At 61.0% G+C, this 228,414-nt stretch carries 210 protein-coding genes, 1 tRNA gene and 4 pseudogenes (1 of these 215 only partly in view); 107 read left to right on the forward strand and 108 right to left on the reverse strand.

Features of this window, described 5'->3' with window-relative positions:
- Positions 1-124 precede the first annotated feature (124 nt).
- The 3 genes and pseudogenes from AC19YX_RS16115 to AC19YX_RS16125 all read right to left on the reverse strand — a co-directional run.
- Positions 125-538, reverse strand: a pseudogene (locus AC19YX_RS16115) (GNAT family N-acetyltransferase); the annotation flags it as partial.
- Positions 539-941: 403 nt separating this feature from the next.
- Positions 942-1,430, reverse strand: a complete 489-nt coding sequence (locus AC19YX_RS16120; protein ID WP_020295738.1) for a GyrI-like domain-containing protein — start codon at positions 1,428-1,430, stop codon at positions 942-944.
- A 69-nt stretch (positions 1,431-1,499) separates the two neighbouring features.
- Positions 1,500-2,162 carry a LysE family translocator gene (locus AC19YX_RS16125; protein WP_201132041.1) on the reverse strand — a complete coding sequence of 221 codons (663 nt, stop codon included), beginning with the start codon at positions 2,160-2,162 and terminating at the stop codon, positions 1,500-1,502.
- Positions 2,163-2,407: 245 nt separating this feature from the next.
- Here AC19YX_RS16125 and alaC point away from each other — a divergent pair, with 245 nt between their 5' ends.
- On the forward strand, positions 2,408-3,622 hold the full coding sequence (alaC, locus tag AC19YX_RS16130; RefSeq protein ID WP_078470902.1) for an alanine transaminase: 1,215 nt from the start codon (positions 2,408-2,410) through the stop codon (positions 3,620-3,622).
- A 90-nt stretch (positions 3,623-3,712) separates the two neighbouring features.
- Here alaC and AC19YX_RS16135 read toward each other — a convergent pair whose 3' ends face one another.
- Positions 3,713-5,065: a GntP family permease gene (locus AC19YX_RS16135; RefSeq protein WP_020295741.1), complete on the reverse strand. Its 1,353-nt coding sequence runs from the start codon at positions 5,063-5,065 to the stop codon at positions 3,713-3,715.
- Between the two features lie 82 nt (positions 5,066-5,147).
- Complete coding sequence (locus AC19YX_RS16140; protein WP_078470903.1) at positions 5,148-5,681, reverse strand: gluconokinase; 534 nt, start codon at positions 5,679-5,681, stop codon at positions 5,148-5,150.
- Between the two features lie 216 nt (positions 5,682-5,897).
- On the opposite strand from AC19YX_RS16140, the gene gntR reads away from it, so the two are divergent.
- A complete protein-coding gene (gene gntR, locus AC19YX_RS16145) occupies positions 5,898-6,929 on the forward strand; it encodes an HTH-type transcriptional regulator GntR (RefSeq protein WP_078470904.1) in 1,032 nt (343 codons plus the stop codon).
- 13 nt (positions 6,930-6,942) lie between these two features.
- Here gntR and AC19YX_RS16150 read toward each other — a convergent pair whose 3' ends face one another.
- Positions 6,943-7,851, reverse strand: a complete 909-nt coding sequence (locus tag AC19YX_RS16150; protein ID WP_500606595.1) for a LysR family transcriptional regulator — start codon at positions 7,849-7,851, stop codon at positions 6,943-6,945.
- Positions 7,852-7,984: 133 nt separating this feature from the next.
- Here AC19YX_RS16150 and AC19YX_RS16155 point away from each other — a divergent pair, with 133 nt between their 5' ends.
- The 4 genes from AC19YX_RS16155 (at position 7,985) to AC19YX_RS16170 (ending at position 10,601) form a co-directional block, all read left to right on the forward strand.
- Positions 7,985-8,431: a PACE efflux transporter gene (locus tag AC19YX_RS16155; protein WP_020295745.1), complete on the forward strand. Its 447-nt coding sequence runs from the start codon at positions 7,985-7,987 to the stop codon at positions 8,429-8,431.
- 77 nt (positions 8,432-8,508) lie between these two features.
- The gene (locus AC19YX_RS16160) at positions 8,509-9,129 is read left to right on the forward strand and encodes a glutathione S-transferase (protein ID WP_421548563.1); all 621 of its coding nucleotides are present in this window, start codon (positions 8,509-8,511) and stop codon (positions 9,127-9,129) included.
- Between the two features lie 41 nt (positions 9,130-9,170).
- The gene (locus tag AC19YX_RS16165) at positions 9,171-9,914 is read left to right on the forward strand and encodes an NAD-dependent epimerase/dehydratase family protein (protein ID WP_500606596.1); all 744 of its coding nucleotides are present in this window, start codon (positions 9,171-9,173) and stop codon (positions 9,912-9,914) included.
- A 177-nt stretch (positions 9,915-10,091) separates the two neighbouring features.
- Entirely contained in the window at positions 10,092-10,601 is a 510-nt protein-coding gene (locus tag AC19YX_RS16170; protein ID WP_078470908.1) for a hypothetical protein, read from the forward strand.
- 59 nt (positions 10,602-10,660) lie between these two features.
- On the opposite strand, the gene AC19YX_RS16175 is transcribed toward AC19YX_RS16170, so the two are convergent.
- The 3 genes and pseudogenes from AC19YX_RS16175 to AC19YX_RS16185 all read right to left on the reverse strand — a co-directional run bounded on the left by AC19YX_RS16175 (position 10,661) and on the right by AC19YX_RS16185 (position 13,341).
- A complete protein-coding gene (locus AC19YX_RS16175) occupies positions 10,661-11,200 on the reverse strand; it encodes a methyl-accepting chemotaxis protein (protein WP_371106516.1) in 540 nt (179 codons plus the stop codon).
- A 54-nt stretch (positions 11,201-11,254) separates the two neighbouring features.
- Positions 11,255-11,980, reverse strand: a pseudogene (locus AC19YX_RS16180) (PAS domain-containing protein); the annotation flags it as partial.
- 491 nt (positions 11,981-12,471) lie between these two features.
- Complete coding sequence (locus tag AC19YX_RS16185) at positions 12,472-13,341, reverse strand: LysR family transcriptional regulator (protein WP_500606597.1); 870 nt, start codon at positions 13,339-13,341, stop codon at positions 12,472-12,474.
- A 104-nt stretch (positions 13,342-13,445) separates the two neighbouring features.
- Here AC19YX_RS16185 and gstA point away from each other — a divergent pair, with 104 nt between their 5' ends.
- The 3 genes from gstA (at position 13,446) to AC19YX_RS16200 (ending at position 15,692) form a co-directional block, all read left to right on the forward strand.
- Positions 13,446-14,048 (forward strand): glutathione transferase GstA, encoded by a 603-nt coding sequence (gene gstA / locus AC19YX_RS16190; RefSeq protein ID WP_421548567.1) that lies wholly within the window; start codon positions 13,446-13,448, stop codon positions 14,046-14,048.
- 328 nt (positions 14,049-14,376) lie between these two features.
- Complete coding sequence (locus AC19YX_RS16195) at positions 14,377-14,814, forward strand: GNAT family N-acetyltransferase (RefSeq protein ID WP_078470911.1); 438 nt, start codon at positions 14,377-14,379, stop codon at positions 14,812-14,814.
- Positions 14,815-14,870: 56 nt separating this feature from the next.
- Entirely contained in the window at positions 14,871-15,692 is an 822-nt protein-coding gene (locus AC19YX_RS16200) for a class I SAM-dependent methyltransferase (protein WP_500606598.1), read from the forward strand.
- Between the two features lie 80 nt (positions 15,693-15,772).
- Here the strand turns inward: AC19YX_RS16200 and def are convergent, their stop codons facing one another.
- The 3 genes from def to AC19YX_RS16215 all read right to left on the reverse strand — a co-directional run bounded on the left by def (position 15,773) and on the right by AC19YX_RS16215 (position 17,630).
- A complete protein-coding gene (def, locus tag AC19YX_RS16205; RefSeq protein ID WP_201132046.1) occupies positions 15,773-16,312 on the reverse strand; it encodes a peptide deformylase in 540 nt (179 codons plus the stop codon).
- 2 nt (positions 16,313-16,314) lie between these two features.
- Entirely contained in the window at positions 16,315-17,262 is a 948-nt protein-coding gene (locus tag AC19YX_RS16210) for a YihY/virulence factor BrkB family protein (protein WP_078470914.1), read from the reverse strand.
- Positions 17,263-17,438: 176 nt separating this feature from the next.
- On the reverse strand, positions 17,439-17,630 hold the full coding sequence (locus AC19YX_RS16215) for a CsbD family protein (protein WP_010208215.1): 192 nt from the start codon (positions 17,628-17,630) through the stop codon (positions 17,439-17,441).
- 210 nt (positions 17,631-17,840) lie between these two features.
- On the opposite strand from AC19YX_RS16215, the gene AC19YX_RS16220 reads away from it, so the two are divergent.
- Positions 17,841-18,218 carry a hypothetical protein gene (locus AC19YX_RS16220; protein ID WP_078470915.1) on the forward strand — a complete coding sequence of 126 codons (378 nt, stop codon included), beginning with the start codon at positions 17,841-17,843 and terminating at the stop codon, positions 18,216-18,218.
- Positions 18,219-18,279: 61 nt separating this feature from the next.
- On the opposite strand, the gene fadD1 is transcribed toward AC19YX_RS16220, so the two are convergent.
- Together fadD1 and fadD2 are read right to left on the reverse strand one after the other, a co-directional pair.
- Positions 18,280-19,971: a long-chain-fatty-acid--CoA ligase FadD1 gene (gene fadD1, locus AC19YX_RS16225; RefSeq protein WP_078470916.1), complete on the reverse strand. Its 1,692-nt coding sequence runs from the start codon at positions 19,969-19,971 to the stop codon at positions 18,280-18,282.
- Between the two features lie 358 nt (positions 19,972-20,329).
- Complete coding sequence (gene fadD2 / locus AC19YX_RS16230) at positions 20,330-22,018, reverse strand: long-chain-fatty-acid--CoA ligase FadD2 (protein WP_078470917.1); 1,689 nt, start codon at positions 22,016-22,018, stop codon at positions 20,330-20,332.
- Positions 22,019-22,229: 211 nt separating this feature from the next.
- On the opposite strand from fadD2, the gene AC19YX_RS16235 reads away from it, so the two are divergent.
- Both AC19YX_RS16235 and AC19YX_RS16240 read left to right on the forward strand, forming a co-directional pair.
- Positions 22,230-23,174 (forward strand): alpha/beta hydrolase, encoded by a 945-nt coding sequence (locus AC19YX_RS16235; RefSeq protein ID WP_201132047.1) that lies wholly within the window; start codon positions 22,230-22,232, stop codon positions 23,172-23,174.
- Positions 23,175-23,222: 48 nt separating this feature from the next.
- Positions 23,223-23,693, forward strand: coding sequence for a MaoC family dehydratase (locus tag AC19YX_RS16240; protein WP_020295762.1), 471 nt, complete (start codon positions 23,223-23,225; stop codon positions 23,691-23,693).
- Positions 23,694-23,824: 131 nt separating this feature from the next.
- Here AC19YX_RS16240 and AC19YX_RS16245 read toward each other — a convergent pair whose 3' ends face one another.
- From AC19YX_RS16245 to AC19YX_RS16260, 4 genes are all read right to left on the reverse strand, one after another.
- Complete coding sequence (locus AC19YX_RS16245; protein WP_078470919.1) at positions 23,825-24,685, reverse strand: efflux RND transporter periplasmic adaptor subunit; 861 nt, start codon at positions 24,683-24,685, stop codon at positions 23,825-23,827.
- 10 nt (positions 24,686-24,695) lie between these two features.
- On the reverse strand, positions 24,696-24,902 hold the full coding sequence (locus tag AC19YX_RS16250; RefSeq protein WP_020295764.1) for a DUF1656 domain-containing protein: 207 nt from the start codon (positions 24,900-24,902) through the stop codon (positions 24,696-24,698).
- A complete protein-coding gene (locus tag AC19YX_RS16255) occupies positions 24,889-26,877 on the reverse strand; it encodes an FUSC family protein (RefSeq protein ID WP_078470920.1) in 1,989 nt (662 codons plus the stop codon). Before AC19YX_RS16255 ends, AC19YX_RS16250 begins: the two co-directional genes overlap by 14 nt.
- A gap of 156 nt (positions 26,878-27,033) precedes the next feature.
- The gene (locus AC19YX_RS16260; protein WP_020295766.1) at positions 27,034-27,501 is read right to left on the reverse strand and encodes a ferritin-like domain-containing protein; all 468 of its coding nucleotides are present in this window, start codon (positions 27,499-27,501) and stop codon (positions 27,034-27,036) included.
- Between the two features lie 209 nt (positions 27,502-27,710).
- On the opposite strand from AC19YX_RS16260, the gene AC19YX_RS16265 reads away from it, so the two are divergent.
- Positions 27,711-27,947, forward strand: coding sequence for a DUF3820 family protein (locus tag AC19YX_RS16265; protein WP_020295767.1), 237 nt, complete (start codon positions 27,711-27,713; stop codon positions 27,945-27,947).
- 11 nt (positions 27,948-27,958) lie between these two features.
- The gene (locus AC19YX_RS16270) at positions 27,959-29,146 is read left to right on the forward strand and encodes an aminotransferase class V-fold PLP-dependent enzyme (protein ID WP_500606599.1); all 1,188 of its coding nucleotides are present in this window, start codon (positions 27,959-27,961) and stop codon (positions 29,144-29,146) included.
- A 197-nt stretch (positions 29,147-29,343) separates the two neighbouring features.
- On the opposite strand, the gene AC19YX_RS16275 is transcribed toward AC19YX_RS16270, so the two are convergent.
- From AC19YX_RS16275 to zwf, 3 genes are read right to left on the reverse strand one after another with little or no spacing between them, the layout of a single operon-like run.
- The gene (locus AC19YX_RS16275; protein WP_078470922.1) at positions 29,344-30,009 is read right to left on the reverse strand and encodes a bifunctional 4-hydroxy-2-oxoglutarate aldolase/2-dehydro-3-deoxy-phosphogluconate aldolase; all 666 of its coding nucleotides are present in this window, start codon (positions 30,007-30,009) and stop codon (positions 29,344-29,346) included.
- Positions 30,010-30,026: 17 nt separating this feature from the next.
- Complete coding sequence (gene pgl, locus AC19YX_RS16280; RefSeq protein ID WP_201132050.1) at positions 30,027-30,740, reverse strand: 6-phosphogluconolactonase; 714 nt, start codon at positions 30,738-30,740, stop codon at positions 30,027-30,029.
- A complete protein-coding gene (gene zwf / locus AC19YX_RS16285; RefSeq protein WP_078470924.1) occupies positions 30,727-32,196 on the reverse strand; it encodes a glucose-6-phosphate dehydrogenase in 1,470 nt (489 codons plus the stop codon). Before zwf ends, pgl begins: the two co-directional genes overlap by 14 nt.
- A 207-nt stretch (positions 32,197-32,403) precedes the next feature.
- On the opposite strand from zwf, the gene AC19YX_RS16290 reads away from it, so the two are divergent.
- Positions 32,404-33,264, forward strand: a complete 861-nt coding sequence (locus AC19YX_RS16290; protein ID WP_177326756.1) for a MurR/RpiR family transcriptional regulator — start codon at positions 32,404-32,406, stop codon at positions 33,262-33,264.
- Between the two features lie 67 nt (positions 33,265-33,331).
- Here AC19YX_RS16290 and AC19YX_RS16295 read toward each other — a convergent pair whose 3' ends face one another.
- From AC19YX_RS16295 to edd, 11 genes are all read right to left on the reverse strand, one after another.
- The gene (locus AC19YX_RS16295) at positions 33,332-34,186 is read right to left on the reverse strand and encodes a D-hexose-6-phosphate mutarotase (RefSeq protein ID WP_078470925.1); all 855 of its coding nucleotides are present in this window, start codon (positions 34,184-34,186) and stop codon (positions 33,332-33,334) included.
- A gap of 154 nt (positions 34,187-34,340) precedes the next feature.
- Positions 34,341-35,690, reverse strand: coding sequence for a carbohydrate porin (locus AC19YX_RS16300; protein WP_421548576.1), 1,350 nt, complete (start codon positions 35,688-35,690; stop codon positions 34,341-34,343).
- 90 nt (positions 35,691-35,780) lie between these two features.
- On the reverse strand, positions 35,781-36,941 hold the full coding sequence (locus tag AC19YX_RS16305) for an ABC transporter ATP-binding protein (RefSeq protein ID WP_020295775.1): 1,161 nt from the start codon (positions 36,939-36,941) through the stop codon (positions 35,781-35,783).
- A 3-nt stretch (positions 36,942-36,944) separates the two neighbouring features.
- On the reverse strand, positions 36,945-37,790 hold the full coding sequence (locus tag AC19YX_RS16310) for a carbohydrate ABC transporter permease (protein ID WP_020295776.1): 846 nt from the start codon (positions 37,788-37,790) through the stop codon (positions 36,945-36,947).
- Positions 37,783-38,691, reverse strand: a complete 909-nt coding sequence (locus tag AC19YX_RS16315) for a carbohydrate ABC transporter permease (RefSeq protein WP_020295777.1) — start codon at positions 38,689-38,691, stop codon at positions 37,783-37,785. The genes AC19YX_RS16310 and AC19YX_RS16315 overlap by 8 nt, the downstream gene beginning before the upstream one ends.
- A gap of 113 nt (positions 38,692-38,804) precedes the next feature.
- The gene (locus AC19YX_RS16320; protein WP_078470927.1) at positions 38,805-40,097 is read right to left on the reverse strand and encodes an ABC transporter substrate-binding protein; all 1,293 of its coding nucleotides are present in this window, start codon (positions 40,095-40,097) and stop codon (positions 38,805-38,807) included.
- Between the two features lie 116 nt (positions 40,098-40,213).
- Entirely contained in the window at positions 40,214-41,473 is a 1,260-nt protein-coding gene (locus AC19YX_RS16325; RefSeq protein ID WP_500606600.1) for a D-mannose isomerase, read from the reverse strand.
- A gap of 375 nt (positions 41,474-41,848) precedes the next feature.
- Positions 41,849-43,276 (reverse strand): ATP-binding protein, encoded by a 1,428-nt coding sequence (locus AC19YX_RS16330; protein ID WP_421548591.1) that lies wholly within the window; start codon positions 43,274-43,276, stop codon positions 41,849-41,851.
- Positions 43,277-43,307: 31 nt separating this feature from the next.
- On the reverse strand, positions 43,308-44,039 hold the full coding sequence (locus AC19YX_RS16335) for a response regulator (RefSeq protein WP_078470930.1): 732 nt from the start codon (positions 44,037-44,039) through the stop codon (positions 43,308-43,310).
- Positions 44,040-44,113: 74 nt separating this feature from the next.
- Positions 44,114-45,070 carry a glucokinase gene (locus AC19YX_RS16340; protein ID WP_500606601.1) on the reverse strand — a complete coding sequence of 319 codons (957 nt, stop codon included), beginning with the start codon at positions 45,068-45,070 and terminating at the stop codon, positions 44,114-44,116.
- A complete protein-coding gene (gene edd, locus AC19YX_RS16345) occupies positions 45,067-46,893 on the reverse strand; it encodes a phosphogluconate dehydratase (protein ID WP_078470932.1) in 1,827 nt (608 codons plus the stop codon). The genes AC19YX_RS16340 and edd overlap by 4 nt, the downstream gene beginning before the upstream one ends.
- A 222-nt stretch (positions 46,894-47,115) precedes the next feature.
- Here edd and gap point away from each other — a divergent pair, with 222 nt between their 5' ends.
- Both gap and AC19YX_RS16355 read left to right on the forward strand, forming a co-directional pair.
- Entirely contained in the window at positions 47,116-48,120 is a 1,005-nt protein-coding gene (gene gap, locus AC19YX_RS16350; RefSeq protein ID WP_020295784.1) for a type I glyceraldehyde-3-phosphate dehydrogenase, read from the forward strand.
- A gap of 42 nt (positions 48,121-48,162) precedes the next feature.
- Positions 48,163-48,627, forward strand: a complete 465-nt coding sequence (locus AC19YX_RS16355) for a methylglyoxal synthase (protein WP_020295785.1) — start codon at positions 48,163-48,165, stop codon at positions 48,625-48,627.
- 164 nt (positions 48,628-48,791) lie between these two features.
- On the opposite strand, the gene AC19YX_RS16360 is transcribed toward AC19YX_RS16355, so the two are convergent.
- The 6 genes from AC19YX_RS16360 to AC19YX_RS16385 all read right to left on the reverse strand — a co-directional run bounded on the left by AC19YX_RS16360 (position 48,792) and on the right by AC19YX_RS16385 (position 57,949).
- Positions 48,792-49,547 (reverse strand): hypothetical protein, encoded by a 756-nt coding sequence (locus AC19YX_RS16360; protein WP_500606602.1) that lies wholly within the window; start codon positions 49,545-49,547, stop codon positions 48,792-48,794.
- Between the two features lie 68 nt (positions 49,548-49,615).
- The gene (locus AC19YX_RS16365; RefSeq protein ID WP_500606603.1) at positions 49,616-50,500 is read right to left on the reverse strand and encodes a hypothetical protein; all 885 of its coding nucleotides are present in this window, start codon (positions 50,498-50,500) and stop codon (positions 49,616-49,618) included.
- A gap of 619 nt (positions 50,501-51,119) precedes the next feature.
- Positions 51,120-51,848, reverse strand: a complete 729-nt coding sequence (locus AC19YX_RS16370) for a hypothetical protein (protein ID WP_500606604.1) — start codon at positions 51,846-51,848, stop codon at positions 51,120-51,122.
- Positions 51,849-52,352: 504 nt separating this feature from the next.
- Positions 52,353-53,108, reverse strand: coding sequence for a hypothetical protein (locus tag AC19YX_RS16375; RefSeq protein WP_500606605.1), 756 nt, complete (start codon positions 53,106-53,108; stop codon positions 52,353-52,355).
- Positions 53,105-55,846: a hypothetical protein gene (locus tag AC19YX_RS16380; protein ID WP_500606606.1), complete on the reverse strand. Its 2,742-nt coding sequence runs from the start codon at positions 55,844-55,846 to the stop codon at positions 53,105-53,107. The genes AC19YX_RS16375 and AC19YX_RS16380 overlap by 4 nt, the downstream gene beginning before the upstream one ends.
- A 21-nt stretch (positions 55,847-55,867) precedes the next feature.
- Positions 55,868-57,949: a type VI secretion system Vgr family protein gene (locus AC19YX_RS16385; protein ID WP_500606607.1), complete on the reverse strand. Its 2,082-nt coding sequence runs from the start codon at positions 57,947-57,949 to the stop codon at positions 55,868-55,870.
- Positions 57,950-58,150: 201 nt separating this feature from the next.
- Here AC19YX_RS16385 and AC19YX_RS16390 point away from each other — a divergent pair, with 201 nt between their 5' ends.
- The 8 genes and pseudogenes from AC19YX_RS16390 to AC19YX_RS16425 all read left to right on the forward strand — a co-directional run bounded on the left by AC19YX_RS16390 (position 58,151) and on the right by AC19YX_RS16425 (position 67,589).
- Complete coding sequence (locus AC19YX_RS16390; protein ID WP_500606608.1) at positions 58,151-58,669, forward strand: RNA polymerase sigma factor; 519 nt, start codon at positions 58,151-58,153, stop codon at positions 58,667-58,669.
- A 199-nt stretch (positions 58,670-58,868) separates the two neighbouring features.
- Complete coding sequence (locus AC19YX_RS16395; RefSeq protein ID WP_500606609.1) at positions 58,869-59,840, forward strand: FecR family protein; 972 nt, start codon at positions 58,869-58,871, stop codon at positions 59,838-59,840.
- A gap of 119 nt (positions 59,841-59,959) precedes the next feature.
- Positions 59,960-62,566: a TonB-dependent receptor gene (locus tag AC19YX_RS16400; protein ID WP_500606610.1), complete on the forward strand. Its 2,607-nt coding sequence runs from the start codon at positions 59,960-59,962 to the stop codon at positions 62,564-62,566.
- Positions 62,567-62,680: 114 nt separating this feature from the next.
- On the forward strand, positions 62,681-63,289 hold the full coding sequence (locus AC19YX_RS16405; RefSeq protein ID WP_078471837.1) for a biliverdin-producing heme oxygenase: 609 nt from the start codon (positions 62,681-62,683) through the stop codon (positions 63,287-63,289).
- Between the two features lie 153 nt (positions 63,290-63,442).
- The gene (locus AC19YX_RS16410; RefSeq protein WP_078471838.1) at positions 63,443-63,844 is read left to right on the forward strand and encodes a YbaN family protein; all 402 of its coding nucleotides are present in this window, start codon (positions 63,443-63,445) and stop codon (positions 63,842-63,844) included.
- Positions 63,845-64,254: 410 nt separating this feature from the next.
- Positions 64,255-65,262 (forward strand): annotated as a pseudogene (locus AC19YX_RS16415) (methyl-accepting chemotaxis protein); the annotation flags it as partial.
- 102 nt (positions 65,263-65,364) lie between these two features.
- Positions 65,365-66,120: a methyl-accepting chemotaxis protein gene (locus AC19YX_RS16420; RefSeq protein WP_443217373.1), complete on the forward strand. Its 756-nt coding sequence runs from the start codon at positions 65,365-65,367 to the stop codon at positions 66,118-66,120.
- Between the two features lie 119 nt (positions 66,121-66,239).
- Positions 66,240-67,589, forward strand: coding sequence for a CoA transferase (locus AC19YX_RS16425; protein ID WP_500606611.1), 1,350 nt, complete (start codon positions 66,240-66,242; stop codon positions 67,587-67,589).
- 54 nt (positions 67,590-67,643) lie between these two features.
- Here the strand turns inward: AC19YX_RS16425 and arcD (AC19YX_RS16430) are convergent, their stop codons facing one another.
- Complete coding sequence (gene arcD, locus AC19YX_RS16430) at positions 67,644-69,071, reverse strand: arginine-ornithine antiporter (protein ID WP_500606764.1); 1,428 nt, start codon at positions 69,069-69,071, stop codon at positions 67,644-67,646.
- A 448-nt stretch (positions 69,072-69,519) separates the two neighbouring features.
- On the opposite strand from arcD (AC19YX_RS16430), the gene arcD (AC19YX_RS16435) reads away from it, so the two are divergent.
- From arcD (AC19YX_RS16435) to AC19YX_RS16490, 12 genes are all read left to right on the forward strand, one after another.
- Entirely contained in the window at positions 69,520-70,947 is a 1,428-nt protein-coding gene (gene arcD / locus AC19YX_RS16435; protein WP_078471842.1) for an arginine-ornithine antiporter, read from the forward strand.
- A gap of 46 nt (positions 70,948-70,993) precedes the next feature.
- Positions 70,994-72,250, forward strand: a complete 1,257-nt coding sequence (gene arcA / locus AC19YX_RS16440) for an arginine deiminase (protein WP_020297282.1) — start codon at positions 70,994-70,996, stop codon at positions 72,248-72,250.
- Positions 72,251-72,325: 75 nt separating this feature from the next.
- Complete coding sequence (locus tag AC19YX_RS16445; RefSeq protein WP_078471843.1) at positions 72,326-73,336, forward strand: ornithine carbamoyltransferase; 1,011 nt, start codon at positions 72,326-72,328, stop codon at positions 73,334-73,336.
- Between the two features lie 63 nt (positions 73,337-73,399).
- Complete coding sequence (gene arcC / locus AC19YX_RS16450; RefSeq protein WP_078471844.1) at positions 73,400-74,329, forward strand: carbamate kinase; 930 nt, start codon at positions 73,400-73,402, stop codon at positions 74,327-74,329.
- Positions 74,330-74,402: 73 nt separating this feature from the next.
- Positions 74,403-74,762, forward strand: coding sequence for a DUF5064 family protein (locus tag AC19YX_RS16455; protein ID WP_078471845.1), 360 nt, complete (start codon positions 74,403-74,405; stop codon positions 74,760-74,762).
- 123 nt (positions 74,763-74,885) lie between these two features.
- Entirely contained in the window at positions 74,886-76,394 is a 1,509-nt protein-coding gene (gene gcsR / locus AC19YX_RS16460; RefSeq protein ID WP_020297278.1) for a transcriptional regulator GcsR, read from the forward strand.
- A gap of 312 nt (positions 76,395-76,706) precedes the next feature.
- Positions 76,707-77,090, forward strand: a complete 384-nt coding sequence (gcvH, locus tag AC19YX_RS16465; protein ID WP_078471846.1) for a glycine cleavage system protein GcvH — start codon at positions 76,707-76,709, stop codon at positions 77,088-77,090.
- Between the two features lie 9 nt (positions 77,091-77,099).
- Positions 77,100-79,949 (forward strand): aminomethyl-transferring glycine dehydrogenase, encoded by a 2,850-nt coding sequence (gcvP, locus tag AC19YX_RS16470; protein WP_500606612.1) that lies wholly within the window; start codon positions 77,100-77,102, stop codon positions 79,947-79,949.
- 114 nt (positions 79,950-80,063) lie between these two features.
- On the forward strand, positions 80,064-81,440 hold the full coding sequence (locus tag AC19YX_RS16475) for an L-serine ammonia-lyase (protein ID WP_500606613.1): 1,377 nt from the start codon (positions 80,064-80,066) through the stop codon (positions 81,438-81,440).
- A 41-nt stretch (positions 81,441-81,481) separates the two neighbouring features.
- Positions 81,482-82,606: a glycine cleavage system aminomethyltransferase GcvT gene (gcvT, locus tag AC19YX_RS16480; RefSeq protein ID WP_500606614.1), complete on the forward strand. Its 1,125-nt coding sequence runs from the start codon at positions 81,482-81,484 to the stop codon at positions 82,604-82,606.
- A 382-nt stretch (positions 82,607-82,988) separates the two neighbouring features.
- Positions 82,989-83,201, forward strand: a complete 213-nt coding sequence (locus AC19YX_RS16485) for a cold-shock protein (protein ID WP_007977299.1) — start codon at positions 82,989-82,991, stop codon at positions 83,199-83,201.
- 100 nt (positions 83,202-83,301) lie between these two features.
- Positions 83,302-83,790 carry an RDD family protein gene (locus AC19YX_RS16490; protein ID WP_500606615.1) on the forward strand — a complete coding sequence of 163 codons (489 nt, stop codon included), beginning with the start codon at positions 83,302-83,304 and terminating at the stop codon, positions 83,788-83,790.
- A gap of 61 nt (positions 83,791-83,851) precedes the next feature.
- Here the strand turns inward: AC19YX_RS16490 and nadA are convergent, their stop codons facing one another.
- The 19 genes from nadA to AC19YX_RS16585 form a co-directional block, all read right to left on the reverse strand.
- Entirely contained in the window at positions 83,852-84,910 is a 1,059-nt protein-coding gene (gene nadA / locus AC19YX_RS16495; protein WP_078471851.1) for a quinolinate synthase NadA, read from the reverse strand.
- Positions 84,911-85,216: 306 nt separating this feature from the next.
- The gene (locus AC19YX_RS16500) at positions 85,217-85,975 is read right to left on the reverse strand and encodes a WaaZ-like lipopolysaccharide core biosynthesis protein (RefSeq protein ID WP_500606616.1); all 759 of its coding nucleotides are present in this window, start codon (positions 85,973-85,975) and stop codon (positions 85,217-85,219) included.
- Positions 85,976-86,534: 559 nt separating this feature from the next.
- Positions 86,535-86,610: transfer RNA gene (locus AC19YX_RS16505), tRNA-Lys, on the reverse strand.
- A 63-nt stretch (positions 86,611-86,673) separates the two neighbouring features.
- The gene (queC, locus tag AC19YX_RS16510; protein ID WP_500606617.1) at positions 86,674-87,375 is read right to left on the reverse strand and encodes a 7-cyano-7-deazaguanine synthase QueC; all 702 of its coding nucleotides are present in this window, start codon (positions 87,373-87,375) and stop codon (positions 86,674-86,676) included.
- 1 nt (position 87,376) lies between these two features.
- Positions 87,377-88,024: a 7-carboxy-7-deazaguanine synthase QueE gene (gene queE / locus AC19YX_RS16515; protein ID WP_078471854.1), complete on the reverse strand. Its 648-nt coding sequence runs from the start codon at positions 88,022-88,024 to the stop codon at positions 87,377-87,379.
- A gap of 166 nt (positions 88,025-88,190) precedes the next feature.
- Entirely contained in the window at positions 88,191-89,012 is an 822-nt protein-coding gene (gene ybgF / locus AC19YX_RS16520) for a tol-pal system protein YbgF (protein ID WP_500606618.1), read from the reverse strand.
- A gap of 6 nt (positions 89,013-89,018) precedes the next feature.
- On the reverse strand, positions 89,019-89,516 hold the full coding sequence (pal, locus tag AC19YX_RS16525; RefSeq protein ID WP_003178634.1) for a peptidoglycan-associated lipoprotein Pal: 498 nt from the start codon (positions 89,514-89,516) through the stop codon (positions 89,019-89,021).
- A gap of 52 nt (positions 89,517-89,568) precedes the next feature.
- Positions 89,569-90,849, reverse strand: coding sequence for a Tol-Pal system beta propeller repeat protein TolB (gene tolB / locus AC19YX_RS16530; RefSeq protein WP_177326775.1), 1,281 nt, complete (start codon positions 90,847-90,849; stop codon positions 89,569-89,571).
- A 17-nt stretch (positions 90,850-90,866) separates the two neighbouring features.
- Positions 90,867-91,946 (reverse strand): cell envelope integrity protein TolA, encoded by a 1,080-nt coding sequence (gene tolA / locus AC19YX_RS16535; RefSeq protein ID WP_020297266.1) that lies wholly within the window; start codon positions 91,944-91,946, stop codon positions 90,867-90,869.
- Positions 91,946-92,398 carry a protein TolR gene (gene tolR / locus AC19YX_RS16540; protein ID WP_161955761.1) on the reverse strand — a complete coding sequence of 151 codons (453 nt, stop codon included), beginning with the start codon at positions 92,396-92,398 and terminating at the stop codon, positions 91,946-91,948. The genes tolA and tolR overlap by 1 nt, the downstream gene beginning before the upstream one ends.
- A 23-nt stretch (positions 92,399-92,421) precedes the next feature.
- On the reverse strand, positions 92,422-93,117 hold the full coding sequence (gene tolQ, locus AC19YX_RS16545) for a protein TolQ (protein ID WP_020297264.1): 696 nt from the start codon (positions 93,115-93,117) through the stop codon (positions 92,422-92,424).
- Complete coding sequence (gene ybgC / locus AC19YX_RS16550) at positions 93,107-93,574, reverse strand: tol-pal system-associated acyl-CoA thioesterase (protein ID WP_020297263.1); 468 nt, start codon at positions 93,572-93,574, stop codon at positions 93,107-93,109. Before ybgC ends, tolQ begins: the two co-directional genes overlap by 11 nt.
- Positions 93,575-93,712: 138 nt before the next feature.
- Entirely contained in the window at positions 93,713-94,771 is a 1,059-nt protein-coding gene (ruvB, locus tag AC19YX_RS16555; RefSeq protein ID WP_020297262.1) for a Holliday junction branch migration DNA helicase RuvB, read from the reverse strand.
- Positions 94,772-95,380 (reverse strand): Holliday junction branch migration protein RuvA, encoded by a 609-nt coding sequence (ruvA, locus tag AC19YX_RS16560; RefSeq protein ID WP_020297261.1) that lies wholly within the window; start codon positions 95,378-95,380, stop codon positions 94,772-94,774.
- A 116-nt stretch (positions 95,381-95,496) separates the two neighbouring features.
- Positions 95,497-96,021 (reverse strand): crossover junction endodeoxyribonuclease RuvC, encoded by a 525-nt coding sequence (ruvC, locus tag AC19YX_RS16565; RefSeq protein WP_020297260.1) that lies wholly within the window; start codon positions 96,019-96,021, stop codon positions 95,497-95,499.
- Positions 96,022-96,150: 129 nt separating this feature from the next.
- On the reverse strand, positions 96,151-96,897 hold the full coding sequence (locus AC19YX_RS16570) for a YebC/PmpR family DNA-binding transcriptional regulator (RefSeq protein WP_078471857.1): 747 nt from the start codon (positions 96,895-96,897) through the stop codon (positions 96,151-96,153).
- 116 nt (positions 96,898-97,013) lie between these two features.
- Positions 97,014-98,789: an aspartate--tRNA ligase gene (aspS, locus tag AC19YX_RS16575; protein ID WP_020297258.1), complete on the reverse strand. Its 1,776-nt coding sequence runs from the start codon at positions 98,787-98,789 to the stop codon at positions 97,014-97,016.
- A gap of 97 nt (positions 98,790-98,886) precedes the next feature.
- Positions 98,887-99,108, reverse strand: coding sequence for an FmdB family zinc ribbon protein (locus AC19YX_RS16580; RefSeq protein WP_020297257.1), 222 nt, complete (start codon positions 99,106-99,108; stop codon positions 98,887-98,889).
- A gap of 266 nt (positions 99,109-99,374) precedes the next feature.
- Positions 99,375-99,848 carry a Dps family protein gene (locus AC19YX_RS16585; RefSeq protein WP_020297256.1) on the reverse strand — a complete coding sequence of 158 codons (474 nt, stop codon included), beginning with the start codon at positions 99,846-99,848 and terminating at the stop codon, positions 99,375-99,377.
- A gap of 458 nt (positions 99,849-100,306) precedes the next feature.
- On the opposite strand from AC19YX_RS16585, the gene AC19YX_RS16590 reads away from it, so the two are divergent.
- On the forward strand, positions 100,307-100,912 hold the full coding sequence (locus tag AC19YX_RS16590; protein WP_020297255.1) for a cold-shock protein: 606 nt from the start codon (positions 100,307-100,309) through the stop codon (positions 100,910-100,912).
- A 75-nt stretch (positions 100,913-100,987) separates the two neighbouring features.
- On the opposite strand, the gene AC19YX_RS16595 is transcribed toward AC19YX_RS16590, so the two are convergent.
- The 3 genes from AC19YX_RS16595 to AC19YX_RS16605 form a co-directional block, all read right to left on the reverse strand.
- The gene (locus tag AC19YX_RS16595) at positions 100,988-101,194 is read right to left on the reverse strand and encodes a SlyX family protein (protein ID WP_201127537.1); all 207 of its coding nucleotides are present in this window, start codon (positions 101,192-101,194) and stop codon (positions 100,988-100,990) included.
- Positions 101,195-101,197: 3 nt separating this feature from the next.
- A complete protein-coding gene (locus tag AC19YX_RS16600; RefSeq protein WP_201127539.1) occupies positions 101,198-101,623 on the reverse strand; it encodes an HIT domain-containing protein in 426 nt (141 codons plus the stop codon).
- 103 nt (positions 101,624-101,726) lie between these two features.
- A complete protein-coding gene (locus AC19YX_RS16605; RefSeq protein WP_500606619.1) occupies positions 101,727-101,927 on the reverse strand; it encodes a hypothetical protein in 201 nt (66 codons plus the stop codon).
- Between the two features lie 617 nt (positions 101,928-102,544).
- Here AC19YX_RS16605 and AC19YX_RS16610 point away from each other — a divergent pair.
- Positions 102,545-103,897, forward strand: a complete 1,353-nt coding sequence (locus AC19YX_RS16610; RefSeq protein ID WP_078471859.1) for an OprD family porin — start codon at positions 102,545-102,547, stop codon at positions 103,895-103,897.
- A gap of 277 nt (positions 103,898-104,174) precedes the next feature.
- On the opposite strand, the gene AC19YX_RS16615 is transcribed toward AC19YX_RS16610, so the two are convergent.
- Positions 104,175-105,017, reverse strand: a complete 843-nt coding sequence (locus AC19YX_RS16615) for a mechanosensitive ion channel family protein (RefSeq protein WP_020297251.1) — start codon at positions 105,015-105,017, stop codon at positions 104,175-104,177.
- Between the two features lie 134 nt (positions 105,018-105,151).
- Positions 105,152-105,637: a YajQ family cyclic di-GMP-binding protein gene (locus tag AC19YX_RS16620; protein WP_020297250.1), complete on the reverse strand. Its 486-nt coding sequence runs from the start codon at positions 105,635-105,637 to the stop codon at positions 105,152-105,154.
- Between the two features lie 145 nt (positions 105,638-105,782).
- Here AC19YX_RS16620 and AC19YX_RS16625 point away from each other — a divergent pair, with 145 nt between their 5' ends.
- The 3 genes from AC19YX_RS16625 to AC19YX_RS16635 are packed head-to-tail and all read left to right on the forward strand — an operon-like array spanning position 105,783 to position 109,367.
- A complete protein-coding gene (locus AC19YX_RS16625) occupies positions 105,783-106,700 on the forward strand; it encodes a putative 2-dehydropantoate 2-reductase (protein ID WP_078471860.1) in 918 nt (305 codons plus the stop codon).
- Positions 106,701-106,746: 46 nt separating this feature from the next.
- Positions 106,747-108,783: a sensor histidine kinase gene (locus tag AC19YX_RS16630; protein WP_078471861.1), complete on the forward strand. Its 2,037-nt coding sequence runs from the start codon at positions 106,747-106,749 to the stop codon at positions 108,781-108,783.
- A 2-nt stretch (positions 108,784-108,785) separates the two neighbouring features.
- On the forward strand, positions 108,786-109,367 hold the full coding sequence (locus tag AC19YX_RS16635; protein ID WP_421548603.1) for a cob(I)yrinic acid a,c-diamide adenosyltransferase: 582 nt from the start codon (positions 108,786-108,788) through the stop codon (positions 109,365-109,367).
- A gap of 59 nt (positions 109,368-109,426) precedes the next feature.
- Here the strand turns inward: AC19YX_RS16635 and AC19YX_RS16640 are convergent, their stop codons facing one another.
- The 4 genes from AC19YX_RS16640 to secA form a co-directional block, all read right to left on the reverse strand.
- On the reverse strand, positions 109,427-110,368 hold the full coding sequence (locus AC19YX_RS16640; RefSeq protein WP_078471863.1) for a Nudix family hydrolase: 942 nt from the start codon (positions 110,366-110,368) through the stop codon (positions 109,427-109,429).
- Positions 110,365-110,997 carry a glutathione S-transferase family protein gene (locus AC19YX_RS16645; protein ID WP_078471864.1) on the reverse strand — a complete coding sequence of 211 codons (633 nt, stop codon included), beginning with the start codon at positions 110,995-110,997 and terminating at the stop codon, positions 110,365-110,367. Before AC19YX_RS16645 ends, AC19YX_RS16640 begins: the two co-directional genes overlap by 4 nt.
- A gap of 105 nt (positions 110,998-111,102) precedes the next feature.
- A complete protein-coding gene (argJ, locus tag AC19YX_RS16650; protein WP_421548605.1) occupies positions 111,103-112,320 on the reverse strand; it encodes a bifunctional glutamate N-acetyltransferase/amino-acid acetyltransferase ArgJ in 1,218 nt (405 codons plus the stop codon).
- Positions 112,321-112,443: 123 nt separating this feature from the next.
- On the reverse strand, positions 112,444-115,185 hold the full coding sequence (gene secA / locus AC19YX_RS16655) for a preprotein translocase subunit SecA (protein ID WP_078471866.1): 2,742 nt from the start codon (positions 115,183-115,185) through the stop codon (positions 112,444-112,446).
- 307 nt (positions 115,186-115,492) lie between these two features.
- Between secA and AC19YX_RS16660 the strand changes: the two genes are divergently transcribed.
- Positions 115,493-115,948 (forward strand): DUF721 domain-containing protein, encoded by a 456-nt coding sequence (locus AC19YX_RS16660; RefSeq protein WP_078471867.1) that lies wholly within the window; start codon positions 115,493-115,495, stop codon positions 115,946-115,948.
- Between the two features lie 14 nt (positions 115,949-115,962).
- On the opposite strand, the gene AC19YX_RS16665 is transcribed toward AC19YX_RS16660, so the two are convergent.
- Positions 115,963-117,450 carry a helicase HerA-like domain-containing protein gene (locus AC19YX_RS16665; protein ID WP_500606620.1) on the reverse strand — a complete coding sequence of 496 codons (1,488 nt, stop codon included), beginning with the start codon at positions 117,448-117,450 and terminating at the stop codon, positions 115,963-115,965.
- Between the two features lie 192 nt (positions 117,451-117,642).
- Between AC19YX_RS16665 and AC19YX_RS16670 the strand changes: the two are divergent.
- Both AC19YX_RS16670 and AC19YX_RS16675 read left to right on the forward strand, forming a co-directional pair.
- Positions 117,643-118,674, forward strand: a pseudogene (locus tag AC19YX_RS16670) (HAMP domain-containing protein); the annotation flags it as partial.
- 93 nt (positions 118,675-118,767) lie between these two features.
- Positions 118,768-119,532 (forward strand): methyl-accepting chemotaxis protein, encoded by a 765-nt coding sequence (locus AC19YX_RS16675; protein ID WP_371106527.1) that lies wholly within the window; start codon positions 118,768-118,770, stop codon positions 119,530-119,532.
- Between the two features lie 128 nt (positions 119,533-119,660).
- Here the strand turns inward: AC19YX_RS16675 and AC19YX_RS16680 are convergent, their stop codons facing one another.
- Together AC19YX_RS16680 and purU are read right to left on the reverse strand one after the other, a co-directional pair.
- The gene (locus tag AC19YX_RS16680; protein WP_078471870.1) at positions 119,661-119,849 is read right to left on the reverse strand and encodes a hypothetical protein; all 189 of its coding nucleotides are present in this window, start codon (positions 119,847-119,849) and stop codon (positions 119,661-119,663) included.
- Positions 119,850-119,914: 65 nt separating this feature from the next.
- Positions 119,915-120,763, reverse strand: coding sequence for a formyltetrahydrofolate deformylase (purU, locus tag AC19YX_RS16685; RefSeq protein ID WP_020297238.1), 849 nt, complete (start codon positions 120,761-120,763; stop codon positions 119,915-119,917).
- Positions 120,764-121,109: 346 nt separating this feature from the next.
- Here purU and mvaT point away from each other — a divergent pair, with 346 nt between their 5' ends.
- A complete protein-coding gene (mvaT, locus tag AC19YX_RS16690) occupies positions 121,110-121,484 on the forward strand; it encodes a histone-like nucleoid-structuring protein MvaT (RefSeq protein ID WP_078471871.1) in 375 nt (124 codons plus the stop codon).
- 102 nt (positions 121,485-121,586) lie between these two features.
- Here the strand turns inward: mvaT and sbcB are convergent, their stop codons facing one another.
- Positions 121,587-123,014 (reverse strand): exodeoxyribonuclease I, encoded by a 1,428-nt coding sequence (gene sbcB, locus AC19YX_RS16695; protein ID WP_078471872.1) that lies wholly within the window; start codon positions 123,012-123,014, stop codon positions 121,587-121,589.
- A gap of 182 nt (positions 123,015-123,196) precedes the next feature.
- On the opposite strand from sbcB, the gene AC19YX_RS16700 reads away from it, so the two are divergent.
- From AC19YX_RS16700 to AC19YX_RS16725, 6 genes are read left to right on the forward strand one after another with little or no spacing between them, the layout of a single operon-like run.
- Positions 123,197-123,922: an RDD family protein gene (locus tag AC19YX_RS16700; protein ID WP_078471873.1), complete on the forward strand. Its 726-nt coding sequence runs from the start codon at positions 123,197-123,199 to the stop codon at positions 123,920-123,922.
- Positions 123,919-124,899, forward strand: a complete 981-nt coding sequence (locus tag AC19YX_RS16705; RefSeq protein WP_078472051.1) for a stage II sporulation protein M — start codon at positions 123,919-123,921, stop codon at positions 124,897-124,899. Before AC19YX_RS16700 ends, AC19YX_RS16705 begins: the two co-directional genes overlap by 4 nt.
- Positions 124,886-126,427, forward strand: coding sequence for a DUF4129 domain-containing protein (locus AC19YX_RS16710; RefSeq protein ID WP_500606621.1), 1,542 nt, complete (start codon positions 124,886-124,888; stop codon positions 126,425-126,427). Before AC19YX_RS16705 ends, AC19YX_RS16710 begins: the two co-directional genes overlap by 14 nt.
- Positions 126,424-127,596 (forward strand): DUF4350 domain-containing protein, encoded by a 1,173-nt coding sequence (locus AC19YX_RS16715; RefSeq protein WP_500606622.1) that lies wholly within the window; start codon positions 126,424-126,426, stop codon positions 127,594-127,596. Before AC19YX_RS16710 ends, AC19YX_RS16715 begins: the two co-directional genes overlap by 4 nt.
- Entirely contained in the window at positions 127,593-128,618 is a 1,026-nt protein-coding gene (locus AC19YX_RS16720; RefSeq protein WP_500606623.1) for an AAA family ATPase, read from the forward strand. The genes AC19YX_RS16715 and AC19YX_RS16720 overlap by 4 nt, the downstream gene beginning before the upstream one ends.
- 13 nt (positions 128,619-128,631) lie before the next feature.
- Positions 128,632-129,963 (forward strand): DUF58 domain-containing protein, encoded by a 1,332-nt coding sequence (locus AC19YX_RS16725; RefSeq protein ID WP_500606624.1) that lies wholly within the window; start codon positions 128,632-128,634, stop codon positions 129,961-129,963.
- Between the two features lie 15 nt (positions 129,964-129,978).
- Here AC19YX_RS16725 and AC19YX_RS16730 read toward each other — a convergent pair whose 3' ends face one another.
- A complete protein-coding gene (locus tag AC19YX_RS16730; RefSeq protein WP_078471878.1) occupies positions 129,979-130,338 on the reverse strand; it encodes a PilZ domain-containing protein in 360 nt (119 codons plus the stop codon).
- A 205-nt stretch (positions 130,339-130,543) separates the two neighbouring features.
- Entirely contained in the window at positions 130,544-130,918 is a 375-nt protein-coding gene (locus AC19YX_RS16735) for a tetratricopeptide repeat protein (protein WP_078471879.1), read from the reverse strand.
- 157 nt (positions 130,919-131,075) lie between these two features.
- Here AC19YX_RS16735 and pyk point away from each other — a divergent pair, with 157 nt between their 5' ends.
- Complete coding sequence (gene pyk / locus AC19YX_RS16740) at positions 131,076-132,527, forward strand: pyruvate kinase (RefSeq protein WP_078471880.1); 1,452 nt, start codon at positions 131,076-131,078, stop codon at positions 132,525-132,527.
- Between the two features lie 132 nt (positions 132,528-132,659).
- Here pyk and AC19YX_RS16745 read toward each other — a convergent pair whose 3' ends face one another.
- Both AC19YX_RS16745 and AC19YX_RS16750 read right to left on the reverse strand, forming a co-directional pair.
- Positions 132,660-133,598, reverse strand: coding sequence for an iron-sulfur-binding ferredoxin reductase (locus AC19YX_RS16745; protein ID WP_500606625.1), 939 nt, complete (start codon positions 133,596-133,598; stop codon positions 132,660-132,662).
- Positions 133,591-134,697 (reverse strand): GGDEF domain-containing protein, encoded by a 1,107-nt coding sequence (locus tag AC19YX_RS16750; protein ID WP_078471882.1) that lies wholly within the window; start codon positions 134,695-134,697, stop codon positions 133,591-133,593. Before AC19YX_RS16750 ends, AC19YX_RS16745 begins: the two co-directional genes overlap by 8 nt.
- A 336-nt stretch (positions 134,698-135,033) precedes the next feature.
- Between AC19YX_RS16750 and AC19YX_RS16755 the strand changes: the two genes are divergently transcribed.
- The 4 genes from AC19YX_RS16755 to AC19YX_RS16770 all read left to right on the forward strand — a co-directional run bounded on the left by AC19YX_RS16755 (position 135,034) and on the right by AC19YX_RS16770 (position 141,319).
- Positions 135,034-136,557 (forward strand): fumarate hydratase, encoded by a 1,524-nt coding sequence (locus AC19YX_RS16755; protein ID WP_500606626.1) that lies wholly within the window; start codon positions 135,034-135,036, stop codon positions 136,555-136,557.
- A 154-nt stretch (positions 136,558-136,711) separates the two neighbouring features.
- Entirely contained in the window at positions 136,712-138,475 is a 1,764-nt protein-coding gene (locus AC19YX_RS16760; protein WP_500606627.1) for a sensor histidine kinase, read from the forward strand.
- On the forward strand, positions 138,469-139,794 hold the full coding sequence (locus AC19YX_RS16765) for a sigma-54-dependent transcriptional regulator (RefSeq protein WP_500606628.1): 1,326 nt from the start codon (positions 138,469-138,471) through the stop codon (positions 139,792-139,794). The genes AC19YX_RS16760 and AC19YX_RS16765 overlap by 7 nt, the downstream gene beginning before the upstream one ends.
- 205 nt (positions 139,795-139,999) lie before the next feature.
- Positions 140,000-141,319: an MFS transporter gene (locus AC19YX_RS16770; RefSeq protein ID WP_078471885.1), complete on the forward strand. Its 1,320-nt coding sequence runs from the start codon at positions 140,000-140,002 to the stop codon at positions 141,317-141,319.
- A 94-nt stretch (positions 141,320-141,413) separates the two neighbouring features.
- Here AC19YX_RS16770 and AC19YX_RS16775 read toward each other — a convergent pair whose 3' ends face one another.
- On the reverse strand, positions 141,414-142,169 hold the full coding sequence (locus AC19YX_RS16775) for a COG4705 family protein (protein ID WP_078471886.1): 756 nt from the start codon (positions 142,167-142,169) through the stop codon (positions 141,414-141,416).
- 376 nt (positions 142,170-142,545) lie between these two features.
- Between AC19YX_RS16775 and AC19YX_RS16780 the strand changes: the two genes are divergently transcribed.
- Positions 142,546-142,920, forward strand: coding sequence for a heme utilization protein (locus AC19YX_RS16780; RefSeq protein ID WP_078471887.1), 375 nt, complete (start codon positions 142,546-142,548; stop codon positions 142,918-142,920).
- A 175-nt stretch (positions 142,921-143,095) separates the two neighbouring features.
- A complete protein-coding gene (locus tag AC19YX_RS16785; protein WP_421548616.1) occupies positions 143,096-143,725 on the forward strand; it encodes a flavin reductase family protein in 630 nt (209 codons plus the stop codon).
- Here the strand turns inward: AC19YX_RS16785 and AC19YX_RS16790 are convergent.
- A complete protein-coding gene (locus AC19YX_RS16790; protein WP_078471889.1) occupies positions 143,718-143,990 on the reverse strand; it encodes a hypothetical protein in 273 nt (90 codons plus the stop codon). The genes AC19YX_RS16785 and AC19YX_RS16790 overlap by 8 nt on opposite strands.
- A 9-nt stretch (positions 143,991-143,999) precedes the next feature.
- Positions 144,000-144,365, reverse strand: a complete 366-nt coding sequence (locus tag AC19YX_RS16795; protein WP_043229407.1) for a putative quinol monooxygenase — start codon at positions 144,363-144,365, stop codon at positions 144,000-144,002.
- 327 nt (positions 144,366-144,692) lie between these two features.
- Between AC19YX_RS16795 and AC19YX_RS16800 the strand changes: the two genes are divergently transcribed.
- Positions 144,693-145,622: an AraC family transcriptional regulator gene (locus AC19YX_RS16800; RefSeq protein ID WP_078471890.1), complete on the forward strand. Its 930-nt coding sequence runs from the start codon at positions 144,693-144,695 to the stop codon at positions 145,620-145,622.
- A gap of 34 nt (positions 145,623-145,656) precedes the next feature.
- Here the strand turns inward: AC19YX_RS16800 and AC19YX_RS16805 are convergent, their stop codons facing one another.
- Positions 145,657-147,105 carry an aldehyde dehydrogenase family protein gene (locus AC19YX_RS16805; RefSeq protein WP_500606629.1) on the reverse strand — a complete coding sequence of 483 codons (1,449 nt, stop codon included), beginning with the start codon at positions 147,103-147,105 and terminating at the stop codon, positions 145,657-145,659.
- Positions 147,102-148,739, reverse strand: coding sequence for a 5-guanidino-2-oxopentanoate decarboxylase (locus tag AC19YX_RS16810; RefSeq protein WP_500606630.1), 1,638 nt, complete (start codon positions 148,737-148,739; stop codon positions 147,102-147,104). Before AC19YX_RS16810 ends, AC19YX_RS16805 begins: the two co-directional genes overlap by 4 nt.
- Before the next feature lie 160 nt (positions 148,740-148,899).
- On the opposite strand from AC19YX_RS16810, the gene AC19YX_RS16815 reads away from it, so the two are divergent.
- Complete coding sequence (locus tag AC19YX_RS16815; protein ID WP_500606631.1) at positions 148,900-149,781, forward strand: LysR substrate-binding domain-containing protein; 882 nt, start codon at positions 148,900-148,902, stop codon at positions 149,779-149,781.
- 69 nt (positions 149,782-149,850) lie between these two features.
- Here the strand turns inward: AC19YX_RS16815 and AC19YX_RS16820 are convergent, their stop codons facing one another.
- Both AC19YX_RS16820 and AC19YX_RS16825 read right to left on the reverse strand, forming a co-directional pair.
- Positions 149,851-150,465: an NAD(P)-dependent oxidoreductase gene (locus AC19YX_RS16820; protein WP_500606632.1), complete on the reverse strand. Its 615-nt coding sequence runs from the start codon at positions 150,463-150,465 to the stop codon at positions 149,851-149,853.
- A 73-nt stretch (positions 150,466-150,538) separates the two neighbouring features.
- Positions 150,539-151,423 (reverse strand): MBL fold metallo-hydrolase, encoded by an 885-nt coding sequence (locus AC19YX_RS16825; RefSeq protein WP_500606633.1) that lies wholly within the window; start codon positions 151,421-151,423, stop codon positions 150,539-150,541.
- A 114-nt stretch (positions 151,424-151,537) separates the two neighbouring features.
- Between AC19YX_RS16825 and AC19YX_RS16830 the strand changes: the two genes are divergently transcribed.
- Positions 151,538-152,443 (forward strand): LysR family transcriptional regulator, encoded by a 906-nt coding sequence (locus tag AC19YX_RS16830; RefSeq protein WP_078471896.1) that lies wholly within the window; start codon positions 151,538-151,540, stop codon positions 152,441-152,443.
- A 141-nt stretch (positions 152,444-152,584) separates the two neighbouring features.
- Positions 152,585-152,761, forward strand: coding sequence for a hypothetical protein (locus AC19YX_RS16835; protein ID WP_020298624.1), 177 nt, complete (start codon positions 152,585-152,587; stop codon positions 152,759-152,761).
- A gap of 8 nt (positions 152,762-152,769) precedes the next feature.
- Here AC19YX_RS16835 and AC19YX_RS16840 read toward each other — a convergent pair whose 3' ends face one another.
- A complete protein-coding gene (locus tag AC19YX_RS16840; protein WP_421548623.1) occupies positions 152,770-153,666 on the reverse strand; it encodes a helix-turn-helix domain-containing protein in 897 nt (298 codons plus the stop codon).
- A 189-nt stretch (positions 153,667-153,855) separates the two neighbouring features.
- Here AC19YX_RS16840 and pobA point away from each other — a divergent pair, with 189 nt between their 5' ends.
- Positions 153,856-155,040 carry a 4-hydroxybenzoate 3-monooxygenase gene (gene pobA / locus AC19YX_RS16845; RefSeq protein WP_178102974.1) on the forward strand — a complete coding sequence of 395 codons (1,185 nt, stop codon included), beginning with the start codon at positions 153,856-153,858 and terminating at the stop codon, positions 155,038-155,040.
- Positions 155,041-155,117: 77 nt separating this feature from the next.
- Positions 155,118-156,635: an MDR family MFS transporter gene (locus AC19YX_RS16850; protein ID WP_500606634.1), complete on the forward strand. Its 1,518-nt coding sequence runs from the start codon at positions 155,118-155,120 to the stop codon at positions 156,633-156,635.
- 21 nt (positions 156,636-156,656) lie between these two features.
- On the opposite strand, the gene AC19YX_RS16855 is transcribed toward AC19YX_RS16850, so the two are convergent.
- From AC19YX_RS16855 to AC19YX_RS16870, 4 genes are all read right to left on the reverse strand, one after another.
- A complete protein-coding gene (locus AC19YX_RS16855; RefSeq protein WP_078471900.1) occupies positions 156,657-157,502 on the reverse strand; it encodes a cache domain-containing protein in 846 nt (281 codons plus the stop codon).
- Between the two features lie 124 nt (positions 157,503-157,626).
- Positions 157,627-158,466 (reverse strand): ATPase, encoded by an 840-nt coding sequence (locus AC19YX_RS16860; protein WP_500606635.1) that lies wholly within the window; start codon positions 158,464-158,466, stop codon positions 157,627-157,629.
- 105 nt (positions 158,467-158,571) lie between these two features.
- Positions 158,572-159,564, reverse strand: coding sequence for an NAD-dependent epimerase/dehydratase family protein (locus AC19YX_RS16865; protein ID WP_201127595.1), 993 nt, complete (start codon positions 159,562-159,564; stop codon positions 158,572-158,574).
- A 93-nt stretch (positions 159,565-159,657) separates the two neighbouring features.
- Complete coding sequence (locus AC19YX_RS16870) at positions 159,658-160,557, reverse strand: LysR family transcriptional regulator ArgP (protein ID WP_078471903.1); 900 nt, start codon at positions 160,555-160,557, stop codon at positions 159,658-159,660.
- A gap of 96 nt (positions 160,558-160,653) precedes the next feature.
- Here AC19YX_RS16870 and AC19YX_RS16875 point away from each other — a divergent pair, with 96 nt between their 5' ends.
- The 10 genes from AC19YX_RS16875 (at position 160,654) to AC19YX_RS16920 (ending at position 174,424) form a co-directional block, all read left to right on the forward strand.
- The gene (locus AC19YX_RS16875) at positions 160,654-161,055 is read left to right on the forward strand and encodes an ACT domain-containing protein (protein WP_500606636.1); all 402 of its coding nucleotides are present in this window, start codon (positions 160,654-160,656) and stop codon (positions 161,053-161,055) included.
- A gap of 5 nt (positions 161,056-161,060) precedes the next feature.
- A complete protein-coding gene (locus AC19YX_RS16880) occupies positions 161,061-161,663 on the forward strand; it encodes a LysE/ArgO family amino acid transporter (protein WP_500606637.1) in 603 nt (200 codons plus the stop codon).
- Between the two features lie 176 nt (positions 161,664-161,839).
- Positions 161,840-162,436 (forward strand): superoxide dismutase, encoded by a 597-nt coding sequence (locus tag AC19YX_RS16885; protein WP_078471905.1) that lies wholly within the window; start codon positions 161,840-161,842, stop codon positions 162,434-162,436.
- Positions 162,437-162,740: 304 nt separating this feature from the next.
- Positions 162,741-164,792, forward strand: coding sequence for a putative bifunctional diguanylate cyclase/phosphodiesterase (locus AC19YX_RS16890; protein ID WP_020298613.1), 2,052 nt, complete (start codon positions 162,741-162,743; stop codon positions 164,790-164,792).
- A gap of 160 nt (positions 164,793-164,952) precedes the next feature.
- Complete coding sequence (locus AC19YX_RS16895; RefSeq protein ID WP_078471907.1) at positions 164,953-166,296, forward strand: imelysin family protein; 1,344 nt, start codon at positions 164,953-164,955, stop codon at positions 166,294-166,296.
- 178 nt (positions 166,297-166,474) lie between these two features.
- Positions 166,475-167,902: a di-heme oxidoreductase family protein gene (locus AC19YX_RS16900; RefSeq protein ID WP_500606638.1), complete on the forward strand. Its 1,428-nt coding sequence runs from the start codon at positions 166,475-166,477 to the stop codon at positions 167,900-167,902.
- A 31-nt stretch (positions 167,903-167,933) separates the two neighbouring features.
- Entirely contained in the window at positions 167,934-168,998 is a 1,065-nt protein-coding gene (locus AC19YX_RS16905) for an imelysin family protein (RefSeq protein ID WP_020298610.1), read from the forward strand.
- A 2-nt stretch (positions 168,999-169,000) separates the two neighbouring features.
- Entirely contained in the window at positions 169,001-170,098 is a 1,098-nt protein-coding gene (locus tag AC19YX_RS16910) for a DUF1513 domain-containing protein (protein ID WP_078471910.1), read from the forward strand.
- 137 nt (positions 170,099-170,235) lie between these two features.
- Entirely contained in the window at positions 170,236-171,387 is a 1,152-nt protein-coding gene (locus tag AC19YX_RS16915; protein WP_500606639.1) for an efflux RND transporter periplasmic adaptor subunit, read from the forward strand.
- A gap of 13 nt (positions 171,388-171,400) precedes the next feature.
- On the forward strand, positions 171,401-174,424 hold the full coding sequence (locus tag AC19YX_RS16920) for a multidrug efflux RND transporter permease subunit (protein ID WP_500606640.1): 3,024 nt from the start codon (positions 171,401-171,403) through the stop codon (positions 174,422-174,424).
- Positions 174,425-174,482: 58 nt separating this feature from the next.
- Here the strand turns inward: AC19YX_RS16920 and AC19YX_RS16925 are convergent, their stop codons facing one another.
- The 5 genes from AC19YX_RS16925 to colR all read right to left on the reverse strand — a co-directional run bounded on the left by AC19YX_RS16925 (position 174,483) and on the right by colR (position 178,264).
- Complete coding sequence (locus tag AC19YX_RS16925) at positions 174,483-174,710, reverse strand: hypothetical protein (protein WP_020298606.1); 228 nt, start codon at positions 174,708-174,710, stop codon at positions 174,483-174,485.
- A gap of 2 nt (positions 174,711-174,712) precedes the next feature.
- A complete protein-coding gene (locus AC19YX_RS16930) occupies positions 174,713-175,426 on the reverse strand; it encodes a lipopolysaccharide kinase InaA family protein (protein WP_078471913.1) in 714 nt (237 codons plus the stop codon).
- A gap of 4 nt (positions 175,427-175,430) precedes the next feature.
- Positions 175,431-176,111, reverse strand: coding sequence for a class I SAM-dependent methyltransferase (locus AC19YX_RS16935; protein WP_078472052.1), 681 nt, complete (start codon positions 176,109-176,111; stop codon positions 175,431-175,433).
- 199 nt (positions 176,112-176,310) lie between these two features.
- Positions 176,311-177,591 carry a sensor histidine kinase gene (locus AC19YX_RS16940; protein ID WP_078471914.1) on the reverse strand — a complete coding sequence of 427 codons (1,281 nt, stop codon included), beginning with the start codon at positions 177,589-177,591 and terminating at the stop codon, positions 176,311-176,313.
- Complete coding sequence (gene colR, locus AC19YX_RS16945; protein ID WP_020298602.1) at positions 177,581-178,264, reverse strand: two-component system response regulator ColR; 684 nt, start codon at positions 178,262-178,264, stop codon at positions 177,581-177,583. Before colR ends, AC19YX_RS16940 begins: the two co-directional genes overlap by 11 nt.
- 206 nt (positions 178,265-178,470) lie before the next feature.
- Between colR and AC19YX_RS16950 the strand changes: the two genes are divergently transcribed.
- A complete protein-coding gene (locus AC19YX_RS16950; RefSeq protein WP_500606641.1) occupies positions 178,471-180,420 on the forward strand; it encodes an LTA synthase family protein in 1,950 nt (649 codons plus the stop codon).
- A 346-nt stretch (positions 180,421-180,766) separates the two neighbouring features.
- On the opposite strand, the gene ltrA is transcribed toward AC19YX_RS16950, so the two are convergent.
- From ltrA to AC19YX_RS16975, 5 genes are all read right to left on the reverse strand, one after another.
- Complete coding sequence (ltrA, locus tag AC19YX_RS16955; protein ID WP_071534438.1) at positions 180,767-182,458, reverse strand: group II intron reverse transcriptase/maturase; 1,692 nt, start codon at positions 182,456-182,458, stop codon at positions 180,767-180,769.
- Positions 182,459-183,492: 1,034 nt separating this feature from the next.
- Complete coding sequence (gene groL, locus AC19YX_RS16960; RefSeq protein ID WP_020298600.1) at positions 183,493-185,136, reverse strand: chaperonin GroEL; 1,644 nt, start codon at positions 185,134-185,136, stop codon at positions 183,493-183,495.
- Positions 185,137-185,185: 49 nt separating this feature from the next.
- Positions 185,186-185,479, reverse strand: coding sequence for a co-chaperone GroES (locus tag AC19YX_RS16965; RefSeq protein WP_019827816.1), 294 nt, complete (start codon positions 185,477-185,479; stop codon positions 185,186-185,188).
- Positions 185,480-185,732: 253 nt separating this feature from the next.
- Positions 185,733-186,209 carry an FxsA family protein gene (locus AC19YX_RS16970; RefSeq protein ID WP_020298599.1) on the reverse strand — a complete coding sequence of 159 codons (477 nt, stop codon included), beginning with the start codon at positions 186,207-186,209 and terminating at the stop codon, positions 185,733-185,735.
- A 66-nt stretch (positions 186,210-186,275) separates the two neighbouring features.
- Complete coding sequence (locus tag AC19YX_RS16975) at positions 186,276-187,007, reverse strand: HugZ family pyridoxamine 5'-phosphate oxidase (protein WP_500606642.1); 732 nt, start codon at positions 187,005-187,007, stop codon at positions 186,276-186,278.
- A 157-nt stretch (positions 187,008-187,164) separates the two neighbouring features.
- Between AC19YX_RS16975 and AC19YX_RS16980 the strand changes: the two genes are divergently transcribed.
- Complete coding sequence (locus AC19YX_RS16980) at positions 187,165-187,923, forward strand: SDR family oxidoreductase (RefSeq protein WP_201127614.1); 759 nt, start codon at positions 187,165-187,167, stop codon at positions 187,921-187,923.
- 58 nt (positions 187,924-187,981) lie between these two features.
- Here the strand turns inward: AC19YX_RS16980 and apbC are convergent, their stop codons facing one another.
- Positions 187,982-189,076, reverse strand: a complete 1,095-nt coding sequence (apbC, locus tag AC19YX_RS16985) for an iron-sulfur cluster carrier protein ApbC (protein ID WP_500606643.1) — start codon at positions 189,074-189,076, stop codon at positions 187,982-187,984.
- A gap of 291 nt (positions 189,077-189,367) precedes the next feature.
- On the opposite strand from apbC, the gene metG reads away from it, so the two are divergent.
- The 8 genes from metG (at position 189,368) to AC19YX_RS17025 (ending at position 196,465) form a co-directional block, all read left to right on the forward strand.
- Entirely contained in the window at positions 189,368-191,419 is a 2,052-nt protein-coding gene (gene metG / locus AC19YX_RS16990) for a methionine--tRNA ligase (RefSeq protein WP_078471921.1), read from the forward strand.
- A gap of 132 nt (positions 191,420-191,551) precedes the next feature.
- Positions 191,552-192,139 (forward strand): Rnf-Nqr domain containing protein, encoded by a 588-nt coding sequence (locus tag AC19YX_RS16995; protein WP_500606644.1) that lies wholly within the window; start codon positions 191,552-191,554, stop codon positions 192,137-192,139.
- Positions 192,136-193,350 carry an electron transport complex subunit RsxB gene (gene rsxB, locus AC19YX_RS17000; protein WP_500606645.1) on the forward strand — a complete coding sequence of 405 codons (1,215 nt, stop codon included), beginning with the start codon at positions 192,136-192,138 and terminating at the stop codon, positions 193,348-193,350. Before AC19YX_RS16995 ends, rsxB begins: the two co-directional genes overlap by 4 nt.
- Positions 193,337-194,338, forward strand: a complete 1,002-nt coding sequence (locus tag AC19YX_RS17005; RefSeq protein ID WP_421548633.1) for an RnfABCDGE type electron transport complex subunit D — start codon at positions 193,337-193,339, stop codon at positions 194,336-194,338. Before rsxB ends, AC19YX_RS17005 begins: the two co-directional genes overlap by 14 nt.
- On the forward strand, positions 194,335-194,946 hold the full coding sequence (locus AC19YX_RS17010; protein ID WP_500606646.1) for an RnfABCDGE type electron transport complex subunit G: 612 nt from the start codon (positions 194,335-194,337) through the stop codon (positions 194,944-194,946). The genes AC19YX_RS17005 and AC19YX_RS17010 overlap by 4 nt, the downstream gene beginning before the upstream one ends.
- Positions 194,939-195,532 carry an Rnf-Nqr domain containing protein gene (locus tag AC19YX_RS17015; protein WP_500606647.1) on the forward strand — a complete coding sequence of 198 codons (594 nt, stop codon included), beginning with the start codon at positions 194,939-194,941 and terminating at the stop codon, positions 195,530-195,532. Before AC19YX_RS17010 ends, AC19YX_RS17015 begins: the two co-directional genes overlap by 8 nt.
- A gap of 7 nt (positions 195,533-195,539) precedes the next feature.
- Positions 195,540-196,178, forward strand: coding sequence for an endonuclease III (gene nth, locus AC19YX_RS17020; RefSeq protein WP_078471927.1), 639 nt, complete (start codon positions 195,540-195,542; stop codon positions 196,176-196,178).
- A gap of 107 nt (positions 196,179-196,285) precedes the next feature.
- Entirely contained in the window at positions 196,286-196,465 is a 180-nt protein-coding gene (locus AC19YX_RS17025) for a PA3496 family putative envelope integrity protein (RefSeq protein ID WP_020298588.1), read from the forward strand.
- 110 nt (positions 196,466-196,575) lie between these two features.
- Here AC19YX_RS17025 and AC19YX_RS17030 read toward each other — a convergent pair whose 3' ends face one another.
- The 3 genes from AC19YX_RS17030 to AC19YX_RS17040 form a co-directional block, all read right to left on the reverse strand.
- Positions 196,576-197,202 carry a response regulator transcription factor gene (locus tag AC19YX_RS17030; protein ID WP_020298587.1) on the reverse strand — a complete coding sequence of 209 codons (627 nt, stop codon included), beginning with the start codon at positions 197,200-197,202 and terminating at the stop codon, positions 196,576-196,578.
- 352 nt (positions 197,203-197,554) lie between these two features.
- Positions 197,555-198,772 carry an argininosuccinate synthase gene (locus AC19YX_RS17035; RefSeq protein ID WP_020298586.1) on the reverse strand — a complete coding sequence of 406 codons (1,218 nt, stop codon included), beginning with the start codon at positions 198,770-198,772 and terminating at the stop codon, positions 197,555-197,557.
- 129 nt (positions 198,773-198,901) lie between these two features.
- A complete protein-coding gene (locus AC19YX_RS17040) occupies positions 198,902-199,810 on the reverse strand; it encodes a flagellar protein MotY (RefSeq protein WP_500606648.1) in 909 nt (302 codons plus the stop codon).
- Positions 199,811-199,965: 155 nt separating this feature from the next.
- Between AC19YX_RS17040 and pyrC the strand changes: the two genes are divergently transcribed.
- Both pyrC and rnt read left to right on the forward strand, forming a co-directional pair.
- Positions 199,966-201,012 carry a dihydroorotase gene (gene pyrC / locus AC19YX_RS17045; RefSeq protein WP_421548635.1) on the forward strand — a complete coding sequence of 349 codons (1,047 nt, stop codon included), beginning with the start codon at positions 199,966-199,968 and terminating at the stop codon, positions 201,010-201,012.
- Positions 201,009-201,686: a ribonuclease T gene (rnt, locus tag AC19YX_RS17050; protein ID WP_020298583.1), complete on the forward strand. Its 678-nt coding sequence runs from the start codon at positions 201,009-201,011 to the stop codon at positions 201,684-201,686. The genes pyrC and rnt overlap by 4 nt, the downstream gene beginning before the upstream one ends.
- Before the next feature lie 69 nt (positions 201,687-201,755).
- Here rnt and AC19YX_RS17055 read toward each other — a convergent pair whose 3' ends face one another.
- Positions 201,756-202,358, reverse strand: coding sequence for a peroxiredoxin (locus AC19YX_RS17055; RefSeq protein ID WP_020298582.1), 603 nt, complete (start codon positions 202,356-202,358; stop codon positions 201,756-201,758).
- 324 nt (positions 202,359-202,682) lie between these two features.
- Here AC19YX_RS17055 and AC19YX_RS17060 point away from each other — a divergent pair, with 324 nt between their 5' ends.
- Together AC19YX_RS17060 and bfr are read left to right on the forward strand one after the other, a co-directional pair.
- Positions 202,683-202,901, forward strand: a complete 219-nt coding sequence (locus AC19YX_RS17060; protein WP_020298581.1) for a bacterioferritin-associated ferredoxin — start codon at positions 202,683-202,685, stop codon at positions 202,899-202,901.
- Between the two features lie 200 nt (positions 202,902-203,101).
- Entirely contained in the window at positions 203,102-203,572 is a 471-nt protein-coding gene (bfr, locus tag AC19YX_RS17065) for a bacterioferritin (RefSeq protein ID WP_020298580.1), read from the forward strand.
- 227 nt (positions 203,573-203,799) lie between these two features.
- On the opposite strand, the gene grxD is transcribed toward bfr, so the two are convergent.
- The 3 genes from grxD to plzR all read right to left on the reverse strand — a co-directional run bounded on the left by grxD (position 203,800) and on the right by plzR (position 206,769).
- On the reverse strand, positions 203,800-204,141 hold the full coding sequence (grxD, locus tag AC19YX_RS17070) for a Grx4 family monothiol glutaredoxin (RefSeq protein ID WP_020298579.1): 342 nt from the start codon (positions 204,139-204,141) through the stop codon (positions 203,800-203,802).
- A gap of 96 nt (positions 204,142-204,237) precedes the next feature.
- Positions 204,238-206,346, reverse strand: a complete 2,109-nt coding sequence (locus AC19YX_RS17075; protein WP_500606649.1) for a molybdopterin oxidoreductase family protein — start codon at positions 206,344-206,346, stop codon at positions 204,238-204,240.
- A gap of 132 nt (positions 206,347-206,478) precedes the next feature.
- Positions 206,479-206,769, reverse strand: a complete 291-nt coding sequence (gene plzR, locus AC19YX_RS17080; RefSeq protein ID WP_078471931.1) for a PlzR type 4 pili assembly inhibitor — start codon at positions 206,767-206,769, stop codon at positions 206,479-206,481.
- Between the two features lie 414 nt (positions 206,770-207,183).
- Here plzR and argF point away from each other — a divergent pair, with 414 nt between their 5' ends.
- Positions 207,184-208,104 (forward strand): ornithine carbamoyltransferase, encoded by a 921-nt coding sequence (argF, locus tag AC19YX_RS17085; protein WP_020298576.1) that lies wholly within the window; start codon positions 207,184-207,186, stop codon positions 208,102-208,104.
- On the forward strand, positions 208,101-209,210 hold the full coding sequence (locus AC19YX_RS17090; protein ID WP_078471932.1) for an ABC transporter ATP-binding protein: 1,110 nt from the start codon (positions 208,101-208,103) through the stop codon (positions 209,208-209,210). Before argF ends, AC19YX_RS17090 begins: the two co-directional genes overlap by 4 nt.
- 60 nt (positions 209,211-209,270) lie before the next feature.
- On the opposite strand, the gene AC19YX_RS17095 is transcribed toward AC19YX_RS17090, so the two are convergent.
- Both AC19YX_RS17095 and ybaK read right to left on the reverse strand, forming a co-directional pair.
- Positions 209,271-210,059 (reverse strand): PhzF family phenazine biosynthesis protein, encoded by a 789-nt coding sequence (locus tag AC19YX_RS17095; RefSeq protein WP_500606650.1) that lies wholly within the window; start codon positions 210,057-210,059, stop codon positions 209,271-209,273.
- 124 nt (positions 210,060-210,183) lie between these two features.
- Positions 210,184-210,654, reverse strand: a complete 471-nt coding sequence (gene ybaK, locus AC19YX_RS17100) for a Cys-tRNA(Pro) deacylase (RefSeq protein ID WP_020298573.1) — start codon at positions 210,652-210,654, stop codon at positions 210,184-210,186.
- A gap of 383 nt (positions 210,655-211,037) precedes the next feature.
- Here ybaK and AC19YX_RS17105 point away from each other — a divergent pair, with 383 nt between their 5' ends.
- From AC19YX_RS17105 to AC19YX_RS17170, 14 genes are all read left to right on the forward strand, one after another.
- Positions 211,038-211,889 (forward strand): MIP/aquaporin family protein, encoded by an 852-nt coding sequence (locus AC19YX_RS17105; protein ID WP_020298572.1) that lies wholly within the window; start codon positions 211,038-211,040, stop codon positions 211,887-211,889.
- Positions 211,890-211,965: 76 nt separating this feature from the next.
- Positions 211,966-213,477: a glycerol kinase GlpK gene (glpK, locus tag AC19YX_RS17110; protein ID WP_078471934.1), complete on the forward strand. Its 1,512-nt coding sequence runs from the start codon at positions 211,966-211,968 to the stop codon at positions 213,475-213,477.
- An 89-nt stretch (positions 213,478-213,566) separates the two neighbouring features.
- Positions 213,567-214,322: a DeoR family transcriptional regulator gene (locus AC19YX_RS17115; RefSeq protein ID WP_020298570.1), complete on the forward strand. Its 756-nt coding sequence runs from the start codon at positions 213,567-213,569 to the stop codon at positions 214,320-214,322.
- A 245-nt stretch (positions 214,323-214,567) separates the two neighbouring features.
- Positions 214,568-216,106: a glycerol-3-phosphate dehydrogenase gene (gene glpD / locus AC19YX_RS17120; protein WP_500606651.1), complete on the forward strand. Its 1,539-nt coding sequence runs from the start codon at positions 214,568-214,570 to the stop codon at positions 216,104-216,106.
- Between the two features lie 336 nt (positions 216,107-216,442).
- A complete protein-coding gene (locus AC19YX_RS17125) occupies positions 216,443-217,357 on the forward strand; it encodes a glutamate/aspartate ABC transporter substrate-binding protein (protein WP_020298568.1) in 915 nt (304 codons plus the stop codon).
- A 192-nt stretch (positions 217,358-217,549) separates the two neighbouring features.
- Entirely contained in the window at positions 217,550-218,296 is a 747-nt protein-coding gene (locus AC19YX_RS17130) for an amino acid ABC transporter permease (RefSeq protein WP_020298567.1), read from the forward strand.
- Positions 218,296-218,967 carry an amino acid ABC transporter permease gene (locus AC19YX_RS17135; protein WP_078471936.1) on the forward strand — a complete coding sequence of 224 codons (672 nt, stop codon included), beginning with the start codon at positions 218,296-218,298 and terminating at the stop codon, positions 218,965-218,967. Before AC19YX_RS17130 ends, AC19YX_RS17135 begins: the two co-directional genes overlap by 1 nt.
- Positions 218,964-219,698: an amino acid ABC transporter ATP-binding protein gene (locus tag AC19YX_RS17140; RefSeq protein WP_020298565.1), complete on the forward strand. Its 735-nt coding sequence runs from the start codon at positions 218,964-218,966 to the stop codon at positions 219,696-219,698. Before AC19YX_RS17135 ends, AC19YX_RS17140 begins: the two co-directional genes overlap by 4 nt.
- Before the next feature lie 222 nt (positions 219,699-219,920).
- A complete protein-coding gene (gene aauS, locus AC19YX_RS17145) occupies positions 219,921-221,822 on the forward strand; it encodes a two-component sensor histidine kinase AauS (RefSeq protein ID WP_500606652.1) in 1,902 nt (633 codons plus the stop codon).
- On the forward strand, positions 221,819-223,144 hold the full coding sequence (aauR, locus tag AC19YX_RS17150) for a two-component response regulator AauR (protein ID WP_078471938.1): 1,326 nt from the start codon (positions 221,819-221,821) through the stop codon (positions 223,142-223,144). The genes aauS and aauR overlap by 4 nt, the downstream gene beginning before the upstream one ends.
- Positions 223,145-223,176: 32 nt before the next feature.
- On the forward strand, positions 223,177-223,506 hold the full coding sequence (locus AC19YX_RS17155; RefSeq protein ID WP_178102975.1) for a GlpM family protein: 330 nt from the start codon (positions 223,177-223,179) through the stop codon (positions 223,504-223,506).
- A gap of 219 nt (positions 223,507-223,725) precedes the next feature.
- A complete protein-coding gene (locus AC19YX_RS17160) occupies positions 223,726-224,646 on the forward strand; it encodes an arginase family protein (protein WP_421548642.1) in 921 nt (306 codons plus the stop codon).
- The gene (locus tag AC19YX_RS17165; protein ID WP_020298560.1) at positions 224,643-225,017 is read left to right on the forward strand and encodes a DMT family transporter; all 375 of its coding nucleotides are present in this window, start codon (positions 224,643-224,645) and stop codon (positions 225,015-225,017) included. The genes AC19YX_RS17160 and AC19YX_RS17165 overlap by 4 nt, the downstream gene beginning before the upstream one ends.
- Positions 225,018-225,047: 30 nt before the next feature.
- Positions 225,048-225,449, forward strand: coding sequence for a DMT family transporter (locus AC19YX_RS17170; protein ID WP_078471941.1), 402 nt, complete (start codon positions 225,048-225,050; stop codon positions 225,447-225,449).
- 27 nt (positions 225,450-225,476) lie between these two features.
- Here AC19YX_RS17170 and AC19YX_RS17175 read toward each other — a convergent pair whose 3' ends face one another.
- Positions 225,477-226,247: a MipA/OmpV family protein gene (locus AC19YX_RS17175; protein WP_421548643.1), complete on the reverse strand. Its 771-nt coding sequence runs from the start codon at positions 226,245-226,247 to the stop codon at positions 225,477-225,479.
- A gap of 229 nt (positions 226,248-226,476) precedes the next feature.
- Here AC19YX_RS17175 and AC19YX_RS17180 point away from each other — a divergent pair, with 229 nt between their 5' ends.
- Together AC19YX_RS17180 and AC19YX_RS17185 are read left to right on the forward strand one after the other, a co-directional pair.
- Positions 226,477-227,184 carry an MtnX-like HAD-IB family phosphatase gene (locus AC19YX_RS17180; RefSeq protein WP_201127655.1) on the forward strand — a complete coding sequence of 236 codons (708 nt, stop codon included), beginning with the start codon at positions 226,477-226,479 and terminating at the stop codon, positions 227,182-227,184.
- On the forward strand, positions 227,177-228,414 hold the 5' portion of the coding sequence (locus tag AC19YX_RS17185; RefSeq protein ID WP_500606653.1) for an aspartate aminotransferase family protein. It continues 157 nt past the right edge of the window; only the first 1,238 of its 1,395 coding nucleotides appear in the window; the start codon lies at positions 227,177-227,179; the stop codon falls past the right edge of the window. Before AC19YX_RS17180 ends, AC19YX_RS17185 begins: the two co-directional genes overlap by 8 nt.

Raw genomic sequence — 228,414 nt, forward strand, 5'->3', positions numbered from 1 at the left:
AACCCTGCTCACGCATGCGTAGGGCCGTGGAGCGCTTTTCACGTTGTTCTTGGGGGCTGAGTTTACGGGCATCTATTTTCATGGAGACAGATTATCTAATATGCCCTATTTATTTGCCAGGTTAATACAACGGCACATGCCGCTCCTTGCACATCAGGTGGATGCTGGCCTTGCCCAGTTCGCGCATGTTGCCGATAAACGCCTGCAGCAGTTGCCGCGCCACGCCCTGGCCCTGGTAGTCCGGGTGCACCACCACTGACATGATCACCACATGGGGCCCGGCCGGGTCGTGGCCGATCAGTTCCTTGAACGCCTCATCGGCCATTTCCACCTCAAAGGCCGCACCGGAGTTGATAAAGCCGGCGATCACCCCGTCCACTTCAGCAACGATAAAGCCGGTGGGCCAGGTGGCGATACGGGTTGCGATCTTTTCCCGGGTGGCGGCTTCATCGCCCTCATAGGCCAGGGTTTCGATGGCGAAACAACGGTCCAGGTCGGCGGGCAGGACCTGGCGAATTTCAAGGCTGGAAGCATTCATGGCGGGCAACGGGGACCTCGGGCGGGTGAAGGGGCAGGCGCGGATTCTACCAACGCCGGGGCGTTGCCAACTGCCTGCCGGACAAAAACGTATCAGTTGCATATGGATCCTTCGCCAGGCCGTAAAACCTCCATATACACCCTGGCCAAGGCACGGCGACGGGGCTATTTATCTGTGCCCGGCGTGCTCCCGGCCTTTAACTGGCTGGGCGCCCGCCTCCTCTATCGGAGCCCTGTCCATGAGCAACACCCAAATCGGCCTGCTTCTGTTGTTTGGCATCAGCACCTTCGGTTTCATCACGCTGTACATCGACTTTCTGCATGAACGACGGGATAAAAAACAGCGCTGAGCGCCCCTGGCCGCTGCCCGTTGCAGCACTCGTCAGAGCGCCATCGAAAACGCCTCAGTCGGCCTTGAGCGGCAGCCAGATTTCCAGCACACCGTCACCGGTGGCCGGGTTGAAGTCGGCGCTGTAACGCTCGAACTCCGGCGCATCCGCCGCCTCGCGCCCGGACTGCGGCAGCCAGGTTTTCCAGATGTAGTGAAAGGTCTGGGGCAAGGACTGCAACGGCCCCTGATGCTCGAATACCGCGTAGTGCTGCGGCTGCACTTCAACCCAGCGATATCGCTCGGGCAAGTCGTCGAGCTTGCTGATCTCGACACCTGCCACGTAGTCGAAAGCACCCTGGCCATCGGCGTTGCAGCAAATGCCGTAGGTCACGTCATCCACCTGGCCCGGCACCTGGCCGATATGGGGAGCAAATTGCTCCCAGAGCTGGGGAATAGTTGCGGCGCTGGCCTGGTCGTAACGTCCGCCCAAACCGGCAAGCAGCAGAAACCGCCCTCTTTCGAAGCGCGGTTGCGAGGCAATGCCCTGTTTTTGCTCATCCATGAAAAGCCACTCCTGCCGGTAAGAAACGGGTTCGGCTGCAAGTATAGAGGCCAAACCCGAATTGCTTCGTCAGAGTGCTGGAAGTTCTGCCAGGGCGCCGCCGCCGATAAACTCCTGGTAACCGGATAGGATCACGTAGACCGCGAAATAGCAGAAGATCGCCGCAGATGCCAGATAGGAGTAGCGCAGCAGTTTGTCGCCGAGCAACTTGCCTCCCTGGGTCGCCGCCAGGCACAAGCCCATGGTCCAGACCAGCCCGGCGCAGAAGAAACCGGCCAGGAACAACCCGGAACTGGCGATGCCGCCACCCCCGGATCGGGCAATCAGGGTGCCGCCCACCGCGGCGAACCAGAGGATCGCGCTGGGGGATGACATGGCCAGGAAGATTCCGCGAAAGAACTCCTTGCGCGGCGAGCCGTTGTTCGCCTCACTCGCCTGCGCCAGCACCGAACTGTGGTGGATAGCCGAATAGATCATTTTCGCCGCGAAGTACACCAGCAGCGCCGAGCCCCCGACCCACAATACCCAGCGCACGCTCTCGTACTGCAACAGCACGGTCATCCCGGCCAGGGCCAGTACGGCATAGATCAGGTCGCCGACACAGGTCCCCAGGCCCAGGCAGAAACCTTGAAAATAGCCGCGCTGCATGGCCAGGGTAATCATCGCGATATTGGCCACGCCGATGTCCAGGCACAGCGAAAGGCTCAGCAGAAAGCCGCTGGTAAACTCCATCATTCATCCCGTTCAAGGCAGTTGCACACAGGGCCCCATCATGGGGCGCCACTTGCTAAGGCAAAAAGCGTGCACGTTATAGCGGCAAACCACCGCGCCTCACAAATGCCCCGACCGCCGCCGTAAAAATAATCTCCGCCCTCTGGACAAATAGCCAGCCACGCCCTTATCGTCAGCGCCGCAGGCCACCGCAGTGGCCAACGTCGCTCGGACGGTTCCGGGCGCTTACGTATTTCGAGGCAACAATGGCCGACCAAGGTTCGCCGCGCCGCTTTGCGCGCATAGATCGACTCCCCCCCTATGTTTTCAATATCACTGCCGAGCTGAAGATGGCTGCGCGTCGGCGCGGCGAAGACATCATCGACTTGAGCATGGGTAACCCCGATGGCCCCACGCCGCCGCATATCGTGGAAAAACTGGTCACCGTCGCCCAGCGCGAAGACACCCACGGCTACTCCACGTCCCGCGGCATTCCACGCCTGCGCCGGGCGATTTCCCGCTGGTACAAGGATCGCTACGAGGTCGATATCGACCCCGAAGAAGAAGCCATCGTCACCATCGGTTCCAAGGAAGGCCTGGCGCACCTGATGCTGGCGACCCTGGACCAGGGCGACACGGTCCTGGTGCCCAACCCGAGCTACCCGATCCATATCTACGGCGCGGTGATTGCCGGGGCCCAGGTGCGTTCGGTGCCGCTGATTCCAGGCGTGGACTTTTTCGCCGAGCTGGAGCGGGCGATTCGCGGCTCCATCCCCAAGCCGAAAATGATGATCCTGGGCTTCCCGTCCAACCCCACCGCGCAGTGCGTGGAGCTCGACTTTTTCGAGCGGGTGATCGCCCTCGCCAAGCAGTACGACGTACTGGTGGTGCATGACCTGGCCTACGCCGACATTGTCTACGACGGGTGGAAAGCCCCGTCGATCATGCAGGTGCCGGGGGCCAAGGACATCGCGGTGGAGTTTTTCACCCTGTCCAAGAGCTACAACATGGCCGGCTGGCGTATCGGTTTCATGGTCGGCAACCCGGAGCTGGTCAACGCCCTGGCGCGGATCAAGAGCTACCACGACTACGGCACCTTCACCCCGTTGCAGGTGGCGGCGATTGCCGCACTGGAAGGCGATCAACAGTGCGTCAAGGACATTGCCGAGCAGTATCGGCAGCGGCGCAATGTGCTGGTCAAGGGCCTGCACGAACTGGGCTGGATGGTCGAAAACCCGAAAGCCTCGATGTATGTCTGGGCCAAGATCCCCGAGGCCTATGCTCACCTGGGCTCCCTGGAATTCGCCAAGAAACTGCTGGCCGAGGCCAAGGTCTGTGTCTCGCCTGGAGTAGGTTTCGGCGAATACGGCGATGACCATGTGCGCTTTGCCCTGATCGAAAACCAGGACCGTATCCGCCAGGCGGTACGGGGTATTCGCGGCATGTTCCGCGCCGATGGCCTGGTCGGTAAAAGTACCTGAGGCCTGAACCCCAGCCACAAAAAAACCGCAGCGATGCGGTTTTTTTATGCCGGTGCAGCCACCACCCGGGGCAGTGGCTGCCAGTGTGGTTTAGACCACCAGCGACAGCAGCAGGATAAAGATCAGGCCCACGACCGAGAGGATGGTTTCCATCGCGGTCCAGGTCTTGAAGGTTTCGGCCACGGTCATGTTGAAGTACTGCTTGACCAACCAGAACCCGGCGTCGTTGACGTGGGACAGGATCAACGACCCCGCACCGGTGGCCAGCACCAGCAGCTCACGGTTGACGCCCGGGATCATCCCCACCACCGGCACCACGATGCCCGCGCCAGTAATGGTGGCCACGGTCGCCGAACCGGTCGCAATGCGGATCACCGCTGCCACCAGCCAGGCCAGGAGGATCGGCGAAATCTGAGCGTTGACCGCCATATGCCCGATCACATCACCCACGCCGCTGGTCACCAGCATCTGCTTGAAGCCGCCACCGGCACCGATGATCAAAATGATCGCGGCGGTGGGTGCAAGGCTCGCATCCAGCAACTTGAGAATGCGCTTGGAATCGATGCCCTGGCGCGCACCAAAGGTGTACAGCGACAGGAGCAAGGCCAGCAGCAGCGCCGAGATCGGGTGACCGATCATGTCCATCCAGGTGCGGAAGAAGTTGCCATCCGGCAGGGCGACGTCGGCGAAGGTTTTCAGCAGCATCAGGAACACCGGCAGCAGCACGGTCACCAGGGTAATGGCGAAGCTCGGCAGCTCGGCCGAATCCGGCTCGCGGGCCAGCTGGTCGACCAGTTCCTGGTTAGCGTGGCCCGGAATGTACTTGGCAATAAAGGTGCCGTAGATCGGACCGGCAATGATCGCCGTCGGCAACGCCACAATCAGGCCGTAGAGAATGGTTTTACCGATGTCGGCACCAAACACCCCGATTGCCAGCAACGGGCCAGGGTGCGGCGGCACCAGGCCGTGCACCGCGGACAGGCCGGCCAGCAGCGGGATGCCGATCTTGATGATCGATACGCCGGTGCGCCGGGCCACGATAAACACCAGGGGAATCAGCAGCACAAAACCGATTTCAAAGAACAGCGGGATGCCCACCAGGAACGCGGCGAACATCATGGCCCACTGCACCTTGTCCTTGCCGAACGCCCGGATCAGGGTCTGGGCGATCTGATCCGCCCCGCCCGATTCGGCCATCATTTTGCCGAGCATGGTGCCCAGGGCGAGGATGATGCCGACAAACCCGAGCACGCCACCGAAGCCGTCCTGAAACGCCTTGATGATGGTGCCGATGGGCATGCCGGAGGTCAGGCCGAGAAAGGCCGAGGCGATGATCAGGGCAATGAACGGGTGCAGCTTGAACTGGGTAATCAGGACGATAAGCCCGATCACCGTGACCACTGCATCGAGCAGCAGGAACGTCTCGTGGGACATGCCAAACATTAGGGGTGTCTCCTGATTGTTGTTGTTATTAAAGCGGGTAATTCGCCAGCCATCAGGACAGCGCTATCTATTGAGATCGAATTCATACCGCAAGTTTCAAACCGTGTTCCAGCCACCAGTGGTGGGCTTGATCGGCCAGCTCGTCGACGCTGTGGTTCGACGCATCCAGGGCCAGGGTCAGGGCCTCGCCTACCGGCGATTCGAGGGTGGCGAACTGGCTGTCGATCAGGGTCGAGGGCATGAAGTGGCCAGGGCGATGGGATACCCGGTCAGCCGCCACTTCGGGCGTCAGCTCGAGGAATACAAACCCCAGGCCCGGCGTGGCGCTGCGCAGGCGATCGCGGTATTTGCGTTTGAGCGCCGAACAGGTCAGCACCGGTATCTGACCGGCGGCCAGGGCGCGGCGCAACTCATCGCACAGGCTGTCGAGCCAGCCGGCACGGTCGTCGTCGTCCAGGGGAATGCCGGCGCTCATCTTGGCGATGTTGGCGGCAGGGTGGAACGTATCGCCTTCAATGGCCGTGGCGCCGCTGTGCCGGCACAAGGCCTCACTGACACTGGACTTGCCGCAGCCGGCAACGCCCATGATGACCAGGGCGGTGATGGGTTGACTCATGTAACACCTCAACACGCAGACAGCGCTACCTTCGCTCTTGGAAACTCTAGTGCAAAAATAGTTTCTGCCGACGCCTTCTTGTCATTTTTGTGGGTTGCCGCGTATATAGGCCCCGAAACCAAAGAGCGCAGGTCAGGCAACCCGCGCTCACACATTTGCAGCTGTTTCGAGACAGCGCTACCTTAGTGACTTGAATTTTGTTTGGCAAGCCGTCTGATGACCACTCACAAGAACGATAAAAATACCCGTACCACGGGACGCCCGACCCTCAATGAAGTCGCGCGCCTGGCCGGGGTCAGCCCGATCACCGCGTCGCGCGCCCTGCGTGGCATCAGCAGCGTGGCCGCTGAGCTGGTGGAAAAAGTCCAGCAGGCCGCCCTGGAACTCAACTATGTGGTCAACTCCGCCGCCCGCGCCCTGGCCTCGGCCCAGGGCCATTCGGTGGTGGTGCTGGTGCCATCGCTGTCCAACCTGCTGTTTATCGAAACCCTGGAAGCCATCCATCAGGTGCTGCGTCCCAAGGGCTTCGAAGTACTGATCGGCAACTACCACTATTCCCGCGACGAAGAAGAAAACCTGCTGCGCAACTACCTGGCCTATCAGCCTCGGGGCCTGTTGCTGACTGGCTTCGACCGCACTGAGAGCGCTCGCCGGATGATTGAGGCGAACAATATTCCGTGCGTGTACATGATGGAACTTGACCCCGGCGCCGGCCTGAACTGCGTCGGCTTCTCGCAATTGAACGCAGGCGAAACCGCTGCCGAACACCTGCTGTCCCGTGGTCGCAAGCGCCTGGCCTATATCGGCGCCCAGCTGGATCAACGCACCCTGCTGCGCGGCGAAGGCTTTCGTCGGGCCCTGCAAAAAGCCGGCTTGTATGACCCGGACCTCGAACTGCTGACCCCGCGCCCGTCCTCCGTGGGCCTGGGCGGCGAGCTGTTTATGCAGATGATGCACAGCCACCCCCAGGTGGACGCGATCTTCTTCGGCAACGACGACCTGGCCCAGGGCGCGCTGCTCGAAGCCCTGCGTCACGGGATCAAGGTGCCGCAACAGGTGGCGATCCTGGGGTTCAACGACCTGCCCTCCTCGGAGCACATGGTGCCGCGCCTGAGCAGCATCAGTACCCCGCGCGAAGCCATCGGCCGCCGCGCCGCGGAGCAGATGCTGACCCTGATGGCCGGCAATACCGTGGCCAAGCCGGTGGTGGATATGGGATTCGAGTTGCGGGTGCGGGAAAGTACCTAAGCGCTGTCATCCCTCAGCGTGGCGAGTGGTCGAGCGCCGGATCCTCACCACTCATCAATTGCACAAACGCCAGGGCCGCCTTTTGCAGCGGCTGGTTTTTCAGCCATACCGCGTGCACCGGCAGCAGCAAGCCGTTCTCGATGTTCTTGAACCTCAGGCGCTTGAGCCGGCCGGACGCCAGCAGGGGTTCGATCACCGACAGCGCAAAATTGCCCCAGCCCAGGCCGGACTCGACCATATCCAGGGCCATGGCCAGGCTGTCGGTGCGCCAGAACGACTCGCCCACCAGTGCCCGACCATCGCTGATCGGCAAGTCCCGGCTGGCCACCACCACCTGCCGTGACTTGATCAGTTCTTCCAGGTACAGCGGCTCGTCCGGGCCGGCGAAGGGTGAATGCCGGGCCGAGACGCAGGCCGTCATGTGCTCGCTGCCGACGAACTGGAAAAACTGCCGCGCACTCACTCCCAGCTCGGCGAACGCCACCCCGACGCTGACCCTCCCGCTGTGCAAAAGCTGCAGCACGTCATCCTGGGGCGCGGTCAGCACTTCGACATCCAGCAACGGGTAGCGCTCGGCAATCAGCTTGATCGCCGCCAGCACCCGGCGCTTGTCCAGGTCATCTACCACAGCGATGGACAGCCGGCTTTCCAACCCCAGGGACAGCTCGATGGCATGCACCTGCAATTGCCTGAGCTGGTCGGCGATCAACCGCGCATGGGGTGCCAGCGTCAAGGCCTGGGGCGTCGGCACCGGCTCGCGGTGGCTGCGATCGAACAAGGCATAACCGAGCTCGGCCTCAAGGTTGGCGATGCCCATGCTCACGGCCGAAGGCACCTTGCCCAGGGACCGGGCAGCGGCGGAAAACGAGCCGCGCTCAAGCACGGCGAGAAACAACTGGATGCTGTCACTGGAGAAATTCATCGACGCAACCTATCAGAAAAACTGAAAGCTACTGACTTTTTCTGTCAGGCATATTGAAGCTATCTTTTGCGCCCTTCGCCAGCCACCCGTAGCCAACAGGCTGGCCTGATGCATTTGAAACAGAGGAAAAACCATGCAAGGCGTGAAACGCAAACTGGTGTATGTGGCGTTGTTCGAAGTGTTCGGCATGACCTTCTCGGCCCTCGGCCTGGCCCTGCTGTCCGGCACCTCGCCCCACAGTACCGGGCCCCTGGCGGTGGTCATCACCAGCATCGCCGTGACCTGGAACTTCATCTACACCAGCCTGTTCGAGCGCTGGGAAAGTCGCCAGCCATCCCGTACGCGTACGGTCAAACGGCGCATTGCCCACGCCGTGGGGTTCCAATTGACGTTGATCGTGTTCCTGATCCCGTTGATCGCCTGGTGGATGAACATCAGCCTGGCGCAAGCATTCCTGCTCGACCTGGCGTTGATCCTGTTTATCCCGTGCTACGCCTTTGCCTTCAACTGGCTGTTCGATCGGGTGTTTGGCCTGCCCACCTCGGCCCTGCCGGACCCGACACCCCAGCAGGCCAGCTGAAGCGCAACCGTTAGCAACAGACAACAGCGCTCCGACGCTGGTAAATTCCGGGAGCCACGCACTGCCAAGGACGCGTTATGGGTTCCCGCAAGATTCTCGGTAAAGCCTCATCGATCAATGTCAGGAAAGTCCTGTGGACCTGCTCTGAGCTGGATCTTTCATACGAACGTGAAGACTGGGGCAGCGGCTTTCAATCGACCCACAGCCCGCAGTTTCTTCAGCTCAATCCCAACGCCCAGGTGCCGGTGCTGATCGATGACGCCGGCGCGTTGTGGGAATCCAACACCATTTGCCGCTACCTGGCGCACCACAGCGACCTGCTGCCCGGGGAGCCACGCGCCCGGGCCATGGTCGAGCAATGGATGGACTGGCAAGCCACCGAGCTCAATCCGGCCTGGAGCTACGCCTTCGTCGCCCTGGTGCGGCAGAACCCGGAATACCAGGATCCGCAGCGGATCACCGCCGGCATTCAAGGCTGGAACAGCAAGATGGCGATTCTTGAACAACAACTGGCGGCCACCGGGGCTTATGTCACGGGCGCGCACTTCAGCCTGGCCGATATCGTGCTCGGGCTGTCGGTCAATCGCTGGCTGATGACGCCCATGACCCGCCCCGACTACCCCGCGGTCATGGCGTATTACGAGCGTCTCGGGCAACGCCCGGGTTTCCGGCTCCATGGCTGCAACGGCATCCCGTAAAGCAGCGCAGCGCCCTCACAAAACCACAAAAAGAGACTTTCATGAACGGACTCAACGTACTGCTGACAGGTGCCTGCGGCAGGATTGGCAAAACCTTTTTCCAGGCCTCCCGCGAGCGCTACCGCTTCACCCTCACCGATCGCATCGAAGCGGATTTCGAGGTCGCGGCACCCCACCGCTTCCTGCGCCTGGACCTGACCGATCCCCAGGCCATCGGGTCGCTGCTGGAGGGCATCGACGTGATCGTGCACCTGGCCGGCATCCCCCACGCCACGGCGTCCTTCGACGAGTTGCTGCCCAACAATATCCTGGCCACCACCTACCTCTTCGAAGCGGCGGTGGCCGCCGGCTGCAAGCGCGTGGTGTTCGCCAGCAGTGCACAAACCATCGAAGGCTACCCGGTGGACCGCCAGATCGCTCCGGGCATGCCGGTGATGCCGGCCAACCTGTATGGCGTCAGCAAATGCTACGGCGAAGCGCTGTGTGCCTTTTATTCAGCCAAGCGCGGTTTGTCGTGCATTGCCCTGCGCATCGGCGCCTTCGAGTTCCCCGAACACCACGAGCTGACCACCACCCGTGACTTGAGCGCTTGGTTGAGCCCGCGGGACGCGGTGCAGCTGCTGCAACGCTCGGTAGAAACTCCGGGGGTTCAGCACTTGATCGGTCATGGCATCTCCAACAACCGCTTCAAGCGCCTGGACCTCAGCGAGACCACCCGGGTCCTCGGTTATCAGCCGCAGGATGATGCCTTTGCCGAAGACTTCGGAATCGGCATCAGCTACTGACCATCTGCACGCGGCGGCCATTGCCCCTGGCAGCTGCCGCAAAGCGGCAAGGCTTGTCCGCCCTGGCCCTGGCCAGGACCGCGAAAGTCACACAAGCCCTTGATATATAAGGACTGGGTTTATCGGTATGTAAATTGCTTGTTACCCAGCATAGCCATTACCACCAGGTGCCCAATCATGTTGGTCAACGCACAGAAAGATATCGCGGTGCAGCCCACCCAGCGATCCGATATGGACCCGACCACGGCTGCCGCCAGCGCTCTTTACAGCGGCATGATGCAAAACGTGCAGAACGCCGCGACGTTCCAGGCCTCCCAGGCCACGCAACAAGCCAGCAACACCGTGACCGACAATGTCGACGCGGCGTTCGCCAAGACCCGCGTACTGCTGCAGGCCACCCCGCCGACCACCACCACGCCTGAAGCCACCACCGCGACCCAAAGCGCCGCGATGACCGACTTCAAGGACTACATGAGCAAAAGCCCCGAGCAGCGGATGCGCGACAGCATCCTCAAGGAACTGGGCATCACCGAAGACGACATAAAGAGCATGCCACCGGAGCAGCAACTGGCCATCGGCAAGGAAATTGCCCAGCGCATCGAAGACAAGATGAAGCTGGCGCAGACCGAGAAAGCCGAGAGCGTGACCACGCCGCAAGTCGCGGACAAGTTTCTCGCTGCGCTGTAATAGTCGCTGCATTGAAAAAGGGTTCCCTCGGGAACCCTTTTTTTGTATGCCGCCGCTGGCTATTGCAGCTGCAAGGTCGAGTTGAACTGGCTGATGGCATCCACCACATGCCGCGAACCCTGCTGGATTTCCAGGATCACCGAACCGGCCTCGTTCGCCAGCTCCACCCCGAGCCCGGTGCGGCTGAGGCTTGATTGCATGCTGGTCACCGCGCTGAGGGACAGATCGTGGTTCTTGCGCACCACCTCGACAATTTCCAGGGTCGCCTGGCTGGTCCGCGCCGCCAGGCTGCGCACCTCATCCGCCACTACGGCAAAGCCCCGCCCGTGCTCGCCGGCCCGGGCCGCCTCGATCGCCGCGTTGAGCGCCAGCAGGTTGGTCTGGTCGGCAATGCCGCGGATGGTCTGGACAATGGTGCCGATGATGTCGGACTGCTTGCTCACCGCGTCAATGCTGCGCGCAGCTTCGTTGAGGTCCCGGGAGATCTCCTCGATGATCTGCACCGTCTGCTGCACGACCTTCGAGCCCTTTTGCGCGCAGGCATCGTTCTGTACCGAGGTGCTATGGGCGGAGTCGGCAGCCGTCTGCAAGGTGTTCATCTGCTGGGTAATGTCGCTGGCGAACTTGACCACCTTGTACAGGCGGCCCTTGGCATCGAACAGCGGGTTGTAGGACGCCTCCAGGAATACGGTCTGGCCGTATTTGTTTTCCCGCTCGAAGCGGTGGGAGTGGTACTCGCCGCGATTGAGTGAAGCCCAGAACAACTTGTAGGCCTGGGACTCGGCTTCGGCGCGATGGCAGAACATGCTGTGGTGCTGCCCGACGATCTCGTTCAGCGAATAGCCCATGGTCTTCAGGAAGTTCTCGTTGGCGGTGAGGATCTTGCCGTCCGGGGAAAACTCGATAACCGCCATGGACCGGCCGATGGCGTTGAGCAGGCTCTGGTTTTCATGTTCGGTGTGGATTCGTTGCGAGATGTCCGCCGCCACCTTGATCACGCTCTGCACCTGCCGGTCGGGGCCCAGCACCGGCATGTAACTGGCTTCGAGCCAGATCTCGTGGCCGCGCTTGTCGAGGCGCAGAAAGGTTCCGCTGATGGGCTCACCGCGCGCCAGATCGCGCCAGAGCTTGGCGTACTCCTCGCTGCGGTAGAACTCTTCTTCGCAAAAGATCCGATGGTGCTTGCCGCGAATTTCGTCAGCGGTATAGCCCATGGTCTGGCAAAAGTGTTCGTTGGCGTCGAGGACGATGCCATCCGGGGAGAACTCGATCATCGCCATGGAACGGCTGATCGCCGCCAACTTGGCTTTGGCCTCGGTCAGCGCACAGGTAAATCGTTCAATTTCAAGCAGGTCAGACTTGTGATGTAAATTAAACATGTTGTATCACCTTTAACGCTGTCTTTTGATTGACGGAAGTTCCAAGTCTTTCAATTGATCCACCACATTGTTTCCTTGAACATGGCAAGCGTCTCGCTCCACGGGAGAGAGTGTGTCAGGTGATAAATGATGTTTAATCGGAGTGTCCATAGAGCAACGCTCTTATCAAGCCATCCTTTTCTTGATGGCCCGTTTCCGGGCCCAACCCAACATTGCAAATAACTCCATTTAATAAAAACTCCGTCAGATCCCGGTGCCTTAGTTGCGCACTCTTGAGGCTGTTCACGTATTCAGGCGCTTTGTTTCATAACGGTTACATGCCGGCTGATGCCTAAAACAAGCGGTTGATATGGCGATCGACATAAACCATTAGCGCTGAGCATAGACAGGCATGGCAACCGCGCAAGGCCATTAGTCAGCCAGTATTGGCAACTTTCTCCAGGTTCTAAAACCCTTCGCAAACTAACTAAAGGCCAGCCATTAGTGGCGGATCAACCGTCGAGCATGTCCAGCAATGCCTGTACCGCTAACGAAGGTGGCCGCCCCGGCGCCGGCACCAGGGCAAAGCGGCGATCGATCGGCACACTCAAGGGCAACACCCGAAGACCCTGGCGGTTGTCGGGCAAGGTGCTCTGGGGCACCAGGGTGACCCCGACTTGCTCGCGAACCAGGGTGAAGGCGCTGTTCCACTCACGGACCTCGACGCGCACATCCGCCAGCGCGAGCCCGGCGTCCAGCGCCAGGCTCCGGGCGTTCACCGAGCAGCCGCCCGTGGCCAGTACAAAGGGTTGTGCCACCAGTTCCGCCAGGGCCAGGCCCTGTTCATTCGAACGCCGGGCCAAAGCATGGCCGACCGGCAGCACCGCCACCCAGCTGTCGAGCCCCAGCAATCGCGCCTGGCCTCCAGCAGGCGGATTGAGCACCACGCCCACATCCGTCAGGCCGGCAGCGAGCAGCGCCTCGACCTCATCATCACTGACCTCCAGCGCCAGCACCTGGATGCCCGGGTACAGCTGGTTGAAACGACGCAGCAACGGCGGCAGAAAGGTCGCCAGCACCATGGGGAAACTGGCCAGACGGATGCTGCCGCGCTGAATCGGCCGCGCCTGCTCCGCGGTTTCACGGATGGCCTGCAATGCCGCGAGCATCAGCCGCGCCTGCTCCAGCACCTGGAAGCCGATGGCGGTGGGCAGGGTCTGGCGGTTTTCCCGGGTGAACAGCTGCACCCCGAGTGTATCTTCCACCAGCGCCAGGGCCTGGCTGGCGCCCGATTGAGTCATGCCCACCTGCTCCGCGGCGCGGGTGATATTGCCGCTGTCGGCGATCGCCACCAACAGCCGCCAATGCATCAGGTTCATCATGCCAGTAGCTGACCTTATGGGAGTTTTCTGAAAGATTAATTTTACCCAGAGCACCCAGGACTATGACACTGATTCAAACGCCCCCTCCCCCCTGAGTGCACTCGATGAAGCTCTATTACGCTCCGCAAGCCTGCTCCCTCGCCGCCCATATCGTGTTACGTGAACTGCAGCTGCCATTTCGCGCCATCCGTGTCGACAACCGCAGCAAGCTCACTGCCGATGGCGCGGACTTTCTCGCCATCAACCCCAAGGGCTACGTGGCCGCCCTGCAACTGGACAACGGACAGGTGCTGACCGAAGGGCCGGCGATCTTGCAGTACTTGGCCGACCTCAAGCCCGACGCAGGCCTGGCCCCGGCCAATGGCAGCTGGGAGCGGGTGCGCCTGCAGGAGGACCTGAACTTCATTTCCAGCGAGGTCCACGGTGGCCTGGGCTGGCTGTTCAGCACTCAGCTTGGCGAAGAAGCCAAAACGCTGTTGCGCCACACGTTGTTCAAACGCCTTGACCTGCTGAATCAGCGACTGGAGCAGCAGGACTACTTGCTGGGAAGCCATTTCAGCGTAGCCGATGCCTATTTGTTTACCGTGCTGCGCTGGACCCTGGGCTTTGCCATCGATCTGGGGCAATGGCCAGCACTGGCGCGTTTTCAGGCACGGATCGAGGTGCGCGCCTCAGTCAAGGCCGCGCTGGCGGTGGAACTGGCGTAACAGTGTGCGCAGAAGGTTTTAGCGAAGGGGGGGAAACTGGCAGGGCGATAACAGGCAGTGGATAAAAGAGTATGAAGCCCGCCAGGCGGGCTTCATCAAGTGCAATCAATGACCGAAAACATTCACTTCGGTTTTCTTGGTTTTCTTGTCCGCGCGCTTTTCATCCGCTGTTTTAGCCGGTTTTTTCTTCACGCTTTTCTTTGAGTTCATACCTTTGGACATGATGCACACTCCACTGATGCGGGATAGACCTTGAGGTATACCACCTATAGTGCGAGCGAAGTCCTTTATAATTGCGCGCCCTCCTGCAACCCGACCCGAAAAGCCCATGCCCAGCGTTCAAATCAGCCAGTTAAGCGACGACCTGCGGCCGTTGCTGAACAAGTTTTACCGTGACCATGACTCGCCCATGCGCGCCAGCGATGGAGAGCTCTGGGTCGCACGAGACGAAACCATAGTCGGCGGGCTGAGTGTAAAAAAGGTGTCGAAGGGTTATTGGTTGACGGGGCTGTTTGTCGACCCGGATTACCGCGGGCAAGGCATCGCCAGGCAACTGGTGGCCCAGGCCAGGGCACCACTCGACGGGCCGCTTTGGCTGTTCTGTCATCCGGACCTGCAAGGCCTGTATGAAGCCATGGGTTTTGCCTGCACTTCGGTCCTGCCCCAGGCCATGGCCGAGCGCCTGGTTCGCTACCGGCGCAACAAGGCGATGATCGCCATGGGCATAGAACCGTTGGTTAGCAGCACTGAAGATTTGGTCACATAAGGCCGCAGGGACTGCGTGTTAGCCTCGGGGCAAACCGCCCCCTCTCAGGACCCGACATGAAACCCACGCTTCTGGCCTTATCCCTCACTGCCCTGCTGCTCCCCGCCGTCAGCCATGGCGCCGAAAACGCCCCGGTCACCTCGCAACACTATGCCCAGGTCCTGGCCGGCAGTTGGCGCGCGCCGGCCAATTCGGCTCGGGATGTCTATCGACATCCGCAACAGACCTTGCAGTTCTTCGGCCTGCGCCCGCAACAGACCCTGATCGAAATCACTCCCGGCGGCGGCTGGTACAGCGAGATCCTGGCCCCTTTGCTCAAGCAAAAGGGGCACTACATTGCGGCCCTGCAAGCGCCGGCCAGTGGTGAATACTTCAAGAAAGCGGCGGACAGCCTGCGGCAGAAATTCGCCGCCGACCCCGAGCACTATGCCCAGGCACGCTTCGTCGAATTCGACCCCAAGGCCCCGGTACTGGGCCAACCCGGCTCGGCCGATACAGTGCTGACCTTTCGCAACGTGCACAACTGGGTCATGGCCGATACCGCACCCAGCATGTTCCAGGCGTTCTTCAAGGTATTGAAACCGGGCGGCGTGCTGGGGGTGGTCGATCATCGGGCTAAAGACGGGGCTTCCCTGGAAGACATCAAGCACAGCGGCTACCTGACCACGGCCTATGTGGTGCAACTGGCCACTGATGCCGGTTTTGTCCTGGATGGCCAGAGCGAGATCAATGCCAACCCCAAGGACACCAAGGATTACCCGGAGGGGGTTTGGACCCTGCCCCCGTCATTCAAGCTGGGTGAACAGGACAAGGCTCGCTACCTGGCGATCGGCGAATCGGATCGCATGACCCTGCGCTTTATCAAACCAGCCAAGTAAGCGACACCGCCGGGGCCGGGAGATCCGGCACCGGCGGCAAGAGGGAGGATTGGTCAGCCAAGGGCATCCCCTCTTTCAGCTCACTCGTCCGAACCGGGCTCAAGATCGGGGAACATCACCTCGGTGAAGCCGAACTTGCTGAAGTCATCGATCCGCGACGGGTACAAACGCCCGATCAGATGGTCGCACTCATGCTGCACCACCCGTGCATGAAAGCCCGAGGCAATGCGCACCACAGGTTCGCCCTTGGGGTCGAAACCTTCATAGCGAATGTGCTGATAACGCTGCACCGCGCCGCGCAAACCGGGTACCGACAGGCACCCTTCCCAGCCCTCTTCCAAGGTCGGACCCAGCGGGGTGATCAACGGGTTGATCAGGATGGTCTGCGGGACCGCCTCGGCGTCCGGGTAGCGCTCGCTGTGCTCGAAACCAAAGATCACCAGTTGCAGGTCGACCCCGATCTGCGGCGCCGCGAGGCCAACCCCGCCAACACTTTCCATGGTCTGGAACATGTCGTCGATCAGTTGCCAGAGCTCGGCGCTGTCGAACATCTCGGGCGGTACCGGTGGGGCGATGCGCAGCAGGCGCTCATCGCCCATTTTCAGAATTTCACGAATCATGGTCAGGCTTCATCAGTGTCCGGCTTGAGCGAGTGGTCCCGGCCCAGTCCCGAAACATGTTGTTTTTGGGAGTCGTGCTCGTCGGGAACCTTTTCTCCAGGGTCTTTACCTTCGGCCGACATGTGTTCGATCACCGCGTTCATTTCCGCGCCCAGCAACAACACTGCCGAGGAAATATAGAAATACAAAAGAAGGACGATGATCGCGCCGATACTGCCATACATGGCGTTGTAGTTGGCGAAGGTCTTTACGTAGAAGGCAAAGCCCAGCGACGCGACGATCCACACCACCACCGCCAGCACCGAGCCCGGGGTGATGAAGCGAAATTCCTGCTTCACATCCGGCATCACGTAATAGATCAGGGCCACGGCGACCATCATCAGGATCACAATCACCGGCCAGCGCAGGATGGTCCATACGGTGACGATAAAGTCCTCCAGCCCGACTTGCCCGGCAATCCAGGCCATCACCTGCGGCCCCAGCACCATCAGCGCCGCCGCAGCCAGGAGCATGCCGGCAATCCCGATGGTGTAGAAAATCGACAGCGGGAAGCGCTTCCAGATCGGCCGCCCCTCAACCACGTCGTAGGCGGCGTTCATTGCGCTCATCATCAGCCGCACACCCGCCGAGGCGGTCCACAGGGCGATGACGATACCCACCGAGAGCAATCCGCCCTTGGATTGCTGCAGCTGGTCGATCACCGGGTTGACCTGCTCCAGGGCCTGGGGCGGCAGCACCAGTTCCGACTGCAGGCGCAGCCAGCTGAAGAAGTCCGGAAGATGCAGGAAACCAATCAGCGCGATCAGAAAAAGAATGAAAGGGAACAGTGAAAACAGCATCTGGTAGGCCAGTGCCGAGGCGTAGGTCGACATTTCGTCGTCGACGAACTCTTTCACCGTGCGTACCAGCACACGCTGCAGGGACAGGCCTTTCAAATGGGGGAAAATCATAGCGTCTCCTTTCGCCGCAAAAGGTCGGGGTCGGTGGCGACTCAGAGGCCGTTTTCTACATCAAATTAGCCCAGTTGGCGACTTTGAACCATTTCGATTCATTGGCCCACGCGGCGGCCGACAAAAAAACGGCCATCCTTGGATGGCCGTCTTAGTGCATCGAGCCGCCCGAACTGTCAGGCCTTGTCGATGGTTTTCTTGACTGCATCCTTGGCTTTGCCCACTGCTTGCTGGGCTTCGCCTTTCTTCTCTTGCACTTTGCCTTCCGTCTGCAGCTTGGTGTTATCGGTCGCTTTGCCGACACCTTGCTTGATGTTGCCGACGGCTTCGTTAGCCAAACCTTTTGCCTTATCCGCTGTGCTGCCCATGGTATTTCTCCGAAGAACAATAGTGGGTTTTGGTCATTACGTAAGGATTGACCCGCCAGCGTTGCGCAGAGTTTCAATTATTTTTTAGCGCCATCGACAGGCGTATTTTTCGCCGCTCGGGCAGGTAGCGCTTTATGTTTGCCGGCCAACCCACGAGAATGCGCAACGTATTCAGGCTGTGCGCTGAAGATCCAATCCCGTAGGAATGTTATGAAACTCGATAAAAAGCTGGCCATTGCGCGCAGAAACCAGGAACTGGGCGGTGCAGTACTGGGCGTCAACAACTGCCACTTCGCGGAGCTGAACCGCAACAAGAACATCTGGTGGTTCGATATCCCGGTCAGCCGCCTGGCCATCGGTCAGTACGAATGGGTGCACCTGCTGCTGCACAACCCAGGCACCGACCAACTGCTGCACCTGAAGGTGCCGACGGTGTTCCTGCGGGAAAAACTCGAAGGCCTGGTGATCCGCAACGAGGGCAAGCGCAAAGCGGCCCTGAGCCTTGAGCTGAGCGCGGACAAGGATTCGTTGCTCAAGGACGTGCGCCCGGCAGGCACCGGCGTGGACTTCGCCCAGTTCCAGCTGTAAACCTGGGCAGCGCCCACAAAAAAGCCCCGCCTCTGCGGGGCTTTTTCATGCAGCCTTCGGCTTACTTTTTCAGGCCGAGCTTCTTCAACTCTTCATCACGTAACTCGCGACGCAGGATCTTGCCCACGTTGGTGGTCGGCAACGCATCGCGGAACTCCACGGCTTTGGGCACCTTGTAACCGGTGACGTTGGCGCGCATGTGGGTCATCACCTGCTCTTTGGTCAGGGTCACACCCGGCTTGGCGACGATGAAAATCTTGATGATTTCCCCGGATTTTTCATCCGGAATACCGATCGCCGCACACTGCAACACGCCTGGCAACGCTGCCAGCACGTCTTCCAGTTCGTTAGGGTAAACGTTGAAACCGGAGACCAGAATCATGTCTTTCTTGCGGTCGACAATACGGATATAGCCGTCTGGCTGGATCAGCGCGATGTCACCGGTTTTCAGCCAGCCTTCGCTGCTCATGACTTCGTCGGTGGCGTCCTGGCGCTGCCAGTAGCCTTTCATCACCTGCGGGCCCTTGACGCACAGCTCGCCAATTTCCCCCAGGGGCAACTCTTCGCCCGCATCGTTGATCACGCAGCACAGGGTCGAGGGCACCGGAATGCCGATGGTGCCGACCTGAATATTCTGGCTCGGGTTGACCGTGGCCACCGGGCTGGTTTCGGTCATGCCGTAGCCTTCGCAGATCGGGCAGCCGGTTACCGCTTTCCAACGCTCGCCCGCCGCCAGCTGCAAGGCCATGCCGCCGGACAGGGTGACTTTCAAGGCCGAGAAGTCCAGCTTGCGGAACGCTTCGTTGTTGCACAGCGCCACGAACAGGGTGTTGAGGCCGACAAAACCGCTGAACTTCCACTTCGACAGTTCCTTGACCATCGCCGGCAGGTCGCGCGGGTTGCTGATCAGGATGTTGTGGCCGCCGATCAGCATCATCGCCATGCAATGAAAGGTGAAGGCATAGATGTGGTACAGCGGCAGCGGAGTGATCAGGATCTCGCAACCTTCATTCAGGTCCGACCCCATCAGCGCCTTGCACTGCAGCATGTTGGCCACCAGGTTGCGGTGGGTCAGCATCGCGCCCTTGGCCACGCCGGTGGTACCGCCGGTGTATTGCAGCACAGCAACGTCGCTGCTGGCCGGGTTGGCTTCCTTCACCGGCTGGCCATGGCCCTTGCTCAGCACGTCATTGAACTTGACGGCCTTGGGCAAGTGATAGGCCGGGACCATCTTCTTCACGTATTTGATGACGCTGTTGATCAGCAGACGCTTGAGCGGCGGCAGCAGGTCCGCCACTTCGGTGACGATCACATGCTTGACGCCGGTCTTGGGCACGACCGCTTCGGCAAGGTGCGCCATGTTGGCCAGGCAGACCAGGGCCTTGGCCCCCGAGTCATTGAACTGGTGTTCCATTTCCCGCGTGGTGTACAGCGGGTTGGTGTTGACCACGATCAGCCCAGCGCGGATGGCGCCGAATACCGCGACCGGGTATTGCAGGACATTGGGCAACTGCACGGCAATTCGATCACCGGGCTGCAAGTCGGTATGCTGCTGCAGGTACGCGGCAAAGGCCCCAGACAATTCGTACAGCTCACCGTAGGTGAGTGTCTTGCCGAGGTTGCTAAAGGCCGGTTTGTTAGCGAAACGTTGGCAGGACTGCTGCAACACCGCTTGAATATTCGGGTACTCGTCTGGATTGATCTCGGCAGCAATTCCAGCTGGGTACTTATCCTTCCAAAAGTCTTCGATCATGGAAGCCCACTCCTCAGCAACGCGAATTCATCACCGCATTTGATGCGATTATTATTTGTCTGGGTTTTTTACAGGTGTCTTTTGTTGGTGAGTCTGGCTTTTACCTAGGCCGAGAAGTCACAAAGCGCGCCGAGAGTAGCAGCTTTGCCAAAGGCCGACTAGAGCCAAGCAAGGCATCACCAGTCACATTAGTGACCAATAAAAACCGAACGGTCATTTTTAGAGCAAAGATTCTATAAGTCGAGAATCCGCTCTGGCCCGCGGCTTTGCGCCTGGCACAACGGACTGCGGGCAAGCCAGCCTCTACCGCAGTGCAGGTAGAAGCGGGCTTGCCCGCAGAGAATGGCGAACGGATGTATCAGGCGATATCGCGCAACTCGCGCCGCAGGATCTTGCCCACCGGGGTCATCGGCAGCGAATCGCGCAGCACGATGTGCTTGGGCACCTTGTAGCCGGTGAAGTTTTCCTTGCAGTAAGCCTTGAGCTCTTCAAGGCTGACCCCCTCCTCGCGCGCCACCACGAACAGTTTCACCGCTTCCCCCGAGCGCTCGTCGGGCACCCCGATCACCGCGCAATTGGCGACTTTCGGGTGGGCCATGACCACGTCTTCGATTTCATTGGGGTACACGTTGAAGCCGGAGACGATGATCATGTCCTTCTTGCGATCGACAATGCGCACGAAACCGTCCGGGTCGATCACCCCGATGTCGCCGGACTTGAACCAGCCCTCGGCGTCCAGCACTTCAGCGGTGGCTTCAGGCTTTTGCCAATAACCCTTCATGACCTGCGGGCCCTTGATGCATAGCTCGCCGCGCTCGCCCAGGGGCTGTTCGACGCCTTCATCGTTGATCACCTTCAAGGTGGTGCCCGGCACGGGCATCCCCACGGTGCCCAGGCGCGACTTGTCGCCGTAGGGGTTGGTGCAGGCCACCGGCGAGGTTTCAGTCAGCCCGTAGCCTTCGGTGATACGGCAGCCGGTCAGGGTCTGCCAGCGCTCGGCCGTGGCCTTGACCAGGGCAGTGCCACCGGAATTGGTGAGTTTGAGGCTGGAGAAATCCAGGGTCTTGAAGTCCGGGTGCTCCATCAGCGCGACAAACAGGGTGTTGAGCCCCAGCAGCGCGGAAAACCGCCAGTTTTTCAGCTCCTTGATAAAGCCGCCGATGTCCCGCGGGTTGGTGATCAGTACGTTGTGGTTGCCGGTCACCATCATGCACATGCAGTTCGCGGTGAAGGCATAGATGTGGTACAGCGGCAGCGGCGCGATCATCACTTCCTGGCCCTCGCGCAGCAGGGGGTGGCCATCGGGCCCGAGCTGGCCGAGGCAGGCGCGGGCCTGCTGCATGTTGGCCACCAGGTTGCCGTGGCTGAGCATCGCGCCCTTGGCCAGGCCGGTGGTGCCGCCGGTGTACTGCAGCACCGCAATATCGTCGAGGCTGACGTGCAGCGGCCGAATCGGCTGGCCACGTCCCAGGCGCAGCGCACTCTTGAAGGAAATGGCCTGGGGCAGGTGATAGGCCGGGACCATCTTTTTCACCTTGTCGACCACGGTATTGATCAACCAGCCCTTGGCGCTGGGCATCAGGTCGCCCATCCGGGCTTCGATCAAGTACTGGATCTCGGTATCGGCCAGCACTTCCTGGACCTTCTGTCCGAACATGTTCAGGTACACCAGGGCCCGGGCGCCGGAATCCTTGAACTGATGGCGCATCTCGCGCGTGGTGTACAGCGGATTGGTGTTGACCACGATCAGCCCGGCGCGCAAGGCACCGAACACCGCGATCGGGTAATGCAGGACGTTGGGCATCTGCACCGCGATCCGATCGCCGGGAGCCAGGTCGGTATTGGCTTGCAGGTAGCCGGCGAAGGCTGCGCTATAGCGCTCCAGCTCGGCGTAAGTCAGGGTGATCCCCATGTTGCTGAAGGCCGGGCGGTCGGCGAACTTCTTGCAGGAACGTTCGAACACCTCGATCACCGACTTGTAGGCACCCAGATCGATATCCAGGGGAACGCCGGTGGGGCGTTTATCATTCCAGAAATCAGCTTGCATTATTCTTGTCCTCTTTACTCGAGCTGACCGGGCCGCATCTCTGACGCTATCAAAGGCGGAGCTCATCGGACGTTAGCAGCAATGGCGATTCAGGCAAATATGCGCAAAGGCGTCATAGATCCCGTGAATCTTGCCTCCAAGGCGGCCACTGATCAGCCGGCAGCGCGCCGATGAGCTATACAATGCAGCGTCTTCGTGCAAAGGAACCGCCATGACCCACGATACCTTCTGGCTGACCGCAAGCGACCACAGCCGCCTCTTCGTCAACCTGTGGCTGCCCGAAAGGCCGCTCAAGGCCTTGATCCTGCTGGCCCACGGCATGGCCGAACACAGCGCGCGCTACGAGCGACTGGCAACCGCCCTGTGCGCCGAGGGTTATGGCGTGTACGCCCCCGATCTGCGGGGCCATGGCAAGACCGCCGAGCAAGGCGTGCTGGGCCATTACGCGGATCAGGACGGCTGGAACAAAGTGGTCGGCGACCTGGCCAGCCTCCAGCAGCATATCGGCCAGTTGCACCCCGAGCTGCCCATCATCCTGCTTGGCCACAGCATGGGCAGCTACATCGCCCAGGCCTATCTGCTGCACCACAGCGCCAGCCTGCACGGGGCGATTCTCAGCGGCTCGAATTTCCAACCGGTGGCGTTGTACCGCGTCGCTCGCCTGATTGCCCGCTTCGAACGCTGGCGCCAGGGCGGCCAAGGTCGCAGCGCGCTGATCGACTGGCTGTCGTTCGGCTCCTTCAATAAAGCCTTCAAGCCCAATCGCACCGCGTTCGACTGGCTCAGCCGCGACCCCGCCGAGGTCGATAAATACGTCGCCGACCCGCTGTGCGGCTATCGCTGCAGCAACCAGCTCTGGATCGACCTTCTGGGCGGGTTGCAGCAAATCAGTAAAGCGTCCAATCTCGCCCAGATCGATCCGGGCCTGCCGTTGCTGGTGATGGGCGGCGAATGTGATCCGGTGAGCAATGGCACGCGTCTGACGGATCTGGCCGACGCATTGCGCGCCGCCGGCAACCAGTGCCTGCAACTGACCCTTTACCCCGAGGCCCGTCACGAACTGTTCAATGAAACCAATCGTGACGAGGTGACCGCCGATCTGCTGGCCTGGCTCGACCAGGCCCTGCAAAACCGCAGGCCGGCCAAGACCGAATGACCTTGAAGCCACACGCTAACCCACTTTTTTCCACAGGACTTGATACAGATGACCCAGGTGACCAACACCCCTTACGAAGCCCTCGAAGTCGGCCAGACCGCCAGCTACAGCAAAACCGTGGAAGAGCGTGATATCCAGCTGTTCGCCGCCATGTCCGGCGACCACAACCCGGTGCACCTGGACGCCGAATTCGCTGCCGCCACCATGTTCAAGGAGCGTATCGCCCACGGCATGTTCAGTGGTGCCCTGATCAGCGCCGCCGTGGCCTGCGAGCTGCCTGGGCCGGGCACCATCTATATCGGCCAGCAGATGAGCTTCCAGAAGCCGGTGAAGATTGGCGACACCCTGACCGTGCGCCTGGAAATCCTCGAAAAACTGCCGAAATTCCGCGTGCGCATCGCCACCCGTGTGTTCAACCAGCGCGATGAGCTGGTGGTCGATGGCGAAGCCGAAATCCTCGCCCCGCGCAAACAGCAAACCGTGACCCTGCCCACCCTGCCGGCCATCAGCATCGGCTGAGAACCCGTTCACCATCGGCTGCGCTTGGCTCATGCCGCGCCAGCCGGTTCCGAGGCCGGTTGCAGCGCGCCCCTTCGGGGCCGTGCGCAACTGCGCGATAACAGCTGAAGCAAGCTCCCTGCCCCGCCGTCCTATCGGCCTTCCTGCACCTGCACGCTGGCGGTCATGCCCGCGCTCAAATTGAGGCCTTCGGGAACCTTGTCGAGCTGGATCCGGACCGGGATCCGCTGTGCCAGGCGCACCCAGTTGAAGGTCGGCTGCACCTCGGCCAGCAATTGCCCATCGGGCGTGGTGTTACTGTCGGTGATGCCGCGGCTGATGCTCTGCACATGGCCTTCCAGGGCATCCCCGGCACTCATCAGCCAGACTTTGACCGGGTCCCCGACCTTGATCCGCGGCAGTTTGGTCTCCTCGAAATACGCTTGCACGTAGAAGGTCGAGTCGTCGATCAAGGCCATCACCGGCTGCCCGGCATTGACATAGTTGCCCTCCGCCAGCCGCAGGTTGGTGATGTGCCCGTCGCGCGGCGCATGCACCTGGCTGCGGGCCAGGTTGAGCTCGGCGACCTTGGCTTCAGCCTGGGCCTGGCGCAACTCGCCCCGGGCGATGCCGGCGTTGATCTGCGCGTTTTCCCGCAGCTCGGCGCTGATCGCCTGCGGACCGAGGCTGGCGCGACGGCTGGCTTCGTGTTCACGCAGGCTCAATTGCTGCTGACGGGTCTGAACCACCGCCTGAGCCTTTTCCAGCGCCGCTTCAAAACGCTCGCGGTCGATGCTCAGCAACAGCTCGCCGGCCTTGACCTGCTGGTTGTCTTGGACCTTGAGCTCGCGCACCCAGCCCGAGACATCGGGGGCGATCACCACCACGTCGGCGCGAATTCGCGCATCCCGGGTCCAGGGGGTCAGCATGTAGTACTGCCACAGGTGAAAGCCGGCGAACAACGCCACAGCCACCAGGGTCAGGGTAAAGGCGACACGTACGGAAGTACGCATGGGCAACTCCTTATAAGGGTCCGAGGACGACGGTGATCAGGGTCAATACACAGACGTACAGGGCACAGTCGAACAGTGCTTCGTGCCAGATCCAGCGTCCCAGCGGCGTGATGCGCAACAGCATGCGCAATGCCCCGGTCAGCAGCAGTGCCAACACGACATAAATCAGAAACGGACTGAGCAGAATCCCGCCCAGCGACCACTCACGCAGCCCCATGGTGTTCCTCCTGCTGCCGGCACCAGGTGCGCCAGCTGTTTTGCAATTGCACCACCGCGCCCTGGGCCAGCTTCAAGGCATCGCTGGGCGGTTGTTGTTGCAGGGCCTGCAACAAGGCCGTACTGGGTTCGACCAGGGCCTCGCTGCGACTGCCGGCCGGCCCTTGCTGCAAGACCTTTTCCAGGTGTTCGAGGTAGGCGCGCTGCTGCGCACCCAGGGGCACCTGGGCCACCGCCAGGCTGAGGCGCAGGTGCAGCAACTCGTCACCGATATCCAGCGCCAGCAAACCATCGTCCCAGCGGCTGCGGGCCTGTTGTGGCAACTCCGGGTAATGCCGCGCCAGTTGCAGCAGGCGGTCGGCCATGCGGCCGCCGAACCAGCTTTCCGCGCCCCGCAGGTTGCGCCGGGTCAAGCGCACCAGATCATGTAGGGTCGCCGCCAGCAGGCGCCGGCCATGCCATACCGGGTTGCGCAAAATCAGCAGGTGGAACGCCAGCACTGCCGCGCCGACGCCGATCACCATGGCCTGGGCACTGTTGAAGAAGGTCGCGACATCGAACTGCATGCGGTTCAAGGGGGAAATCAGCACCACAAAATGCAGGCAGAAGGAGGTCGCCGTGGCGCCGATCTGTGGCTTGGCCATGCCCAGCGCCCCCAGGAACAAAGGCACGCCCATGGCCATGCACAGCATGGGGAAACCGCTCCATTGCGGCAGGAGAATTTCCCCGACCACAAAGGCCACGGGGATCGCCAGGAAGATCCCGCGCATGAAGCTCATGCCGATCTGTGCGCCGTTTTCGCGGCTGGCGAACAGGCTACAGACCACACATGTCAGCAACATCGCACCGGAGGCGGCCGGCCAGGCAGTGGCCAGCCAGAACGTGGCCACGGTCAGGAACGCCAGGGCACTGCGCGCGCCGAACACCAGGGCCAGGGACAGGTCGCGGTGCGGCGTCAGCGAGGCCGGTTGCTCCACGGGCGCCCGCCCCTGCTCCACCGCTTGCAGGGCGACACCGGCGGCCAGGGCGGTGTCCAGCAACAGCGCGAACCGGGCCAGGCAGTAACTTTGCGCCGAACTGACCTGCGGATCGTGGGAGGCATCCAACAGTTGCGGACGCAGCGCCTGCAGCGTGGCCGCGTCCGCCGCGGTCAAGGCTGCCTGGACCTGATCCATCCAGGGCTGCAATTGACCGGCCTCGGGCGCGTCGAGTTGCTGCCACTGGCGGCGCACCGACCGCGAAATGCGCAGCAGCATCAGCAATTTCTGGCTCAGGCCGCTGATGGCGCGGGCCCGCTGGCGCCCCAGGCGACCTTCGAACCAGGCGTGCTCACGCTGCGAATCCACGGCAACGATACGCCCGAGAATCTCCAGCAGCCCCTTGCGCGCCAGGGCATCCCCGGCCAGGGTCGCGCGGGCCGCGTGCAACCCGCTGTGCCAGGCGGCACGGGCCTGATCGGCCAGTTGCCGTTCGACGCGCATCGGCCACAGCAGCGCACTGCTGGCAGTGGCGCAGATAATCCCCAGGGATATTTCCGTGCACCGCGCCACGGCCTGGTCGAATACCCCCAACGGGTGGCTGAGGGCCGGCAAGGCGATGATCGCCACGGTGTAGCCGGCCAGCACAAAGGAGTAGGACCAGGCGCTGCGCAGCAAGGTCGAACTGGCGGTACACAACCCCAGCCACAGGGCCAGGGCCAGCAGAAAGAGCCAGGGCGTCTGGGCGAACAGCCCCATGAACAGCACCGACATGATCGTCCCCACCAGGGTTCCCAGCAGCCGAGCGAGACCTTTCTGCAGGACCATACCGGACATGGGTTGGGCCACGATGATAGAGGTCATCAGGGCCCAGGCCGGCTGCTCCAGCCCCCAACGCAACGCCAGCCACAGCGCCATGCCGCCACCGAGCACGGTTTTGATCGCGAACTGCAACGCGGGGAGGTCGGGAGCAAGCAACGCCTGCAGAGTGGTACGCACGCAAGGAACCTCGGGATGGATCGATTAACCATAGACGGGATAAGCCAGAAGTCGGCCGGAAGCAATTATTAGCTAGCTAACTAATAAGGGTCCAGCATTAAATTTCAGGCATAAAAAAACGCCAGACTGGCTGGCGTTTTTGACAGGTTTCGACGCTTACGAGCGAGCGCGAGCCTGGTTGCGCAGAGCTTTTACCTGGTCGTGGTTGCGTTGTACGCCGTGGTACTGGCGTTCAACCAGGTCACGAATACCCACCAGGTTGTGCTTGTTGATTTTTTCCAGGGCTTCTTTGTAAGCCTTGAGGGCATGGTCTTCACCGCGCTCGGCTTCATTGAGCACAGCTTCTTCGTCCTTGCCGGTCACCAGAGCCTTGAGGTCGACCCAACGGCGATGCAGGTCGCCACTGACACTGGTCGAGGTTTCCGGATCGCCGCCCAGGGCGCGCACTGCACTTTGCAGTTCAGCGGCAGCGGTGGCGCAATCGGTGGAGCGTTTGGCGAACAACGCTTTGAGCTCGGGATGCTTGATGTCTTCGGCGCAGGTCTTGAACCCTTCTTGACCGTCCTTGCTGGTCTCGATCAGGTCGTTGAGCACCGAAATGGATTCTTTGTTCAAGTCAGTCATTTTCAATTCCTTCCAGGTTGGGGGAGAGTTGCAATAGGTATTGCACCCGCCGTGCCAGACTTGGATCTTGAATTTATTTGTTATTTTTCAATGAGTTAACTTTTTAGCAAAAATCTGTATCCGCGTTATTTGCATGATCTGTCATTTGGCCTGCATGCAGAATGCCTGTATTTTCCAGGGTGTTTGAATCACCCACAGATCCCATCGCCATGAATCCTGAAAAACTCGAGCTGCTGATCACCCGTGAAATGCCCTATGGCAAATACAAGGGCCGCATCCTGGCAGACCTGCCCGGCCAGTACCTGAACTGGTTCGCCCGCGAGGGTTTCCCCCACGGTGAACTCGGTGGCCTGCTGGCCCTGATGCAGGAAATCGATCACAACGGCCTCTCCGATCTGCTGGACCCGCTACGCGCCAAACACGGCAAACCCAAGCCCCGCCACTGACAGAGCGCCCTATGCCGCAGATTGCCGAACTCTTTCGCGATGAACGCCATTGGCAGGCGATCGCCGACCGCTATGAGGTCGAACCCGGACCGATCAATCTGGAAAATGGCTATTTCGGGCGCATGACCCGGCGCGTGCTCGACGATTACCAAGCCAATATCGCCTTCGTCAATCGCAGCAATTCGGTGTATGTGCGCCAGCAGTTCGAGCGCACCCAGGCCCAGCAGATCCGCCGCCAACTGGCGCAATTGCTGGAGGTGGACGAACACGCCGTGGCCTTCACCCGTTGCGCCACTGATGCCCTGCAATCATTGATCCGCAACTACAACCAGCTGCAACCCGGGGATCAACTGCTGCTGTGCGACCTGGAGTACGACACGGTCAAAAGCGCCATGCGCTGGCTGGCCCGTCAGCGGGGCGCAGAAGTGATCGAAATCGAGCACTCGCTGCCAGCCAGCTTCGACGGCCTGCTGGACAGCTACCGCCAGGCCTTCGAGCGCCACCCACGGCTGAAGTTGATGACACTGACCCACGTCACCCATCGCACGGGACTGGTGATGCCGGTCCAGGCGATTGCGGCGCTGGCCCGGGAGCATGGAATCGACGTGATCCTCGACGGCGCCCACGCCCTGGGGCAGATCGACTTCAACCTTGCTGAACTGGGCATCGCCTTTGCCGGTTTCAACCTGCACAAATGGATCGGCGCGCCGCTGAGCCTGGGCTTCCTTTATATCGACCCCTCGCGCCTGGATGCCATCGATCCGGACATGGACGAGTTTCACTATCCGCCCAGCGATGTACGTTCGCGCACGCCGTACAGCACGCCGAACATCCCGGCGCTGATGACCCTGCCCGCGGCATTCGAAGAACATCGGGCCATGGGCGGTGCAGCGCTCAAGGGTGCGCGCCTGAATTACCTGCGCGACCTGTGGGTACGCGAGGCCCGAGCGCTGCCGGGCATCGAGATCCTGACGCCGGACGATCCGCGGCTTTACTGCGCCATCACCTCCCTGCGCTTCAAGCACACCCAGGACCAGCAACCGCTGGTCGATCGCCTGCTCCGCGATTACAACCTGTTCACCACCCTGCGCCAGGGCGCCGCCTTTGGCTCCTGCATCCGCATCACCCCGGGCTTTACCACGCCGCTGGCGCATATCCAGTTGCTGAGCAAAGCCCTGGGCGAGTTGGCGCAACCCTAGCTGCTGGCGCTGGCCGGTCCGGACGCCGGAGATCCCAGGGTAGTGCGAGTGGTCTTCGGGAGGCACAGCATCCGAACTCGCCTCCCCCGCCCCAGAAACCGTACCCGACCACTCGCACTTTTCTCCGGGCAAAAAAAACGGTGCACCGACCAAGCGCACCGTAAAGCCGTAGAACACCAACGAATCTTTAAAACCAATCAGTCCAGCAGGGCCAGGGCCTCGGCCGTGCACTCTTGAATCCGCGCCCAGTCGCCGTTCTTGATCCACTCGGGATCAAGCATCCAGCTACCGCCGACGCACATCACGTTTTTCAACGCCATGTAGCTCTTGATATTGGCCGGGCTGACGCCACCGGTCGGGCAGAACTTCACTTCACCGAACGGGCCGCCCAAGGCCTTGATCGCCGCCACGCCGCCGCTGACTTCCGCCGGGAAAAGCTTGAAGCGGCGATAGCCCAGGCCGTAGCCCTCCATGATGCCCGAGGCATTGCTGATGCCCGGCAGCAGCGGGATATCGCTGTCGACACTGGCTTCCAACAGGTCGCGGGTAATGCCCGGGGTGACGATGAACTGCGAACCCGCGGCTTCGGCCGCCGCCAGCATGCTGCGATCGAGCACGGTACCGGCACCGGTCACCAGCTCCGGACGCTGCTCACGCAGGATCTGGATCGCCTTGAGGCCGAACTGGGAACGCAGGGTCACTTCCAGTGCGGTCAAGCCACCAGCAGCCAGGGCGTCGGCCAAAGGCAGGACGTCCTGTTCGCGAGCGATGGTGATCACCGGCAGAATTCGCGCCTGGGCGCAAAGACTGTCGATCAGGGCAACTTTGTCCGCCATGGAAACGGTTGGACGTGGGTTTTTCATAGCGGCTGATCCTTGGCTCATGGGCACCAGTAAATCTCTAACGGAGGTTGCAGGAAGGCGCGAATCGGCATTTCGGCGAGCAGGTCGCCGGCCAGTGCCGCACTCAGGGTGGTCAATTTGGATTGACCGGAAATCGACAACACGATGGACCGCGCCGATGCCAGCAGCGCGCGACTCATGGTCAGGCGTTGATGGGGTACGGTCGGCGCCAGCATCGGCCAGCAGCGACGGCTGCCGTCGGCTTGCAGCGCTTCGGTCAGGTTCGGACTGTTGGGAAACAGTGACGCGGTGTGCCCGTCATCGCCCATGCCGAGAATCAGCACGTCGATGGCCGGCAAGTCGGCCAGCACGCGCTCGGCTTGTTCGGCCGCCAGCTCCAGGCTCGGCGCGGGGCTGTACAGGCTGACGAACCTGGCCTCGGCCGCGGCGCCCTGCAACAGGTAGCGCTTGAGCAGCCCGGCATTGCTGTCGGCGTGCTCAACCGGTACCCAGCGCTCGTCCGCCAGGGTCACCACCACCTTCGACCAATCCAGCGCCTGCTTGGCCAGGTGCTGGAAAAACGCCACCGGGCTGCGGCCACCGGACACCACCAGGGTCGCCACACCGCGTGCGGCAATCGCCGTGCGCAGCTGTTCGGCCACATTCAGCGCCAGGCCTTCGGCCAGCAGCGTCGGGCTTTGAAACTCGTGGGCGCGCACGCCCTCGGGCAGTTTGAATTCAGATATCGCCATACCACGACCTCCCATCCCGCGTGATCAGTGCAATAGAGCTCATCGGCCCCCATGAACCCGCCGCATACGGCTTGGGCGCATCGCCGGACTTCTTCCAGCCGGCAATCAGCTGGTCGCACCACTTCCACGCGGCTTCGATTTCATCTTTACGGACAAACAGGTTCTGATTGCCGCGCATCACTTCCAGCAACAACCGCTCGTAGGCATCGGGAATCCGCGCGCTGCGATAGGTGTCGGAAAAATTCAGCTGCAACGGGCCGCTGCGCAATTGCATGCCTTTGTCCAGGCCCTGCTCCTTGGTCATCACGCGCAAGGAGATGCCTTCGTCCGGTTGCAGGCGGATAATCAGCTTGTTACTGATCTGCAGGCGCTGCTCGGGAGCGAAGATGTAATGCGACGGCTCTTTGAAATGGATCACGATCTGCGACAGCTTGTCCGGCATGCGCTTGCCGGTGCGCAGGTAGAACGGCACCCCGGCCCAACGCCAATTGCGGATATCGGCCCGCAGGGCGACGAAGGTTTCGGTGTCGCTCTGGGTGTTGGAATTCTCTTCTTCCAGATAGCCGGGCACCGGCTTGCCAGCGCTGTAGCCGGCGATGTACTGGCCGCGCACCACCTGGGTGGTCAGGCCTTCCGGGCTGATTGGCGCCAGGGCCTTGAGCACCTTGACCTTCTCGTCGCGGATGCTGTCGGCCGAGAGGTCGGCCGGCGGGTCCATGGCGATCAGGCACAGCAGCTGCAGCAGGTGATTCTGGATCATGTCCCGCAGTTGGCCGGCCTTGTCGAAGTAACCCCAGCGGCCTTCGATGCCGACCTTTTCGGCCACGGTGATTTCCACGTGGGAGATGTAGTTCTGGTTCCACTGGGTTTCGAACAGGCTGTTGGCGAAACGCAGGGCGATCAGGTTCTGCACCGTCTCTTTGCCCAGGTAGTGGTCGATCCGATAGATGCGCGTCTCCGGGAAGAACTGCGCCACCGCATCGTTGACCTTGCGCGAGGATTCCAGGTCAGAGCCGATGGGTTTTTCCAGGACCACGCGGGTGTTTTCCGCCAGGCCGGCCTGGGACAGGTTCTCGCAGATCGCGCCGTAGACCGCGGCCGGAGTGGCGAAGTAGGCGATCAGGCGCTGTTCGCGACCGGCCCGCTCGGCCAGGGCCAGGTAATCGTCGGCCTTGAGGAAGTCCACATGCAGGTAGCTCAGACGCGCCAGGAAGCGCTCCAGCACCACGGCATCGATGTCCTTGTCGCCCAGGTAGCGGCGCAGCTCGGCCTCAATGAACGCCAGGTGCTGCTGCTCGCTGCCCGGCTCGCGGGCCAGGGCCAGGATGCGCGTGTCGTCATGCAGCAAACCGGCGCCATCGAGCTGGTAAAGGGCAGGAAACAATTTGCGAAGCGCCAGATCACCCAGCGCGCCAAACAAGGCAAAGGTGCACGGTTCAACCGTTATCGAAGGCATGATGTTTGTTCTTTTATCAAGTTAAGCTACAAATACCTTTTTTCAAGGCATCACTCAAGGGAAAATGTAGTAATAACCACAACATTTTCGCAAAATACAGAATCCGAGTGGTGGTCGGCACAGGCCATCAGTAGGATAGGCCACCGCCGAAGCCCGGTTAAGTCCGGCTTCCTTGCATTGCCGACCTAGGAAACCTTAATGGACCGCATGCGCAATCTTCTGGAACACATCCAGAACCGCCTTGAAGAATTGAACAAGGCCGAACGTAAAGTCGCTGAAGTGATCCTGCTCAACCCACAGCAGGCGACGCGCTTCAGCATCGCCGCCCTGGCCCAGGCCGCCTCGGTCAGCGAGCCCACGGTCAATCGTTTCTGCCGCTCGTTCGGCGTCAGCGGTTACCCGGAACTCAAACTGCAACTGGCCCAGAGCCTGGCCAGCGGGGCGGCCTATGTCAGCCGCGCGGTCGAAGCCGATGATAACCCCGAAGCCTATACGCAAAAGATCTTTGGCAGCGCCATTGCGTCCCTCGACAGCGCCTGCCAGGCCCTGGACCCGAACCTGATCAGCCGCGCCGTCGACCTGTTGATCCAGGCGCGGCAGATCCACTTCTTCGGCCTCGGCGCCTCGGCCCCGGTGGCGCTGGATGCGCAGCACAAGTTCTTCCGCTTCAACCTCGCGGTGACCGCCCACGCCGACGTGCTGATGCAGCGCATGATTGCCTCGGTGGCCCATACCGGCGAGCTGTTCGTGATTATTTCCTACACCGGGCGTACCCGTGAACTGGTGGAAGTGGCACGCATCGCCCGGGAAAACGGCGCCTCGGTCCTGGGCCTGACCGCCGCCGGCTCGCCCCTGGCCAAGGCCAGCACCCTGAGCCTGAATATTCCGCTGCCGGAAGACACCGACATTTACATGCCGATGACCTCGCGCATCATCCAGCTGACCGTGCTCGACGTCCTCGCCACCGGCATGACCTTGCGCCGCGGCGTCGACTTCCAGCCGCACCTGCGCAAAATCAAGGAAAGCCTCAACGCCAGCCGCTATCCGGTGGGTGACGAGTTCAATTGAGGGCTGCGTTGGCCCTCATCGCAACGTCAATTCATCTGATAAGCCAAGGCGCCCAGGCCGCCGAAGGTCAGGCGACGGCTCGGGCTTGCAGGCTCAGGTGGGCGCGTTCGCCGGGGGCCAGGCAGACGCTGCCGGTGCCGCCGCTGGCAGCTTCGACGCAGACGAACCCTGACACTTCATTCCAGCTCACCCCCAGCAACGGCCGCGTGCCCGGGTGCCAGACCACGGTGTCGGCGCTGTCGCCGGTGTCGATGCACAGTTCACGCTGCCAGGCGCTGTCCTTGAGCTGCAATTCGCCCTCGTGCTGGAACACCCGCTGGCATCCACCCTGCACCCGCAACTCGCCCTTCTGTTGGCAAGCCTGGCGATTCAACTGGTCATAACCTTCCACGCCATCCAGCCCAGACAGCGCTACCTCGCCAACATCACCAATACGCCAATAGGCGTGCAACGCCTGGCTCAATTGGCAGGGTTCACTGTCTTGATGCTCGGTGCCCAGGCGCAGTTCCAGGGTTTCCCCGAGGTGGGCGTGCAGGTCCACTTGCCAATCGCACAGCTGTAATTGCCAATGCAGGCGCACGCCATCGTCATCACTGCTGCTGTCCAGCAGCTTCCAGTCGATCAAGCGCGCCCAGCCATGGGACGGCCAGGCGTTTTCGCTCGGATGCCGGCCGTACCAGGGCCAGCACACCGGCACCCCGCCCCGAATCGCCCCCACCTGCGGCCACTTGGCGGCGCACCACAGCCAGGGCTTTTGCCCGGTCGGCTGAAAATGCAGCAACTGCGCGCCCTGGCGACTGAACACCGCCTGGCACAGGGGGTGGTCGATTACCAGCACATCACGCAGCTGGTAGCGCTCCCAGGCAAAGGTCGGACGCTCGCGCAGGGATTTGAAAAAGCGTTGCAGCGGATGCTCATGCATGTGCCACGGTCCTGAAAATCATTGCTGTCTCGATACTCATGAGGGCTGCGCAAAACGCTGTAACTGTCGCGAGCTACAGTTCCCACAAAAAAAAGCGGACAGCCTTGGCCATCCGCGAAATGCGCACAAAGAGAAGGAGCTTATCGCAAGCGCGTCAGAACACCGACTGAATTTTCAGACCCGCCACCAACGCGTTATCCACTTCATCCACACCGCCCGGGTGAGTGATGTATTGCAGGTTGGGACGCACGGTCAGCCAGTTGGTGACATGGAAGCCGTAGTTGATTTCATAGTTGTATTCAGTGTTGCGCAGCGGCGCATACAGCGCGTCGTTGTAGTCACTGATACCGTTGTCGGCGTTGACCAGCTCGGCGTTTTTCTTCACGTCGTCGTTGACATGGATCCGGGCGAAGCCGATGCCGACGTCATCCTTGGGACGCGCGTCGAACGGGCCCTTGTACACGAACATCAGCGACTGGTAGTTGTCGACGACGTTGGTGTCCTTGTCGTGGAAGGTGGCGTTGGCCGCGATATTCAGGCCGCGCGAAGCATCGCCATTGTGGGTGGTGAGTTGCTGCTGCCCAACGAACCAGTAGCCATGCTTGCTGTTGTGCACGCGATAGCCGTCGCCGCTGTTCGCTGCATCCTGGCCATTGCTGTCTTCGCGCACGTCATTGGCATCGGCCGTGCTCTTGTAGTAACCGACCCGGTACTCGCCCGGCAGGCTGTTGAGCTTCGGCGACCAGACCACTTCGACCGGCAGCACGGTGCCCTTGGTCCCGCTGCCGCTGAGCTTGAAGCCGTTGCCGTGCTCCAGCTGCGACGGGTTCTGGTTGTAGGCGCCGATCTGCGCGTACAACTCGGGCGTGATGTTGTACTTGATCCGCAGCGCCGCCTGGCTGACCGGCCAGTTGTACCAGATGCCGGTGGCCCAGTTGCCCACCTGGGAGCCGCAGAACGCCAGGTTCTGGAAGTCGCAGGGGAAGGTGTTGAAGTCTTCGCCTTCACCGAAGTAGCCGGCCTTGACGTCGAGCTTGCCATCCAGGAACTGATGCTGGACCCACAACTGGGTCAACCGGACCATATGGCCGCGACCGTAGACTTCCTGGGAGGAACTCAGGGTGCCGGCACGCGGGTCGCCGATACGGTCATTGGAAATGTTCTGGCCGTTACGGTTGGTGAGCTGGACCTTGGCTTGGGTGTTATCCCAGCCCAACAGCTTTTGCAGGTCCAGGGCCACGCCCAGGCCGAACTGATCGCTGTAACGCGCAGTCTTGTCGTTGTTGTAGCCACCGTGCAGGTTACCGCCGACTTCACCGACGTAGTCCGCCTTGATGTCGATACCCTGCTCGATGAGCTTGGTCCGCTCGCCACCCCAGTCGCCCGTCATCCACTTGGAATCGGCGCCGAACGCCTCATCCGCCATCGCATTGCCGGACAGGACCAGTGCCGCCACCGCTGACATCTGGCAGAGCAGCCGGGTATTGGTGTGTTTCTTTTTCATCCCTACATCCTCGTCTTTATTGTTATTAACTGTTTTTATCTAACGCGGTTTACAGCGATTGCGACGAATGACAGGCCATCCGTCACGGATTCAGCGGCCCTTGAACTGCGCCACGTTGCCCGCCGGGGCCTGCGCCGCCGGCACACCGGCCACGCCCAGGCGCTCGCCGCTCTTGGCATCGAACAGCAACACCTTGCTCGGATCGAACTGCAGGGTCAGGGTCTCGCCCACCTGCGGCGCCACGTCCGGCGCCAGGCGGCAGCAGACCTTGGTCCCATTGAGGCTGACGAACACCAGGGTGTCGGGGCCGGTAGGCTCGGTGACCTGGACCTCGGCGCGGATGCTCGGCAGGCCGTTGGCCTCGGCACCGGCCAGGACGATCTGCTCCGGGCGCATGCCAAGAATCACTTCACGGTCTTCAAGCCCGGCATCCTGCATGCCCAGGGGCAGCTCGCAGCGCGCCTGGCCACTGTCGAGCAGGGCCAGCAGGCGGCCGTCCTTGCGTTGCAGGCGCAGGGGGATGAAGTTCATCGGCGGCGAGCCGATAAAGCTCGCCACAAACAGGTTGGCCGGGTCGTTGTAGATCTGCTTCGGGGTGCCGAACTGCTGGATGATCCCGTCCTTCATCACCGCCACTTTGTCGCCCAGGGTCATGGCTTCGATCTGGTCGTGGGTGACGTAGACCGTGGTGGTCTTCAGGCGCTGGTGCATCAGCTTCATTTCGGTACGCATCTCGACCCGCAGCTTGGCGTCGAGGTTGGACAGCGGTTCGTCGAACAGGTAGATCTTCGGCCGCCGCGCCAGCGCCCGGCCCATGGCCACGCGCTGCTGCTGGCCGCCCGACAGCTGGCCGGGCTTGCGGCTGAGCAAGTGTTCGATCTGCAACAGCTTGGCGACACGGGCCACCTCTTCGTCGATCTCGGCACGGGGCATCTTGCGGATCTTCAAACCGAAGGCGATGTTGTCGCGCACGCTCATGGTCGGGTACAGCGCATAGGACTGGAACACCATGGCGATGTCCCGATCCTTGGGGCTCATGCCGCTGATGTCGGCGTCATCCACCAGGATCGCCCCGCCGCTGATGTTCTCCAGGCCTGCGATGCAGTTCATCAAGGTCGATTTACCGCAGCCCGAAGGCCCGACCAGGATCAGGAACTCGCCGTCATCGATCTTCAGTTCGATGTTTTTCAGGGTGTCCGGCAAGCCCGCGCCGTAGGTCTTGTTGACGTTGCGTAATTCGAGAGTTGCCATCTGTTACCCCTTGACCGCGCCGGACGTCAGCCCACGCAGGAAATACTTGCCAGCGAATATGTAAACCAACAGGGTCGGCAGCCCGGCGATCATCGCCGCCGCCATATCAACGTTGTATTCCTTGGCCCCGGTGCTGGTGTTGACCAGGTTGTTCAAGGCCACGGTGATCGGCTGCGCATCGCCACTGGCAAACACCACGCCGAACAGGAAGTCGTTCCAGATCTGGGTGAACTGCCAGATCAGGCAGACCATGACGATCGGGATCGACATCGGCAGCAGGATCTTGCCGAAGATGGTGAAGAACCCGGCGCCATCCAGGCGTGCCGCCTTGACCAGCGCATCGGGAATGCTCACGTAGTAATTGCGGAAGAACAGCGTGGTGAACGCCAGGCCGTAGACCACGTGCACCAGAACCAGGCCAGTGGTGGTGTTGGCCAGGCCGAACTTGCCGAGGGTGAACGAGGCCGGCAACAGCACGGTCTGGAACGGCAGGAAGCAGCCGAACAGCAGCAGGCCGAAGAACAGCTGCGAACCACGGAAGCGCCACATCGACAGCACATAGCCGTTCATTGCGCCGATAAAGGTCGAGATCAATACCGCCGGCACGGTGATTTTCACCGAGTTCCAGAAGTAGCCGCCGACGCTGTCCCAGGCCTTGATCCAGCCAATGCCGTCGATCACGGCGGGCCAGCTCAGGAGGTTGCCGGTGCGGATGTCTTCCGGGGTCTTGAAGCTGGTCAGCAGCATCACCACCAGCGGGATCAGGTACACCGCGGCCGCCAGCAGCAAGGTGGCGTAGATGGCGATGCGGCTGAAGTTCAGGGTCGGTTTCCCGAGCGCGTTAGTCATGGCGTTTGCCCCGCAGTTCGGAATACAGGTACGGCACCAGGATGGTCAGCACCGCGCCCAGCATCAGCATGGCGCTGGCCGAACCGATGCCCATCTGGCCACGGCTGAAAGTGAAGGAGTACATGAACATCGCCGGCAAGTCCGAGGAGTAGCCCGGTCCGCCCGCCGTCATCGCCGCCACCAGGTCGAAGCTCTTGATCGCGATATGGGCGAGGATCATGAAGGCGCTGAAAAACACCGGGCGCAGGCTCGGCAGCACGATCTTCAGGTAGATGGTCGGCAGGCTCGCGCCGTCGACCTGGGCAGCACGGATGATCGACTGGTCGACACCGCGCAAGCCGGCCAGAAACATGGCCATGACAAAACCCGAGGCCTGCCACACGGCGGCGATCACCAGGCAGTACACCACCCGGTCCTGATCCACCAGCCAGTCCAGGCGAAAGCCTTCCCAGCCCCAGTCACGCAGCATCTTGTCCAGACCCAGGCCCGGGTTCAGCAGCCACTTCCAGGCGGTACCGGTGACGATCATCGACAGCGCCATCGGGTACAGGTACACGGTGCGGATAAAACCTTCCTTGCGGATCCGCTGGTCCAGCAGCACCGCCAGGAACACCCCGAGCACCAGACTGATGCCGATGAACATGCCGCCGAACAGCGCCAGGTTTTTGCTCGCGACCCACCAGCGGTCGTTGTCCAGCAGGCGAGTGTATTGCTGCAAGCCGACCCATTTGTAGGTCGGCATGAAGCTGGAATTGGTGAAGGACAGAATGAACGTCCAGATGATGTAACCGTAAAAACCAACCAACACGATCAGCATGCTCGGCGCCAGCACCAACTTGGGCAGCCAGCGTTGCAGCGCATCGAACGGTGAGGCTTTGCTGAAAACCGCCACAGAGCTCATCGGGATAATCCAGGTGTGAAGTAGGAATCAGAAGGTGGTGCCCTGTGGGAGCAAGCGCCCACAGGGATAGACCCTTCAAGTAACGGCCACGGGCGTACCCGTGGCATCGGGGATTACTGGGCGGCCTTGACGGCCGATGCCAGCTGCGCACTGGCCTTGGCCGGGTCCGCATCCTTGTCGTTCATGAAGTTGGTGACTACGTCGAAGATCGCGCCCTGCACGGCCAGGGAAGTGGCCATGTTGTGCGCCATGCTCGGTTGCAGGCCGCCGGTCTTGTCGTCAGCCAGGAAGTCCTTGGCCGCCGCTTGGGCGCAGGAGTCGAAGCCCAGGCCGCTCATGTCGTTGAGCATGTCGGTGCGCACCGGGATCGAGCCCTTGTTGATGCTGAAGACCTTCTGGAAGTCCTTGCCCAGTGCAACCTTGGCCAGGTCCTGCTGAGCGGCGATATCGCCCTTGCGATCAGCCTTGAGCTTGAACACCGCCAGGGAGTCGATGTTGTAGGTGAAGGCTTTTTCAGTGCCCGGGAACGGTACGCACTGGTAGTCCTTGCCGGCGATTTTCTTCGCCGCGGTCCACTCGCTCTTGGCCCAGTCGCCCATCATCTGCATGCCGGCCTTGCCATTGATCACGTCGGCGGCAGCGATGTTCCAGTCACGCCCGGCGCGGTTGGGGTCCATGTAGCCGGTGAGTTTTTTCAGCTCGGTGAAGGCCTTGGTCATCTCCGGGCCGGACAGGGTTTTCTGGTCCAGGTCGACCAAGGCCTTCTGATAGCCCTCGGCGCCCATCACCGACAGCACCACGTCTTCGAACACGGTGCTGTCCTGCCACGGCTGGCCGCCGTGGGCCAGGGCGATAAAGCCGGCGGCCTTGAGTTTGTCACCTGCGGCATAGAATTCAGCAAGGGTGGTCGGGGCCTTTTCGATCCCGGCTTTCTTGAATACTTCCGGGTTGATCCACAGCCAGTTGACCCGATGGATGTTCACCGGTACGGCGACGTAGTCGCCTTCGAACTTGACGGTGTCGGAGACTTTTTTCGACAGCAGGCCGTCCCAGTTTTCCGACTTGGCGACGTCTTTCAAGGTGTCGGTGCTGAGCAGGCCAGTGCTGCCCCACTCCTGGATATCCGGCCCCTTGATCTGTGCCACACCCGGCGGATTACCGGCGACGGCGCGGCTTTTCAATACGGTCATGGCAGTCGAACCGCCGCCACCGGCAACCGCACCGTCCTTCCAGGTAAAGCCGTCTTTCTCGACTTGGGCCTTGAGAACATCGACCGCGGCTTTTTCACCACCCGACGTCCACCAGTGCACGACTTCCACTGAACCTTTGGAATCGGCGGCAAGTGCGTTCAAGGGAAACAACGAGGCGAGAGAAATGACAGTGGCGAGGCGAGAAATCGCATTCATCTGAAGTACCTTTCTTGTTGTTATGCATGCAAGTCTGGTGCTTGCGCTGCACGGGATTTTAAACAGCGCATCGAACCTCGCAGGTAACGAAGGGACGCGCGAATGTCACTGCATGGTTACATAACCTGCGGGCCAGACACCTGCGCCAGGGCAGACGCGAGGCTTGGGGCCAACCCCAGGCGCGGAATCAGCACCGCCTGCCAGGCGTGATAGAGGTCGGGTTTGCCGGCCCAGATCTCGGCGCTGGGGCTGTTGTCCAGCCCGAGCTCGTGGTGCCAACTGCCCTGCACGCGGTCGATGAAATGGGTTTCGCAAAACTCCCAGAAACAGCGGTACCAGGTTTCGTAGCGAGCCTCGCCGGTGCGCTGGAGCAAGGCACTGGCGGCGGCGCTGGCCTCGGCGTGGGTCCAGTGCAAACGCTGGCGCACCACGGGCCGATGGTTCCAGTCCAGGGTGTAGACGATGCCGGGCGCACCGTCGACCGCCCAGCCGTGGCGGCAGTTGCTCTCGAACAGCCTTTGCGCGTCCAGCACCAACCAGCCCGGGGTCAACATGCCGGCGCGCACCCGCGACGCCTCCAGGTGCAACAGCAAGCGCGCCCACTCGAATCCGTGCCCGGGGGTGGTGCCGTAGGGACGAAAGCCATCTGCCGGATGTGCCGAGTTGTAGTCAGGCAAGGCCTGCCACTGGCGGTCGAAATGCTCGATCACCATAAAGTCGTTGCCCGCCGCGTGCTGGTGGATCACCCGCTCGACAATCCGCAGGGCGCGGTTCAGCCAGCGCGGGTCCTGGGTGACATCGGCCAGGGCGAGGAAGGCTTCGGTGGCGTGCATATTGCTGTTGGCGCCACGGTAGCTTTCCTCTTCGCTCCAGTCGCGATTGAACGACTCGCGCAGGGCGCCCTCCTCCTCGCTCCAGAAATGGCTGTCGATGACCTCGATCGCCTGCTCCAGCAGGGCCTGGGCACCGGGGCGGCCGGCGACCACTGCGGAACTGGCGGCCAGGGCGACAAAGGCATGCAGGTAGGCTGCCTTGTCGGTGTTGCCATCCCCTGCTGCCTGCACCGCGAACCAGCCACCGTGCTCGGCATCGCGCAATGGCCCGGCCAGGGCGGCGACGCCGTGGTCGACCAGCGCCGCGTAACCGGGCAAACCCTGGATATGGGCCATGGCAAAACTGTGGGTCATGCGCGCGGTGTTCATGGTTTCGGCCCGGGCGTCGGCCGGCAGGCGGCCTTGGGCGTCCAGATTGCCGAAGCCGTCGGCGAGCCGTGCCGCCTTGGCGAAATCCAGCAGGCGCAGGCCTTCGGCAGCGAGCCAGGCATGATGGGCGGGAGCGTTCAGCCAACTGCTGAACGACAGCGAAAGAGAGTCCATGGGCGACCTGTTGTTGTTTTTATCGAAGGCCTGAGTCTAATCAAGCCTCGATCCACCGCAGGTAACGAAGCACACGGCAAATGTCACCAACCGGTGACATGGCCACCATGCTGTGCAGAAGGTGCTTAAGCGGCCAGGGGAGATTGCTGGACAACGAGGCTCTTTGTGGCGAGGGAGCTTGCTCCCGCTCGACGGCGCAGCCGGCGCAAAATCGCTGACTGCGGTGAATCTGGCGGAACCCGCCAACCCGGCTCAAGGTTGAAAACCTTCAGTGCACCGGCTGGCCCTGCGGGAGCAAGCTCCCTCGCCACAGAGGGCGGGTGCGCTAAAGCACTCACCCTGTCTGGGCGATCCAACCCCGCCTTCGACAGGCGCTCAATCAAACGAACGCGGCAGATACAGTGTCACCCGCAGCCCGCCTTCGCGCAGATTCTGCAGGCTGACTTCGCCGCCGTGGCTATGGGCGATATTGCGCGCGATCCCCAGCCCCAGGCCGTAGCCCTGCTGCTGGCCGGCCAGGCGAAAATGCGGCTCGAACACTTGCTCCAGGCGCTGTTCCGGCACCCCGGGGCCCTCGTCATCCACGTGCAGCATGAAGGCGTTTTCATCGTCGTCGATGTGCAGGTGGGCGTTCTGCCCGTACTTCAGCGCGTTGTCGATCAGGTTGCCCATGCAGCGCTTGAGCGCCAGAGGCTTGCCCGGATAACCGGCCAGCGCCCGCCCCTGCTGGGTGACCCGGCCGTTGCCATTGGGCGCGAGGTAGGGTTCCACCAGGCAATCGAGGACCTGGTTGAGGTCCACCGATTCGATGTTCTCGTGGATGTCGGTGTCTTTCACACATTGCAGTGCGCCCTTGACCAGCAACTCCAACTCGTCGAGGTCGCGGCCGAATTTGTTTTGCAGTTGTTCGTCTTCCAGCAGTTCGACCCGCAGCCGCAAGCGGGTGATGGGCGTGCGCAAATCGTGGGAGATGGCGCTGAACAGTTGGCTGCGTTCGGTCAGGTAGCGGCTGATGCGCTCGCGCATGGCATTGAAGGCGCGGCCGACTTCCACCACTTCGCTGCCACCGCCTTCGGCCACCGGCTCCACGTCCGCCCCCAGGGACATGTCCCGCGCGGCCCGCGCCAGACGCTTGAGCGGACGGCTCTGCCAGTGCACCAGCAGGCCGATAAACAACAGCAAGAAACCGCTGGTGAGCACGATAAACCACACCTGCTGAGCCGGCAGACCCTGCTCTTCAAGGCTGGTATAGGGCTCGGGCAGCAAGGAGGCGATGTATAGCCATTCGCCGGGGGCCATCTGGATCTGGGTGACCAGCACCGGCGGGTTGACCGGCTCCAGGGTCAGCGCGTAGTGGGCCCAGGAGCGCGGCAGTTCGTCGAGCTTCAGGCCGCCGTTGAAGATCCGCAGGTCTTCAGGGCTGACGAAGGTCACCGAGATATCGGCCTCGCTGCCCAGGGACTGGCGCAGCACCTCGTCCACCGCCTTGAGCACCGCCTGCTTGCGCGGTGTCGGTGGCAGCACTTCCATGCCCAGGGGCTTGTCGTTGAGGGTCACCACAAACCGCGTGCCGCCCATGCTGCGCAACTGGTCGAGCACCAGGGGTCGATAGGCCACCGGCAACGAACGCAGGTAACTGACGCTGGCGGTCATCGAATGGGCCAGGCTGCGGGCGCTGGTGACCAGGCCCTCAAGCTGGGTGGCGCGCAATTGCGAGACCCAGATCACGCTGGACAGGGCCTGGGCAAACAGCACCGCCAACAGCGTCAGGAGCAGCATCCGCCCCAATAGCGAACGCGGCACCGGGACCCGGGCCGCGAGACGCCGCAGGCCGTCAATGAGCATTGCCGGCCACCACGTTGGCGGCCAGCTGATAGCCACTGCCACGCACGGTACGGATCAACCGCGGCGGCTTTTCGGTGTCACGCAGGCGTTGGCGCAGGCGGCTGACCGCCATGTCGACGATCCGATCCAGGGGCATCAGGTCGCGGCCACGGGTGGCGTTGCCGATGGTGTCGCGATCGAGGATTTCCTGGGGATGGTCGAGAAACAGTTTGAGCAGGGCAAAGTCGGCGCCGGACAGGATCACTTCCTCGCCGTCGGTATGGAACAGCCGGTGACTGACCATATCCAGCCGCCAGTCGTCGAAGCACAGCACCTCGCCGCCGGCGCGCTCCTGGCCGAATTGCGCACGCCGCAACAGGGCCTTGATTCGCGCCTGCAGTTCGCGGGGGCTGAAGGGTTTGCCCAGGTAATCGTCGGCCCCCAGTTCCAGGCCAATGACCCGGTCGGCTTCGTCGGAGCTGGCAGTGAGCATGATGATCGGCACCTGGCCCACCCGTGGGTGCTGACGAATCCAGCGGCACAGGCTGAAGCCGTCTTCGTCGGGCAGCATCACATCGAGAATCACCAGGTCGCTCGGGGCCTCGTTCAGGGCCTGGCGAAAGCCGGCGCCGTCAGCCGTGCTGCGCACCTGGAATCCGGCGCGGCTGAGGTAAGTCTCCAGCAGTTCGCGTATTTCCTGATCGTCGTCAACCAACAAAATCGACTTACTGACTGAGCTCACTTGGTCGTCCTTGTTGTTAGGAATGGAGCGCGATTATGGCCTAAACGGCCCGCCACAGGAGACCCTCGACGCCCTCAGATTGCCGCCTGTTCCAACGCCACCCCGGCTCCGGTCAGGCCTGAATACGGCGCCGTCACCAGCCACACCGGGATGCCCTTGAAGTAATCGCTCATGCAACCCTTGTCGGCAAAGCAGCGGGCAAAACCGCTCTGGATGAAAAAGTCGGCAAAACGCGGAATCACTCCGCCGACGATATACACCCCACCGCGAGCGCCAGTGGTCAGCACGTTGTTACCGGCCACCCGGCCCAGCCAGCAGCAGAATTGCTCCAGGACTTCGACGGCTATCGGGTCGCCGGTAAGCCCGGCAGCGGTGATCGCCTCCGGGGTGTCGAGCACGGCCGGATGCCCGTCCACCGCGCAGATCGCCCGGTACACCCGCGGCAAACCACCGCCGCTGAGGGCGGTCTCGGCGCTGACGTGGCCGATCTCGTTGAAAATGTGCTGCCAGAGCTGGGTCTCCCGAGGGCTGCTCAACGGCAGGTCGACATGGCCGCCCTCGCCGGGCAAGGCCATCCAGCGCTGGTCACCGAGATCGAGCAGGGTGCCGACCCCAAGCCCGGTACCCGGGCCAATCACCACGGCCGGGCGCAACGGCTCGGGCGTGCCCGGGCAGACCTGACGAAACTCGTCGGGTTGCAGCCGGGTCATGCCCAGGGCCATGGCCGAAAAGTCGTTGACCAGCAGCAATTGGTCGACCTGCAAGGTCTGGCAGAACGCCTGACGGCTCAGGCGCCAATGGTTGTTGGTGAAGCGGAACTCGTCGCCGCCCACCGGCCCGGCCACCGACAGGCACACCGAGCCGATCGAACCCGGGGCCAGTCCCAGGTCCTTCAGGTAGGCGCTGATGGCTTGTTCCGGGCTGGTGTAGTCCGCCGTCGCATGCACCTGGATCGAGTCCAGTTGCTGGTCTTTCCACAACGCGAACCGCGCGTTGGTCCCACCGATATCACCGACCAGGGCCAGTTTCACTTAAGCGTCTCCAGGGCAGAGGTAAAGGCGCTGGCGCCCTGCTCTGCCGAGCTGAAGGCCATGCGCATGAAGCCGAACAATTCACGACCGCTGCCGACATTGTTGCCCAGCAGGCCCTTGGCCGGCTCGCGGGCCGCGAATTCATCGGCGTCTACCTTAAGCTCCAGAGTGCCCTTGACGCCATCCACGCGAATGATGTCGCCATCCAGCACCCGCGCCAGCGCACCGCCGACCTGGGCCTCGGGGCTGACATGAATCGCCGCCGGGATCTTGCCCGAAGCGCCGGACATGCGTCCGTCTGTGACCAACGCCACCTTGAAGCCACGGTCCTGCAACACGCCAAGGAACGGGGTCATCTTGTGCAATTCCGGCATGCCGTTGGAGCGCGGGCCCTGGAAGCGCATGACGGCGACAAAATCTTTTTCCAACAGGCCGGCCTTGAACGCATCGGCCAGATCCTGCTGGTCCTGGAACACCACCGCCGGAGCTTCGACGATCTGATGCTCAAGGGCCACGGCCGAGACTTTCATCACCCCACGGCCGAGGTTGCCCTCCATCACCCGCAGACCGCCTTCCGGCGAGAATGCGCGAGCCACCGGGCGCAGGATGTTTTCGTCGAGGCTTTCGATCGGGCCGTCGCGCCACACCAGCTTGCCGTTGTCCAGGAACGGTTCCTGGGTGTAGCGGCTCAGGCCACGGCCAGCCACGGTGTTCACGTCTTCGTGGAGCAGGCCGGCTTCCAGCAATTCGCGAATCAGGAACGACATGCCGCCCGCCGCCTGGAAGTGGTTGATATCGGCCTTGCCGTTTGGATAGACGTGGGACAGGGTCGGCACCACCTCGGAGAGGTCGGCCATGTCCTGCCAGGTCAGCTGAATTCCGGCGGCCTGGGCGATGGCCGGCATGTGCAGGGTGTGGTTGGTCGAGCCGCCAGTGGCGTGCAGGGCGACGATGGAGTTGACCAGGGAACGTTCGTCGACGATTTCACCAATCGGGGTGAACTGGCCGCTCTGCTTGGTCAGGCGCGTCACTTGTTGCGCAGCCTCATGGGTCAGGGCATCGCGCAACGGCGTGTTGGGGTTGACGAAGGACGAGCCCGGCAAGTGCAGGCCCATGACTTCCATCAGCAACTGGTTGGTGTTGGCGGTGCCGTAGAAGGTGCAGGTGCCGGGGCTGTGGTAGGACTTCATTTCCGACTCCAGCAGCTCTTCGCGGCTGGCCTTGCCTTCGGCGTAGCGCTGGCGCACGTCGGCTTTCTGCTTGTTGGAAATACCCGAGACCATCGGCCCGCCCGGGACGAAGATCATCGGCAGGTGGCCAAAGCGCAACGCGCCCATCATCAGCCCCGGGACAATCTTGTCGCAGATACCGAGCATCAGCGCCGCGTCGAACATGTTGTGCGACAGCGCCACGGCGGTGGACAACGCGATCACTTCGCGGCTCGGCAGGCTCAGTTCCATGCCCGGCTCGCCCTGGGTCACGCCGTCGCACATGGCCGGGGTGCCGCCGGCAAACTGGCCGACCGAGCCGATTTCGCGCAGGGCTTTTTTAATCTGTTCCGGAAAGTGCTCGTACGGCTGATGCGCCGAGAGCATGTCGTTATATGACGAAACAATTGCCACGTTGGCCGCGTTCATCATCCGCAGGCTGTTTTTATCGTCGGTGCCGCAACCGGCCACGCCGTGGGCAAAGTTCGCACACTGCAACCTGCCCCGTTGCGGGCCGTCGCTGGCGGCGTCGCGAATCAGAGCGAGGTAGGCCTCGCGAGTGCCGCGACTGCGGGCGATAAGCCGTTCGGTGACCTCAAGAACGCGGGGATGCATGTGTAGAACTCCAGGCTAACGGATGTGGCGACCTGTTTGTCTATGCTGATCAAAACGCCGTCAGGCCAGGAAGGCGCAGCGGTTTCTTGACCATTTGGACCAGTTGATTCAGGTCACTCGTTGTAGATAAGACAAAATATTGCCACTAAAAAGGCTTGTTTTCTATTTTTTTGCGAATAATCTTGTAATTCCAACAACAAAACCACGGCAGGCACTTTTCCAATGACTCTACGAATCGCAATCAATGGTTTTGGCCGTATCGGCCGTAATGTCCTGCGCGCACTTTATACCCAAGGCTACCGTCAGGACCTGCAGATCGTCGCCATCAACGACCTGGGCGACAGCTCGATCAATGCCCACCTGCTCAAATACGACACCGTGCACGGCACTTTTGATGCAGACGTGCAGCACGATCAGGAAAGCCTGACCGTCAACGGCGACCGGATTGCCGTCAGCGCCATCCGCAATCCGGCCGAGCTGCCCTGGGCCGCCGAGAAGATCGACGTGGTGTTTGAATGCACCGGCCTGTTCACCGACCGAGCCAAGGCGGCCGCGCATATCAGCGCCGGCGCCCGCAAAGTGATCATCTCGGCCCCGGCCAAAGGCGCCGATGCCACCGTGGTCTATGGCGTCAACCACGACCTGCTGCGCCAATCGCACCAGATCATCTCCAACGCCTCCTGCACCACCAACTGCCTGGCGCCCGTGGCCCAGGTGCTGCACCGCGAGCTGGGCATCGAAAGCGGCCTGATGACCACCATTCACGCCTACACCAACGACCAGAACCTGACCGACGTCTACCACACCGACCCGTACCGCGCGCGCTCGGCGACCCAGAACATGATTCCGAGCAAGACCGGCGCCGCTGAAGCGGTGGGCCTGGTGCTGCCGGAACTGGCAGGCAAATTGACCGGCATGGCCGTACGGGTACCGGTGATCAACGTATCGTTGGTGGACCTGACCCTGTACCTCAAGCGCGAAACCACCGCCGACGAGGTCAACGCCCTGCTCAAGGAAGCCAGCCAGCACTCGAAAATCCTCGGCTACAACACCCTGCCCCTGGTCTCCAGCGACTTCAACCACAACCCGCTGTCGTCGATCTTCGACGCCAACCACACCAAGGTCAGCGGCGGTCGACTGCTCAAGGTGCTGGCCTGGTACGACAACGAATGGGGTTTCTCCAACCGCATGCTGGATAACTGCCTGGCCCTGTGCAACGCCGAATAAGCGCATTGCGGGAATAACGGACATAGCGTGGAACAGCAACCGATGATCGGTATCAGCTTCACCGAAAAGACCATGGCGGCGCGCAAGCGCATCGCCCTGGTCGCCCATGACCACTGCAAAGTATTCCTGCTGGACTGGGCCGAACGGCACAAGGACACGCTCGCCGAGCATGACCTGGTGGCCACCGGCACCACCGGCCTGCTGCTGACCAAACGCCTCGGCCTGCCGGTGCAAAGCATGATCAGCGGGCCCTTGGGCGGCGACCAGCAGCTCGGCGCACAAATCGCCGAACAGCGGGTCGACCTGCTGGTGTTCTTCTGGGACCCCTTCGAACCCCAACCCCACGACCCGGACATCAAGGCCCTGCTGCGAGTCGCGGCCGTGTGGAATATTCCGGTGGCCTGCAACGAGTGCAGCGCCGACTACCTGCTCAGCAGCCCGTTGATGAGCCAGGCGCATACCCATCGGATTCCCGATTATCAGGCTTACCTGGCTGGGCGTGGGTAAGTTACTCGGGGATTAATGCGGCTTGAAGATGTGGGTATGGATAGGCAAGCAGAAGGTTGCGATGTTCGAGTTACAAGATGAGGTACAAACGTCAACAACTGAAGTGATGGTGTTGATCGTATTGAAATAAAGATGGGCGATTTCGAAATCGCCCAGTCTTCCTTTTAAGGGGACAAATAGTTATCCCAATTGCATTTGACTGCCCTGTCATTTTCCTTGCGCAAATAACCTGCACCTGCCGGATACAGCACCTGACTCATTAGAAGTTTAGGCGGCATATAGCTAATCACCCGGCCATCCTCGGCCTGCAAGGCCGGATCAATATTTAACTTACGCAACAATATACCAGAGCTTGCAACACAGGCCTCAAGCAAAACCAAACTCCCTTCATAATTTCGCCACGAGGAAATATGATCCAGCCTTCTTACCAACTCACCCTCAACATTATATTCCGCCATACTAGCCACAAGCTCCTCTCCAACACCCTCCTCACTAAAATAGCTCACCCTAATAAATAGCACATAATAACTACCGCCCATAAAATATACAAAAATCGGCTTAAAATCGTGATTACCACCCTTTCTTAAATGGGCTCCGTCATGCATTTCAAACTCATACATCCCAGATTGAAGACATTGATCAGACAGTGATAACGAACTCGCACCCTTATAGAAAATATCCATTTCAGTATAACTGGATTCGCTCTGGGGGCCGATCAGGGGATAGTTCTTAAACAGCCTAAACGTGTTAATTGAAAACCCATCCTTAGCTACCGTGATTGCAGAACGCCGCAGACTGGCCTTACACGACTCGGAGTTTCCAGCTTCATTCATAGAGGGCGCGATGGCTGAACAAGCCTGCATTCCGCATCCAGACGCTATTAAAAAAGAAGACACCATCAATAAAAACTTAGGGTTCATTGCATAACCTCTTTCTACTTTTCGCTCTGATGCTCATGACGGCATTTCTCTATAAAATTAACTCGAAGCTATTGCTTGAACATATCGAGCGGAATTTTAATTTGCTTTAGTTCGGGAACAATCAGCATGCAAGTTAAACCTAATGCCTGCTCGGCATTACAGCTAGCAGTTCGAATAGTCGTGGGGATTTCTATTTTTTCCGCCAACAAACAGGTGGGGGCTTGAGCAGGAGAGCTACACGTAGAGTTGAACCCCATAAGTGCGGCTTGAGTCCATCTTGCCGCGAAAGGATAGTAACTGTCCGCGTCATGCTGATCCCTCACAAACAACATTATTTCCGGCCCCTTCATATAAGCAGCCCGCTGCTCAAGCCGCCTTCTATATTCAGACATACTCGCCACCCCATACTTTGAATTCCAAGAGTAGAGCGTGGGTATATTAGATGCCGCCCCGATCAGTTTAATCTCGTTGTTACCATCAAAAATGGCAATAGACTTGATCTCGGCCTGCCCTTCTTGTTTCCCCCAGAATATCTGGATACCACTTTCAGTTTTTAAATATCTTGGTGGATCTTGCTGAAAACCCACTATAACTCGCTCTGCAACAGATAGACTTTCTCCCGTATCGGGACCGACTATACGGTAGAGATTCTCCCTGGAAAATCTTTCAATAGATGAGATTAAATAGGAGAACCTTATAGTCGGCGTACTGTGATTGACATCTGTTATCACGACGAATGACAAAGCCTGATTTTCGCCTATGCCTTTGTTAACTGGAACGGCTTCATTTGCACGAAGCTCGCAGCAACTCAAATTCAGCGTCAATGGGACAGTCCAAGCAAGTTCACGCCACAATTTTAGATTAAATTGTCGATTTGCATAGTTATATATGTAGCTAATTGCAGTTTTTAGAAAAAAATCATGCTTGAATACTTTATAAAAACAGAAGCTCATCGCTATCCTCCGTCGGGGCATATCGATGCTATATCTTGTTTGCTGGATAACGGAAATTTTAATCCGTCGACATCGGCATGAATGCCACACACCCCCAAAACCAATTGCTGTTGGATCCATGCCTCTGGATGATAGAGCTAGGTGATCACGAACGCTTTTAAGAAACACCGGGCCGAATTCTGTCATACGCACTAGACTGCCATTGTTTTCATTCATATCAAAAGAGAAGGAGCAAACATTCTGGCTAGCTTGAATACTATATAGACCAACTCTATAGCCTTGGCTGACAAGCTCGACTTTCAACGTATCAGCAAAAACATCTGCCCAGGACTTCCCGTTGACAGGAGAAGTGTACAGTGTGCTTCTTATTTTGTAGCAGCCGACCCAACCTTCCGAGTGTATGACCTGGGTGACTCGAGTTGACACTTCGTGCTTGTCACCTCCGCGGTCGTTTGCAAATATCGATACGGAGAAGAACGCAAGTAGACAAGCTGACATTTTTTCACTCTTCTACTCCTACTGTAGGATACTACAGTCCTTTGTTGGGCACCTTCGTACTACAGAGGTTCCACCGCATCCGAAACACAACCGGGCAATTGCTCCACACTTTACGGACAACTTACTTTATATTTAACGCATCCACCTCAACCCTTATTTTACCCCTTAAATTTTCACTCACACCCAGGCGCTCGTCATTAACCACCTTTAGATAATCTCCCACGTTATCCCGGGAGACAGGATCACAACGAAGTACATTATTTACATCAAGCGTAGGATCCACTCGACTATTCGGACCACTTATATATTTCTTTATATTTGGAAAGCCTTTAGAAAGTAGATCCAAAGAGGGATAACCATCATCTCTGATCCATTGATCTGAGCGATCAAATTTCCCAGAACACATCATATCGGTGCGGATTGCCAATACACAGGCTTGGGGAAGCGCGATAAAAACACAATAGTAACGCTCATGATTTTCTACTACCTCGCCTGCATCGTTCGTCACTTCCCCCTTGTCTAGCGCGCCCACCCAGACCAGGTTGCAAGAGGGTGAAAAGTGGCCGGAGAGTTCATCTTTAACAAATGGAATAGCCATTGGACTCAATTCGATGTAATCAGTAACGCTCTTATCGTTTGAGAACCTTACCTTAGTGTAGGTTTTTTCGGTTTGCCTATCGTTTATATCTTCGTCAAAAAAAACAATTTTTCCACATGTATCTCCTGTCTTTTTCTTGAGATCTTCGGTGAGCAACACTACACCCCCATGCTTATTTAAACTAGAGGACCACTCACCAAAAACCTCAGAACCTGCAACAAAAAAAAGCAATAAAAAATAATATTTTTTCACGACCTTTACCTGGCAGCAAAGTAACGCCACTTTATATTGATCATCTTTTCTCATAACTCATTGAGCGTTGAGCGTTCATCAGACCGAAATCTACTCTAGTTGCAGAAGTGTTGGCCGCCTATCCAAACGAAGGAAGTGATGTACCTTCGTCTTTTCCGGCAACCCAATACCGGCGGCCGCCGCCCCCCATCAACGCAAACTCATTACACGGTTCTTTTCCGCTTTTACATCGTCCACTGCCTACCTGCCAATCTTGACCGCAATATCATAAATCGCGCTGTACTTGCCGGCCCAAGGCGGCAGATACCATTCGCTGGCGTTATAGGCAGTCAAGCCTCACAGGTGCCTTAACCCCCTCTGTTCTGCAAGACCGCACCCGGATTTTCTTCATTTAGTTCGCCTTGATCGTTTAAGCCCAACAATCAACCGGGGGCAACCTCACTTAAATCGATAGATAGATAAAGTGCCTCACACGCGATAAAACCCACAGTTCACGGATTAACTCTAGAGAGACAAATAGTTACCCCAAATGCATTTAACACGTTCACCACCACCCTGCAAAGAATAGCCCCCTACCACGGAAAACAGTGTTTGATCCAACAAAAGAAGGGGGGACATATAACTAATCACATCACCCGCTCTGGACTGAATATCTGGATCAATATTTAACTCGCGCAGCAATATGCCATCCTCTACTACGCATGCATCAAGCAGAGCCAAGCTTCCCTCATAGCTTCGCCATGATGAGATTCGATCCATTTTCCTTATAAGTGAGCCCTTTGCGTTATACACTGCTAAGCTGGCCACAAGCTCTTGCCCCGCACCATCGCCACTAAAATAGCCATCCCTGACAAACACCACATAATAATTTTCACTTAACAACTGCACAGCAATCGGCTTCAAATCACCGTTATTACCCTTCCTCATTTTTCCTTCGTCATGTATTTCAAACTCATACATTTCAGACTGCAAGCAGTGAGCAGAAAGCCGCAATGACTTAGTCAGCTTGTAACTGGCCTTTTTATCAGAATCATCAGACTCACTTTCAGAACCCAAAGGCGGATAACTTTTGAATAGTCTAAAGGTACTTACTGAAAATCCACCTTCAGAAACTATCGTTGCGTTATACTTCAGACTAGCCGCACACAACTCAGTTTTTTCTGGCTCGTCCTGATCGGGTGCAATATCTGCATAAGCCTTTGCTTCAAACCAAAGGACCAATGCAAAAAAACATGCACTCCATAAAAATATTAAATTCATTCCGCGATCTCTTTTAACTTTGGAGAGAAACCCGCCACATGAAGATGGTGGTGGTGTTCGGGATAGTGAATAGTGCGCGACAGAAGCTTCTGCGCCCCATTCTTGGTATACCTCCATGCATACTGCGTCTTCCAACCAAACTTAAAGAATGCCTGATTAAGCCTATTCTGTCTTTCTTCATCTAGGGAGATTACACCGCTTACCGTATCAAGAAGAGTTGAGACACTCCAACTCTTATCAAGACGCATAAACATAAAATCCCCATTCTCCCCATTTATATGTGACTTGCTGATACCAGGCGTCCCATCCACGTTACTGAATCCAGTTGACGCAACATCCTCATACCCTACCTCCATCAAGGCACCGATCAACGCTGCCAGAGCTGTTTGATTTAAAAACCTCCTATCAGTTCCGAAAAAGCGAAATCCAAACTCCCTAGCTGAATTAGTTCCAAGCTGGGCGACATCCATCAAATATATGAAATCAGTTCCCGCTATTCCTTTCTTTATCCAGCGCACTGCCTTCTGACCGATAAAAACACCAAAGTCATGCTCCTTATTATCGGATGAAATATAAATATACCTTGCATCTTTCATTCTTTCGGCTTCGAGCCCAACAGGGACTAAGCGCTCAATAAGACCTGTGCTCTGGTAAATGCGATAAGTCACCATTGCGTCTGGAGTCGCAAGTCTTCCCACCAACCCAATCGGATGAAAGTGATAAACCTTCGCCCCCTCTGGCAACCCAACATCCGCGGCCACCTCCCCCCACCAACGCAATTTCATCACGCGGTTCTTTTCCGCTTTCACATTGTCCATGGCCCACTTGCCGAGCTTGACCGCGATTTCGGAGATCACGCCGTACTTGCCGGCCCAGGACGGGACGTGCCATTCGCTGGTGTGATAGGCAATCAAGCCTCCCAGGCGCTTTGCAAGCGCTCGGTTCTGCAAGGTGGCGTCCAGGTTTTCTTCACTGAGTTCGCCCTGGTTGTTCAAGCCCATGAGTTGGCGGATGTGTTTGAAGAATGGGGTTTCTTCGGGTCGCTGGCCGCCTCTGAGGAAGTCGACGAAGGCGCTGGCGGTGCCGTCCCACCAGGTTCCGGCTTGGTTGCTGGCGGCGTCGACGACGTCGAAACCGGGCCAATGCCAGGGGGTCAGGCGGCGGTCGGTGTCTTTGGCCCAGCCGTGGACGATGGAGCCGTCTGCTGCCAGGACTTGGACGTTGACCCAACTCTGCTGGTGGTCATCCTGCTGCTCGGTGGTGTGGCGGGTGATGCCCGTGGTCCAGTCTGTCGCCAGGTCGATGACCGAGGGGGCATCGTCCCTGGGTTCGGCTTTGATCGGGTCGCCCTGGCGCAGCCGCACCAGGGTCCAGTGCTGTTTCGGCAGGTTTTCGGCGTAACGGCGGCTGTCGAGCAGAAAGCGCGGCACATCCTCGGCGCTGAAGATTTCCAGGTGCAGCATGGGGCGCGTGGCCGGCTGGTTGGCCAGCAAGGTGTCGGAGCTGGAGACTTGCTGGCCCAGGTGGCCGATGACCTCGCCCATGCTGAGCGGAATCGGTGGCGCAGGGATCTCGATGTTGTCGAAGGCGGCGGGTGCGCTGAACGCATCCAATTCCTCCAGATACACCCGACTCGGAACCTGCAGCTCAGTGATTTGAACGCCGTCCGGTTGGGTGGCAATACCGCCCTCGACAATGCGCCGGACCAGGCCCCATTTATCATTCCCTGCCATCGGCTCGATTTCGATCACTGAGCCGCGGACCAGTATTCCCAGTTCGGTGCTGCTATCCAGCGCCCTGACCGTTAGGCCCTCGATCACCTGGTCGTTCAGGGTCCACTGGTTTTTGGTCTTCAGGCCGGCGCGGTGCCGTTTTTTGGGCCACCACTTGGGCGTTCGGTCGGGGGTTGCCTGGTAGCTCGCGCCATCGGCCAGGTGCATATAAAGGCTGTACAGGACAAGCTCCGGCGGCGATATGACGGCGGCGGGCTTGCACATCGGAGGCTGCGGCTTGGGTTGGCTGCCGAGCACGACGGTTGCGACCGGCGGCTCGCCGCCAAACCAGCGATTGGGCAAGGTTGTGGGCAGGCGGTCCAGGCTGTAGAGGGGGAGCCAGGGCTCAGCCACAGGTTCGCGTGTCCAGGTGGCAACCGAGGGCGGCTGGATGCGGACCTTGGCCCAGCCGTTTTGCAGTTCCATCAGTGCGACGCGTGCGTACAGCGGCAGCCAACCGACGGTGGGGCCGTGGGCTCGGGTTGCCAGTCGGGTGCCGTAGTCGGGTTCGACGGTGGCTGACGCTAAATCGTCGTCGCTGGCGGGGGCCGGCAGAGGGGGTGCTTGCAGACGATGACGAACCAGGACAAAGCCGGTGGAGTAAGGTCGCAACACAGCCGTGGCCTGGGCTTCTTGATCTTGATCGGCATTAGCGAGCGGTTCGGCACCGGCCTTCAGAGGTGTATCGGCCACCGGCGTGGCATCCGGGTAATGCTCATCGATTCGGTAGGCGACGATCTCTCCGTCGGCCACGCATTGCACCCCCTCCTCGGTGGAAAACACGTTGGCCGTGCCACGGTCGAAATGGATGCCGCCGTGAAAGTGGCCATTGTTGCCCAGGGGGAAATGGCCACCGTCCGCAAGCGCCAACCCGGCGTAGGCATCCTGGACATCCGCAAAGGCTTTGCCGTCCTTGGCGTTGAAGGGGTAGCCCATTCGGGAGGTGGGTTTGGGTGCAACGGTCATCTTTGATGTGCTCCTACAGATTCAACGGGTGAACTGCCAGTTCCAGGTCTCGTCAGCAGGCAGGCCGTCCTCGGGGTTCCCCTCAAGCGCCAGCGAGTTGCCCTTGCCTCCTCCTTGCTGAATCAACGGGCCTTTAATACTGATGGCCACCGCGCTGAGGGTGATGCCGCCGCTGTCGAGGGTGATGGTCCCGCCAGGGCCACGTATGCGCATCACTTCGCCGGCTTGTAGTTCGATGACCCGCGAGCGATGGCGAATCGCCTGGCCTGCTTGCAGTTCGGATCGGCCTTCGATGGTGAGTTCCTGATGCCCGCCGATGCTGACCCAGTGGTTGGCCGTGGTCTTGTCGCGGCGGTGATTGCCGACTTCTTCGGTGCGGTCTTTGCCGGTGCGGATGCTGTGATTGCGGCCGATGCTCAGGGTGTCGTCCTGGCCGATATCGTGTCGGCGGTCTTGGCCGATATTGACCTGCTCGTTGTTGCCTACGGTTTCCTTGCGGTCGTGACCGATAGAAACAGTTTCGTCGTGCTCGACTTGTTCGCTGCGATCATGGCCAACGAAGGTGGTCTCGTCGTGCTTGATATGGATGTTCTGGTCTTTCTGCGCGTGGACGTAGATTTCCTCCTGATCCTTTTCGTCCTCGAAACGTAGTTCGTTGAAGCCTTCGCCCTTGTGGGTCTTGCTATTGATCGTCATCCGGGTCTTGTGCAGGGGCAGTTCGTAGGGCGGCAGTTGCAGGCGGTTATAAGTGCGGCCGGTGATGATCGGTTGATCTGGATCGCCGTCGTAATGCGAGACGATGACTTCCTGACCGATGCGCGGGATCGCCATATGGCCCCAGGTCGCGCCAGAGATGTTTTGCGAAACGCGGATCCAGCAGGAGCTGTATTCGTCCTCTTTCCCTTCTCGATCCCAGGGGAATTGCACCTTCACTCGGCCGTATTCGTCGGTAAATATCTCCTCATTTTTGGGGCCGACCACCGTGGCATTTTGCGGGCCGTCGATACGGGGTTTGGACAGCGGCTCTGCGCGCCATTCGGCATCGTCCGGCACCAGTTCGGCCTGGTAGCTGTAATGGGTGCCCAGCTGCGCCTCGGCACTTTCTTCAGCCTGGCTGGTGTGCTGCTTTCCGTGGTGAACGATGCTCACCGGGCGCCAGCCTCGGTTCATGTCTTCCCGTGGGTGGCCCGCAAGAGTGAAGGAAATGCCCGGTTGCAGGCGCGGATCATCGCCCTCCACCAGGGCCATGCGCGCATCGCGCCGATGACCACGTAGGCGGTTTTCAGCGAAGGGTTTGCCGGCCTCGTCAAACTTGGCGCGGGCCGGGTAATCGTAACGTTCGTATTGGCGACCTTGATGGTCGAGATCGACGCCATCACGGCTGTGCTGGTGGCTGTAGCGGGGATGGAGAAAGGTGTAATCGCGCTGGGTCTGGCGCGCGGTGCGCACGTTTTCGCTGTAGGCGAATCGGCGCAGAGACGGTTGCGGCTGATCGCCGCCGGGCGTGGGGTTGTATTGCACCGGCTCATCACCCACGCGACCGTGGATAAAAAGACGGTCGCTGTGAACCAGTTGGTGACCTTCGGTACTGTGTCGAAAGGAATAAAAGAACCCTTCCTCGCGCATGATGCGTTCGACAAAGTGGTAGTCGGTGTCGCCGGCCTGCACGCAGTATTCGCGGGCTTGGTGTTCGGTGGTGAGGCATTGTTCGTAGTCGTGAGTCAGGCCATGAGCCTTGAGCACTGCCTCGGTAATCTGCGGCACGGTAAGGGTCTGAAAAATGCGCCAGTCGGAACTGAGCTTCAACCGCGCCAAGCGCGGCTCAATCACTGCCGAATAGCGCGTACGCCTGAAACCACTGTCGTGCTGAACAAAGGAGGACACGGCGCCATGTACATAGCGCACGGGCGTCTCACCGTGCCAGAGGGTCAGCAGTGCAGGTCGATCCAGCACCTGCTCGAAGTCGATGGCGGGATTGGCACTACTCAGTTCGACAGCCAGATGAAAGGTCTGGGACAGCGCTTCATGCAAGGTGAACTCAACAACGTCAAAAGACTCGTTGTTAATGCTGAAGGTAAAGCGCAGATCGGCTTGGCTGGCCATGCATAACTCCCTGTGACTGAGTTCCTGATCTCTAAAGCCCTGGGCCTGTACCGGCCGGCAGGGTTGTCGCCTGACTGCGGGAATCTAGAGTGGGGAGCGAGCGTGGGGCTATAAGGTGAGTCTGAAACTCACCCAGGACTTGACCAAGCACGTAGATGATAAGCATTATCATCAACTGCAAAAAATGGATCAGGCCCCGCTGTGAGTCAATCGCGCTTCAACAATGTCTTCCTCACTCAACGAATTTCTCTGCTGCGCACGCTGGAGCGGATGGTCGATAACCACAGCACCGCCGAGGACCTGCTGCAGGAAACCTACCTTCGTGTGACCCGGGCCCTCAATGAACGGGCCATCGATCACCTCGAACCCTTTGTGTTCCAGACCGCGCGCAACCTGGCTCTGGACCACTTGCGCGCGCGCCGCATCCAGGGCAGGACCCTGCTCGAAGACGTGCCGATGGAGGTGGTGGAGAACGTCGCCGCCCCCACCAGCAGCGCAGAAGATGCGGCCCATGCCGAACAACTGCTTGAGCGCCTGAACCTCAGCCTCAATCAGCTCAGCCCGCGCCAGCAGCGGATTTTTATCCTCAGCCGCCTGCACGGTCACAGTTACCAGGAGATCGCCGAAGAACTGCGGGTGTCCCTGAGCACGGTGCAAAAGGAATTGAAACTGATCATGGCCATCTGCATCGGCATCGCCGAACGCCTGGACTCACAGTGAGTCTTAGAACCTGTTCACGATCCAGCGAGCGATGCTCAGCCACTTTTTAATGCCCCATGAAACAGGCACAGCGGATCGTGAACAGGTTCCGAGCTGATGATCGGAACGACTGCGTCAGCCCCGGGGGTTTGCTAACCTTGCCCGGCTTTCGCTCTCTCTTGAAAAAACAGCTGTGCACAGACACAGCCGAGGAACACCCGTGACGGATACTCACCGCGCCGAGCCGCCTACCCCCTCGGGCGCCTCTCCACAGGAGCTGGCCATGGATCAGGCGCTGGACTGGCTGATCGTGCTGGACCATCCCAGTGCCGAGCAAACCCGACAATTCCAGCAATGGCTGGCGGCCTCCGCACTCAATGCCCAGGCCTTCGAGAAAGCCCAGGCGATCTGGAACGGCCCGCACGTGGCGCAATCCGCCGTCGCCCTCGACAGCACCCCACCCAAGGTGTCACGCCTGGCCCGCCTGCGACCCCACTGGAAACCCCTGGCCACGGCCGCGGTACTGGTGCTCGGGCTGTTCAGTTTCAGCAATCTGCCCCTGCGCCTGCAGGCCGACCACCTGACCCAGGTCGGCGAACGTCAGCGCCTGCAACTGGAAGACGGCTCCAAGGTGCTGCTCAATACCAACTCGGCGTTTTCCAGCGACATCGACGATCAGCAGCGCGTGGCCCGGCTGTATCAGGGCGAAGCTTATTTCGAGATCCCGGCCAACCGCGGCCTGCCCCTGGAGCTGGAGGCCGGCCCGGTCCGGGCCAGCGTGCGCGATACCACCTTTGCCGTGCGCTATCTGGACGGCATTGCCCAGGTCCAGGTGCAGCGCGGCGCTATCGACTTGCGGGCGACCCATGCCGACCAGCGCATTCGCCTGTCCGCCGGGGAAAGCGTGCGCGTCGGCCCCCAGGGCTTCGAACGCCCGGCCAAACTCGATGCAGACAAGGAGCTGGCCTGGGTCCAGGGGCGCCTGGTGTTCGAAAACTGCCCGATGAGCCAGGTCCTGGCCGAACTGCGGCGCTATTACCCGGGCTGGATCGTCAACAACAACCCGCGTCTGGCCGATGTGGCCGTGACCGGCAATTATCGCCTCGACCAGCCCCTGAATGTGGTGCGATCCCTGGCCCACATCACCTCGGCGCGGCTCTCGGAATTCCCGGCGCTGGTGATCATCAACTGAGAATAATTATTTTTACTCGATAGCCTTGGGTCGTACGTCTCGTTATAGCCAATGCAATTGATTCGCATTTTAAATGCTGATCTGCACCTATAAGATTCGTGCGACCCGGAGCGCTTTCGATGTCCTCTCGCCTCAACAGCCGATCCCCTGTTCCCTCTGCCCGCCTGCAAAGTTGCACCCTGTCGTTGCTGACCGCAGCGATCCTGCTGGCCGGCGCCCAGGCCACGCCCGCCATGGCCGCCACTGCCCCGGCGCAGTCCAGTTCGAGCATGGGCAATTATCACTTCGCCATTGCCCAGCAACCCCTGGTCTCGGCGCTCAATGCCTTTACCGCGGTCACCGGCTGGCAGGTGGGGCTGCCCGCAGAACTGGGCGCCGGCGTCGCCTCCCCTGGTGTGCGCGGCTCGCTGCCGCCGGAAAAAGCCCTGGACCGGCTGCTGGCAGGCACCAACCTGAACTATCGCAAACTGGGGAACAACACCATCGTCCTGGAAAAGCGCAGCGGCGCCGACGTGGTCAACCTGCAGCAGATGACCATCAGTGCGACCCGCCAGGAACAGGACGTCAGTTCGGTGCCGAGCACGGTGACGGTGCAGGACCGCACCCAGCTCGACCGGCAGAACGTGAATAACATCAAGGAGCTGACGCGCTACGAACCCGGCGTATCGGTCGGTGGTGCAGGCAAGCGCGGTGGCGGCATCAGCGGCTACAACATCCGCGGCATCGACGGCGACCGGATCCTGACCCAGGTGGATGGGGTCGAAGTGCCCAGCAGCTTCTTCAACGGCCCCTACGCCGAAACCCAGCGCAACTACGTCGACCCGGAAATCATCAAGCGCGTGGAAATCCTGCGCGGCCCGGCCTCGGCGCTCTACGGCAGCAACGCCATCGGCGGCGCGGTGAGCTATTTCACCCTCGACCCGGACGACATCATCAAACCCGGCCAGGACCTGGGCGCACGCCTGAAAACCGGCTACAGCTCCTCCGACAACAGCTGGCTGACCTCCGGCACCTTCGCCGGGCGCAGCGGTGAGTTCGACGGTTTGCTGCACCTGAGCCAGCGCAACGGCCGTGAAACCGAGTCCTACGGCAGCACCGGCGGCACCGGCCTGAAACGCACCGAAGCCAACCCGGAAACCGTGCGCACCACCAACGTGCTGGCCAAGCTGGGCTGGAATTACAACGACGATTCGCGCCTGGGCCTGACCTACGAAAAGTACAAGGACGACCGTGACAGCAATCAACGCAGCGTGGTCGGCGGCTTGTTCTTCAACGGCATGGGCAGCAACCTGTATCGCGCCCGTACCGCCAACGACACCGTCACCCGCGAGCGTTTCGGCCTGGAGCACAGCTTTGCCCTCGACAGCCTGCTGGTGGACAAGATCAAGTGGAGCCTGAACTACCAGATCGCCAAGACCGACCAGCATGCCGATGAGATCTACCAATCCGGGCGCCGCGTGGCCCGCACCCGCGACACCCTGTACCAGGAAAAACAGTGGGTCTTCGACGCCCAGCTGGACAAGGCGTTCAGCATTGCCGATACCGAACACCTGCTGACCTACGGCACCAACATCAAGCAACAGAAAGTCACCGGTTACCGCTCCGGCACCGCCGTCTGCCTCAACGTGGCCACCAACTGCCCGGTCATCGGCGGGCCGAGCCTGATGCCGGCGGACAGCCTGGTCAAATCCAGTGACTTCCCGGACCCGACCATCAACACCTACGGCGTGTTCGTCCAGGACCAGATTCGCTGGAACGACTGGACCTTCCTGCCGAGCCTGCGCTACGACTACACCCAGCTCAAACCCCACGTGACCGATCAGTTCATCAATACCATCGTCGCTGCCGGCGGCAGTGCCAGCGAAATCGACGCCAAGGAAAAAACCTGGCATCGCCTGTCGCCCAAGTTCGGCCTGACCTACGCCCTGACCGAGCAGTACACCTGGTACGGCCAGTACGCCGAAGGCTTCCGCACACCGACCGCCAAGGCCTTGTACGGGCGCTTCGAAAACCCGGGCCTCGGCTACTCGGTCACGCCGAACCCGAACCTGAAGCCGGAGAAAAGCCAGAGCTGGGAAACCGGCCTGCGCGGCAACTTCGAGCACGGCAACTTCGATGTGGCGGTGTTCTATAACAAGTACCGCGACTTCATCAACGAAGACGCCATTGCTCCGGGCTACAACCAGGTCAAGTTCCTCAGCGCCAACATCAAGCACGCCACCATCAAGGGCGCGGAAGTCAAAGGCCGCCTGAACCTGGACGCCCTGGGCGCTCCCCAGGGGCTCTACACCCAGGGCTCGGTGGCTTACGCCTACGGCCGCAACGCCGACAACGGCGAGCCGCTCAACAGCGTCAACCCGCTCAAGGGCGTGTTTGGCCTGGGCTACGACCAGGACAACTACGGCACCCTGCTCAGCTGGACCCTGGTCAAACGCAAGGATCGGGTGGATGACAACGCATTCAAGGCGCCGGACGGCCTGACCAGCAGCAGCCAGTTCAAGACCCCGGGCTTCGGCATTCTCGACCTGACCGGCTTCTACAAGGTCACCGACGACGTCACCGTCAACGCCGGCCTGTACAACCTGACCGACAAGAAATACTGGAACTGGGACGACGTACGCGGCTACGACGGGGTCGGCGAAGCCGGCATGCTCAACCCCGCCAACCTCGACCGCCTGACCGCTCCCGGGCGCAACGTCTCGGTCAATCTGGTGTGGGATATCTGATCCATCCAGCGCCTCGCTGCCCTTTTTTTTCATGGGCAGTGAGGTTTTTTTACTGTGTCGCGTCTTCTTGTTCGTCTAGTCACTTAAGTGCATCTCATTCTCAAGGACATCTTCATGACCGCCCAGGATTCTACCCAGCCTCATCACCTGCGCTCGCAACGCCTGAACCAGATCACCCACGAGCCGCACACCAAGCTCGACACCCTGGTCAAGGCCCACGCGCCGTTTGAAACCCAGGGCAACTTCGCCCGCTTCGTGGTTGCGCAGTACCTGTTCCAGTCGGAACTGGTGGACCTGTACAACGATGCCGAACTGAACAAAATCGTCCCTGACCTCGCGGCCCGCTGCCGCGCCGAAGCGGCCAAGGCCGACCTGGCCGACCTCGACACCGAAGTCCCGGCACCGGTAGCCGGCGCGGTGAGCAACCCGAGCCAGGCCGAAGCCCTGGGCTGGATCTTCGTTTCCGAAGGCTCCAAGCTCGGCGCCGCGTTCCTGATCAAGCGCGCCGTAGGCCTGGGCCTGAGCGAAACCTTCGGTGCTCGCCACCTGGGCGAACCGGCCGGCGGCCGTGCCGAAGGCTGGAAGAGCTTCGTCAAGACCCTCGACGGCCTGACGTTCAGCGCCGAAGAAGAAGCCGCGGCGGAAAAAGGCGCCCTGGATGCCTTCAACCGCTTCACCGTGCTGCTCGAACAGGCTTACGCCAGCGCCCCGGAACTGGCCTGACGCAACCTGGGCAGGCCAGGCCCGACAAGGGCTGGCTTGCCCCTTTCAGCGACTTGGGTACCTGGCTTGAGCCGCCGCCAGCTTGCCGGCGATGGCTTTTTTCAGAAAACCGACCCAGGATTAAGCCTCTGCTCGTCACTCACCAGCGAACCCATGACCCGCTCCCCCCGACCCGCCTCGAAGCTCTCGCGCCTGCTCTTCGGCCTGCTGGCCTACACCAGCCTGGCCATCGGCCTGATCGCCATCGTCGTGCCTGGCCTGCCGACCACCGAATTCATCCTGCTGGCCGCCTGGGCCGCCACCAAAAGCTCGCCACGCCTCAGCGCCTGGCTGGAAAACCATCGCCTGTTCGGCCCCATCCTCAGTAACTGGCGCAACGGCAAGATCGTCAGCCGCCGGGCCAAGGTCAGCGCCACCCTGAGCATGCTGCTGTGCGCCGGACTGATGCTGGCCCTGCTCAATCATCACTGGACGATGTACCTGGCCATCGGCGGCATGAGCCTGGGCAACCTGTGGATCTGGTCGCGGCCAGAGGCCTTGCCTCAGATTTCCTAGCCGAAGATGACCGCTCGTCGGCTGCGTCTCACGCAAATGCCGCGCAAGCCGATGTTCCGGGCATAGCGCTGAATGGACTTGGCGCCATGAGTCATCCGACTCAAGGCTCATCACCTGTCCCTTCGCGAGATCGCCCCATGCTCGACTCTCTCTCCATCCGCCTGAAAATCGTGCTGTTGTCCGGACTGTGCCTGCTGGGCGTGGTCGGGTTGATCGTTGGCATGAACCTCTACCAGACCAACCAGAACAACCAGTTGGTCAGCACCTCCAGCACCCGGATGCTCACGGGCAGCGTGCAGAACCTGTTGCAATCCAGAGCGGGCGAACAGGCGGTCAGGCTGCAACGGAGTTTCGGCGACAGCCTGCTGGCAGTGACCGCCCTGGCCGACCAGGTCAAGGATCTGCGGGCCATGGCCGGCAAACGCGCCCTCGAAGCCTCGGCGCTGCGTGAAGAACTGAACCAGAGCCTGAAGACCGCATTCGAGCGCAATGCCAAGGTGCTGGGCATCTGGCTGGCCTTCGAGCCCGACGCCCTCGACGGCAAGGACAGCGAGTTCGCCAATGACCTGGCCCGGGGCTCCAACGAGCACGGGCGCTTCGCCAGCTACTGGAGCCGCGCCGGCGGCACCGGGCTGAACACGGTGATGACCAACGAAGACCTGAGCAAAACCACCCTCAGCCTCAGCGGTACGCCCTACAACAGCTGGTACACCTGCCCACGCGACGGCAAGCGCACCTGCCTGCTGGACCCCTACGCCGATACCGTCGGCGGCAAGTTGATGCTGATGACCACCATTTCCCTGCCGTTGATCATCGACGGCAAGGTGCTGGGGGTGATCGGCGTCGACATCGCCCTGGACTCCCTGCAAGCCGCTGCCGCTGACGCCCAGCGTGAACTGTTCAACGGTGCCGGGCATATGCTGATCGTCTCCGGCAGCGGGGTCCTGGCCGCCTACAGCTCGGACGCGAGCAAAGTCGGCAAGAACATCGGCGACACCCTCGGCGCCGACGGCAAGGACGTGCTCCAACTGCTAAACGGCAACAGCCCGCAAACCCTGCAACAGGGCGACCTGATCCGCAGCGTGTACCCGGTGAGCCCGATTGCCGACGCCAAGCCCTGGGGCGTGGCCATCGACTTGCCACAGCAGGTGCTGCTGGCCGACTCGATAAAGCTCCAGGCCGTGCTCGATGACGCCCAGGCCAGCGGTACCCTCAAGGCCTTGCTGGTGGCCACCGGCGCCGGCCTGCTGGGCCTGTTGCTGATCTGGCTCAGCGCCTCGGGCGTGACCCGGCCGATCAACAGCGTGGCGCAGATGCTCAAGGCCATTGCCAGCGGCGACGGTGACCTGACCCAACGCCTGCACTACAGCAAACAGGACGAGTTGGGCGAACTGGTGAACTGGTTCAACCGTTTCCTCGACAAGCTGCAGCCGACCATTGCCCAGATCAAGCAGAGCATCACCGACGCCCGTGGCACCGCCGATCAGTCTTCGGCCATCGCCCGCCAGACCAGCGAAGGCATGCAGGTGCAGTTCCGTGAAATCGACCAGGTGGCCACCGCCTCCAACGAAATGAGCGCCACCGCCCATGACGTTGCCAACAGCGCTTCCAACGCAGCCAACGCGGCACGCGGCGCCGACCAGTCGGCCCGGGAAGGCATGACCATCATCGAGCGCAGCACCCGTGATATCAGCACCCTGGCCGAGGAAGTGAGCAAGGCGGTGACCGAGGTCGAAGCCCTGGCGGTCAACAGCGAACAGATCGGCTCGGTGCTGGAGGTGATCCGCAGCATTGCCGAGCAGACCAACCTGCTGGCCCTCAACGCCGCCATCGAAGCCGCCCGCGCCGGGGAAAGCGGACGCGGGTTCGCGGTGGTCGCCGACGAGGTGCGCAACCTGGCCAAACGCACCCAGGACTCGGTGGAAGAAATCCGCCAGGTGATCGAACGCATCCAGAACGGCACCCGTGGCGTGGTGGCGACCATGCACTCGAGCCAGACCCAGGCCCACAACAACGCCGGCCAGATCCAGCAGGCCGTGCAGGCCCTGGGCAAGATCAGCGATGCGGTGACGGTCATCAGCGACATGAACCTGCAGATCGCCAGCGCCGCCGAACAGCAAAGCGCCGTGGCCGAAGAGGTCAACCGCAATGTCTCGGCGATTCGCAGCGTGACCGAAACCCTGACCGAGCAGGCCACTGAGTCGGCGAAGGTCAGCAGCCAGTTGAACGCGCTGGCGACACACCAGATGAAATTGATGGATCAGTTCCGGGTGTAACCGTCCCAGGCACTACCGACCGCTGTTGGTCATGAGGGAACCGCCGGCTCTGCCAGCGGGTTCTCGACAGCCGCAGCGGTTTCGGGGTGCAATGCCCCTCCTGCTCTGGAGGGCCTGCCATGACCGACATTCTCACGTCCATTCAAGCTGCGCTGGGGCTCTCCCAGTCGTCCATCGACTTCAGCGAAACCGGGGCCCTGCCCTCGGCCTTTGCCGTGACCGATCTGGCCAGCGCCAGTATCGCCAGCGCCGGCCAGGCCGTGGCCGAGTTGCTACATCGGCAGACCGGGCGCCTGCCGGCGCTGCGGGTCGACCGACGCCTGGCGTCGTTCTGGTTCGCCACGTCACTGCGCCCGATCGGCTGGAACATGCCACCGCTGTGGGACCCGGTTGCCGGAGATTACCCGACCCAGGACGGCTGGATCCGCCTGCACACCAATGCGCACCATCACCGGGCGGCTGCCGAACAGGTGCTGGGCCGGGTCAGCGAGCGCAGCGCCATGGCGGCCAAGGTGGCGCAGTGGGGCAAAACCGAACTGGAACAGGCGGTGGTCGACGCTGGCGGTTGTGCGGCGCAGATGCGCAGCTGGGCGCAATGGCAGGCCCATCCCCAGGGGCAGGCGGTACAGGCCGAGCCCTTGGTGGCGGTGATTGAAAATCCGCCGACCGCGCTCGGAACCTGGTCGGGAAGCCCGGCCCAGCCGCTGGCCGGGATCAAGGTATTGGACCTGACCCGGGTGCTGGCCGGGCCGATCGCCAGCCGCTTTCTCGCCGGGCTGGGGGCCGATGTGCTGCGTATCGACCCGCCGCTCTGGAATGAGCCCGGGGTGGTCCCGGAGGTCACCCTGGGCAAGCGTTGCGCACGCCTGGATCTGCATGACCCGGCCGACCGCAGCACCTTCGAAAGCCTGCTCGGGGAGGCCGATATCCTGCTCCACGGTTACCGCGCCGACGCCCTGGAACGCCTCGGTTATGGCGTGGCGCAACGCCAGGCCCTGGCCCCGGGGCTGATCGATGTCTGTCTGAACGCCTACGGCTGGAGCGGCCCCTGGCAGAACCGCCGGGGTTTCGACAGCCTGGTACAGATGAGCTGCGGGATTGCCGACGCCGGCATGATCTGGAAGCACGCCGACCAGCCCGTGCCCCTGCCAGTCCAGGCCCTGGACCACGCCACCGGCTACCTGATGGCCGCCAGGGCGATTCGCGCCCTGGACCAGCGCCTGCAGACCGGCGCCGGCAGCAGTTCGCGCCTGTCCCTGGCCCGTACCGCGCAGTTACTGCTGGAGCACAGCGCAGGCCCCTGCGAGCAGCCGCTATGCGCGGAAACAGCCGAGGACCAGGGCTTGCTGGTGGAACAGACTCCCTGGGGCCCGGCCCATCGCCTGCAAGTGCCGTTGCATATCAGCGGCTCGCCGTTGCAGTGGGCCCTCCCGGCCAGTGAACTGGGGTCCCATCGGGCCAAATGGTGATGGCCGGCCCAAAGGCAGCCAGGGCCCTCGCCACAGGGCGCTGGGCGGGAGGATTCAAAGCCTTAGCAGGCCGCTGTACAGGCCGTAGGCCGCCAGTGCCGCGCCCATGATCACGGCGGCGAAGATCAGCTTCTCGAAGCGGGTAAACAGCGGTTCGCCCTGCTCCCGTTTGGCCTGGGCGAACAGCACCACCCCCGGCGCATAGAGCAACGCCGACAGCAGCAGGTACTTCAGGCCGCCGGCATACAGCAGCCAGACCGCGTAGGTCAGGGCGATGGCGCCGATGAACAGGTCCTTCATGCGCTGCGCCGAGGCCTGCTCGTAGGTTTCACCGCGGCCGCTGAGCAGCACCGCATAGGCCGCCGACCACAGGTACGGCACCAGGATCATCGACGAGGCGAGGTAGATCAGGCTGGTGTAGGTACCGGCGGAGACCAGCGTGATCACCAGGAAAATCTGGATCATGCAGTTGGTCAGCCACAGCGCATTGACCGGAACGTGGTTGGCGTTTTCCTTTTTCAGGAAGGCCGGCATGGTCCGGTCGCGGGCGGTGGCGTAAAGGATCTCCGCGCACAACAAGGCCCAGGACAGCAACGCGCCCAACAGCGAGACCGCCAGGCCGATGCTGATCAGCAACGCGCCCCAGGGCCCGACGATATGCTCCAGCACCGCCGCCAGGGACGGGTTCTGCAACTGGGCCAGTTCCGGCTGAGTCATGATCCCCAGGGACAGCACGTTGACCAGCACCAGCAACGCCAGCACCCCGAGAAAACCGATCACCGTGGCCCGACCGACATCGGAGCGTTTCTGCGCCTTGGCCGAGTAGACACTGGCGCCCTCGATGCCGATGAACACGAACACCGTGACCAGCATCATGCTGCGCACCTGATCCATCACGCTGCCGAAATTCGGGTTGCTGCGGCCCCAGATATCGCGAGTGAACACGTCGGCCTTGAACGCCACGGCGGCGATCACGATAAACATCAGGATCGGCAGGATCTTGGCCACGGTGGTCAGTTGATTGATGAACGCCGCCTCCTTGATCCCGCGCAGCACCAAAAAGTGCACCGCCCACAGCAGCACCGAGGCACAGCCAATGGCAACGGGGGTGTTGCCCTGGCCGAACACCGGGAAGAAGTAGCCCAGGGTGCTGAATAGCAGCACGAAGTAGCCGACGTTGCCCATCCAGGCACTGATCCAGTAGCCCCAGGCCGAAGAGAAGCCCATGTAATCGCCAAACCCGGCCTTGGCATAGGCGTAGACCCCGGAATCCAGCTCCGGCTTGCGATTGGCCAGGGTCTGGAAGACGAAGGCCAGGGTCAGCATGCCGACGGCGGTGATCGCCCAGCCGATCAGGATCGCACCGGCATCGGCACGCGCCGCCATGTTCTGCGGCAACGAGAAAATCCCGCCGCCGATCATCGACCCCACCACCAGGGCAATAAGCGCACCGAGTCGAAGCTTTTGCGCCGGTTGTGCCATCCCTACCTCTGCATTCATGAGTCCATCCGGCGTCAACGCTACACGCAATTAAATAACTTCTACAGATTTACGTATGACTCAGTAAGTCAATTAACCATCGCTTTTTCTATAAATGGCATCACAACTCGTGGAACGCGCTGAATAACCGGCGCTTTTATCGAGCCCACGTACTAAGTGCCATCATTATGACCTGTTTCAATACCGTTACATGATTTGCACATTCGGCAAAACGAACTAGCTTGAACCCTCGTCGCCGATGAGAAGTCTTGTTGTTCACGCAGCTTCAAGGCTCTGTAAAGCGCTTTCCAGACGCCCAATGATCATATGGAAATGTTCCTTAAGTCATTCATAAACAATGGAATGTAGCAATGAACTGATCTAAGTCAGCTATTCAAAATGATATCAGCCCTACGCTGACAACTCTCTTCTCCTGCATTGGAGTCATGCAATGTCTGACACTCCCGGAAAACTACGATTAGGTGCGCTAGTCGCCTTGGTAGTCGGCTCGATGATTGGCGGCGGGATCTTCTCATTACCGCAAAACATGGCCGCCAGTGCCGACGTCGGTGCAGTTCTTATTGGTTGGGCCATTACCGCGGTGGGGATGCTGACCCTGGCTTTTGTGTTCCAGACCCTGGCCAATCGCAAGCCGGACCTGGACGGCGGTGTCTACGCCTACGCCAAGGCCGGTTTCGGCGATTACATGGGTTTTTCCTCGGCCTGGGGCTACTGGATCAGCGCCTGGCTGGGCAACGTCGGCTACTTCGTGCTGCTGTTCAGCACCCTGGGTTACTTCTTCCCGATCTTTGGCGAGGGCAATACGCCCGCCGCGGTGATCGGCGCCTCGGTGCTGCTGTGGGCCGTGCACTTTCTGGTGCTGCGCGGGATCAAGGAAGCGGCGTTCATCAACCTGGTGACCACGGTCGCCAAAGTCGTGCCATTGCTGCTGTTTGTGCTGATCGCGATCTTCGCCTTCCGCCTGGATATCTTCACCGCTGACATCTGGGGCGTGAAAAACCCGGACCTGGGCAGCGTGATGAACCAGGTGCGCAACATGATGCTGGTCACCGTCTGGGTATTTATCGGCATCGAGGGCGCGAGCATCTTCTCGTCGCGGGCGGAAAAACGCTCGGACGTGGGCAAGGCCACGGTCATCGGCTTTATCACCGTGCTGCTGTTCCTGGTCCTGGTGAACGTGCTGTCCCTGGGGATCATGACCCAACCGGAACTGGCCAAGCTGCAGAACCCGTCGATGGCCGCCGTGCTGGAGCATGTGGTCGGCCACTGGGGCGCGGTGCTGATCAGCGTCGGCCTGATCATCTCGCTGCTGGGGGCATTGCTGTCGTGGGTGCTGCTGTGTGCGGAGATCATGTTCGCCGCGGCCAAGGACCACACCATGCCGGAGTTCCTGCGCAAGGAAAACGCCAACCACGTACCGGTCAATGCGCTGTGGCTGACCAATGCCATGGTCCAGCTGTTCCTGATCATCACCCTGTTTTCGGCCAGTACCTACCTGTCGCTGATCTACCTCGCGACCTCGATGATCCTGGTGCCCTACCTGTGGTCCGCGGCCTACGCGGTACTGCTGGCGGTGCGTGGCGAAAGCTACGAACAGGCCCTGGCCGAACGCAAGAAAGACCTGTTCATCGGCGCCATCGCCCTGATCTATGCGATCTGGCTGCTCTATGCCGGCGGCGTCAAATACCTGCTGCTGTCCGCCCTGCTCTATGCCCCCGGCGCGATCCTGTTCGCCAAGGCCAAGCTGGAACTGGGCAAACCGATTTTCACCAACGTCGAGAAGCTGATTTTCGCCGCGGTGGTCCTGGGCGCCCTGGTGGCGGCCTACGGACTCTACGACGGCTTCCTGACTCTGTAAGACCCGCTCGTAACATTGGATGTTATGTCACTGGAGGAACACTGTAATGACCACGGTAAAAGCTAAGTACGGCGTACATTCCGAAGCCGGCAAACTGCGCAAAGTCATGGTTTGCTCCCCAGGCCTGGCCCATCAGCGGCTGACCCCGAACAACTGCGACGAATTGCTGTTTGACGATGTGCTGTGGGTCGCCCAGGCCAAGCGCGACCACTTCGATTTCGTCACCAAAATGCGCGAGCGCGATATCGACGTGCTGGAAATGCACAACCTGTTGACCGATATCGTCGCCATCCCCGAAGCCCTGGACTGGATCCTGGAACGCAAGATCACCGCCAACCAGGTCGGCCTCGGCCTGGTCAATGAAGTCAGCTCCTGGCTGCGCAGCCTGGAGCCGCGCAAGGTGGCCGAGTTCCTGATCGGCGGGGTTTCCGCCGATGACCTGCCGAGCAGCTTCGGCGGCAAGACCATCGAAATGTTCCGCGATTTCCTCGGCCACTCCAGCTTTATTCTGCCGCCGCTGCCCAACACCCAGTTCACCCGTGACACCACCTGCTGGATCTACGGTGGCGTGACCCTGAACCCGATGTACTGGCCGGCGCGACGCCAGGAAACCCTGCTGGCCAGCGCCATCTACAAATTCCACCCCGAGTTCACCAATGCCGACTTCCAGGTCTGGTACGGCGATCCGGACCAGGAACACGGCAACGCCACCCTGGAAGGCGGCGACGTGATGCCGATCGGCAATGGCGTGGTCCTGATCGGCATGGGCGAGCGTTCCTCGCGCCAGGCCATCGGCCAACTCGCGCTGAACCTGTTCAAGCACAAGGCCGTGGAACGGGTGATCGTTGCCGGCCTGCCGAAATCCCGCGCAGCCATGCACCTGGACACCGTGTTCAGCTTCTGCGACCGCGACCTGGTGACCATCTTCCCGGAAGTGGTGAACCAGATCGTCGCCTTCACCCTGCGCCCTGATGAAAGCAAGCCGGGTGGCATCGATATCCAGCAGGAAAAAACCAGCTTCCTCGACACCGTGGCCGCCGCACTCAACCTCAAGGCCCTGCGCGTGGTGGAAACCGGCGGCAACAGCTTCGCCGCCGAACGCGAGCAGTGGGATGACGGCAACAACGTGGTGGCCCTGGAACCGGGCGTGGTGATCGGTTACGACCGCAACACCTACACCAACACCCTGCTGCGCAAGGCCGGTGTCGAAGTGATCACCATCAGCGCCGGCGAACTCGGCCGTGGCCGTGGCGGCGGCCACTGCATGACCTGCCCGATCATCCGCGATCCTATCGACTACTGATTTTTCTTCCATGCTTGCCGCCGCGCGCACCCCGAGCCGCGGCAAGTGGACGACCGAAACCAAAGGAGATCCATCATGGCTTTTAACATTCACAACCGCAGCCTGCTGAGCCTTGAGCACCACACCCCGCGTGAACTGCGCTACCTGCTGGACCTGTCCCGCGACCTCAAGCGTGCCAAGTACACCGGCACCGAGCAGCAGCACCTCAAGGGCAACAACATTGCGCTGATCTTCGAAAAAACCTCGACCCGCACCCGCTGCGCCTTCGAAGTGGCGGCTTATGACCAGGGCGCGAACGTCACCTACATCGATCCGAACTCGTCGCAAATCGGCCACAAGGAAAGCATGAAGGACACCGCCCGCGTGCTCGGGCGCATGTACGACGCCATCGAGTACCGCGGCTTCAAGCAGGAAATCGTCGAAGAACTGGCCAAGTTCGCCGGCGTACCCGTGTTCAACGGGCTGACCGACGAATACCACCCGACGCAAATGATCGCCGACGTGCTGACCATGCGTGAACACGCCGACAAGCCGATCCACGAGATCAGCTACGCCTACCTGGGCGACGCCCGCAACAACATGGGCAACTCGCTGCTGCTGGTGGGCGCCAAGCTTGGCATGGACGTGCGCATCTGCGCGCCCAAGGCCCTGTGGCCCCATGACGACCTGGTCGAGCGCTGCAAAAAATACGCGGAAGAAAGCGGCGCACGCATCACCCTCACCGAAGACCCGAAAGCCGCGGTCAAGGGCGTGGACTTCATCCACACCGACGTCTGGGTCTCCATGGGCGAGCCGGTGGAAGCCTGGGCCGAGCGCATCGAGCAATTGCTGCCGTACCAGGTCAATGCCCAGCTGATGAAGGCCACCGGCAACCCACGGACCAAGTTCATGCACTGCCTGCCTGCGTTCCATAACAGCGACACCAAGGTTGGCAAGCAGATCGCCGAGCAGTATCCGCACCTGGCCAATGGCATCGAAGTCACCGACGACGTCTTCGAATCGCCGGCCTGCATCGCCTTCGAGCAAGCGGAAAACCGAATGCACACCATCAAGGCGATCCTGGTTTCGACCCTGGCCGATCTGTAATCCCCCTCCCGTGCAGGCGCCGCCCTGCCGATGCCTGCACGGGAGCTCTAGAAGGACTGCATTATGCGTATCGTCGTTGCACTGGGCGGTAACGCCCTGCTCCGCCGTGGTGAACCCATGACCGCGGACAATCAACGCGCCAACATCCGCATCGCCACCGAACAGATTGCCAAGATCCACCCCGGCAACCAGTTGGTGATCGCCCACGGCAATGGTCCGCAAGTCGGCCTGCTGTCGCTGCAGGCAGCGGCCTATACCCAGGTTTCGCCCTACCCGCTGGATGTGCTCGGTGCCGAAACCGAAGGCATGATTGGCTACATCATCGAACAGGAACTGGGCAATCTGCTGGACTTCGAAGTCCCGTTCGCCACCTTGCTGACCCAGGTCGAAGTCGACCCCAAGGACCCGGCATTCAAGAACCCGACCAAGCCCATCGGCCCGGTGTACAGCAAAGCCGAGGCGGAGAAACTCGCCGCCGAAAAAGGCTGGGCCATCGCCCCCGACGGCGACAAGTTCCGCCGCGTGGTGGCCAGCCCGAAACCCAAGCGCATCTTCGAGATCCGCCCGATCAAGTGGCTGCTGGAAAAGAGCAGCATCGTGATCTGTGCCGGCGGCGGCGGGATCCCCACCATGTACGGTGAGGACGGCAAGCTGCGGGGCATCGAGGCGGTGATCGACAAGGACCTGTGCTCGGCGCTACTGGCCGAACAGCTGGAAAGCGATCTGCTGGTGATTGCCACTGACGTCAACGCAGCCTTTATCGACTTCGGCAAGCCGACCCAGAAAGCCATCGCCCAGGCCCACCCGGATGAAATCGAGAAGCTGGGCTTCGCCGCCGGCTCCATGGGGCCCAAGGTCCAGGCCGCCTGCGAGTTCGCCCGCAACACTGGAAAAGTCGCGGTGATCGGTTCACTCTCGGACATCGAGGCGATCGTCCAGGGCAAGGCCGGTACCCGCATCAGCACAGCCAAGCCGGGTATCAGTTACCAGTAAATCGCCAGTCACAAGAACTTCGGGGCGGGCCCGGTGCCTGCCCCTACTTCAATGCCTTGAAGGAGAGACGCCCATGGCCACGTTCGAGCCCGGTCACCTGCATATCGAGCGCCACGCGCTGAACAAGGACGACTACAGCTACAACCTGTGCATCGACTACGAGGTCACCCAGGACCCCAAGGAAGGCAAAGGCATGCTCTTCACCCTGCATGGCACCATCGAGGACAAGCCCCTGAAGGAACAGTTCTTCCTGGCCAAGGACCTGGCCTTCGACTTCGCCCGCCATGCCACCCGCATCGCCCAGCAATACGGGATGCCCAAGATCGCCAGCATCGGCTCGATGCACAAGTACTACGACGAAATGTTCGAAGACGTACGCAAGCAACTGGAGGTCAAACCCGGCGACCCGGTGAAACCCGAACACCTGGCGTAACCCCCTCCCCGTGGTGAGGGAAGCACTGCCCTCGCCACCCTGTTCACGCTGCGCGCATTTCACCTTGGCCCTCCCCCAAGGCATACTGGCCACCCTCCGCTTCGCAGAACCGTCAGCCTCCCCATGCGTATCCACGTCAGCTTCATCGACCGCGTCGGCATCACCCAGGAAGTCCTGGCCCTGCTCGGCGGGCGTAATCTCAACCTGGATGCGGTGGAGATGGTTCCACCCAACGTGTACATCGATGCCCCGACCCTCAGCCCGCAGGTGCTGGAAGAGCTGCGCGATGCGCTGTTCAACGTGCGTGGGGTCCAGGCGGTGACCGTGGTCGATATCCTCCCCGGCCAGCGTCGCCACTTGCAGCTCGATGCCCTGTTGGCGGCCATGACCGACCCGGTGCTGGCCCTGGACAGCGCGGGCAAGGTGCTGCTGGCCAACCCGGCGCTGATTGCCTTATATGGCCGTGAACCGGCCGGCGAAAGCGTCGCCGAGCTGTTCGCCGACCCGGCGCTGCTCGACAGCCTCCTGGAACAAGGCTTTCGCCTGCCCCTGCGGGAAATCACCTTGAATGGCCAGACCCTGCTGCTGGACGCAACGCCCATCACCGACGCCGGCGCGCTGCTGACCCTGTATCAGCCGAACCGGATCGGCGAGCGCCTGTCGGCCCTGCACCACGACCATGCCGAAGGTTTTGATGCCCTGCTCGGGGAATCACCCGCCATCCGCACCCTCAAGGCCCGCGCCCAACGCGTGGCAGCCCTGGATGCGCCGCTGCTGATCCAGGGTGAAACCGGCACCGGCAAGGAGCTGGTGGCCCGCGCCTGCCATGCCATCAGCGCGCGCCATGGCGCTCCCTTCCTGGCCCTGAACTGCGCGGCACTGCCGGAGAACCTCGCCGAAAGCGAACTTTTCGGTTACGCCCCCGGCGCGTTCACCGGAGCCCAGCGCGGCGGCAAGCCGGGGCTGATGGAACTGGCCAACCAGGGCACGGTGTTTCTCGACGAAATCGGCGAAATGTCGCCTTACCTGCAGGCCAAGTTGCTGCGCTTCCTGAACGACGGCAGCTTCCGTCGGGTAGGGGGCGATCGCGAGGTCAAGGTCAATGTGCGGATCCTCAGCGCCACCCACCGTGACCTGGAAAAAATGGTCAGCGAAGGCACCTTTCGCGAGGACCTGTTCTATCGCCTGAACGTGCTCAATGTCGAAGTCCCGCCGCTGCGCGAGCGCGGCCAGGACATCCTGCTGCTTGCGCGCTACTTCATGCAGCAGGCCTGTGCGCAGATCCAGCGCCCGGTCTGCCGCCTGGCCCCCGGCACCTACCCGGCCCTGCTGGGCAACCGCTGGCCGGGCAACGTGCGCCAGTTGCAGAACGTGATCTTTCGCGCCGCGGCCATCTGCGACAGCAACCTGGTGGACATTGGCGACCTGGACATCGCCGGCACCTCCGTGGCGCGCCAGGGCGATTCCGAGGTCGGCAGCCTGGAGCAGGCGGTCGAAGCGTTCGAGAAGAGCCTGCTCGAAGGTCTCTACCTCAATTACCCCTCGACCCGACAACTGGCCAACCGCTTGCAGACTTCCCACACTGCCATCGCCCATCGCCTGCGCAAGTACGGCATTCCCGGTAAAGCCTGAGCGTTCAGGCAAACCCGCTGAAAACGACCTCCACCTGTACTGAAAGCGCTACAGCGGAACGATTTCGCTACACGCGTCTACAATCAGTGCTGCCCAAGGCTTTGATCCTCAAAGCGTTTTTTCAAACGTCCCAGCTGTAGCGATTTCGCTACAGCAGCTCCCACACCCTCTTCCGAAAAATCATACAAGCCATTGATTTTAAACAACTAAAAAACATTGGCCGCGTTTTTGCTATGGGTTTAGCCATTCGCTCTGCATTGCAAGAGCATTCAATCGCGTCCACCAGACGAGTCTGGCCCCTGAGGAGTTTCCATGAGCGAGTTGCGTTTTACTGAAGATCACGAATGGCTGCGTACCGAAGCTGATGGCAGCGTCACCGTAGGCATTACGCCTTTCGCGCAAAACGCCCTGGGCGACGTGGTATTCGTGCAACTGCCGGAGCTGCAGAGCTACGACAAAGGCGCCGAAGCCGCCACCGTGGAATCGGTAAAAGCCGCCAGCGGCGTGTACATGCCACTGGACGGGGAAGTGGTCGAGACCAATCCGGCCCTGGACAGCAGCCCGGAGCTGGTCAACGAAGACCCGCAAGGCGCAGGCTGGTTCTTCCGCTTTATTCCCGCCGATGCCGCCGCCGTCGGCCAGTTGCTGGACCAGCACGCCTACGACCGCCTGATCAAAGCCAACGCCGAAGCCTGAGGAGCCGCCATGACTATCAATCTCAGCACCGCCAACGAATTTATCGCCCGTCATATCGGCCCGCGCCAGGGTGACGAGCAAGCCATGCTCAACAGCCTGGGCTTCGATTCCCTGGAAGCCCTGAGCGCCAGCGTCATCCCCGAGAGCATCAAGGGCACCAGCGTGCTCGAACTCGGCGCCGGGCAAAGCGAAGCCGATGCCCTGGCCTCGATCAAAGCCATCGCTGCCAACAACGAACTGTTCAAGACCTACATCGGCCAGGGCTACTACAGCTGCCACACGCCATCGCCGATCCTGCGCAACCTCCTGGAAAACCCGGCCTGGTATACCGCCTACACGCCCTATCAGCCGGAAATCTCCCAGGGTCGCCTGGAAGCCCTGCTGAATTTCCAAACCCTGATCAGCGACCTCTCCGGGCTGCCGATCGCCAACGCCTCCCTGCTCGACGAAGCCACCGCCGCCGCCGAAGCCATGACCTTCTGCAAGCGCCTGAGCAAAAACAAAGGCAGCCACGCCTTCTTCGCCTCCGTGCATTGCCATCCGCAAACCCTTGACGTCCTGCGCACCCGTGCCGAACCCCTGGGCATCGACGTGGTGGTGGGCGATGAGCGCGAACTGAGCGATGTCAGTACCTTCTTCGGCGCCCTGCTGCAATACCCGGCGAGCAACGGCGATGTGTTCGACTACCGCGAACTGACCGAACGCTTCCACGCCGCCAATGCCCTGGTGGCCGTGGCCGCCGACCTGTTGGCCCTGACCGTGCTGACCCCGCCGGGCGAATTCGGCGCCGACGTGGCCATCGGCAGCGCGCAGCGCTTTGGTGTGCCGCTGGGTTTCGGTGGCCCGCACGCGGCCTACTTTTCGACCAAGGATGCATTCAAGCGCGACATGCCCGGCCGCCTGGTGGGCGTGTCGGTGGACCGTTTCGGCAAGCCGGCGCTGCGCCTGGCCATGCAGACCCGCGAGCAACATATCCGCCGCGAGAAAGCCACCAGCAACATCTGCACGGCCCAGGTCCTGCTGGCCAACATCGCCAGCATGTACGCCGTGTATCACGGCCCGAAAGGCCTGACCCAGATCGCCAACCGCATCCACCACCTGACTGCGATCCTGGCCCAGGGCCTGGGCGCGCTGGGGGTGACCGTCGAGCAACAGCACTTCTTCGACACCCTGACCCTGGCCACCGGCACGCACACCGCCGCTCTGCACGACAAGGCCCGCGCCCAGCGCATCAACCTGCGGATCGTGGATGAGCACCGCCTGGGCCTGTCCCTGGATGAAACCACCAGCCAGGCCGACGTTGAAACCCTGTGGAGCCTGCTGTCCGACGGCCAGGCGCGGCCGGATTTCGCCGCCCTCGCCGCTTCGGTGACCAGCACCATCCCCGCCACTCTGGTGCGCCAGTCGCCAATCCTCAGCCACCCGGTCTTCAACCGTTACCACTCGGAAACCGAGCTGATGCGCTACCTGCGCAAGTTGGCCGACAAGGACCTGGCACTGGACCGCACCATGATCCCGCTGGGTTCGTGCACCATGAAACTCAACGCCGCCAGCGAAATGATCCCGGTGACCTGGGCCGAATTCGGCGCCCTGCACCCGTTCGCCCCGGCCGAGCAAAGCGCCGGCTACCAGCAACTGACCACCGAGCTTGAGGCCATGCTCTGCGCCGCCACCGGCTACGACGCGGTGTCCCTGCAGCCGAACGCCGGCTCCCAGGGCGAATACGCCGGCCTGCTGGCCATTCGTGCCTACCACCAGAGCCGTGGCGATGAGCGCCGTGATATCTGCCTGATCCCTTCGTCCGCCCACGGCACCAACCCGGCCACCGCCAACATGGCCGGCATGCGCGTGGTGGTCACCGCCTGCGATGCCCGGGGCAACGTCGATATCGAAGACCTGCGGGCCAAGGCCATCGAGCACCGTGAACACCTCGCGGCACTGATGATCACCTACCCCTCGACCCACGGCGTGTTCGAAGAAGGCATCCGCGAAATCTGCGGCATCATTCATGACCACGGCGGCCAGGTGTACATCGACGGCGCCAACATGAATGCCATGGTCGGCCTCTGCGCCCCGGGCAAGTTCGGCGGCGACGTTTCGCACCTGAACCTGCACAAGACCTTCTGCATCCCCCACGGCGGTGGCGGCCCGGGCGTGGGCCCGATCGGCGTCAAATCGCACCTGGCGCCCTTCCTGCCTGGCCACGCAGCCATGGAGCGCAAGGAAGGCGCGGTGTGCGCGGCACCGTTCGGCAGCGCGAGCATCCTGCCGATCACCTGGATGTACATCCGCATGATGGGCGGCGCCGGCCTCAAGCGCGCCTCGCAACTGGCGATCCTGAATGCCAACTACATTTCCCGGCGCCTGGAAGAGCACTACCCGGTGCTCTACACCGGCAGCAATGGCCTGGTGGCCCACGAGTGCATCCTCGACCTGCGCCCGCTGAAGGACAGCAGCGGCATCAGCGTCGATGACGTGGCCAAGCGCCTGATCGACTTTGGCTTCCACGCACCGACCATGTCGTTCCCGGTGGCCGGCACCCTGATGATCGAGCCGACCGAAAGTGAATCCAAGGAAGAGCTGGACCGCTTCTGCGACGCCATGATCCGTATTCGCGAAGAGATCCGCGCCGTGGAAAACGGCACCCTGGACAAGGACGACAACCCGCTGAAAAACGCCCCGCACACGGCGGCGGAAATCGTCGGCGAGTGGACTCACCCCTACAGCCGCGAACAAGCGGTGTACCCGGTCGCGTCCCTGATCGAAAGCAAGTACTGGCCACCGGTAGGCCGGGTCGACAACGTATTTGGCGATCGCAACCTGGTGTGCGCCTGCCCGTCGATCGAGCTGTACGCGTAAAGCAGTTGCAAGCGCCAAGTTTCAAGCTGCAAGTTAAAGGCCGGCCGGCTGTTTCTTGCAGCTTGTGACTTGAAGCTTGCCGCCGCTCCTATAACAAGAAACCGGAGAGCCACCATGTCCCTGAGCGTGTTCGACCTGTTCAAGATTGGCATCGGCCCCTCCAGCTCCCACACCGTCGGCCCGATGCGCGCGGCTGCGCGCTTCGTCGAAGGACTGCGCCGCGAGGGCCTGCTGGCGGCCACCACCCGCGTCAAGGTCGAGCTGTACGGCTCGCTCGGCGCCACCGGCAAGGGCCATGGCAGCGACAAGGCGGTGCTGCTGGGCCTGGAAGGTGAACACCCGGACACCGTGAATACCGAGACCATTGCCACTCGCCTGCATGACATCCGCAGCAGCGGACGCCTCAACCTGCTGGGCGAACACCTCATTGCATTCAATGAGAAAGAACACCTGGCCATGATCCGCAAGCCGCTGGCCTACCATCCCAACGGCATGATCTTTCGCGCCTTCGATGCCGCCGGCATCCAGATCCGCAGCCGCGAGTACTACTCGGTCGGTGGCGGTTTCGTGGTGGATGAAGACGCCGCCGGCGCCGACCGGATTGTCGAAGACGCCACGCCCCTCACCTTCCCCTTCAAGAGCGCCAAGGACCTGCTCAGTCATTGCAGCACCTACGGGCTGTCCATCAGCGCGCTGATGCTGACCAATGAAAGTGCCTGGCGCCCGGAAGCGCAAACCCGCGCCGGTCTGCTGCAGATCTGGCAAGTGATGCAGGACTGCGTGGACGCCGGCTGTCGCAACGAAGGGATTTTGCCCGGCGGGCTCAAGGTCAAGCGACGGGCAGCGGCGTTGCACCGGCAACTGTGCAAGCACCCTGAGTCGGCGCTGCGCGATCCGTTGTCGGTGCTGGATTGGATCAACCTGTATGCCCTGGCAGTCAACGAGGAAAACGCCAACGGCGGGCGCGTCGTGACGGCGCCCACCAACGGCGCCGCCGGGATTATTCCGGCCGTGCTGCATTACTACATGCGCTTTATCCCGGGTGCGAATGAAGACGGCGTGGTGCGTTTTCTGCTCACTGCCGCCGCCATCGGCATTCTGTACAAGGAAAACGCCTCGATTTCCGGTGCCGAAGTGGGTTGCCAGGGCGAGGTCGGCGTGGCCTGTTCGATGGCCGCCGGTGCGCTGTGCGAAGTATTGGGCGGCACGGTGTCTCAGGTCGAAAACGCCGCAGAAATCGGCATGGAACACAACCTGGGCCTGACCTGTGACCCCATTGGCGGGCTGGTACAGGTGCCGTGCATCGAACGCAACGCCATGGGCTCGGTGAAAGCCATCAACGCCGTGCGCATGGCCCTGCGCGGCGATGGCCAGCACTTCGTGTCCCTCGACAAAGTCATCCGCACCATGCGCCAGACCGGCGCCGATATGAAAAGCAAATACAAGGAAACCGCCCGCGGCGGTTTGGCCGTCAACATTATCGAATGCTGAAGCGACCTCGATCGCTTGCGCAGTTTTTTCAGGAGCTCAATATGTCCACCGAACACCTGCTGCACACCCCGCTGCACGCCCTGCACCTCGAACTCGGCGCGCGCATGGTGCCCTTCGCCGGCTACGACATGCCGGTGCAATACCCACTGGGAGTGATGAAGGAACACCAGCACACCCGTGAACAGGCCGGGTTGTTCGACGTGTCGCACATGGGCCAGATCCGCCTGAGCGGCGCCAACGCGGCGAAAGCCCTGGAAACCCTGGTGCCGGTCGACATCATCGACCTGCCGGCCGGCATGCAGCGCTACGCCATGTTCACCAATGACCAGGGCGGTATCCTCGACGACCTGATGGTCGCCAACCTGGGCAACGACCAGCTGTTCCTGGTGGTCAACGCTGCCTGCAAGGACCAGGACCTGGCCCACCTGCGTCAGCACATCGGCCATCAATGCAGCATCGAGCCGTTGTTCGAGGAACGCGCCCTGCTCGCCCTGCAAGGTCCGGCCGCAGTCACGGTGCTGGCACGCCTGGCCCCGGAAGTCGCACAGATGACATTCATGCAGTTCAAGCCGGTGACCGTCAGCGGCATCGACTGCTTTGTCAGCCGTTCGGGCTACACCGGCGAAGACGGTTTCGAGATTTCGGTCCCGGCCTCCAGCGCCGAAGCCCTGGCCCGTGCGCTACTGGCGGAACCGGAAGTGGCGGCCATCGGCCTTGGTGCCCGTGACTCGCTGCGCCTGGAGGCGGGCCTGTGCCTGTATGGCCACGACATGAACAACGAGACCACGCCCATCGAGGCAAGCCTGCTGTGGGCCATCTCCAAGGTTCGACGCGCCGACGGCGCCCGAGCGGGTGGCTTCCCGGGTGCCGAACAGGTGTTCGCACAGCAGCAGAACGGCGTCAGCCGCAAACGCGTCGGCCTGCTGCCGCAGGAGCGTACGCCGGTGCGTGAAGGGGCGGAAATCGTCAATGAAGCTGGCGACATCATCGGTAGCGTCTGCACTGGCGGTTTCGGACCTACCTTAGGTGGCCCTTTGGCCATGGGTTACATCGACAGCCTTTATAACGCGCTCGATACGCCAGTTTGGGCAATTGTTCGTGGGAAAAAGGTGCCTATGCTTGTAAGCAAAATGCCATTTGTCCCACAACGCTACTATCGCGGTTGAACAACTGTTTCTATAAGTAACGCGGTTGCGTTAGAAGTGCACTAATCTGTAACGCAACCGCCATAAAACAGTGCACGTTTTCGATATTGAACTTGGCTTATAACAATTGAATAACTCTATCGTCTAAGCATGGCCAGACAGGTCCAACCAATAGGCCAAGGCCGAGCAAAACCGGGGGATTTCGCAGGGCTTGTTTTTTCTCCCGTAGTTGGCGTAGAGTTTCTCCACTGTGTTTGCATGGGTCGCTTGGAACCGTGACCTGGGCAGTAGCCAACAAGTTAGCTACAACCCGTTCGACGTCTCTTACTTTCCTGCAACCCAGCCCAGTACTCTTTCTTGAGAAAGAGACTGTCATTAATTTTTGTGTCAAAGGAAATAAGAAATGTCCCAACGTCAGAGCGGTACCGTCAAGTGGTTTAACGACGAGAAAGGTTTTGGTTTTATCACTCCAGAAAGCGGTCCGGATCTGTTCGTGCATTTCCGCGCCATTCAGGGCAACGGCTTCAAGAGCTTGAAAGAAGGCCAGAAAGTGACCTTCATCGCCGTGCAGGGTCAAAAAGGCATGCAGGCTGACGAAGTTCAAGCCGAAGCTTAATCGTCTGTAACGAAAAAGCCTCTGATGCTGACATCAGAGGCTTTTTTGTGCGTGCAATTCCGTAAAATGGCTTCTTTTCAGCCCAGACGAGAGCCGTGCCATGTCGAAACACCTGCTAAGCCCCCAAGGCGACTTCCCTGCCGTCGGCCTGGGCCGCCGCCTGGCAGGGATGTTCTATGATTTCCTGCTGTGCACCGCATTGATGATCGTCACCGGCGGCATCTACAAAATGATCCAGATGCAGATCATCGGCGAAGCCAAAATGCGTGCGTTGACCGAAGCCGGCGCCCTGGATGGGGACCCGCTGTACTCCACTGTGTTGCTATTTGTGTTGTTCGGCTTCTTCGCCAAGTTCTGGACCTACTCCGGCCAGACCTTAGGCATGCAGGTCTGGGGCATTCGCGTACAGAACGCCGATGGCAGCAGCATCAGTCTGTGGCAGGCGCTGCTGCGCTTTATCGTCTCGATCGCCTCGTGGCTATGCCTTGGCCTGGGGTTCTTCTGGGTACTGATCGACAAACAAAAGCGCAGCTGGCACGACATTTACTCCAGCAGCCAGCTAGTACGCATTCCCAAGAAGAAAAAGTAATTCGCCACATATAAAAACGCCCCGACAGATCGGGGCGTTTTTGTTTGGCCGGCAAAACAGATCAGGCATTGCCTGCCAGCTTCATCCGCGCGGCCTGGGTGAAGTCCAGCATGCGTTTGAGCGGACGAATCGCGTGGGGGATCAAGGCCGGGTCGACGAAGATCTCGTTACTCCCCGTACGCAGGCATTGCAGGGTGCGCTCCAGGGTGTTCATGGCCATCCAGGGGCAATGCGCGCAACTGCGGCACGCCGCGCCGTTACCGGCCGTAGGCGCCTCGATGAAAACTTTGTCCGGGCACAGCTGCTGCATTTTGTAGAAAATCCCGCGATCGGTCGCCACAATCAGGGTCTTGTTCGGCAAGCGTTGGGCCGCGGCAATCAGTTGACTGGTGGAACCCACCGCATCGGCCAGCTCGATCACTGAGGTCGGGGACTCCGGGTGCACCAAAATCGCCGCGTCCGGATACAAAGCCTTCATGTCTTCGAGCTGTTTGGACTTGAACTCTTCATGGACAATGCACGCACCGTCCCAGAGCAGCATGTCGGCTCCGGTCTGGCGCTGGATATAAGTACCCAGGTGTTTGTCCGGCCCCCAGATAATGGTTTCGCCGTTATCCATCAGGCTTTCGACAATTTCCAGGGCGCAACTGGAAGTCACCACCCAGTCAGCGCGGGCTTTGACCGCCGCCGAGGTATTGGCATACACCACCACGGTGCGCTCTGGGTGTTGATCACAGAACGCCGAGAACTCTTCCACCGGGCAGCCCAGGTCCAGGGAGCAGGTCGCCTCGAGGGTCGGCATCAGCACACGCTTTTCCGGGTTGAGGATCTTTGCGGTTTCCCCCATGAACTTGACCCCAGCTACCACCACCGTCTTGGCCGGGTGCGCATTGCCGAAGCGAGCCATCTCCAGGGAGTCGGAAACACAACCGCCAGTTTCCTCGGCCAGGGCCTGAATCACCGGATCACAATAGAAATGCGCCACCAGCACCGCGTCCTGAGCCTTTAGCTCGGCGGCGATAGCAGCACGGTAGCGGGCCTCCTCATCAGCACTGAGCGGCTTGGGCTGCTTGGCATCGAGGTGGGCTTGAACCAGAAGGCGTTCGGAAATCTGCGTCATGTTCGCAAGACCTGCAGGCGCATTCGCGCGAAAGTCGAGTATACACCCGGCTCCGGACCACTCGGGTCCCGCCGGGAGAGTGAGTATTTATCAGGCACGGACAGCTGTTAGGCGGGCAAGGCTACAGAATATCCCCTTGATGTAAAAGATGATTCTGAGCGGTGGGAGGTCGTGCACATTGCCCGTGCAACGCCCTGGGCACTCAGTGCTCGCCCAAGAGCGCCAGGAACCGTTGGTGCCTATCAAGAATGGAGAAACGTGGGTGATTACTGAGTGTGTGGTCGTCACCGGTTGTTCGGAGCCCTATTAGATAATGCGGCCAAGTTCATCCAGGCTTATCTGAGGTATTACATCCGAAGGTATGCGTGAGGAGTTGGATAAGTTGTAGACCTGAAAGCGATCACCCATCACTTTCTCGGAAACTATTTCGAAGGAAGGCAAAATTCTGGTGAAAAAATGTTGATCCAGTCCACAGGGGGAAAGATCCGTAGTCCTGTCTTCGTAAAATCGTCTTGCTGATTGGTTGAGGTCGACTCCCACCATTACTGCTTTGGTGAAACCCGCGTGATAAGCAATTTGCAGTGCCAGATAAGCCACTGTGCGGGCATCAAAGAAACCCCGTTTAAGATTTTTACTGAAGCCAATTCGGCGATTGCGGCGCCTGAGAAAATTGCGGTTCCTTATCAGCTCATTGTCTTCGCCCATTAACTCCGTCCAGGAAAGTTTGGGGGCTTTACTTAGCAGAAACACCTCCCCCCTTGGAGTAATGGAAGAGGCCCGTAAATGCTCTTCCCACAAAGCAACCCGCTCACTAATCAACATCGCCTGGGAAAACAACTCGGGCTGCTGATTGGAGAAGTCCCTATCGGTACAGGTATAGAAGAACGGTTTGACTCCAGTGCCAACAAACTTTGAAATCGCCCCATTCATGGTAATCATTGGGACGTGAGCAAAATCCTCAGGATGAAAATCCTTGGCAGATGCACCCGAGGCAATAATAAACACAGTGCCTTGCTGGATGTTTCGACAATCATCCAAGTCGCGAATATTGGGAATACAACTCATTTGCACTCATCCAGCCTTTGAAGTCATCTGGCTCAACATCAGATAAATCACACTACTAACCCCTTCGCGCAGAAAACGAAAAATTATATACAGACAAATCCACACAAAAAACCAACACATGTAAAAAATAATTACTCAATCTAAATCGATAGCAAACAAACTCAATCATCGAATCATATTGATAGCATTGAACTGATTGGTATCAAATTGCTTACATTGACCACTGAGGCGGCGAACTTCGGATAATGAGCGGCGATAAAGCGGATTTAATGTATCAAACGCACAAGGACAAGACCTTGTCATGGGCAGCAGTAGCTTGGGCGTTCAGAAAGACTGCAAAAAAATCGGGCGCTGGCCCGATACACCTCTGAAGCCCTTCGGCACTTGATGTCGATTCGGCCCCATCAATTCAACGGCGACCTGAGATACCGGTCCAGGCAGGGAAAACAGCACAAGGCCGTGCCCGGGAGGACTGACCCTGACCACCGAATTGCGAGCAAAAAAAAACCCGGAAATCCTCACTTGCGTGGGCCTTCCGGATTTTCTAAACCGCCAAAAATGGTGGGTCGTGTGGGATTCGAACCTACGACCAATTGGTTAAAAGCCAACTGCTCTACCAACTGAGCTAACGACCCGCTGTGTGGTGGCGCGTATAATACTGATTTCTAACGGGAATTCAACACCTTATTTGAAATAAATCAGAAATAAGGTGTTGGGTCAGTAATCCCGGCTGCGGAAAAGCCTTCTGCGCGCAGGCGGCAGCTGTCACATTTGCCGCAGGCGTAGCCTTTATCGTCGGCCTGATAGCAGGAAACGGTCAGCCCGTAGTCGACCCCCAGCTTGACCCCCGCCTTGACGATTTCAGCTTTGCTAAGGTTCTGCAGGGGCGCCTGGATGCGAAAGCCCTGCCCCTCTACACCGGCCTTGGTCGCCAGGTTGGCCATGCGCTCGAAGGCTTCGACGAACTCGGGGCGGCAATCCGGGTAGCCGGAATAATCCACAGCGTTGACGCCGATGAAAATGTCGCGTGCGCCCAATACTTCCGCCCAGCCCAGCGCCAGGGAAAGAAACACCGTATTACGTGCAGGCACATAGATGATCGGAATGCCTTCACTTGGGCCTTCCGGTACAGCGATCGCGCTATCGGTCAAGGCCGAACCACCGATGCCATTCAGATTCAGGCCGATGACCTTGTGCTCAATCACCCCCAGATCGCGAGCCACACGCTCGGCCGCCTGCAGTTCGGCGCGATGTCGCTGGCCATAGTCGAAGCTCATGGTGTAGCAGCTGTAACCCTCGGCACGGGCCATGGCCACCACCGTGGCCGAGTCCAGCCCGCCAGACAGGAGGATTACCGCACGCTTTTGCGTGGAGGGAGTGTCATCTGCTCGCTCGGTCATATCAGCGCCCCGGCTCGTCGTTCCAAAGATATTTGTGCAACTGCAATTGCAGGCGCACAGGCAGGTTGTCCGCCACCACCCAGTCAGCCAGGTCGCGTGCGTTCAGGTCATGGTGGCTGGGGGAGAACAACACCTCGCCTGCACGCCGCTCAAGGCCGTACTGGATCAGCTTGGACACAGCCCAGTCATAGTCTTCACGGGAACAGATGACAAACTTGACCTGATCGTTAGGTGTCAGCAGATCGATGTTTTCGTAGCGATTGCGCCGAACCTCTTCCGATCCGGGAGTCTTCAGATCAAGCACCCGACTGACTCGCGAGTCGACCGCAGAAATATCCAGCGCACCACTGGTTTCGAGGGAGACCTCGTAACCCGCGTCGCACAACTGTTTGAGCAAGGGAATGGCGTTAGGTTGCGCCAGCGGCTCGCCACCGGTGACACAGACATAACGCGGGCGGAACTCGGCAACCTGCTCGAGGATGCTGTCCAGCGTACGCAGGGTGCCACCGCTGAAGGCATAGGCACTGTCACAGTACTGGCAACGCAACGGGCAACCGGTCAGGCGCACAAATACTGTGGGCAGCCCGGCAGTCCGAGTTTCCCCCTGCAACGAGTAGAAAACTTCGGTAATTCTCAATGTGTCTTGCATAGTCGCCACGGGCGTAACAGCTAAACAGGCTGTCCGCCTCCGTCAGGCACTTCAAGAGACTCCGCCAACGCGTGAGCCCCAGGAAGCGTGTTTCATAAAAAGGGCATGGATTCTAACGAAAAAACCCGCGGCAAGCGCGGGCTTCTTCAAAACGGTCAAGCCATGATTACATGCGTTGCAAATCGCGCTGTGCCAATTGAGCAGCGGAAGTGCCCGGATATTGCGCAACCACCTGCTGCAGAATGCCTTTGACCCGGTCGGTGTGACCCAGGCGGCGCTCTACGTCAGCCAGTTTATACAGCGAGTCCGGCACTTTGGCGTGCTTGGGATACAGCTGGGATACCTTGGCAAAAGCCTGACCCGCGCCTTGCAGGTCGCCCTTGGCCAGGTTCACTTCACCCAACCAGTACTGGGCATTACCCGCGTATTGGCTGTTCGGGTATTTACGCAGGAAAGCGCCAAAAGCCTGGCTGGCCTTGTCGAAATCCTTGGCTTTGATCAGGTCGAAAGCTGCATCGTAATACAGCTTTTCCTTGGCCGGATCACCCGGTTCACTGCTGGCTGCAGGGGCTTGTGTCGCAGCTCCGGCAGCCGCACCGGCGGCATTATCACCACCGGCAGAAGAATTATCAGGAGTGGCGGCAGGTGCAGCGCCAGATCCAATGCGCCGATCAAGATCCTGGTATCGCTCCAGGTTTTCCTGCTTCATGCGCGAAACATCATTTTGCAATACTTCAATCACACCTTGTTGCCGTGCGATTTGCTCCTGCATTTGCTGCAGTTGCTGGAACAGCTCGCCCTGTGCCGAGACAGGGGTCGAAACCCCTCCCCCGGCATAGGCGCCGTTCGTACCATAACCCGCTGGCGGATAACTGCCCCCGCTATTGTTATAGCCTGAGTTGTTATCGACCACAGGAACCGCAGCCCACGCCGCAAGCGGCGCGAGGCTGAGAGCCAAAATAGTTACAGCACGACGGCACGTTCGCATGACGAATTACTTACGCAGTTCGACGCGACGGTTTTGAGCCCAGGACTGCTCGTCGTTGCCGGTAGCAACTGGACGCTCTTCGCCGTAGGAAACCAGTTCCAGCTGAGCTGGGGAAACACCTTGCAGTACCAGGTAGCGCTGAACGGCTTTCGCACGACGCTCGCCCAGTGCCATGTTGTACTCACGAGTACCACGTTCGTCGGTGTTGCCTTCCAGAACAACGCGAGCGCCGTTTGCTTTCAGGTCTTTGGCGTGAACGTCCAGAGCGCGCATGGCTTCTGGCTTCAGGTCCGAGCTGTCGTATTCGAAGTAGAAGGTGGTGATTGCGCGCAGAGCAGCTTCTTCGCTCAGGGAGCCGTCAACTGCACCAGTGTTAGCGCCGTAACCAGCGTTTGGATCAACAGCGCCTTCGCCAGCGTTGTCGCCGCCTTTGGAGGAGCAACCTACAGCTACAGCCATGGCCAGAGCCAGCGCAGCAAACTTACCAAACTTCAGCATTTCCATCGTGAAACTCCTAATGAACCCCAGTGTGTTAAGTAAAACGTGTAGCGCCGCGTCAGTTCAGGTAAGGGGACCAGGAAGGTTCTCTGACTTCGCCTTGTGCGGTAGGAAGCGGGAGCCTTACGCGTCCATTAATGGACACGAGCATCAAGACTCCCCGGCCCTGCTGGCGGGTGGCGTAGATTACCATGGTGCCGTTGGGCGCAACAGTAGGCGACTCATCAAGTGTGCTATCTGTAAGGATTTTTACGCTTCCGCGCTGCAAATCCTGAGCCGCAACCTTGAAGTTTGTGAAGCCGTCCTGCCGGTGAATCATTACCAGCGTCTTTTCATCCGCCGACAATTTCGGGTTGGCGTTGTAGTTACCAATAAAGGTCACACGCTCTGCACCACCGCCGCTGGCGCTGGTTTTGTAGATCTGTGGCTTGCCGCCACGGTCCGAGGTGAAGTAGATAGTCGACCCATCTTTACCCCAGAAAGGTTCGGTGTTGATACCCGGGCCACTGGTGACACGGGAGATCTGACGCGAACCCAGGTTCATCACATAAATATCCGGGTTACCGTCCTTGGACAGTACGAAAGCCAGGCGCTGACCATCTGGAGACCAGGCAGGAGCACCGTTCAGGCCTTCAAAGTTGGTGATCTGCTCGCGGCGGCCGGTGTCGATGTGCTGGACAAAGATGCGCGGACGCTTCTGTTCGAACGACACATAAGCGATACGCTTGCCATCCGGAGCAAAGCGTGGCGACAGGATCGGCTCACGGGATTGCAACAGAGTCACCGCACGCGCACCGTCGTAGTCCGAGCGTTGCAGAGTGTAACGGGTGTTTTTCTCGGAAAACCGCTCAGCCGTCACATACAGCATGCGTGTCGAGAAGGCACCCTTGATACCGGTGAGTTTTTCGAACGACTGGTCGGCGATGTAGTGGGACATGTCGCGCAGTTGATCAATGCTGCCCGACACGCTGCCGGTCAGCACTTGCTGCTCGGTGGCGACGTTGAACAGGGCGTATTGCACCTGCAGGCGACCGCCCGCCGGAACAATGCTGCCGACCATGATGTACTGGGCGCCCAGGGCCTTCCAGTCACGGTAGATGACTTCGCTGGCCTGAGTCGGCAGGCCGATCATGTTCTGTTTTGGAATCGGCGAGTAGTAACCCGAGTTGCGCAGGTCGTTACCGATGATTTCCGCCATGTCGTCCGGCAGCACGCTGCCACCCTGCCAGCCGAAAGGAACTACGGCGATAGGGGTGGCCCGGTCACTACCGCTAGTGACCAGAATGTTCTTTTCATCCGCTGCCGCTATCCCTGCCATACAGCAAATAACGACAAGCATTCCTCGAAGAAGGTTTCTCACAAGGCTAGATCCTCAGGTGTGAATGTCATCTTGAATGAACGATAGGGAGCGAAATCGCTCGGTTTCATTCCCTGCATTTCTGTCAAACGCCCAATGTTCTTGACTGCCGCCACCGCCGAAGCGTCGAACGGACCGTCACCACTGGACTTGGATACGCTGACCGTGGTCACCGTACCGTCAGGCAACATGCCGATTTGAAGCACAACCGTCATACCCTTGCGTGCCGAAGGAGGACGAGCCCACCCTTCTGCCGCCCGAGCACGAATCAGATCGTCGAAACTGCCCGCGACTTCATCGCCCTGCTCATCAGCCAAGGCCTGCTGGCGCTGCGGCGTGTCGGAAAGCAAGTCAGCCAAGGCCTGAGCCTTTTTCTCTTCGGCTGATTTACGCGCGGCTTCCTGCGATTTCTTCTTCGCAGCATCGGCGGCAGCTTTCTTCTTCGCGTCTTCGGCGACTTTTTTCTTCGCCTCGTCAGCTTCAGCTTTCTTCTTGGCGTCTTCCGCGGCTTTTTTCTTCGCGTCTTCGACTATCTTTTTCTTCGCTTCTTCAGCGGCCTTTTTCTTGGCCTCTTCTTCAGCGGCTTTCTTGGCTTCTTCTTCGGATTTCTTCTTGGCTATATCAGCCAATTGTTTCTCTTCAGCTTTTTTAGCTTCCGCGGTCTTCTTCGCTTCGTCGGCTTTCTTGGCTTCATCAGCCTTTTTTGCCTCGTCCGCTTTCTTCGACTCGTCCGCTTTCTTTGCTTCTTCGGCTTTTTGAGCCGCTTCTTCTTTCTTTTGTTCCGCAGCCTTCACCGCTTCCTGCTCGACCTTCTTCTGCTCCATCTGTTCGACTTCGGTCTGACGCGCGGCGGATTTCTTCGCCTCACCCGCAATCTTCTGATTGGTCTGGGTGGTTGCCTGACTTTTCGATTTCAGCTGATACAGGGTCGCCTGGACAATCGGCTTGGCCGGTGGCAACTCAGGCGTAAAGGCAAAGCTGACGAACAGCATGCCAAATACCAGAATGTGCAGGCCTACTGCCCAGACACTCGGCCAGAAGTAGCTTTCCGAGGCGGACGGCTCTCGCTGTTGGTGCATCAGGGCGCCTCGGTAATCAAGCCAACGTTACCGACCCCGGCTTTCTGCAATCCGCCCATGGCCCCCATCACGGCACCATAGTCGACGGTCTTGTCGCCGCGAATAAACACCTGGGTGTGCTTGCCGCCTTCATTGCCGGCACGGATGATCTTGGTCACCGCGTCGGTCATTTGCGGCAAGGTCATCGCCTTGTCCTGCTGCTTGTCGGTATCGACTTCGCTGCCAAGGTTCCAGTAATAGGTCTTGTCAGCCTTGATCGAAATGGTCAGGACCTGGGTGTTGTTGTCTTGCGGCAAGGCTTCGCTGGAAACCTTGGGCAGATCAACCTTCACCCCCTGATTGAGCATCGGCGCGGTCACCATGAAGATGACGAGCAGCACCAACATCACGTCGATGTAGGGCACTACGTTCATCTCGGCAACCGGCTTGCGCTTTTTGCGAGCTCGAGCGATTAAAGCCATTGGAAATTACCTGCTTATTCTTCGCTGGTGTGCACTTTACGGTGCAGGATCGCCTGGAACTCATCGGCGAAGGTGTAGTAGCGGCTGGTCAGGGTTTCGCTGCGCGCGGCAAAGCGGTTGTAGGCGATAACTGCAGGAATCGCCGCGAACAGGCCGATTGCGGTGGCAACCAGGGCTTCGGCGATACCCGGGGCCACAGTGGCCAGGGTCGCTTGCTGGGCGGTAGCCAGGCCACGGAAGGAGTTCATGATCCCCCACACCGTACCGAACAAGCCGATGTACGGGCTCACGGAGCCAACGGTCGCCAGGAACGGCAGGCCGGTCTCGAGCTTTTCTTCTTCGCGGGAAATGGCCACGCGCATGGCACGGGCGACGCCTTCCATCACGGCTTCCGGGTCAACGCCGGGCTGCTGGCGCAGGCGGGAGAACTCTTTGAAGCCAGCACGAAAAATCTGCTCCACACCCGAATCCGGGTCCGGGTTGCTGCCAGCCTGACGATAGAGTTTGGACAGGTCGATACCCGACCAGAAGCGCTCTTCAAAGCTCTCCAGGGCACGTCGACCGGCACGCAGCATATTGCTGCGCTGAAAAATCATGACCCATGAGGTCACCGATGCGGCCACCAGAATCAGCATTACCAACTGCACCACGACGCTGGCATTGCTGACCAAGCTCCACATGGAGGAATGGTCGACGACGTTAGCTTCCACGCTTTATCTCCTGCTCTGAGTGTGTACCCGCGCCGCTCACGTCGGCAAAGGCCGCACGTAGAGCTTCGGGAATGGCCCGGGGTTTCAAACTATCGGCGCGCACACAGGCCACCAAAAACTGCCCTTCACAGAGCAGCGCATTATCCGTAGCCCGCCTGACCTGCTGTTTAAAGCGCAGGCTGACCCGGTTCAATTCGATTACTTGTGCACTTACCAGAAGTTCGTCATCCAGTCGCGCCGGCGCGTGGTAGCGCGCTTCGCTGGAATGCACGACGAACAACAGGTTCTCCCCTGCCAGCTGCGATTGGGCGAAGCCCAGATCACGTAGCCGCTCGGTTCGAGCCCGCTCCATAAACTTAAGGTAATTAACGTAATACACGATGCCGCCGGCATCGGTGTCCTCGTAATAAACGCGACAACGATGTGCGAACGACTCAAGCCCGTTTTGCGCGCGCATACTCTAGTGCTTACTCCTCAGGTTGCCAATCCGGCCAGGCAACTGTTTTTCATTCTCCTGCGCCTTTCTTGCGAAAGAACGGTCATGCCTGCCCCTAGGACAGCACAAACCTCGAATAAATCGACACAGGACGAGTTTTTAATCGTCTACGGCATCTAGGAATTCGTCTACCACAGGCATCTCCCCCAATCGTGACGGGATGTTAAGACCGAAGTGCAAATAGGCATGCCGAGTCACCACGCGCCCACGTGGCGTGCGCATGATGTAGCCCTGCTGGATCAGGTACGGCTCGAGCACGTCCTCGATGGTGTGCCGTTCCTCGCTGATCGCTGCCGCCAGACTGTCGACCCCCACCGGCCCGCCATCGAACTTCTCGATCATGGTCAGCAGTAGACGTCGGTCCTGGTGGTCGAAGCCACGTTCATCGACGTCAAGCAGGTTCAGTGCAAGATCGGCAATCGGCTTGGTGATATGGCCCTTGGCCCGGACTTCGGCGTAATCGCGCACCCGACGCAACAGGCGGTTGGCGATCCGCGGCGTGCCTCGGGCACGGCGGGCGATCTCGAACGCACCGTCCGGGTCCAGGGGCAACCCCAGAATCGTCGCTGAGCGTCCGACAATGGTTGCCAGATCGGCGGTGCTGTAGAACTCCAGGCGCTGGACGATACCAAAGCGGTCACGCAACGGGTTGGTCAGCATCCCCGCACGGGTAGTGGCGCCCACCAGGGTGAACGGTGGCAGGTCGAGCTTGATCGAGCGCGCCGCTGGGCCCTCGCCAATCATGATATCGAGCTGGAAATCCTCCATCGCCGGATACAGTACTTCTTCGACGATTGGCGAAAGCCGGTGGATCTCGTCGATAAACAGCACGTCATGGGGTTCCAGATTGGTCAGCAGCGCCGCCAGGTCTCCCGGACGCTCCAGCACCGGACCCGAGGTGCTCTTGATCGACACCCCCATTTCCTGGGCGATGATATTGGCCAGGGTGGTCTTGCCCAGGCCCGGCGGGCCAAAAATCAGGGTGTGGTCCAGCGACTCATTGCGCCCACGGGCCGCCTGGATAAACAGCTCCATCTGCTCGCGCACGGTCGGCTGGCCGATGTACTCGGCCAGGCTGACAGGGCGAATCGCACGATCCTGGACTTCTTCGCGGTCACGGGGGCCCGTGGCGGCGATCAGACGATCAGCTTCAATCACTTAAATCATTCCCTTCAGGGCGCGGCGGATCATGTCTTCGCTACTCAAACCTTTTTCCTTGATGGCAGATACAGCCTTGCTCGCCTCCTGGGGCTTGTAACCCAGGGAAATCAGCGCGCTGACCGCATCGGTCTCGGCACTGGCCACTGGTGCCGGCCCGTCCGGCTGGTTGGGCACCAGGGCAAACATGCTCGGTACGGTTTCCCAGGCCTTGAAGCGGTCCTTGAGCTCAACCAACAAGCGCTCGGCGGTCTTCTTGCCCACCCCTGGCACCTTGGTCAGCGCCGACGTGTCCTGGGCTTGCACACAACGCACCAGCTCATCGACTTCCAGACTGGACATCAAGGCCAGGGCCAGTTTCGGCCCGACACCATTGAGACGGATCAACTCGCGAAAAAAGTCTCGCTCGCGCTTGGTGCTGAAGCCGTAGAGTAACTGCGCGTCTTCACGCACGACCAAATGGGTGTGCAAGGTCAGGGGTTCGCCGACCGACGGCAGGCGATAAAGCGTGGTCATGGGCACTTCAACCTCATAACCCAGACCGTTTACATCAAGAATCAGATGCGGCGGCTGTTTTTCAGCCAAATTGCCGCGCAAGCGTCCAATCACGTTTCAGATCCTTAAAGACTGGCCAGATTCAATGGCTGGCGAATAACCGAGCGAGCATGACGGCCGGGCAGACAGGCGCACCAGGCTCCACTCCTGAATAGACTGCGCAGATGCTATCAGAGACGCAGGCGACCGCCACGACTGCGTGCCGTACCCAGGCCATGGGGCAACAGGCTGGAGCGGGTGTGAGCATGGCAGATGGCAATTGCCAGGGCGTCCGAGGCGTCGATCTGCGGCTTGCTGGTGAGTTTGAGCAAGTGCATGACCATCATCTGCACCTGCTCTTTATTGGCGCCGCCAGTGCCGGCCACCGCTTGCTTGACTTGGGTCGCGGTGTATTCGGCGATCTCCAGGCTTTCCTCAGCCCCCGCGACAATCGCCGCGCCACGGGCCTGGCCCAGCTTCAAGGCCGAGTCGGCGTTGCGCGCCATAAACACCTTTTCGATGCCCATGGTCACCGGACCATAGGTCTGTATGACTTCGCGCACACCGCGATAAACGATCTGCAAGCGCTCGTGCAACTCGCCGCCACCGGTTCGAATGCAACCGGAGGCAACGTACACGCAGCCACGCCCGGTATCACGGACCACGCCATAACCGGTGATGCGCGAACCGGGGTCGATGCCAAGAATAAGAGTCATAACGCCTGCTGCTGGAAAGAAATTGCCCGCCGACCGAAGCCGGAACCGCTAAAAGGCAGAAGCCGGAAGTACAGCACCGTTCGATCATCACGGCATTGCACCTCCGGCTTCATGAGTATTGCAGATGGATCAGCCGAGCTGCTCTGCCACCGACTCAGGAATATCCGCGTTGGAATAGACGTTCTGCACGTCATCCAGATCTTCCAGCATATCGATCAGCTTGAGGACCTTTTCCGCGCCTTCCAGATCCAGTTCGGCACTGGTGGTCGGCAGCATGACGATTTCCGCATCGGCGGCCTTGAATCCGGCGGCCTCCAACGAGTTGCGCACCGCGTAAAAACCGCCGAAGGAGGTGAACACGTCGACCGAACCGTCCTCGTTGCTCACCACATCATCGGCGTCGGCTTCCATGGCGGCTTCAATCAGCGCGTCCTCATCGACACCCGGCGCAAAGGAAATCTGCCCCTTGCGCTCGAACAGGTAGGCCACCGAACCGTCGGTGCCCAGGTTGCCACCACACTTGCTGAACGCGTGACGCACGGCTGCTGCGGTACGGTTGCGGTTGTCGGTCATGCATTCGACCATCACCGCCACGCCGCCCGGGCCGTAACCTTCGTAGGTCAGTTCGACCATGTCGTCGGTATCGGCCGCGCCGGCACCACGCGCCACCGCGCGATCGATGATATCGCGGCTCATGTTCGCGCCAAGGGCCTTGTCCAGGGCCAGCCGCAGACGCGGGTTGGAGCCCGGGTCCCCACCGCCCTGACGGGCAGCGACAGTCAGCTCACGAATCCACTTGGTGAAAATCTTGCCTTTCTTGGCATCCTGACGCTCTTTGCGGTGCTTGATGTTCGCCCACTTGGAATGACCTGCCATAACTTGCTCCAAATTCTCTTTGAAACCTTGCCCGCGACGCCCTTGGAGCGCGCGAACAACAAAATCCAGACCCAATAGAAAAAGGCGCACCCGAAGATGCGCCTTATCAGGTCAGCTTACTCAGCCTTGGGCTGTTCGCGCAGACGAATGTGCAGCTCGCGCAAGGCCTTGGCGTCTACCAGGCCCGGGGCCTGAGTCATGACGCAAGCGGCGCTCTGGGTTTTCGGGAAGGCGATCACTTCACGGATCGACTGGGCGCCGGTCATCAGCATGACCAGGCGGTCCAGACCGAAAGCCAGGCCACCGTGTGGCGGCGCGCCGTATTTCAGGGCGTCGAGCAGGAAGCCGAATTTCTCTTCCTGTTCCGCTTCGCTGATACCCAGCAGGCGGAAGACCGATTGCTGCATCTCTTTGCGGTGGATACGGATCGAACCGCCACCCAGCTCGGTGCCGTTCAGAACCATGTCGTAGGCACGGGACAGAGCGGTCGCCGGGTTGGCTTCGAGCTCTTCCGGGGTGCACTTGGGCGCGGTGAACGGGTGATGCAGGGCGGTGAAGCTGCCATCGTCGTTCTCTTCGAACATAGGGAAGTCGACGACCCACATTGGCGCCCATTCGCTGGTCAGCAGGTTCAGATCGTTACCGACCTTGATCCGCAGCGCACCCAGGGCCTCGCTGACGATCTTCGACTTGTCGGCACCGAAGAACACGATGTCGCCATCGACCGCACCAACGCGATCCAGGATCACATTGAGGTTGGCTTCAGGGATGTTCTTGACGATTGGCGACTGCAGGCCTTCGACGCCTTTGGCGCGCTCGTTGACCTTGATGTAAGCCAGGCCCTTGGCACCATAGATGCCAACAAACTTGGTGTAGTCGTCGATCTTGCTGCGCGGCATGCTCGCACCGCCAGGTACGCGCAGGGCGGCAATACGGCTTTTCGGGTCGTTGGCCGGGCCGCTGAACACCTTGAACTCGACATCCTTGAGCTGGTCGGCAACGTCTACCAGTTCCAGCGGGTTACGCAGGTCCGGCTTGTCGGAACCGTAACGACGCATGGCCTCGTCCCAGGTCATGTGCGGGAATTCGCCGAATTCCAGACCCAGCACTTCCTTGAACAGGTTGCGGATCATGCCTTCGGTGAGGCCCATGATGTCTTTTTCATCGAGGAAGCTGGTTTCGATGTCGATCTGGGTGAATTCAGGCTGGCGGTCGGCACGCAGGTCTTCGTCGCGGAAGCACTTGGCGATCTGATAGTAGCGATCGAAACCGGCCACCATCAGCAGTTGCTTGAACAGCTGCGGCGATTGCGGCAGGGCGAAGAAGCTGCCGGCGTGGGTGCGGCTCGGCACCAGATAGTCACGCGCGCCTTCAGGGGTGGCACGGGTCAGGATCGGGGTTTCGACATCCAGGAAGCCGTTTTCATCCAGGTAGCGACGGATGCTGGTGGTCATGCGCGAGCGCAGACGCAGTTTTTCCAGCATTTCCGGGCGACGCAGGTCGATGAAGCGATAACGCAGGCGGGTTTCTTCGCCAACGTCGGAGAATTCGTTGAGCGGGAACGGCGGGGTTTCCGCTTCGTTCAATACTTCCAGCTCGTAGCCCAGCACTTCGATCATGCCCGACGCCATGTTGGCGTTGCCGGCACCGGCTGGGCGCAGGCGCACCTTACCGGTGATCTTGACTACGTATTCACTGCGCACACGGTCGGCAGCAGCAAAAGTGTCAGCGCGATCCGGATCGAATACCACTTGAGCCAGACCTTCACGATCACGGATATCGAGGAAAATCACCCCGCCATGGTCACGACGACGGTGGACCCACCCGCAAAGAGTAATTTCCTGACCTTCCAGGCTTTCGTTCAGTTGGCCGCAATAATGGCTGCGCATCATGGTAGTGGTTTCACTTCTCGTAATTCGAAATTCGGTGGGAGGCCTTGCGCACCTCTAAGGTGCCGGATAGTGCAAGAACTCGCGCGTGTCGTTCAACTTAGTCAGCTTTGTCGCCGCCGGCCAGATTCTTCTTGGTGCCGGTCTTGAAGTCGGTCTCGTACCAGCCGGTGCCGCTGAGGCGAAAGCCAGGCATGGACAGCATTTTCTTCAATTCGGGCGCCTGGCAGGCAGGGCAGTCGACCAGTGGATCGGCACTGATCTTTTGAATGGCTTCCAGCTGATGACCGCAGGAGGCACATTGGTAGTCGTACATGGGCATGGGACGTCTCGACAATCAGAATGGAGCTTGAACTGCAGTCAGAGCCCACGCCAAAGCCCGGGCTACGGAACAAAGGGCGTGATTATATCCATTAAATCGACCCTGTGCAGCCGTATCCGGGCACAGAGCAAGGTTCACAGTACCCAGAGTGGCACCCGCCTAGTGACAGACCGCACCGCAGTCATTGCTGAGCATCGGCCAAATGCCAGGATATAAAGGCAGCGCGACGACGAGTGACGCCAAACGGCACCACTCGTCCCCGGCGGTTAGCGGTTATCGAGCAGGGAGCGCAGCATCCACGCGGTTTTTTCATGCACCTGCATGCGCTGGGTGAGCAAGTCCGCGGTAGGTTCGTCACTGACCTTGTCCAGCAACGGGAAAATGCCGCGCGCCGTACGGGTCACGGCTTCCTGACCGGCGACCAATTGCTTGATCATCTCTTCGGCACTCGGCACGCCCTCTTCTTCCTTAATTGAAGACAGGCGGGCATAGATCGAGTAGGCGCCAGGTGCCGGAAAGCCCAGCGCGCGGATGCGCTCGGCGATCAGGTCGACTGCCAGGGCCAGCTCGTTGTACTGCTCCTCGAACATCAGGTGCAGGGTACGAAACTGTGGACCGGTGACGTTCCAGTGAAAGTTATGAGTCTTCAGATAAAGCACGTATGTATCTGAAAGCAGGCGGGAGAGGCCATCCACGATGGATTTGCGGTCTTCTTCGCTGATACCGATATCGATTGCCATGTTTATCTCCGTTGACAGGTTGAATTCACCAAACCAGGTGCCGAACCACTCTAGCAAGAGTCAATCACCCTCGCTGAGCGGATTTCCCTTGAGGCCTGCGGTCAATTGTCCCGCAAGCTGCGACGTGCCATCACTCGGCTGCGAAAGCTCACGATGGAACGACTGAAAAACGGTGCTTATTGAAAATGCGGGCGCCAGCTCTCTAAATCAAGGCTTTGCACGATACTGCAAAGATTTGCGCTCCCCGCCGCCGCCCTGCCCGCTCCCACAGACACCGCAGCTGATTTGAGAAGGCAAGGGCTTTACTGTTAAATAGGCACCGTGTCGTTGTTGCCTATTTCTTCGGCCACAACGCATAGGCTGATACCACGTACGTGCCCAACGCCTCCCATTGTTCAGAAGCGAACCGTGCGTCATCAGCTCTTCCTTGCGATCCGTCTTAACGTGAGTTAATTAAAATGTTGAAAATCGTCCACCTGCTAACGGGCGCTGCGGCTCTGCTGCTGTCCTTTATCCCCAGCCTTCGGTCTGAGGCCATTCCCTACCTGCAACAACCTGATGCTGTATACCTGGCCTTTTTCGGCCTGCTCAACCTCACTCTGGCTCCGGTTATCCCTTACTGGAACAGAGGTCCACGTCACCAACTGCAAAACCTGGTCAGCGCGCTGCTGGTTCTGGCCGTGGTCCTGCAGACACTCACCCTGCTCGCTCCAATGCCGGTCATCGGCGGCCAACCTGCCGTCCTGTTCAGCCTGCTGACGGCGGTGATTGCCGTAGTTCTGCACCTGGCGGTCAGCTTCTACAAGTCGTCACCGGCTGCTGCCTCCTCCCAAACCTATGACATGACCAATCGCGATACGGGCACCGTCAAATGGTTCAACACGTCCAAGGGCTTCGGTTTTATTTCCCGCGATTCCGGGGATGATATTTTCGTGCACTTTCGCGCTATTCGCGGAGAAGGCCATCGCGTCCTGGTCGAAGGCCAGCGCGTGGAGTTTTCGGTGATGAACCGTGATAAAGGCCTGCAAGCCGAAGATGTGATCGCCGCTCTGCCGCGTCGCTGATTCAGCCGAAAAAAACCGCGTTGCAGCCTCGCTGCAACGCGGTTTTTTATTGCCCGGCCAATACACGACCTTGAATCAGTAATGCGGCGGGGGGGCCTCCTCCTCGAACGTTTCGAATTGACCGGCCATTTCCGCCTGGCGCTTGAGCAAGGCTGCCATCTGCAATTGCAGGCGCTCGACCACGCGCTGTTGCGCCACCAACACATCGTTCAGGGTCTGGATGGTGTCATCCTGAAACGCCAATCGGCTTTCCAACTCCATTACACGCTCTTCAAGGCTCATGAGTCAGGCCTCCAGGAACGTGAAGTCATCGGCCAGCACCAGGCGCAAACGCTCACGAATAGTTGCCACCTGCTCGGCCGTGTAAGGCCGCGCCGGGTGTTTGCCCCATACCGGGGCTGGCCAGGCAGCATCGTCACGTCGCCGCACAATAACGTGCATATGCAGTTGGCTGACTACATTACCCAGGGCTGCCACATTCAACTTGTCGGCATCGAACGAGTCTTTGAGCAACTCGGCGAACGCGGTGGTTTCGCGCCACAGTTGTTGTTGATCAGCATCATCTAATTGAAACAACTCGCTGATGTCGGCGCGACGTGGAACCAGAATGAACCAGGGATAATTCGAGTCGTTGGACAACAGCAACCGGCACAACGGGAAGTCGCCGATAGGCAATGTGTCTTGTTGAAGCCGTGGATCTAAAGCGAACACCGCGCGCACTCCCGCTCAGTTCATCAAATTTAAGCTTGGTGCCCGACAAGGCTGGCAGCCTGCCTGGCGAAAGGATGCAGCATACCCGCGAATGCCTTCGGGTTCATCGCCATCCGCCCTGAACTGCACGCTGCGCTACACACCCTGCAAAAGAAAAGTCCATCGCCCCACGGCGGAACATTTTCAGCGCCAACGCACCATCAAAGCGCCGACCGTTAGGCGTGATCTCGATCAGGCACCGCACCCGCTCGGCCATGGCAGCGTCTGCAATGGCACAACTGTATGAATTCAGCACAGCAGTCATGAACTTTTGCACCAAAACCGCACAGTGCGTCTACTCTTAGTGCGTCACGCATCCGCCGTTTACTCACAAACGGGGTGAACCGGTAACGTTTTTGATGGTCTCGCGATTTTTTCACAGGGAGCAACACAACCCAAGAAGCGGCGTCAAGCCCGAACCAAAGGACCTTAAAACGCAGGTTTTATGAGGTTTTTACAGGCCCGGGCCGGAGGTTAAAAAAAAATCCGAGCTTTTGCTGATTTGAGCACGCTTGTTGCATTCACCCCCACATCGTCTAAAAGAGGCTCTGCGAAAGAGAACCGCTTATAGGCCAATAATAATAGTGGCAGGGTCGCCCCATGCTGTTTTGATTGCCCACGACGAGGGTCTTTCTTACGTCAATACGGCTTTCAAAAACGACGCTTTAGTTGTCAGTCCGAATACAGTTGGACTACGAAATTGCGACATGGATCGAGCAATTTGCGACAGGCTCGTAAAGAAGCCGAAAGGATAGATACGCAAGTATCGCCAACATTGTCAGCGTGATATAAGTTTGCGCCGACACAAAAAGAAAGAGCCGCCCAGATAATAAATCAGGTGGGACGGCAGTACTCTTCTAAAAACCAAAGGAGCAAATCACGATGCGCGTGATGAAGTGGAGCATGATCGCCCTGGCTGTTTCAGCAGGCACCTCGCAGTTCGCAATCGCGTCTTCTCAGGACGAAGCCAAGGGCTTCATCGAAGACAGCACCCTGACTGCGAAAACTCGCATGATGTACATGAACCGCGATTTCAAAAGCGGCGTAGGCAACGATCGTCGCGCTAACGGTACCAATACCACCAGCGATGACGGCATCAGCGGCTATCGCCAGGACACTGGCATCAGCGAATTGCTCAACTATCAGTCCGGCTTCACTCAAGGCACCGTAGGTGTCGGCGTGGACGCAATGGCAATGGGCAGCGTCAAGCTTGATGGCGGCGCAGGCCGTGCAGGTAACGGTCTGTTCGGTACCAACGGTGCCGGCGAACCAGAAAACACCCAATCCAAAGCTGCAGCAGCCGTCAAACTGCGCTTGTCGGATACTGTACTCAAGTACGGTAACCAGGTTGTATCCAGCCCGGTATTCACTACCGATGACGGCCGTCTGTTGCCTGAAATCGCGACCGGCACCTTGCTGACCAGCAACGAAATCAAAGGCCTGGAGCTGACCGCAGGTCGCTTCACCGCCATGAGCGGCCAAACCGGCATGGCTCGTGACAGCATCAACGGCCGCAACACCGCTGACGGTACCTACAAGCCAGGTCTGACTGCAGCCAACATCGCAGGCGCTACCTACTCCGGCCTTGAAAACTTCATCTTCGCGGTCCATGCGTCCGACATCGAAGACTACTGGAAGAAGCAGTACTTCAACGTGAACTACACGTTGCCACTGAGCGAAAAACAATCGCTGAACTTCGACCTCAACGCCTACCGCAGCAAAGACGACGGCAAGAAACTGGCCGGCAATCTGGACAACAAAGTCTGGAGCCTTGCAGCTGCCTACAGCATCGAAGCTCACAAATTCACCGTGGCCTACCAGCAGTCCAGCGGCAAGACCGGCTACAACTACGGTGTTGACGGCGGCGGTACTGTGTACGTAGCCAACTCGGTGCAGATCTCCGACTTCGTGGGTGAAGACGAGAAATCCTGGCAGGCTCGCTACGACATCAACATGGCGTCGTTCGGTGTTCCTGGCCTGAGCTTCATGACTCGCTACATCCGTGGTAGCAACGTTACCGTCCGTGATGAAGACGGCACTCCAGGCAGCGATGGCACCGAGCACGAGTGGGATCTGGAAGCCAAGTACGTGCTTCAAGAAGGCCCGGCCAAGGACCTCTCGTTCCGTCTGCGTAACGCAATTTACCGTGGTAGCAACGCCGATTATCGCGGCACCAACTACGACAACCTGAACGACCTGCGTCTGATCGTCGAGTACCCGCTGAGCATCTTGTAATTCAGCGGCTATTCGATAGCGCTAGAGCCCTGCTCTAACAAAAACCGCCCACCTGATTCAGGTGGGCGGTTTTTTTATGCCTGACGCATAACAAACAACCAAACTACTAAATAGGTAGCTAACAAAGTTATGGCTGGTGCGGCAGCTAAAGTTGCGACGCAAACTTAGCCCAAAAGTTATTAACCCTGATTGCAGTACGCCAGAAACAATCAAGGGGCGTAACGCCCCTTGAGCTTATTGCAGATACTTGACTGACCAGACAAGTAATAAAACTGTCTTATTGCGGTGCAGCTTCCTGAACGACTCGAATGACTCGCTGTGGAAACGGGATATCGATCCCGGCCGCCCGCAATCGATCACGGGACAACTCGTTAAAGCGGAACATCACATCCCAATAGTCCGCAGTCTTCACCCATACCCGCAACGACAAGGTAATAGCGCTATCACCCAGGGTAGAAACCACAGCCACCGGTGCCGGGTCGGCCAGGACTCGTTCGTCCTTGGCCAGCTCCAGCAACACCTCACGGGCCTTCTGCAAATCGGCGTCGTAATCCACCCCGACATCAAACACCACTTTGCGGGTCGGTTGACGGTTGTAGTTGGTGATGATGCCGTTGGACAGATTACCGTTAGGCACGATGACCGTCTTGTTATCACCGGTACGCAGCACGGTATGGAAGATCTGGATGCTGTCGACCGTACCGCTGATGCCCTGGGCTTCGATCCAGTCGCCGATACGGAAAGGACGGAACAGCAAAATCAGCACGCCACCGGCAAAGTTGGCCAGGCTGCCCTGCAACGCCAAGCCGATGGCCAGGCCTGCGGCACCGATCGCGGCCACGAAGGACGTGGTTTCGACACCAATCATCGAGGCCACGCTGACAATCAGCAGGACCTTGAGGATGATATTCGCCAGGCTGCTGATAAACCCCTGCAACGCCAGGTCGGCATTGCGCAACGCCAGCAATTTTCCAACCTTGTGGGTCAGCTTGTTGATCAACCACCAGCCCACGGCCAGGGTAATGACTGCCAGCAACACGCGGCTGCCGTACTCCATGATCATCGGGATCCAGGCTTGGGAAGCCTTGACCAGATTGTCCACTTCAGCGTTCAAATCCATCTATATCTCCAGATTTCCGGGGTTCCGGCTTGCATGACTGAGTGGCAGAACAACCAAGCCCACACGCTCAATCGTTTCTGCCCTTGCTCCGGCCTCGGACGCCAATAAGGCCTGGAGGTTCCCGAAGCAGCCGATCAGTCGCGGAAGTTGTTGAATTGCAGCGGCATGCCGAACTCTTTGGCACGCAGGGCTGCGATGGCTTCCTGCAGATCGTCGCGCTTCTTGCCGGTGACCCGCACCTGCTCGCCCTGGATTGCAGCCTGAACCTTCAATTTCGCATCCTTGATATGAGCGACGATCTTCTTCGCCAGCTCTTTATCGATACCTTCCTTGAGGACCGCGTCCTGCTTCATCAATTTGCCCGATGCATAGGCATCCTTGACTTCAAGGCACTGCACGTCGATTTTGCGTTTGACCAGCGCCAGCTTGAGGATCTCGATCATCGCTTCCAGCTGGAAGTCGGCTTCGGCGGTGAGGTTGACGGTCAGGTCCTTTTCCTTGAACTCGAAGCTGCCCTTGCCCTTCAAGTCATAACGACGGTCCAGTTCCTTGACGGCGTTTTCCACTGCGTTAGTGAGTTCGTGTTTGTCCAGTTCGGATACCACGTCAAACGACGGCATGTAGTCTCTCCAATAAAAAAGGGGCGCAGCTCGATAAAAATGGAGCGCGCCTGGCTTGCGGTTAAAATCCGCGCTCATTATAACGGGTCTTTTCCCTCCTTCACCGCGAGCCACTCATGTGTTCGCCAAACAGAGCAGAAAGCTGATGAGCACCACCTGGCATGTACTCGGCGCCGGCAGCCTCGGCACCTTGTGGGCTACGCGACTGGCCCGGGCCGGCTTGCCGGTCAGGCTGATCCTGCGGGACCAGGCGCGCCTGCTGGCCTACCAGGCGGCCGGCGGGCTGACCCTGGTGGAACACGGCCAGGCCTGCGTCCAGGCAATCGCAGCTGAAACCCTGGATGCGTCGACACCTATCAAGCGGTTGCTGGTGGCGTGCAAGGCATACGACGCCGCGCAGGCTGTCGCTCACCTGGCGCCACGCCTGAGTGCAGACGCTGAACTGATCCTGCTGCAGAACGGCCTGGGCAGCCAGGACGCGGTGGCAGCCCAGGTCCCGCAGGCTCGGTGCATTTTTGCCTCGAGCACCGAAGGCGCCTTTCGCGACGGTGACTGGCGAGTGGTGTTTGCCGGCCATGGCTACACCTGGCTGGGGGACGTCGGCCACCCGGTCGCGCCGCCCTGGCTGGATGACCTGACCCACAGCGGCATTCCCCACGAATGGAGCGCCGATATCCTGACCCGGCTGTGGCGCAAGCTGGCCCTCAATTGCGCGATCAACCCGCTGACGGTGCTCCACGATTGTCGCAATGGCGGCCTGCAACAACACCAATGCGAAGTCGCCACCCTCTGCGCCGAACTCGGCGAACTGCTGGAATGTTGTGGACAGCCCGCCGCCGCCCAGGACCTGCAACAGGAAGTCGAACGGGTGATCCAGGCCACCGCCGCCAATTACTCGTCGATGCATCAAGACGTGGCCAGCCAGCGCCGCACCGAAATCAGCTACCTGCTGGGGTACGCCTGCAAGGTGGCAACCAGGCATCAGTTGAACCTGCCCCACCTTTTCCAATTGCAGCAACGCCTGATCGAACTCCTGCAACAGCGCGGATTGCCCAGCGACTGAGCAGCGGCTACGCTGCCCACTTGCTCATCCTTAGCGACGTTCCCTGATGCCATTGCGCCAGCGCCTTGAAAACCTGCCGGTCGGCCAAAAGCTGCTGGCAGCCCTGCTTGTCCTGCTGACCACGGTCCTGCTGGTCGCCAACCTCACGTTTATCAGCGCCGCCTACTGGATCTCCCAGGAAAGCATGGCACCCCAGGCCTTGCAGACCATCGGCCGCCTCATCTCCAACCCGACACTCGCCACCGAGGCGCTGGATTCGCCACAAAGCGCCGAACGCCTGCTCAACGAACTCAACAGCTATTCGCCGTTACGGGCCGCAGCGGTCTACGACGGCAAAGGCGCACGCCTGGCGCAGTTGCAACACGGCGAGCGGCTCAAGCTGCCAGAACGCTATCGCCATATAGAAGCCTGGCAACTCACCGAATTTCGCAGCAACCAGGTGATTACCCTGCCCCGCCCCGGCCAGGCTCCCGGGCACTTGCTGCTGGTGGCCAGCAGCGAACTGCCGATGGCCTTCTACACCGGCACCCTTACCGCCAGCCTGGGGATCCTGATCTTCAGTGTGCTGTTGTGGCTGGTCATTGCCCGACAGATCAAGCGCCTGATCACCCAGCCGATTCATCAGCTTGAAGAGCTGTCGCGACAGGTCACCCGCGAGGAAAACTACGCCCTGCGGGCCGGGCGCGGCAACCACGATGAAATCGGCAGCCTGGCTGAAGCCTTCAACACCATGCTGTCGCGCATCGAAGCCCGCGAGCAGCAGCTCAAGCGCGCTCGCGATGACTCCCAGGCAGCCTATGACCAGGCCCAGGGGCTGGCGGAAGAAACTCGCCACACCAATCGCAAGCTGGAGCTGGAAGTCCAGGTACGGAGCAAGATTGAGAAGAAGCTCACCGGCTTCCAGAACTACCTGAACAGCATCATCGACTCCATGCCCTCGGCCCTGATCGCCCTCGACGAACAGCTTTACGTCACCCAGTGGAACCAGGAAGCCAGCGCCCTTTCCGGCACACGCCTGGACGAGGCGCTGAACCAGCCGATCTTCCTCGCCTTCGAGCCACTCAAGCCGTTCCTGCCACAACTCAAGGAAACCGTGGAGCAGCACACCGTGACCAAGGTCGAACGGGTCACCTGGTTCAAGGACGACGAGGCCAAGCACTACGCCCTGACCTTTTACCCCTTGATGGGTGGTGCCGGGCGTGGGGTGGTGATCCGCATCGACGACATCACTCAGCGCCTGTCACTGGAAGAAATGATGGTGCAGTCGGAAAAAATGCTCTCGGTCGGTGGGCTGGCCGCCGGCATGGCCCATGAAATCAATAACCCGTTGGGCGCGATCCTGCATAACGTGCAGAACATCCGTCGCCGCCTGTCCCCCGAGCTGCCGAAAAACCTGGAACACGCCGAGCAGGTCGGCATCGAACTGGACACCGTCAACCGCTACCTGCAAAGCCGTGAAGTGCCGCAACTGCTCGACGGCATCCAGCAGGCCGGGGCTCGGGCAGCGAAAATCGTTACCCACATGCTCAGCTTCAGCCGTCGCAGCAACCGGCAGATGGCTCCCTGCGACCTGCCGGCGCTGATCGATCAGGCAGTGGAAATCGCCGGCAACGACTTCGACCTGACCATAGGTTTCGACTTCAAGGGCCAGGCCATCGTCCGCCAGTTCGACCCGCAACTGGGCCCGGTGCCCGGCACCGCCAACGAATTGGAACAGGTCCTGCTCAATCTGCTGAAAAACGCCGCCCAGGCCATTCACCTGCGTGAAGACGACAGTGAGCCGGGGCGGATTATCCTGCGCACGCGCCTGAACCCGCCCTGGGCGGAAATCCAGGTCGAGGACAACGGCATCGGCATGAGCGAAAACGTGCGCAAACGCACGTTCGAGCCCTTCTTCACCACCAAGGAAATCGGCCAAGGCACCGGCCTTGGGCTGTCGGTTTCGTACTTCATCATCACCAACAACCACAAGGGGCAGATGGAAGTGCACTCGACCCAGGGCCAGGGCACTTGCTTCACGCTGCGCCTGCCGCTGGCCGGCGCCCAACTGCCCAACCCCGGACAACTGGAACTGGAGAGATAAGCATGGGCTTTCGCCTGTCGAAGATTTACACCCGCACCGGCGACAAGGGCGAGACCGGGCTTGGCGATGGCCGCCGGGTGCCCAAGGATCATCCCCGGGTCGAAGCCATCGGCGAAGTCGACACCCTCAACAGCCAATTGGGCCTGCTGCTGGCCGGATTGGCCGAACACAGTGTCGAGCACCCTGGCTTGAAGCAGGTCATCGAAGTACTGACGCCGTGTCAGCACCGGCTGTTCGATTTGGGTGGGGAGCTGGCGATGCCGGTGTATCAGGCGCTGAACACGGCAGAAGTCGAGCGCCTGGAAACGGCCATCGACCTCTGGAACGAGGAACTTGGCCCCCTGGAGAACTTCATTCTGCCCGGCGGCTCGGCGTTGATAGCCCAGGCCCATGTCTGCCGCAGCCTGGCGCGTACTGCCGAGCGTCGCTGCCAACAGCTGAATGCGCTGGAGCCCCTGGAAGGCGTTGGCCTGGCGTATATCAATCGCCTGTCGGACTTACTGTTTGTCGCTGCGCGCCTGATTGCCAAGCGCCAGGGCATCGCTGAAATCCTGTGGCAGGCGGCGGAAAAACCCTCCGCGTGATCGGCCAACCGCCCCCGGAATGATTCTATCGAGGGCGGCTGACGGGCAACGGGCGCGTTTCAATCCGGCCAGAACGCACGAATCCCCGCCACGCCCTGGGCTCCGGCGGCCCATGCCTGCTGGCACTCGGCCGGTCCGACCCCGCCCAGCAGGTACACCGGCTTGTTGAAACCACTGATCAACTGACTGGCCTGCTCCCACCCCAGCGGCTGGGCATCGGGATGAGTCTGGGTGGGCTGGACGGGCGACAAGGTGACGAAATCCACATCCATCTGCTGCGCCAGGGACAACTCCTCGGCATTGTGGCAGGAGGCCGCCAGCCAGCGGTCCTTGGGAAATGGTCGCCCGGCGCTGGCGTGCTTGCGCAGTTGTGCCGAGGTGATGTGCCAGCCTGCCGAAGGGAAATCCCCCAGCCACTCGAACGGCCCCTTGAGCATCAACTGCGCCTTGCCCGCGCACAGGCCGACGGCATCCACCGCCAGGTCGCGGTATTGCGGGTCGTAGCCGTTGGGCGCACGCAGCTGGACCAACTTGATGCCGCCGGCGATGGCCTTTTGTATGCCCCGCAGCAGCGCCGGGGTTTCCAAGCCCTCAGGGGTGATCAGGTACTCGGAAGGCAAGCGAGCGGCCGCCACGATCGGCTGGTTGGCTGCCGGAAACTCGTAGTTCGCCAGTTCTCGCGAGCTGACCCAGGCCAGAGGTTGCCCTTCCGCGCCATGGGCTTCACCGCTGAACGCCGATACTTCCCACACATCCAGCAGCACCTGCTTGTCCGGATAATCGTGCTGCACCTTGATCAGGGGTCGTGCCGCCTGCACCACAATCCCCAGTTCTTCCAGCAGCTCGCGGGCCAGCGCCACCTCCACCGCTTCACCGGCCTCGACCTTGCCGCCCGGGAATTCCCACAGGCCGCCCTGATGCTGGGTGTCGGCACGTCGGGCAATCAGGATCTTGCCGCTGACATCGCGGATAACGGCCGCGGCCACATGTACTCGTTTCACCGCACTATTTCCTCTAAACCGGCTTGCTGCCAGACCTTGAAGGCTGGCCATTGATAGATTGCCTCGACATAGGCCGCATCAACCGCCGGCAATGGAACCTGATAGGTCCGCAGGCGCACGGCGACCGGTGCAAAAAACGCATCCGCGAGAGTCGCAGGGCCAAACAGGAACGGCCCGGGCTCGGTTGCCGTGGCACGGCACTCGGCCCATAACGCCAGCATCCGCTCGATATCCGCCTGGGCCTCCGGGGGCATTGGCGACAGTGGCGCGTCACGTGCCAGGTCGAAAGGCAAGTTGCCCCGCAGGCCGAAGAAGCCGCTGTGCATCTGCGCACACGCCGAACGCGCCTGGGCACGAGCGGCAGTATCAAGCGGCCATAGACGGGCCTCGGGAAAGCGTTCAGCCAGGTACTCGGCAATCGCCAACGAGTCGGCAATCGTGCCGTGCTCGGTCTTCAGCAAAGGCACCTTGCCGGTTGCCGAATGCCTGAGCAGGCGCTCGCGGGTGTCGGGCTGGTTGAGTTTGATCAGCTCTTCGCTGTAGGGGACGGCGGCCAGCTCCAGCGCCAAAGCCCCGCGCAAGGACCAGGAAGAATAGAGTTTGTCGCCGATGATCAGGTGGAAGCTCATGGTCTGACACCTTGTGTGATGCGAGGGACAGCGGGCTTGCCAGCGCCGGCAAGCCGCCTCTGGCCCATGGAAGCCAGAAACAGCCTGTCGGCGCGAGCACCGGCCTCAGGTACGGTATTCGGCGTTGATCTTCACGTACTCGTGGGACAGGTCGGTGGTCCAGATGGTTTCGCTGCACTGGCCACGACCCAGCTCGATACGAATGGTGATTTCTTCCTGCTGCATGACCGCAGCGCCCTGGGCTTCGGTGTAGCTGGCGGCACGCGCACCGCGGCTGGCGATGCACACCTCACCCAGGAACACATCGATCTTGCTCACGTCCAGATCCGGCACACCGGCGCGACCGACAGCGGCCAGGATCCGCCCCCAGTTCGGGTCGGAAGCGAACAGCGCGGTCTTGATCAGCGGCGAGTGGGCGACGGTGTAGCCGACGTCCAGGCATTCCTGATGGTTACCGCCGCCATTGACTTCTACGGTGACGAACTTGGTCGCGCCTTCGCCGTCGCGCACGATGGCCTGTGCCACCTCCATGCACACCTCGAACACCGCCTGCTTCAGCGCGGCGAACAGCGGGCCGCTGGCCTGGTCGATTTGCGGCAGGTTGGCCTGGCCGGTCGCGATCAGCATGCAGCAGTCGTTGGTCGAGGTATCGCCATCGATAGTGATGCGGTTGAACGACTTGTTGGCACCGTCCAGAAGCAGGTTCTGCAGCACGTCGCGGGAAACCTTGGCGTCGGTGGCAATGTAGCCAAGCATGGTCGCCATGTTCGGCCGAATCATACCGGCGCCCTTGCTGATGCCGGTCACCGTGACAGTCACACCCTCATGCTGGAACTGGCGACTGGCGCCCTTGGGCAGGGTGTCGGTGGTCATGATCCCGGTCGCGGCGGCGGCCCAGTTATCGACCGACAGATCGTCGAGGGCGGCCTGCAGCGCGCCTTCGATCTTCTCCACGGGCAGCGGTTCGCCGATTACCCCGGTGGAGTAAGGCAGCACGGCGCTGGCATCGACACCGGTCAACTCGGCCAGCTTGGCGCAGGTGCGGGTGGCCGCAGCCAGGCCCGGCTCACCCGTACCTGCGTTGGCATTGCCGGTGTTGGTCAGCAGATAACGCACTGGTCCCTGAACCCGCTGCTTGGCCAGAATCACCGGCGCCGCGCAAAAGGCATTCAGGGTGAACACGCCTGCAACCGTGGAGCCTTCGGCACAGCGCATGACCACTACATCCTTGCGCCCCGGGCGCTTGATGCCAGCCGAAGCGATGCCAAGCTCAAAACCGGCAACCGGGTGCAACGTTGGCAAAGGACCAAGACCAACAGCCATGAATGCGCTCCTCTTTAATGTGATGTCAGCACCGTCGTCGCGAAAGACAGTGTTTCAAATGGAAAAACGCCGCGACGGCTGATGCCGGTCGCGGCGCGGGTATTTCAGTGTCCGGCGGAAATCTTAGTTGATCTGGCCGTGACAGTGTTTGTACTTCTTGCCCGAACCGCAGTAGCACAGTTCGTTGCGGCCCAGCTTCTGATCATTGCGAACCGGGGCCGAGGCCAGGGCTACATCGACATCGACGCCCTCTTCCAGGGCTTCGGGCTGATCCAGGCCAGGCGCTTCAGGATGCTCGAACTGCATGCGCGCAGCCAGTGCCTCGGCTTCCTGGCGCAGGCGGACTTCTTCTTCGACCGGATCTTCGCGGCGGACCTGAACGTGCGACAACACACGGATCGAGTCGCGCTTGATGGAATCCAGCAGCTCGGAGAACAGGGTAAAGGACTCGCGCTTGTATTCCTGCTTCGGGTTCTTCTGTGCGTAGCCACGCAGGTGGATACCGTGACGCAGGTGATCCATGGTCGACAGGTGGTCTTTCCACAGGTCGTCCAGGACGCGCAGAACGATCTGTTTCTCGAAGCTGCGCAGGGCTTCTGCGCCAGCCTGGTCTTCTTTCTCGTTGTACGCCGCGACCAACTCGTTCAGGAGCTTCTCGCGCAGGGTTTCTTCGTACAGGTGATCGTCTTCGTCGAGCCATTGCTGGATCGGCAGTTTCACCCCGAAACCGCTTTCAATTTCGGTTTCCAGACCCGCCACGTCCCACTGTTCAGGCAGCGACTGTGGTGGAATATGGGCGCTGACGGTGGCGCTGAGCACGTCCTGGCGGAAGTCGGAAATGGTCTCGCCGATGTTGTCCGCGGCCAGCAACGTGTTGCGCATGTGATAGATCACTTTACGCTGCTCGTTGTTGACGTCGTCGAACTCCAGCAGTTGCTTGCGGATATCGAAGTTGCGGCCTTCTACCTTGCGCTGCGCCTTCTCGATCGCGTTGGTCACCATGCGGTGCTCGATCGCTTCGCCAGGCTGCATACCGAGGGCTTTCATGAAGTTCTTCACCCGGTCGGAGGCGAAGATGCGCATCAGGCTGTCTTCCAGAGACAGGTAGAAACGGCTGGAACCGGCGTCACCCTGGCGACCGGCACGACCACGCAACTGGTTGTCGATACGGCGCGATTCGTGACGCTCGGAGGCGATTACCTGCAGGCCACCCGACTCGAGTACTTGCTGATGGCGCTTCTGCCAATCGGCCTTGATCTGGGCGATCTGCTCAGGGGTCGGGTTTTCCAGGGAGGCGACTTCCACTTCCCAGTTACCGCCCAACAGGATGTCGGTACCACGACCGGCCATGTTGGTGGCGATGGTCAGGGCGCCTGGGCGACCGGCCTGGGCGATGATTTCAGCTTCTTTTTCGTGGAACTTGGCGTTCAGGACCTTGTGCTCGATGCCTTCCTGGTTGAGCAGGTTGGACATGTGCTCGGAAGTCTCGATGGTCGCCGTACCGACCAGTACCGGACGCCCAGAGATCATGCACTCCTTGATGTCCGCCACGATCGCCGCGTACTTCTCTTCGGCGGTAAGGAACACCAGGTCGTTGTAGTCTTTACGCGCCAGCGGCTTGTTCGGCGGAATGACCATTACCGACAGACCGTAGATCTGGTGGAATTCGAACGCTTCGGTGTCGGCCGTACCGGTCATGCCGGACAGTTTGTTGTACAGACGGAAGTAGTTCTGGAACGTGGTCGAGGCCAGGGTCTGGCTTTCGGCCTGGATGTTCAGGTTTTCCTTGGCTTCGATGGCCTGGTGCAGGCCTTCGGAGAGACGACGACCCGGCATGGTACGACCGGTGTGTTCGTCGACCAGGACCACCTGACCGTCTTGCACGATGTATTCGATGTTGCGATGGAACAGCTTGTGCGCACGCAGGCCGGCGTAGACGTGGGTCAGCAGGCCCAGGTTGTGCGCCGAGTACAGGCTTTCGCCTTCAGCCAGCAGGCCGACACGGGTCAGCATCTCTTCGATGAACTGGTGACCGGCTTCGTTGAGTTCGACCTGGCGGGTCTTCTCGTCGATGGTGTAGTGACCCGCCTTGGTGACTTCGCCTTCCACTTCTTCGACATGCAGCTCCAGCTGCGGGATCAACTTGTTGATCTCGATATAAAGCTTGGAGCTGTCTTCGGCCTGACCGGAAATGATCAGGGGGGTACGGGCTTCGTCGATCAGGATCGAGTCGACTTCGTCGATAACGGCAAAATTGAGCTCGCGCTGGAACTTGTCTTCCATGCTGAAAGCCATGTTGTCGCGCAGGTAGTCGAAACCGAATTCGTTGTTGGTGCCGTAGGTGATGTCGGCGGCATAGGCTGCGCGCTTCTCTTCCGGCGGCTGGAAAGGCGTGACCACGCCAACGCTCAGGCCGAGGAATTCATAGAGCGGACGCATCCAGTTGGCGTCACGGCGGGCCAGGTAGTCGTTCACCGTCACCACGTGTACGCCCTTGCCGGACAACGCGTTGAGGTAGACGCCCAGGGTTGCTACCAGGGTCTTGCCTTCACCGGTGCGCATCTCGGCGATCTTGCCTTCATGCAAGGTCATGCCGCCGATCAACTGTACGTCGAAGTGGCGCATACCCATGACCCGCTTACCGGCTTCACGGGCGACCGCGAAGGCTTCAGGAAGCAGTTTGTCGAGGGTTTCACCTTTGGCTACGCGGGCCTTGAACTCTTCGGTCTTGGCACGCAATTGATCGTCCGAAAGGGCTACCATTTGCTCTTCGAAGGCATTGACGATCTGTACCGTCTTGAGCATGCGTTTGACTTCACGCTCGTTCTTGCTTCCAAAAAGTTTCTTTAACAAAGGCGCAAACATATCGGCAGGATCTTCCACACATAGGGATGGAGGGCGGCCCCGTGAGTCGCCCGAGCAGCCCTTATGGCCGCATGCGAACGAGTATTCTACCCGGAAACGATGGCGAGGAAAGTGGCGTTATTCCACGATGCTAGTACAGCGCTATGACGGGGCTCACTTACAATAAGGCCTTTTCGCCGACTTTCAACCCAGACAAGTACGAAGTTACCCATTGATTTAATGGACAATCCCCAGCCGACAGAGATGAGCGCAGAGAACAGGACGCTTTCTGCTACCATGGCCGCTCTGTAACTTCAGGTTTCTGATCATGGCATTTCGCCCACACACGGCCAGACTCCCCGCCGTTCTCCTTCGCGAAGCCAAGCCTCTCAAAGCCATATTCGGCCATGCCCAGCGCCTGGCCCATCTGCAACGCCTGGTGGAAAGCCAATTACAGCCGGCAGCGCGCGAGCATTGCCATGTCGCCTCGTGGCGCGAAGGCAGCTTGCTGTTGATTGTCACCGACGGCCACTGGGCGACCCGCCTGCGCTATCAACAGAAGCGACTGCAACGCCAGTTGGTGGAGTTCAACGAGTTCGCCAGCCTGACGCGGATCCTGTTCAAGGTGCAGCCGCCCACCGTTCCGCAAGGCGCTGCGGGCCACACCATGGACCTCTCGAGCAACGCCGCCGAAACCATCCAGGCAACGGCCAATGGCATCAGCGACCCCAACCTGCGGGCCGCCCTGGAACGCCTGGCCAGTCACGCCAAACCGCGAACCTGAGCCGCGGCGTCGGATCAGCGACGCTTGCTGCCCCCCAGCAACGAGCCCATCAAGCCACGCACCAATTGCCGTCCCAACTGGTTGGCGGCCTGGCGCATGGCTGATTTCAGCGCCTGGCCGGCCGCAGTGCCGAGAAACTCCCCAGCCCGATCGGTAAGACTCGGCTCTTGCGCAACCGGTTTGTCCGATGCCGTGTCGGCCTTTGGCGCAAGGTCCTTGCGCCCCATCAGCACTTCATACGCCGACTCGCGATCAATGGGTTTGTCGTAGCGCCCAAGCAATGGCGAACCGGCAATCAAGGCCGCCCGCTCGGCTTCAGTCAGCGGCCCGATGCGTGATTGCGGAGGCGCGACCAGCACGCGCTCGACCATGGCTGGCGTGCCTTTGTCCTGCAAGGTGCCCACCAGGGCCTCGCCGATGCCCAGCTCGGTCAGCACTGACAACGCATCGAACGCCGGGTTGGGCCGAAAGCCCTCGGCCACCGCGCGCAGGGATTTCTGTTCCTTGGCGGTGAACGCGCGCAAGCCATGCTGAATCCGCAACCCCAACTGCGCCAGCACGCTGTCGGGCAAATCCCCTGGCGATTGCGTGACGAAGTACACCCCCACGCCTTTCGATCGAATCAGCCGCACCACCTGTTCCAGTCGATCCTGCAGCGCCTTGGGCGTCCCCGCGAACAGCAGGTGCGCCTCATCGAAAAACAGCGCCAGCAGCGGCTTTTCACCATCACCGCGCTCTGGCAACTGTTCGAACAGTTCAGCCAGCAGCCACAACAGAAACGTCGCGTAGACCTTGGGCGCCTCATGCACCAGGCGGCTGGCGTCGAGCAGGTGAATGCGCCCGCGGCCGTCGCTGGCCGGTTGCAGAATGTCTTCAAGTTGCAAGGCCGGCTCGCCAAACAGCGCTTCGGCCCCTTGCTGCTCAAGGGTTGCCAGGCGCCGCAACAGGGCCTGGCTGGAGCCGGTGGTCATCAACGCCGCATCGTCACCCAGTACCTGCGGGTTTTCCCGCAGGTGATTGAGCAGCGCCTTGAGGTCTTTCAGGTCTAGCAGCAACAGCCCTTCACGGTCCGCGACCTTGAAGGCCGCATAGAGTGCCGATTGCTGGCTGTCGGTCAGCTCCAGCAGGCTTCCCAGCAGCAGCGGGCCCATTTCACTCAAGGTGGTGCGTAATGGATGACCGGATTGCCCGTGGATATCCCACAGCGTCACCGGATAAGCCTGAGGCTTATGGTTCAGCCAAGGCATCCCGGCGATTCGTTCGGCCACCTTCCCCTGCGGATTGCCGGCAGCTCCCAAGCCACACAGATCGCCTTTGATATCGGCAGCGAACACGGCAACCCCGGCATCGCTGAAGGCTTCCGCAAGGCGTTGCAGGGTTACGGTCTTGCCCGTCCCGGTGGCACCAGCCACCAAACCGTGACGGTTGGCCAGACGCATGGCCTGGGCGATCGGCTGCCCGGAAAGATCGGCGCCGATAACGAGTTGCGATGAGTCAGGCATTTTGTCACCCCTGGTTAATCTTTAGCCGTACACGGTCGATATGAATAAACGAGATACCAGACACATCTGAAATTAATGTCGGATAGTTCCCTAGGGAGGGATGGAAGTATCAGCTTACTTTCAACTCCGTCTATTTTGCGCGCTTTTATATGAGCACGCCCGGATCACAAGACCTTAGCGGACCCTCGAGCCATGAACAAAAACCTGCGCTTCAGCCATAAAATCCTGCTTGCCGCCTCCCTGATCGTCATAGCTGCCTTCGCGCTATTCACGCTCTACAACGACTACCTGCAACGTAATGCCATCCGCAGGGACCTGGATAACTACCTTCAGGAGATGGGCGACGTCACCGCCAAAAACATCCAGACCTGGCTTGCCGGCCGTGCGCTGCTGATCGAAAACCTCTCGCAATCGGTGGCGCTCAACTCGGACAAGACCAACGTCAGCCTGCTGCTCGAACAAAAGGCCGTGACCTCGACCTTCATGGGCGCTTACCTGGGCAACAACGATGGCAGCTTTATTATCCGTCCCGACAGCAAGATGCCCGACGGTTATGACCCGCGTGCCCGCCCCTGGTACAAGAGCGCCGAAAGCACCAGCGGCTCGGCCCTGACCGAGCCCTACATCGACCTGGCGTCCGGGCAGTTGGTGATTTCCATCGTCGACAGCGTGCTCAAGGGCGGCCAGCGCATCGGCGTGGTCGGCGGCGACCTGAGCCTGCAGGTGATTGCAGACAGCATCAATGCCCTGGATTTTGACGGGATGGGCTATGCGTTCCTGGTCAGCGCCGACGGCAAGGTCCTGGTGCACCCCGACAAAAACCTGGTGATGAAGAACCTCAAGGACATCTACCCCCAGGACACCCCGCGCATCAGCACTGAACTCAGCGAAATCACCGCTGATGGCAAAACCCGAATTGTCACCTTCACCCAGATCAAGGGCCTTTCCTCGGTCAACTGGTACATCGGTCTGTCCGTCGATAAGGACAAGGCCTACGCCATGCTCAGTGAATTCCGTACCTCAGCGCTGATCGCCACCGTGATCGCCGTGGCCATTACCATTTTCCTGCTGGGCATGCTGATCCGGGTCCTGATGCAACCGCTGCATGTCATGACCCGCGCCATGCAAGACATCGCCGACGGCGAAGGCGACCTGACCCGGCGCCTGACTATCCAGAACCAGGACGAATTCGGCATCCTGGGCAACGCTTTCAATCGCTTTGTCGAACGCATCCATGGTTCGATCCGCGAAGTGTCCTCGGCCACCGAGCATGTCAACGAAGTGGCCCTGCGCGTGGTCAGCGCTTCCAACTCGTCGATGCTCAACTCCGATGAGCAGGCCAGCCGCACCAATAGCGTCGCCGCGGCCATCAATGAACTGGGTGCCGCCGCCCAGGAAATCGCACGCAATGCCGCCCAAGCCTCGCAACAGGCCAGCGACGCACGCAACCTGGCCGAAGACGGTCAGCAAGTGGTGGATCGCAGCATCCAGGCGATGAATCAGCTGTCGAAGATGATCAGCGCTTCCAGCACCAACATCGAGACACTCAACAGCAAGACCGTGAACATCGGGCAGATCCTCGAAGTCATCACCAGCATTTCCCAGCAAACCAACCTGCTGGCGCTTAACGCTGCCATTGAAGCGGCACGCGCCGGGGAAGCAGGTCGAGGCTTTGCGGTGGTGGCCGATGAGGTTCGCAACCTGGCGCACCGCACTCAGGAGTCGGCGCAACAGGTGCAAACCATGATCGAGGAGCTGCAAGTGGGCGCCCGCGAGTCGGTCGGTACCATGAGTGAAAGCCAGCGCCACAGCCAGGACAGCGTGGAGATCGCCAACCTGGCCGGCGAACGCCTGAACAGCGTGACCCAGCGGATTGGCGAGATCGACGGCATGAACCAGTCGGTCGCCACCGCCACCGAGGAGCAGACCTCGGTGGTGGAGTCGATCAACATGGACATTACCGAGATCAACACCCTCAATCAGGAAGGCGTGGAAAACCTGCAGTCGACCCTGCGCGCCTGCTCTGATCTGGAGCAGCAGGCCGCGCGCCTGAAGCACCTGGTAGGCACCTTCCGCATCTGACCTATTGCCGGCGAGGGCCTGGGCTCTCGCTGGCAAACGCCCATTAAAAAGCCGGCGCGCCTGTTTTCTGAAAACGGGCGGGCCGGCAATAGGGTCTTGTCGCTGTATCCCAAGGCGCTGTTCGCCTATCAGGCAGGCTTGGTCGGTGCCTCGGTTTCGGGGTCTTGATCTTGCTGCAGTTGTTCCCACAACTCGGCGGCTCCGGGAAACTCGGTGCCGTCCTGCGGCCCCATATCGTCAGGGTCGTATCGGCTCAGACAACCCTCGCCCAAGGTGGCGGGAGCCTTGGATGTGGCTTTATCCAGTGGATCGTTCATCGGCCCGACCTCGCTACGACGATGCGGGGGGCCTGACATGTAACGCCCGGCCCCACCCTTCTCAATCAGAACACCACGGTCTTGTTGCCATGCACCAGGACCCGGTCTTCCAGGTGATAACGCAGGCCACGGGCCAGGACCATCTTCTCGACGTCACGGCCGAAACGCACCATGTCTTCAATGCTGTCGCTGTGGCTGACGCGCACCACGTCCTGCTCGATGATCGGGCCGGCATCCAGCTCTTCGGTCACGTAGTGACAGGTCGCACCGATCAACTTGACCCCGCGCAGCGACGCCTGGTGGTAGGGTTTGGCACCGACGAAGGACGGCAGGAAGCTGTGGTGAATGTTGATCACTTTGTGCGCGTACTCGCTGCACAAGGATGGCGGCAGGATTTGCATGTAGCGCGCCAAGACCACCACTTCTGCATCGTGATGCTTGACCAGGCGCGAGACTTCGGCGAAAGCCGGTTGCTTGTCCTGTGGATTGACCGGTACGTGGTAATAAGGAATACCGTGCCACTCGACCATGCTGCGCAGGTCGTCATGGTTGGAGATCACGCAGGAGATCTCACAATCAAGCTCGTCGCTGTGCCAGCGATGCAGCAAGTCCGCCAGGCAATGGGACTCACGGCTGGCCATCAACACCACGCGCTTCTTCTGTGCGGTGTCGGTGATGCGCCAGTCCATCGAGAACTCTTCGGCAATCGGCTTGAACGCCTCGCGCAATGCTTCGATACCAAAGGGCAACGAATCGGCACGAATCTCGTGACGCATGAAGAACCAGCCACTGAGGTTGTCCGAGTGGTGGCTCGCTTCGGTGATCCAGCCGTTATGGGAGGCCAGAAAGTTACTGACTTTGGCGACAATGCCAACGCGGTCCGGGCAAGAAATCACCAACCGAAAAGTGCGCATGAGGGGGAAACTCCAGAACTTCGCAAAGGCCGCCATTCTAGCCATTACGCGGCAAAACTGCAGTATCCGTTACGCCTCAATCGTCTCCAGGCACCGCCGGGCTCACTAACACCCTGGAAAAACTGACTGCCGGGTTCTGTCACAGACCTAGTTGCAAATAGTCCGTGACTGAGTTTGTGAATATCTGTGAGAGGCCCATCACAGTATTTAACTGCACGGCTTTTTTTTCGAGCCGACACTTTAAACAAATTAAACAAAAGCCCTCTTTAATGTTTACTTGCTGAAACTGCCTGACTATTATTACGACACTGTACCCCGCCACTCGCGCCCAAATAAGGTAGTTTCCATGTCCCTGATCAACGAATACCGTGCCACAGAAGAAGCCATCAAAGAGCTCCAGGCCCGTTTGAAGAATCTGTCCCAAGACGACAAACTGCAAACCGAACTGGAATTTGAAGGCAAACTGCGCACCCTGATGGGCGAGTACTCCAAGTCGCTGCGTGACATCATCGCCCTGCTCGATCCAGAGTCCAAAGTTAAAGCGCCACGCGCTGCTGTAAAAACTACCGGCACCAAACGTGCTCGCAAAGTTAAACAGTACAAAAACCCGCACAACGGCGAAGTCATCGAAACCAAAGGTGGCAACCACAAGACCCTGAAAGAGTGGAAAGCCAAGTGGGGCGGCGACGTAGTTGAAGGCTGGGCAACCCTGCTGGGTTAAGCCATAGCGCCGGCACCAGAAATTGGTGACCCGTAGAAAAAACGCCAGTCAGCTGGCGTTTTTTTATTCCTGGAATTTAACCCGGGTGCGCAGTAAGCCCGTTCAAATACCCAGCCGGACGCTTAATGAACGCGCATAATCCTGCCATTCATTGAGTACCGCTTTCTGCGCCGGCGTGGCGTTTAATAAGGACTGTGCACAGGCCGCGTTAAAAGCCTCAAGGGTATTGGGCGCCCCGTATTTCGGGTCGAGTAGGCGCTGCTGACAAAATGTTTTCCAGTGCTCTTGCTCTTGCTTATTCAATGTCTCGATGAAGTTGCGCGCTCGGTAACGGAATAATAATTCCGGCAGGCGTCCATCATCGAATGGCCAATGCGCTTGAGCCAAATCGACAGGGTCGGCCAGGCGTACTTGCTCGCACAGTCGACGATCACGATCACCAATAAACCCGTCGTATAACTGCTGCTCCGGATCCTCTGTGGCCGCAAAGTCTTCAGTTGCATAGATCGCCTGAAGTTTCTCGCGCCAAACTTCCTGGCCCGCGCTCAGCTGCTGCGCGCGCACCTGATAAAGCTCCATGTCCAGTTGCAGGCGCTGCTGGTCCTGTGGGCGCAATACATTCAGTGGCGCCACCACCGGACAGCGGTTGATATGAATAAGCTTGAGTGGCACCGGCAACTCGCCCTCCTCCAACTCGTCACGGCGGGTGTACAAGCGCTGGCGCAATGACTCCGCATCCTGGTCAAGCAACCCCTGGGGATCGAGGTGCAGGTCACAGACAATCAGCGCATTGCGATTGCGCGGGTGCCAGGCCAGGGGCAGCACCACGCCGAGGTAACTGCGCGCCGCCGAGAACCGCCCGGAAATATGCACCATCGGCTGCAGCAGGCGGATCTGGTCCATCACCCGTTGCTTGCTGCGCAGTTGAAACAGCCAGTCAAACAGCTTGGGCTGCTTCTCGCGGATCAGCCGCCCCAGGGCGATGGTGGCGCGCACATCGGAGAGTGCGTCGTGGGCCTGGCCATGGTCGATGCCGTTGGCAGCGGTCAGACGCTCGAGCTTGAGGCTCACCCGCCCTTCTTCCTCGGGCCAGACGATGCCTTGCGGACGCAAGGCATAGGCCGCACGCGCCACATCGATCAGATCCCAGCGGCTGTTGCCGCCCTGCCACTCGCGGGCGTACGGGTCGAAGAAGTTGCGGTACAGGCTGTAGCGGGTCATCTCGTCGTCGAAACGCAAGGTGTTGTAGCCCGAGCCACAGGTGCCGGGCTGGGCCAGCTGGGCATGGACCCGAGTCATGAAATCGGCTTCGCTCAACCCCTCTGCAGCCAGGCGGCCGGGGGTAATGCCGGTGATCATGCAGGCCGCAGGATGGGGCAGGATATCGTCGCTGGGCTGGCAGTAGAGGTTGACCGCCTCGCCGATCTCGTTGAGTTCATGGTCGGTGCGAATACCCGCCACTTGCAGCGGCCGGTCGCAGCGCGGGTTGATGCCAGTGGTTTCGTAGTCGTACCAGAAGATGGAGGTCACGGGCTGTTCCTGAACTGAAGACCGGCAAAGTCTAGGCGCTAGGCAGCCGCCGCGGCCAGCGATCTTGCACCAGATCGGTTACCCGATGCGTCATCGCGACAGTTAGTGATGTCGTTTGCCCCCCCGACACTGCTAGCATCTGCCCTGGATTTTTTCTCAACCAGGCCAGCCACCCGTTGCCCATGCCCGAGACCACAGCACTGCCACGGAAAGCACCGCTGCACCCGCCACTGGATACGCGGTACCAGGTCGAGACGCCGGAAGGCATCGACTTGCCGCTGCGCCCGGCCGGGTTGATGTCGCGTGCCATGGCCTTTGCCATCGACCTGGGGTTTCGCGGGGCGATCCTCGGCGTGCTGTTCATTGCCCTGGCGTTTCTCGGCAAGCTGGGCATGGGCCTGGGTTCGCTTCTGCTGTTCCTGATCAGTTGGTGGTACATGGTGCTGTTCGAGGTGCTCAACCAGGGTCGCTCGCCCGGCAAGATGCTGATGGGGCTCAGGGTCGTGCAGGATGACGGCACGCCCATTGGCTGGGGCCCGTCCCTGACCCGCAACCTGTTGCGGTTTGCCGACATGTTGCCATTTGGCTATTTCCTCGGCGCCATCAGTTGCCTGCAGCACCCGACCTTCAAGCGCCTCGGCGACCTGGCCGCCGGCACCCTGGTGATCTATCGCGAGCGCACCCTGGACCGCCCGGCATTGCCCGAGGCTGAACCCAGGCGCGCACCTTTCGCCCTCAAGCTCGATGAGCAGCGGGCAATCCTCGGTTTCGCCGAACGCCAGAGCCAACTGTCGGCAGAACGAATCGACGAGCTGGCGGCGATTCTCGCCCAGCCCCTGCAGGTTCCCATTAACCAGGCCAAGGCCGAGCTCAACGGCATCGCCCGTGGCTTTTTGGGGCCGACATGAAGCAAAGCCTGTTCGAAAGTCGCCATCAACCCGAGTGGCAGCGTTTCAGCCAACTGCTGGAGCAACTGGAGCGCCGCCAGGCCAAGGCCGAAGACTGCCTGAGTTTCCCCCAGGACTACCGCCGCTTGTGCCAACACCTGGCGTTGGCCCAGGAGCGCGGCTACAGCAGCTACCTGATCGACCCGCTGCAACAATTGGCGCTGCGCGGCCATCAACAGCTGTACCGGCAACGCACGCCTTTGAGCGCCAAGGTGCTGGGTTTCGTACTCGCCGGGTTTCCACGCCTGGTGCGCGAACAATGGCGCTTCGTGCTGGCTGCCGGGCTGCTGTTCTTCGGCAGCCTGCTGGGCTTCGGCCTGCTGGTCTATCTGTTTCCCGACCTGGTCTACAGCCTGGTAAGCCCGGAGCAGGTGGGCGCCATGCAGAGCATGTACGACCCCGACTCCAGCCGCCTGGGCCGAGATGCCGCGCGCGCCTCCAGCGAAGACTGGGTGATGTTCGGCTACTACATCATGAACAACATCGGCATTGCCTTTCAGACCTTCGCCAGCGGGCTGCTGTTCGGCCTGGGCAGCGTGTTCTTCCTGTTCTTCAACGGTTTGATGATTGGCGCCATTGCCGGCCACCTGACGCAAATCGGCTCCGGGCAGACCTTCTGGTCGTTTGTCATCGGCCATGGTGCCTTCGAGCTCACGGCCATTGCCCTGGCCGGCGCGGCAGGCCTGCAACTGGGCTGGGCGCTGATCGCCCCCGGGCGCCTGCCCCGGGGCGAAGCGCTGCTGCAAGCCTCGCGCAAGAGCGTGCAACTGGTCTGTGGAGTGATGCTGTTTTTATTGATCGCCGCCTTTATTGAAGCCTATTGGTCCTCCCTGACCTGGCCCGCGCCCTGGATCAAATACCTGGTGGGCGCAGCCCTGTGGGCGCTGGTGGCGCTTTATCTGATTTTTGCCGGACGTACCGCCCATGCGCCTGAGTGACTCAAGTGTGGCGATCCGCCCGCGCACGCCCTGGGAAGCCATGGACCTGGGCGTGCTGCTGAGCCAGCAGCATCGTCGGCTGCTGATGACCAGTTGGGCCATCGTCACCCTGCCGGTCTTTGCCTTGCTCAGCCTGCTGCTGTGGCAGTCGCCCTCATGGGCCCTGCTGCTGTTCTGGTGGTTGAAACCGGCCTTCGACCGGCTGCCGCTGTTTATTCTGTCCAAGGCCCTGTTCGGCGAAACCCCGACCCTGGGCCAGGCGCTGCGCCAATGGCCGCGCCTGCTCAAGCCACAACTGCTGGCGAGCCTGACCTGGCGCCGCCTGAGCATGAGCCGCAGTTTCGTGATGCCGGTGGTGCAGCTCGAAGGCCTGAGCGGTGAGGCGCGTCAGCAACGACTCAACGTTCTGCTGCAAAAAAATGCCGGCGCCGCGCGCTGGCTGACCCTGATCGGTGTACACCTTGAAGGCGCGCTGTGGATCGGTCTGATGGTGCTGTTCTACCTGATGCTGCCGCAGCAGATCGAACTCGACTGGGACTGGCAGAAAACCCTGGTCGCGGCCGCCCAACAGGACTGGCTATGGCTGGAGCACCTGACCAATGCCTTCTACGCGCTGGTGCTGATTGCCTGGGAACCGATCTACGTCGCCTGCGGTTTCAGCCTTTATCTCAACCGCCGTACCGAACTGGAGGCCTGGGACCTGGAGCTGGTGTTCCGCCGCCTGCGCCAACGCCTGAGCAGCGTGGCGGCGCTGCTATTGCTGGTGGGCCTGACGCTGGTCCCGCTGCATCAAGAAGTCTGGGCCGCCGCAGAGGTCGACCCCTCGACCCACCTGCGCCTGCGCAACCAGGCATTGAACAGCCAGGCGTCAAAAGATGGCGTCCAGGCGATCCTGGAAAAACCGCCGTTCAAGAATCCGGAATCGGTGACACGCTACCGCTTCGGCGACGAACCCAAGCCAGGCACCCAGTCGGGTAAACCGCCGAGCTGGTTGAAGAAGCTGCTGGGTAACCTGGACGGCGGCACCTTCGCCAGCATTGCCAAGGGTCTGGAAGTCTTTCTCTGGGCCGTGGTCCTGGGCACGATCGCCCTGGTGATCTGGCGCTACCGCGAGTGGTTGCAAGCGTTTGTCAGCCGGCGCCCCCAGCCACGAAAAAAAATCCCGAGGCCCCAGCCGACCCAGTTGTTCGGGCTGGATGTCGCCAGCGAAACCCTGCCCGAAGACATCGCCGCCAGTGCCGCACGGCTGTGGCAGAGCCAGCCCCGGGAAGCCCTGGGCCTGCTGTACCGGGCCCTGCTCAACCGCTTGCTGCATGACTACCAGTTGCCACTCAAGGCCGCCGACACTGAAGGCCAGGTCCTGGAACGGATCCGGGGCTTGCAGCAACCGGCCTTGCTGGCGTTCAGCAGCAGCCTGACCCAACACTGGCAAAACCTCGCCTATGGCCACCGACTGCCGGCGGCGCACCTGCAACAGGAACTGTGCGACGCCTGGCGGGCGCTGTTCGAGCCGCAGGTGCGACCATGAAGCGTGGCTTGCCATGGGCCCTGGGCCTGGTGCTGTGCGTACTGGTCGCCGGGGTCGCTTACGTCATTTATCGCAACGCGGTGCCCTACCAGGAAGTCATCGACCACGGCCCCTCCCCCGAGGCCCTGTCCAACCCTTACCTGGCCGCCGAGCAGTTTCTGCAGCAGCGCGGACTCAAGGTCCAGCACGCCGATGGCCTGGAAATTCTGCCGACCCTGGAGTCCCACGGCCAAACCCTGCTGATGCTGGGGGAGCGCTCGAACATGACCCCACGCCAGGTTCGCCAAGTGCTGAACTGGACCCGCGCCGGCGGGCGCCTGGTGCTGGTCGCCGAGGCGCTATGGGACGAAAAAACCGAAAAAAGCGGCGACCTGCTGCTGGACCGGCTGCGAATTCATCAATTTATGAGCGCCGACCAGGAACACCCGCCCCAGCCGCAGGAACCTGAAGAAAAAGAAGACTTCCCGAAGTTGACCAAGCTGTACCTGGAAGATGAAAAAGCACCGGCCTACTTCAGCTTCGACAATGACTTTGATCTCGATGACCCCCACGACCTGGCGCGATCCTGGGCCAACAGCGGCGTCGCCACCCACATGATGCAACTGTCCTACGGCAGCGGCACGGTGACGGTGCTGACGGACGCCGAAATCTGGAAAAACACCCAGATCGGCCGCTACGACAACGCCTGGCTGCTGTGGTATTTGAGCACCGACAGCACCGTCACCCTGTTATTCGACACCCACCACGACGGTCTCTGGCAGCTACTGCTACGGTACTTCCCCCAAGCCCTGGTGGCCCTGGCGGCGTTGATCGGCCTCTGGCTGTGGCATGTCGGCGTACGCCACGGTCCGCTGCAGGCACCTCCGCCCAAGGCGCGGCGCCAGTTGCGCGAACACCTGCGCGCCAGCGCCGACTTCCTGTTGCGCCATGGCGGCCAGGGCGCCCTGCTCAAGGCCCTGCGCCTGGACATCCAGCGCCGCGCCCGTCGCCGGCACCCGGGGTTTGAACGCCTCGACACCGAACAACAGTGCCAGGTGCTCGCGCGCCTGACCCAGCAACCCATCGATGCCATCAGCCAGGCGCTGCCGTCAGGCAGCGGGCAGCGCCACTCCAGCGCCGATTTCAGCCGCCTGGTCGCCCACCTGCAAACTCTCAGGAATGCCCTATGAGCGAACTTCCCGAAGACCCGCTTCCATCCACTGACGCCCTCCCTGCCGAACAACATCTGGCCCAACAGCGCCAGCGCGCCAGCCAATTGGCCCAGGCCGTACGCCAGGAACTGCAAAAAGTCGTGATCGGCCAGGACGCGGTGATCGACGACGTGCTCACGGCGCTGATTGCCGGCGGCCATGTACTGCTCGAAGGCGTGCCGGGCCTGGGCAAGACCTTGCTGGTGCGCGCCCTGGCTCGCTGCTTTGGCGGTGAGTTCGCGCGCATCCAGTTCACCCCGGACCTGATGCCCAGCGACGTCACCGGGCACGCGGTGTACGACATGCAGACCGAGCAGTTCAAGCTGCGCAAGGGTCCGCTGTTCACCAACCTGTTGCTCGCGGACGAGATCAACCGCGCACCGGCCAAGACCCAGGCCGCGCTGCTCGAAGCCATGCAGGAACGCCAGGTCACACTGGAAGGCCAGGCCCTGCCGATCGGTCAGCCGTTCATGGTGCTGGCGACCCAGAACCCGATCGAACAGGAAGGCACCTACCCGCTGCCGGAAGCCGAACTTGACCGTTTCATGCTCAAACTGCGCATGGACTACCCAGACGCCGAGCAGGAACTGGACATGGTGCGCCAGGTCGCTCGTTCGACCCGCGCCGACATGCTGGAAGTGCAACCCCTGCGCACCGTATTGCAAGCCAAGGACGTGCTGACCCTGCAACGGATTGCCAGCGATCTGCCGCTGGACGAACAGGTGCTCGACTACGCCGTGCGCCTGGCCCGCGCCACCCGTACCTGGCCCGGCTTGACCCTGGGCGCCGGCCCCCGGGCATCGATTGCCCTGGTCCGCGGCGCGCGGGCGCGAGCGCTGTTGCGTGGTGGCGACTTCGTGATTCCCGACGACGTCAAAGGCTGTGCCCTGGCGGTGTTGCGCCATCGGGTGCGGATCGCCCCGGAACTGGATATCGAAGGCCTGTCGGTGGAGCAGGTGCTCAAGCAACTGCTCGACCAGATCCCGGCGCCACGCCTATGAGCCATCTGAACCGATGAAACCTTCGCGCCTGCTGCTGATCTGGCTGGGCGTGCTGCTGGGCCTGGACATCGTCCTGGGCGCCTGCGGTGCCCTGGGCCTGGACCTCCCACCAAGCCTCCAGTCGATTGCCTGGGGCCTGCTGTTGGCCTTGTTGCTGCTGGCGGTGCTCGATGCCGTGCTGCTCTGGCGCCTGCCCTCGCCCCGACTGCGGCGGCAGATCCCCGGCAGCCTGCCGCTGGGGCGCTGGAGCGAAGTCAGCCTGGAGCTGCACCACGACTATCAGCGGCCGCGCGCCGTCGAAGTCTTTGACCATGTACCGGACGGCTTGAGCTTCGAACACCTGCCTCAGGGCCTGACCCTCGAACCCGGGCGGCACAGTCAGTTCGGCTATCGAGTGCGACCGCTCAAGCGTGGGCATTTCAACTTCGCCTACTGCGAGCTCAACCTGCCCAGCACCCTGGGACTGTGGAGTGCGCGACGGATCCTGCCCCTGCCCGACAGCACCCGCGTGTACCCGGACTTCGCCCGCCTCTACGGCGCGCAATTGCTGGCGGTGGACAACTGGCTAAGCCAGCTCGGGGTGCGCCAGTTGCAACGCCGGGGCCTGGGCCTGGAGTTCAACCAGCTGCGGGAGTTTCGCGAAGGCGACAGCCTGCGCCAGATCGACTGGAAAGCCACCGCCCGCCAGCGCACGCCGATTGCCCGCGAGTACCAGGACGAACGCGACCAGCAGATTATCTTCATGCTCGACTGCGGCCGCCGCATGCGCAGCCAGGATGGCGAGCTGGCGCATTTCGACCATGCCCTCAATGCTTGCCTGCTGCTGAGTTACGTGGCCTTGCGCCAGGGCGATGCGGTAGGCCTGAGCACCTTTGCCAGCCAGGCACCGCGCTACCTGGCCCCGGTCAAGGGCTCGGCGCAGCTCAGCGTCTTGCTCAACTCGGTGTACGACCTGGACAGCAGCCAGCGCCCCGCCGACTACCAGGCCGCCGCCAGCCACTTGCTGGCACGGCAGAAACGCCGGGCACTGGTGGTGCTGGTCACCAACCTGCGCGATGAAGATGACGAAGAACTGCTGACGGCGGTCAAGCGCATCAGCCGCCAACACCGGGTGCTGGTGGCCAGCCTGCGTGAAGAAGTCCTCGACGAACTGCGCCAAGCACCGGTGCAGACTCTGCCCGAGGCCCTGACCTACTGCGGTACCGTGGATTATCTGAACGCCCGGAGTGAGCTGCATGAGCGGTTGCTGGCCCACGGCGTCTCCTTGCTCGACGCCCGTCCGGGCGAGCTGGGCGCGGAACTGGTGACCCGTTACCTGAGCTGGAAGAAAGCCGGCACCCTGTGAGCCAGGGCCGGCAGGCTAGGCCGAGGCCTGCAAGGGATAGAAACTGAAGTAGTGCTGCAGGTCACTCACCAGTTGCCGGTACTCGGCAGACGCCCGCTGCAGGGCAAAACCCGCGTCGTAATAATGGGGCGTTACGTCTTCGTGGCACCACAGGCAGTTGGCCGTGAAGTCGATGAACTGCGCTCGACCGGTGTTGCCCGGAAGCTTCACCCGCAGTTCGAAATCGACCCCCACCATCATCGGCAACTGGCTGATCAGCATCAAACCGTCTTGCGAGACATTGCCCAGGCTGCCGACAGGCTTGTCGGTGAGTCGATTGTAGACTTTCAAAAAGTACGGCAGCTGGTGCCGCTCTATCCGACGTTCGGTAGGCATGCTGAAGATCGCTATGCAGAGGCCATTAAGCATGGCCGCACTAGGGCTTCGGAGCAGACCTGCAGGCAGGCCGCTCTCCCGAGTCCGTGCTGTCGCCGGTCGCGGGCAGCCAGCAGAGCCGGCGATTCGGATGCGAAGCTCCAGGCGGACTCCGCAATCTTAGCTCAAGGCCCAAGCCCGGCCACGGAATGTATGACGAATATAATTACAAGGTTGCCGGGCGGACCTGGGCGCCGGTACGCGGCGGGTAGTAGCCCAACTGTTGCAGGGTTTCCAGCCGAGCACGGGCACGGAACGCATACTCGCTGCTCGGGTACTCGGTGAGGATGAACTGATAGGTCTGCGCAGCATCGACGAACAGTTTCTGCCGCTCCAGGCATTGCCCGCGCAACATGGAGACTTCCGGCTGCACATAGCGGCGCGAACGGCTGGTGCGATCGACCTGGCTGAGTTCGAGCATCACGCTCTCGCAGTTACCGCGATCGTAGGCGCGGTAGGCATTGTTCAAATGGTGGTCCATCGACCAGCGGGTACAGCCGACAACACTGACGGCCAGGGCAGCAATGAGTACGAAGCGCATGGGGGATCTCCTGTCTTGTGCAGTGTATCGACTCATCAGCGAAAATCTTCAAGGTTGTTCGTTTAAACAAACAAACGAATAAGTAGTGCAAACGAACAATGACTACAACTTCGGACCATAGTAGCCTCTCGTTGCGCTTGAACTTTAGGAGTCTTGCATGTCCGTTCGTCGTACCAAAATCGTTGCCACCCTCGGCCCGGCCAGTAACTCGCCGGAAGTTCTCGAACAGCTGATTCTCGCGGGCCTCGACGTCGCCCGTCTGAACTTCTCCCACGGCACCCCCGACGAGCACAAGGCTCGCGCCAAGCTGGTACGCGATCTCGCGGCCAAGCACGGGCGTTTTGTCGCGCTGCTGGGTGACCTGCAAGGCCCTAAGATCCGCATCGCCAAATTCGCCAACAAGCGCATCGAGCTGAAGATCGGTGATCACTTCACCTTCTCCACCGTGCATCCGCTGACCGAAGGCAACCAGCAGATCGTGGGTATCGACTACCCGGACCTGGTCAAGGATTGCGGCGTCGGCGACGAGCTGCTGCTCGACGACGGTCGTGTGGTGATGCGCGTTGAAACCGCCTCCGACACCGAACTGAACTGCGTGGTCACCATCGGCGGCCCGCTGTCGGATCACAAAGGCATCAACCGTCGCGGTGGCGGCCTGACCGCACCGGCCCTGACTGAAAAAGACAAGGCTGACATCAAGCTCGCCGCCGAAATGGAAGTCGACTACCTCGCCGTGTCCTTCCCGCGCGACGCCGCCGACATGGAATACGCCCGTAAACTGCGCGACGAAGCCGGCGGCACCGCCTGGCTGGTGGCGAAGATCGAACGCGCCGAAGCCGTAGCCGACGACGAGACCCTTGATGGGCTGATCAAGGCGTCCGACGCCGTCATGGTTGCCCGTGGCGACCTGGGTGTGGAAATCGGCGACGCCGAACTGATCGGCATCCAGAAGAAGATCATCCTCCACGCTCGTCGCCACAATAAGGCAGTGATCGTGGCGACCCAGATGATGGAGTCGATGATCCAGAACCCGATGCCAACCCGCGCCGAAGTGTCCGACGTGGCCAACGCCGTGCTCGACTACACCGACGCCGTGATGCTTTCGGCTGAAAGTGCCGCGGGCCCGTACCCGCTGGAAGCGGTTCAAGCGATGGCGCGGATCTGCGTCGGCGCTGAAAAGCATCCAACCAGCAAGACTTCCAGCCACCGTATCGGCAAGGTCTTCGAAAGCTGCGACCAGAGTATCGCCCTGGCCGCCATGTACACCGCCAACCACTTCCCGGGCGTGAAGGCGATCATCGCCTTGACCGAAAGTGGCTATACGCCGTTGATCATGTCGCGCATTCGTTCCTCGATCCCGATCTACGCGTTCTCCCCGCACCGCGAAACCCAGGCCCGTGCCGCCATGTTCCGTGGCGTCTACACCGTGCCGTTCGACCCGGCATCCCTGCCACCGGAGCAGGTCAGCCAGGCAGCCATCGACGAACTGCTGAAACTCGGCGTGGTAGAAAAAGGCGACTGGGTCATCCTGACCAAGGGCGACAGCTACCACACCACCGGCGGCACCAATGGCATGAAGATCCTGCACGTTGGCGACCCGATGGTCTAAGCAGCACGCGCTGAACGCAAAAGCCCCGTCGTGAAAACGTCGGGGCTTTTTTCGTTGGGTAGCTGTTGGTGCTTGAGCGCGCTGGGGAGCGTCAGGCATAGATGCGCTGGCCCGCGAGGACGCCGTGGCCTGTCAGGCTCGCGGCAGGAAGACGTCGGCCAGCAGTTGATTGCGCGGCAAGCCTGACAGGTACAGACGCCGGGCGAAGGTGTCGACGCTGTCGGGGTGACCGCAGAGCAGCGCCAGGGTTTGCCGGGACGTCAGCCGCAGTTGACCCAAGGCCAAGGGCAGTTCGGCCGGGGTCAGCAACTCGACGCTGAGGTTGGGATGATTCGCCGCCAGGGCCGCCAGGGGCTTGGCCAGGTAATGCTCGCCGGCATCATGGGCGAGGTGGATAACCCGGATCGCGCCCTGATGATCCTGGCGCAATGCCTCACGCAATACCCCGAACAACGGCGCCAAACCGGTGCCGGCCGCCAGCAGCCACAGCGGCCGGCTCTGCCAATCCGGGTCGTAGTGCAGCGCCCCTCCTCGCAGCTCCCCCAGGCGCAGCGGGTCGCCCGGCTTCAGCTCACGCGCCACATCACTGAATGCCCCCGCCTGGCGACAGTCGAGGTGGAACTCCAGAAAGCGGTCTTCCTCGGGCAGGCTCGCCAGTGAATAAGGGCGCGCCACGCCACTGGTCGTCCACAGCACCAGATGCTGGCCGGCCTGATAGCGCAGATTGCGTTCGGGCTGCAATCGCAGACGCAGTACCGTGGACGATAACCAGTCAGCCCCCTGCACCACGGCAGACAGGCCATCGCGCAGGGGATCGAAGGTTTCGACCAGCAGATCCTCGTTCACCTGGCACTGACAGGCCAGGCGCCAGCCGAGACGGCGCTGCTCGTCGCTCAGGGCATCGGGTCGGCTATCGCTGGGCAAGCCCTGGACGCACCGCACCAGGCACGCATGGCAACTGCCGGCGCGGCAACTGTAGGGCACCGCCATGCCGGCCTGATTCAGCGCATCCAGCAGATTACTGCCCGCCGCCACCGACCACTGCCGCTCACCGACCCGCAGCTCAGGCATCGGCCTGCTCCCACGCCGCCGCGCAGCGGTTGCGGCCATCGCGCTTGGCCCGATACAGCGCCTGATCAGCACGCTGCAGCGCATCATCGAGGTCATCGTCCAGCACCAACAGGGTCATGCCCGCCGACAGACTGAGGTCGCGCACCTTCAAGCCAACCAGTTGGGCATCCATAAACGCAATGCGCAGGCGCTCGCAACAGGAGGTCAAGCGCTCGGCGTCGCATTCAGGCAGCAACAGGACAAACTCTTCACCGCCGTAGCGAGCCAGCACATCACCTTCGCGCAGGCAGGCGCTGGCCACTGCGGCAAACGCTTGTAACACCTGGTCGCCGGCGGCATGGCCATGCATATCGTTGATCCGTTTGAAATGGTCGAGGTCGATTAGCGCCAGGCCGTGCACCTGGTCGGCGCCCATGGCGTGCAACTCACGGGAAGCGAGCCGAAGGAAGTGCCGTCGATTGAACAGGCCCGTCAGTTCATCGGTGGCCACCAGGTCCTCGAGCTGACGCATCATGCCACGCAAGGTGTCCTGGTGGGCCTGCAAGGCGAAGCGCCGTTGTCGCATGCGCTGGCGCGAAGCCTGCACATAGCTGGCGTACAGGCACAGCCACAGCAGCACCACGAACAGCACGCTCACCTGCAACACTGCCAACCGCGGGTCTGCCAGCCGGAAGTGATAGGCCTCCCACAGGTTGAGCGCGGCAAAACTGATGAATATCCACATCGCACAACGGGTAAAGGCCCGCCGCGAAAGATGAAAGAGCCCGAACAACATGGGCACCACGTAGAACACCAGGAAGGTGCCACGGGCGATATCCAGGTGCGCCAACAGCCAGGTCTGCCAGGTGATACCCAGCAGCACCTGCACTTCGGTAAGGCTTGGATCGGAAAACCGCAGGTTGCGCCCGCTGATGAACAGGCCAAACAGGATGGCCTGGCTGATCACCACCAGGACCGTATCGATCAGCGCGGCGCTGACCGGAGCAGAATAATGTCCGGTAAGGATGGCGACCCAGAGCAACAGCAAAATCAATGCGTAACTGCCCGCAGCAATGGCAAAACGCTTGATTAAAAGACGCTGAATAGCTTTATGGGTCAATCGTTGACTCACCGTGCGAAAGGGGGCTTAAAGAGTTTCCTACCCTACAGGCCACTTGCCACTTTAGTGCCGTGGCGAAAAAATAACTATTCAAATTTGTGGCGTTTTAATGCTACGTCTGACGCGTTCACGCAAGAACAGTGCCTGTTCGCTGCTCGACTTTCGTTTGGCGGCTGGCGGGTGTGCCCGGGACTGAGGCGCGGTATACTGCCGCGCCTTTTTAGCGTCGCGCCAATGTGTGTCCGGCGTGCCTCAAGAAGGTGTTTGCAACCGACCGATGCACCCAAGCTGCAAGCACCTTATTAAATGTTCCCGTCTTTTAGAGGAGCGCGACTCATGACCGTGATCAAGCAAGACGACCTGATACAGAGCGTTGCCGACGCCCTGCAGTTCATTTCCTACTACCACCCCGTGGACTTCATCCAGGCGATGCACGAGGCCTACCTGCGCGAAGAATCGCCGGCAGCCCGTGATTCCATGGCGCAAATCCTGATCAACTCGCGCATGTGTGCCACTGGCCACCGCCCGATCTGCCAGGACACCGGCATCGTTACCGTATTTGTCCGCGTAGGCATGGACGTGCGCTGGGATGGCGCGACCATGGGCCTGGACGACATGATCAACGAAGGCGTGCGTCGCGCTTACAACCTGCCGGAAAATGTCCTGCGGGCTTCGATCCTGGCCGACCCGGCGGGCGCGCGTAAAAACACCAAGGACAACACCCCGGCGGTCATCCACTACTCCATCGTCCCGGGCAACACCGTGGAAGTGGACGTGGCGGCCAAGGGCGGCGGCTCCGAGAACAAGTCGAAAATGGCCATGCTCAACCCGTCCGACTCGATCGTCGACTGGGTGCTCAAGACCGTTCCGACCATAGGCGCCGGCTGGTGCCCGCCAGGCATGCTGGGCATCGGTATCGGCGGCACCGCCGAGAAAGCCGCAGTGATGGCCAAGGAAGTGTTGATGGAATCCATCGACATCCACGAGCTCAAGGCCCGTGGCCCGTCCAACCGTATCGAAGAGATGCGCCTGGAGCTGTTCGAGAAGGTCAACCAACTGGGCATCGGCGCCCAGGGCCTGGGTGGCCTGACCACCGTGCTCGACGTGAAGATCATGGATTACCCGACCCACGCCGCCTCGCTGCCGGTGTGCATGATCCCCAACTGCGCCGCCACCCGCCACGCGCACTTCGTGCTCGACGGTTCCGGCCCGGCATCCCTGGAAGCGCCACCGCTGGACGCCTACCCGGAAATCGTCTGGGAAGCCGGCCCGTCGGCCCGTCGCGTCAACCTCGACACCCTGACCCCGGAAGACGTGCAGAGCTGGAAGCCGGGCGAAACCGTGCTGCTCAACGGCAAGATGCTCACCGGTCGCGACGCGGCGCACAAGCGCATGGTCGAGATGCTGAACAAGGGTGAAACCCTGCCGGTGGACCTCAAGGGTCGCTTCATCTACTACGTCGGCCCGGTCGATCCGGTCGGTGACGAAGTGGTAGGCCCTGCCGGCCCGACTACCGCCACGCGGATGGACAAGTTCACCCGGCAGATCCTCGAGCAGACCGGCCTTCTGGGCATGATCGGCAAGTCCGAACGCGGTCCGACCGCGATCGAGGCGATCAAGGACAACAAGGCCGTGTACCTGATGGCCGTCGGCGGCGCAGCCTACCTGGTGGCCCAGGCGATCAAGAAATCCAAGGTCCTGGCGTTCGCCGAACTGGGCATGGAGGCGATCTACGAGTTCGAGGTCAAGGACATGCCGGTCACCGTGGCCGTCGACAGCCAGGGCGAGTCGGTGCACATCACCGGCCCGGCAATCTGGCAGAAAAAGATCAGTGAAAGCCTGGCGGTAGAAGTGCAGTAAGGCTTCCACGCGTCAACCCAGGCGGCGGCGCTGTTCATTGAACGGCCCGCCGCCTTTTTCATGGGCAGATTTCACCGGCGAAACTGTCCACGATCAACGCCCCGTGGGGCACTCATGCTATCGTTCCCGCCCCCATTGCAGCCTGCCCTGACTCATGGCCCAGATCTCGCGCCCGCTACGCCTGACGTTTTATTCCCTGGTGATTCTCGCTGGTGCCGTCATCAGCGCCGGCCTGGCCATGCATCACGCCGAACGCCAGGCCCTGGTCGATGACGCCGCCCGGGCCAACGAACAACTCGGGCTGTACGCCAATTCCCTGCACACCCTGATTGAACGCTATCGCGCGCTGCCGGCCGTGCTGGCCCTGGACCCCGAGTTGCGCAGCGCCCTCAGCGGCCCGCTGAGCGCCGAGCAACAGGATGCGCTGAACCGCAAGCTGGAAAAAATCAACGGCGCGGCCCGCTCCTCGACCCTCGAGCTGCTCAACCACGACGGCCTCGCCGTGGCCGCCAGCAACTGGCGCCTGCCCAGCAGTTATGTCGGGCACAACTATGGCTTTCGCCCTTACTTCAGCCAGACCCGCAGCCAGGGCACCGGACGCTTTTACGCGGTGGGCGTGACCAGTGGCATTCCCGGCTATTTCCTGTCCAGTGCGGTCAAGGGCGACGCCGAAGAATTCCTCGGGGCCATGGTGGTAAAGCTGGAGTTTCCGGAGCTGGAACGTGAGTGGAGCCAGGGCAGCGACACCCTGCTGGTCAGCGACGCCCGGGGCATCATTTTTATCGCCAACCAGCCTGGCTGGCGCTACCGCCAATTGCGCCTGCTGTCCGACAGCGAGCTGGCGGACATCAAGACCACCCGCCAATACGACAAGCAACCGCTGACACCGCTGGAACATCAGACCCTCAGGCACTTTGACGACAACAGCAAGCTGACCCGGGTCAACGGCCCGCAGGGCAATGCCGACTACCTGTGGGAGTCCCTGCCCCTGAGCGCCGAAGGCTGGACCCTGCACCTGCTGCGCCGGCCCCAGGTCGACGAAGACCGACGCAACGCCGGGCTGGCCGCCGCCGGCGCCTGGCTGACCCTGGTCTTTCTGCTGCTGTTCCTGACCCAGCGCTGGCGCCTGGCCAAGTTGCGCCAGCGCAGCCGCGAAGAACTCGAACAACTGGTCGAGGAGCGCACCCGCGACCTGCGCACCGCCCAGGATGGCCTGGTGCAATCGGCGAAGCTGGCAGCCCTCGGGCAAATGTCAGCGGCCCTGGCCCATGAGATCAACCAGCCGCTGACCACCCAGCGCATGCAACTGGCTACCCTGCGCCTGCTGCTGGATCACGGTCGGGTCGATGATGCCTACAAGGCCCTGCGGCCACTGGATGACATGCTGACGCGCATGGCCGCCCTCACCGGACACCTGAAGACCTTCGCCCGCAAAAGCCCCAGCGGCCTGCGCGAGCGCCTGGACCTGGCCGCGGTGGTGGATCAGTCCCTGCAACTGCTCGAGACACGCCTGCGGGATGAAAACGTCGAGCAGGTACTGCACCTGACGCGCCCGGCGTGGGTCCGTGGCGACGCGATCCGCCTGGAGCAAGTGCTGATCAACGTGCTGCGCAACGCCCTCGACGCCATGCACGACAAGCCCCACCGGCGCCTGGAAATCCGCCTCGAAGCCGATGATCAGCTGTGGAGCCTGAGCATCGCCGACAGCGGCGGCGGGATTGCCGAGGAACACCTGGCCAATGTCTTCGACCCGTTCTTCACCACCAAGCCGGTGGGCGACGGGCTGGGCCTGGGGCTGGCGGTGTCCTACGCCATCATCCACGAGCTGGGCGGGCGCCTGACCGCCGCCAATCAAGGCGAAGGCGCGGTGTTCACGCTGTACCTGCCCATCGATCTGGAGGCGCACATCCAATGCTGAATTCGGTGCTGGTGGTCGATGACGAAAGCAGCATCCGCAGAGCCATCGAACAGTGGCTGAGCCTCTCGGGCTTCGACGTGCAGTTGTTCAGCCGCGCCGATGAGTGCCTCGCGCACCTGCCGGAGCATTTCCCCGGGGTCATTCTCAGCGACGTGCGCATGCCCGGCATGAGCGGGCTGGAACTGTTGGCCGAGGTCCAGCGCCGGGACCCGGACTTGCCGGTGATTCTGCTGACTGGCCACGGCGACGTGCCGATGGCCGTGGAAGCCATGCGCGACGGCGCGTATGACTTCCTGGAAAAACCCTTCAGCCCCGACGCCCTGCTCAGCAGCCTGCGGCGAGCCCTCGACAAGCGCCGCCTGGTCCTGGAAAACCGCGCCTTGCACCAGCTGGCGGACCACCGCGCGAAGCTGGATGCCACGCTGCTGGGGGTATCCCGCGGGTTGCAGACCCTGCGGCGCCAAGTCCTGGATCTGGCCGCGCTGCCGGTCAATGTGCTAATCCGCGGCGAAACCGGCAGCGGCAAAGAGTTGGTTGCGCGCTGCCTGCACGACTTCGGCCCGCGCGCCAGCAAGCCGTTCGTGGCATTGAACTGCGCGGCAATTCCCGAGCAACTGTTCGAGGCCGAGCTGTTCGGCCACGAGAGTGGCGCCTTTACCGGCGCCCAGGGCAAACGCATCGGCAAGCTCGAATACGCCGACGGCGGCACGCTGTTTCTCGATGAAATCGAAAGCATGCCCCTGGCCCAGCAAGTCAAACTGCTGCGCGTGCTGCAAGAACAGAAGCTCGAACGCCTGGGCTCCAACCAGAGCATCCATGTCGACTTGCGGATCATCGCCGCCACCAAGCCCGACCTGCTGGACGAAGCCCGCGCCGGGCGCTTTCGCGAGGACCTGGCGTATCGGCTGACCGTGGCCGAGCTGCGCCTGCCGCCCCTGCGGGAGCGGCGCGAGGACATTCCACTGTTGTTCGAATCCTTCGCCCAACACGCCGCCGAGCGTCTGGGTCGCACCTTCCCGCCCCTGAGCGGGCCGCAGTTGAGCCACCTGCTGAGCCATGACTGGCCGGGCAACGTGCGCGAACTGGCCAACGTTGCCGAACGCCAGGTGCTGGGGCTGGGCGAGCCGGAGCCAGTGGGGATCGACCCGGGGCAATCCCTGGCGGCGCAGCAGGAGGCGTTCGAGGCCCACTGCCTGCGCTCCGCCCTGACCCGGCACAAGGGTGACGTGAAGGCCGTGCTTGAAGAGCTGCAACTGCCGCGCCGAACCTTCAATGAAAAGATGCAACGCCACGGCTTGAACCGGGAAATGTTCTTGTAGGCGCCAGACGTGATCGACGACCATTGCCACCCCCGCTCGGCAAGTTTCCGCTTACACACCTGCCTTCGATAGGCGGATTTCCGCCTACTCAAATGCCCTACCCCCTCTAAACCGGCCTTCTTCGACCTGGCACAGCTCCTGCTATAGCCCACCCAGGCTGCGTTTACGCGCGCTCCAAAAAAACAATTAGATGAAGGATCCTTCAATGGATAACTCCAACGCCCTGCCTCTTGGGTCGGCTGCCGTGCCAGCCAAAGCCCGAACCACTTCCAGCCGCATCAAATCGATCTTCAGTGGCTCGGTCGGCAACATGGTCGAGTGGTACGACTGGTACGTCTATGCGGCGTTCTCGCTGTACTTCGCCAAGGCCTTTTTCCCCAAAGGCGACACCACCGCCCAATTGCTCAACACCGCCGCGATCTTCGCCGTGGGCTTCCTGATGCGTCCGATCGGTGGCTGGCTGATGGGCCTCTACGCCGACAAGGTCGGTCGCAAAAGCGCATTGATGGCCTCGGTCTACCTGATGTGCTTCGGCTCGCTGCTGATCGCCCTGAGCCCGGGTTACGAAACCATCGGCATCGGCGCACCGATCCTGCTGGTGTTCGCACGCTTGCTCCAGGGCCTGTCGGTGGGTGGCGAATACGGCACCTCCGCCACGTACCTCAGCGAAATGGCAACCAAGGAACGTCGTGGTTTCTACTCCAGCTTCCAGTACGTGACCCTGATCTCCGGCCAGCTCATCGCCTTGGCCGTACTGATCGTGCTGCAACAGCTCCTGACCACCGAGCAGCTGTACGCCTGGGGCTGGCGCATTCCGTTCGCCATCGGCGCGCTGTGTGCCGTGGTCGCGCTGTACCTGCGTCGTGGCATGGAAGAAACCGAGTCCTTCACCAAGAAAGAGAAGGCCAAGGAAAGCGCCATGCGCACCTTGCTCCGTCATCCCAAGGAACTGCTGACCGTGGTCGGCCTGACCATGGGCGGTACCCTGGCGTTCTACACCTACACCACCTACATGCAGAAATACCTGGTGAACACCGTCGGCATGAGCATCTCCGACTCCACCACTATTTCCGCGGCGACCCTGTTCCTGTTCATGTGCCTGCAACCGATCATCGGCGGGCTGTCGGATAAAGTCGGACGCCGGCCGATCCTGATTGCCTTCGGGGTCCTCGGTACCCTGTTCACCGTGCCGATCCTCACCACCTTGCACACCGTGCAAACCTGGTGGGGCGCGTTCTTCCTGATCATGGCCGCGCTGATCATCGTCAGCGGCTACACCTCGATCAACGCGGTGGTCAAAGCCGAGCTCTTCCCTACCGAAATCCGCGCCCTGGGCGTAGGCCTGCCCTATGCGCTGACGGTGTCGATCTTCGGCGGCACCGCGGAATACATCGCGCTGTGGTTCAAGAGCATCGGCATGGAAACCGGCTACTACTGGTACGTCACTGCCTGCATCGCCTGTTCGTTGCTGGTCTACGCGACCATGAAAGACACCCGCAAGCATTCGCGGATCGTGACTGACTAAGCGTTCAGCCAGTAGCAAAAAAAGGGCGCTGTCATCCGATGACCGCGCCCTTTTTCATGCCTGCAAGCCTCTGCCCCTGACCGTGCTCACCGGCTCAGGACGGCTCGGCCAGCGCCTGGCGCCCGAACTTACGCTGGGCATAGGTCGCGCCGATAATCATCACCAGCAGGATCCCCGCCAACACCGCCGACGAGCCGATGGTGCCAAAATCCAGGCCGCCCTTTTCATGGGGTTTGGTCAGGAAATCCCCCAGGGTCGCGCCGAATGGCCGGGTCAGCACGAATGCCGCCCAGAACAGCAGCACCGACGAAATCCGAGTGAAGTACTTGAGCAGCACCACCACGGCGATGGTGGCGCCGATAAACAATGCGCCGCCGGCAAAACCCAGGCCCGAATCATCTGCCAGGTAGTCGCCCAGGGCGGTGCCCAGAGTGTTGGAAAACAGAATCGCCATCCAATAGAACATCTCCCCCCTGAAGCTGTGGATCTTGTTCACGTTCAGCGAATCGCCGCTCAGGCGCCAGGCCGCGAAGATCGCCAGCAGTATTGCAATCAGGATCATCGAGCCAGTGGCGTAGCCCAGCCCCAGGGTGCGGTCCATGAAGTCCGACATGGTGGTCCCGGCCGTGCTGGTGGAGAGGATCACGATCCAATACAGCACCGGGTTGTAGGTCCTGGAAAACAGTTGGGTGATCAGGGTCAGCACGAACACGCTGATCAGGATCATCGAGCTGATGGCATAGCCGACATTCAAGGTCATCGACAACAGGTCCCCGGCGGTTTCTCCGAGGGTGGTTGCGCAGATTTTCATGACCCAGAACGCCAGGGTGATCTGAGGAAGTTTATTCATTCGCGGTATCGCTCCAGGGCTCTATTCAAGATGGCCTGTCGTCGAATGCAGGCCTGGGCGAAGGCTGCGGGGCGCGCAGTGAAAAATAGGTCTGTGGCGCATGAAAAATCCGTTGATCGCGATTCCACAGCCCGGATTAACAGATTAATGATCCGTTAATGCTCGGGTCGCAGCCTGCAATTGAATCCATAACACCGTCCCATACGTATACAGAGCACGGGCCCCACCGCAGTTATTTGCAGTCACTTGCGACGGCCTTAACATCGATTAAATCGATTAATTTAAGCGCTTTTTTGCGCTTTTTAATCAACTTACACGGAGTAATATCTATTTCACGCCCAACGCACACACCCTTGACGAACCTGGAGTCACTCTCATGAAAAGCAAACTGATCATCGCCCTGACCCTTTCGGTACTGGCCGCCAACGCCTTCGCTGCCGATGGTTATGACCGTACCGGCTCGGCCACGCTGGCCGCTGACGGCTACGACCGCACAGGCTCGGCCACCGTTGTCGAAGACGGCTATGACCGCACCGGTTCTGCCACCTTCGCCGCTGACGGCTACGACCGTACCGGCTCTGCCACAGTCGCTGAAGACGGTTACGACCGCACCGGTTCTGCCACAGTCGCTGAAGACGGTTACGACCGTACCGGCTCTGCCACCTTCGCCGAAGACGGCTACGATCGCACCGGTTCTGCCACGGTCGCTGAAGACGGTTACGACCGCACCGGCTCTGCCACCATCAGCTAATACCTACGCGCGGCATCACAGCCCGGCTTCGGCCGGGCTTAGTCGTTTTAGGGTGGGGAGAAAACCACCGTACCTCGTTTGAAAGCCGGCCATCGCCTGACCATCGATGCTGGAATTAGCGCCTCGCGCCCGGCACTATGGCGCCCTCGGATCACCGCACCTCAGGAGCCCCGCCATGCCCGACGATATTCACTACTACGAACCCGCCCAGGGCCACGGCCTGCCCCATGACCCGTTCAACGCCATCGTCGGCCCGCGCCCTATCGGCTGGATTTCCTCACAGGACACCCATGGCCGGCTGAACCTGGCGCCCTATAGCTTCTTCAATGCCTTCAACTACATTCCGCCGATCATCGGGTTCTCCAGCGTCGGGCGCAAAGACAGCCTGAACAACATCGAGCAGACCGGCGAATTTGCCTGGAACCTGGCGACCCGGCCCCTGGCTGAGCAGATGAACCAGAGTTGCGCCTCCGTGCCGGCCGATGTCGACGAGTTCGAATTGTCGGGCCTGACCCCGGTCGCCTCGAAGGTGATCGCCGTACCGCGGGTAGCCGAAAGCCCGGTGTCCTTTGAATGCAAGGTCACGCAGATCATTCAATTGCAGCGGGCAGATCAGGAGCTGGTGCCAAGCTGGCTGATTCTCGGCGAAGTAGTCGCCGTGCATATCGCCAAGTGGCTGCTCAAGGATGGGGTGTACGACACCGCCGCGGCAGAACCGATTCTGCGCGGCGGCGGGCCAGCGGATTATTTCCAGCTGGGGCCTGAGGCCTTGTTCAAGATGTACCGCCCGGGGGCAGTCAGATAGTTTTCCAGGACAGCTCGCCGTCCTCATCGACGTCGATCAACTGCTCAAGCTTCTGCGCAGCAGCCTGGTCGGCGTCATCGGCGGTCTTGAATTTCTGGTCATCCAGTACTTTATGAAAACGCGGAGCCCCTGAACCACCCAGGGCCTTGATGGCGATAGCGGCGCTGTAACCGCCTTCACCCGGTACCACGGCGGATACCGCTTCGAATTGCGCAAACTCTTTACGTGCCATGTTGCTGATCCTGGCCAATGGAAAGTCGGCCATTCTAAACCTTCAACTGGCCAGTTTGTGCACCGGGGCCTGGTTCAGTTGCGCGTATTCGCCATGGGCCTCTGCGGCCGAGATATGGCTGAAGGTGTGGAAGTCCAGGCTGTTGACCACCAGGTCCTGCACCAACTCGGTAAAAATCGCCATGGCGGGCGAACTGAAGTAGGCGGTCATCGCCTGCTGACTGCTCCAGAAGCCGGAAACCATCCACAGCTCGGCATCGCACTGCGAGTGCTGCAACGCGAAATGCAGGCAACCGGGTGTCTGGCGCGACGGCTCGATCAGGCTGCTCAAGCGCGCGCCCAATTCCGTGGTACGCCCGCTGCGGGCACGGACGAAAGCCATATGACTGACAGGACTATGCGTGGACATCTGCGACCCTCCCAGGGTGTTGTCGAGGCAGCCATGGGACGGGCTGCGACAGGATCAAAGATTAAACGGCCGTAGCAGCCGCCGTTAGTCGAATCCTGTCGGCCTTTTGCACAATCCTGCGAGCAGCGGGAGATGGGATCACCGCACGCCCGACAGTCCTGGAAAAACCATACGACTGTTTCAAGCAAGTGACACCCGCGCCGAAACACCTGTTGTGTCTAATACGCGCGGGCGCTGCAGAATCAGGCAAGTTTTACGCAGGAATCGCCTACCCATGGTTCTTGCACAAATTTAAGCTGTGCCCATCAGAAACGCCGGAGGCTTCCCATGTCGTCACTCGAATATCCGCAAGCTCCGCTGGATCCGGACATGGAAAAACAGCGCGCCGAGCTGGCCGGAATCATTCGCCGCAACACCAGCGAAGACGGCAGCTACGCCACCGCCATCCACTCACTGTTTGTTTCGCGCCACAGCAGCTCCCACCAGTTCGCCCCGGTACTGGCCCAGCCCGCGCTGTGCATCATGGCCCAGGGGCGCAAAGAAGTACGGCTGGCCGACGAAACGTTCAACTACGACCCGCTCAATTACCTGGTGGTGTCGGTGTCGGTGCCCTTGAGCGGCAAAGTCGCCATCGTTTCGCCCGAAGAGCCGATCCTGGCCTTGCGCCTGGACATCGACCCCACTGAAATCAGCACCCTGATCGCCGATGCCGGCCCCCTGGGAGTTCCGACCCGGCCCACTGGGCGCGGCCTGTATGTCGAACAACTCGACCCGCCGATGCTCGATGCCGTGCTGCGCCTGACCCGTTTGCTGGACACGCCGAAAGACATCGCCATGCTCGCGCCGCTGATCCGCCGGGAAATCCTCTATCGGCTGCTGCGCAGCAAGCAAGGGCATCGGTTGTATGAAATTGCCATCGCCAACAGCCAGAGCCATCGCGTCAACCAGGCCATCAAGTGGTTGAACGGCAACTATGAACAGCCCCTGCGCATCGATGACCTGGCGCGGGAGGTCAACCTCAGCGTCTCGACCCTGCACCATCGCTTCAAGGCCATGACCGCCATGAGCCCGCTGCAGTACCAGAAGCAACTGCGCCTGCAGGAAGCGCGACGCCTGATGCTCGCCGAAGGCCTGGAGGCCTCCGCCGCCGGCTACCGCGTGGGCTACGAAAGCCCGTCGCAATTCAGCCGCGAGTACAGCCGCCTGTTCGGCGCCCCACCGCTGCGCGACATGGCGCGCCTGCGCATCAGCGTCTGAATCCAGCGCCGCCAGCGACGCTGGATACGCCGGTTCAGCGGGCCCGGATCACGTGTTTGATTTCCTGGAAGGCCTGCAACCCCCAAGGTCCCAACTCGCGGCCGATGCTGCTCTGTTTGTAGCCGCCCCACGCTGCCTGCGGAAAAATCACCTGGGGCGCGTTGATCCACACCAGCCCGGCCTGCAACTCGTTCGCCACCCGTTCGGCTCGCTCGGTGCAACCACTGACCACGCTCGCCACCAGGCCGAACGCGCTGTCATTGGCCAGGTCCACGGCCTCCTGCTCGCTGGCGAAACTGCGTACGCAGAGCACCGGGCCGAAGATTTCCTCGCACCACAGCGCGCTGTCCAGAGGCACCTGGGTGAAGATCGTCGGCTCAATGAAATAGCCACGGGGCAGCGCCGGTGGACGTCCGCCACCACACACCAGCTTGGCGCCGACACTCAGCCCAGCCTGGATATGGCCCAAGACCCGCTGGTACTGCGCCTGATTGACCAGCGCTCCCATGTCCACCTCGGCGGCGAACGGGTCAGCGACCCGGATCGCCTCGGCCCGAGTCTTGAGGCGCAGCAGAAACTCATCCGCCAGCTCTTCGGCCACCAGCACCCGACTGGTGGCCGAGCACATCTGCCCGGCGTTGAAAAAACCACCGCCACAGGCCAGCTCTACCGCCAGGTCGAGATCGGCATCGGCCAGCACCAGCAACGATGATTTGCCGCCCAGTTCCAGGCTGACGCCCTTGATGCTTTCTGCTGCACGCTGCATGACCTGGACCCCGACCGCATTGCTGCCGGTAAAGGAAATCTTCGCCACCCGCGGATCGGCCGCCAGCGGTGCGCCGACTGCCAGGCCAGTGCCGCACACCAGGTTGAACACGCCGTCGGGCAAACCACTGTCGGCGATGATTGCCGCCAGCTCCAGCTCCGGCAGCGGCGTCACCTCGGACGGCTTGAGGACCACGCTGCACCCGGCCGCCAAGGCGGGCGCCAGCTTCCAGGCCGTGGTCACCATGGGGAAGTTCCAGGGCACGATCAAGCCAACCACGCCGCAGGGTTCGCGACGCAGGCGAGCGCTGAAGTCGTCACTGGGCAGGGGCACATCCGCGTCCTGGGCGGCATCCAGGCCTTCGGCCAGGCCGGCGTAGTATTCGAAGGTGGCAATCACATCATCCACATCGATAGCCGCTTCGAATTGCGGCTTGCCGTTGTTGCTCGATTGCAGCTGCATCAGGCGTTCGCGGCGTGCGGCGACGCCCGTGGCAATCTTGCGCAAGACCACGGCACGCTCGGCGCCGCTGCACGCGGACCACACGCGAAATCCCGCCTGGGCGGCGCGTACCGCCTGCTCCACATCCTGCCCGTCGCCCCCGGCGACTATCGCCAAAGGCTGCTCCGTGGACGGGTTGATCACCTGCAAGCGTTCGCTGCCGGCGCGCCATTGGCCATTGATGTACAGCCCATTCGACAGATTCATTGGGCTCATGCCTGCACCGCCTGCATCCAGCCGGCCTGGTCGATTTCAATCAGGCTCGGCCCCTGGCGTGCGGCGGCGGCACGCAAGGCGTTGCGCAACTGCTCAACACTGCTGATGGCTTCGGCGGCGCAGCCCAGGGCCTTGGCCACACCGATAAAGTCCGGGGTGTAAATGTCCACGCCCACCGGCGTGATGGCGCGGTTGACCATGTATTTCTTGATCTCCTCGTAACCCTGGTTATTCCACAGCAGGACGATGATCGGAGTCTGGGCCTCCACGGCGCTGGCCAGTTCCGCCAGGGTGAATTGCAGACCGCCATCGCCAATCAGACAGGCCACCGGGCCACGGGCACTGCGCTCGGAAGCCCCGCCCAGCCAGGCGCCGACCGCTGCCGGCAAGGCATAGCCAAGGGTGCCGTAACCGGTGGACGAGTTAAACCAGCGCCGCGGCTGCTCGGGGTTGAAGGTCAGGTTGCCGCTATACACCGGTTGCGTGGAGTCACCGACGAACACGATCTCCGGCAGCTCCTGAAGCACGGTGTGCAACAGCTGGGTCTGGGCACGGGTCGGGGCGTCCCAGGCGCTGTCCAGTTCGCGGCGCAGGACTGCCGCGCGGGCCTGGCCCCATTCTGCGGCGCGCTCAGCTAGCGGCTGTTGGCTCAACTGCGCCAGCAAGGCCTCGGCGGCCATCTGCGCATCGGCCACCAGCGCCACCTGCGGCGGGTAGTTGCGCACGGTCTGGTCCGGGTCGATGTCGATCCGCAGCAGCACCCCGGGAATCTCGAAACCACCGGCGAAGGTCACGTCGTAATCGGTCTCGGCCAGTTCGGTGCCGATGGCCAGGACCACATCAGCCTCTGCCACCAGGGCCCGGGTGGCGACCAGGGACTGGGTCGAGCCGATCAGCAGCGGATGCGAGGACGGCAGCATGCCCTTGGCGTTGATGGTCAGGGCCACGGGCGCTGCCAACAGCTCCGCCAGTCGGGTCAACGCAGCCGCCGCATCGATCGCGCCACCACCGGCGAGGATCAGCGGGCGCCGGGCGCTGGCCAGGCGCTGGCTCATCTGCGCGATGGCGGCAGGTGCGGCGCCGGCACGGGCGATGCTGACCGGGGTGCTGGCGAGCAGATCATCAGCCTCTTCAACCAGCACATCGAGAGGGATTTCAATATGCACCGGACGCGGACGCCCGGCCTGGAACAAGGCGAAGGCCCGGGCCAATACCCCCGGCAGCTCGGCGGCGGACATCAGGGTGTGGGAAAAAGCTGCCACGCCGCTCACCAGCGCCGCCTGGTTCGGCAGTTCGTGCAGCTTGCCGCGCCCACCGCCCAGCTGGCTGCGCGATTGCACGCTGGAAATCACCAGCATCGGAATCGAATCGGCGTAGGCCTGGCCCATGGCCGTGGTGATGTTGGTCATCCCCGGGCCGGTGATGATGAAGCACACCCCCGGCTTGCCACTGGTGCGTGCGTAGCCGTCGGCCATGAAACCGGCGCCCTGCTCGTGACGCGGGGTGACGTGGTTGATACTCGACCCGGCCAGCCCACGGTACAGCTCGACGGTATGCACCCCGGGAATGCCGAAGACCTGCTCGACCCCATATCCCTCAAGTAACTTGACCAGTACTTCGCCGCACGTCGCCATTTCATCGCCCTTGTTATTGGATGGACACCGGGCGTCGGCGGCCTGCTTGAACTCGCCATCAAACGCCCGCAGAAGGGGTATTGGAACGGCGGGCCCGTAGCCGGGACAATGGATAAAAAGTCATACTAGCCATGTCCCCACGTCATACCTTGGCCCCCCCATGAAACGCCTCCCGCCCCTGCCCGCGCTGCACACATTCCTGATCACCGCCCAGTGCTGCAATTTCACCCGCGCCGCCGAGCAATTACACATCACCCAGGGCGCGGTGAGCCGGCAGATCGCCGGGCTGGAAAGCCACCTGGGTTACCCGTTGTTTCAGCGCCAGGCGCGGGGCTTGAGCCTGACCGCCGAAGGGCTGGAATGGCTGCCCCGGGTGCAGCAGGTGTTCGAATTGATCAATGGCGCGGTGGATGAAATTGGCGCGCAAAACCACAACCTGCGCCTCAAGGCCCCGACCTGCGTGATGCGCTGGCTGCTGCCGCGCCTGATGCAATGGCAGAAGGAGCGCCCGGAAGTGCCAGTGCAACTGACCACCACCGTGCAGCATGGCGTGGATTTCAGCCGCGAGCCGTTCGATGCGGCGGTGATGTATGGCGCCCCGCCCACCCCGACGCTGGGGTCGCGGCACCTGTTCAACGAACAGCTGACACCGGTCTGCTCCCGACCGCTGCTGGAGGGTTCGGTGCCACTCAAGACCCCGGCGGACTTGCAGCAGCACCTGCTGCTGCACCCGTCCCATGACCAGCGCGACTGGCAAAGCTGGTTGAAAGCCGCCGGCACGCCATTGAAGACCCTGGGCAAGGGCCAACATTTCGAGACCCTGGACCTGGCGATGTCCGTGGCCTCCCAAGGTTCTGGCGTGGCGATGGGCGACTGGGCATTGATTGGCGACGACCTGAGTGCCGGGCGGCTGGTCATGCCCTTTGATTTGAAGGTGCCGACGGGCCAGGCCTACTACCTGGTCTACCCGGAACGCCCGGGGCCTTCTGCGGCCTTGCAAGAGTTACTGGATTGGCTGATAACCCAGGCGCAGCAACGCTAACCACCAGCCTGTAGCCGCTGCCGCCAGGCTGCGCTGGGCCGGTGGGGCGCCGTGGTAACCGGCCCCTACTCAATAACCAACCGTAAACCGCTGACGGCTGTGGGCCGGTTTTTCCACTTCGTCGATCAAGGCAATGGCGTAATCGGCAAAGCTGATCCAGCTACGTCCTTCGGCACTGACCAGCAGATGATCCTGACCAAGGCGGAAATGCCCGGTGCGCTCACCCTCTACGAACTCTGCCGAGGGCGAGAGGAAGGTCCAGTCCAGATCCTGTTCCTGGCGCAGGGTGTCGAGGTAGACGCCACCGGCGCTGGCTTCGGCCTTGTACTCCGACGGGAAGCCAGGGCTGTCGATGACCTTGCCGCCATCGGGCAACAGCAGCGAACCGGCACCACCGACCACCAGCAGGCGCTTGACCCCGGCCTTTTTCACCGGCTCGATGATGGCGCTGGCGGCGATGGTGGAGAAATGCGCGGCACTGATCACTGCATCGTGACCGGCCAGCGCCGCTTGCAACGCTGCGCTGTCGGCAACGTCGACCTCACGGGTCACCACACCGGCACGCTGGCCGATCTTTGCCGTGTTGCGGGCAATAGCGGTCACGCTGTGACCACGACGCAGGGCTTCTTCCAGCAATTGGCTACCGGCACGACCGGTGGCACCAATGATTGCGATCTTGCTCATGACAGTTCTCCAGTTGCGATAAGTGCTACAGGGCCTCCCGCGCCAGGCGCGGGAGTGAATCAAGCCGATCCGCTCACCACTTCATCTCGCCCTTGGCGACTTTGGCGCTGAGTTCCAGGGAGCTTTCTTCGCCAAGGTTCGGGTAGCGCTTTTTCATGGCCGCGATCAACTCGGCAGAGTTGCTGGCCTTGGCGGTTTCTTCGTCGAAAGCCTTGATGTATTCGGCAGTGAACTGCACCGGCGCCAGGGACCGGGCACTGTCACCCAGGAAGTGCCCCGGAATCACGGTCTTGGGCTGCAGGCCCTGGAGGGTCTGCAGGGTGCTCAACCAATCCTGGTGCGATTGCGCGCTCTGGGTGTCGGCCATCCACACGTGGATGTTTTCCGCGACCACGACGCCACCCACCACGGCCTTGATCGACGGGATCCAGACAAAGGTCCGATCCGGCTGCTTGCCGTCCAGACCGATGATGTCGAGCTTCTGCCCTTCCAGGGTCAGGCTGTGGCCCTTGAGCACAGCGGGAACGATGGTTTTGCCCGGCACGTCGGCGCCCATTTTCGGCCCCCAGAAAGCCAGCTTGCCCTCAACCGTGGCCTTGATGTGCTCGACCGTTGGCTGCGAGGCAACGACCTTGGCCTTGGGAAACGCCGCAGTGATGGTCTCAAGGCCGAAGTAATAGTCCGGATCGCCATGGCTGATGTAGATGGTGGTCAACTGTTTGCCGCTGGCGCGAATTTTCTCGACCAGTTGCTCGGCCTGGGACTTGCCGAATTGGGCATCCACCAAAATGGCTTCCTTCTTGCCGCTGACCAGCACCGAGCTCACCGGAAAGATTGCCGCCGCGCCCGGGTTGTAGACATCCAGGGTCAACCCGGGCTCGGCCGCTGCGGCATTGGCGGCAAAACCCACGATAGCGCTGGCCAGCAGCAGGCGTTTGAGTGAGGTGAATCCGATCATGGGGCAACTCCAGAGTCTGTGGGCTTGGCTTTCGATGGGGGGGAGCTTAGTTGCGTCAGTCGGTACAAAAAATGCGATGCTGGAACATAGTTTGTTTCTGAAAGCGGGCAAATCATGGATCGTCTTCAAGCAATGCGCGTGTTTGTCAGTGTGGTCGACCTCGGCAGCCAGTCGGCCGCCGCCGATCATCTGGATCTGTCGCGCCCGGTGGTTTCGCGTTATCTGGCGGAGTTGGAGGATTGGGTCGGCGCGCGGCTGATGCACCGCACCACCCGCAAACTCAGCCTGACAGCGGCGGGCAGCGAAATCCTGCCGCGGTGTCGGCAGATGCTGGAGCTGTCGAACGACATGCAGGCGGCGGTCAGTGAACCGGATGACGCCCCGCGCGGACTGCTGCGCATCAGTGTCAGCACCTCGTTCGGCCAGGCCCAACTGGCTGACGCCATGGCCGCCTACGTCAAGCGTTACCCCGGGGTCAGCATCGATTTGCAGATGCTCGACCGCACGGTGAACCTGGTGGATGAACGCATCGACCTGGCGATCCGAACCAGCAACGACCTGGACCCGAACCTGATCGCCCGTCGCCTGACCGTCTGCCGCTCGGTGATCTGCGCCTCACCGGCCTACCTGGGCGAGCACCCCACACCGCAGCGGGTGGAAGAGTTGAGCGAACACAACTGCCTGACCCATTCCTACTTTGGCAAAAGCCTGTGGCATTTCGAGCAGGCGGGTGAACAGCTGTCAGTTCCGGTACAGGGCAACATCAGCGCCAATGAAGCCAGCACCTTGCTGCGTGCCGCCATGGCGGGTGCCGGGATCGCCATGCTGCCCACCTACCAGGCCGGCGTGCACATCCACAGCGGCGAGCTGGTGCGCCTGCTGCCCGATGCCGAGCCGCGGCAGATGAACATGTATGCGGTGTACGCCTCGCGCAAGCACATGCCTGCCGCGTTGCGCAGCATGCTGGACTTCCTGGTGCTGAGATTTCCCGAAGAACCGCAGTGGGACCAAGGCCTGTAGGCGGTAGCCGCGCGCAGCCGATCAACCGGCTGAATACCCCGTCAACCATGCAGACCTGCGGTCTGGCAACTCGGCAGCGCTGGCCTATGCTGATTAAGTAGCCCTTCAATCAATGGGGCTACTCGTTCAGAGGTGCTAGCCATGAACATCAAAACAAGAAGGTATCTGGCGATCTTCCTGACCTGCGGCGCAACCCTGGCGCTTTACGGCACCGCGGCCTACCGCGTCGAACAGGCCCGGCAATTGCCCCGGGTCTACGCCAGTTGCAGCCTTGAGCACTGCATCCCGCACTCGGCCACGTTGAACGCCTTGCGGTAAGGCGCTGCTCAATCCTCGTTGGCCTGGTCGACCTTCAACCGGTCGCGGAAGGCCTTGGGCGAAATACCAATGCGGCGCCGGAACATCCGGGTGAAGTTGGTCGGGTCGGAAAAGCCCAGGCTGTCGGAAATCTCGTAGATGGTCATCCCGGTGTACGTCAGCAGGCGCTTGGCTTCGAGCAACTGGCGTTCGTGCATGATCTGCAACGCTGGCTGCCCGGCCAGTTCGCGGCAAGTGCCGTTGAGGTGCGAAACCGAAATCCCCAGTTTGTGCGCCAGGTCCTCGACCTTCACGTGCTCGCGATAGTGCGCCTCCACCAGTTGCACAAAACCATTGAAGTACTCCCGGGCGCGCTGCGGCCGCTGATTAGCGCTGCGGCGCTGGATCGCCTGGCGGCTGACCCAGACCACGATAGTGCTGACCAACGCGTGCATGAGCATTTCGCGGGCCGGCTCATGCCCTTGATATTCCTGCTGCAAGGCAGCGAACAGGCCGTTGAGGTAAGACCCGTCGGCGCGCGCCGGATAGCTCTCGGCCAACGCCAGGGCATTCACCGACTGCCCCAATTGCGCCTGCAGGTGCGCCACCAGCGGTGCGGCCAGCGTCAGCACATACCCTTCTATGTCCTCGGAAAAACGGAAGCCATGCACCGACAACGGCGGCAGCACCTGCAGCGCCGATTCCCCCAGCAAGGTGCGCTGCCCTTCTATCTCGAGTTCCGCCTGCCCACGGTGGACGAACAGTAATTGACCGAGGTCGGCGTGCCGGTGCGGCTTGATTTCCCAATGGTGTTCGCGACTGCGTTTGCTGATGGTTTCGCAGTGCAACAAGTCCGGGGTCGGCCAGCCCAGGCTCTCGCCATAGAGTTTGAACACCGGGATGGAAGAAAGGGCAGGCTTGTTCATAACTGCAATCCAGGCCTCAGAGTGACGGGCGATAATCGCACCGATTGGTGAAATGAACAGGTATCGGCTTAGTTTTAACCTTCAATTGACAGGTTCACCGGTGAAAAATGCAAGCACTCGAAACATAAAAAAACCATTCACCGAACCTTGTTCGGCTGAAGCTTGCGAGTCATAAAAACAATGAAAACCCTGAAAACCCAAGTCGCCATCATCGGCGCCGGCCCCTCCGGCCTGCTGCTCGGCCAACTGTTGCACAACGCCGGCATCGACACAGTGATCGTTGAACGCCAAGACCCGGACTACGTCCTGGGTCGCATTCGCGCAGGCGTCCTGGAACAAGGCATGGTCGATCTGCTGCGCCAGGCCGGCGTCAGCCAGCGCATGGACGCCGAAGGCCTGGTGCATGGCGGCTTCGAGCTGGCGTTCGACGGTCGCCAGGTGGCCATCGACCTGCACGCCCTGACCGGCGGCAAGAACGTGATGATCTACGGCCAGACCGAGGTCACCCGCGACCTGATGCAGGCACGCGAAGCCGCCGGCGCAGTGACCCTTTATCAAGCCCGCGACGTGCAGCCCCATGGCATGAAAAGCGAGCAACCCTACCTGACCTTCGAACACGACGGCGAAGCGGTGCGCCTGGAGTGCGACTACATCGCCGGCTGCGACGGCTTCCACGGTGTGGCGCGGCAATCGATTCCCGCCGAATCCCTGAACATTTTCGAACGGGTCTATCCCTTCGGCTGGCTGGGCATCCTGGCCGATACCCCGCCTGTCCACGAAGAGCTGGTGTACGCCCGGCACGCTCGCGGCTTCGCCCTGTGCAGCATGCGCTCGACCACCCGCACCCGTTATTACCTGCAAGTGCCGGCCGATGAACAGGTCGAGAACTGGTCAGACCAACGCTTCTGGGACGAACTCAAGAACCGCCTGCCAGCCGCCCTGGCCGAGCGCCTGGTGACCGGCCCGTCGATCGAGAAAAGCATCGCACCGCTGCGCAGCTTCGTGGTCGAGCCCATGCAGTACGGGCACATGTTCCTGGTGGGCGATGCCGCGCACATCGTGCCGCCAACGGGCGCCAAGGGCTTGAACCTGGCGGCCAGCGACGTCAGCACGCTGTTCAACATCCTGCTCAAGGTCTACCGCGAGCAACGCACCGACCTCTTGGAGAAATACTCGGAAATCTGCCTGCGCCGGGTATGGAAAGCCGAACGTTTCTCCTGGTGGATGACCTCGATGCTGCACCAGTTTCCCGATGCCGACGCGTTCAGCCAGCGCATTACCGAAGCAGAACTGGATTATTTCGTCAGCTCCGAAGCGGGACGAAAAACCATTGCGGAAAATTACGTCGGCCTTCCTTACGAGGCTATCGAGTAGGAGGCTATCGAGTACACTAGCGCTCATTCCCGCTAGCCTTGCACCCTGCGGGTCCATTACTGCCCGCAGGTTTTTTCGTGACCCAGCTTCCCCCGCCCGGCCAGGCCACCCCGGCCATACGCAGTGTGCTGATCGCCCTGATGCTGGCGATTTTCCTTGGCGCACTGGACCAGACCATCGTCGCTGTTTCCATGCCGGCTATTTCCGCGCAGTTCAAGGATGTCAGCCTGCTGGCGTGGGTCATTTCCGGCTACATGGTGGCGATGACCGTGGCCGTGCCGATCTACGGCAAGCTCGGCGACCTCTATGGCCGACGCAAACTGATGCTGTTCGGCATGGGCCTGTTTACCCTGGCCTCGCTGTTCTGCGGCATGGCGCAAAGCATGGAACAACTGGTGCTGGCGCGGATTTTCCAGGGCATCGGCGCCGGTGGGATGATTTCGGTGAGCCAGGCGATCATCGGCGATATCGTTGCCCCCCGTGAGCGCGGGCGCTACCAGGGTTACTTCAGCGGCATGTATGCGGTGGCCAGCGTCGCCGGGCCGGTGCTCGGCGGCTACATGACCGAGTACCTGTCATGGCGCTGGGTGTTCCTGATCAACCTGCCCCTGGGCCTGGGTGCCTGGCTGGTGGCCCATCGCACCCTGGTCGGGCTGCCCCTGCCGCAACGCAAGCCGATCATCGATTACCTCGGCACGCTGTTGATGATCATCGGCCTGACCGCCCTGCTGCTGGGCATCACCGAGATCGGCCAGGGCCACGCCTGGCGCAGCAACCAAGTCCTTGGCCTGCTCGGTATCGCCGTGGTCGCCCTGGCGCTGTTTGTCTGGCACGAACGCAGGGCCCGCGAGCCATTGCTGCCGATGCACCTGTTCGCCAACCGCAACGCGGTGCTGTGCTGGTGCACGATCTTTTTCAACAACTTCCAGGCCATTTCCCTGATTGTGCTGATGCCGCTGCGGTTCCAGAGTGTCACCGGCGCCGGGGCCGACAGCGCTGCGCTGCACCTGCTGCCACTGGCCATGGGCTTGCCGATGGGGGCTTATTGCGCCGGGCGCCGGACCTCGGTGACCGGGCGCTACAAACCGATGATCCTCGGCGGCGCGCTATTGATGCCGATCGCGATCCTCGGCATGGCCTTCAGCCCGCCCCAGGCGGTGCTGCTGAGCAGCCTGTTCATGCTGTTGTGCGGGATTGCCGGTGGCATGCAGTTCCCCACCTCGCTGGTGGGCACCCAGAATGCGGTGGAGCAAGGGGACATAGGCGTGGCCACCAGCACCACCAACCTGTTCCGTTCCCTCGGCGGAGCTGTCGGGGTGGCACTGATGTCGGCGCTGCTGCTGACCTTGCTGCAACACTCCGGCCTGGTTCACCTGTCGGGCGCGGCACTGCTGGTCGAAGGCAGCTCGGGCAACGCCTTGCTCGACAGTCTGAATGCTGCGCCCGGTCCTGCGCAGGACGCCTTGCGCGCCGAGTTGCTGCTGACCTTCCGCCATCTGCTGATGGTCAGCGCGGCGGTGTCGCTGCTGGGGCTGGCAGCGGCTCTGGCCATGCCCAACATGCTCCTGCGCGGCCGCGAAGACGCCGTGCGCTAGGCCGCGCCAGGGTTCAGGGTCTCACGGACTGTAATAACCGACCGCCACCAGCAGGTCGCCGACCTTGCGCAGGTACGCGTGTTTGTCTTCGACCTTGCCGGTTACCGGGTTTTTCCAGCGGTACTCATATTCCCCCTGATCCTGCTTGGCCATCAGGGCCAGGATCGGCTCGCCCACCGGCTTGCCCTCGGGGTCGCGGATCTTGCCAAAGTCGGTATTGATCAAGCGCAGGTTGGTGCCGTGGGCCACGTAGCGATGGGTCTTGAGGTCGACGACAAAGACATACAGGTCGTCCTGCAGAAAACCGCCCTTGAGTGAGTTGATGGCGTTGAGGGTTTGTTTCTGATCGCTGCCAAGTGCGGTGGCCGCCTTGTCCAGCAGCGCCCTGGCCTGATCGGCCGACGCCCGGGGCAGGTAATAGCCGACCGCCAGAATGCGCTCGCCGACCCGTTGGAAAAACACCCGCTTGCGCTCGACCTTGCCATCGGCCCAGTTCTGCCAGCGGTACTCGGCTTCCTGGACGCCCTCGCTCGGGGTCTTGAGCACATCCTTGAAAGCTTTTTTCAGGTCCGGCCCAAGCACCTCGGACACATCACGACCGATCAGCGCCGCCGATGGGCCTCCGCTGGCGAGCATCACGCCGTGGGTGTCGACCACGAACACATAGCGGTCCTTGTCGACAAAATCGCCCTGACGGCTGAACGCGGCAAACGCCTTGTCACCCTGCTGCTGATAATAAGCCACGGCTTTTTCCAGCAAGGCCCTGGCCGCTGCTCCTTCATCTGCGTCTGGTGCGGCCGCCAGGGCGACACTGCCAAAGAGCATCAACAAACCGTACAGCCAGGAACCTTTCAGCAAAGCCTTCATTGCCCATCCCTCGTTCTTGTTGGTGTTTCAAGAGCGTAGACGGCAACGGGCTATGGTCGAGTATTCAGTCAACGGGGGGCAGGAGGAGCCTTCCCACGCCTGGCGCAGGAAGGCTGGGGTTCGATCAGGGACGGGCGCTGATCTGCTGTTGCAGGTTCTGGATCTGGCTTTGCAGGGTGTTGATGTTGCGCGTGACCTGACCCCGGAAGGCGTCGAACTCAGCGGTATTGGTCGCCCCTTGTGCCGGTGCCGGATGGTTATCCTGCTGGCTCTTGAGCACGATCATGTCCTGCTCCAGGCGCTCCACGGCGGCGCTCGGGTTGCCCTGTTTTTTCAGTGCAGCGACGTCAGCCGCCAGGCTCTTGAGCTGAGCATCGAGCTTGCCGGCATCGCCCTGGCCGCCCTTGAGGGTCGCCAACTCGGCGCTCAAGGCTTTGACCTGAGCCTGCAACTGGGTGTTGGCGGCCTGCTGTTCGGTGGTCTGGGCGCTCATCTGGGCCAGGCGTTTGTCGAGGTCGGTGGCTTGTCCGGCAACGCCTTGCTGCTGCTTGCCTTGATCCAGCAACTTGCTTTCGAGCTGCTTGATCTGCAGCTTCAACGCCTCGCTGTCGCTGTTGACGTTGGACTGGCTGGCCACCACTTTGCCGGAAATATCCTGCAAACGCCCCGCTGCCTCCTCACTGATGCGAGCAAAGCTTTCCTGGGTTGCCACCAGTTGCTGCTCCATCAGCGAAATCTGCTGGAAACTCCACCAGGCCAGGCCGATAAAGGCAAAGAACAATGCCCCGACCAGCGCCCACAGTGGCCCGGTGCTCGGCCCCTTGACCTTGACCACCGGCGTACTGCGCGAATGCACGGCGGTGCGCTCGCGGGCAGCGGTGGTAGTCGGGAAATCATCGTCATCGAGAGGGTCGGCGCGCAGGCTGGGAACATCATCGAAGTCGTCGTTGGCATCGTTACGCATGGGTCAACCTTTGTGAACCGCAGTAATGGCTGGGTGAGCGAGTATAAACCGCTAATTCGCCGCACTGATCGACCCCGAAGTGCAAACTCGGTTCAGTGTTTGTTTTCAGCGTATGTCCTGAGCCTTCCACCAACCGCAGAATTCGTCGAGGGCGGTCCACAGGCTGACCTTGGGCTCGTAGTCCAGATAATGCCGGGCCCGGCTGATGTCGAGGGTGAAGTTCTTGTTCATCACCTGCATCCCCAGGCGCGACAGGGTCGGCTCGGGGCGGCCGGGCCACAGCTTGCACGCCCCCTCATTGAGCGCTGCCAGGCTGTAGGCCAGGCCGTAGGAGCGGTAGCGCGTGACCTGCGGCACTTCCATCTGGCGCATCACATAGTTGATGACATCCCACACCGGCACCGGGGCGCCGTTACTGATGTTGTAGGCCTTGCCCAGGGCCGAGCCGGCAGCCAGCAGACTGCTGAACAGGGCTTCATTGAGGTTTTGCACGCTGGTGAAGTCGACCTTGTTCAGGCCATTGCCGACAATCGCCAGCCGCCCCTTGCGTTGCATCTTCAACAGTCGCGGAAAAATGCTCATGTCCCCGGCGCCGGTGACGAAGCGCGGGCGCAGTGCCAGGACTTCCAGCCCGAACTCCTGGGCGCCGAAGACTTTCTGCTCGGCCAGGTACTTGGTCGCGGCATAGGGATGCTTGAAGCGCTTGGGCACTTGTTCTTCAGTCAGGCCCAGGTGGTCGCGGCCGTCGAAGTAGATCGACGGCGACGACAGGTGCACCAGGCGCCGCACATTTTGCTTGAGGCAGGCCTCGACCACGTTTTCGGTGACCAGCACATTGCCCTGGTGGAAGTCCTGATAACGCCCCCACAAACCCACCGCGCCGGCGCAGTGGACCACCGCGTCGACATCACGGCACAGGTTGCGTACCAGGCCGGCATCGCTCAAGTCGCCCTGGATGAACTCGGCTCCGCGGCGCAGCAAATGCTCGACCGCTTCGGCCCGGCGCCCGTTGACCCGTACATCCAGGCCTTGCTCAAGGGCGAACCGCGCAAAGCGCCCGCCAATGAAGCCGCTTGCGCCGGTGACCAAAATTTTCATGACTTCTCCTAGAAATGCAGTGCGCGCTTCAAGCCACGGGCTGCACGTTAAATCTTCACGCAAGCACATCACGTGTCGCTTGCAGCTTGACGCTTACGGCTGCACCCAGGGCACCAACCATTGCGCAGAGGAACGCGCCAGATGCTCAGTCAGCAACCCCAGCAATTGCCCGCCATTGCGCCAATGATGCCAGTACAGCGGCACATCGATCGGCTTATCTGGCAGCAGCTCCAGCAATTGGCCGCGTGCCAGCTGTTCGCGTACTTGCAGTTCCGGCACCAGGCCCCAGCCCAGGCCAGCCTCCGTAAGACGGATAAACCCCTCCGAAGACGGGCACAAATGGTGCTCGAACCCGCCATTGACCCCGAGCGACGCGAGGTAGCGATGCTGCAGAAAGTCATCCGGGCCGAACACCAATGCCGGGGTGCGGGCCAATTGCTCGGCGCGCACGCCCTGGGGGAAATGGCGCTGGATAAAGGCCGGGCTGGCCAGGGCGCGATAACGCATGGCGCCCAACAGCAGGCTGCGCGCACCGGCCACCGGCCGCTCGCTGGCACAGACACAAGCCGCCACTTCCCCGGCGCGCATGCGCTTGAGGCCGACGGTCTGGTCTTCGACCACCAGGTCCAGCAGCAGGTGCTGTTCAGCACAGAAATCCCCCACCGCCTCGGCCCACCAGGTGGCCAGGCTGTCGGCATTGAGGGCGATGCGCAGGCGCTCCGGCAGGCCTTCTTCATCCAGCGCCGGCACCAGGCTCTGCAGGTCGCGTTCGAGCAGACGCACCTGCTGCACATGGTTAAGCAGGCGCCGGCCGATCTCCGTCGGCGCCGGCGGCGTGGCCCGCACCAGCACCGGCTGCCCGACCCGGGCCTCCAGCAATTTGATGCGCTGGGAGATGGCCGATTGCGACAGCCCCAGCACCTGGGCCGCGCGTTCGAACCCCGCCTGCTCGACCACAGCGGCCAGGGCCGAGAGCAATTTGTAGTCGAACATCAGTTTTCCTAATGAGCGATCAGTAATATTGGTTTTTCTTATACAACCTTGAACCGGAGAATAGCCAGCATGTCTCTTCGATCAAGGACTTCTTTCATGGCCGGTGACACCAACCTCGCCACGTTGCTGCGCAGCATGAGCCCGCAGCTCAATGCCGGCGAATACGTATTCTGCTGCATCGCCGACGCCAGCCAGCTTCAGGGCTGTGAAGCGGTGGGCAGCTTTCGCGAACAGGAAGGCCTGACTGTCATTCTCGAACGCGCACAGGCCGAACGCCTGGGCCTTGGCTTCGACTATGTCGCTGCCTGGATCACCCTCAACGTGCATTCGGCATTGCAGGCCGTCGGCCTGACCGCCGCCTTCTCCGGTGCCCTGGGCCAGGCCGGTATCAGCTGCAACGTGATGGCCGGCTATTACCACGACCACCTGTTTGTCGGCCTGGAAGATGCCGGGCGGGCCATGGATGTATTGCAGCAACTGACCGCGGGCCAGGAGTAAGGACTATGTGGCAAAGCTATATCAACGGCCTGCTGGTCGCCGCGGGGCTGATCATGGCGATCGGCACCCAGAACGCCTTTGTCCTGGCGCAGAGCCTGCGGCGCGAGCATCACCTGCCGGTGGCGGCGCTGTGCGTGACCTGCGATGCGTTACTGGTTGCGGCCGGCGTCTTCGGCCTGGCCACTGTGCTGGCCCAGAACCCGACCCTGCTGGCCGTGGCGCGCTGGGGCGGCGCGGTGTTCCTGATTTGGTACGGCAGCCAGGCCCTGCGCCGCGCCTGCTCGAAACAAAGCCTGCAACAGGGCGAAAACCAGGCCGTACGCTCCCTGCGCGCAGTGCTGCTCAGCGCCCTGGCGGTGACCCTGCTCAACCCCCACGTCTACCTCGACACGGTGCTGCTGATCGGCTCCCTGGGGGCGCAGCAAACTGAGCCTGGGGCCTACGTGGTCGGTGCCGCCAGTGCCTCGCTGCTGTGGTTTTTCACCCTGGCCCTGGGCGCGGCGTGGCTCGCTCCGTGGCTCGCGCGGCCGAGCACCTGGCGGATTCTCGACCTGCTGGTAGCGGTCATGATGTTCAGCGTCGCGTGGCAATTGATCAGCACCGGCTGACTTATTCCAAAAGGCTCTGGAACCTCTATCCCACACAGTTGTTGCGTGGTTTTGCCGCACCCCCGGTGCTATGATCCAGCCCCTGCGCCGCAAAGAGTACAAACTCCCCGGCGCTTGTTTGGCCGCCCGTGATCGGCCTTGCGCTCACCGCAACTGACCTGATTAGGAGAATCATCATGGCTTTCGAATTGCCGCCGCTGCCCTACGCACACGATGCCCTGCAGCCGCACATCTCCAAGGAAACCTTGGAATTCCACCACGACAAGCACCACAACACCTACGTCGTGAACCTGAACAACCTGGTGCCAGGCACCGAGTTCGAAGGCAAGACCCTGGAAGAAATCGTCAAGACTTCCTCGGGCGGTATCTTCAACAACGCCGCTCAGGTCTGGAACCACACTTTCTACTGGAACTGCCTGGCGCCAAACGCCGGCGGCCAACCTACCGGTGCCCTGGCTGAAGCCATCAACGCGGCTTTCGGTTCGTTCGACAAGTTCAAAGAAGAGTTCACCAAGACGTCCGTCGGCACCTTCGGTTCCGGTTGGGGCTGGCTGGTGAAAAAGGCTGACGGTTCCCTGGCCCTGGCCAGCACCATCGGCGCCGGCAACCCGCTGACCAGCGGCGACACCCCGCTGCTGACCTGCGATGTCTGGGAACACGCTTACTACATCGATTACCGCAACGTGCGTCCGAAGTACGTCGAAGCGTTCTGGAACCTGGTCAACTGGAAATTCGTCGCTGAGCAATTCGAAGGCAAGAACTTCGTTGCCTAAGCGCGTTTTGCAGTAGAAAAAAGCCCGGCATTGCCGGGCTTTTTTCGTCCGTAGCCTGGGATATGTCTTGCCCCAAAGCGATGGCGCGCTAACATCTACTCAGTAAAAAATATGACCTGCCCCTCAAGTTGCAGGGCCTCGCTACCGACACATTATCAATGGGCCAAAATGCTCCTAATCAGTGCATTCCGGCCAAGCCTACCGGCGAAATATCCTGAGCACGATTGTCTCTTTGACTGCCAACACGGGATTGCCAATACTCATGGCAACTTGACGCTACGCGCACGGAACAAGGAATAGCCCTTTGAAGCTGGAACTCAAAAACAGCTTGTCGGTGAAGTTGCTCCGGGTTGTGCTGCTGTCGGCACTGATCGTGGGCGTAGTCTTGAGCTGCGCGCAAATTGTCTTCGACGCCTACAAGACTCGGCAGGCGGTGGCCAACGATGCCCAGCGCATTCTCGACATGTTTCGCGACCCATCGACCCAGGCGGTCTACAGCCTGGACCGGGAAATGGGGATGCAGGTCATTGAAGGGCTGTTTCAGGACGATGCCGTGCGCATGGCCTCCATCGGCCATCCCAACGAAACCATGCTCGCGGAAAAAAGCCGTGAGCTGCAGCAATCCCCCAGTCGCTGGCTCACCGACCTGATCCTCGGCCAGGAGCGCACCTTTACCACGCAGTTGGTAGGTCGCGGCCCCTACAGCGAATATTACGGCGACCTGAGCATCACCCTCGACACCGCCACCTACGGCAAGGGCTTCATTGTCAGTTCGGTGATCATTTTCATTTCCGGCGTCCTGCGTGCCCTGGCCATGGGCCTGGTGCTGTACCTGGTGTATCACTGGCTGCTGACCAAGCCGCTGTCGCGCATCATCGAGCACCTGACCACCATCAACCCGGACCGTCCCAGCGAACACCAGATTCCACTGCTCAAGGGCCACGAGAAAAACGAACTGGGGATCTGGATCAACACCGCCAACCAGTTGCTGGCCTCCATCGAACGCAATACCCACCTGCGCCACGAAGCGGAAAACAGCCTGTTGCGCATGGCCCAATACGACTTCCTGACCGGCCTGCCCAACCGCCAGCAATTGCAGCAGCAACTGGACAAGATCCTGGTGGACGCCGGGCGCCTGCAACGCCGAGTCGCGGTGCTGTGTGTCGGCCTGGATGACTTCAAGGGCATCAACGAACAGTTCAGCTACCAGACCGGCGACCAGCTGCTGCTGGCCCTGGCCGACCGCCTGCGTGGCCACAGTGGTCGCCTCGGCGCCCTCGCTCGCCTGGGCGGCGACCAGTTCGCCCTGGTCCAGGCCGATATCGAACAACCCTATGAAGCCGCGGAACTGGCCCAGAGCATCCTCGACGATCTGGAAGCGGCATTCGCCCTCGATCATCAGGAAATACGCCTGCGCGCCACCATCGGCATCACCCTGTTTCCCGAAGACGGCGACAGCACCGAGAAGCTGCTGCAAAAAGCCGAGCAGACCATGACCCTGGCCAAGACTCGGTCGCGCAACCGTTATCAGTTCTATATCGCCAGCGTCGACAGCGAGATGCGCCGCCGTCGCGAGCTGGAAAAAGACCTGCGCGAAGCCCTGGTGCGCGAACAGTTCTATCTGGTCTATCAACCGCAGATCAGCTACCGCGATCACCGCGTGGTCGGGGTCGAGGCATTGATTCGCTGGCAGCACCCGGAGCACGGCCTGGTGCCACCGGACCTGTTCATTCCTCTGGCCGAACAGAACGGCACCATCATCGCCATCGGCGAATGGGTGCTGGACCAGGCCTGCCGGCAACTGCGCGAGTGGCACGACATGGGTTTCAGCGACCTGCGCATGGCGGTCAATCTGTCCACGGTACAACTGCACCACGCCGAGCTGCCGCGGGTGGTCAACAACCTGCTGCAGATCTATCGCCTGCCACCGCGCAGCCTGGAGCTGGAAGTCACCGAGACCGGCCTGATGGAAGACATCAGCACCGCCGCCCAGCATCTGCTGAGCCTGCGCCGCTCCGGCGCACTGATCGCCATCGACGACTTCGGCACCGGATACTCCTCATTGAGCTATCTCAAGAGCCTGCCTCTGGACAAGATCAAGATCGACAAGAGCTTCGTTCAGGACCTGCTGGATGACGATGACGATGCAACCATCGTGCGGGCGATCATCCAGTTGGGTAAAAGCCTGGGCATGCAGGTGATTGCCGAGGGTGTGGAAACCGCCGAGCAAGAGGCCTACATCATCTCCGAAGGCTGCCATGAAGGTCAGGGCTATCACTACAGCAAGCCCCTGCCGGCCCGGGAGTTGAGCGCCTACCTGAAACAAGCCCAGCGCAGCAACGCGGCGATCCTCTGAGCGGGCAACCGCGCAACGGGGCTTGATCCAGCGCAACCGTCCCGCGAATAAGAAATATTTCCAAGAGCAACCCTTTACACATAATGCAAATCTTTCGCATTATGTGGCAGTTTTGCGCGCCCCCGCGCCTGTCCACCCCTCTCGAAGCAGGATGTTCGCCATGATTCGTATGCCTCTGGCTACCGCCAGTCTGTTGGCCATCGCTATTTCCCTCGCCGGTTGTGGCGAAGGCAAAGACAAGGCCGCCGCGCCTCAAGCGCCGACCCCAGCCACCAGCACTGCCACTCCTGCGGCAGACGCCAGCGCCGGCAAGGTCGACGAAGCCGCAGCCAAGGCCGTTGTCGCGCACTACGCCGACCTGGTCTTCGCCGTGTTCAGCGATGCCGAATCCACCGCGAAGAACCTGCAAACCGCAGTCGACGCCTTCCTCGCCAAGCCGAACGCCGACACCCTGGCCGCCGCCAAGACTGCCTGGATCGCCGCCCGCGTGCCCTACACCCAGAGCGAAGTGTTCCGCTTCGGCAACACCATCATCGACGACTGGGAAGGTCAGGTGAACGCCTGGCCCCTGGACGAAGGCCTGATCGACTACGTCGACAAGAGCTACGAGCACGCGCTGGGCAACCCGGGCGCCACCGCCAACATCATCGCCAACACTGAAGTCCAGGTCGGCGAAGACAAGGTCGACGTGAAAGACATCACTCCGGAAAAACTCGCCAGCCTCAATGAGCTGGGCGGTTCCGAAGCCAACGTCGCCACCGGCTACCACGCTATCGAATTCCTGCTCTGGGGCCAGGACCTCAACGGCACCGGTCCAGGCGCCGGCAATCGTCCAGCCTCGGACTACCTGGAAGGCGCCGGCGCCACCGGTGGCCACAACGATCGTCGTCGTGCCTACCTCAAGGCCGTAACCGACCTGCTGGTCAGCGACCTCGAAGAAATGGTCGGCAACTGGAAGCCGAACGTGGCCGACAACTACCGCGCCACCCTGGAAGCAGAACCGGCTGAAACCGGCCTGCGCAAAATGCTCTTCGGCATGGGCAGCCTGTCCCTCGGCGAACTGGCGGGCGAGCGCATGAAGGTTTCCTTGGAAGCCAACTCCCCTGAAGACGAGCAGGACTGCTTCAGCGACAACACCCACAATTCGCACTTCTACAACGCCAAGGGCATCCGCAACGTCTACCTGGGCGAGTACACCCGCACCGACGGCACCAAGCTGACCGGCGCGAGCCTGTCTTCCCTGGTGGCAAAAGCCGACCCGGCCGCCGACACCGCGCTCAAGGCCGACCTGGCCGACACCGAAGCCAAGATCCAGCTGATGGTCGATCACGCCAACAAAGGCGAGCACTACGACCAACTGATCGCGGCCGGCAACGACGCGGGCAACAAGATTGTGCGCGACGCCATCGCCGCCCTGGTCAAGCAGACCGGTTCGATCGAACAGGCCGCCGGCAAACTGGGGATCAGCGACCTGAACCCGGACAACGCCGATCACGAGTTCTGATCCGCGCTGTATAAAAAAGGCGACCTTCGGGTCGCCTTTTTATTGCCTGCCCCACGCAATGGCTGGCAGACCCCGCCCAGCTTGTCCTGGGTCAAACCAAACGATAATTCCTCTTATTCAAATTTCGTCGCCCTGTTAGACTTTGCGCCCTTGTTTTGCTCGTCTTGCAGGATGTCCGATGCCCTTGTCGCTGCTTCGCTGGTCTGCGCTATTCATGGCCCTGAGCCTGAGTGCCTGCGATGACGCCCCGCGTTTCACCAAGGCCGAACCTGGCGAAGCCCGCTCAGGCGGCGCGGCCACGGTACGCAAGACCGATCAGAACGCCTTCTCCCTGCCCTCGGCCAACCTGTCGCCCACGCGGCGCCTGGACTTCAGCGTCGGCAACAGCTTTTTCCGCAGCCCCTGGGTGATCGCTCCGTCCACCACCACGGCCCGCGATGGCCTTGGCCCGCTGTTCAACACCAACGCTTGCCAGAACTGCCACATCAAGGACGGCCGCGGCCATCCGCCCACGCCAGATGCCGCCAACGCGGTGTCGATGCTGGTGCGCCTGTCGATCCCCAACGACCCGGCCTACGCCAAGCTCATCGAACAGGTCGGTATCGTGCCGGAGCCGGTGTATGGCGGGCAGTTCCAGGACATGGCCATCCCCGGCGTGGCCCCGGAAGGCAAAGTGCGCGTGGAGTACGACCCGGTCAGTGTGCGGTTCAAGGACGGCACCGAGGTCGAGTTGCGCAAGCCAAGGTTGCTGCTGACTCAGTTGGGCTATGGGCCGATGCACCCGGACACCCGATTCTCGGCCCGCGTGGCACCACCGATGATCGGCCTCGGCCTGCTGGAGGCCATCCCCGAGGCGGCGATCCTGGCCAATGCCCAAGCCCAGGCCAGCGCCAAAAACGGCATCGCCGGCCGCCCCAATCAGGTCTGGGACGATGCCCTGCACAAAACCGTGCTCGGGCGTTTTGGCTGGAAAGCCGGGCAACCCAACCTCAATCAACAAAATGTTCACGCGTTTTCTGGTGATATGGGCCTGACCACCAGCCTGAGACCATTCGATGACTGCACCGACACCCAGACCGCCTGCAAACAAGCCCCCACTGGCAACGGCCCCGACGGTGAGCCGGAAGTCAGCGACAACATCCTGCGCCTGGTGCTGTTCTACAGCCGCAACCTGGCCGTTCCGGCCCGCCGCGATGTCGGCTCGCCGCAGGTCCTGGCCGGCAAGAATCTGTTCTTCCAGGCCGGTTGCCAGTCCTGTCACACCCCCAGCTACACCACGGCGGCCAATGCCGCCGAGCCCGAACTGGCCAACCAGGTGATCCGCCCCTACAGCGACTTGCTGCTGCATGACATGGGCGAAGGCCTGGCCGACCACCGTACCGAGTTTCTGGCCGGCGGCCGGGACTGGCGTACACCGCCACTGTGGGGCGTCGGCCTCACCCAGACGGTCAGCGGTCACACCCAGTTCCTGCATGACGGCCGCGCCCGCAACCTGCTCGAAGCCGTGCTCTGGCATGGCGGCGAAGCCCAAGCGGCGCAGCAACAGGTTTTATCTTTCAATGCCGAACAGCGTGCAGCGTTGCTGGCATTCCTGAATTCTCTATAAGCTTTTCTCCATTAAAAAAGGGAGCCCGACCATGTTTCGTCCCAAATTGCTGTTTACCAGCCTTGCCGCCCTCGCCCTCGGCGCCTGCTCGCCGCAGGACCCGCAGGCCGTGACCTCCGCAGCCATCGCCAAGCAGGTGATCCTGCCGACCTACAGCCGTTGGGTCGAAGCCGATCGTCAACTGGCGGTCAGCGCCCTGGCGTTCTGCGAAGGCAAGGAAAACCTCGACACCGCCCGTGCCGACTTTCTTCACGCGCAAAAAGCCTGGGCCGAGTTGCAACCGCTGCTGATCGGGCCGCTGGCCGAGGGCAATCGCTCGTGGCAGGTGCAGTTCTGGCCGGACAAGAAAAACCTGGTGGGGCGCCAGGTCGAGCAACTGGTCACCGCCAACCCGCAGATCGATGCAGCGGCGCTGGCCAAGTCCAGCGTGGTGGTACAAGGCTTGTCGGCCTATGAGTACATCCTGTTCGACAGCAAGATCGACATGGCCAACAGCGAGCAGAAAGCCCGCTACTGCCCTTTGCTGACCGCCATCGGCGAACGTCAGAAAACCCTGGCCGAAGAGATCCTGTCGAGCTGGAACAGCAACGACGGCATGCTGGCGCAGATGAGCAAGTTCCCCAACCAGCGCTACGCCGATTCCCATGAAGCGATCGCCGATCTGCTGCGGGTCCAGGTCACGGCCCTGGACACTTTGAAGAAAAAGCTCGGCACGCCGATGGGCCGCCAGAGCAAGGGCATCCCTCAGCCGTTCCAGGCTGATGCCTGGCGCAGCCAGTCGTCCCTGCAGAGCCTGGAAGCCAGCCTGAGCGCGGCGCAGACGGTCTGGGCCGGGGTCGACAACAAGGGCCTGCGTGGCCTGCTGCCGGCTGAGCAAAAGCCGCTGGCCGACAAGATTGATGCCGCCTACGCCGCGTCCCTGAAACTGTTCGCCAGCAGCCAGCGTTCCCTCAGCGAAATGCTCAGCGACGATGCCGGCCGCCAGCAACTCAACGATATCTACGACAGCCTCAACGTGGTCCACCGCCTGCACGAAGGCGAACTGGCCAAGGCGCTGGGCATCCAACTGGGCTTCAACGCCAACGACGGTGACTGATCATGCTGCGACGTCAGGCCGTGGCGCTCGGCAGCCTGCTGCTGAGCGCGGTCACCCTGGGCGGCTGGAAGCTGTTCAAGCAACAGAATCAAAGCCCTTTGCTGCTGTCGGCCAGGGATGATGGCGACGGTCAGCATTATGCGGTCGGCTACCGCCTGGATGGCCAGCAAGTGTTCGCCACCCAGGTCGGCCAGCGCTGCCACGACATCATCAATCACCCGACGTTGCCGATGGCGTTGTTCGTGGCCCGGCGCCCGGGCACCGAGAGTTACCTGATCGACCTGCGTGACGGCCGTCTGCTGCAGACCCTGAGCTCGCAGCCGAACCGGCACTTCTACGGCCATGCGGTGATCCATCACAGCGGCGACTGGCTATACGCCACCGAAAACGACACCACCGATCCCGGTCGTGGCCTGCTGGGCCTGTACCGATTCGAGGGGGAGCGACTGGTGCACAGTGGCGAGATTTCGACCCACGGCATCGGTCCGCACCAGGTGTCGTGGATGCCCGATGGCGAAACCCTGGTGGTGGCCAACGGCGGCATCCGCACCGAGGCCGAGAGCCGGGTCGAAATGAACCTCAACGCCATGGAGCCGAGCCTGGTACTGATGCGCCGCGACGGCACCCTGCTGAGCAAGGAAACCCTGGCCCAGCAGATGAACAGCGTGCGCCACTTGGGTATCGCAAGCGACGGCACCATCGTCGCCGGCCAGCAGTTCATGGGCGCCGCCCACGAGTCCTCCGAGCTGTTGGCGATCAAGCGTCCCGGGCAGCCCTTCGTCGCTTTCCCAGTGGCCGAGGAACAACTGCAAGCCATGGGGCATTACACCGCCAGCGTCGCAGTACACAGTGATTTGCGCCTGGTGGCCCTCACCGCGCCCCGGGGCAACCGCTTTTTTATCTGGGACCTGGACAGCGGCGAACTGCGCCTGGATGCGCCCCTGCCGGACTGCGCCGGAGTCGGTGCGGTCGCCGACGGCTTTGTCGTGACCTCGGGCCAGGGCCGTTGTCGCTTTTACGACTGCCGCCAGAAACAACTTGTGGCAAAACCCCTGGAGCTGCCCGCAGGCCTCTGGGATAACCATTTGCATCTGATCTAGCCGCTCCCCCCTTCGCCGCCCCTGGCGAAGGGGCTCCAGTTGAATGGATTGTCATCTGGAAGCCCCCGAAAAGACGGAGTAATGTGCCCGGCTATCCACGCTTTTTATTCCCGGCTTTTTGTCCAAGGAAACGGAATATGCTGCGCCGCCGCATGCTGATCATGTTGGGTATCGTCCTGTTAATCGTGCTGCTGCTGGCGGGCTACAAAGCCTTCTCCATCTACCGGCAGATTCAGGTGTTCTCGGCCCCACCGCCGCCGATCAGCGTCGCCGTGGCCACCGCCAGCGAGCGCCCCTGGCAAAACCGCCTGCCCACTGTCGGCACCCTCAAGGCCTTGCAGGGCGTCAACCTGAGCCTGGAAATCGCCGGCACCGTCAAAGACCTGCAGTTCGAGTCAGGGCAACAGGTCAAGGCCGGGCAAGCGCTGCTGCAACTCGACAGCGCAGTGGAAAGCGCCCTGCTGGAAACCGCCCAGGCCGACCTCGGGCTAGCCCAGCTGGATTTCGGTCGCGGCAGCCAACTGGTTGGCAGCCAGGCCATTTCCAAAGGCGAATTCGACCGGCTCTCGGCGCAGTTGCAAAAGAACAAAGCCACGGTCAATCAGCTGAAAGCCGCGCTGGCCAAGAAACACATGCTCGCGCCCTTCAGCGGCACCATCGGCATCCGCCAGGTGGACATTGGCGACTACCTGGCCAGCGGCACGGTGATCGCTACCTTGCAGGACCTGAGCAGCCTCTACGTCGACTTCTACATTCCGGAACAGTCGGTGCCGAAAGTCGCCCTGGGCCAGCCGGTGCAGATCAGCGTCGCGGCCTACCCCGGGGACCAGGTCGAAGGCAAAATCAGCGCCATCAACCCCAAGGTCGAGAACAGCACGCGCAACGTGCTGGTCCGCGCCACCCTGGCCAACCCGGGTGGCAAGCTGCTGCCGGGGATGTTCGCCAACCTGCAAGTGCTGCTGCCGGATCCACAGGCAAAAATCGTGGTCCCGGAAAGCGCCATCGCCTACACCCTCTACGGTAATTCGCTGTACGTGGTGGCCCACAGGAAAGCGGCGGACGGCAGCGAGGAAAAAGACCCTCAGGGCCAGCCGATCCTGATCGCCGAGCGGCGCTACGTCGAAACCGGCGAACGTCGGGACGGCCTGGTGCTGATCAACAAGGGCGTGGCCAAGGGCGAGCAGGTGGTCAGCGCCGGGCAGATCAAGCTGGACAACGGCGCGCACATTGCCATCAGCCCGGACAAGCTGCTGCCCGATCATCAGAACAGCCAGCCACGTACTGACTGATCAAGGAATCACCATGGCTTTTACCGACCCGTTCATTCGTCGCCCGGTGCTCGCCACCGTGGTCAGCCTGCTGATTGTGCTGCTGGGCTTCCAGGCCTGGAGCAAGTTGCCCCTGCGCCAATACCCGCAGATGGAAAACGCCTTGATCACGGTGACCACTGCCTACCCCGGCGCCAACGCCGAGACTATCCAGGGCTATATCACCCAGCCGCTGCAACAGAGCCTGGCCAGTGCCGAAGGCATCGACTACATGACCTCGGTCAGCCGCCAGAACTTCTCGGTGATTTCGATCTACGCGCGCATCGGCTCCAACAGCGACCGCCTGTTCACAGAACTGTTGGCCAAGGCCAACGAGGTCAAGAACCAACTGCCGCAAGACGCCGAAGACCCGGTCCTGAGCCGGGAGGCCGCCGACGCCTCGGCGCTGATGTACATCAGCTTCTTCAGTAAGGAGCTGAATAACCCGCAGATCACCGACTATCTGTCGCGGGTCATCCAACCGAAGCTGGCGACCCTGCCGGGCATGGCCGAGGCCGAGATCCTTGGCAACCAGGTGTTCGCCATGCGCCTGTGGCTGGACCCGGTCAAGCTGGCCGGCTACGGCCTGAGCGCCAGTGACGTGACCGATGCCGTGCGCCGCTACAACTTCCTGTCGGCGGCCGGCGAGGTCAAGGGCGAGTACGTGGTGACCAGCATCAACGCCAACACCGAGCTCAAATCCGCCGAAGCCTTTGCCGCGATTCCGCTGAAAGTCGACGGTGACAGCCGGGTCCTGCTCAGCGACGTGGCACGGGTGGAAATGGGCGCGGAGAACTACAACGCAATCAGCTCTTTCGCCGGCACGCCTTCGGTCTACATCGGCATCAAGGCGACTCCCGGCGCCAACCCGCTGGATGTGATCAGGGAAGTGCGCAAGCTTATGCCCGAGCTGGAGTCCCAGCTGCCGCCCAACCTCAAGGTCGAGATTGCCTACGACGCCACGCTGTTTATCCAGGCCTCGATCAACGAGGTGCTCAAGACCCTGTTCGAAGCCGTGCTGATCGTGATTGTGGTGGTGTTCCTGTTTCTCGGCGCCCTGCGCTCGGTGGTGATCCCGGTGGTCACCATCCCGCTGTCGATGATCGGCGTGATGTTTTTCATGCAATTGATGGGCTACTCGATCAACCTCTTGACCCTGCTGGCCATGGTATTGGCCATCGGCCTGGTGGTGGACGATGCGATTGTGGTGGTGGAGAACATCCACCGGCATATCGAAGAGGGCAAGACGCCGCTGGACGCAGCCATCGAGGGCGCCCGGGAAATCGCCTTGCCGGTGGTTTCGATGACCATCACCCTGGCCGCGGTGTATGCGCCGATCGGGTTCCTGACGGGGCTGACCGGAGCGCTGTTCAAGGAGTTCGCCCTGACCCTGGCCGGGGCGGTGGTGATTTCCGGAGTGGTGGCCCTGACCCTGTCGCCGATGATGTGCGCGCTGTTGCTGCGCCACGATGCAAACCCCAGTGGCCTGTCCCACCGTCTCGACCAGATATTCGAGGGCCTCAAGCGCCGCTACCAGCGCATGCTTCACGGCACCCTCAACACCCGGCCGGTGGTGCTGGTGTTCGCGTTGATCGTGCTGTGCCTGATTCCGCTGCTGCTTAAGTTCACCAAGTCGGAACTGGCCCCGGACGAGGACCAGGGGATCATTTTCATGATGGCCTCGGCCCCACAACCAGCCAACCTGGACTACCTCAACGCCTACACCGATGAGTTCATCACGATCTTCAAGGAGTTCCCCGAGTACTACTCATCGTTCCAGATCAACGGCTTCAACGGCGTGCAGTCAGGGATCGGCGGCTTCCTGCTCAAGCCCTGGAGCGAGCGCAGCCGGACCCAGATGCAAATCCTGCCGGAAGTTCAGGGCAAGTTGAGCTCCATCGCCGGGCTGCAGGTGTTTGGCTTCAACCTGCCGTCCCTGCCGGGCACCGGGGAGGGCCTGCCCTTCGCGTTCATCATCAACACCCCCAATGACTACGAGTCGTTGCTGCAAGTGGCCGAGCGCATCAAGAAACGCACCATGGAGTCCGGCAAATTCGCGTTCGTCGACCTCGATCTGGCCTTCGACAAACCGGAAGTGGTGGTCGATATCGACCGCGCCAAGGCGGCGCAGATGGGGGTTTCAATGCAGGATCTGGGCAGCACCCTGGCCACCTTGCTGGGGGAGGCGGAAATCAACCGTTTCACCATCGACGGCCGCAGCTACAAGGTGATCGCCCAGGTCGAGCGGGCCTACCGCGACAACCCCGAATGGTTGAACAACTACTACGTGAAAAATACCCAGGGCCAGGCGTTGCCGCTGTCGACCCTGATCACCGTCACTGACCGCGCGCGTCCCCGGCAGTTGAATCAGTTCCAGCAACTCAACGCGGCCACCATGTCCGGCGTGCCCATCGTCAGCATGGGCGAGGCGATCGAGACCGTGCGTCAGATTGCCCGTGAGGAAGCACCGGCGGGTTACGCCTTCGACTATGCCGGTGCCTCCCGCCAGTTTGTGCAGGAAGGCAGCGCGCTCTGGGTCACCTTTGGCCTGGCACTGGCGATTATTTTCCTGGTGCTGGCCGCGCAGTTCGAGAGCTTTCGCGATCCACTGGTGATTCTGGTGACGGTGCCGCTGTCGATCTGCGGGGCGTTGATCCCGCTGTTTCTCGGCTGGTCGAGCATGAACATCTATACCCAGGTCGGACTGGTGACCCTGATCGGGCTGATCACCAAGCACGGGATCCTGATCGTTGAATTCGCCAACCAACTGCGCAAGGACAAGGGCCTGACCCCGCGTCAGGCAGTTGAAGAGGCCGCCGCCATACGCCTGCGTCCGGTACTGATGACCACCGCGGCCATGGTCTTTGGCATGGTGCCCTTGATCCTGGCCACCGGCGCGGGGGCCGTCAGCCGTTTTGACATTGGCACCGTGATCGCCACCGGCATGTCAATCGGTACCCTGTTCACCCTCTTCGTATTGCCGTGCATCTACACCTTACTGGCCAAGCCGGACAGATAAGCGCCAACACAGTAAAAGGCCTCGCAATGCGAGGCCTTTCAGGTGGGCTTGCTGCTCTTCAACTTTGCGGCCTCATTCCCTGAGTCATGCCGAACATGAACAACAACAGATCATGGTCGGGCTTGACCACCGCAGAGGCTTTGGCCACTCGTGGCAGAGGACAATGCGCATCGCTGTGCATTGCACTGAGCACTTGCGTACGCGGCTGCTCCCAGGCAGCCACGGCCAGTGAGGCGACCACCAGGGCGCCTACCAGAAACAAACCTCGTGCAACTTCTAGCTTCATCGCTATAAACCTTTGATAGCGCTGCCAAACGCCGTCTTGTAAAAGTAGTAGAGTTTGTCCCAGTCCGTGGCATTCCACGACGAATGGCGACGCAGTTGTTTCATGTCATGGGCCGCCGCTCGTTGACGGGACAGGCGTTGCCGACACTTCTCGAAATCCAGCAGCGCCACCTCGACCTCGGCCGACGCCCCGCTCCCGGTGACCTTGACGAACACATGCTTGGCATATAGGCAACCGTGCTGCCAACGCCCCTGATGCATGCGCGCCAGGGTCTGGGCCAATTCCTTGAGCAAACGATCATGCAGCGCTTCGTCGTGACGCTCACGCTCGCCCGCGGCATACCAGTTTTCCACTTCCACAAAGCCCTCGAGCGCCGCGGTGACCAACAGCGCCCGCCACTGGTGCTCGGGATCACGTTGCGCACCACAGAACACCAGCTCCGGCACCCGCACGTCCAACAGACGCAAGCCCTTGAGGGCGGTCTCCTCACGCAACACAGTGGGGCGACCAAAGGGGTGCAGCCAACTGCGATAAATATGCCCGGTCTGACGTTTTACATAGAGCAAACGGCCGTTGATGCCCGAAACCCGCTGCACACCGCTTTCCCCGCCTCGACGTCGATTGGGCTCTTCAACCCATTCGCCGTGTTGATTCCAAAAATAATCGAAGCGATCTGCGTGCGCGACGTCCATTTCCGATGCACATTCAACAGCCATCCTGTTACCTCTTACGTAGTACGTAAACCCGCCACATAGCGTAGAGCGGGAAAAAATCCAGACGATCCTGGACGCGAAAACCTGCCTGTTCAAATTCTTGTTCTACCGTGGCCGCAGGTAACACAAACCGGTTCTGGTAACCCTGCTCCCCGTTTTCCTCGAGCCGCTGGCGCTCCATGCGCTTGCGTTTCCAGGCCTTGAAATTACCGTCAACCCAGAGTGAAACGATGACGCTATCGCGGGTAACCCGCTGAAATTCCTGCAACAAGGCGACCCTATGCGCCGACTCACCAATGTGGTGTAGCAGACGCATGGAGAAAATGCTGTCGACTGCGTTATCTGGCAGATCGATGGCAAATGCAGAGGTCTGCAAGGGTTGTACCCGTTTTACCACCTCACCCGGTTGAGCCACGGTGGCTATCTTCAACATGGATGCGGAATTATCAGCACCAATGATCACGCGGTTGGCTTTTTCCGCCAGCAATGGCCAGAAGCGCCCGGCTCCACACGGCAAATCGAGCACCAGCCCCGGCTCACCGGCCAGGGCCAGGGCGGCACGGGCCAACTGCTCATCACGCCGATGGGACAATTTGCGCGCAAGACCGTTCTGGTGCTTGAGCAAATAGTCCTGGGCATGCTGATCGTCGTACTTTTCGGAAAATTCCAGCTTGATCGGGGTCGCCATCATCAAAGTCTCCTGCAACTGATGGCGCCACTTTAGGTAGCGGACTGTCAGCGTCAGGTCATGCCTTTGTGAAAACTTTGTCCCGTCCACGGCGAAAATATTACAGATTTTTACAGCTTATCCGAGGTGGCATGGGGCCACATGGCAGCAGATAAACGGCAAAGAGCAATGCCCCGGAGAACCGGGGCATAAGGAGGGTTCAGGCTTTGGCCTGGTTCAAATCCACCTGAAAGCGGCAACCGTTCGGGGTCATGGTGCTCAAGGTCACGGTCCAGCCCTGGTTTTCGCAGATCCGTTGCACCAGCGACAAGCCCAGGCCCAGGCCTTCGCCGCGTTTTTCATCGCCGCGGACAAAGGGCTCGAACATTGCTTCGCGCTTCTCCTCCGGGATACCGACACCGCTGTCTTCGACCACAAAACCCTGAGGCTGCAAGGTGAGGCGGATGTAGCCCTGCTCGGTGTAGTGCAACGCGTTGCGCAGCAGATTACCCATCACCGCGTGCAGGAAGGTCGCGTTATAGCGCGTGTCCAGGGGTTGTCTGGGTTCGAAGATGAGCTCGATGCCCTTATCGCGGATCGGCCCGCTCCAGAGCCCGATCAAATCATCGGCCACCTGGCTCAGCGTCAACTGCGGCGACATGCTCGCATCTTCACGCTGGGCCCGCGCCAGCATCAGGAACGTCTGCACCAGCTCGCGCATTTCCTCGCAGGCACGGGCGATGCGTTCGACCTGGGCGCGACCGCGCTGGTCGATGCAGGGGTTTTCCAGCAACAACTCGCAGGAGCTGGCCAGCACCATCAGTGGCGTGCGCAGCTCATGGCTGACATCGCTGGTAAACAGCCGTTCGCGACTCAGGGCCTGGCGCAAGCGGCCCAGGGTGGCGTCGAACGCCACCGCCAGCTCGCCGACTTCATCCGCCGCGTAGTCGGGCGCCAGCGGCGGGGCCAGGCCCAACAGTTGGTCGCGATGGCGGACCTGACGCGCCAGGCGCACCACCGGAGCCATGACGCGTCGCGCCAGGATCCAGCCAAGAAACACCGCCAGCGCCAGGCTGAGGACAAACCCCACCAGCACCACAGCGAACAGCACCCGCTCGCGCTCTTCGAAATCACTTTGGTCCTGCAGCAGGACATAGCGCCGTCCGTCGACGACCTCGACCATGGCGTGGTACGACAGCTGCTCGCGAAACACCTCATGGAACCCGGGATCCAGATGGCGCAGATCCTTGGGCAATTCGAAATCACCACGGCCGCCACTGTAGTAAAACAGCTGGTCCGGCTCCGGGCGATGGCTCCAGTCACTGACGTTGTCCATCAGCAACAGCCGCTGCAGATCGCCCCCCAGCCCTGCGGAAATCAGTTTTTCCTCGACCAGGTGCACAGTGGCAACGATGCCCATGGCGAAGGCGCCCGCCACCAGCGCACTCATCAGGGCAAAGGCAATGATGATCCGCTGGGCAAGGCTTTGCTTAAACTCCATCGCGCCCCTCGGCCAGGCGATAACCGACGCCGTGCACAGTGTGCAGCAGGGGTTTGGCAAACGGCTTGTCGATCACCTGCCGCAACTGGTGCACATGGCTGCGCAGACTGTCGCTGTCAGGGCAGTCATCGCCCCACAGCGCTTCCTCGAGAATCTCGCGCCGCAGCACATGGGGGCTTTTCTGCATCAGGACCGCCAGCAGCTTCAGCCCCACCGGGTTGAGCTTGAGCAAACGCCCCTCACGGGTGACCTCCAGGGTGTCCAGGTCATAGCTCAGGTCACCGACCTGCAACGCGCGGCGCCCGCCGCCCTGGGCCCGGCGCATCACGGCTTCGATGCGCGCGGCCAGCTCGGACAGGGCAAAAGGCTTGACCAGGTAGTCGTCGGCCCCGGACTTGAAGCCCAGCAGTCGGTCATCCAATTGATCGCGGGCAGTGAGCATGATCACCGGGGTGTCGCGCCGGGCGTCTTCGCGCAGGCGCTTGCACAGGGTGTAGCCATCGATACCGGGCAGCATGATGTCGAGCACGATCAGGTCGTAATGCTCGGTGGCGGCCAGATGCAAACCTGACAAACCGTCCTGCGCACAGTCGACGGTGTAGCCCTTGAGCCCCAGGTAATCGGCCAGATTGGCCAAAATATCGCGGTTGTCTTCAACCAATAAAATTCGCATCGGCACTTTCTCCACACGCTGTTACGGCCGTCTTGGCTCGCGCAGCTTACGGCCAAGCGCAGCTCAGAGCCAGAACTGCGCGAACAGCACTCCGGCCGCGGTGCCGACGGTGCCCGGCGCTTAACAAGTTTTTCACTATCGGTTCACAACCTCTCTACAGTGTCGTCTCCACACTCCCCCCCATTGAATAATAAGGAATGTTAACAATGGACCTGCTCAAGTCAGCGCCGTTGCGTTTTCTGCTGCTTCTGACCAGCTCCTGGCTGGTGATTTTCCTCCTGACCCGCAGCGTGTTGCTGATCACCCACCTGGACGAGGCCGGAAGCCATTTCCTGCCGCTGTTCGGGATCGGCGTGCTCTATGACCTGGGTTTCCTGGCCTACGCCGCATTGCCCCTGGGCCTGTATCTGTTGCTGTGCCCGCCGGGCCTGTGGCGTCGCAAAGGCCATCGCTGGTTTCTCCATGGCCTGCTGTGTGTCAGCCTGTTCGCGATGCTGTTCACCGCCGTCGCGGAGTGGTTGTTCTGGGATGAGTTCGGGGTGCGCTTCAACTTTATTGCCGTGGATTACCTGGTGTACTCCGACGAGGTGCTGAACAACCTCCTGGAGTCGTACCCGATCGGCACCTTGCTGAGCATTCTCGCGGTCCTGGCGATTGCACTGAGTCTGGCCCTGCGCAAACCGTTCAACGCGGCACTCGATGCACCGTTACCAGCACTGCGTGGACGCCTGGTCAGTGCACTGGGCCTGGCGCTGCTTGCCGGGGCCAGCCTGCAACTGCTCAGCCAGGACAGCCCCCGCGCCCAAGGTGGCAATGCCTATCAGAATGAACTGGCGAGCAACGGGCCCTATCAATTCTTTGCAGCATTTCGCAATAACGAACTCGACTATCCGCAGTTCTATCGCAGCCTGCCGGCGCCAATCGTGGCCCGCCAATTGCGCGACGAACTCAGCGAGCCCAATGCGCGCTTTATCGGCAATGACCCACTGGATATCCGGCGGGTCATCGATAACCCGGGCACGCTGCGCAAAGCCAATATCATCCTGGTGACCATTGAAAGCTTCAGCGCCAAGTACATGGGCAGCAACGGCGACGAGCGCAACCTGACACCGAACCTCGACGCCCTGCGCAAACAGAGCCTGTACTTCAACAATTTCTACGCCACCGGGACCCGCACCGACCGGGGCCTGGAAGCCATCACCCTGGCCATCCCCCCCACCCCGGGGCGCTCGATCGTCAAGCGCGTCGGCCGTGAAAGCGGCTTCGCCAGCCTGGGCCAGCAACTCAGCGCCATCGGCTACGACAGCGTGTTCGTCTACGGTGGCCGTGGTTACTTCGACAATATGAACGCGTTCTTCGGCGGCAACGGCTATCGCGTGGTCGATCAGAGCAGCGTCGAAGAGTCACAAATCCACTTCAAAAATGCCTGGGGCATGGCCGACGAAGACCTCTACCAGCAAACGCTCAAGCTGGCGGACGCCGACTATGAGAAGCAACAACCGTTTCTATTGCAGTTGATGACCACGTCCAACCACCGCCCCTACACCTACCCCGATGATCGGATCGATATCAAATCCGGCAAGGGTCGTGACGGCGCGGTGAAATACACGGACTACGCCATCGGCCAGTTCCTCGAGGCCGCGCGGCAAAAGCCCTGGTTCGACAACACCATTTTCGTGTTTGTCGCCGACCACACAGCGGGCAGCGCCGGCAAGGAAGACTTGCCGATCACCAACTACCAGATCCCGCTGTTCATCTATGGACCCAAACTGATCGAAGCCCGGGAAACCGCGCAGTTGGCCAGCCAGATCGACCTGGCCCCAACCCTGCTCGGCCTGCTCAACCTGGACTATCAATCGACCTTCTTCGGCCGCAACTTGCTGCAGGACAACCCGCTGCCGCCTCGCGTGGTGGTCGGTAATTATCAGCACCTGGGGCTATTCGATGGCCAGGATCTGGCTATCCTCAGCCCACGCCAGGGACTGCGCCGACATGACCAGGCGTTGGGCGACAGCCGTGAATCCCAGGCCGAGGCCAGCGACCCGCTGATTACCCGAGCCATCACCTACTACCAAGCCGCCAGCTATGACTTCAAGCAACAGCTGCTGGGCTGGAAACCCGCGCCAAAAGCTTCGGTCGAGATCAGCGTGCGTTAAGCGAAAGGCCCCGGAGCCATCGCCCCGGGGCCTTTCAAGCATTGTGGATGCTGGCTTTCCTGCCCTCTCCTTCTGCCTCTCTCGCCTGCGCCCCATTTCACTACTTGGAAGTATCCTGCCACTTCACGCAGCACCGGCCCCTGCGCAGTGGCGCCAGTGATTCAGGGAGCACTCGCAAAGCGTTACAAGCCAGGCCTGCCAACAAGCAGGCATAAAAAAGCCCCGCTTGCTAAACGCAGGCGGGGCTTTTCAGTACAGCGGGTAAGGCTGGCTGTCGGGTAAGAAACGGCCATTACTGACCGTCCCTCCCCTAAGAACTGTACGTGCGAGTTTCCCCGCATACAGCTCAAGCCTTTGTAAGCCCTTTCTCAGTTGAAAGAGCCGGTGCCGCACTGTGTAACTGTCGATGACAGTTGGGATGCAACAACACCAGATTGCCCAGCTCGTCGCATCCGCCCTTGTGCCGCTCGATAACATGGTGAATGTTCCACCCGCTTTCGAACGTAATCAACTGCTTGCACATCGGGCAGCGCTTGCTCTGGCCAAGCCACAGCGTCAGCGTCTTCCGCTTCCCCTCGTCCGAGCTTCGCCACGCATATTCCAGCCGTTGCTCGAAGTACATCTCGTCCTCTGGGGCGTATGGGTTAGCCTCCGCCTTGATCTTGGTGTGCCGCTTGATCGGCGTATCGCTGGCGTACAACAAGTGGAGCAGTTTGCCGCTGGGGTGTAGCCCGGAGAATACCCAACTACGTGTTCCCACGCGCTTGAAGTATTTTTCCTTGATCCAACGTTTGCAGCGATTCAGATGTCGCCGCCTGCACCATCGCCATAGCAATTTCCAGATCCTGTAATCCACGTAGTTGAAGGTCTGCTTGGCGACAATCGGCCGATGATAATTGGCCCAACCCCGAATAACTGGATTGAGCTGCTTGATCAACAGGCTGGCCGGTGCCGCTTTGTTCGCTTCAACCAACGCCTTAACCTTGGCCAGAAATGCTTTCACGTTCTTGTGGGCTGGCTTTATCAGCAGCTTGTCACCGTACTTGCGAATATTCTGACCGAGGAAATCGAACCCATCCGATACATGCGTGAACAACGTTTTCTCCACCGCAAGGCTCAACCCCCGCTCGGCCATGAAGGCTTCGACGAGTGGCTTCACCTCGTTTTCCAGCAGCTCTTTCGAGATGCCGGTGATGACGAAATCATCTGCGTATCGCACATAGTTGACCTTGGTCTTGTAGCTGGCTTTGGTATTACGCTGCCCGAACCGAGATTCGAGCTCCTTTTCCAGTCCATCAAGGGCCAGGTTGGCCAATACGGGCGAGATGATCCCTCCTTGCGGAGTTCCCGCCCCTGTCGGATTCAATCGACCGGATTCCAAATATCCCGCTTTCAGCCATTTCCTTAGAACCACTTTGTCCATCGGGACGTTAGTGATCAGCCAGTCGTGACTGATGTTGTCGAAACATCCCTTTATATCGCCCTCCATGACCCACTGCGCAGAATGCTTGCGACCGAGATTGACGAACAATTGCTCGATTGCATCTGCCGTGGAACGGTGAGGGCGAAAGCCATAGGAATTTCGGTCGGCTGTGGTCTCAGACACCGGTTCAAGTGCCAGCAGGTATAACGCCTGCATCGCTCGATCCAGCATCGTCGGAATCCCCAGCGGTCTACGCTGGCCATTTGCTTTGGGAATGTAAATCCGCCGCAGTGGCCGGGGCTTGTAGCCCCTGCGCTCTAACCGAAAAACTGCCTTCCATTTGCTTTCAGGCGTGCTCCAGGTTTCCCCATCGACGCCGGGAGTCCTGCGACCCCGGTTTTCAGTGACCCGTTTAACCGCCAATACCTTGGCGGCAAACGAGCGAACCAGCATACGCTGCAAGGTTTTCACCTGCCGCCATTGCTGATTCTTGGCTGCCTTCGCGATCCGTACCTGTAGCCCTCGCACCTGTCGATGACCTGTTTCCCAGTCTATCGAATGCCAACTGATGGCCAGATGGGAGGACGCAGGTACTTCTATTTCAGACGCACTCATCTTGCTTTTCCTCCAGAGAAGATTTCCCCAGAGGGCAGTAGACGCACGTCGCCCTTGTGGGGGAGTGAGTACACTGCCCCGCAAGGGATTTCTATGAGTTAGACGCAGCCGGTCAAACCGACAAACGTCTGTTCTTGATGGCTTTACAGGCCTTCTCGCGATCAAAGACCAGTCGGAAGTCAGCACCGTTTCCAGTCAGGGCAGAGCCCTTATCCAACCCCATTACAGGGAGGCATTCGCTTTTTCCGACATCCTCTACCCGCATTTTCAACAGTCTTCCTCACGGTCGACCTGCCTTGCCATACAGGCCAATGGCGAAAATACGGGCTTACCGAGTTCCATAACCGTCACAAGGATGGGTTAGGCCCTGCCTATTCACCGATGACTCAATGTCAGCGTGCCCCCAGATGTAAAAGGGACAACCAGTCATGCACCATTTTGGTCAAAGCCTATCAGCAACTTTGGCTCCATGCGGTTGACGGTGTTTATCAGCAGTTCACTTACGTTGGCCATACCAACCAGCCTAGCGTCTCACCCGCGTGTTGCTCGCAGGGTCTGCATGGTGCCTCGCGGCGACCACACACCACAGAATCATGGGACTACATTGTCAGGAAGCTTCGCACCCCGCCGTTACCAGCGACGCACTATCCCTAGGCTACTTTTGGCTGAACAAAAGGTCTCGCGCCCCTCTACCTTGCGGTTTCCGGGTGAGACAATGACAGCTATGGCTTGCGCCCTATAGATAGGAGCAGGCCAGCTCTTTGGACACGATTTCCCATACCTCCCTCGCAGTGATTCAAAATCTGCAAGCTCAGTACGCATATCGTTCTGATGATTTCCAGAGAGAAAATCACGATATATAGGCGACATTACGCCGAATTCTAAGCACCTTGTGAGTGCCGGAAATCCGGGTTTTGACGCCCGGACTTCGGGTTTTTTAAGCTGTTTCTGCGGGAAAGTGATCACCGGTTCAACCGGTGATCACCTAAGATGTAGCCCGCTAGGTGCTTCTACCTATAGCGACTCTCGTCGCACTACATCATGCCGCCCATGCCGCCCATACCGCCCATGTCTGGCATACCGCCGCCAGCTGGAGCGTCTTCTTTGATCTCGGCGATCATCGCTTCGGTGGTGATCATCAGGCTGGCGATGGAAGCCGCTGCCTGCAGAGCCGAACGAGTCACTTTAGCTGGGTCAAGGATGCCCATTTCGATCATGTCGCCGTATTCGCCGGTAGCAGCGTTGTAACCGTAGTTACCCGAACCCTGCTTGACCTTGTCGACCACAACGCTTGGCTCGTCGCCGGAGTTGGCAACGATCTGACGCAGTGGCGCTTCAACAGCGCGACGCAGCAGTTGGATACCAACGTCCTGATCGGCGTTGTCGCCTTTCAGTTCGCTGATGGCTTGCAGAGCGCGAACCAGTGCCACGCCACCGCCAGGTACCACGCCTTCTTCAACGGCTGCACGGGTAGCGTGCAGGGCGTCTTCAACGCGGGCTTTCTTCTCTTTCATTTCAACTTCGGAACCAGCGCCAACCTTGATCACTGCAACGCCGCCGGACAGCTTGGCCAGACGCTCTTGCAGTTTTTCACGGTCGTAGTCGGACGAAGTGTCAGCCACTTGCTGACGGATCTGCAGAACGCGAGCCTGGATGTCAGTCTCAACGCCAGCGCCGTCGATCACGGTGGTGTTTTCTTTGGACAGGATCACGCGCTTGGCATTACCCAGGTGTTCCAGGGTAGTGCTTTCCAGGCTCAGGCCGATCTCTTCGGAGATAACGGTACCGCCAGTCAGAACAGCGATGTCCTGCAGCATTGCCTTGCGACGGTCGCCGAAGCCCGGTGCCTTGACGGCAGCGACTTTGACGATGCCACGCATGTTGTTCACAACCAGAGTCGCCAGGGCTTCGCCTTCAACGTCTTCGGCCACGATCAGCAGTGGACGGCCGGCTTTGGCAACGGCTTCCAGTACTGGCAACATTTCGCGGATGTTGGAGATTTTCTTGTCAACCAGCAGGATCAGCGGACCGTCCAGCTCGGCAGTCATGGTCTCTGGCTTGTTGACGAAGTACGGGGACAGGTAGCCACGGTCGAACTGCATGCCTTCAACAACCGACAGTTCGTTTTCCAGGCCCGAGCCTTCTTCAACGGTGATCACGCCTTCTTTACCGACTTTTTCCATGGCTTCGGCAATGATGTCGCCGATGGAGCTGTCGGAGTTGGCCGAGATAGTGCCGACCTGAGCGATGGCCTTGGTGTCAGCACAAGGCTTGGACAGGGCTTTGAGCTCTTTGACGATAGCGATGGTCGCTTTGTCGATACCGCGCTTGAGGTCCATTGGGTTCATGCCGGCAGCGACGGCTTTCAGGCCTTCGTTGACGATCGACTGAGCCAGAACGGTAGCGGTGGTGGTGCCGTCGCCTGCGTCATCGTTGGCACGGGAGGCAACGTCTTTGACCAGCTGCGCGCCCATGTTTTCGAAGCGATCTTTCAGCTCGATTTCTTTGGCGACGGAAACGCCGTCCTTGGTGATGGTCGGAGCGCCGAAGCTCTTCTCGATGATCACATTACGGCCTTTCGGGCCCAGGGTCGCTTTTACTGCGTCAGCCAGGACGTTGACACCGGCGAGCATTTTCTTACGGGCGGAATCGCCGAATTTAACTTCTTTAGCAGCCATGATCGATATTCCTTAAATACTTTGTAGTAACGGGAAAATGAGCGGGAAATCAGCCTTCGATAACAGCGAGAATCTCGTTCTCAGCCATTACCAGCAGGTCTTCGCCGTCTACTTTCACAGTGTTGCTGCCGGAGTAAGGGCCGAACACAACCTTGTCACCCACTTTCACGGCCAGCGCACGTACTTCACCGTTGTCCAGCACGCGGCCGGTACCGACAGCAAGGATTTCACCGCTGTTGGCTTTTTCGGCAGCCGAACCTGGCAGAACGATCCCGCCAGCGGTTTTCTTTTCTTCTTCGCTGCGACGGATGACGACGCGGTCATGCAGAGGACGAAGCTTCATTGTCGATCTCTCCTAATTGTGGTTTTAAGCGGCCGGTGTGGTTGCCGGCGGGTTAGCAAATCCGGCGTTGCCGGTTGCGACTCGACAAGCGAGCCGCGGAAGTCTGTCTGGCGTAACCACCAGAAACCTTGCGGTGACCGTTACATAAGGGCGCATAAGCTTATTACAAGGGCGGCCCAGTGAAATTTTTTACTTTCCTGGCGCCGAAAACCAACACGGCACCTTCAAGGTGCCGTGTCGATGTGCGGTTGAATCACGAATCGCGGTGCTCGAACTCGCCTTCGATCACATTCGGCTCACGCCCGACCGGACGCTGTGGCGCCGGACCGCCGCGAGCGGCATGCATATCGTCGGCAAAGGCTCGCTGACGAATCGCCTGTTCCTCGGCGCGCTGGCGCATTTTATTGGCCAGCAAGCGACGAGTCAGGGGCAGCAGCATGATCAGGCCAAGCACGTCGCTGACGAAGCCCGGCAGGATCAGCAGACCGCCGGCCAGGGCCATCATCAGGCCCTCGAGCATGGTCTGCGCGGGCAACTCGCCACGGTTCAGGCTTTCACGGGCCTTCAACGCCGTGGCCAGGCCTGCGACACGCAGCACCAGCACCCCCAACATCGAGCCGAGGATAATCAGCAGCAACGCCGGGAAAAACCCGATGGCAGCACTGACTTTGACGAATACAAACAGCTCTAGCACCGGGAACAGCAGAAAGAGCAACAGAAAAGGGCGCATCAAGTGGTTTCCTCTACGGAAGAATGCCTTCCAATAGACCCTAGATGACGTCGCCAATTCGTGAATTCAAGCGTCGGCGGTCGTATTTTTCGGCCATTGTTCAGCGTGGGCCAGGAAAACCAGGGCCTCGCGCACTTGTGTCGGCGTATTACACAGGCTTGGAAAGGGTAACCAGTACAGCGCCTGGCCGATACGCAGGTGCATGCCCTCGGTGTCGACCCCGACCATGTGCGCGGGCGCGGTCTTGGGCAACCCGGCCAGGTCGACATAGTGGGCGATGGCTTTGCCATGGTCGCTGTTCATGTGCTCGACCATGCTGATTTCGCCCTTGCCGGCAAACGGGTTGGCCAGGGTCACCTGGTCGACCCAGTGGATCGCGCCGAAGCCACCGATATAGCGATGGCGAACCGGCTTCAGGACCCAGAAATCAAAATCGTGGGCCTGATGGTAATTCTGCGATTCGGGGAAGTAGCGGTAGTAACGCTCGGCAGCGGCGTCGATGGCGGCGCTGTCTTCAAGCTTTTCGGCTTCGGCGAGGTAGGTCAGGCGCCCCACGGCCTGCACATCTTCAGCTTCGCGCTCGCCCACCAGCAACGAGCACTTGGGGTCTTTCTGCAGGTTATGGGAGTGCTGGGCGATGCGGCTGATCAGGATCAGCGGCCGGCCCTGCTCATCCAGGCAATAGGGCACCACCGAACCAAAGGGAAAACCGGGCATGGCCTTGGAGTGGGTCGACAATACGCCGCGGTATTCCTTGAGCAGTAATTCTCGTGCATTCTTGGCAGCTTCAACGCTCACTTTATGACTCCTTTTAACTAATCCGTCGAAAACGGACGGGCGCCTGGAGCAGTGTTCCAGTTACGCCATCGGGGCAATTCTCATCTGCAGCCAGGCCATGTCCGGCGCGGGGATTTCCCAAAGGAAAACCACTCTGACCTGCTAGCGGGACATGCGAATGCAACTCACTGACAAAGTAATCATTATCACTGGCGGTTGCCAGGGTCTGGGCCGCTCCATGGCCGAGTATTTCGCGGCCAAGGGCGCCCGGTTGGCGCTGGTCGACCTCAACCCGGAAAAACTCGATCAGGCGGTCGCCGCTTGTCGCGCGGCGGGTGTCGAGGCTCGCAGCTACCTGTGCAACGTGGCCAATGAAGAACAGGTGACGCACATGGTGGCCCAGGTCGCCGAGGACTTCGGAGCCATTCACGGCCTGATCAACAATGCGGGCATTCTGCGCGACGGCCTGCTGCTCAAGGTCAAGGACGGCGAAATGACCAAGATGAGCCTGGCCCAATGGCAGGCGGTGATCGACGTCAACCTGACCGGGGTGTTCCTGTGCACTCGGGAAGTCGCGGCAAAAATGGTCGAGCTGAAAAACAGCGGCGCCATCATCAATATTTCCTCGATCTCCCGTGCCGGCAACGTGGGCCAGACCAACTACTCGGCCGCCAAGGCCGGGGTCGCCGCGGCTACCGTGACCTGGGCCAAGGAACTGGCGCGCTACGGCATCCGCGTAGCCGGCATCGCACCCGGCTTTATCGAGACCGAAATGACCCTGGGCATGAAACCCGAAGCCCTGGAAAAAATGACCTCGGGCATTCCGCTCAAGCGCATGGGCAAACCGGAAGAAATCGCCCATTCGGCGGCTTACATCTTCGAAAACGACTATTACACCGGGCGCATCCTGGAAATGGATGGCGGCTTGCGGATCTGACTCCCCCCTGCCAGGCAGGCTCCTTATTCCACGGGAACCTGCGCTGGAGAGGGCTTCATCAATCGTCGCTGATGGTGATATTCGGCATCGCCGGTGCAGCGGCTTCCTGCAACACGATCCGCGCACCGACGTGGCGCGCCAGTTCCTGGTAAACCATGGCGATCTGGCTGTCGGGCTCGGCGATCACCGTCGGCTTGCCACCGTCGGCCTGCTCGCGAATCAGCATCGACAACGGCAACGAGGCCAGCAGCTCGACATCGTATTGGCTGGCCAGCTTCTCGCCGCCGCCTTCACCGAACAGGTGCTCGGCGTGGCCGCAGTTGGAGCAAATGTGCACCGCCATGTTTTCGACGACGCCCAGCACCGGGATATTGACCTTGCGGAACATCTCCACGCCCTTGCGTGCGTCGAGCAGGGCCAGGTCCTGTGGCGTGGTGACGATCACCGCACCGGCCACCGGCACCTTCTGCGCCAGGGTCAGCTGGATATCACCGGTGCCTGGCGGCATGTCGATCACCAGGTAGTCGAGGTTGCCCCAGTCGGTCTGGGTCACCAGTTGCAACAATGCCCCGGAAACCATCGGCCCGCGCCAGACCATCGGCGTGTTGTCGTCGGTAAGGAAGGCCATGGACATGACTTCGACCCCATGGGACTCGATCGGCACAAACCACTTCTGGTCCTTGATCTTCGGCCGAGTGCCTTCGGCGATGCCGAACATGATGCCCTGGCTCGGGCCGTAGATATCAGCATCGAGGATGCCGACCTTGGCGCCTTCGCGGGCCAGGGCCAGGGCCAGGTTGGCGGCGGTGGTGGATTTGCCCACACCGCCCTTGCCGGAGGCCACTGCGACCACGTTCTTGACGTTGGCCAGGCCCGGAATCTGGGCCTGGGCCTTGTGCGCGGCGATCACGCTACTGATCTCGACCTTGGCGCTCGCCACGCCGTCCAGGCCTTCAATGGCCAGTTGCAGCATCTGCGCCCAGCCGCTCTTGAACAGATCGGCGGCGTAGCCCAGCTCGAGCTGGACCGACACACGGTCGCCCTGCACCTCGATAACCCGCACGCAACCGGCGCTGACGGGGTCCTGATTCAAGTAAGGGTCGGTGTACTGGCGAAGTACGGCTTCCACCGCTGCGCGATTGACGGCGCTCATGGGCAACTCCGATAACAAGACTGGAAAAACAGGCGGCTATCCTACGCCGGACATACATGCGTGGCGAGGGAGCTTGCGCCCTCCGACCGGCAAAGTCGTTGCAACCGAACTGATTCGGTCAGTCTGGCAGCGCCACATCGACCGGCTCGGGGCGACTTCACCCCCAGCACAAGCCAGCGGCCTGGCTACGGTTTTTGTGAGCGCCGCACTTGGATACAGGCTCACGGGGTGAAAAATCCGCGCCGGCGCTTTATAGTGGCCGACCTCCGTTTCATCAAGTAGCCGAGCCCCATGTCCGAGCCACGCAAGATCCTCGTCACCAGCGCCCTGCCCTATGCCAATGGTTCGATCCATCTTGGCCACATGCTGGAATACATCCAGACCGACATGTGGGTGCGCTTCCAGAAGCACCGCGGCAACCAATGCATTTATGTCTGCGCCGACGACGCCCACGGTTCGGCGATCATGCTGCGCGCGGAAAAAGAAGGCATCACCCCGGAACAATTGATCGCCAACGTCCAGGCTGAACACAGCGCCGACTTTGCCGACTTCCTGGTGGACTTCGATAACTTCCACTCCACTCACGCCGAAGAAAACCGTGAGCTGTCGAGCCAGATCTACCTGAAACTGCGAGACGCCGGGCACATCGCCCAGCGCTCCATCACCCAGTATTTCGACCCGGAAAAGAAAATGTTCCTGGCCGACCGCTTCATCAAGGGCACCTGCCCGAAATGCGGCACCGAGGACCAATACGGCGACAACTGCGAAAAATGCGGTGCGACCTACGCCCCCACCGACCTGAAGGATCCGAAGTCGGCGATCTCCGGCGCCACCCCGGTGCTCAAGGATTCCCAGCACTTCTTCTTCAAGCTGCCGGACTTCCAGGCAATGCTGCAAACCTGGACCCGCAGCGGCACCCTGCAGGACGCCGTGGCCAACAAGATCGCCGAGTGGCTGGACGCCGGCCTGCAACAGTGGGACATCTCCCGCGATGCGCCGTATTTCGGCTTCGAGATCCCGGACGAGCCCGGCAAGTACTTCTATGTCTGGCTGGACGCGCCGATCGGCTACATGGCCAGCTTCAAGAACCTGTGCGCCCGCCGTCCGGAACTGGATTTCGATGCGTTCTGGGCCAAGGATTCCAGCGCCGAGCTGTATCACTTCATCGGCAAGGACATCGTCAACTTCCACGCCCTGTTCTGGCCCGCCATGCTCGAAGGTGCCGGGTTCCGCAAGCCTACCGGCATCAACGTACACGGCTACCTGACCGTCAACGGTCAGAAGATGTCCAAGTCCCGTGGCACCTTCGTCAAGGCCCGGACCTACCTCGACCACCTGTCGCCGGAATACCTGCGTTACTACTACGCGGCCAAGCTGAGCCGTGGGGTCGATGACCTGGACCTGAACCTCGAAGACTTCGTGCAGAAGGTCAACTCCGACCTGGTGGGCAAAGTCGTCAACATCGCCAGCCGTTGCGCCGGGTTCATCCACAAGGGCAACGCCGGGGTGCTGGTGGCGGGCAATGCCGCGCCGGAACTGACTGACGCTTTCCTGGCTGCCGCGCCGAGCATCGCCGAGGCCTACGAGGCCCGCGACTTTGCCCGAGCCATGCGTGAAATCATGGGCCTGGCCGACCGCGCCAACGCCTGGATCGCCGACAAGGCCCCCTGGTCACTGAACAAACAGGAAGGCAAGCAAGACGAAGTCCAGGCCATCTGCGCGCTGGGCATCAACCTGTTCCGCCAACTGGTGATCTTCCTCAAGCCGGTGCTACCGCTGCTGGCCGCCGATGCAGAGGCCTTCCTCAACGTCGCGCCGCTGACCTGGAATGACCACGCCACCCTGCTCAGCAACCATCAACTGAACGAGTTCAAACCGTTGATGACCCGCATCGACCCGGTAAAAGTGCAAGCCATGACCGACGCTTCCAAAGAAGACCTGACCGCCAGCGCCACCGACACCGGTGAAGCGGCACCTGCCGGCAACGGCGAGCTGGCCAAGGACCCACTGTCGCCGGAGATCGAGTTCGACGCCTTTGCCGCGGTCGACCTGCGCGTTGCCTTGATCCTCAAGGCCGAGGCCGTGGAAGGTGCTGACAAGCTGCTGCGCCTGACCCTGGATATCGGTGATGAGCAGCGCAACGTGTTCTCCGGGATCAAGAGCGCCTACCCGGATCCGTCCAAGCTCGAAGGCCGCCTGACCATGATGATCGCCAACCTCAAGCCACGGAAAATGCGTTTCGGCATTTCCGAAGGCATGGTGATGGCCGCCGGCCCTGGCGGCGAAGAGATCTACCTGCTGAGCCCGGACAGCGGCGCCAAGCCTGGCCAGCGCATCAAGTAAGCCCCCGCGCAGGCACGATCCCCCCGCCACGCCTTTGCGTGACGGGGGGATTTTCATATCTGGCCCGACCCTGCGCGCTGCCGGATAATGCCTAACCTTTAGGCTACACGCCTGCCCTCACCGGCCACGTCCATGACCGACATACTGCTCACGCTTATCAGCGCTGCCCTGATCAATAACCTGGTGTTGCACTGGCCACTGGGCCTCGATCCGCTGTTGCGCAGCCAACGTCCGGCGCCGGCGACTCGCCGTCAAGTGCATGCCCTCGGGCTGGCCACCACGTGCCTGATGCTGCTGTGCGGGGTGAGCGGGCATGTGCTGTATCAGGCGCTGCTGGTTCCGTTGCAGCTGACTTCACTCAAGCTCCTGGTGTTTCTGCCGCTCTGCGCCCTGCTGGTCAGCCCGCTGTTGAAGCTGCTGGCTCGTGCCCTGCCGCAACTGCCCTTCGACCACCTCTGGCCACTGTTGCTCGGCAACGCTGGCGTGCTTGGCCTGCTGCTCCTGGATGCCCAGGGCACTCAGGGCGTGGTGCATGTGGCCGCACTCGGCCTGGGCTCAGGCCTGGGTTTCTGGCTGGTGTTGAGCCTGTTCAACGACCTGCGCCAGCGCATTCTAGATAACGATGTGCCCCTGCCCTTTCGCGGCCTGCCGGTCGACCTGATCAGCGCCGGGCTGATGGCAGTGGCCTTTCTCGGCTTCAACGGACTGATCAAGACATGAGTCTGATTCAACGCATCGATGCCCTGCTGCCGCAGACCCAGTGCGGTAAATGCGGCCATCCCGGATGCAAACCCTACGCCCAGGGCATTGCCGACGGCGAGGCGATCAACAAGTGCCCACCGGGTGGCAGCGAAACCATTGCCGGCCTCGCCCGGTTGCTGCAGGTTCCGGTACTGGAACTGGACACCAGCCGCGGCTCGGCCCCGGCGCAGATCGCCTTTATCCGCGAGGCCGAGTGCATCGGCTGCACCAAGTGCATACAAGCCTGCCCGGTGGATGCCATCGTCGGCGCGGCGAAGCTGATGCACACCGTGATCATCGACGAGTGCACCGGTTGCGACCTTTGCGTGGCGCCCTGCCCGGTCGATTGCATTGAGATGCAGCCGCTGCCATTGGCCAGCGTGCTGCCGATCGTCGGCGGCCTGGCGCCCGACCTCGCACAGCAACGCGCCCGCAATGCCAAGCGCGACCATGCCCGGCGCCGCTTCGAGCAGCGCAACGCCCGACTGCAACGTGAAGAACAGCAAAAACTGGCCGAACGCCAAGCCCGGGCGCAGCGCGCCGTGCAGGCCAGCACCAGCACCAGCAGCCTGAATCCGGTGCAGGCGGCCGTCGAACGGGTTCGCGCGCAAAAAGCGGCGGCAGCCGATGCGGCGCTGAAAAAAGCCAAGATCGATCTGGCCATGAGCCGCGCGCAGTTGAACAAATCCCTGAAAGCCTTCGGTCATCCACCGACCTTTGAGCAGCAGGCGCAGTTGATCATCCTGCAACGCCAATTCGAGGCGGCCGAGCAGGTCCTGGCCGAACTTGAATCCACGGCCCCCGCTCCCACGGCAGCGCCCGCAGCCAAGGACCCGGATCTCAAGAAAGCCAAGATCCAGCTGGCCATGCGCCGCGCCGAGCTGAAAAAAGCCCAGAGCGATGCCGCTCCCGAGGCACAGCTGGCCGTCTTGAGCGCGGCCCTGGCCGAGGCCGAGCAGGCCCTGCACGCTGCCGAGGCGGCAAGCGCGAAACCGGCGCCGAACCTGACCCGGGTCGAGAAACGCCCGATCGACACTCAACTGCGCCAACTGAAAACCGAACTGGCTTACGCCCGGGCCGAGGTGAGCAAGCTCGAGCGCCATGCCGACACTTCGCCAGAGCTGCTGGCCAAGGCCCGCGAACGATTGGCCGAAGCCGAGCGCCAGGTGCAGGCCCATGCCCCCAACTGAACACCTGGCCCAGCCGGAACCACGCCTGCAGCAGGCCATGCAGCGGGTGCTGCTGGCCACCTTGCCCGGGGTGTTGGTGCTGGTGTGGTTTTACGGTTGGGGGGTGCTGATCAATGGGTTATTGGCCGGCGCCACGGCCTTGGCGGTAGAAGCTGCAGTGCTGCGGCTACGTGCCTGGCCGCTGAAGCCATCCCTCGGCGACGGCAGCGCCCTGGTCAGCGCCACCTTGCTCGCCCTGGCATTGCCGCCCTATTGCCCCTGGTGGCTGACCGTCAGTGCCAGTGCCAGCGCCCTGCTGCTGGGCAAGCACCTGTACGGAGGCCTGGGTAAAAACCCGTTCAACCCGGCGATGCTCGGCTACGCGCTGATGCTGGTGTGCTTCCCGCAACAGATGACTCATTGGCCGACGTCCCACGGCATGGACCTGCTCGGCGGCCTGCAGCAGATCTTCGGCGTCGATTTCGGATCGGAAGTGCCGGACGCCTGGGCCCAGGCCACGGCACTGGACAGCCTGCGGATCAATAAAAGCCTGACCATCGACGAGCTGTTCGCCGGCAATGCGGCCTTCGGCCATTTCGGCGGCCGCGGCAGCGAATGGGTCAACCTGGCCTTTCTGGCCGGCGGCCTCTTCTTGCTGCAACAACGGGTAATCAGCTGGCACGCCCCTGTTGGCATGCTCGGCAGCCTGTTTATCATCAGCCTGCTGTGCTGGAACGGCTCGGGTTCGGACTCCCACGGCTCGCCATTTTTCCACCTGCTCACCGGTGCCAGCATGCTCGGTGCGTTTTTTATCGTCACCGAGCCCATCTCCGGCCCGAAAGCCGCCAAGGCGCGGCTGCTGTTCGGTGTCGGCGTGGGCCTGCTGACGTACCTGATCCGCACCTGGGGCGGTTACCCGGATGGCGTAGCCTTTGCCGTGCTGCTGATGAACCTGGCCGTTCCCGCCCTGGAGCGTTTGGTCGCTCCCGTCGCGCAGGCGCAAGCATGAGCCGCCGCCGGAGTGTGTTGATGCTGGTGCTGCTGGCCGGCGCTGGCATCGCGGTGAGCTATTTCGCCCAGCAGGCCGCCAGCCCGCGAATCGCTGCCGAACAACGGGCGAGCCAAGCCCGCGAACTGCTCGATCTGCTGCCTGTGGGCAGCTACGACAATCAACCCCTGGACCAGCCGTTGCCCCTCCAGCATCTGGTTCTAAGCAACAGCACCCTGCTCGGCGGTTACCGCGCCAGCCGCGCCGGCCAACCCAGCGCGGTGTTGCTCCGCAGCCAGGTCACAGGATATGCGGGCCCCATCGAGCTGTTGATCGCCATCGATGCCAATGGCCGGCTGCTGGGCAGCAAAAGCCTCAAGCAAGGGGAAACCCCGGGCCTGGGTGGGCGGATCGCCGAACAACCCAATGGCTGGCTGCAAGGTTTTGCTGGCAAATCGCGCAACGATCCCGCCGACAACGCCTGGGCCCTGAAGAAAGACCAGGGGCAGTTCGATCAGATGGCCGGCGCCACCATCACTTCTCGGGCGGTGATCAACGCCCTGCATGATGCGCTGCGCTATTTCGACGAACACCGGGATCAACTGCTGACAGGTGCGGCCAATGAATAAGCCCTCTGCACTGCACTATTCACTGACGCTGGTGGCGCTGATCGGTGCCAGCGACTCCCTGGTCAAGGCAGTGGGCCTGTCGCTGGCATCAGTGCTGGTCATCAGCCTGTACGCCCTGGGCATGAAAGGCCTGCGACGCCTGATCAGCAGTGACCTGCAATGGCTGGCCGGCCTGCTGCTCAGCGCCACACTGAGCAGTTGCGCAGCCCTGGCGATGCAAGCCTGGGCCTTTGAACTGCATCAGCAACTGGGGATTTACCTGGGCCTGATCGCGCTGCAATGCGTACTGCTGGAACACGGTGGTTTCTTCAATGGCCAAGGGCAAGTGCGCCAGATCGGCGCGTTCTGCCTGTTGCTGATCACCCTGGGTGCCTTGCGTGAAGTGCTGGGCAGCGGCTCTTTGGGCAACCATCTCGGATGGCTGGCCGGCCGCTACGGGGCCGACTGGCCGGCCTGGATCGTCAGCCTACACGGCAATCTGCGCCTGCTGAGCCTCGCCCCCGGCGGTTTTATACTGCTGGGCTTGCTGCTGGCAGCCAGACAGGCCTGGGCCTCAACCTCACACCGACCGCCTTCAAGGAACTGAATCACCCATGAATGCCGCAAAACGCCTGGAAATATTCCGACGGTTTCACGAAGACAATCCCGAACCAAAAACCGAATTGGCCTACTCGTCGCCATTCGAACTGCTGATCTCGGTGATTTTATCGGCCCAATCCACCGACGTCGGGGTCAACAAGGCGACGGCCAAACTGTATCCGGTGGCCAATACGCCGGCGGCCATTTACGCCTTGGGGGTCGAAGGCCTGTCCCAGTACATCAAGACCATCGGCCTGTACAACAGCAAGGCAAAGAACGTCATCGAAACCTGCCGCCTGCTGCTGGAGCGCCATAACGGTGAAGTCCCGCAAACCCGCGAAGAGCTCGAGGCCCTGCCCGGCGTCGGCCGCAAGACCGCCAATGTGGTGCTCAACACGGCGTTTCGCCAGCTGACCATGGCCGTCGACACGCATATTTTTCGGGTCAGCAACCGGACCGGGATCGCGCCCGGCAAGAATGTGGTGGAAGTGGAAACCAAGCTGATGAAGTTTGTGCCCAAGGAGTTTCTCCTTGATGCCCATCACTGGCTGATCCTCCATGGGCGCTATGTGTGCCTGGCGCGCAAGCCGCGCTGCGGCAGTTGCCGGATCGAAGACTTGTGCGAATACAAGCAAAAGACTTCGGACGATTGAGTAACCATTGATTTTGATGATCGGTCGATTGAAAAAATCTTTTTTACCCGCCAGGAGAATATCGCTATAAGGAGCGCCAATGGCAGTCTTAGCCTGGAGTTGACCTTATGAGCACTGGCAAAGAACAACTGGACGTAGAAGACGATTTTATTGCTGTTGAACCAGAAGAGGCTGAGCCGGTGGTTGAGGTGGCAAAGACCAACCTGAACAAGCGCCGCACCATTGACAACCTCCTCGAAGAACGCCGCCTGCAAAAGCAGCTGGCCGATTACGACTTCGATCTGTAATTCCAGGAAAGCCCCAGCCACTCGGGCCTTCCTGTCGGCGCCAGGTCTACCCGGCGACTTGGCGCCTGTCCTTCATCCCTTCGCCGGAGCAAACTCCATCCACTCGTTGTTCACGCCAGCTTATGGCGCTGGGCAAATTCAATCAGGTCCACCAGCGAGCGGGCATTGAGCTTGGACAGCAGCCGCCGCTTGTAGGTGCTCACCGTCTTGTTGCTCAAACTCAGGCCTTCGGCAATCTCCTTGTTACTCAAGCCGGAGGTGAGTTGCTTCAACACCATCAACTCCCTTGCCGAGAGCAATTCCACCATCTCCTCTTCAGTGGACAAGCCCTGGCAGGACCGCAACGTGTGTAAGGCTTCGTTGGGAAAGTAACTGTAACCGGCCTCCACCGCCTTGATCGCACTGATCAGTTCAGTGATGTCCTGTTGCTTGCAGATATAACCAGCGGCGCCGGCCTGCATGCAACGCATTGAAAAGGGCCCGGGTAGTTGCAGGGTCAATACCAATATCTTAATAGTCATCGCTTTTGAAGTCAGACGGGTTATAACTTCCAGACCATCAAGTTTTGGAATGCCGATATCCAGTATCAAAATATCCGGCATCAACTCAAGTGCGAGTTGCAACGCATCCAAACCATTGTCTGCCTCGGCAATCACCTTGAAACCATGGCGTTCCATCAGCATGCGCACCGCCAGACGAATGACGGGGTGATCATCCACGATCAATACTCTTTTCATAGGCACTTCCGAATTCAAGGCATAATTGTTAATCCACACAATAACCCGCCATCCTGCCCTTGGCACCGCGTGCCCATGGGCTACAGCAGTACAGAGACGATCCTTACAAACAATGAGGATTTGCCTTACAAAAACAGTCAAAAGGCGACATCCTTGCAACTAGCTAATTTAAGATAGTTCTGTATACCTGCTACTTTTCGTATTAATAATCAACTATCCATATCACTTCGAAAAACACCTCGTAGTGCATGCATTGGTTAATTGCGCGATAAGACTCACAACTAGAGCAACCGAGTTACCGAGCACAAAAAAGCCCTGCACAAGGCAGGGCTTTTTCACAGCGGTTCAAGAATCAGAACAGTGTCCGACCTTTGTTGGCCGCAATGCGCATACGCAAGGCATTCAACTTGATGAAGCCGGCAGCGTCTGCCTGGTTATAGGCACCGCCATCTTCTTCAAAGGTTGCGATGTTGGCGTCGAACAGCGACTCATCGGACTTGCGACCGGTAACGATCACGTTGCCTTTGTACAGTTTCAGGCGAACCACACCGTTAACGTGAGCCTGGGAAGCGTCGATCATCTGTTGCAGCATCAGACGCTCAGGGCTCCACCAGTAGCCGGTGTAGATCAGGCTGGCGTACTTGGGCATCAGCTCGTCTTTGAGGTGAGCCACTTCACGGTCCAGGGTGATGGACTCGATGGCGCGGTGCGCACGCAGCATGATGGTGCCGCCCGGGGTTTCGTAGCAGCCACGGGACTTCATGCCGACGTAACGGTTCTCGACGATGTCGAGGCGGCCGATACCGTGTTCGCCACCGATACGGTTCAGGGTCGCGAGCACGGTAGCCGGAGTCATTTCAACGCCGTCCAGTGCCACGATGTCGCCGTTGCGGTAGGTCAGTTCCAGGTACTGCGGGGTGTCGGGAGCCTTCTCCGGGGAGACGGTCCAACGCCACATGTCTTCTTCGTGCTCGGTCCAGGTGTCTTCCAGCACGCCGCCTTCATATGAGATGTGCAGCAGGTTGGCATCCATCGAGTACGGGGATTTCTTCTTGCCGTGACGCTCGATCGGGATGTTGTGCTTCTCGGCGTAGTCCATCAGCTTCTCGCGGGACAGCAGGTCCCACTCGCGCCAAGGAGCAATCACTTTCACGCCCGGCTTGAGGGCATAAGCGCCCAGTTCGAAACGAACCTGGTCGTTGCCTTTGCCGGTGGCGCCATGGGAAATGGCGTCGGCGCCGGTTTCGTTGGCAATTTCGATCAAACGCTTGGCGATCAACGGACGCGCGATAGACGTACCCAGCAGGTACTCACCTTCGTAAACGGTGTTGGCGCGGAACATCGGGAAAACGAAATCGCGGACAAACTCTTCGCGCAGGTCGTCGATATAAATCTCTTTCACGCCCATGGCTTGCGCCTTGGCACGTGCAGGTTCGACCTCTTCGCCCTGACCCAGATCGGCGGTAAAAGTCACCACTTCACAGTTATAAGTATCCTGCAGCCACTTGAGGATCACCGAAGTGTCCAGGCCGCCGGAATACGCCAGAACGACCTTGTTAACGTCCGCCATGCCATCACTCCACGGGGTTGTACGGAAAGCCGTCAAGTCTACCGATCAACGCGGATAATTTACAGAGGCGCGACAGCTTATGACGACGAAGCGACAGATTATGTCGAGCGCGCGACGACTACAGCCGTTTCAGGACGTCGCCGCGGCATTGGGTGTGGCGGCGGCTTGAGGCGCCGGCTTTTCGACAGGAGCGACACGCTCCAGGTGCACATTGACCCGACGGTTCTTGGCCCGATTGGCCGGGTTGGTATTGGGGGCCAACGGGTAACGCTCACCGTGAAAACGCATGGTGATCTGTGATTCGGGTATGCCATTGGCCTTCAGGTAATCCAACACTGCCAGCGCCCTGCGCCGCGACAGATCGCGGTTGGTCAGGCGGTTGCCGCTGTTGTCGGAATGCCCGTCCAGCTCGATGTGATTGACCGTGGGATCGGCCTTGAGAAACTCCAGGATCACTTGCAGCTTGGCCTTGGCCTGGGCATCCAGCTCGGTGCCGGTGCCCGGGAAACCGATCTCGGCCTGCTTCACCTGTTCGTAATTCATCGGCAACAACTTCGCCGTGCAGCTTTGATAGTCACTGTAGGCCTTGCTGAATTTCACCGGCAACAGACGCACTTCGGACACACCGCCTTCGCGGGAGTAGTGACGCACCACCGGGCTGCGCCCATCCAGCAAACCGTTGATCAGCCGGCCAGCCTGCACCTGCGAGCTATTGAACATCACCCCGCCGCTACCGGCCTTGACCGCGCCCAGGTCGATATCACCGCGCCCCGGCTGCCAGGGTGCTGCCGCGGCGAGCAAGGTCGCCGAGCCCCCACCCTGCATCGGATTGAAGCTCTTGAGGCGGAAAGTCGCCTGCTCACCTGCCCGGCGCACGAACTCGCCGGAGCCGAAATCGGTGATCGGCTGAGTCAGGCGGCACTCGAATTTGTCGCCTTCGACCGTCCACTCAATGCTCTCCAGACGGGTCTGGAAAGTGAGAGCCATCGCAGGCAGGCTGGCAAACACGCTGAGCAGGACTAGATAATGCTGGCGCACGGGAGGCTCCACTGACTTGTACAGATCAAAATCAACATGCCCGTTTACGGCACACCTACGGGATATCGGAAGCTTTACGCAAAACTTGATAGCGAGTGCCTGGATGAGTCTTTTCCGGTAGCATTCCCCCGAGTTTGACCCGCCTGGAATCCCCAATGTCCGACCGCCTGACCCTGCTGCGTCCCGACGACTGGCATATACATCTTCGCGATGGTGCCGTGTTGACCAATACCGTCGCGGATGTCGCGCGCACCTTTGGTCGCGCCATCATCATGCCTAACCTGGTACCCCCGGTGCGCAACGCCGAGCAAGCCGACACCTATCGCCAGCGCATTCTCGCTGCGCGGCCGGCCGGCAGCCGCTTCGAGCCGCTGATGGTGCTCTACCTGACCGACCTGACCCAGCCTGAAGATATTCGTACGGCCAAGGCCAGTGGCTTCGTGCATGCCGCCAAGCTCTATCCGGCCGGCGCGACCACCAACTCGGACTCCGGCGTCACCAGTATCGACAAGATCCTCCCGGCGCTTGAGGCCATGGCCGAAGTCGGTTTGCCGTTGCTGATCCACGGCGAAGTGACCCGTGGCGACGTCGATGTATTCGACCGCGAGAAGATTTTCATCGACGAGCATATGCGCCGCGTCGTCGAGCGGTTCCCGACCCTGAAAGTGGTCTTCGAGCACATCACCACCCGTGAAGCCGTGCAGTTCGTCAACGAGGCCTCGGTCAACGTTGGCGCAACCATCACCGCCCATCACCTGCTGTACAACCGCAACCACATGCTGGTTGGCGGGATTCGCCCGCACTTCTATTGCCTGCCGATTCTCAAGCGCAATACCCACCAGGAAGCCCTGCTCGACGCCGCCACCGGTGGCAGCACCAAGTTCTTCCTGGGGACCGACTCCGCGCCACACGCGCAGCACGCCAAGGAAGCCGCCTGCGGCTGCGCCGGCTGCTACACCGCTTACGCCGCAATCGAGTTGTACGCCGAGGCATTTGAACAGCGCAACGCGCTGGACAAGCTCGAAGGATTCGCCAGCCTCAACGGCCCGCGCTTCTACGGCCTGCCCGTGAACACCGATAGCATCACCCTGGTCCGTGAAGAATGGACCGCCCCTGCCAGCCTGCCGTTCGGCGAGCTGACTGTCATCCCGCTGCGCGCCGGTGAAAAACTGCGCTGGCGCCTGCTGGAGAAACACTCGTGAGTGAAGACCATTTCGACGACGAACAGGACGGTCATGGTGGCGGTGGCGGTTCCCGTCATCCGATGGCGGCCCGCTTTCGTGGCTACCTGCCGGTCGTCATCGATGTTGAGACCGGTGGTTTCAACTCGGCCACCGATGCGCTGCTGGAAATCGCCGCGACCATCATCGGCATGGATGAAAAGGGCTTCGTGTTCCCCGAACACACGCTGTTTTTCCGTGTAGAACCCTTCGAGGGTGCCAATATCGAAGCCGCTGCGCTGGAATTCACCGGCATCAAGCTCGACCATCCATTGCGCATGGCTGTCAGTGAAGAAACAGCACTGACCGACATCTTCCGCAGTGTGCGCAAGGCGCTGAAAGCCAATGGCTGCAAGCGCGCGATCCTGGTGGGCCATAACAGCAGCTTCGACCTGGGCTTCCTCAATGCTGCGGTCGCGCGCCTGGACATGAAGCGCAACCCCTTCCACCCCTTCTCCAGCTTCGACACCGCCACCCTGGCCGGCCTGGCCTATGGCCAAACCGTGCTGGCCAAAGCGTGTCAGGCGGCCGATATCGACTTCGACGGACGTGAGGCCCACTCGGCTCGCTACGACACCGAGAAGACCGCCGACCTGTTCTGCGGCATCGTCAACCGCTGGAAGGAAATGGGCGGCTGGGCAGACTTCGACGACTGATTCGGTTGCCAAATCGTCCCCATGAAAAAACCGGCCCTGAGGCCGGTTTTTTTATGCGTGACGCGCGGCTTACAGCTTGCCGGCGTTCTCGCTCAGGTAGGCAGCAACGCCTTCTGGCGAAGCGGTCATGCCTTTGTCGCCTTTTTTCCAGTTGGCTGGGCAAACTTCGCCGTGCTCTTCGTGGAATTGCAGAGCGTCGACCAGACGGATCAGCTCTTCCATGTTACGGCCCAGTGGCAGGTCGTTGATGATCTGCGAGCGGACAACGCCCTTGTCGTCGATCAGGAATGCGCCACGGAAAGCCACGCCGCCTTCGGACTCAACGTCGTAGGCCTTGGCGATGTCGTGCTTCATGTCAGCAGCCATGATGTACTGAACCTGACCGATGCCGCCGGCATTGATCGGGGTGTTGCGCCAGGCGTTGTGGGTGAAGTGCGAGTCGATCGAAACCGCGATCACTTCTACGTTACGTGCCTTGAAGTCTGCCATACGGTGGTCCAGAGCGATCAGCTCGGACGGGCAAACGAAGGTGAAGTCCAGCGGGTAGAAGAACACCAGGCCGTATTTGCCTTTGATGGCCGAGGACAGGGTGAAGCTGTCGACGATTTCGCCATTGCCGAGAACAGCGGGAACGGTGAAGTCAGGGGCTTGTTTGCCTACGAGTACGCTCATTGGATATCTCCTGGTGTGGTCGAATGAAGAGCAAGATCATCCCAGTCTGCCGCGGCTATACGACAACCCGGTGACGCGATCTTGCTGCGTAAGGACCGACCATCATACACCGCGTGTTTGAGCTGTCCTTAATCGTTTTTAGATCTGCTGCTGTGGATGCGTGCAAAACCGCCCGTTTCGATACCAGCCCGCGGGGCCGAAAAAAGGCCGTTCGTCAGACTTGTCCGATTCGCTGAAAAACCCCGCCAAACCACTTTGACAATCATTCTCGTTAACATTAAGATCCATCGCAATTGGGCCATAACCAGCGACGGTTCTCACCTTATGTATGTCTGCCTCTGCACTGGCGTCACCGACGGACAAATCCGCGATGCGATCTTTGAAGGTTGCTGCAGCTACCGCGAAGTACGCCAAGCCACCGGCGTCGCCAGCCAATGCGGCAAATGTGCATGCCTGGCCAAGCAGGTCGTGCGGGAAACCCTGACCAAAGTGCAAAGCAGCCAGGCAGCGATTCCCTATCCCGTAGAATTTAATGTCGCGTAAATAACCGTATTTCAAGAAGCCGGACTTAGTGTCCGGTTTTTTTATGCCTAGAATTCAATCGCTTAGCGTCATAACGCGGAACACAAACATTCTTATTCCGATTAATTTTCATATATTATTCAATAACTTAGGTTTGACACTCATGATTGCGCAGCTCAGACTCCGCCTTATACACAGCTGATACAGGGCAGGACCCCATCATGAAAGGCGACATTACAGTCATCCAGCATCTCAACAAGATCCTTGCCAATGAGCTGGTCGCGATCAATCAGTACTTCCTGCATGCACGCATGTATGAAGACTGGGGCCTGAACAAGCTGGGCAAACACGAGTACCACGAGTCCATCGACGAGATGAAGCATGCGGACAAGCTGATCAAGCGCATCCTCTTCCTCGAAGGCCTGCCGAACGTCCAGGACCTGGGCAAGCTGCACATCGGTGAACACACCAAGGAAATGCTTGAGTGCGACCTGCGTATCGAGCGCACCGGCCACGCCGACCTCAAGGCAGCCATCGCCCATTGCGAAGTCACCGGCGACTTCGGTAGCCGTGAACTGCTGGAGGATATCCTTGAGTCAGAAGAAGAACATATCGACTGGCTGGAAACCCAACTGGGCCTGATCGACAAAGTGGGTATCGAGAACTATCTGCAATCGCAGATGGGCGAATAACCTTCGCAGCGCTCACCACTGTTAAAAAGCCCCGCCCTCTTAATCGAGGCGCGGGGCTTTTTATTGCGCGGCTTATTTAGATAAGCTGTAGTTGCGATTGATAACGATATGCGACCCTTTAATTACTTCGCACTTATCAATCACCGCAAAAACAAAAGCCCCGCATGGCGGGGCTTTTATTCGATGGCCTCACGGCCTGCAGCAGCGTAGAAGCTACTGCACCTGCATCAGGCTTCGGTCTTGTTCGCAGCGGCTTTTTCGGCAGCTTCCTTGACCAGGGTCTGCAGCTCACCGTTGGCGAACATCTCGGCCATGATGTCGCTGCCGCCGACCAGTTCACCACCCACCCACAGTTGCGGGAAGGTTGGCCAGTTGGCGTATTTCGGCAGGTTGGCGCGGATTTCCGGGTTCTGCAGGATGTCCACGTAAGCGAACTTCTCACCACAGCCCATTACGGCCTGAGCGGCTTTCGCGGAGAAGCCACACTGTGGGGCATTCGGCGAGCCTTTCATGTAAAGCAGAATGGTGTTGTTGGCAATCTGCTCTTTAATAGTTTCGATGATATCCATGGAACACCTCGGCTGAACTTTCCGACTCTGTTGTCGGCACGGTGGCGCATTGTAACGGAAAGCCGAGCGCCATGCTCGGTCTCCCCGACAGACACCTCAAGCAGCCTGCACCTTGACCGGCACGCCGTTGAGCGCCGCATTCCCCGATAATTCGTCGAGTTGCCGCTCATCGGTCAGGTCGTTGGCGCTGGAGCCCGGCTGCTCGCTGGCGATGCTCATGTGCACGCCAGGCCGCGCATGCCCCCAACCGTGAGGCAGGCTGACCACCCCCGGCATCATCTCGCTGCTGGCCAGCACTTCAACTTCAATCATCCCGACCCGCGAGCTGACCCGCACTCGTTGCCCGTCGCTGAGACCACGACTGGCCAGGTCATCGGGGTGCATCAGCAACTGATGGCGCGGCTTGCCCTTCACCAGCCGGTGATAGTTGTGCATCCATGAATTATTACTGCGTACGTGGCGCCGCCCGATCATCAGCAATTCATCGACCGGGGGCGCCTGCAACGCGGCAAAACGCTCCAGATCAGCCAGAATCGCCGCCGGGGCGGCTTGCACCCGCTGGTTCTCGGTCTTCAGGCGCTGCGCCAGGTTCGGCTTGAGCGCCCCCAGATCGATGCCATGGGGATGATGGGCCAGGGTCGCCAGGGAAAGCTGGTACGTCGAGTCATCACCGTAGCGACCGCCTCGCAGCCCCCGATCGATCATCTGCGCCGGCGCCACGGTGGGCTTGAGCGGCTGGCCGCTGTGGGCGGCAAAAGCCTGGGCCAGGCCGACGAAGATCTCCCAGTCATGCAGCGCACCCTCGGGCTTGGGCAAAATGGCCTGGTTGAAACGGCTCACATTGCGCACCGCGAACATATTGAAGGTGGTGTCGTAGTGATCGTTCTCCAGGGCCGATGTGGAGGGCAGGATCAAGTCCGCGTAGCGCGTGGTTTCGTTGATGTACAAATCGATGCTGAGCATGAACTCCAGGCCGTCCAGCGCCTGCTCCAGTTGCCGGCCATTGGGCGTGGACAGCACCGGATTGCCGGCAATGGTGATCAGCGCCCGGACCTGGCCCTCACCTTCGGTCAGAATCTCCTCGGCCAGTGCCGATACCGGGAACTCGCCACCGTATTCAGGCCGTCCGGAAACCCGGCTTTGCCAGACATTGAAGTGCCCGCCCGAGGTCGATGCCACCAGGTCCACCGCCGGCTCCGTGCACAGCGCACCACCAACCCGATCGAGGTTGCCAGTGACCAGGTTGATCAATTGCACCAGCCAATGGCACAAGGTGCCGAACGCCTGGGTCGAGACCCCCATGCGCCCGTAACACACGGCTTTGTCCGCGGCCGCAAAGTCCCGCGCCAACTGGCGGATCTGCAAGGCTGGCACGGCGCACAGCGGGCTCATGGCCTCGGCGCTGAAGCCGGCGATGGATTCGCGCACCTGGTCCAGACCGTCCACCGGCAAATGGCTGGGGCGAGTCAGGCCCTCATCGAACAAGGTATGCAACATCCCGAACAGCAGCGCGGCATCGCCTCCCGGGCGCACGAACAGGTGCTGATCGGCGATGGCGGCGGTTTCGCTGCGCCGCGGATCGACCACCACCACTTTGCCGCCTCGGGCCTGGATCGCCTTCAGGCGCTTCTCCACATCCGGCACGGTCATGATGCTGCCGTTGGAGGCCAACGGGTTGCCGCCCAGGATCAGCATGAAGTCGGTGTGGTCGATGTCCGGAATCGGCAGTAACAGGCCGTGGCCGTACATCAGGTAACTGCTCAGGTGATGGGGCAATTGGTCGACCGAGGTCGCGGAAAAACGGTTACGGGTTTTCAGCAGGCCGAGAAAGTAGTTGCTGTGGGTCATCAACCCATAGTTGTGCACGCTGGGATTGCCCTGATAGGTGGCGACGGCGTTGTTGCCGTGGCGCTGCTGGATCGCCGCCAAGCGCTCGGCCACCAGGGCAAACGCCGCGTCCCAGGCGATTGGCCGCCACTGGTCACCCACCCGCTGCATGGGCTGGCGCAGGCGATCAGGATCATCCTGGATGTCTTGCAGGGCCACTGCCTTGGGGCAGATATGGCCGCGACTGAAGCTGTCGTCCTTGTCACCCTTGATCGACGTGATCCTGATCGCGGCGCCTTCGGCCTGGGTGGTTTCAATGGTCAGGCCGCAGATGGCTTCACACAAATGGCAGGCACGGTGATGGAGAGTCTTGGTCATGGCCAGTCTCTATTGTATTCAGGGCAGCCAGCGGGCCGCGGAAACAAAACTATGGCGCTGCGGGGTGCCCAGCGCCAGGGAGAGGTGTCCTGTGAATCGCAGGGCATCAGGCCTGCCGATAACCGCCGACGCTCAGTTGGAAGGCAAGCCGGGAGGGCCCTGGGCGGTGATCTGTGCCACGTTGAGCAGCGGGTCCGGCTCGGCCTGCTGACCGCCGAGCTCAGCCAGCAGGCGCCATTGCTCGTCCAGGCCGGCACTGATGGTCATCATCCGATCGATCATCTGCCGCGCCGCATTGCGTGTGACATCGTCCTCGCTACGCAGCAACTCGAACGACAGGGTGGTCATGGACGCCGTCATGTCCGTCAACGCCCGTGCCGTCAGCCCCAACAGCGCCATCAGTTGTTGTTCCTTTGTCTGCATTGCCAACACTTCCCTGTCGCTGTTGCGCAGTTATAACTCCAGCACTTTGCATTAGGAAATATTTCAGAGTGCATGCCCGTGAATGCTGCCGGAAAACCCCTCGCCCGACAGGTCAGAAAACGACCGGGATCACGCCGCGCCCGCCCTGCTTGATTGCCAAGCGGCGTGGGGGCAGTGTACAAATGGCCGGCTGCTGTCAGGAAACAGGCTTCAAAAGCGCTACCGCACTCGCACCGTAGCCTCTCTGAAATCCCCTAAACGCCGTAGCACTATTGGTAAGACGCGACATTTAATTATAAGATCGCGCCTTCCCCTATTTCGTCGCCCCGTGCGGCTTTCGCCGCAGGTCTCGCCCGTTTTTCAAATAAACAAGGCTTTGAGTATCTGCGGTCTGTTGCAAAAAGGTAGTTAATGATGAGCGCAAGGCACTTTCTCTCCCTGATGGATTGCACGCCCGAAGAGCTGGTCAGCGTGATTCGTCGAGGCATCGAGCTGAAGGACCTGCGTAACCGCGGCGTACTGTTCGAGCCATTGAAAAACCGCGTGCTCGGAATGATTTTCGAGAAGTCGTCGACCCGTACCCGTCTTTCATTCGAAGCCGGCATGATCCAGCTCGGCGGCCAGGCCATCTTCCTGTCCCCGCGCGACACCCAACTGGGTCGCGGCGAGCCCATCAGCGATTGCGCGATCGTCATGTCGCGCATGCTCGATGCGGTGATGATCCGTACATTCGCCCACAGCACCCTGACCGAGTTCGCGGCCAACTCCCGCGTGCCGGTGATCAACGGCCTGTCCGATGACCTGCATCCCTGCCAGTTGCTGGCCGACATGCAAACCTTCCTCGAACACCGCGGCTCGATCCAGGGCAAGACCGTGGCCTGGATCGGCGACGGCAACAACATGTGCAACAGCTATATAGAAGCGGCGATCCAGTTCGACTTCCAGTTGCGCATCGCCTGCCCTGAAGGCTACGAGCCCAACCCGCACTTCCTGGCCCAGGCTGGCGATCGCGTGACCATCGTCCGCGATCCGAAAGACGCCGTGCGCGGCGCCCACCTGGTGAGCACTGACGTCTGGACCTCCATGGGCCAGGAAGAAGAAACCGCCAAGCGCCTGAAGCTGTTCGCCCCGTTCCAGGTCAACCGCGCCCTGCTCGACCTCGCGGCCGAGGACGTGCTGTTCATGCATTGCCTGCCGGCGCACCGCGGTGAAGAAATTAGCCTCGACCTGCTGGACGATGCCCGTTCAGTGGCTTGGGACCAGGCCGAAAACCGCCTGCACGCACAAAAGGCCCTGCTCGAATTTCTGGTCGAGCCGGCGTACCACCACGCATGAGCCAGCCATTACTGCTAAACCTGCGCAATCTCGCCTGCGGCTACCAGGATCAACGGGTCGTCCAGAACCTCAACCTGCACCTGAACGCCGGTGACATCGGTTGCCTGCTCGGCTCGTCCGGCTGCGGCAAGACCACCACCCTGCGTGCGATTGCCGGGTTCGAACCGGTGCACGAAGGCGAGATCCAGCTCGCCGGCGAGACCATTTCCAGCGCCGGCTTCACCCTGGCCCCGGAACGCCGTCGCATCGGCATGGTGTTCCAGGATTACGCCCTGTTCCCGCACTTGTGCGTGGCGGACAACATCGCCTTCGGCATCCGCAAGCACCCGCAGAAAGAGCGAGTGGTCGAGGAGTTGCTGGAGCTGGTCAACCTGAAGAACCTCGGCAAGCGCTTCCCCCACGAGCTGTCTGGCGGCCAACAGCAACGCGTGGCCCTGGCCCGAGCCCTGGCGCCGGAACCGCAATTGCTGCTGCTCGACGAGCCCTTCTCCAACCTCGACGGCGAGCTGCGCCGCAAGCTCAGCCATGAGGTGCGCGACATCCTCAAGGCCCGTGGCACCAGCGCGATTCTGGTGACCCATGACCAGGAAGAAGCGTTCGCCGTCAGCGATCACGTCGGGGTGTTCAAGGAAGGTCGCCTGGAGCAGTGGGATACGCCCTACAACCTCTACCACGAGCCGCTGACCCCGTTTGTCGCAAGCTTTATCGGCCAGGGCTATTTTATTCGCGGGCAGCTCACGACCCCGGAATCGGTGCAGACCGAGCTCGGCATGCTGCGAGGCAATCGGGCCTATACCTGGCCGGTGGGGGGAGCGGTGGATGTCCTGCTGCGCCCGGACGATATCGTCTACGCCCCGGACAGCACGCTCAAGGCGCGGATTGTTGGCAAGACCTTCCTTGGCGCATCGACTCTGTACCGCCTGCAGCTGCCCACCGGTAGCCAGTTGGAGTCGATCTTCCCGAGCCACGTCGACCACCAGGTCGGGGCGGATGTGGGCATTCGGGTCGCAGCCGAGCACCTGGTGCTGTTCCAGGCCAACGGCAGCACGGCGGCGCAGATGGTCCAGGTCGAAGCCGGGGTCCGTCGCTACAGCACGGCCCACTGACCGCACACCGGCTTGCCGCTATGCAGGCGCCGCCATCGGACGGCGCCTGCACATTGCCCCTCAGCCCAACAACAATTCGCCGCAGGCCACCAGGGTCGCGTCGCCGCCAATCTTCACCCGCTCCCCTTCCAGCCGACAGAACAACTCCCCACCCCGTTGCGAGCATTGGTAGGCCGTAAGCTCGGTCTTGCCCAGGCGTTCGGCCCAATACGGGATCAGGCAGCAATGGGTCGACCCGGTCACCGGGTCTTCATTGATACCAATCGCTGGCGCAAAAAAGCGCGACACAAAATCATGCTCACGCCCCACAGCAGTGACAATCACCCCGGGCCACGGCAGTTTGGCCAGGGCGGCCAGATCCGGCTGGCAATCACGCACGGCCTGCTCCGAATCGAGCACCACCAACAGCTCGTTGGCCGCCAGCACCTGCACCGGCTCGCGCCCCAGTGCCTGGGTCAAAGCGGCCAGATCGAGCCCGCCGACTTCGCCCGGCTGGCGACGGGGAAAGTCGAGCCACAGTCGCCCACTGTCGCGGGTGACGCTAAGGGGGCCGGAGCGGCTGAGGAAATCAATGCGTTGCGCCGGCTCCTGATACACCTCGAACAGCACATGGGCACTGGCCAGGGTCGCATGCCCGCACAGCGGGATTTCGGTGAGCGGGGTAAACCAGCGAATGCGCCAACCGGCGTCTTCACGCACCACAAAGGCGGTTTCCGCCAGGTTGTGTTCGGCGGCGATATTTTGCATCAGCGCATCGGCTGGCCAGGCCGCCAGGCGATAGACCATGGCCGGGTTGCCGCTGAAGGGGCGGTCGCTGAAGGCGTCGACTTGATGAAACTCGAATTGCATGTGGCTTCTCCATGAACAGGCGACGCGCAGCATGGAGGCCCGCCCCCCGGAGGCGATAGCCACAGAACAGGGGATTTTTCACCATACAGCGCCGGCCTCTCCCCATGGCGTGGCGCCAGTGCCTTCAGGCGCGACCGATATCGGCAAACCTGGCCTGGGTATGCTCCGCCAGCACCGCCGCTGCCAGCTCGACTTCCAACCCACGGCGCCCGGCGCTGACAAAGATGCTCGCAAACGGCTGGGCACTGTTGTCGATAAAGGTCCGCAAGCGCTTCTTCTGCCCCAGCGGGCTGATCCCCCCCAGCAGGTAGCCAGTCGCCCGTTGCGCGGCCGCCGGGTCTGCCATTTCGGCTTTCTTGACCCCTGCGGCCTGGGCCAGGGCCTTGAGATCAAGACTTCCGACGACCGGCACCACCGCCACCAGCAATTCACCCTTTTCACTGCTGGCCAACAGCGTCTTGAACACCTGCGCCGGGTCCAGGCCCAGTTTTTCCGCTGCCTCCAGCCCATAGGAGGCTGCCTTGGGATCATGTTCGTAACTGTGCACCCGATGTTCGGCGCGAACTTTTTTCAGCAGATCCAGTGCAGGGGTCATGGCAGCTCCAAGGGAGGGACAAAGACTAAAAACATGGGCCTCGGATTCTAGGACATCAATCGGCAAAAGGCTCTACCCCGAGGCCCGCCAACCCGGGTCGAAACGATTTTCCCGGGCGTTGGGCGACAGATTGTCCCAGGGGCCGGAGTGCCCTTGTGACGAACATTCACCTGACTGATAACTACAAAATGACTACCGGTTCACTTTCGACCTTTGACAGCAGTGTTTCTTGTCTATATTTTTTCGTTTATGAATATCATGCTGTAGATCGAATGGTGTACCGGCAGTAAGCCGTTATCGGGATGGGGATCCTGATGGTGGTGAAAATCGCGCTTGGCACCCTTAGCCCAAGCGTCAGACAACAACAAAAAACGAGGTTTTCAATGACAACTGCTTTACAACAACCAACGCTCTTCGGCCAATGCACTGCCGAATTCCTGGGCACCGCCCTGCTGATCTTCTTTGGTACGGGTTGCGTCGCCGCGCTCAAGGTGGCGGGTGCCAGCTTCGGCCTGTGGGAAATCAGCATTATCTGGGGGATCGGCGTGAGCATGGCGATCTACCTCACGGCCGGGGTTTCCGGGGCCCACCTCAACCCTGCCGTCAGCATCGCGCTGTGCCTGTTTACCGATTTCGAGAAGCGCAAACTGCCGTTCTATATCCTCGCCCAGGTTGCCGGCGCCTTCTGCGCAGCGCTGCTGGTCTACACGCTTTACAGCAACCTGTTCTTCGATTTCGAACAAAGCCACCAGATGATTCGCGGCTCCCAGGCCAGCCTGGAGCTGGCGTCGGTGTTCTCCACCTACCCGCACCCGGCGCTGTCGACGGCTCAGGCGTTCCTGGTGGAAGTGGTGATCACCGCCATCCTGATGGGGGTGATCATGTCCCTGACCGACGACAACAACGGCCTGCCACGGGGTGCGATGGCGCCCTTGCTGATTGGTTTGCTGATTGCCGTGATCGGCAGCGCAATGGGTCCGCTGACCGGCTTTGCGATGAACCCGGCGCGGGACTTCGGTCCAAAACTGATGACCTTCTTCATGGGCTGGGGTGAAGTCTCCTTCACCGGCGGCCGTGATATCCCATACTTCCTGGTACCGATCTTTGCTCCGATCGTCGGTGCCTGCCTCGGTGCAGCAGCCTATCGCGGGCTGATTGCCCGTCACCTGCCTAGCGCCATTGCTGCTACAAAGGACGCAGAACCGGCCACTGACGGCAAAGTAAGAACTTCTTGAAACCGCGGGCGCGAGATCCTGCCCAAACCGATCTCGCGCCTCACCTCACTTCCTTATTTCGTCCAAGGCAATCGACATGACCGACATTCAGAATAAGAACTACATCATTGCCCTCGATCAGGGTACGACCAGCTCGCGCGCGATCATTTTCGACCGTGACGCCAATGTGGTCTGCACCGCTCAGCGCGAATTCGCCCAGCATTATCCGCAAGCCGGCTGGGTCGAACACGACCCGATGGAAATCTTCGCCACCCAGAGCGCAGTGATGGTCGAGGCCCTGGCCCAGGCTGGCCTGCACCATGACCAGGTCGCTGCCATCGGCATCACCAACCAGCGCGAAACCACCGTGGTCTGGGACAAGAACACCGGCCGCCCGATCTATAACGCCATCGTCTGGCAGTGCCGACGCAGCACCGAGATCTGCCAGCAGCTCAAGCGCGACGGCCACGAGCAATACATCAGCGACACCACCGGCCTGGTCACCGACCCGTACTTCTCCGGTACCAAGCTCAAGTGGATCCTCGACAACGTCGAAGGCAGCCGTGAGCGTGCCCGTGACGGCGAACTGCTGTTCGGCACCATCGACAGCTGGCTGATCTGGAAATTTACCGGCGGCAAGACCCACGTCACCGACTACACCAACGCCTCGCGCACCATGCTCTTCAACATCCACACCCTGGAGTGGGATGCCAAGATGCTGGAAGTGCTGGATATCCCGCGGGCCATGCTGCCTGAAGTGAAGTCGTCGTCCGAAATCTACGGCCGCACCAAGAGCGGTATTGCCATCGGCGGTATTGCCGGCGACCAGCAGGCGGCGCTGTTCGGCCAGATGTGCGTCGAGCCGGGCCAGGCAAAAAACACCTACGGCACGGGCTGCTTCCTGCTGATGAACACCGGCGACAAAGCGGTCAAATCCAAGCACGGCATGCTCACCACCATCGCCTGCGGCCCACGGGGTGAAGTGGCGTACGCCCTGGAAGGCGCGGTATTCAACGGCGGTTCCACTGTGCAGTGGCTGCGGGACGAGTTGAAAATCATCAACGACGCCCACGACACCGAATACTTCGCCAACAAGGTCAAGGACAGCAATGGCGTGTACCTGGTCCCGGCCTTCACCGGCCTTGGCGCCCCGTACTGGGACCCCTATGCCCGTGGCGCGCTGTTCGGCCTGACCCGTGGCGTGCGGGTTGACCACATCATTCGCGCGGCCCTGGAGTCCATCGCCTACCAGACCCGCGACGTACTCGACGCCATGCAACAGGACTCCGGCGAACGCCTCAAGGCCCTGCGTGTGGACGGTGGTGCGGTGGCCAACAACTTCCTCATGCAGTTCCAGGCCGACATCCTCGGCACCCAGGTCGAGCGCCCGCAAATGCGCGAAACCACGGCACTGGGCGCCGCCTACCTGGCGGGCCTGGCTTGTGGCTTCTGGGGCAGCCTGGAAGAGTTGCGGGGCAAGGCCGTGATCGAGCGCGAGTTCGAACCTGCCCTGGACGAAGCCGCCAAGGAAAAACTCTACGCCGGCTGGAAAAAAGCCGTCAGCCGCACCCGCGACTGGGAACCCCACGAAGGCGCTGAGCAGGCCTGAGGCCGGATTCGCGTCCGGTTGTAACTGGTAGGGAGCAGATTCCTGCGGCATCATGGGCAAATTTTGCACGGCAGCCCAAAGGAAGCCCCATGAATCTGCCTCCCCGTCAGCAGCAAATCCTCGAACTGGTCCGCGAACGCGGCTACGTCAGCATCGAGGAAATGGCTCAGCTGTTCGTTGTTACCCCGCAAACCATCCGCCGCGATATCAACCAATTGGCGGAAGTGAACCTGCTGCGTCGCTATCACGGCGGCGCCGCCTACGACTCCAGCGTCGAAAACACCGCCTATGCCATGCGCGCCGATCAGATGCGCGATGAGAAACAACGCATCGGCGAAGCCATCGCCGCACAAATTCCCGACCACGCCTCGCTGTTCATCAATATCGGTACCACTACCGAGTCCATTGCGCGGGCGCTGCTCAACCACAACCACCTGAAGATCATCACCAACAACCTGCACGTAGCCTCCATGCTCAGCGCCAAGGACGACTTTGACGTGCTGCTGACCGGCGGCACCGTGCGCCGCGACGGCGGTGTGGTGGGCCAGGCCAGCGTCGACTTCATCAATCAGTTCAAGGTCGACTTCGCCCTGGTCGGCATCAGCGGGATCGATGAAGACGGCAGCCTGCTGGACTTCGACTACCAGGAAGTACGGGTCTCCCAGGCGATCATCGCCAACGCCCGGCAAGTGATCCTGGCCGCCGACTCCAGCAAGTTCGGGCGCAACGCCATGATCCGCCTGGGGCCGATCAGCCTGATCGACTGCCTGGTAACCGATCAGCAGCCCGTCCCGGCCCTCGCCCAACTGCTCAGCCAGCACAAGATCCGCCTCGAAGTGGTGTAACCCCTCCCCCAAGCAGCCTGCAGCAGCAGGCTTGGCTTTTTCCACCTGCGCCTGAGCAGTCTCCACGACTGCCTCAAAGCGTCGAACAATGTTCGTATATTTTCCTTTGAGCCCGCTTCGATCAGTTTTTTCAATCGAAGGCGACTGGCTGTGGGCGACTTTATGCGCTAGTATTTTCGGAAATGAACATTAATGTTCGAATTCCAATATCAATTCAAATATTAAAAGAAACCCGAGGCCCGCCGATGCCCACTTCTACCTTGCCCACGCCCCCTCTTGCCGAGGTCTACGATGTTGCCGTGATTGGCGGCGGGATCAATGGAGTCGGGATCGCTGCCGATGCCGCCGGTCGCGGCCTGTCCGTGTTCCTTTGCGAAAAGGACGACCTGGCCAGCCACACCTCTTCAGCCAGCAGCAAGTTGATCCACGGCGGCCTGCGCTACCTCGAACATTACGAATTCCGCCTGGTGCGCGAGGCCCTGGCCGAACGCGAAGTGCTGCTGGCCAAGGCGCCGCACATCGTCAAACCGATGCGTTTCGTGCTGCCGCACCGCCCACACCTGCGCCCGGCGTGGATGATTCGTGCCGGCCTGTTTCTGTATGACCACTTGGGCAAGCGAGAAAAACTCGCCGGCTCCAAAAGCCTCAAGTTCGGTACCGACAGCCCGCTGAAAGCGCAAATCACCAAGGGTTTCGAATACTCCGACTGCTGGGTCGATGACGCGCGCCTGGTGGTGCTCAACGCCATGGCTGCCCGGGAGAAAGGCGCCCACGTCCACACCCAGACCCGTTGCGTCAGCGCCCGGCGCAGCAAGGGCCTGTGGCACCTGCACCTGGAGCGCGCCGACGGCAGTCTGTTCTCGATCCGCGCCAAGGCCCTGGTCAATGCGGCCGGGCCGTGGGTCGCCAAGTTCATCAAGGATGACCTGAAGCTGGATTCGCCCTACGGCATCCGCTTGATCCAGGGCAGCCACCTGATCGTGCCCAAGCTCTACGAAGGTGAACATGCGCACATCCTGCAGAACGAAGATCAGCGCATCGTCTTCACCATCCCGTACCTGAATCACTTCACCCTGATCGGCACCACCGACCGCGAATACACCGGCGACCCGGCGAAAGTGACGATCACCGACGGCGAGACGGATTACATCCTTAACGTGGTCAATGCCCACTTCAAGAAACAGCTGAGCCGCGACAATATCGTCCACACCTATTCCGGCGTGCGCCCGCTGTGCAATGACGAGTCCGACAACCCTTCGGCCGTGACCCGCGACTACACCCTGGCCCTGTCCGGCGCGGCTGATGAGGCGCCGTTGCTGTCGGTGTTCGGCGGCAAGCTGACCACCTACCGCAAACTGGCCGAGTCGGCACTGGCTCAACTGGCGCCCTATTTCAAGGACATCCGCCCGAGCTGGACGGCCCACGCGACCCTGCCGGGCGGCGAGGACATGAGCACCCCACAGGCGCTGAGCGAGGCGATCCGCAAGCGGTACGACTGGGTCCCCGGGGAAATCGCCCTGCGCTGGGCCACCACCTACGGCAGCCGCACCTGGCGCCTGCTGGAAGGTGTGCAAGGCCTGAACGACATGGGCGAGCACCTGGGTGGCGGGCTCTACACCCGTGAAGTCGACTACCTGTGCAGCGAGGAATGGGCGGTCAACGCCGAGGACATCCTGTGGCGGCGCAGCAAACTCGGCCTGTTCACCACCGCAGCCGAACAGCAGAAGCTGCGGGACTATCTGGAACAGGTCGAGCAGAACCGCCGCAAGATCGAAGCGGCCTGATCTCCCCGAGTGCTTCACCCCAACCCCCGGCGCCTCATGGCCCGGGGGTTTTGCGTCAGGGTGTGCCAGCCAGACGGTGGATGTTCGGTTTTCCGAACGAGCATCCCGCGCGGATTCGGATAACCGGATAATCGCCGCTTCAGAAACCCTGGATATATATTTAATTCCCTTTTAAATCAGCCTCTTGATCCTTTTATCCTGGCCTGGCACGACTCATGCTCTACACTCTGCGACGAATGCCTGATCGCCAACACATCAGGAGCCGTCAAGGCATTCGCTGTATAAAAGAGCCGTCGAACTGGCTTCATAAAAAAAACAAATGTCGAGGAAATATTGATGCGCATCGTTCCCCACCTGTTGGGCGCAGCTATCGCTGCCGCTCTGATTAGCACTCCAGTTTTCGCAGCCGAACTCACCGGCACACTGAAGAAGATCAAAGAGTCCGGCACCATCACCCTCGGACATCGCGACGCATCCATTCCGTTTTCCTACATCGCGGATGCTTCCGGCGTTCCTGTTGGCTACTCCCACGACATCCAGCTGAAAATCGTCGAAGCCATCAAGAAAGACCTCGACATGCCGGATCTCAAGGTCAAGTACAACCTGGTCACCTCGCAAACCCGTATCCCGCTGGTGCAGAACGGCACCGTGGACGTCGAGTGCGGCTCCACCACCAACAACGTCGAGCGTCAGCAGCAAGTTGACTTTTCGGTAGGCATCTTCGAAATCGGCACCCGTCTGCTGGCCAAGAAAGACTCCACCTACAAAGACTTCCCTGATCTGAAGGGCAAGAACGTGGTGACCACCGCCGGCACCACCTCCGAGCGCATCCTCAAGTCGATGAACGCCGACAAGCAGATGGGCATGAACGTGATCTCCGCCAAGGACCACGGTGAATCCTTCAACATGCTGGAAAGCGGCCGCGCCGTTGCCTTCATGATGGACGACGCACTGCTGGCCGGTGAAATGGCCAAGGCCAAGAAGCCGACCGACTGGGCCGTGACCGGTACCGCGCAGTCCTATGAAATCTACGGCTGCATGGTGCGCAAGGGCGATGCCCCGTTCAAGAAGGCGGTCGACGACGCCATCGTGGCGACCTACAAGTCGGGCGAGATCAACAAGATCTACGACAAGTGGTTCCAATCGCCAATCCCGCCAAAAGGCCTGAACCTGATGTTCCCGATGAGCGACGAGCTCAAGGCCCTGATCGCCAACCCGACCGACAAAGCGGCTGACGACAAAAAGTCCTGATTCCTGACTAACCTTACATCCTGAAGGGGCCCCGCCCCTTCAGGAGTCTGTCACTACCTGCTGGCATTTTTTGGAAACACTCGAACCGGTGGTTGTCGAGCCGATCGTGTGTGCCTGATCTTCAACATCAGGCGGGAAAGGATTCTCCCCAAGCGGGTGCTTGTACATCGATCGATCTGAGGGGAGACCCTAATGAATTACAACTGGGACTGGGGCGTGTTCTTCAAGTCCACCGGCGTGGGCAGCGAGACCTATCTCGACTGGTTCATTTCCGGCCTGGGCTGGACCATCGCCATTGCCGTGGTGGCCTGGATCATCGCGCTGACACTGGGCTCGGTGCTCGGGGTCATGCGTACCGTGCCGAATCGCCTGGTATCGGGGATCGCCACGGTTTACGTGGAGCTCTTCCGTAACGTACCGCTGCTGGTTCAGCTGTTTATCTGGTACTTCCTGGTACCCGACCTGCTGCCGCAAAACCTCCAGGACTGGTACAAACAGGACCTCAACCCGACGACGTCGGCGTACCTGAGCGTGGTCGTGTGCCTGGGCCTGTTCACCGCCGCCCGGGTCTGCGAACAAGTGCGTACCGGTATCCAGGCGCTGCCACGGGGCCAGGAATCCGCCGCTCGCGCCATGGGCTTCAAGCTGCCGCAGATCTACTGGAACGTGCTGCTGCCCCAGGCCTATCGGATCATTATTCCGCCGCTCACCTCGGAATTCCTCAACGTCTTCAAGAACTCCTCCGTGGCGTCCTTGATCGGCCTGATGGAATTGCTGGCGCAGACCAAACAGACCGCCGAGTTTTCCGCCAACCTGTTTGAAGCCTTCACCCTGGCCACCCTGATCTACTTCACCCTGAACATGAGCCTGATGCTGCTGATGCGCCTGGTCGAGAAGAAAGTCGCAGTGCCCGGCCTGATCTCCGTGGGGGGTAAATAATGGAATTTGATTTCAGTGGCATCGTCCCGGCCATTCCCGGCCTGTGGAACGGCATGCTGATGACCCTGCAACTGATGGTGCTCGGCGTCGTCGGCGGGATCATCCTGGGTACCATCCTGGCGTTGATGCGCCTGTCCGACAGCAAACTGCTATCGCGGATCGCCGGTGCGTACGTCAACTACTTCCGCTCGATCCCGCTGCTGCTGGTGATCACCTGGTTCTACCTGGCGGTGCCGTTCGTGCTGCGCTGGATCACCGGCGAAGACACCCCGATCGGCGCGTTCACCTCGTGCATCGTGGCATTCATGATGTTCGAAGCGGCGTACTTCTGCGAAATCGTCCGTGCCGGCGTGCAGTCGATCCCCAAGGGCCAGATGGGCGCCGCCCAGGCATTGGGCATGGGCTATGGCCAGACCATGCGCCTGATCATCCTGCCCCAGGCCTTTCGCAAGATGACCCCGCTGCTGCTGCAACAAAGCATCATCCTGTTCCAGGACACCTCGCTGGTGTACACCGTGGGCCTGGTGGATTTCCTCAATGCCTCGCGCTCCAGCGGCGACATCATCGGTCGCTCCAATGAGTTCCTGATCTTCGCAGGGCTCGTGTACTTCACAATCAGCTTTGCCGCCTCGCTGCTGGTCAAGCGTCTGCAAAAAAGGTTTGCCGTATGATCTCTATCAAGAACATCAACAAGTGGTACGGGGACTTCCAGGTGCTGACCGATTGCAGCACCGAGGTCAAGAAAGGTGAAGTGATCGTGGTGTGCGGGCCGTCCGGTTCCGGCAAATCGACGCTGATCAAATGCGTCAACGCCCTGGAGCCGTTCCAGAAAGGCGACATCGTGGTCGATGGCACCTCCATTGCCGATCCGAAGACCAACCTGCCGAAACTGCGTTCGCGGGTCGGCATGGTGTTCCAGCATTTCGAACTGTTCCCGCACCTGACCATCACCGAAAACCTGACCATCGCGCAGATTAAGGTCTTGGGTCGCAGCAAGGAAGAAGCCACCAAGAAAGGCCTGCAACTGCTTGAGCGCGTCGGCCTTTCCGCCCACGCCCACAAACACCCCGGCCAACTCTCCGGCGGCCAGCAGCAGCGTGTGGCGATTGCCCGTGCGCTGGCGATGGACCCGGTGGTCATGCTGTTCGACGAACCGACCTCGGCGCTGGACCCGGAGATGGTCAACGAAGTGCTCGACGTCATGGTGCAACTGGCCCACGAAGGCATGACCATGATGTGCGTCACCCACGAAATGGGCTTCGCCCGCAAAGTGGCGGATCGGGTGATCTTCATGGACCAGGGCAAAATCATCGAAGACTGTCAGAAAGAAGAGTTCTTCGGCGACATCAGTGCCCGTTCCGAACGTGCGCAGCATTTCCTCGAGAAAATCCTGCAGCACTGAAACCTTGGCGCTTCCCTTGCCCGTGTGGCGAGGGAGTTCGCCCCCGCGGGGTCGCACAGCGGCCCCAGGACCTGCAACCGCGCTGTGCCTGACACACCGCGATTACCGGTTTTACGACTGCTTCGCAGCCGAGCGGGAGCACGCTCCCTCGCCACGGGTTCCGCGCTCGACTGGAAACCAGAGCAGGCCCCTCGCCATGCTGGTTGACCCAAGGCATCTGTGATGAAATGCGACCCCACTCTCTATCGCGCCGCGCCGCCATCACTCGCCGTGAAACCTCGCCTGATTCGCCAACTGTTCCTGCCGCCACTGATCATTTTGCTGATGATCGGCCTGGGGTATGCCGGCTTTTGGGTCAGTGAGCACAACGGGGTCCGCAGCCTCAGCGAAAACGGCGAGCGGCAGCTGGAACTGCACGCCCGCGCCGTCGAAAGCGAGATCAGCAAATACACCTACCTGCCCAGCCTGCTGGAACTCGAATCCAGCGTTTCCCGGCTGCTGGAAGACCCGACGCCCGAACACCGGCAAACGGTCAATGATTACCTCGAAGGCCTGAACCGGCGCAGCCGCAGTCGGGCGATCTACGTGATGGACACCACCGGCCGGGTGCTGGCCACCAGCAACTGGCGGGATGTCGACAGCTACCTGGGTGAAGACCTGTCATTTCGCGCGTATTTCCAGAACGCCGTGCGCGGCCAGCCCGGACGTTTCTACGGCATCGGCAGCACCAACGGCGAGCCGGGCTACTACCTGGCCCATGGCCTGGAGGCCCAGGGCAAGATCATCGGCGTGGCCGTGGTCAAGGTCCGCCTCGAAGCCCTGGAAGAGCGTTGGCAGCGAGCACGCTTGGAAGCCTTTGTCAGCGACGAGAACGGCATCATCATCCTCTCCAGCGACCCGGCGCGGCGGCTCAAGTCGGTCCGTCCCCTGAGCGATGAAACCAAGGAGCGCCTGGCCCGCAGCCTGCAGTACTACTGGTTCCCGCTCAACGAACTGGAACCCCTGGCCCGCGAACGCCTGGCCGAGGGCGTGGAAAAACTGACCTTCCCGGCCAACACCGAACTGGTCTCCGACGAACAGGAAATCAGTTACCTGTCCCAGACCCGGCCCCTGAGCGACACACCGTGGAATTTCACCCTGCTCACCCCGTTGCAGGACCTGCGCCGCGAAGCCATCAATCAGGGCATCCTGGTGGCGGTGGCCTTCGCCCTGGTGGCGTTCCTGCTGATCGCCTGGAACGAACGGCGCAAGGTGATCGCCACCCGCCTGGCCGCCCGTGAAGCGCTGCAGGAAGCCAACAATCAGCTGGAGCGTCGGATTACCGAACGCACCGCCGACCTGCGTGCCAGCAACGAACGGCTCAAGGGTCAGATCCGCGAACGACGCCAGGCCGAAGAGACCCTGCGCCGCGCCCAGGACGAACTGGTGCAGGCCGGCAAGCTGGCGGCCATCGGCCAGATGTCCACCAGCATCGCTCACGAACTGAACCAGCCGCTGGCGGCGCTGCGCACCTTGTCCGGCAACACCGTGCGCTTCCTGGAACGGGGAGCCCTGGACACCGCCAGCGCCAACCTCAAGACCATCAATGAATTGATCGATCGCATGGGCCGCATCACCGCCAGCCTGCGCTCCTTCGCCCGGCGCGGTGACGACCAGGGCGAAGCCAGCCTGGGCAAGGCGGTGGACGCGGCCCTGCAACTGCTCAACGCGCGTATCGAACCACTGCCACTGGCCCTGCGCCGTCACTTCAGCGACGTTCAGGTACAAATCGACCAGACGCGCCTGGAGCAGATTCTGGTCAACCTGATCGGCAATGCCCTGGACGCCATGCAGGCGCAACCGGCGCCCGAGCTGTGGCTGGAAGGCGAACAGGTCGACGATAAATACCGCCTGCGGGTGCGTGACAACGGCCACGGCATCGACGCCGAGGCGCGCAAGCACCTGTTCGAACCCTTCTTTACCACCAAGCCGGGTGAACAGGGCCTGGGCCTCGGCCTGACCCTGTCGGCCAGCCTGGCCGCGGCCACCGGCGGCAATCTGGGTGTCGAGCACCCGGCCACCGGAGGCACCGCCTTCGTCCTCAGCTTGCCCCTGGTAAGCCCCACTCGAGCCGAGCCGCTATGAACCACGACCTCACCGTGCTGATCGTCGAAGACGACCCCCATGTCCTGCTGGGCTGCCAACAGGCCCTCGGGCTGGAGGACATCCCCTGCATCGGCGTCGGCAGTGCCGAGGACGCCCTGGCCCAGGTCGGCGAGAACTTTCCCGGCATCGTGATCAGTGATATCCGCCTGCCGGGTATCGACGGCCTGGAGCTGCTGACCCGCCTCAAGGCGCGCGATCGCAGCTTGCCAGTGGTACTCATCACCGGGCACGGTGATATCTCCATGGCGGTGGGCGCGATGCAGAAAGGCGCCTACGACTTCATGGAAAAACCCTTCTCCCCCGAGCGCCTGGTGGACGTTGCGCGCCGCGCCCTGGAACAGCGGGGCCTGGCTCGGGAAGTGTCCTCGTTGCGCCGGCAGCTGGCCGAGCGCGACTCCCTGGAAGGCCGGATCATCGGCCGCTCACCGGCCATGCAGAACCTGCGCGAGCTGATCGCCAACGTCGCCGACACCTCGGCCAACGTATTGATCGAAGGCGAGACCGGCACCGGCAAGGAACTGGTCGCGCGCTGCCTGCATGACTTCAGTCGACGTCACGCTCACCAGTTCGTCGCGCTGAACTGCGGCGGCCTGCCGGAGAACCTGTTCGAAAGCGAGATCTTCGGCCACGAAGCCAACGCCTTCACCGGCGCCGGCAAGCGACGCATCGGCAAGATCGAGCACGCCCATGACGGCACGCTGTTCCTCGACGAAGTGGAAAGCATGCCGATCAACCTGCAGATCAAGCTGCTGCGGGTCTTGCAGGAGCGCACCCTGGAACGCCTGGGCTCGAACCAGAGCGTGGCCGTGGACTGCCGGGTGATTGCCGCGACCAAGTCCGACCTCGATGAGTTGAGCCGCGCCAACCAGTTTCGCAGCGACCTGTATTACCGGTTGAATGTGGTGACCCTGGAGCTGCCGCCCTTGCGCGAGCGGCGCGAGGACATCCTGCAGTTGTTCGAGCACTTTTTGCAGCAGTCGTCGCTGCGTTTCGACCGCGCGGTGCCGGAGCTGGACAACCAGACCGTATCGATCCTGATGAGCCACGACTGGCCGGGCAACGTGCGTGAGCTGCGCAACGTCGCCGAGCGCTTCGCCCTGGGCCTGCCGGTGTTCAAGAAATCCGGCAGCCACCCGGCCCAGGGCCTGGGCTTTGCCGAAGCGGTGGAAGCCTTCGAGCGCAATCTGCTGGGCGATGCCTTGCAGCGCAGCGGCGGCAACCTGACCCAGGCCAGCCAGGAACTGGGCATGGCCAAGACCACGCTGTTCGACAAGGTCAAGAAGTACGGCCTGAGCCACTAACCCGACCCAAGCGAGATATACCTGTGGATCTATTGCTCAAAGCTGCACTGGGCGCTGGCGTGGTGCTGATCCTGGCCGCCCTGGCGAAAACCCGGAATTACTACATCGCCGGGTTGGTGCCGCTGTTTCCGACCTTCGCCCTGATCGCCCATTACATCGTCGGCAAGGGCCGTTCGGTGGAAGACCTGAAGACCACCATCGTCTTTGGCATGTGGTCGATCATTCCGTACTTCGTGTACCTGGCGACCCTGTACGTGATGGTCGACCGCCTGCGCCTCGAAGCCTCCCTGGCCGTGGCCGCCGTGGCCTGGCTGATGGCCGCGACGGTCCTGGTCAGCGTCTGGGTCCGCCTGCACGCCTGACCTGTCGCCGCTGCCGAGCCCGCGAGGCTGCGCTGGCCGGACCTGGCGCCCCTCATCTGCCTGACCCCCCTCGGCGTTCATCCGGGCCAGCGCAGCCTGCGGCAGCGGCTACGGTCCAGGCGCGCGTTCGAACGTGGCCCGGTCTTTGCAATTACCGTGGAAAGCCCGGCCGGTCTGCGTTTCAGCGCTGGCGGGGCGCTGCCATGGGTAAATCACACGTTGAATATTTTAGATCTCGACCACAGTCTGACCGCCCAGGAGGCCGTCACGCGACGCTTGGAAAACGGTCAGGCGCGGCGCCTGGACCTGCTGGACCTGGGCCCGAAACTGCGGCTCTGGTCCACCGAGCGCACCTACCGGCGCTTCACCGAACGCCTGGGCCAGCGGCCCGCGCATAACGGGCCGCAGCCGGAAATCTTCTTTGTCGGCTCCGGCGACTACCACCACCTGACCCCGGCCTTTCTCGCCAACCTGAAGGAGCCGGTGAGCCTGATCCACTTCGATAACCACCCCGACTGGGTGCGACTGGCCCCGCGTCGGCACTGCGGCTCCTGGGTCAACCGCGCGCTGCAAATGCCCCACATCCAGCGCATCGTCACCCTGGGGCCGTGCAGCGAGGACCTCGACAGCCCGCAACTGCGCGGCGGCAACCTGGGCGCCTTGCGCCAGGGCAAGCTGCAGCTGTTTCCCTGGCAGCATGCGCCGTCCAAGGTCTGGGGCCGGATCGGCGATGGCGCCGGGCACCAGCAGCGGGAAAACCATCTGCACTGGCACAACCTGGTGGACCAGGACTGGCCCGGTTTCATCGCTCAGATGATCGCCGGCCTGCCCACCGAGGCGGTCTGGATCACCATCGACAAAGACGTGCTGGCCAGTGAAGACGCCGCGACCAACTGGGACCAGGGCGGCATGCGCCTGAGCCACTTGTTGCAGGCGTTGCGCCTGCTGGCCGAGGGCAAACGGGTTCTGGGCATCGATGTCTGCGGCGAATTTGCCGCGCCGGCCTTCAGCAACGCCCTCAAGCGCTGGGAAGCCACATCCGACCAACCGCCTGTCGAACGCTGGAGCCAGGCCGACCTGCTGCGCAACTCGGTGACCAATGAAGCGCTGATGAGCCTGTTCGAGGAGTTGTACCCGTGACCTTGACCGTTGTTCTGCTGGTGGCCTTTTCCATCGTCCTGGATGTGATCGGCCAACTCTGTTTCAAGCTCGGCCTGGACCGCCTGCCCGAACTCGAAGGCGGCTTTCGCCTCAATGCGTTCTGGGGCCAGGTATTCAATGCGCCCCTGCTCTGGTGCGGGATCGGCGCCTATGTGATCGAGTTTTTCGTCTGGCTCGAAGCCTTGTCTCGCGCGCCCCTGAGCCTGCTGTTTCCAGCCGCGGCCCTGGCCTATTGCGGCGTGGTCCTGGCCGGCAAGGTCATCCTCGGTGAATACGTCAGCCGGCGGCGCTGGCTCGGCACCCTGGTGATCACCCTGGGCGTGATGCTGGTGTGCATCGCCAGTACCTGAGCCTCTATTCACGATTGAAAGGAACCCTACATGACTTCAACCACCTCATCCGGCTGGCTCCACGAGCGCCTGGGCACCGTGGTGCTCTGGGCCCTACTGATCGGCTTTGAAAGCGCCGGGCAGATCGCGACCAAGGTGGCCGGCGACCAACTGGGACAGATGGACTTCACCCTGCAATGGCTGCTGGCGGTGGCCGCCAACCCGGGGATCCTGCTGGCGATCGCCTGTTACATCGGCGCCTTTTTCGTCTGGATGCTGATTCTGCGACGCAGCAGCCTGTCCCTGGCCTTCCCCTTGAGTTCACTGGTGTTCGTGGTGGTGCTGCTCGGCTCCTGGCTGGGCCTGGGCGAGCAGATCAGCCTGCTGCACTGGGTCGGCGTACTGGTGATCATCGGCGGGATCGCCCTGCTGGCCGAGGGCGAGGCAAGCTGAAACGACGCTGGCCGCAGCCAGCACGCTTCAGAATTTGTAGCTGATTGCGGTCTGCACCTGGCCCTGATTGACCTGGCCCTTCTCGCGCACGATGCTGCTGTCCGCCGCCGAATGGGTCAGGCGAATCCAGCTGGCACTGGTCATCAGCGACCAGTCGCCGCCCAGGGGGATTTGCAGGTTCTGGGTCAGGGTCACGTTCTGCAAACCGCCACTGGCGTTGTACGGCGCGATGCCGGAGGCCTGGGCCTCGTCGCCACTGACCCCGAAAAAGGTCTGGGCCTGACGCCCATCGGCAAAGTGTGCGGTCAGGTTATTGCTGCCGATAATCCCGGCACCCAGCGGGTAACCGATCTCGCCACCGACCTTGCCCAGCACCCCGCCCTGACCATCGCCTCCCGCCACCGCGTGGCCGAGGAAGGCGAACACGCGCCAGAAATCGTCCGGCGCATACTCGATAAAACCCCCAACGTCGGCCATGTTCGGCACGTCTCGCAGGCCGCGCAGCGAGCCGTTGGCGTTACGCCCTGGCAGGTAATTGATATACGGCCCGGCGCTGAAACCGTTGGCCGACAGAGCATCCCAGGTCAGGCCGTCATCGGTGTCGAGGCTGACCGAACCCCAGTCCAGGTCGAAGTACGGCAATGGCACGCTTTCATAGCGACTGCCGCTTGGGTCGTGGGGCTGGTAGCCGACGCCCAGCCCGACCTGTCCGGTGATGCCGTCGTCGGCCAGGGCTGTGGAACCCGCCCCCAACGCCAGCAGGCCGGCGAACAGGGCAGAACGTGTGAACCTGGGCATGGGTGCATTTCCTTGTCTGAACATGCGCGCATCAATCCCTAGACGTCGGTGTCTGCGCAAGCACTGATGTTGTTTGTAGCAAGCTACAAAAATTGTAGCTACAAAGCTGAAAAACAGCCCAGACCGCCGCCGCAAGCCCAGCCCTGCTGGGTTTTCTCCAGTTGGCACAGTCCCTGCTCTACCTCTCTGGCAAGCGCAAACAGCGCTCCTATCCAACAGGTAACTGCAGATGATGCACTGGCATATCGTGTGTGACTTCGACGGGACCATCACCCGCACCGACGTGATCGACAACGTCCTCCAACGCTTCGCCGACCCTAGCTGGGAGAGCATCGAGCAGGAGTGGCTCGACGGTCACATCGGTTCCCGTGAGTGCCTCAGTCGCCAACTGGCGCTGGTCAAGGCGACCCCGTCCGAGCTGCTCGGGTATTTCGACAGTGTCGAAATCGACCCCGACTTTCCCGACTTCGTCGACCATGTGACCGGCCTCGGCGCCTCCATTGAAGTGGTCAGCGACGGCATCGAACAAGGCATCGCCCGGATCCTGGCGCGCAACTACGTGAGCCTGCTGCCGATCCTTGCCAACCGCCTGCGCCAGGTCGACCACAACAGCTGGCGCATCGACTTCCCCTACGCCAGCGACGCCTGCCGTGCGGCATCCGGCAACTGCAAATGCAAATCCACCCCGCGTGGCAAACGCGTGCTGGTGATCGGTGACGGCCAGTCCGACATGTGCGTGGCCTCCACCGCCGACTTCGTTTTTGCCAAGGACCGCCTGGCCGAATACTGCGAGCGCAATGCAATTCCTTATGCACGCTTCGACACCTTCGCCGAGCTGCCTGCGCTTATGGCCCAACTGCCTAACGGCAGCGCCAACGCCAATACCTTCTCCCTTGAAAATTCTGCTGAACCACAGGAACTCTTCCATCATGTCTGACATTCGCATTGCCACCGCAGAAGACCAGATCCTTCTGGAAAAAGAAGCCAAGTACTGCTCCTACGGCGACACCGTCCACTACATCGAGCCGCCGCGCATTTTCAGCCGCTGCGAAGGCTCCTACGTCTGGGACACCGAAGACCAGGCCTACCTCGACCTGCAAATGTGGTATTCGGCGGTCAACTTCGGCTACGCCAACCCGCGTCTGAACAACGCCCTGAAACAGCAGATCGACACCCTGCCGCAGATCGCCAGCCAGTACCTGCACAAAGGCAAGATCGAGCTCTCGGAAATGATCGCGGTCGATGCCAAGAAGAAATTCGGCCTCGACGGCCGCGTGCACTTCAACGTCGGCGGCTCGCAGTCCATCGAGGACTCGCTGAAAGTGGTGCGCAACGCCAGCAACGGCAAGAGCCTGATGTTCGCCTTCGAAGGCGGCTACCACGGCCGGACCCTCGGTGCCTCGTCGATCACCTCCAGCTACCGCTACCGTCGCCGCTACGGCCACTTCGGCGAGCGCGCCAACTTCATTCCGTTCCCGTACCACTTCCGTGGTCCGAAAGGCATGACCAAGGAAGAGTACGGCAGCCACTGCGTGCAGCAGTTCGCCCGACTGTTCGAAACCGAATACAACGGTGTCTGGGACCCGAAAGTCGGCCAGAGCGAATACGCCGCGTTTTACGTCGAGCCGATCCAGGGCACCGGTGGCTACGTGATCCCGCCGATGAACTTCTACAGCGAGCTCAAGCAGGTCCTGGACCAGCACGGCATCCTGATGGTGGTCGATGAAATCCAGATGGGCTTCTGGCGCACCGGCAAGCTGTGGTCGATCGAACACTTCGACGTGCAACCCGACGTGATCGTGTTCGGCAAGGCGCTGACCAACGGCTTGAACCCACTGGGCGGCATCTGGGCCAAGGAAGAATTGATCAACCCGAAAATCTTCCCGCCAGGTTCGACCCACTCCACCTTCGCCTCCAACCCATTGGGTACGGCGGTCGGCCTGGAAATGTTCAAGATGACCAGCGAAGTCGACTACGGCGCGATGGTCATGGCCAAGGGCAAATACTTCCTGGAAGGCCTGCAAGACCTGCAGAAACGCTTCCCGATCATCGGCGATGTCGACGGCCTGGGCCTGGCCCTGCGCTGCGAAATCTGCGGCCCGGACGGCTTCACCCCGGACAAGGCGACCCTGGACTACATGGTCGAGGAAGGCATGAAGGGCGACAT

This window comes from Pseudomonas sp. MF09150 (assembly GCF_059862355.1).

Excerpts from the sequence above, each read along its gene's own strand:
- AC19YX_RS16855 (WP_078471900.1), bottom strand. The coding sequence starts at position 157,502 with ATGAAGGCTTTGCTGAAAGGTTCCTGGCTGTACGGTTTGTTGATGCTC.
- AC19YX_RS16730 (WP_078471878.1), bottom strand. The coding sequence starts at position 130,338 with ATGCCTACCGAACGTCGGATAGAGCGGCACCAGCTGCCGTACTTTTTG.
- AC19YX_RS16175 (WP_371106516.1), bottom strand. The coding sequence starts at position 11,200 with ATGAACACCTTGCAGACGGCTGCCGACTCCGCCCATAGCACCTCGGTA.
- AC19YX_RS16780 (WP_078471887.1), top strand. The coding sequence starts at position 142,546 with ATGAAAAGCAAACTGATCATCGCCCTGACCCTTTCGGTACTGGCCGCC.
- AC19YX_RS16950 (WP_500606641.1), top strand. The coding sequence starts at position 178,471 with ATGGACCTGCTCAAGTCAGCGCCGTTGCGTTTTCTGCTGCTTCTGACC.
- AC19YX_RS16210 (WP_078470914.1), bottom strand. The coding sequence starts at position 17,262 with ATGATTTTCCCCCATTTGAAAGGCCTGTCCCTGCAGCGTGTGCTGGTA.
- AC19YX_RS16325 (WP_500606600.1), bottom strand. The coding sequence starts at position 41,473 with ATGGACTCTCTTTCGCTGTCGTTCAGCAGTTGGCTGAACGCTCCCGCC.
- gcvT (WP_500606614.1), top strand. The coding sequence starts at position 81,482 with ATGTCCACCGAACACCTGCTGCACACCCCGCTGCACGCCCTGCACCTC.
- aspS (WP_020297258.1), bottom strand. The coding sequence starts at position 98,789 with ATGATGCGCAGCCATTATTGCGGCCAACTGAACGAAAGCCTGGAAGGT.
- AC19YX_RS16725 (WP_500606624.1), top strand. The coding sequence starts at position 128,632 with ATGAAACCTTCGCGCCTGCTGCTGATCTGGCTGGGCGTGCTGCTGGGC.
- AC19YX_RS16875 (WP_500606636.1), top strand. The coding sequence starts at position 160,654 with ATGGCCGGTGACACCAACCTCGCCACGTTGCTGCGCAGCATGAGCCCG.
- groL (WP_020298600.1), bottom strand. The coding sequence starts at position 185,136 with ATGGCTGCTAAAGAAGTTAAATTCGGCGATTCCGCCCGTAAGAAAATG.
- pyk (WP_078471880.1), top strand. The coding sequence starts at position 131,076 with ATGTCCGTTCGTCGTACCAAAATCGTTGCCACCCTCGGCCCGGCCAGT.
- AC19YX_RS16610 (WP_078471859.1), top strand. The coding sequence starts at position 102,545 with ATGCGCGTGATGAAGTGGAGCATGATCGCCCTGGCTGTTTCAGCAGGC.
- AC19YX_RS16135 (WP_020295741.1), bottom strand. The coding sequence starts at position 5,065 with ATGTTTGGCATGTCCCACGAGACGTTCCTGCTGCTCGATGCAGTGGTC.
- glpK (WP_078471934.1), top strand. The coding sequence starts at position 211,966 with ATGACCGACATTCAGAATAAGAACTACATCATTGCCCTCGATCAGGGT.
- AC19YX_RS16585 (WP_020297256.1), bottom strand. The coding sequence starts at position 99,848 with ATGGCAATCGATATCGGTATCAGCGAAGAAGACCGCAAATCCATCGTG.
- AC19YX_RS17140 (WP_020298565.1), top strand. The coding sequence starts at position 218,964 with ATGATCTCTATCAAGAACATCAACAAGTGGTACGGGGACTTCCAGGTG.
- ybgF (WP_500606618.1), bottom strand. The coding sequence starts at position 89,012 with ATGCGAACGTGCCGTCGTGCTGTAACTATTTTGGCTCTCAGCCTCGCG.
- AC19YX_RS16720 (WP_500606623.1), top strand. The coding sequence starts at position 127,593 with ATGAGCGAACTTCCCGAAGACCCGCTTCCATCCACTGACGCCCTCCCT.
- AC19YX_RS16295 (WP_078470925.1), bottom strand. The coding sequence starts at position 34,186 with ATGCATGAGCATCCGCTGCAACGCTTTTTCAAATCCCTGCGCGAGCGT.
- AC19YX_RS16185 (WP_500606597.1), bottom strand. The coding sequence starts at position 13,341 with ATGATGAACCTGATGCATTGGCGGCTGTTGGTGGCGATCGCCGACAGC.
- gap (WP_020295784.1), top strand. The coding sequence starts at position 47,116 with ATGACTCTACGAATCGCAATCAATGGTTTTGGCCGTATCGGCCGTAAT.
- argJ (WP_421548605.1), bottom strand. The coding sequence starts at position 112,320 with ATGGCTGTTGGTCTTGGTCCTTTGCCAACGTTGCACCCGGTTGCCGGT.
- gcvH (WP_078471846.1), top strand. The coding sequence starts at position 76,707 with ATGAGCGAGTTGCGTTTTACTGAAGATCACGAATGGCTGCGTACCGAA.
- AC19YX_RS17010 (WP_500606646.1), top strand. The coding sequence starts at position 194,335 with ATGAGCCGCCGCCGGAGTGTGTTGATGCTGGTGCTGCTGGCCGGCGCT.
- AC19YX_RS16620 (WP_020297250.1), bottom strand. The coding sequence starts at position 105,637 with ATGCCGTCGTTTGACGTGGTATCCGAACTGGACAAACACGAACTCACT.
- AC19YX_RS16605 (WP_500606619.1), bottom strand. The coding sequence starts at position 101,927 with ATGACTGCTGTGCTGAATTCATACAGTTGTGCCATTGCAGACGCTGCC.
- AC19YX_RS16810 (WP_500606630.1), bottom strand. The coding sequence starts at position 148,739 with ATGGCGACGTGCGGCGAAGTACTGGTCAAGTTACTTGAGGGATATGGG.
- AC19YX_RS16880 (WP_500606637.1), top strand. The coding sequence starts at position 161,061 with ATGTGGCAAAGCTATATCAACGGCCTGCTGGTCGCCGCGGGGCTGATC.
- AC19YX_RS16835 (WP_020298624.1), top strand. The coding sequence starts at position 152,585 with ATGAACATCAAAACAAGAAGGTATCTGGCGATCTTCCTGACCTGCGGC.
- tolB (WP_177326775.1), bottom strand. The coding sequence starts at position 90,849 with ATGCTTGTCGTTATTTGCTGTATGGCAGGGATAGCGGCAGCGGATGAA.
- AC19YX_RS16820 (WP_500606632.1), bottom strand. The coding sequence starts at position 150,465 with ATGAGCAAGATCGCAATCATTGGTGCCACCGGTCGTGCCGGTAGCCAA.
- AC19YX_RS16425 (WP_500606611.1), top strand. The coding sequence starts at position 66,240 with ATGACCGACATTCTCACGTCCATTCAAGCTGCGCTGGGGCTCTCCCAG.
- plzR (WP_078471931.1), bottom strand. The coding sequence starts at position 206,769 with ATGCAGACAAAGGAACAACAACTGATGGCGCTGTTGGGGCTGACGGCA.
- nth (WP_078471927.1), top strand. The coding sequence starts at position 195,540 with ATGAATGCCGCAAAACGCCTGGAAATATTCCGACGGTTTCACGAAGAC.
- mvaT (WP_078471871.1), top strand. The coding sequence starts at position 121,110 with ATGTCCCTGATCAACGAATACCGTGCCACAGAAGAAGCCATCAAAGAG.
- AC19YX_RS17015 (WP_500606647.1), top strand. The coding sequence starts at position 194,939 with ATGAATAAGCCCTCTGCACTGCACTATTCACTGACGCTGGTGGCGCTG.
- AC19YX_RS16635 (WP_421548603.1), top strand. The coding sequence starts at position 108,786 with ATGGGCTTTCGCCTGTCGAAGATTTACACCCGCACCGGCGACAAGGGC.
- metG (WP_078471921.1), top strand. The coding sequence starts at position 189,368 with ATGTCCGAGCCACGCAAGATCCTCGTCACCAGCGCCCTGCCCTATGCC.
- AC19YX_RS16940 (WP_078471914.1), bottom strand. The coding sequence starts at position 177,591 with ATGGAGTTTAAGCAAAGCCTTGCCCAGCGGATCATCATTGCCTTTGCC.
- AC19YX_RS16240 (WP_020295762.1), top strand. The coding sequence starts at position 23,223 with ATGACCCAGGTGACCAACACCCCTTACGAAGCCCTCGAAGTCGGCCAG.
- AC19YX_RS16420 (WP_443217373.1), top strand. The coding sequence starts at position 65,365 with ATGCAGGTGCAGTTCCGTGAAATCGACCAGGTGGCCACCGCCTCCAAC.
- AC19YX_RS16410 (WP_078471838.1), top strand. The coding sequence starts at position 63,443 with ATGACCCGCTCCCCCCGACCCGCCTCGAAGCTCTCGCGCCTGCTCTTC.
- AC19YX_RS17030 (WP_020298587.1), bottom strand. The coding sequence starts at position 197,202 with ATGAAAAGAGTATTGATCGTGGATGATCACCCCGTCATTCGTCTGGCG.
- AC19YX_RS16755 (WP_500606626.1), top strand. The coding sequence starts at position 135,034 with ATGACCGTGATCAAGCAAGACGACCTGATACAGAGCGTTGCCGACGCC.
- arcA (WP_020297282.1), top strand. The coding sequence starts at position 70,994 with ATGACCACGGTAAAAGCTAAGTACGGCGTACATTCCGAAGCCGGCAAA.
- AC19YX_RS16665 (WP_500606620.1), bottom strand. The coding sequence starts at position 117,450 with ATGCCTGACTCATCGCAACTCGTTATCGGCGCCGATCTTTCCGGGCAG.
- AC19YX_RS17005 (WP_421548633.1), top strand. The coding sequence starts at position 193,337 with ATGCCCCCAACTGAACACCTGGCCCAGCCGGAACCACGCCTGCAGCAG.
- AC19YX_RS16800 (WP_078471890.1), top strand. The coding sequence starts at position 144,693 with ATGTCGTCACTCGAATATCCGCAAGCTCCGCTGGATCCGGACATGGAA.
- AC19YX_RS16125 (WP_201132041.1), bottom strand. The coding sequence starts at position 2,162 with ATGGAGTTTACCAGCGGCTTTCTGCTGAGCCTTTCGCTGTGCCTGGAC.
- AC19YX_RS17090 (WP_078471932.1), top strand. The coding sequence starts at position 208,101 with ATGAGCCAGCCATTACTGCTAAACCTGCGCAATCTCGCCTGCGGCTAC.
- AC19YX_RS16400 (WP_500606610.1), top strand. The coding sequence starts at position 59,960 with ATGTCCTCTCGCCTCAACAGCCGATCCCCTGTTCCCTCTGCCCGCCTG.
- AC19YX_RS16675 (WP_371106527.1), top strand. The coding sequence starts at position 118,768 with ATGCTCAACTCCGATGAGCAGGCCAGCCGCACCAATAGCGTCGCCGCG.
- AC19YX_RS17175 (WP_421548643.1), bottom strand. The coding sequence starts at position 226,247 with ATGCCCAGGTTCACACGTTCTGCCCTGTTCGCCGGCCTGCTGGCGTTG.
- AC19YX_RS16500 (WP_500606616.1), bottom strand. The coding sequence starts at position 85,975 with ATGAGTTGTATTCCCAATATTCGCGACTTGGATGATTGTCGAAACATC.
- AC19YX_RS16160 (WP_421548563.1), top strand. The coding sequence starts at position 8,509 with ATGGGTTCCCGCAAGATTCTCGGTAAAGCCTCATCGATCAATGTCAGG.
- AC19YX_RS16790 (WP_078471889.1), bottom strand. The coding sequence starts at position 143,990 with ATGGCCGACTTTCCATTGGCCAGGATCAGCAACATGGCACGTAAAGAG.
- def (WP_201132046.1), bottom strand. The coding sequence starts at position 16,312 with ATGATTCGTGAAATTCTGAAAATGGGCGATGAGCGCCTGCTGCGCATC.
- AC19YX_RS16870 (WP_078471903.1), bottom strand. The coding sequence starts at position 160,557 with ATGTTCGACTACAAATTGCTCTCGGCCCTGGCCGCTGTGGTCGAGCAG.
- AC19YX_RS16455 (WP_078471845.1), top strand. The coding sequence starts at position 74,403 with ATGGCCACGTTCGAGCCCGGTCACCTGCATATCGAGCGCCACGCGCTG.
- pgl (WP_201132050.1), bottom strand. The coding sequence starts at position 30,740 with ATGGCGATATCTGAATTCAAACTGCCCGAGGGCGTGCGCGCCCACGAG.
- AC19YX_RS16715 (WP_500606622.1), top strand. The coding sequence starts at position 126,424 with ATGAAGCGTGGCTTGCCATGGGCCCTGGGCCTGGTGCTGTGCGTACTG.
- ruvC (WP_020297260.1), bottom strand. The coding sequence starts at position 96,021 with ATGACTCTTATTCTTGGCATCGACCCCGGTTCGCGCATCACCGGTTAT.
- aauR (WP_078471938.1), top strand. The coding sequence starts at position 221,819 with ATGAACCACGACCTCACCGTGCTGATCGTCGAAGACGACCCCCATGTC.
- AC19YX_RS16485 (WP_007977299.1), top strand. The coding sequence starts at position 82,989 with ATGTCCCAACGTCAGAGCGGTACCGTCAAGTGGTTTAACGACGAGAAA.
- AC19YX_RS16915 (WP_500606639.1), top strand. The coding sequence starts at position 170,236 with ATGCTGCGCCGCCGCATGCTGATCATGTTGGGTATCGTCCTGTTAATC.
- arcD (WP_500606764.1), bottom strand. The coding sequence starts at position 69,071 with ATGGCACAACCGGCGCAAAAGCTTCGACTCGGTGCGCTTATTGCCCTG.
- ltrA (WP_071534438.1), bottom strand. The coding sequence starts at position 182,458 with ATGAGTGCGTCTGAAATAGAAGTACCTGCGTCCTCCCATCTGGCCATC.
- AC19YX_RS16705 (WP_078472051.1), top strand. The coding sequence starts at position 123,919 with ATGAAGCAAAGCCTGTTCGAAAGTCGCCATCAACCCGAGTGGCAGCGT.
- AC19YX_RS16275 (WP_078470922.1), bottom strand. The coding sequence starts at position 30,009 with ATGAAAAACCCACGTCCAACCGTTTCCATGGCGGACAAAGTTGCCCTG.
- AC19YX_RS17025 (WP_020298588.1), top strand. The coding sequence starts at position 196,286 with ATGAGCACTGGCAAAGAACAACTGGACGTAGAAGACGATTTTATTGCT.
- arcC (WP_078471844.1), top strand. The coding sequence starts at position 73,400 with ATGCGTATCGTCGTTGCACTGGGCGGTAACGCCCTGCTCCGCCGTGGT.
- AC19YX_RS16300 (WP_421548576.1), bottom strand. The coding sequence starts at position 35,690 with ATGAAAAAGAAACACACCAATACCCGGCTGCTCTGCCAGATGTCAGCG.
- AC19YX_RS16925 (WP_020298606.1), bottom strand. The coding sequence starts at position 174,710 with ATGAAGCTAGAAGTTGCACGAGGTTTGTTTCTGGTAGGCGCCCTGGTG.
- gcvP (WP_500606612.1), top strand. The coding sequence starts at position 77,100 with ATGACTATCAATCTCAGCACCGCCAACGAATTTATCGCCCGTCATATC.
- AC19YX_RS16315 (WP_020295777.1), bottom strand. The coding sequence starts at position 38,691 with ATGAGCTCTGTGGCGGTTTTCAGCAAAGCCTCACCGTTCGATGCGCTG.
- AC19YX_RS16805 (WP_500606629.1), bottom strand. The coding sequence starts at position 147,105 with ATGAGCCCAATGAATCTGTCGAATGGGCTGTACATCAATGGCCAATGG.
- AC19YX_RS16155 (WP_020295745.1), top strand. The coding sequence starts at position 7,985 with ATGCAAGGCGTGAAACGCAAACTGGTGTATGTGGCGTTGTTCGAAGTG.
- pyrC (WP_421548635.1), top strand. The coding sequence starts at position 199,966 with ATGTCCGACCGCCTGACCCTGCTGCGTCCCGACGACTGGCATATACAT.
- AC19YX_RS16735 (WP_078471879.1), bottom strand. The coding sequence starts at position 130,918 with ATGCGCTTCGTACTCATTGCTGCCCTGGCCGTCAGTGTTGTCGGCTGT.
- edd (WP_078470932.1), bottom strand. The coding sequence starts at position 46,893 with ATGCATCCCCGCGTTCTTGAGGTCACCGAACGGCTTATCGCCCGCAGT.
- AC19YX_RS16860 (WP_500606635.1), bottom strand. The coding sequence starts at position 158,466 with ATGCGTAACGATGCCAACGACGACTTCGATGATGTTCCCAGCCTGCGC.
- AC19YX_RS16900 (WP_500606638.1), top strand. The coding sequence starts at position 166,475 with ATGCCCTTGTCGCTGCTTCGCTGGTCTGCGCTATTCATGGCCCTGAGC.
- AC19YX_RS17075 (WP_500606649.1), bottom strand. The coding sequence starts at position 206,346 with ATGACCAAGACTCTCCATCACCGTGCCTGCCATTTGTGTGAAGCCATC.
- AC19YX_RS16935 (WP_078472052.1), bottom strand. The coding sequence starts at position 176,111 with ATGGCGACCCCGATCAAGCTGGAATTTTCCGAAAAGTACGACGATCAG.
- purU (WP_020297238.1), bottom strand. The coding sequence starts at position 120,763 with ATGCGCACTTTTCGGTTGGTGATTTCTTGCCCGGACCGCGTTGGCATT.
- AC19YX_RS16995 (WP_500606644.1), top strand. The coding sequence starts at position 191,552 with ATGACCGACATACTGCTCACGCTTATCAGCGCTGCCCTGATCAATAAC.
- secA (WP_078471866.1), bottom strand. The coding sequence starts at position 115,185 with ATGTTTGCGCCTTTGTTAAAGAAACTTTTTGGAAGCAAGAACGAGCGT.
- AC19YX_RS16270 (WP_500606599.1), top strand. The coding sequence starts at position 27,959 with ATGCCGCAGATTGCCGAACTCTTTCGCGATGAACGCCATTGGCAGGCG.
- AC19YX_RS16680 (WP_078471870.1), bottom strand. The coding sequence starts at position 119,849 with ATGAACGATCCACTGGATAAAGCCACATCCAAGGCTCCCGCCACCTTG.
- nadA (WP_078471851.1), bottom strand. The coding sequence starts at position 84,910 with ATGACGCAGATTTCCGAACGCCTTCTGGTTCAAGCCCACCTCGATGCC.
- AC19YX_RS16195 (WP_078470911.1), top strand. The coding sequence starts at position 14,377 with ATGCCCAGCGTTCAAATCAGCCAGTTAAGCGACGACCTGCGGCCGTTG.
- AC19YX_RS16165 (WP_500606596.1), top strand. The coding sequence starts at position 9,171 with ATGAACGGACTCAACGTACTGCTGACAGGTGCCTGCGGCAGGATTGGC.
- AC19YX_RS16405 (WP_078471837.1), top strand. The coding sequence starts at position 62,681 with ATGACCGCCCAGGATTCTACCCAGCCTCATCACCTGCGCTCGCAACGC.
- AC19YX_RS16355 (WP_020295785.1), top strand. The coding sequence starts at position 48,163 with ATGATCGGTATCAGCTTCACCGAAAAGACCATGGCGGCGCGCAAGCGC.
- AC19YX_RS16710 (WP_500606621.1), top strand. The coding sequence starts at position 124,886 with ATGCGCCTGAGTGACTCAAGTGTGGCGATCCGCCCGCGCACGCCCTGG.
- AC19YX_RS16830 (WP_078471896.1), top strand. The coding sequence starts at position 151,538 with ATGGATCGTCTTCAAGCAATGCGCGTGTTTGTCAGTGTGGTCGACCTC.
- AC19YX_RS16595 (WP_201127537.1), bottom strand. The coding sequence starts at position 101,194 with ATGAGCCTTGAAGAGCGTGTAATGGAGTTGGAAAGCCGATTGGCGTTT.
- AC19YX_RS16765 (WP_500606628.1), top strand. The coding sequence starts at position 138,469 with ATGCTGAATTCGGTGCTGGTGGTCGATGACGAAAGCAGCATCCGCAGA.
- AC19YX_RS16170 (WP_078470908.1), top strand. The coding sequence starts at position 10,092 with ATGTTGGTCAACGCACAGAAAGATATCGCGGTGCAGCCCACCCAGCGA.
- AC19YX_RS16265 (WP_020295767.1), top strand. The coding sequence starts at position 27,711 with ATGAATCCTGAAAAACTCGAGCTGCTGATCACCCGTGAAATGCCCTAT.
- AC19YX_RS16895 (WP_078471907.1), top strand. The coding sequence starts at position 164,953 with ATGATTCGTATGCCTCTGGCTACCGCCAGTCTGTTGGCCATCGCTATT.
- AC19YX_RS16375 (WP_500606605.1), bottom strand. The coding sequence starts at position 53,108 with ATGAATTTAATATTTTTATGGAGTGCATGTTTTTTTGCATTGGTCCTT.
- AC19YX_RS17170 (WP_078471941.1), top strand. The coding sequence starts at position 225,048 with ATGACTTCAACCACCTCATCCGGCTGGCTCCACGAGCGCCTGGGCACC.
- gcsR (WP_020297278.1), top strand. The coding sequence starts at position 74,886 with ATGCGTATCCACGTCAGCTTCATCGACCGCGTCGGCATCACCCAGGAA.
- AC19YX_RS16645 (WP_078471864.1), bottom strand. The coding sequence starts at position 110,997 with ATGAGCTTCCACCTGATCATCGGCGACAAACTCTATTCTTCCTGGTCC.
- AC19YX_RS16235 (WP_201132047.1), top strand. The coding sequence starts at position 22,230 with ATGACCCACGATACCTTCTGGCTGACCGCAAGCGACCACAGCCGCCTC.
- AC19YX_RS16200 (WP_500606598.1), top strand. The coding sequence starts at position 14,871 with ATGAAACCCACGCTTCTGGCCTTATCCCTCACTGCCCTGCTGCTCCCC.
- AC19YX_RS16360 (WP_500606602.1), bottom strand. The coding sequence starts at position 49,547 with ATGAACCCTAAGTTTTTATTGATGGTGTCTTCTTTTTTAATAGCGTCT.
- grxD (WP_020298579.1), bottom strand. The coding sequence starts at position 204,141 with ATGGATATCATCGAAACTATTAAAGAGCAGATTGCCAACAACACCATT.
- AC19YX_RS16380 (WP_500606606.1), bottom strand. The coding sequence starts at position 55,846 with ATGACCGTTGCACCCAAACCCACCTCCCGAATGGGCTACCCCTTCAAC.
- AC19YX_RS16220 (WP_078470915.1), top strand. The coding sequence starts at position 17,841 with ATGAAACTCGATAAAAAGCTGGCCATTGCGCGCAGAAACCAGGAACTG.
- AC19YX_RS16865 (WP_201127595.1), bottom strand. The coding sequence starts at position 159,564 with ATGAAAATTTTGGTCACCGGCGCAAGCGGCTTCATTGGCGGGCGCTTT.
- AC19YX_RS16970 (WP_020298599.1), bottom strand. The coding sequence starts at position 186,209 with ATGCGCCCTTTTCTGTTGCTCTTTCTGCTGTTCCCGGTGCTAGAGCTG.
- AC19YX_RS17055 (WP_020298582.1), bottom strand. The coding sequence starts at position 202,358 with ATGAGCGTACTCGTAGGCAAACAAGCCCCTGACTTCACCGTTCCCGCT.
- AC19YX_RS17035 (WP_020298586.1), bottom strand. The coding sequence starts at position 198,772 with ATGGCGGACGTTAACAAGGTCGTTCTGGCGTATTCCGGCGGCCTGGAC.
- AC19YX_RS16590 (WP_020297255.1), top strand. The coding sequence starts at position 100,307 with ATGTTGAAAATCGTCCACCTGCTAACGGGCGCTGCGGCTCTGCTGCTG.
- AC19YX_RS16260 (WP_020295766.1), bottom strand. The coding sequence starts at position 27,501 with ATGACTGACTTGAACAAAGAATCCATTTCGGTGCTCAACGACCTGATC.
- AC19YX_RS16980 (WP_201127614.1), top strand. The coding sequence starts at position 187,165 with ATGCAACTCACTGACAAAGTAATCATTATCACTGGCGGTTGCCAGGGT.
- AC19YX_RS16840 (WP_421548623.1), bottom strand. The coding sequence starts at position 153,666 with ATGAACAAGCCTGCCCTTTCTTCCATCCCGGTGTTCAAACTCTATGGC.
- AC19YX_RS16745 (WP_500606625.1), bottom strand. The coding sequence starts at position 133,598 with ATGCCTGAGCTGCGGGTCGGTGAGCGGCAGTGGTCGGTGGCGGCGGGC.
- AC19YX_RS16965 (WP_019827816.1), bottom strand. The coding sequence starts at position 185,479 with ATGAAGCTTCGTCCTCTGCATGACCGCGTCGTCATCCGTCGCAGCGAA.
- colR (WP_020298602.1), bottom strand. The coding sequence starts at position 178,264 with ATGCGAATTTTATTGGTTGAAGACAACCGCGATATTTTGGCCAATCTG.
- AC19YX_RS16795 (WP_043229407.1), bottom strand. The coding sequence starts at position 144,365 with ATGTCCACGCATAGTCCTGTCAGTCATATGGCTTTCGTCCGTGCCCGC.
- AC19YX_RS16490 (WP_500606615.1), top strand. The coding sequence starts at position 83,302 with ATGTCGAAACACCTGCTAAGCCCCCAAGGCGACTTCCCTGCCGTCGGC.
- alaC (WP_078470902.1), top strand. The coding sequence starts at position 2,408 with ATGGCCGACCAAGGTTCGCCGCGCCGCTTTGCGCGCATAGATCGACTC.
- AC19YX_RS16320 (WP_078470927.1), bottom strand. The coding sequence starts at position 40,097 with ATGAATGCGATTTCTCGCCTCGCCACTGTCATTTCTCTCGCCTCGTTG.
- ybaK (WP_020298573.1), bottom strand. The coding sequence starts at position 210,654 with ATGACCCCTGCACTGGATCTGCTGAAAAAAGTTCGCGCCGAACATCGG.
- AC19YX_RS16625 (WP_078471860.1), top strand. The coding sequence starts at position 105,783 with ATGAGCACCACCTGGCATGTACTCGGCGCCGGCAGCCTCGGCACCTTG.
- AC19YX_RS16660 (WP_078471867.1), top strand. The coding sequence starts at position 115,493 with ATGGCATTTCGCCCACACACGGCCAGACTCCCCGCCGTTCTCCTTCGC.
- AC19YX_RS16885 (WP_078471905.1), top strand. The coding sequence starts at position 161,840 with ATGGCTTTCGAATTGCCGCCGCTGCCCTACGCACACGATGCCCTGCAG.
- AC19YX_RS16770 (WP_078471885.1), top strand. The coding sequence starts at position 140,000 with ATGGATAACTCCAACGCCCTGCCTCTTGGGTCGGCTGCCGTGCCAGCC.
- arcD (WP_078471842.1), top strand. The coding sequence starts at position 69,520 with ATGTCTGACACTCCCGGAAAACTACGATTAGGTGCGCTAGTCGCCTTG.
- AC19YX_RS16290 (WP_177326756.1), top strand. The coding sequence starts at position 32,404 with ATGCGCAATCTTCTGGAACACATCCAGAACCGCCTTGAAGAATTGAAC.
- AC19YX_RS17115 (WP_020298570.1), top strand. The coding sequence starts at position 213,567 with ATGAATCTGCCTCCCCGTCAGCAGCAAATCCTCGAACTGGTCCGCGAA.
- AC19YX_RS16120 (WP_020295738.1), bottom strand. The coding sequence starts at position 1,430 with ATGGATGAGCAAAAACAGGGCATTGCCTCGCAACCGCGCTTCGAAAGA.
- AC19YX_RS17180 (WP_201127655.1), top strand. The coding sequence starts at position 226,477 with ATGATGCACTGGCATATCGTGTGTGACTTCGACGGGACCATCACCCGC.
- gstA (WP_421548567.1), top strand. The coding sequence starts at position 13,446 with ATGAAGCTCTATTACGCTCCGCAAGCCTGCTCCCTCGCCGCCCATATC.
- AC19YX_RS16150 (WP_500606595.1), bottom strand. The coding sequence starts at position 7,851 with ATGAATTTCTCCAGTGACAGCATCCAGTTGTTTCTCGCCGTGCTTGAG.
- tolA (WP_020297266.1), bottom strand. The coding sequence starts at position 91,946 with ATGCACCAACAGCGAGAGCCGTCCGCCTCGGAAAGCTACTTCTGGCCG.
- AC19YX_RS16365 (WP_500606603.1), bottom strand. The coding sequence starts at position 50,500 with ATGAGCTTCTGTTTTTATAAAGTATTCAAGCATGATTTTTTTCTAAAA.
- AC19YX_RS16445 (WP_078471843.1), top strand. The coding sequence starts at position 72,326 with ATGGCTTTTAACATTCACAACCGCAGCCTGCTGAGCCTTGAGCACCAC.
- AC19YX_RS16580 (WP_020297257.1), bottom strand. The coding sequence starts at position 99,108 with ATGCCCATGTACGACTACCAATGTGCCTCCTGCGGTCATCAGCTGGAA.
- AC19YX_RS16615 (WP_020297251.1), bottom strand. The coding sequence starts at position 105,017 with ATGGATTTGAACGCTGAAGTGGACAATCTGGTCAAGGCTTCCCAAGCC.
- aauS (WP_500606652.1), top strand. The coding sequence starts at position 219,921 with ATGAAATGCGACCCCACTCTCTATCGCGCCGCGCCGCCATCACTCGCC.
- AC19YX_RS16475 (WP_500606613.1), top strand. The coding sequence starts at position 80,064 with ATGTCCCTGAGCGTGTTCGACCTGTTCAAGATTGGCATCGGCCCCTCC.
- fadD2 (WP_078470917.1), bottom strand. The coding sequence starts at position 22,018 with ATGCAAGCTGATTTCTGGAATGATAAACGCCCCACCGGCGTTCCCCTG.
- AC19YX_RS16305 (WP_020295775.1), bottom strand. The coding sequence starts at position 36,941 with ATGGCAACTCTCGAATTACGCAACGTCAACAAGACCTACGGCGCGGGC.
- AC19YX_RS16310 (WP_020295776.1), bottom strand. The coding sequence starts at position 37,790 with ATGACTAACGCGCTCGGGAAACCGACCCTGAACTTCAGCCGCATCGCC.
- AC19YX_RS17105 (WP_020298572.1), top strand. The coding sequence starts at position 211,038 with ATGACAACTGCTTTACAACAACCAACGCTCTTCGGCCAATGCACTGCC.
- AC19YX_RS16140 (WP_078470903.1), bottom strand. The coding sequence starts at position 5,681 with ATGAGTCAACCCATCACCGCCCTGGTCATCATGGGCGTTGCCGGCTGC.
- pal (WP_003178634.1), bottom strand. The coding sequence starts at position 89,516 with ATGGAAATGCTGAAGTTTGGTAAGTTTGCTGCGCTGGCTCTGGCCATG.
- AC19YX_RS17125 (WP_020298568.1), top strand. The coding sequence starts at position 216,443 with ATGCGCATCGTTCCCCACCTGTTGGGCGCAGCTATCGCTGCCGCTCTG.
- AC19YX_RS16385 (WP_500606607.1), bottom strand. The coding sequence starts at position 57,949 with ATGGCCAGCCAAGCCGATCTGCGCTTTACCTTCAGCATTAACAACGAG.
- AC19YX_RS16815 (WP_500606631.1), top strand. The coding sequence starts at position 148,900 with ATGAAACGCCTCCCGCCCCTGCCCGCGCTGCACACATTCCTGATCACC.
- AC19YX_RS16700 (WP_078471873.1), top strand. The coding sequence starts at position 123,197 with ATGCCCGAGACCACAGCACTGCCACGGAAAGCACCGCTGCACCCGCCA.
- AC19YX_RS16910 (WP_078471910.1), top strand. The coding sequence starts at position 169,001 with ATGCTGCGACGTCAGGCCGTGGCGCTCGGCAGCCTGCTGCTGAGCGCG.
- glpD (WP_500606651.1), top strand. The coding sequence starts at position 214,568 with ATGCCCACTTCTACCTTGCCCACGCCCCCTCTTGCCGAGGTCTACGAT.
- AC19YX_RS16250 (WP_020295764.1), bottom strand. The coding sequence starts at position 24,902 with ATGGGGCTGCGTGAGTGGTCGCTGGGCGGGATTCTGCTCAGTCCGTTT.
- AC19YX_RS16215 (WP_010208215.1), bottom strand. The coding sequence starts at position 17,630 with ATGGGCAGCACAGCGGATAAGGCAAAAGGTTTGGCTAACGAAGCCGTC.
- AC19YX_RS17135 (WP_078471936.1), top strand. The coding sequence starts at position 218,296 with ATGGAATTTGATTTCAGTGGCATCGTCCCGGCCATTCCCGGCCTGTGG.
- AC19YX_RS16930 (WP_078471913.1), bottom strand. The coding sequence starts at position 175,426 with ATGGCTGTTGAATGTGCATCGGAAATGGACGTCGCGCACGCAGATCGC.
- AC19YX_RS16905 (WP_020298610.1), top strand. The coding sequence starts at position 167,934 with ATGTTTCGTCCCAAATTGCTGTTTACCAGCCTTGCCGCCCTCGCCCTC.
- AC19YX_RS16920 (WP_500606640.1), top strand. The coding sequence starts at position 171,401 with ATGGCTTTTACCGACCCGTTCATTCGTCGCCCGGTGCTCGCCACCGTG.
- bfr (WP_020298580.1), top strand. The coding sequence starts at position 203,102 with ATGAAAGGCGACATTACAGTCATCCAGCATCTCAACAAGATCCTTGCC.
- queC (WP_500606617.1), bottom strand. The coding sequence starts at position 87,375 with ATGACCGAGCGAGCAGATGACACTCCCTCCACGCAAAAGCGTGCGGTA.
- AC19YX_RS16825 (WP_500606633.1), bottom strand. The coding sequence starts at position 151,423 with ATGATCGGATTCACCTCACTCAAACGCCTGCTGCTGGCCAGCGCTATC.
- argF (WP_020298576.1), top strand. The coding sequence starts at position 207,184 with ATGAGCGCAAGGCACTTTCTCTCCCTGATGGATTGCACGCCCGAAGAG.
- queE (WP_078471854.1), bottom strand. The coding sequence starts at position 88,024 with ATGCAAGACACATTGAGAATTACCGAAGTTTTCTACTCGTTGCAGGGG.
- AC19YX_RS16630 (WP_078471861.1), top strand. The coding sequence starts at position 106,747 with ATGCCATTGCGCCAGCGCCTTGAAAACCTGCCGGTCGGCCAAAAGCTG.
- AC19YX_RS16775 (WP_078471886.1), bottom strand. The coding sequence starts at position 142,169 with ATGAATAAACTTCCTCAGATCACCCTGGCGTTCTGGGTCATGAAAATC.
- gntR (WP_078470904.1), top strand. The coding sequence starts at position 5,898 with ATGACCACTCACAAGAACGATAAAAATACCCGTACCACGGGACGCCCG.
- zwf (WP_078470924.1), bottom strand. The coding sequence starts at position 32,196 with ATGCCTTCGATAACGGTTGAACCGTGCACCTTTGCCTTGTTTGGCGCG.
- AC19YX_RS16785 (WP_421548616.1), top strand. The coding sequence starts at position 143,096 with ATGCCCGACGATATTCACTACTACGAACCCGCCCAGGGCCACGGCCTG.
- AC19YX_RS17095 (WP_500606650.1), bottom strand. The coding sequence starts at position 210,059 with ATGCAATTCGAGTTTCATCAAGTCGACGCCTTCAGCGACCGCCCCTTC.
- AC19YX_RS16570 (WP_078471857.1), bottom strand. The coding sequence starts at position 96,897 with ATGGCAGGTCATTCCAAGTGGGCGAACATCAAGCACCGCAAAGAGCGT.
- AC19YX_RS16245 (WP_078470919.1), bottom strand. The coding sequence starts at position 24,685 with ATGCGTACTTCCGTACGTGTCGCCTTTACCCTGACCCTGGTGGCTGTG.
- ybgC (WP_020297263.1), bottom strand. The coding sequence starts at position 93,574 with ATGCGCGCGCAAAACGGGCTTGAGTCGTTCGCACATCGTTGTCGCGTT.
- AC19YX_RS17130 (WP_020298567.1), top strand. The coding sequence starts at position 217,550 with ATGAATTACAACTGGGACTGGGGCGTGTTCTTCAAGTCCACCGGCGTG.
- AC19YX_RS16760 (WP_500606627.1), top strand. The coding sequence starts at position 136,712 with ATGGCCCAGATCTCGCGCCCGCTACGCCTGACGTTTTATTCCCTGGTG.
- apbC (WP_500606643.1), bottom strand. The coding sequence starts at position 189,076 with ATGAGCGCCGTCAATCGCGCAGCGGTGGAAGCCGTACTTCGCCAGTAC.
- fadD1 (WP_078470916.1), bottom strand. The coding sequence starts at position 19,971 with ATGATCGAAGACTTTTGGAAGGATAAGTACCCAGCTGGAATTGCTGCC.
- AC19YX_RS17060 (WP_020298581.1), top strand. The coding sequence starts at position 202,683 with ATGTATGTCTGCCTCTGCACTGGCGTCACCGACGGACAAATCCGCGAT.
- rsxB (WP_500606645.1), top strand. The coding sequence starts at position 192,136 with ATGAGTCTGATTCAACGCATCGATGCCCTGCTGCCGCAGACCCAGTGC.